We start from the raw sequence: 192433 nt of genomic DNA, 5'->3' as shown, positions 1-192433 counted from the left end.
TTAGACTTACGTGATTTCCTGCCGGGATTCAGATCTCCGGTGCTCCGCCTGACGGGCACGGACCCGGAGCGGGTCCACGCGCTTCCCCTCCCCACCTGGCCGCGGCGGGAGTGCCTGATCCAGGCGCCGCACCGGTTCGGCTACGACCGGGCGTACCGGGACGCGGGGATGACGATCGTCGAGGCGGAGACGCGGGAGGACTTCCGGGCGAAGCTGACGGAACGGACGGCGATGATCGCCGCCCTCGCGACGGCGGAACGGCAGACGATGTTCGCGCCTCCGGCCCCCGTGGACTGGGCGCCGGCTCCCGGGCCGGAGGTCATGACCGTGCGCGAGCAGATCGAGATCGGGCGCGATGCGGGCGTCCCCGTGCTGGTGGACATGGCGTCGGACCTCCCGACCGGGGTGGGTCTCGTGGAGTTCGTCGAGGCGGGGGCGGACCTGATCGTGATCAGCGGCGGCAAGGGGATCGGCGGCCCGCAGTCGTCCGGCATCCTGGCCGGGCGGGCGGACCTCGTCGAAGCGGCCCGTCTGAACGCCTCGCCGAACGATGGCATCGGCCGGGGCATGAAGGTGGGAAAGGAGGAGATCGTCGGTCTCGTGGTCGCCCTGGACCGCTACGTGGAGCGCGATGTCGAATCGTGGGTCGCGGGCTGGTCCGACATGGCCCGTCGCATCGCCGCCGACCTCGCCGACGTCCCCGGCCTCACCGCCGAGGTCGTGACGAACACCGCGGGCTACGAGGACGTGGAACTCACCTGGGACCCCGACGTCATCTCCCTCACCACCGACGAGGCGAAAGCCGGACTCATGGCCGCGGAGCCGCGCCTCGCCTACCTGATGACGATCCGCACGCGCCTCCTCCGCGAGGGCGAGGATGCGCTCGTCGCCCGCACCCTCCGCGACTTCTTCACCGAAGCGGCCGCCACCGCCTGAACGCCGGGCCGTCGGTGATTGTCGCGACGGGCTTCGTCTATCTAGGTTTGCGGGCCGCGGTCCAACCGGAACAGGAGCAGGAGCCCCATGCGCAAGCTGGCCATCGTCACGCCGACCACGCTCACCCTCGCCGCAGCCGTCTTCGTCGCGGCGGACTTTGCCGTCGCGCCCTCGGCGCTCGCGGCCCAGGAGGCCGTCGCCTTCGACTCCGCCGACGTGGCGGGCCTCAGCTTCCGCTCCATCGGGCCGCCGCGGGGCGGCCGGAGCACGGCCGTGGCAGGGATCACCGAGCAGCCGCTCACCTATTTCATGGGCGCGACGGGTGGCGGCGTGTGGCGCACGGACGACGCCGGCCTCAACTGGCGCAACATCTCCGACGGCTACATCGAGACGGGCTCGATCGGAGCGATCGACGTGGCGGACAGCGACGCCAACGTCATCTACGTGGGCACGGGCTCGGCCCCCATCCGCGGAAACGTGTCGAAGGGGATCGGCGTCTACCGCAGCACGGACGGCGGCGACTCGTGGACCCACATCGGACTCCCGAACGCGGGGCAGATCGGCCGCATCGAGGTCCACCCGCACGATGCCGACGTCGCCTTCGTGGCCGCGCTCGGCGACCCGTTCGGGCCCCACCCGGAGCGCGGCGTCTTCCGCACGTCGGACGGCGGGGAGACGTGGGACCACGTGCTCGCGATCTCCGACACCACCGGCGTCGTGGACCTCGCGATCAACCCGGCGAATCCGCGCATCATCTTCGCCGCGGCGTGGCGGGGCGAGCGCAAGCCGTGGACCGCGATCTCCGGTTCTGAGGAGTCCGGCGTGTTCCGGTCGACCGACGGCGGGGACACGTGGAACCGGCTCGAGGGCGGACTCCCCACCGGACTCGTGGGCAAGGCGGCGGTCACGGTTTCCCGGGCGAACCCCGACCGGGTGTGGGTGCTCATGGAGGCGCCCAACGACCAGGGCGGCGTCTACCGCTCCGAGGACGGGGGCGACAGCTGGCGGCGGGTGAACGACGACCGCGGGCTCCAGCAGCGGGCCTGGTACTACACGCACATCTACGCCGACCCGGTGGACGAGAACACGGTGTACGCCCTCAACGTCGGCTACAACAAGTCCATCGACGGCGGCGCGACGTGGCAGGGGTACAGCGTCCCGCACGGGGATGTGCACGACCTGTGGATCAACTACGAGAACCCCGACTTACAGGTCGTGGCGAACGACGGCGGCGGGCAGGTGACGACGACCGGCGCGGAGAGCTGGTCCACGTACTACAACCAGGTCACGGCCGAAATGTACCGGGTGTTCGTCGACAACCAGTTCCCCTACCGGGTGTACGGCTCGCAGCAGGACAACTCCACGATCATGGTGCCGAGCCGCGCCATGCCGGCGGTGCAGCCGGCGCAGCACTGGGCCGCGGTCGGGGGCTGCGAGAGCGGCCACATCGCGATCGACCCGCGGAACCCGAACGTGACGTACGCGGGCTGCTACGGCGGCAGCATCAACCGGGTGGACCGGGCCACGGGCGACGTCCGGCAGATGCTCCTCTATCCGCAGCTCCAGCTGGGACAGGCCCCGAAGACGATGAAGCACCGCTTCCAGTGGAACGCGCCCATCCGGATCTCCCCGCACAACCCCGACGTCATCTATCACACGTCGCAGTACGTGAACCGGACATCGGACGCGGGATACTCGTGGGAGACGATCAGCCCCGACCTCACGCGCAACGACACGACGAAGATGGAGCACGCGGGCGGGCGCATCACGTGGGACAACACCGGGGTGGAGATGTACGGGACGATCTTCGCCTTCGAGGAATCGCCGCACGAGGCGGGCGTCCTGTGGGTGGGCTCCGACGATGGCCTCATCCACGTCTCGCGGGACGACGGGGCGAACTGGACGGACGTGACGCCCGGCGACCTGCCGGAGTTCTCGACCGTCAACGTGATCGACCTTTCGGCGCACGGCCCGGGGCGGGCGCACGTCGCCGTCTACCGCTACCGGATGCAGGACAACACGCCCTACATGTGGCGCACGGACGACTACGGGGAGAGCTGGACCCGCCTCTCGGGGAACGGGATCGAGCCCGGCCACTTCGTGCGCGTCGTGCGCGAGGACCCGGTGCGGGAGGGACTCCTCTACGCGGGCACCGAGTACGGGCTCTACGTGAGCTTCGACGGCGGCGGCAACTGGCAGCGCTTCCAGCAGAACCTGCCGATCACGCCGATCACGGACATGCTCGTGCACGAGGGCGACCTCGTCATCGGCACGCAGGGCCGCTCGTTCTGGATTCTCGACGACGTGTCGCCGCTCCGGACGATGTCCGCGGCCACACTGGCGGCCGACGTCCACCTCTACACGCCGCGCGATGCGGTGCGCGCGCAGAGCGTCTTCCCCAACGGGGCGGCGATTCACTTCGCGCTCGGCGAGGGGATGGAGGAGACGATCAACCTCGAGATCGTGGATGGGGGCGGCGAGGTCGTGCGGGTCTACTCCTCGAACCCCGGTTCGTGGGATGATGAGGCGAAGGCGGCGATCGGGCGCCCGTCGACGTGGTCGCCGGACCGCCTGCAGACGACCGCCGGCCTCAACCGCATGGTGTGGAATCTCCAGGGAGAGGGGCCCGACCTCGTGCAGGGCGCCCGGATCTGGGGCTTCACGGGCCGGGTGCCCGCCGTGCCCGGGCGCTATGAGGTCCGCCTGACGGCGGGCGAAGCGACGCAGACGCAGCCGCTCGCGGTCCACATCGACCCGCGGGTGGCCGACCAGGTCACGGTCGCCGACCTGCAGGCGCAGCACGACCTGATGGTGCGGGTGCGCGGGCTGCTCCAGCAGTCGCACGACGCGGTGCGCGAGGTACGGTCGGTGCGGTCGCAGATGAGCGACATCGCGACCTCGGTGGAGGAGGCCGGCTACGGCGACGACTTCACGGAGATGGCGGACGCGGCGGGCGAGAAGCTCACGGACGTGGAGGAGGAACTCTTCCAGACGCGGAACCGGTCCGGGCAGGACATGCTCAACTTCCCGCCCATGCTCGACAACGAGATCGCGAACCTGTACGGCTACATCGGGTCCACGTACGACCGGCCCAACGCGGTGGCGGCGGTCCGCGCCGACGAACTCGAGGCCGAACTCGGGGGGTGGCTGAACACGCTCCAGCAGATCATCGACACGGACGTCGCGGAGTTCAACAACCGGCTCCGCGAGGCCGGCGTCCCCGGCGTCATCGTGCGCACCCCGCCGCGCGCCACGAGCTGATCGGCGTGGGCGTCCGGTGAGTCGACGGCGAAGAGGCCCGCGGGTCGTGCCCGCGGGCCTGCTGGCGCTCGTCGTCCTCTCGGCCGCGGGGTGCGGCGAGGAAAGCACCGCGCCGCCCACGGCATCTCCCAACCGGCGGCCGACGCCGACGAGCACGATCCCGCCACAGGAACTGGCGGCCGGCGACACGCTCACCCTGGACGCGGCGGCCTATTTCACGGACCCGGACGGGGACGCCCTGACGTACTCCATCGAGACTTCCGACGCCGGCGTCGCCTCGGCCTCGCTTTCGGGCGCCACCGTCACCGTCGTCGGGGTCGCGCCGGGCGAAGCGCGAGTCACGATCCGCGCCCGCGATCCCCGGGCGCTCCAGGCCCGGCTGGACTTCAGCGTCCTCGTACCTGAACTCGTGACGGCGGATCACGTCGTGCTGCGGGCGTTCTACGAAGCGACGGGCGGCGAGGGCTGGAACAACGATGACAACTGGCTGTCCGGGCGGCCGCTGGATACGTGGCATGGCGTGGGCGTGGACGCGGCGGGGCGGGTGACGGACCTCGACCTCGACTTCAACGGACTCGAGGGGCATCTGCCCCCGGAACTCGGCGACCTCGACCGGCTCCAGTCGCTCATCCTGTCGCGAAACGCGCTCGCGGGGACGATCCCGCCGGAACTGGGCCGGCTGCCGATTCTCGTGCACCTGGATCTTCGCGACAACCACTTCGATGGCGAGATCCCGCCGCTGATCGGCGACTTCGGCTACCTGGACGAACTGGACCTCAGCCTCAACGGATTCGGGGGGCGAATCCCGGCCGCGCTGGGCAATCTTCGCGACCTGCGTCGGCTGGATCTGAGCGACAACGATCTCACGGGACCCATCCCGCCCGGACTCGGAGACCTCAGGCGACTCGAGGTCCTGCTGCTCATGCGCAACGACCTCGAAGGTCCGGTGCCCGCGACGTTCGGGCGCCTGGCGGCGCTGCGGGCGCTGAACCTGTCGGACAACGCCGGGCTCGCCGGCCCGCTGCCCGTCGAGTTGACGTCGATGCGGCGACTGGTCCAGCTCCACCTGGGCGGTTCGGCGCTGTGTGCGCCCGTCGAACCCGCCTTCCGGGACTGGCTGGAGCGGCTGTACAGACACCGGGTCGCCGCGTGCGGGCAGGACGCATCGATCGTGCTCACGCAGGCCGTACAGTCATCACGGTTCCCGGTGCCGCTCGTGGCCGGGGATTCCGCGCTCCTGCGCGTGTTTCTCACCGCACCGGAGGGGGCGTCCGTCGATTTCCCGGCCGTCCGGGCCCGGTTCTACGTGGAGGGCGCCGAAACCCACGTCGTCGACATTCCCGCGCAGTCGAACCCCGTGCCGACGGAGATCCAGGAAGGCGATCTCGCCACAACGGCAAACGCCGTGATTCCCGGACGGGTCGTGCAGCCGGGGCTCGAAATCGTCGTCGAGACGGACCCCGACGGCACGCTGGACCCGGCCCTGGGACTCACGCGGCGGATCCCCGACAGCGGGCGGCGGGCGGTCGATGTCCGGAGGATGCCCACGTTCAAAGTCACGGTGATCCCGTTCGTGCTGACCTCGGACCCGGACGCGTCGATCGTGAGTCTCGTGAACAATCTGACGCCGGAGCACGAACTCTTCTGGGACACGCGTACGCTGCTCCCGGTCGGAGCCATGACGGTCAGAGGGCACGAGGCCGTCATGACATCCACGAACAACCAGAGCGCGCTCCTGGGCCAGACGGCGGCGATACGCGCCGCGGAGGGATCCATCGGGCACTACATGGGCACGATGACGAACAGCGATGGCGGAGGCCTGGCCTTCGTCGGCGGGTTCGCCAGCTTCTCCAGTCATGATCGGGCCGACATCGTCGGGCACGAGTTCGGGCACAACATGAGCCTCAGCCACGCCCCCTGCAGCGCGACCGGCCCCGACCCCTGGTATCCCGAAGAGAACGGGCACATCGGCGCGTGGGGATACGATTTTCGCGACGGCGGGCTGCTCGTGCCGCCGGACAGGCCCGACATCATGGGATACTGCGATCCGCACTGGATCGGGGACTATCACTTCTACAATGCGATGCGCTTCCGCCTGCGCACCGAGCCGACCACATCGGCCTCGCGCGCGGTCGCCGGCGGCAATGACCGCACGCTGCTGCTGTGGGGCGGCGTGAGCGAAGAGGGCGCCCTCTACCTGGAGCCCGCGTTCGTCCTCGACGCTCCGCCTTCCCTGCCCCGGGGCGGCGGCGATTATCGTATTCGCGGCCGGAACGCGTCGGGTGAAGAACTGTTCGCGTTGCGCTTCGACATGTGGCGCATCGCTCATGGGAACGGAGCCCTGGGTTTCGCCTTCGCCGTGCCCGTCCGGCCCGGTTGGGCGGGAGCGCTCGCGAGTCTCACGCTCTCGGGGCCCGGCGGATCCTTCACGCTCGACGGCGAGGGCGACCTTCCCGCCGCCATCGTGCGCAACCCCGCGACCCGGCAAGTGCGCGCGATCCTGCGGGATCCGTCACCCGCGGGACTGGCCGGGGCGGTGGCGGAGGCGCTGGCCCTGGATCCCGCCCTGGAGGCGCTGGTCAGCCGCGGGATCCCCGACCCCGCGGACTGGGACCGGTAGCCGGACCGGGCCGCCAACCCTTCGCGCTACCCGCCTTCGCGGTCCCGCATGTCGGCCAGGGCGCCGGTGTCGATCGCGTCGCGAAGCGCGTGGAGTTCGTCGATCGTCAGGTTCCGTCCCTCCAGCTCGACGACGAAGCGGTCTTCGATGAACCAGGTGAACTCCGCGCGGCCGCGGTCGCCGCGCGTGCGGCGGAACTCCTCGATGGCCGGGTAGCCCTCGTACTCGATCGTGCGTTCCCACCCCCGGTCGCTCTCCTGGTCGACCGAGAGATCGAGCCACTCCACGAAGCCCTCGGAGCCGATCACCGGAAGCGCGCCGATGTCGAAGATGGCGACTTCGACCTCGGCCCCGTTCCTCCCCTCGTACTCGGCTTCGGCCGCCGACACGCGGAACCCGAAAGCTCCGCCCGTCGCGCCCTCGCGCGAGGTCCGTCTCAAGTCCCCCGCCCGCTCGGGCAGAACATCGTAGAACTCCCGGAAGTGGATCGGGTTGTCGACCAGCGCACCGGCGCTCAGTTCCTCGGCGAGGTCGGTCATGTGCTCGCCGATCTCTTCCACCGCGTCGGTGATGCTTGCCGCGATGTCGTCGGCGGCATCGCGCAGATCTTCACGCACTTCCTCTGCTTCGTCCCTCGACTCGCTGTCGCCGACGAAGATACAGCCCGCCGACGTGAGGCCGCAGAACAGGGCGCCCGCGAGGGCGATCCGCCGCGAGGGGCGGGCGAGAGAGCGACGATTCCGAAACATCTTTTCCTCCAGACGCTGAGCGCGGGGGTTAGGGGGCCTGTGCGCGCCTACGCGCCTCGCCGGAAGGAAGTGTCAGACCGCGGCCCGGAGGCGTCGGGCACCGGGGCCGGACCCGTCGCGGGGCGGGGCGGGACCCGTCGGGCCGTTGACCGGCGACCCGGGCGGTTCGATGGTGTTCCCATGAACCGCCCCCCGTCCCGTTCCGCCGTTTCGCCGAAGGCTCGCATCGCGGCGCTGGCTCGCGATGACAAGTGGTTCCTGGGGGGGCTGGACGGCGTGGTGTGGGCGCCGCCGTTCCCGGAGTGGTTGCACCGGCCGGGGTTCTGGGATCCGGTTCACCTGCTGCAGCACGAGGTCGGCCCCGGGTTCTCGGTAGCCCTCGTGGGCTCGGACGGGCGGGAGCGCCCTCTCCGCCGGGCGGCGCCCGGACCGGGCGGTGGCGAGCCGGCGGTCGGCAGGTGGCGGCCCGGGCGGCTGGCCGTCACATGGGCCGACGAGCGCGGCGCTCTCGTCGAGGAGCGCCGCCAGGTGCTGCCGGGCGGCATCCTGGAATCCGCCTGGGACGTGCCCCGCGACTTCGAGGGCCACCTCGTCGGCTTCACCGCGCAGCCGGCGGACGCGACGGACGGGGTGGCGCCGACGGCGGACGGGGTGGGCTGGACGCGGGCCGTCTCGGACGGGCGCGGCCAGGAACTGGTCCTGCGCATGGAACTCGCGGGCTCGGGATCGCCCGCGTGGCGGCGCGTCGTGCCGTCCGAGGGCCGCGGGGCGCCCGAATGGCGGCATTCGCCGTTCGCGGAAGATGTCGAGCTAAGCTCCGACCCGGACGCGCCCCGCTCCGGGTGGATCTGGATCGCCGTCGCGTTTCCGATGTCGTCGATCGACGGCGGCTCACCGGCGTTCCGGCTGACTCTCCACCTCCCGGGCGTAGAACCCCGACGCCCGGATTCTGCGTCCTCGGTTCCAACGTCCCCTACTCCAACGTCCCCTACTCCGACATCCCCTACTCCAACGTCCCCGCCGGGCGAGATCCCGGCGGCCTCCGCCTGGGAGTCCTTCTTCGGCGGTTTTCCGCACTTCGAGAGCGGCGATCCGTATCTCGACCGCACCTTCGACTACCGCGTCCATGGTCTCGGCCTGAACCGCATCGAGGGTTCGTGGGGGCCCGTGCGGCACCCCGCCATCGCGGAGGGCCCGGAGTACTTCCACGTGCCGATCGCCTACAGCGCGCAGTGCCACATGATGGAGATGCGGTGGCGGAAGGGCGGGCGCGAGGCGTGGGGCTCGCTCCTGAACTTCGTCGACAACCAGAAGCCCGACGGCTCCTTCCACGGGCGCCTCTATCCCGAGCGCCTCGAGGGAACGGACTTCTACCACGCGAACTGGGGCGATGCGCTGCTCGCGGTCGATGACATGCACCCGGATGCGGCGGCGCTGGCCCGCTGCTACGAGGGGCTGTCGCGCTACGCCCGCTGGCTGACGGCGGCGCGCGATCCCGAAGCGTCGGGGATGTTCACCGTCACGAACCATTTCGAGACGGGACAGGAGTATATGTCGCGCTACATGGCGGTGGACGGGGAGGCCGACGTGGCCGGGTGGCGTCCCCGGCTCCGGCTCAAGGGGATCGACGTCACGGTGTACGCGCACCAGTTGTTTCGCGCCCTCGCCGCCGTGGCGCGCCGTCTGGAGCGGGCGGGCGACGAGGCCGCGTGGCGCGAACTCGAGGCGCGCTGCCGGAGAGCGATCGACGAGCGCATGTGGTCGGCGGAGGCCGGGCTGTTCACGGATGTGGACGGACGCACGGGCGAGCGGACCGGCGTGAAGGCGGCGGTGGGGTTCTATCCGCTGCTTACCGGAGGCGTAGACGGGGCGCGGCTCGATGCCCTGCTCGACCACCTCGAGGATCCGGCGACGTTCGGGACGCGCTTCCCCCTGCCTTCGTCCAGCGTGGACGATCCGCGATTCTCGGCGGAGGGCATCTGGCGCGGGAAGCGCCGCAACTGCCCGTGGAACGGACGGGTTTGGCCGATGACGACGAGCCACGTGATCGAAGGGCTGCTGCGTTGCTGGCGCGGCGGGAACTCGCGGGCGCACGCGCGGGCGGGCGCCCTGGCGGCCGACATGCTCAACCGCTTCGCGCGCATGATGTTCACCGATGGCGATCCCGCGCGCCCCAACTGTTTCGAGCACTACAACCCGCACACGGGCCGCGCGTGCCACTTCCGGGGCATCGACGACTACCAGCACTCGTGGATCCTCGACCTGCTGGCGCGCGGATTCGGCGGGCTTCACGTGGACGCATCGGGCATCGAGGTGCGGCCGCTGCCGAACGGTCCGGCCCGCGTGTCGCTGGGACCGGCCGTCGCGCGGGGGCGCACCGTGTCGGTCGAGGTGGAACCCGAGCGGGTGAGCGCGACCGTGGACGGCGAGCGGTTCGACGGGCCGCGCGGCGAGGGCCTGCGGGTGCGATGGGCCTCGTGACGCGCGCGCCCCAGGGCGTGGAACTGCGCGGCGTGGAGAAGCGGTACGGCGAAGTCGTGGCCGTCCGGGCGCTGGACCTGGAGGTCCGGCCGGGAGAGCTGGTCGTGCTGGTGGGACCCTCGGGGTGCGGGAAGAGCACGCTGCTTCGCCTCATCGCCGGGCTCATCGCACCCACCGCCGGGGAGGTGTGGATCGGGGGACGGCGCGTGGACGACGTCGAGCCGGGCGCCCGCGATGTGTCCATGGTGTTCCAGAGCTACGCGCTCTACCCGCACATGACTGTGGCGGGGAATCTGGGCTTCGGCCTGCGCGTGCGCGGCACCCCGCGCGACGAGATCGAGCGGCGGGTGGCGGACGCCGCCGCCGCGCTCGGCCTCTCCGACCTGCTGTCGCGGAAGCCCGGCGAACTGTCCGGGGGACAGCGCCAGCGGGTGGCCCTGGGACGCGCCATGGTTCGCGATCCGGGCGTGTTCCTGTTCGACGAGCCGCTCTCGAACCTGGACGCGGAACTGCGCCTGCGGACGCGCGACGAGATCGCCGCCCTGCACCGGCGCCTCGGCACGACGATGATTTTCGTGACGCACGACCAGGTGGAAGCGCTGTCGCTGGGCGAGCGGGTCGCGGTCATGGACCGGGGCCGGCTCCAGCAGGTGGGCACGCCGGATGAGGTGTACCGCCGGCCGAGGAACCTGTTCGTGGCGGGCTTCGTGGGGTCGCCGCCCATCAACTGCATCCCGCTGGCCCGCGACGAGGGCGGACGCCTCATGGGCGGTCCGTTCGCCCTGCACGCGCCGTCGGACCTCGACCACGCGACGCTCGGGGTGCGGCCGGAGGACCTTGCCTTGGCCGCTGGCGGCGACGGCGGCGACCCGAGCGGGGCCGGCGGCTCGACCGGGGCCGGCGACTTCCGGGCCGCCGTGCTGCGGGTGGAGGCGCTGGGGAGCGAGCAGCGCGTGCACCTGGACGGCCCCGGCGACGCGGCGTGGGTGGCGCGGGCGGGCCCCGGCCTCCGGGTCGCGCCCGGCGACCGGGTGAGCGTCTCCGTCGCGTGGGAGCGCAGCCACCTGTTCGGTCCGGATGGCCGCCGCGAGGAGGCGGCGCCGCGACCGATCGACCGGCCGGCCTCGCCGTGACGCGCCGCGTCGTCCTCGCGGCCCTCGGCCTCGCGGCGGCCGGCTGCGCGCCCGGCGAGTCGGACACCGTGCTGCGCGTGGCCCTGTGGGCGGGCGGGCACGAACTCGAGATCGAGCGGCAGGTGGCCGACCGCTACGAGGCGCTGAACCCCGGCGTACGGGTTGTGCTCGAATCGGCTCCCAACGGGTACGAGGAGCGCCTGCTGACCTCGATCGCGGCGGGGCGTCCGCCCGACGTCTATCTCATGGACTCGCCCGACATCCCGACGTTCGTGGAGCGCGGGCTGGCGCTGGACCTCGCGCCGTACATGGAGGCGCTCGGCTGGCGGCCGGACCGCGTGTTCGGGCAGGTGGCGGACGCGTTCCGCCGGGGCGCGTCCATGTTCGCGCTGCCGAAGGACTTCACGCCGATGGTCCTGTACGCGAACCGGGGCGTGCTCGCCGCCGCGGGCGTCGAAGACCTTCTGCCGGCCGCGCCGTCAACCGCCGCGCCCGGGGCCGGCTGGACCTGGACGGACTTCCGCCGGGCCGCGGAGGCGGTCGTCGCGGACACGGACGGCGACGGGCGGGAGGACGTGTTCGGGTTCGACTTCCCGCGCAACCTGTACCAGTGGGTGCCGTTCGTGTGGTCGGCGGGCGGCGACATCCTCGCGCCCGGCGGCGACGGGGCGGCGGGATACCTGGACGGGCCGGAAGCGCTGGAGGCCTACCGCTTCCTCACCGCCCTGGCGGAGGACGGCCTCACCCCGGGCGCGCAGTTCGTTCAGCAGGGAGACCCCGCGCGGGAGGCGCGCTTCGCATCGGGCGGACAGGCGTTCCTGCTCTCGGGCCACTGGACGCTCCCCGTGTTCCGGGATCTGGTCGAGACGGGCGCCCTGGACCTGGCCATCGTTCCCATCCCGCACCATCCCTCGCGGGCGGCGGCGACGAGCGTGCTGTACGCGTCCGGGTGGGCCGTGCCGCCGAACACGCCGCGCCTGCGCCGGGCCATCGACCTGGCCGGCTTTCTCGCCTCGCCCGAAGCGCAGCGCATTCGGGCGGGGTCGGGACTCGCGATCCCCTCCCGGATCGACGTGGCGGCGGAGATCGCGGCGGCGGACGACACCGGGGTGGAGGGCGCGTTCATCGCGCTGGTGGAGGGCGCCCGGATGACGTGGGGCGCCCGCGTGCGCGACTTCTCGCGCATCGAGGCGCTCGCGGTGGAGATCATGGACCGCCGCCTGATTCGGGGAGAGTCCCTCGCCTCGAGCGCCTCGGACGTGGCCCGCCGCATCGACGCGGAGTTCGGGCGGTGAGGGGCGCGCGGCAGCCGGCCTTCGCGGCCCTCGCCGCCGTCGTCCTGGCGGCCGGCGTGGCGCTGGTGGTGGCCATCGCCGCCGGCCGGGTGCAGAGCGTGCGCGCGGCGTCGGCGGAAGCCGAGGCGCGCATGGCCGCCGCCCTGTGGGAGGAGGCGGGCGGCGCGCAGGGCGGCGCGCGGGCCGTCGCCGGACTGCTCGGTGAGCGCGCGACGATCCTCGGCGCGGATGCCGGCGGCGACGGGGCGGGGGCATACGCCTATGAGGCCGGGGCGCTCGACCCCGCCGCCTGGATCGCGGTCGCGCCGCGCCGCGCAGACGGCCTCCTGGACGCCCTCCCCGGCGGCGCCTTCGCCATCGCGCTGGCGGGCGCGGGGCTCGTCGCGGGCTGGGCCGCGCGCCGGCGGCGCGCACCGGGGCGCTTCCGTTACCCGTGGGGCATCGCGCTCCTCGCCATCGGCTGCGTCGCCCTGTCGGCGGCCCTCGCCGGACGGTGGGCGGACCGCGAACTCCGATCACTGAGCGCGGCCACGGTGGCCCAGGGCGCGCGCGCCGTCGAGCGAGCCCTGGCGGGCGGCGCCGATCCGGCGGGCGCCGCCCGCCTCGCCCACCTCCCCTGGACCGAGGATCGCGCGCTGGAGTCCGCGGACCCGCCGTGGACGATGCCGGCCGATGTCGCGGCGGCCATCGCCGCCTCCCCCGACCGGGCCGGGCAGCCCGCCGGCGCGCCGGCGGGGACGCCGTACACGGTGGAGGCGGACGGCGCCACCTGGCACGTCGCCCGCGCCGCCGACGTCCACCTCGCCTTCCTCGGATACGAGCGCACCGCCTCGCCCGCCCTCGCGCTGGCCGCCGCGGGCGGGCTCGCAGCGCTGCTGGTCGCGCTCGTCCTCCACCTCGCGCAACTCGCGGCCCGTCCCCGCGCCCTGCGCCGAACGCTCGCGGCGTGGGGCCTCCTCGCGCCCGCGGCGGCCCTCATCCTCGCCTTCACCCTCGGGCCGCTCGTCTTCTCACTGTGGATCTCGCTGCACGAATGGCGCCTCATCGACCCCGCGCCGCTCTTCCTCGGACTCGACAACTACGCGGCGCTGCTCACCGACGGCGAGTGGTGGTCGGCGATCGGGAACACGGCGCTGTTCACGCTGCACGTGCCCGCCGCGATGGCCGTCGCCCTCGCCCTCGCGCTCCTCACCCGGGGGTCGCGCCGCGCCATGCGCTGGGCCCGGCTCGCCCTCTTCCTGCCCGGCATCACGAGCGTGGCAGCGATCGCGGTGGTGTGGAAGTGGCTGCTGAGCGACCGGTACGGGCTGCTGAACCGGGGCCTGGAGCGCGCCGGGTTCGAATCCGTCCCGTGGCTCACGTCGCCCGACGTTGCGCTCATCAGCCTGATGATGATCGGCATCTGGATGGTCGTCGGTTACCAGATGGTCGTGTTCCAGGCGGGCCTCGCCGCGATCCCGCGCGACTGGTACGACGCGGCCCGGGTCGATGGCGCGGGGCCGTGGCAGCGCTTCCGTCACGTCACGCTGCCCGGCCTGCGCCACACCCTGTTCTTCGTGCTCGTCACGTCCGTCATCGGGTCCTTCCAGGTGTTCGGTCTCGTCTACGTGATGACCGAGGGCGGCCCGCTGGGCGCCACCGACGTCGCCGTCTATCACATCTACCGGGAGGCGTGGGAGTTCCTGCAGTTCGGCAACGCGGCGGCGATGAGCTGGATGCTGTTCGCGGTCGTGTTCGCCGCCACGTGGCTGCACTTCCGCTTCCTCGATGCGCGGCGGGCCCATGGCTGACCGCGCGATGGCGCCCCGGAGGGCGCGCGGACTCCTGCTCGCCGCGGCCTGCCTCGTCATGGCCGCGCCCTTCGCGTGGATGGCGCTCACGAGCCTCATGGGACAGCTCGAGGTGTTCGCCGGAGGAGGCCTCCTGCCGCGGACGCCGCGGTGGTCCAACTACCCGGAGGCGCTGACGGTCCAGCCCTTCGGGCGCTACTTCCTGAACTCTCTCGTGTTCGCGACCGCCGTCGCGGCGGGACAGGTCGCGACCTCGGCCACCGCCGGGTACGCCTTCGCCCGCCTCGACTTTCCGGGACGGGACGGGCTCTTCATGCTCTTTCTGTCGACGATGATGGTGCCCGCGGTCGTCGTCCTCATCCCCCGCTTCCTCATGATCGAGGCCCTCGGCTGGATCGACACCTACCAGGGACTCATCTCCACGGAACTCGTCTCGGTGTGGGGCATATTTCTCATGCGGCAGTATTTTCGGACGGTGCCGCGCGAACTGGAGGACGCCGCGCGCGTGGACGGGGCCGGGCGCGTGCGCATCTTCTGGAGCGTCGCCCTGCCGCTCGCGAAGCCCGCCGTGGCGACGCTCGCGCTGTTCGCGTTCGTCGATGCGTGGAAGAACCTGCTGTGGCCCCTCCTCGTGACGCGCTCCATGGAGATGCGGGTCGTCGAGGTGGGGATCGCCGCCTTCCATTCGACGTACGAGATCCACTGGCCCTACCAGATGGCGGCCGGCGTCGCCGCCGTGCTGCCCATCGCCCTCCTTTTCCTCTTCACCCAGAGATACTTCGTACGCGGAATCCAACTCGAAGGAATCCGCTAGCGTGATGCGGGTGGGGGCGCTGGAGGCGCGGCGGTGGGCGGGGCTTGTGTTCGCGGCCGGGCCCGGCGACGGGATCGGGCTCCGGCTCGTCTTCACTACCCCGAGCGGTGACCGGCGGGAGTTGGAGGACTGGTACTGGATGGTCTCCCGGGTCGGTCCCCACGCGCCGGACGGCAGCTACGCGCGCATGGAGTTCGATCTCGCCGCCGAGCCATCGCCCGACTCCCGCCCCGCGGAGGGCACGCTCATCCTGGAGTGGTCGCGCCGCGAGGATGCCGTGGCGCTGCGGGCCGTGGCGCGGGCGCCGGGCCGGGTGGAGCTGGTGGGGGATCGTCCGTGGGGGTGGAAGACGACGTGGGAGGAAGCGTCCGACGGCTGGCGGGCCGCGCCGGGAGGCTTGGAGATGGCCGCCGCCTTCGCGCCTCGGGCCGGAGACCGCGTCGCCACGGTGGTCGCCTGGGAGTCGAAAGGGGCGCCGGCCGGATCCGCGACGGCTCTGGCCCGGGCCCAGCGCCTTCTACCCGGGCTGGACCGCTGGATCGACGACGCGCACCGCGACTGGGACCGCCGCCGACCCCGGGGGTCGGGGGCGGGGGAAGGACTGGTCGAAGCCGTCGCGGATCACCTGATGTGGAACATTCTTCTCCAGCCGGAAACCGGGCGGCTGTATGCGCCGGCCGGGCGCCGCTGGATCTTTCCGAAGCCGGGGGACAGCGGACGGGAAAAGGACGCGCGGGACAACGACGCACCGGAGGAGGGCCCGGGGCCCGACGACTGGACGGTGTTCGGGTGGGATTCCTTCTTCAACGCGCTGGCGCTCGCCACCGCGTCGGGGCGCTTGGCGTGGGACGTTCTCCTGGCCGGGCTCGAGTCGCGCTATCCGAACGGGAACGTGCCCAACTGGCGAAGCCGGCTGGGCGGCACGCCCGATCGCTCGCAGCCCCCGATCGGGTCGTTCGCGGCGCTGAAGCTGTTCCTTGCCTGCCCCGATACGGACGCGCTGGCGGCGGCCTGGCCGGGGCTCCGCGCATGGAACCACTGGTGGGTGGCGGACAAGGGCGGACGCCCGCGCCGGGAAGGCCTCACGCCGGGTCTGTTCGCGTGGGGCTCGGACACGGCGCTGGTGCCGGAGCGGGCTCAGCTCCCGGAGTGGGAAGTGGCTGCGGACGGCCACCAGCGGGCGGCGTGGGAATCGGGGCAGGACGACCTGCCGCTGTGGGAGGAGGCGGAGTGGGATCCGGAACGGGAAGTCCTCGCCATGTCCGCCGTCGATCTGTGCAGCTACCGCGCCCTGGACCTCGAGTGCCTGGCGCGGATCGCCCGCATCCTGGGCGACGAGCCGGAAGCGGATCGGCTGGATGCGGAGCGTCGCCGGCTCGTGGCGACGATGAACCGGGTGCTGTGGTCCGAAGCCGCCGGGCTCTACCTGGACGAACTCCCCGGAGGTCACTCCCCTCGCGTGGCGGCGTCGAACTTCCTTCCCCTCATCGCCGGCGTTCCGTCGGCGGGGCGGGCGCGGCGCATGGTCCCGGCGCTGCGCGACCCCGCCCGCTTCCGGGGCGAGTGGATGCTGCCCACGATCTCGCGCGACGACCCCGCGTTCGAGGACCAGCAGTACTGGCGCGGCTCCATCTGGCCGCCCATGAATTACCTCGTGCTGCAGGGACTGCGACGGTACGGGTTCGACGAACTCGCAAGCGAACTGGCATGGAAGGGGGCGCACATGTTCCTGGCCGACCTCCGGCGCACGGGGTTCTGCCGCGAGAACTTCGACGCGTGCACTGGCCGGGGGCGAGGACACCGGTTCCAGAGTTGGGGACCGCTGTTCGCGCTGGGCGCGATCGAGGAGTCCGTCGACGCCTGTCCATGGCGCGGACGGTAGAGTTGTCGCGATGAGGCACGTGGAGTCGGACGACCGGCCGGAGCGGCCGACGCTGGTGATCCTCGCCGCCGGGCAATCCACCCGGTTCGGTCGCGCCAAGCAGCTCGAACCGGTGGGGCCGGGCGGCGGGTCGCTGCTCGAATACGCCGTGTACGACGCCTTGCGCGCGGGCTTCGGGCATTTCGTTCTCGTCGTGCGGGAGAGTCAGCGCGACGAGTTCGAGGCGCGCCTGGGTCCGATGCGGGCGGCGGGGATCTCTCTCTCCCTCGCCTGCCAGCGTCTCGTCCACCCCGACCTCGTCCCACTCGCCCCGGCCGGGCGCGTCCGGCCCTGGGGCACGGGATTCGCCGTGCTGGCCGCGGCGACCGCCCTGCGCCCCCGGGGCGCGTTCGCCGTCTGCAACGCGGACGACTTCTACGGACGCGTCGCGTACGAGCGCCTGGCGCACGCGCTCGCGGCGCCTCCTCCGGGCATCCGCGCCTTCGCGGTGACCTACTCCCTGGCCGACACCCTGTCCGCCTTCGGCGGCGTGTCGCGCGGCCTGTGCGAAGAGGGGCCCGACGGCACGCTGCTCCGCATGACCGAGGGCCTCGACCTGCGCCTCGACGGCGCCACGCAGCGGACGGGCGAAGGCGCCGATTCCTCCGCGGTCCGGCCCGACGTCGTCGGGTGCACGCCCTCCGGCGCGGCGATCCGCGTGGGCGCGGACAGCCAGGCGTGCATGGGCCTGTGGGGCTTCTTCCCCGACATCCTGCCGTTGCTGTCGCGGCGCTTCCGGAGTTTCCTCGCGGCCTCGCCCGGGATCGATGACGAGTTCTATCTGTCGGAAGCCGTGAGCAACCTGGTGGTCGCCGAACGGACGCGTTGCGGCCTGGTGCCCACGGGCAAGGGATGGAAGGGCGTCACCTTTCCCGGAGACCACGAGGGCGTCGCCGTTTCGCTCCGGCAACTCACGGAGGCGGGCGCGTACCCGGTCGACCTCTGGACGCCGCACGTTCACGCGGAGCCGGTCCGCTCGGCGCAGGCGTCACTCTTCGGTCCACCGCAGGCGCTGCCCGGTGGGGTCGCGACCGCTCCGGGGCGCATCAACCTCATCGGCGAGCACATCGACTACAACGGCCTGCCGGTGCTGCCGATGGCTCTCGACCGGCACGTCCAGCTGGACTTCGAAGCGCTGGCGCACGCGACGGTCGAACTCGAGGGCGATTCCGCCCACGGCTCGTTCGCCTTTCGGCTGGACCGCGCCACCGAATCCGCGCCCCCGGGACACTGGTCGAACTACGTGCGGGCCGCGGCCAGGGGATTGCTGGACCACGGCGTGGAACTGAGGCGAGGCATCCGGGGAACGGTCACGGGCACCGTCCCGGTGGCGGAGGGGCTGTCGTCCTCCTCCGCCCTGGTGGTCGCGTCCGCGCTGGCCCTGCTGCACGCGAACGAAGCGCAGGTGGAGGCGCTGGAACTGGCGGCGCTCCTCGCCCGGGCCGAGCGTCATGTCGGCGTGCAGGGCGGCGGGATGGACCAGGCGGCGTCGCTCTGCGGCAAGGAAGGGCACGCGTTGCGGATCGACTTCGGGCCGCTGCGCGTGACGCCGGTGCCGGTACCGGAGGGATGGCGGTGGGTCGTCGCCTCGTCATTGACGCGCGCGGAGAAGGCGGGCGCGGTCCGCGAGCTCTACAACGAGCGGCGCGCCCAGTGCGCGGAGGCCCTCGAACGGGTGGGCCGGACCTCCTGGCTGGAGGTGGTGGAAGCCGACCGGGCCGAGTTCGACACCATCCTGGCGGAGGCGCGGAAGGCGCTGCCGCTCACGTTGTGGAGGCGCTTTCGTCATGTGGCCGCGGAGGGCCGCCGAGTGATCGAGGCCGAGCGGGCGCTTCGCGGCGAGGACATGGCCGCCTTCGGCCGGCTGATGAACGCCTCGCACGCCAGCCTGCGCGATGACTTCGGCGTGAGCACGCAGGCGCTGGACGAGATCGTGGCCGTAGCCCTCGACGCGGGCGCGGCCGGGGCGCGGCTCACGGGCGCGGGATTCGGCGGCTCCGCGGTCGCGCTCTGCCGCGCGGACGAGGCGAAGGGCGTAATCGAGGCCCTGATCGATCGCTTCTACACCCCCCGCGGAGGGGTCGGCCGCCGCGCCCTCTTCGTCGCCGACGCCTCCAACGGCGCCACCGTAACAAGCAAGTGAGGTGTGACGTGTTCCGATTGACGTTGCGACAGTGGCGGATCGCCGCGCTGGCCTCGGCCATCCCTTGCGCCGCCTTGACTGTGGCCGCGTGCGACGCTCCGGGGTCCCGCGCCCGGATAACCGAGGAGGTGCGGGTTCTCGATACGTATCCGTTTTCGGATCCAAATCCCGTGCCGGTGCTCGCCACCGACCGGCGGCTGTACCCCTACCACACGTTCGAGGGATACGCGGCGACGTCGGAACCCCGGGAGTGGAAGGTCGTGAAGATGGAGAACGACCTCGTGGAGGTTTTCGTCCTTCCCGAGGTGGGCGGCAAGGTGTGGGGGGCCGTCGTGAAGGAGACGGGCCACGAGTTCATCTATCGGAACGAAGTGATGAAGTTCCGGGACATCGCGCTGCGCGGTCCGTGGACCTCGGGCGGCCTCGAGTTCAACTTCGGCGTCATCGGGCACACGCCGGCCACCGCCACGCCGGTCGACTACCTGGTGCGGGAGAACGCGGACGGCAGCGTGAGCACGATCGTCGGCGCCACCGACCTTCCGGCGCGGACGCCGTGGCGGGTCGAGATCCGGCTTCCGGCGGACCGGGCCGCCTTCGAGACGCGCGTCCTGTGGTACAACCCGACCCCGCTGGAGCAGCCGTACTACAACTGGATGACGGCCGCGGCCTTCGCCCGGGACGACCTGGAACTGTTCGTGCCCGGCGACGCCTACCTGGAGCATTCCGGGCAGGTGCGCCCCTGGCCCGAGGACGAGGAGGGGCGCTTCCTGCCCCTGTACCGCAACAACGCGTTCGGGGGACACAAGTCCTACCACGTCGTGGGGGCGCTGAACGACTTCTTCGGCGGCTACTACCACGACGAGGACTACGGCTGGGGGCACTGGGCCCCGCACGAGGAAATGCCCGGGCGCAAGATGTGGCTGTGGGCACTGTCCCGTGCCGGCGGCGTCTGGGAGGATCTGCTCACGGACACGGACGGGCAGTACGTCGAGTTCCAGGCCGGGCGGCTGCACGTGCAGTACTCGCCCGGGGCGGACCGGAACCCCATCACGCAGGGCGCGTTCGACCCCCTTTCGGCCAGCCGCTGGACCGAGACGTGGTTCCCGCTCGAAGAGACGGGCGGCCTCACGGACGCTTCCCCCCACGGCGCCATGCACGTCGAACGGGAGGGCGACCGTCTGCGGGTCGTGGTCCAGGCGTTCGGGTCCGGGGTCGACACCGTGAAGGCGTGGTCCGCCGGCGAACAGGTCGCCGCGCGGGCCGTGGCGTTCGAAGCTCTGGATGCAACAGTGGTCGAGTTCGACGTCGCGCCCTCGCGCCCATGGCGCGTTTCGCTCCCGCGGCTCCGCCTGGAAGCCTGCTCGGGACCCGGCGCGACCGGTCTCGCCGGGGTGTGCGGGTTCGGCGGAGAGCCCTCGGTGTCCCGGCCGTTTGGGACGAACTCAGAGGCGTGGGACGCGCTCCCGGAGACGGACCGCCTGGTGTTCGAGGCGAGGGAGTTGGCGCGGGGCCGTCGCCATGCCGACGCGCGGACGCTGTACGAACAGGCGCTCGCCGCCGAGCCCTGGAACCGGGAGGCGTTGCTGGGTCTCGGCGCGCTGGCGTTGAGGTCGGCCCGCTACGAGGAGGGCCTCGCCCACGCCCGGCGCGCGCTCGAGCTCGACACCTACGATCCGGAAGCCAACTTCCTCGCCGGCAACCTGTATCTGGCCCTCGGGCTCCGGGCCGATGCGCTCGACTCGTTCGGTTGGGCGGCCCGGTCGGTCTCCCACCGGGCCGCGGCGCGCATTCGGCTGGCGGAGTTGGCGCTGGAGGCCGGGGACATTGCCGAAACGCACCGCCACGCCGCGCTGGCGCTCGACCACGACCGCGTGAGCATTCCGGCCCGCGAGGTGCTGGCCATCGCGGCGCGCCTGGAGGGCGACGAAACCCGTGCGGCCCGGGTGCAGGCGGAGCTGCTCGAACTCGACCCGCTGAACCACTTTGTGCTGGCCGAGCGGTATCTCGCGGCGCGGGCTGAGGGATCCGGCGGGGACGAGGCGACGGACGGAGCCGAAGCGGCGCGCCTCACCGCGTCGATGCGGAGCGAGTATCCGGGGCAGACGCTGCTGGAACTCGCCGTGGGCTACGCGAACCGCGGGCTGCCCGGCGATGCGGCGCGCCTGCTCGAACTGGCGGACGAAGTGGGCGGCGGCCCCGTGGCGACGGCGTGGCTCGCCTTCCTGCGCGGCGACGCCGAAGTACTGCGGGCGGGGGCCGATCCCGCTTTCGCCTTCCCCTTCCGCCCCGAGACCCTGCCGGTTCTGCGCTGGACGGCCCGCGAAGACCCGCACTGGGGTTGGCGCTACCTGCTGGGCCTGAACCTGTGGGCGCTCGACCGCGACGCGGAGGCGGCCGACGTGCTGGCGGCCCTCGGCGACGAGCCCGCCTACGGCCCCGCCTACGCGGCGCGCGCGCACCTCACGGGGGCCCTGGGCGGCGATCCCGGGGCCGACTTCCGTCGTGCGGTCGAGATGGATCCCGAGAGCCGCCTCCTCCACATCTCCCTCGTCCGGCACCTGCAGGAAACGGGACGATGGGCGGAGGCGCGCGAGGCGTCCGGCCGGGGACGGGAACGCTTCCCGGACGACTTCAACCTCGCCCTCCTCCACGTGCGGGGGCTCATCCAGGCGGGCGAGTACGGCGAGGCGATCCGGATGCTCGCGAACACCCACGTTCTTCCCTCGGAAAACTCCGGCGAAGCCCACCGGCTGTACGAGTTCGCGCACGTCGGCGCCGCGCTCGACGAACTGGAGGCCGGGGACCGGCCAACCGCTCGCCACCACCTGGAAGCGGCGCTGCTGTGGCCGGAATCGCTCGGCCAGGGCCGTCCCTTCGACCCCGACGACCGGCTGGTGCGGTTCCTGCTCGACGCGGCGGCGGAAAGCCCCGATGGCGGACCCGTGCCCGGAGCGTTCGAGACCGCCACCATCGCCTCGCTGCGCGTCCGCGCCGCTGCGCTCGACGGCGCGCCGTCCCCGACCGCGGCGATCGAGCGCGCCCTCCTGCTCCGGGCCCTCGCCGCCGCCAGCCTGCAACGCTAGCCGGCGGGCGTCGCCTCCGCCTCCGCGAGCGCCACGCCCTCCTCCTCGTCCACGCGCAGCAGGAGCAGGAACCCGGCGGCGAGAAACACGAGGATGGAGGCGATGGCCCACCGGTGGCTGCCCGTGGCACCCAAGATGAGCCCGTAGGAGAGCGGGCCGGCCGCGGCGGAAAGCCGGCCCGAGAAGGCGTAGAAGCCGAACAGTTCGCCCTGCTTGCTCTCGGGCACGAACGACCCGAGGAGGGCGCGGCTCCCCGCCTGGTTCGGCCCGACCATCAGCCCCAGGAGTATGGCCGCGGCCCAGAACATCGGGAGGTCCCGCGCGGACCATGCCATGGCGACCGCCACCATCAGCAGCACGAGCGTGATGGCGATCGTCCGCTTCCCGCCGATCCGGTCCTGCACGAACCCGAAGCCGATCGCGCTCGCGCCGGCCGTCAGGTTCACGACGATGCCGAGGATGAGGAGGTCCGCCGTCTCCATCCCGAACTCGGCCCCGGCGAAGATCGCCGCCATGGCGAAGGCGGTCGCGAGCCCGTCGTTGTAGACGAGACGCGCGACGAGGAGGCGGACGGCCTGGCGATAGCGCCTCAGGTCCCGGGCCGTGTCCGCGATGCGGCCGAAGCCCATGCGCACGTAGGTGCCGAGCGGCGCGCGGCGGCGAGGCTGCCGCTCCCGCAGGAAGAGGAAGACCGGAATCGAGAACACGAGGAGCCAGCCGGCGGCGAGGAGGCTCGTGGACCGCACGTTCAGCCCCCCCTCCTCCGGCAGCCAGCCGCTGACCATGCCCAGCGCCGGAACGAGGCAGAGGAGGCCGCCGAAGTACCCCAGGCCCCAGCCCAGCCCGGATATCCGTCCCATGTTCTCCCGGGTCGAGATCTCGGGAAGGAACGCGTTGGCGAGCGACTGCATCGACTCGTAGGCGACGCTGGCCCCGATGAACACGAGCGCGGCGATCCATGCATCGCCCGGCCCCATGCCGAAGAGGCTCGCCGTCAGAACGACGCAGATCATGGTCGCGATGAGCAGAAACCGCTTCTTGAGGCCGCCGAAGTCCCCCATCGCGCCGACCACCGGCATGATGAGCGCGGTCGTGACCGCGGAGACGGTGACCGCGCGCGTCCACCAGACGCCCCCCAGCACATCGTCGGGGGCGATCGACCGCGCGAACCAGGCCGAGAAGATGAACGTCACGACGATCGTCCCGAAGGCCGAGTGGGCGAAGTCGTACATCGCCCAGGAGACGATCTCCCGGCGGGCGACGGGCGGGGGTTGAGAGGTCGAGTTCACTCGCGGCGGCCTTTCGAATCTGGCGGGGGCCCGTTTCGAGGGCTCAAGGGTATCACGGGAAGTCCGCGTGATGCGACCCGTCCGGCTGCGCCCGCCCGCCTCGACCGGCGTGGCGAACGCGACGCCGCCGGTTTGTCGCGAACGCGTGGCGCGGGGTAGGTTTGCGGGAGTGCCGCCCGCCGCGGCGGCGTCACCGATGAGGCACGGGAGACGGAAGATTCACATGTCCGCACATACAGGCGCGAGCGCGAAATCCCACGTCAGCGAGGCCGAGGCCCGGAAGGTCGCCGAGGCTGCCCGCGAGACGGACTGGACGGGGCGAACCTTCGTCCGGAACCTCTTTCTCGGGAAGTTCCGGCTCGACGCGATTCACCCCTATCCCGACCCGAACGATTTCATCTCCGACTACGCGCGCGAGTGGACGGAGGACCTGCGGGTCTTCCTGCGGGACGAGGTGGACTCGGACGGCATCGACCGGGACGGAAAGATCCCGCCCGAGGTGGTGCGGGCGCTTGCGGAGCGCGGCGCCTTCGGCATCAAGGTGCCCAGGAAGTACGGCGGCCTCGGATTCAACCAGACGGAGTACGCGAACGCGATGCGCGTCGTCGGCTCGGTGGACGGGAACGTCGTCGCCCTCCTCTCGGCGCATCAGTCGATCGGCGTGGGGCAGCCGCTCAAGATGTTCGGCACCGAGGCGCAGAAGGAGGCGTACTTCCCGCGGCTCGCGAAGGGGGCCGTCAGCGCCTTCGCGCTCACCGAGAACGACGTGGGTTCGGACCCGGCCCGGCTCACGACCTCCGCCGAGCGCACGGAGGACGGGTCCGCCTTCATCCTGAACGGCGAGAAGCTGTGGTGCACGAACGGCACCCTGGCCGAACTCTACGTCGTCATGGCGCGCCACCCGGACACGGGGCGCATCTCCGCCTTCATCGTCGAGCGCGACTGGCCGGGCGTCGAGATCGTGCGGCGCTGCCACTTCATGGGGCTCAAGGCGCTCGAGAACGGGATCATCCGCTTCACCGACGTCCGCGTGCCCGCCGAGAACCTGCTTTGGAAGGAAGGGAGCGGACTCAAGCTCGCGCTCATGACGCTGAACACGGGGCGGCTCACGATTCCCGCTTCCTCCGTGGGCGGCGCGCAGACCGCGCTCGAGGCGTGCCGGCGCTGGTGCGCGGAGCGGATCCAGTGGGGGGTGCCGGTCGGCAAGCACGAGACGATCGCGCACTACCTGACGTCGATCGCGACCCGGACGTACGCCATGTCCGCGATCGCCGACCTCACGCAGTCGATGGCGGACCGGGGCGGCTACGACATCCGGCTCGAGGCCGCGATGGCGAAGCTCTGGAACACGGAAACGGGCTGGCAACTCGTCGACGACGCGTTGCAGGTGCGGGGCGGGCGCGGCTACGAGACCGCCGACTCGCTCACGGCGCGCGGCGAGGAACCCGTCGCCGTCGAGCGCTGGCTGCGGGACTTCCGCATCAACCGGATCTTCGAGGGATCGAGCGAGATCCTGCGCCTGTTCATGGCCCGCGAGGCCGTGGACCGGCACCTCCAGATCGCCGGCGACCTCGTCGACCCGAAACTCGGCCTCGGCGCCAAGCTCAAGGCGCTGCCGAAGGCCGCGTGGTTCTACGCCACCTGGTATCCGACGACGTGGATCGGCTGGAGCCTGCCGCCGCGCTTCGCGAGCCACGGACGGTTGGCGAAGCACCTGCGCTTCGTCGAGCGCAACAGCCGCAAGCTCGCGCGCACGATCTTCCACCTCATGCTCCGCCACGGGCCCAGGCTCGAGCGGCGCCAGGGACTGCTCTTCCGCGTCATCGACATCGGCGCGGAACTGTTCGCGATCTCGGCCGCCGTCACGAGAGCCGACATGCTGCGCCGGCGCGCGGGGGATGAGGCCCGCGACGAGGCCCGGGAGGCGGCGCGTCTCGCCGATTCGTTCGCCGTCGAGTCACGCCGGCGCGTGGGCGAACTCTTCCGCCGCATCCGCTCGAACCACGACGCGGCGGACTACCGCATCGCCCAGGACATCATGGCGGGCCGCTTCGAGTGGATGGAGCGCGACATCGTCGGCCTCCAGAAGGCCGCGCTCGAAGCCTGGCAGGGAGCGGCGCCGGATCTGCCGTCCGATCATGGACCCGACGCCTCCCCGTCCGAACCCTTTGCGGAGCCCCGCCCGGCGAGCGCCAAGGCCGAGGTCGTCTAGCCGGACGGGCCGCCGGGTACGTCGTCTACGTCGAGGCGGGTCTCGTGGCCGCATAGCGTGCCGGCCAGCACGGCGGCCAGGGACGGTTCCGTACCGGAGGAATCCAGACCCCCGCTCAAGGCCATGTCGATGTCGCAGGACCCGGACCGGCCGTCGGACTGCCAGTCCAGCGCTCCCGTCACCGAACCCTCGAGGGTGAACGCCTCGAAAAAGCCGACGATGGTGGCGACGGTCCGTTCGCGGACGCTCGGGCGGCCGTCCACGGTGAACCGCATCCCGCCGCTCGACACCTGGCAGCCGCTGGGAGTGGCCGTAAAATCGGACGTCAGCCTCGCCGTGTCGCCCACCGACTCCTCCACGACGTCGATGGTGATCGTGATCTGTCCCCCGAGGGGGCACGCAACCACCATGCTGTTCTCGGAGCCCCCGATGATCGTGGGATCCGGATCACTCTGAATCGCTCGCATCGCCTCGAACAGCGCCAGCGACTCGGCCGCGGAAAGCCGCTCGGATGTGTCGGGGGGATCCGTCGTGCCCTCGCTGCAGCCGGCCGCGAGCGCGCCGGCGAGAAGCACCGCGACTACGTTTCTTCGGTCGAACATCCCTTCCTCCCTTCCTCCCTGGCCGGGTTCCGGCTTGTGCGGAGTCACGGTGGGTCTCCGCCGGCCCGGCACCTCCACCTTGCTGAAATATATGCGGTCGGGCCGCTCGGGGTTCCACGCCGAGCGGATCAGGCGCCCTCGAGGGCGTAGCGGCGCACGTCCTCGCTGATCTTCATCGCGCAGAACTTCGGTCCGCACATCGAGCAGAAGTGGGCGATCTTCGCGCCCTCCGCCGGGAGCGTCTCGTCGTGGAAGGCGCGCGCCGTCACCGGGTCGAGCGAGAGGTTGAACTGGTCCTCCCACCGGAACTCGAAGCGCGCCTTCGAGATCGCGTCGTCCCACGCCTGCGCGCCTGGGTGCCCGCGCGCGAGGTCCGCCGCGTGCGCCGCGATCCGGTACGCGATGACGCCGGCCTTCACGTCGTCGCGGTCGGGGAGCCCGAGGTGCTCCTTGGGCGTCACGTAGCACAGCATCGCCGTGCCGTGCCAGCCGATCGTCGCCGCGCCGATCGCGCTCGTGATGTGGTCGTAGCCGGGCGCGATGTCCGTCGTCAGCGGCCCCAGCGTGTAGAAGGGCGCCTCGTCGCACCACTCGAGCTGCCGGTCCATGTTCTCGCGGATCAGGTGCATGGGCACGTGCCCCGGGCCCTCGTTCATGACCTGCACGTCGTATTCCCACGCGATCCGCGTCAGTTCGCCCTGCGTGCGCAGTTCGGCGAACTGCGCCTCGTCGTTGGCGTCGGCGATCGACCCCGGCCGCAGCCCGTCTCCCAGCGACAGCGACACGTCGTATTCGCGCACGATCTCGCACAGCTCGCGGAAGTGCGTGTAGAGGAAGTTCTCCCGGTGGTGGGCCATGCTCCACTTGGCGATGATCGATCCGCCGCGGCTCACGATCCCCGTCACACGCTCCGCCGTGAGCGGCACATGCCGGAGCAGCAGCCCCGCGTGCACGGTGAAGTAGTCCACCCCCTGCTCGCACTGTTCGATGAGCGTGTCGCGGTAGACGTCCCACGTCAGTGCCTCGGGGACGCCGCCCACCTTTTCCAGCGCCTGGTAGATGGGCACGGTGCCGATGGGGACGGGAGAGTTGCGGAGGATCCACTCCCGCGTGGCGTGGATGTTCCTGCCCGTGGAGAGGTCCATCACCGTGTCGGCGCCCCACAGCGTCGCCCAGCGGAGTTTCTCCACCTCCTCCTCGATCGAGGAGGTGACGGCGGAGTTCCCGATGTTGGCGTTGATCTTCACCTTGAAGGCCCGGCCGATGATCATCGGCTCGAGTTCGGGGTGGTTGATGTTGGCGGGGATGATGGCGCGGCCCCGCGCCACCTCGTCGCGCACGAAGGACGGGTCCATGCCCTCCCGCACGGCGATGAACGCCATCTCGGGCGTGATCTCGCCGTGGCGCGCGTAGTGCATCTGCGTGACGGGGCCGTTCCCCCGCCGCGTCGCGCGAACGAGGGTCGAGGGCAGCTCCGGGGCGTCGTCCCGCGGCCCGCGGACCACCGTGGCGGAGCGCCCGGTCGAACGCACGTCGCGACGGCGGATCCACTCGTCGCGCAGAAGCGGCAGGCCTTCGCGCACGTCGCACTCGCTCGGACCGCTGGTGTCGTAGACGCGCAGGGGCGGCTCGCCGTCGGCGAGCGCGATCTCCCGCACGGGGACGCGAAGGCCGCCGGGGCCATCCACAAAGACCCTGGTGGAGTTGGGGAAGGCTCCTTCGTACGGAACCGGCGGGTTGAGGGCGGGGCTGGGCCCGAGGGCAGGGTCCGGATCGATCATGACCGGCGTCGTTTTCTCCGGCACACCCGCGTCGTCGCCGGACGGGGGATGGTCGACGCCGGGCGGGGACGCTACCCCGCGCGGGCCGCGCTCCCTACGCCGGTATGAGCCGGATCAGGTTCATGGGGTACGCTCTCAATCCCGACAGATCGGGATGCCCCCGGCGACCGCCGGAAAGATAGGCGTCACTGGTCCGCCGCGCCCACGGTGCCCAGGGCTCCGACGATCAACTCGCCCATCCGCGCCGTCGACACCGGCGCCCGGCCCCCGTCGGCGTGGAGGTCGGCGGTGCCGTATCCGTCCTCGAGCACGCGGTTCACGGCGGCCCGCACGGCGCCCGCCTCGTCCGGCAGCGCGAACGTGAGGTCGAGCATCATCGCGACGGAGAGGATCGCGCCGATGGGGTTGGCGATCCCCCGCCCCGTGATGTCCGGCGCCGCGCCGTGGACCGGCTCATAGAGACCGATGTCGCCACCCACACTCGCCGACGGCAGCATGCCGAGGCTCCCGACGAGCACCGCCGCCTCGTCGCTCAGAATGTCGCCGAACATGTTGCTGGTCAGCAGGACGTCGAACTGGCGCGGATGCTGGATCAACTGCATCGCGCAATTGTCCACGAGCATGCTGGAAAACTCGATATCCGGATAGTCGCGGGATACTCCTTCGGCGATTCGGCGCCAGAAGATCGACGACTCCAGGACATTCGCCTTGTCTATCGACGTCACTTTCTTCCGCCGCGTGCGCGCGAGTTCGAACGCCGACACGGAGATCCGCCGAATCTCCTCCTCCGTATAGATCTCGGTGTCGAAGGCGACGCCGTCCTCGATTCCGCGCGGACGCCCGAAATAGATGCCGCCGAGCAGTTCGCGGACGACCACGAGGTCCACGCCGCGGACGCACTCGGGACGGAGGGGAGATCGCGCGACGAGCGCCTCGGGCACGGAAACGGGCCGGATGTTCGCGTGGTTTCCGAGCAACTGCCGCAGATCCAGCAGCCCTCTGGAGGCGTCGACCTCCGTCCCGTGCACGGAGCGCACCGCGAGTCCGACGGCTCCCACGAGCACGGCGTCGACCTCCACGGCGAGGGCCCGCGTGTCCTCCGGCAGAGGATCTCCGAACCGCTCGAGCGCGCCGTCGCCGATGGGGGCTTCGACGATGTCGAAGCGGTGGCCACAGACCTCGCCGACGGCCTCCAGCACGCGTCGCGCCTCGCGGAGGACCTCGGGGCCGATGCCATCGCCGGGCAGGAACAGGACACGCCCGGCCATCGTGCTAGCCGAAGCCTCCGCCGAATCGCTCCACGAACGTGCGTTCGCGGTCGGTGAGGGCGGACCACCCTGCGCCCTTGAGCTTGTCGGCGATGCGCTCGTACTCGGCCCGGTTCACGGGATGGAGGGCGCTCGGCTCGATGCGCCCCCACTTCACGTTCAACTCCCGCTCTCCCATGCGGGCGCCGGGACTCTCGGCTTTCCGGCGGAACTGCGCCGCGGCGGAGCGCGTGGCCCGCCACCTCAGGTAGAGCCAGCCGCCGAGGAACCCACCCAGGTGCGCGAAGTGCGCCACGCCGCCGCCGACGCCGCCCAGGCCCAGCCACAGGGAGAGCAGCGTGAACCCGATGACGAGGAAGCGGACCTGAACGGGGATGACGAACCAGATCATCACCCGGTCGCGCGGCCAGTAGCGCGCGTAGCCGAAGAGCACGCCGTACACGGCCGCCGAAGCCCCGACCATCGGAATGTAGAGCCCCCCCTGCGACATCGTGAGGGCGGTCCACAGGATGTGGACGAGGGCTCCCACAAGCCCGGCCAGCAGGTACAGCCTGAGGAAACCCTTCGATCCGAGCAGCGCCTCGAGCTTCGGCCCGAAGAAGAAGAGCGCGAGCATGTTGAAGAAGATGTGGGACACGCCACCGTGCAGGAACTGGTAGGTGATGAGCGTCCAGGGCCGGGTCAGAACCTGGGCGGGGACGAGCCACAGCTCCGACATCAGGACGGGGTTCGTGCGCGTGAACACGTAGGCGACGCCGTTGATCAGGAGCAGTTGGCCGACGACACGGGTCATGCGTGCGTCGCCTCCGTCGTCTCCGCCATCATCTCCGTGAACCGCCCGGCGAGCGCGGGACCGACGCCCGCATCTTCGTGCTTGAAGAAGGCGTAGACCCGGTCCCAGCCCGAGTCGCGCAGCCGCCCGGCCCAAGCTTCCAACTCCTCCGCCGAGTACGCGCTGCGGCGCAGGCGGAGGTAGGTCCAGTCCGCCGTATCGACGAGCGGCGCGTCCTCTCCGTCGTCCGTCTCGGCGAGGCAGAGGGCGGAGTTCCGGGCCCGCAGGATGTCGAACACCGCCTCGTCGAACCACGAGGCGTGCCGGAACTCGAAGGCGGAGGTGCCGGGGTTCGGAAGCTGGTCCACGAAACGCGCGAGCCGTTCATCGTCCCGCTTGAAGTTGGGCGGAAGCTGGTAGAGGATGACGCCGGCGCGATCCGCCATCACCGACGCCGTCTGCACGAGATACTCCGTTTCCTCCTCCGTGTTCTTCAACCGCTTGAAGTGCGTGATGCGGCGCGAAGCCTTGAGCGCGAAGCGGAATCCGTCGGGCACCGCCCCGGCCCAGTTCTCCAGCACGCTCTCGCGCGGCATGCGGTAGAAGGTGTTGTTGATCTCGACGGCCCGAAGCCGGCGGCCGTAGAACGACAACATCTCCTTGTTGGGGAGATCCTCCGGGTAGAAGCTGCCTTTCCACGCGGGATAGCTGTAGCCGCTCGTGCCGATCCAGACCTGCATGGGCCGGATGATACGGTCCCGCCGTCGGCGGGCCAACGCACCGGGGAGGCGCCCGCGTGGTACATTGGCCGCGCGCAACTTGGGCTGCGAAGCGACGTATTGCGTTTGTGAAGGGACGTGCGAACAACGAGGGGACGGATCGTGGCGAGCGGAAACGGGACGAACGGGGGCGGCACGCTCCTGCTGGGCACGACGAAGGGCGCTTTCCTGGCGCGGCCGCGCGACGGGGGCGGGGCGGGCGACGAGGCGGGCGCGGGCGGCGGGGGCTGGGAGCTGGACGGACCCCATTTCCCGGGAGAGGAAGTCTACGCGCTGGCGTACGACGGCCGGGCCGGCCGGTCGCGCCTGTGGGCGGCGCCGCACAGTCCCTTCTGGGGGACGACGCTGCGCTTCTCGGACGACTTCGGGGCGACGTGGTCGGGGAAGGCCGAGCGTTCGGTCAGGTTTCCCGACGACTCCGGGCTTTCCCTCAAGCGCGTCTGGCAGATCCAGCCGGGGTCGGCCCGCGAGCCGGACGTGATCCGGCTGGGCGTGGAGCCCGCCTGTCTGTTCATCTCGCACGATGCGGGGGAGAAGTGGGAAGCGGTGGACGGGTTGCTGAACCATCCGCACCGCGAGCGGTGGGAGCCGGGGGGCGGCGGGCTCTGCCTGCACACCATCGTGACGGATGGCGAGCCGGGCGGGCGGGCGACGATCGCCATCTCGGCGGCGGGGGCGTACCGCAGCGACGATGGCGGCGCGACGTGGACCGCGCGCAACGAGGGGGTGCGCGCGGAGTTCCTGCCGGACAAGCACCCGGAGTTCGGGCAGTGCGTGCACAAGATCGTGCACCACCCGTCGAACCCGGGCCGGCTCTTTCTGCAGAACCACTGGGGACTGTACCGGAGCGACGACTGGGGCGATTCGTGGACGGACATCGCCAACGGCGTGCCGTCGGATTTCGGTTTCGCGATGGCGATGCACCCGGGCGATGCCGACACGGTCTACATCGTTCCGCTCGAATCGGACGGCTTCCGGTGTACGCCCGAGGCGAAGCTGCGCGTCTACCGGACCCGGGACGGCGGCGCGAGCTGGGAGGCGCTCACCCAAGGGCTTCCGCAGCGGAACGCGTACGAAACCGTGCTCCGCGACGCGCTGGCCACGCTCGCCCCCGGGCAGGTGTTCTTCGGCACCCGCAGCGGCAAGGTGTACGCCTCGCGCGACGACGGGACGACGTGGGGACTGGTGTGCGAGGGTCTCCCGCCGGTGGTCTGCGTGAAGGCGTGCGTGGCCGGGCGAGCCTGATGCCCGCAGGAACGCAGCCCTCCGGGACGCCGGGCGCCGGCCTCGTGCGCGTGACCCTGCCCGCCGCACTGACGGAGTTCACGGGCGGGCGGGCCGTGGTGGACGTCCCCGGCGCGCCCGCCCCGGTCGGGGAGATCCTGGCCGGACTCGGAGCCGCCCACCCCGGCGTCCGCGACCGCCTGTTCACGGAGCGGCGCCGTCTGCGGCCGCACGTGAACATCTTCGTGGACGGCGAGAACATCCGCTTCCTGAGCGGCCTGGATACTCCCGTGTCGGACGGCGCCGAAGTCGTCGTCCTCCCCGCCGTCAGCGGCGGCTAACCGCGGGCCTTGGTCTGCTAGATGACGCGAATCGAGCCGGCGTAGCGTCCGAGGACCGCGTCGGCCGTCCACAGCGTCAACCCTTCGATCTGCGCCTGCGCCACGAGCAGCCGGTCGAACGGATCCTTGTGAATCGGAGGCAGGAGGTCCACGGCGGCCGCGTGGGCGCCGACCACCGGCACTTCGCTGTAGCCGTTGATCCGGAGCCGGTGGCGCAGGACGCGTGGGTCCACGCTGAAATCGGCGCGGCCCATGCCGCTCTTGATGGCGATCTCCCACAGCGAGGCCGCGCTGTAGAACATTTCCGTCTCGGGATTCTCGATCGCCGCGCGTGCAGCGGGTGGCAGTTTTTCCGGAAGGCCCGCTGCCCAGATCAGAACATGCGTGTCGAGCAGGATCGTCATCCGCCTCCCTCGAACATCGTCTCGATCTCCTCGGACCCCATCCGGTCGAAGTCCGGAGGGACGGAGATTTCGCCGGCCATGAACCCGACCCGCCGGGTCTCGGCCGGCTCCGGTGTCTCGATTGACACCACTCTGACCATCGGCTTGCCGGCTCGCGCGATCACGAACGGTTCCCCGTCTACGGCCGCCTGGACGAGACGGGAGAGGTGTGTCTTGGCTTCGTGCATGTTGACGGTACGCATCGATCCTCCTGGACTTAGTTCAATAAACTAAGTCCATATGCCACATGGGCGAAAGGGGAGTGACGCTCAGGCGCCCGTGTCGAGGAGGACTTTGCCGAAGGATTGGTTCGATTCGACGTAGCGGTGGGCCTCGGCGGCTTCGGCGAGGGGGAAGACGCGGTCGATGACGGGGCGCAAGTGGGAGGGGTCGGCCTCCGGGGCGGTGAAGCCGGGGAAGAAGCGGGTCGCGAACATCTCGGTGAGGTATGCCTTTTCCGCTTTCGAGCGCGCGCGGAGGACGGTTCCGACGACGGTCGCGCGCTTGCCCATGAGCGTGCGCAGGTTGGCCTCGACCTTCATGCCGCCCATGACGCCGACGATGACGAGGCGGCCGAGGGTGGCGAGGCTGGCCATGTTCGCCTCCCAGTACGGGGCGCCGACGGTGTCGAGGATGACGTCGGCGCCGGCCCGGTCGGTGTGGCGCGCCACTGCCTCGGCGAAGGAGCCGGCCCGGCGGTCGACGACGAGGTCGTGCGGCAGTCCGGCATCGCGGATGCGGTCGAGCTTGGCCGCCGACGCCGTGGCGATGATCGCGCCCGCCCCGCTCGCGCGCGCCAGTTGCAGGGCGGCGGTTCCCACGCCGCCGCCGGCCGTGTGCACGAGCACGGTCTCGCCGGGGCGCAGACGGCCGCGCTCGATGAGGGCGTCCGCCGCCGTGAGGAATACCTCCGGGATCGCTCCCGCCTCGGTCCAGTTCAGCGTCGGCGGGACGGGCAGGAGCTGCCCGGCCGGCACGGCCACGCACTCGGCGTATCCGCCGCCGCCCAGAATGCCCATCACGCGGTCGCCCTCGGACCAGCCGGCGACGCCGGCCCCCACCGCCTCGATCTCGCCGGCGAACTCGAGTCCCGGGATGTCCGGCGGGGCGTCCGCGGGCGCCGGATAGCGGCCCATCCGCTGCAGGAGATCGGCCCGGTTGATCCCCGCGCAGCGCACGCGCACCCGCACTTCGCCGGCGCCGGCCACCGGGTCGTCCCTCTCGACGAGTTCGAGGACCTCCGGGCCGCCGGGCTCCCGGATGGAGATCGCCCTCATGCCCCGTGCCTTCCCGCCGAGGGGGCCGCCCCGAACGCCCGCCGCGCGGCGTCCAGCCGCTCCGGCGTCCCGATGTCGTACCACGCCGCGTCCGTCGCATCGAACACCGCGACGTGCTCCCCATCTCCGATCCAGTCCATGTACGAATCCATGATCGAGAAGACGCCTCCTTCCGCGTAGCGTTCGAACACGCGCGGCGAGAACGCGTGGATGCCGCAGAACCCGTACTCGCGGGCTTCGTCCGCGTTCGACGGCTCGCGCGCGACGACTTCCCACCCCTCCGTCCGGTTCGCGCGCCCGTACAAGCCCCGGCCGTCCACCAGGAGAGGGCGCGACGTCTCCCGCTCCGCGATCGCGAGCGTGGCCAGCCGTCCATCCCGCGCCTCCCCCTCCAGGTGCGCGCGATACAGTCCGGCGAGGTCCACGTCGGTCACGACGTCGCAGTTGTGGAGCAGGAAGGGCTCCCGCGCCTCGAACAGCGACCGCGCGTGGAAGAGGCCGCCGCTCGTGTCGAGGGGAGCCGGCGACTCCTCGTCTTCCCGCGACACGAACACGGGGACGCCCAGCGACGACGCTTCGGCCCACGCCGCCACCTGGTCGGCCAGGTAGTGCGCGTTCACGATCAGGCGGTGCGCGCCGGCCGCCACGAGGTTCCCGGCCACGCGTTCCAGCAGCGGGACGCCGCCGAAGTCGACGAGCGCCTTGGGCGTCGCGTCGGTCAGCGGCCGCAGGCGGCGTCCCCGGCCCGCCGCGAAGATCATCGCCTCCACGCGTCCGCCCCCGCCGTCCGGCTCAGACCCGCGCGGGACGGCGCGGCCAGTCCGCCGATTCGCGGTGCGTGACGTCGATGCGGACGTCGGGGAAGCGCACGCTCAGGTGCTGGCGCAGCCGCTCCGCCATGTACACCGAGCGGTGCTGTCCCCCCGTACACCCGAAACTCACGCTCAGGCTGTGGAATCCGCGGTCGAGGTAGTTCGCGATGTGCGCGTCCACGATCCCCCGCACACGTTCCCAGAACTCCTGCGCTTCCGGCCGGGCCGCGATGAAGGCGACCGTCTCCTCGTCGAGACCCGTGAGGTTGCGGTACGCCTCCTCCCGGCCCGGGTTCGGGAGTCCGCGGCAGTCGAACACGTATCCTCCGCCGTGACCGGACGTGTCCGCCGGGTATCCGCCGGGATACCGGAAGCTCGAGACCGTCACTTCCAGCCCTCCCTCGACCGCCGACGGCTCCGCCTCGCGGCCCCAGCGCTCGACGATCGCACGCAGCGCCCCCTCGAGTTCTGGCACGTCCACCGGAAGGCCCGTCTCGAGCAACCCCCGCAGGTTCTCCGCCGCGTAGGGCACGCTCTGCAGGAAGCGCGGCTTGCGCTCGAAGAATCCCCTGTAACCGTAGGCCCCGAGCGCCTGCAGCAGCCGGACGAGGACATACCCGGGCCACAGTTCGAGGAACTCCTCGCGCCGCGCCACCCCGTGCGACTCGATGACGCCGATGTAGTGGTCGAGCAGCGCCTCCCGGTGCCGGCGGGCGAGATTCGCCTTAGAGTCGTAGAGAAGCGACGCCACGTCGTACTGCAGCGCCCCGCGCCGACCGCCCTGATAGTCGATGAACCACGGCTCCGGACCCTCCGTCCCCTGCCGCACCATCACGTTGCGGGACTGGAGGTCGCGGTACAGGAACCAGGACCGGTCGCCGGCCAGCAGGTGGCGCGCGAGCCGCGAGAAGTCCCGCTCCAGGTCCGCTTCGTTGAAGGGGATGTGCGCGAGCTTCAGGAAGTGGTACTTGAAGTAGTTGAGGTCCCAGAGAATGGACTGCCGGTCGAACGCCGCCCGGGGATAGGCCCGGCGGAAGTCGATCCGCTTCCCTCCCTCGACCTGGAAGCGCGGCAGGATTTTGAGCACCTGCCGGTAGAGGGGGAGGATGGCGTCCGGGAAGGCGTCCGATCCCGGCTCGCGCGCCTCCTTGATCGCATCGAAGAGGGTCGTGTCACCGAGGTCCTCGAGGAGCCACACGCCGGACTCCTCGTCCGCTCCGTACACCTCCGGCACGGGCAGTCCGAGGTCGCGTAGCGTACGGGAGTACGAGAGGAAGGCCCGGTTCTCCATCGGGTCCGGGCCGTGGGCGCCCACGGCCGACACCCCGTCCGGAGCGGTGAGACGCCAGTAGCTGCGGGTGGAGCCGTCCGCGGCGACGGGACGGATGTCCCGCGGCGGTTCGCCGTGCCACTCGACGAAGAGCGCCGACGCGAGGTCGACCAGGGCCTTGCCGGGAGTCATCAGCCGGCCGGAATCGCGGGTCCGGAGCCGGGCCGGGCCTGGAGCGCGCCGACGAGGTCTTCGAGGCGCGCGACCCGGTTCGCCGCCAGGTATTCCGAGAGTCCGTCGTGCACATCCACCGCCGCGCCCGGATCGACGAACGACGCCGTCCCGACCTGCACGAGACAGGCGCCGGCGAGGATGTACTGCAGCGCGTCCTCCGCGTTGCGGATCCCCCCGATCCCCATGATCGGAAGCCCGCAGGTCTGCCGCGCCCGCCACGTCGCGTAGACGCCCATGGGGAGGATCGCGGGCCCGCTCACGCCGCCCGACCGGTTCCCGATCAGCGGTTCGCGCCGCGCGATGTCGACGACCATGCCGGGGAAGGTGTTGATCGCGCTCAGGCCGTCGGCCCCCGCCTCCTCACAGATGCGGGCGAAGTCGCCCACGTCGGGGACGTTGGGCGTGAGCTTGATCACGAGCGGCCGCTCCGTGCAGCCGCGGAGCCGCGCCACGAGGTCGGCCAGCGCCCTTTCGTCCGTGCCGAACATCGTGCCGCCCTTCACGTTCGGACAGGAGACGTTGATCTCGTAGCCGAGGAAGCCGTCCTCTCCGTCGAGTCCGCTCACGACGGCGGCGAAGTCCTCCGCCGAGTGCCCGACGACGTTCACGAACACCTGCGCGCGGCGGAGGTGCTCGCGCAGCCAGGGGAGCTTCTCCGCGATGAAGCCGTGGAGGCCGGGGTTCTCGAGCCCGATCGCGTTGATCATCCCGCCGGGCGTCTCCGCAACGCGGTGCGGCGGGTTCCCGGGGCGGGGCTCGAGGCTCACCGCCTTCGTGACGAGCCCGCCGATCTCGTCCAGGGGGATGAGATCGGCGTATTCCTGCCCGTAGCCGCACGTGCCGGAGGCCAGGAGCACGGGACTCGGGAACTCCGCCCCGAACACGCGCTGGACGAGGCCCGGGGACGCCGCGGCCGAGGTCAGATCTCCCCCCAGTCGAGTTCCTCCGCGGGGAAGACGGAGCCCTCGATGCACGACTTCACCCAGCTCCCGTCCGCCGCGCGCACGACGCACCCCTGGCAGGTGCCGATCCCGCAGCCCATGTGCTCTTCCACCGAGACCTGGAGCCTGCGACCGTGTTCGCGCGCGAAGGCGGCGAGCGCGCGCAGGAGCGGCGTCGGACCGCAGCCGAGGAGGAGCGCGCTCGACACCGGGTCGAGACCCGCGGTCACGAGGCCCTTCCGGCCGGCGCTCCCGTCTTCCGTGAACAACTCCGGGTCGTGATCCGTGAGGCGGGCGATGAGAGCGGGGTCGAACACCGCTCCGGCGTCCCGCTCGCCATAGATGAGCCGCACCCGCCGTCCCGCCGCCGCTTCGCGCGCCGCGAGGAAGATGAACGGGGCGAGCCCGACGCCGCCCGCGACGCACTCGACGTCCGCGCCCTCCGTGTCGAAGGGCCGGCCCAGCGGACCCAGGAGGAGGGCGGTCTGCCCGACTTCCAGCTTCGCAAGCGCCCGGGTGCCCTGTCCGTAGGCGCGCAGCAGGATGCCGACCTCGCCGCCGGGGCCCGTCCAGCCGACGCTGAACGGACGCGGGAGGAGCCAGGCCCCCGGCGCGTCGAGCCCGACGCCGAGCATGACGAACTGCCCGGGGAGCGCGGCGGCCGCGATGTCCGGGCAGTCGAACTCCTGCCACCAGGTATCGCGGGCCACGAGGCGCGTGGAGAGCAGCGCCGCCCGCCGGCTCACGGGCGCCGCGCGCTCCACCGCCACATCGCGGCCGGCGCTCAGCACCCCGACTCCGGCGGGGGCGCGTATCGGCGCAGCACGTCCTCGCGGTACGCGATGATCGCGTCCGCGATCGCGCGCGCGATCGCTCGCTGTCCTTCCTCGCCGTTCAGGTAGCGCTCCTCTTCGTCGTTGGAGAGAAAACCGACTTCGACGATCACCGACGGCATGCGCACGAGCGCCCCCAGGAGGACCCACCACGGGCCCTGTATGACGCCGCGATCGGGGGATCCCCCGCGCCGGACCGTCCGGATCGAGTTCTGCACGAACCCGGCAAAGAGCCGAGACTCCGCAAGATTCTCGGTGCGGTCCAGTCCCGCGAGAATGAACTGAACGTCGGAGGGCGAACCCGCCGCGTCATCCACCTCGGGACCCCGGTTCTCCCGCAGCGCGACCTCGCGCGCCTCCTCCGAGCGGGCCTGCCCGAGGAAGATGGTCTCGAACCCACGCGCCCGCTCGTCCCCCGCAGCGTTGGCGTGGATCGAGACGAAGAGATCGCCGGCCCGGTCCACCGCGAACTGGGACCGTTCGTCGAGGTCCACGTAGACGTCGGCGTCCCGGGTCATATGAGGCTCGACCATCTCGCGCCCTTCCAGCTCCTCGTACAGTCGTCTCGCGATCGCGAGCACGATGTCCTTCTCGTAGCTCGCGCTGCCCAGCGTTCCCGGGTCGCGGCCTCCGTGGCCGGGGTCGATGATCACGCGCCACGGCGCCGCCGGGTCGACGCGGGCCGGCAACGGGTCGGTGGCCGGCGGGGAGGATGGGGACGCCGGAGATGAGTCGGGCGCCTGAGACCCCTCGGACACGGCGGCGACCGGCGGCGGCCCCTCCGACACCCACCGCGTGAGGAACTCGGCCGGAAGCCAGAAGGCGCCGCCTTCCTCATAGGGCGGGTTCGCGAGCTGCACCGCGCGCCCCCCGCGTCGAAAGAAGGGAGACTCGGCCTCGAACGCGACCTCGTCGCCGTGGAGGCGGGCCCGAAGGAAGACGCCGTTTCGCGTCACGTCCTCGAGGACGCCTTCCAGCGCGAGCGCGAGATCCGTCACATCCACGGCGGGGTAGGCCCGGTGCCGCGCGACGGCGAGACTCACGGTGCGGCCCGAAACCTCCGCCTGAACCGTCTCGGGGGGCGCCTGGGCGTCGATTCCGGTCAGCGTCCCCGAGAGCATGGCCTGCGCGACGACGACGGCGGCCGCCACGATCCGCCCGCCCGCGCCGACCCGGCCGCGTTCGCCGCCGGCTCCCCGGTCACCCGCCACGCGCCGCCTCCCTCTTCGCCCGCTCGGCCTCCCGCTGCATCGTCTTCCTCTTCAGATCCTCCCGCCGGTCCCGGTGCTTCTTCCCCCGCGCCAACCCCAGCGTGACCTTGGCGAAGCCGCGCCGAAAATGGATGTCCAGCGGCACGAGCGTCAGCCCGCTCTCCCGCGTCTTCGAGCGCAGACGATCGATCTCCCTTCTCCGGAGCAGGAGCTTTCGCCGACGCACCGGATCGGGGGCATCGATCGTCGCCTTGTCGTACGGAGGAATGTGGAGATTATGGAGCCACGCCTCCCCGCCGTCGATCCGCCCGAACGAGTCCGCGAAGCTCGCCTTCCCGTCCCGGAGCGACTTCACCTCCGCGCCCCGCAGCACGATCCCCGCCTCGAACTGCTCGAGCACCTCGTAGTCGTGGCGAGCCTTCCGGTTGCGGGCGATGACCCGGACCCCATCGCGATCGCCCACGGCTCACTCCCGGGACGCCCCGCCGTCCGCCTCCCCGGCGCTCTCGTCGGCCTCCGGCGCATCGCCCGCCTCGTCCCCGCCTCCCGATCCATCCGCGGACCCGTTCTCCGCCTGTTCCTCCGGCGCCTCGCCGTCCGCCAGCGCCGCGCGGTAGGCCTCCTTGGACTCGGCGACGCGCGCCTCGAGGTCGGAGCGGGCCTGCCGGGCCGCGTCCTTTCCCGCCTTGAGCGCCTCCCCCGCCTTCTTCTGGCGGTCGGCGACGTTCTTGCGGAAGGCCCCGACACGCGTTTCCACCTCGTCGCGCGTGCGGTCGTAGCGGTCCCCGAGCGTCTCCCGGAGGTCCGTGAGGCGCTCGCCCGTCCCCTCCCTGAGCCGGCGGGCCCCCTCCCGGAGGTCGGCCTGCGTCTCGCGGCCGGATTTCGGTGCCAGAAGCAGCGCGACGCCTGCACCCACGAGGGCGCCGCAGAGGAAGGCGACGACCCCGGATGCCCGGCGTTCCACGATCACGTACGGCTGTTGATCCTGCTCCGACATGTCACTCCCTCTCCTGCTGGCGCCCGACGCCCTCTACAACCCGCCTGTACGCGGCCGGATCCCACTCGGGCCGTTCATTGGCGTCGGCGATCCGCTGCCCGAGATGATAGATGAGACGCGTGATGCGCGCCGTCTTGTCGTACAGAATCCGGTCCGCCTCGTCGTTGGGACCGTGATAGTCTTCGTGCGTACCCGTGAAGAAGAAGAGAATGGGTACGCCCTTCCTCGCAAAACTGTAGTGGTCGGAGCGGAAATAGAAATTCTCCTCCGGCCACGGGTCGTCGATCATCTCGAGCCCGAGTTCCGGGTGCTCCCGCAGCGTCTGCCGAAGTGTCGTGCCGAGCGTGGATTCGTCGGCGCCGATCGCCACGACGGTGTCGCGCCAGTTCCGGCCGATCATGTCGATGTTCAGGTTGGCGACGGTCGCTCCGAGGGGGAACAGCGGGTTCTCGGCATACCACCCGGAGCCGAGAAGTCCACGCTCCTCCCCGCTGACGGTCATGAATACGAGGGAGCGGCGAGGCGGTGTTTCCAGCGACGCGAACGCCTGCGCGAGTTCAATGATCGCCGCGGTTCCGGAGGCATCGTCATCGGCGCCGTTGTAGATGGAGTCCCCGTCGACGGGCCGCCCCACGCCCACGTGATCCATGTGGGCCGTGAAGACAACGAACTCGCCGCGGAGGTCGGGGTCCGAACCCTCGATCCAGCCGATCGTGTTGAAGGCCCTCTCCTCGCGGAATTCGGAGTGCGTGCGCACCGTCACCTCCCAGGCGGTCGTGCCCGCGCCGGAAGCGAGGGCCGCGCGCAGCGTTTCGGGAAGCGCGGGCGTCCGGACGAGCGCGACCGGGGCGCCGAGTTCCTCCGGCATGCCGACGGACAGCCGCTCCCGCTCGTAGAAGCGCCGCATGCCGTCGAAGTAGTCGTCCGGCGCGTCGACCGCGAGCAGCACGGCGACCGCCCCGCCATCGAGGATGCCGCGGACGGATTCGAGGGCTCGCCGGGTGTCCTCGGGCGTGACCGGCATGACCGCGACGGCGCCGGGGGGCGGGTCGGCGCCGCCGGGCGTCAGGATCGCAAGCGGACCCACGGCCTCGCCGCGGCCGCCCGGAACGGACAGGATGTCGGACACGTCGATCGTCCCGCCGCCCGGTCCGTCGATCTCGAGCAACTGCCGGCCCGGGGCGCCGGCCCGGGAAGCCGTCAGCGGATACTCCTGCAGGTAGCTGTCGCCGTCCGCCGGCTGGAGGCCGAATTCCTCGAAACGACCGGCGATGTGCCGCGCCGCCTTGTCCAGCTCCGGGCTCGGCGTCGCTCTGCCGCGCATCGAGTCGTGCGCCAGCGCGCCGATCCGAAACCGCAGGTCGCCCGCGGTGATGGTCGCCGCCCCGGTCTCCGCCTGCGCGGAGATTCCGGCGGGGAAGGCCGTGAGCGCCAGCAGCGGGACCCATATCCTTTTCATTTGCTTCCTTCCCGGAGAGACGTTCGACCGAAGGCAAGTCCGCAACGTGTGGCGGGGCTCCGCCACGGGCTGCTAGTCTTTTCCGATGACCGAAGGCACCGCAACTCTCACCTCCGCTCTCGACGCTTCCCGGCAGCGCCTCGATCTCGCGAGTCCGCGCGAGATCGTGGGCCTTTCGCACCTCGAACTCGTGGCGCGCCACATCGTCGAAGGGTTTCTCATCGGGCTCCACGACTCGCCGAAGCGCGGCTTCTCCGCCGAATTCGCCGAGGATCGCCCGTACAACCACGGCGACGATCTCCGTTACCTGGACTGGAAGGCCTACGCGAGGACGGACCGCCTCTTCATCAAGCAATACGAGGAAGAGACGAACCTGCGGGCCTACCTGCTCGTCGACGTGAGCCGGTCGATGGGCTGGGTGTCGGACGCGGAGCGCTTTCCGACCAAGCTCGCCTACGCGCGGCTGCTCGCGGCTTCGCTTTCGCTGCTCCTCGTGCAGCAGGGAGACGCGACGGGACTCATCGCCTTCGATGAGGCGCTGCGGGTGCACATGGCGCCGCGCACCACGCGCCGCCACTGGCGCCGGCTACTGGGCGAACTCACGCGCCTCGCCGCCGATGGCCGGACGGATGCGGGTTCCGCGCTCAAGGAGATTGCCGGCCGGCTTCAGCGGCGGGGCCTCGTCGTGCTCATCTCGGACCTGCTGGTGGACCCGGATACGACGCGGATGTCCCTGCGCTATCTCCGGCACCGCGGCCATGAGGTGATCCTGTTCCACATCATGGACCCCGGCGAGCGTGAACTTCCCGCGGAGGGGGAGGCGATCTTCTTCGACCCCGAAACGGGCGAGGAACTCGGCGCCAACTCCGCGGCGCTCCGCAGGCAGTACCGGGAGGCGGTCGAGGCGGCGGTCGATGGCTGGCGCAAGGAGGCGCTGCGCTGGGGGGCCGACTACGCGCTCCTCACGACGGACACTCCCCTCGGGCTCGCGCTGCGGCAGTTCATGCGCAGGCGGGCCGGCGGGTGACGGGAGCCGGGGTGGCTTGAGCTTCCTCTACCTGTCGGCGCTGGCGCTCGGACTGAGCGTCGTCGTGCCGCTCATCCTCCACCTGCGGCGGCGCCAGACCGACCGCCGCGTGTCCTTCCCGGCGCTCCGCTATCTGAGCCGCGCGGAAGACGCGCGCTCGAGGTCGCTCGCGGCTTCCGACCTGCTGCTGCTCGCCGTGCGGATCGGCCTCCTGATCGCGCTCGCGCTCGCCGCGGCGGGTCCGCTCATCGGACGGGGCGGCGCCCACGACCACGAGCCGACGGACCTCGCGCTCATCGTGGACAACTCGGCGAGCGTCGGGCGCCTGGACGAAGACCGCCTCCTGTTCGAGTCGCTCGTGGAGCTCGCCCGGTCGGCGCTCGCCGCAGCCCGCCCGGAAGACCGCGTGTGGCTCTTCCCCACCGTGGGGGAACCGCTCGCGGCCGGCGTGTCCGCGGGGCGGGCCGCGCCGGCGCTCGGGCAAATCCGGCCGACGGACGGCGCGGCGGACCTGGCCGCCGTCGTGGCGCGGGCCGCCGCGGCGCTCCCCGCCGACGGCGAGCGGCGGCGCGAAGTCCAGTTGCTGTCGGACCTGCAGGCGTCGGCTCTGCGGACCGCCCCGGCGGCGGCCGGCGACGCCGCCCCCCTCGTGGCCTACGCGCCCCGGCCGCCGGCCGAGCCGAACGGCGCTCTCGTCGATGTCGAACTCACGGGCGGCACGACCGCGCCGTCCGGGACGGGGCACGGCGTCATCGTGCGGAGCGCGCGCAGCGGGCCGTCCGCCCCGGTGGATCCGCCGGACGCCGCCGCGGCGGAAGCGGACATCCGTCTCGAACTCGACGGACGGCTCGCCGGCGCCGCCCGGGCCCCATGGGGAGCGAGCGCCATCCTCGGCCTTCCGGAACTCGGGCCGGGGCTGCACGAAGGGCGGCTGGAGGTGGATCCCGCCGGCGCGCGGGCCGATGACCTGCGCTACTTCGCGATCCGGGTCGTGCCTCCGCCCACGGTCCGCTTCCACGGCGACGCAACCAGCTTCGTCGGACTCGGGATCGAGACGCTTCGCGACGGAGGGCGGCTGGGAACGGGAGGAAACGCGGCCGTCGCGGTCGTGGACGGGGATGCGAGCGTCGGTGCGCCGTGGGAGGGCGCGGAGACCGTCATCTTCGTTCCGCCCGCGGACCCGGTGGACCTCGCGGCGTTCAACCAGGGACTGGCCTCCGCCGGGATCGCCTGGCAGGCACGCGTCGATGCGGGATCGGGCGACCTCGGACTCGTGGAGCCGGAGGCCGCGTTCTCGCTCTCGGGGGTTCGGGTCCGGCAGCGCTACCTCCTCCGCGCGACGGGCGGCGGGTCGACCGCCGACACGGCGCTGCTGCGCACGGAAGACGGAGAACCGTGGCTCATCCGCACGGAGTCGGACGATCGGCTGGCGTTGATCTCCGCCTCGTCGCTCACCGCCGGCGCCAGCGATCTCCCCGCGCATCCCGCCATGGTCCCCTTCCTCGAAGCGCTCCTTGTGCACTGGTCTCACCTGGCGACCTGGCCCTTCGCCGATTTCGGGGCGGGGCGGCCGCTGACCCTCCCGGAGTGGGCGAGCGAGGTCGAGTCCCCCGACGGGACGGTGCGGGGCGTGGAGGGCGGAGCGCGGTTTACGCCGCTCAGGGCGGGAGTGTATGCGGTCCGGGGTACCGGGAGCGACGGGGCGGGCGTGGAGGCGCACTTCGCGGCGAACGTGCCGGCGGAGGAGGCGGATCCCACGCCGATGGCGCCGCGCGAACTGGAGGAACTGTTTGCCGGCCGGCCGGTATTCACGGCGGGCCCCGACGCGAGCGCCTGGGAAGACGGTATCTTCCGCGCGCGGCGGGGCCGGGACATGGCCCCCTGGTTGATCGCGCTCGCGCTCGCGCTGATCGGGATCGAGCTGTACCTGGCGACGCCGGGCCGGTCGCGCCGCCCGAGCGCGGACGGTGAAGGGAGCGAGGTGACATCGGGCGCGTCGAACTGATTCGAACGTCGTTCCTCCGAACCGTGCGAGCCGCCGGAATCCCGGAGGCGCTCTCGCGGCGTGGTACCCGTGCGTTCGTCCACCCGCTCCCGGGGGCGGGACCCGCCGCGCTTGCGCTCGCGCTCGACGACCTGGCCGTCGGCGCGCCCATCGTCCTCGTGGCAGACACCCCCGAGCGGGCCGACGCGCTATACGAGGACCTCCGCACGCTCGGGGCCGCCGGCGCCCGCTGCTATCCGCAACGAGAGGCCCTTCCGTACGAGGACGCGGACCCCCACATCGAGATCGAGGCCCAGCGCGTGGACGCCATGGGGGCGCTGCTCGGCGGGCGCTGCCGCATCCTCACGACGACGGCCCGGGCGCTCGCCGAACGCGCGCCGATCCCCGTCGGACCCGGCACGAGCCTCGCCCTCACGATCCGGCGCGGGGCCGCGCACCCTCTGGCCGAACTCGGCCGCCGCCTCGAGGAGATGGGATTCGGCCGCACCCACACGGTGCGTGAAGTCGGGGATTACGCGATCCGCGGCGGGATCGTGGACCTGTTCCCGTTCGGACATCCGGCGCCGCTTCGGATCGAACTCTGGGGCGACGAGGTGGAATCGGTGCGCCGCTTCGACGCGCTCACGCAGCGTTCGACCGAAACCCTGGAGAGCGTGGATGTGCTTCCGATCGCGCTGCGGGGCTCCGAAACGGCGGGCGACGTGGAGCGGCGCGCCCTCCTCGAGACGCTGCCTCCGACGGCCCTCGCTCTGATCCTCGAGCCGGAAGGGGGCGTCCGGGCCCGCGATCGCCTGTGGGATGAGGTCCGGGACGCGAGGAAACGCGTCGGCGCCGGCGCGGAGCCGGCCGAATCTCTCGTCCTCTCGCCCACCGAGGCGGAGCGAAGGCTCGCCGCGTTCCGCCGGCTCGAATTCACGGCCCCGGAGCGGGAGGCGCCGGCCGCAATCCGGCTTCCGGTCGAGCCTCCACCCTCCATCGACCGGGACATGAAGCGGCTCGTGGGCGAGATCGGCACGGCGCGCGCCCGCGGCGAACGATTCATCGTCTTCTGCGACAACGACGGCCAGGTCGAGCGGCTGGAGGAGATCCTCACCGAACGCGGGGGTGCGGCGCTGGCCCGAGAGGTCACCCTCGCCATCGGATCGCTCAGCGGCGGGTTCAGGGTCGGCGTCCCCGGCACCCTGCTCGTCCTCACGGATCACGAGGTGTTCCGGCGCCGGTATCGCCGCCACCGCGTCCGGCTGCGCGGCGCCGCGACCATCGAGTCCATCGCGGCCATCGAACCCGGGGACTACGTGGTTCACATGGAGCACGGGATCGGCCGCTACATGGGCCTGCAACGCGTCGACGTGCGCGGCGAGACGATCGAGACGATGGAGATCCGCTACGCCGACGGCGAAATCCTGAGGCTCCCGCACTATCGGCTGGATCTCATCGAACGATGGAGCGCCGCCGGCTCCGACGCCCAGCCGCCCGCGGTCCACAGGCTCGGCCGGCGGAAGTGGAAACAGCTCCGGAACCGGACCGTCAGGGCGATCGAGGCCACGGCGGTCGAACTCCTCCAGCTCTACGCGCGACGCAAGATGTCGCCCGGCCGCGCCTTCCCCGCCGAGACCGCCTGGCAGCGCGAGATGGAGTCCGCCTTCCTCTACGATGAGACGCCGGATCAACTCAGCGCCTGGGAGGCCGTACGGGGGGATCTCGAGGCGCCGGTCCCGATGGATCGCCTCGTGTGCGGGGACGTCGGCTTCGGGAAGACGGAGGTCGCGATCCGCGCGGCGTTCAAGGCGGTGCAGGACGGCGCGCAGGTTGCCGTGCTCGCCCCGACCACGATCCTGGCGGATCAGCATCTCGCCACCTTCCGCGAGCGCCTCGCGGGCTTCCCGGTGCACGTGGAAGGGTTGTCGCGCTTCCGCACTCCCCGTGAGCAGCGCGACGTCATCGCGGGGCTCCGAGCCGGGACCGTCGACATCGTCATCGGCACGCACCGGCTCCTCTCGCGCGACGTCGAATTCCGCGACCTCGGCCTCCTCATCGTCGACGAGGAGCAGCGTTTCGGCGTCCGCCAGAAGGAGCGGCTGAAGGAGTACCGCGAGACGGTGGACGTCCTCACGCTCACGGCGACGCCCATCCCCCGGACCCTTCACCTGGCGCTCGGCGGGCTGCGCGACCTCTCCACGATCCGCACGCCGCCCAGAAACCGCATGCCGATCATCACGCACGTGCTGTCCTGGGATGACGGGATCCTGGAGGAGGCTCTGCGGCGCGAGTTCGACCGCGGCGGCCAGGTGTTCTTCGTCCACGACCGCGTAGAGACGATCCACGCCGCCGCGAGCCGGGTCGAAAGACTGATGCCCGAAGCGCGGGCCGCCATCGCGCACGGCCAGATGCCGGAGCGCGAACTCGAGGACGTCATGCACCGCTTCGTCCGCGGCGAGATCGATCTCCTCATCTGCACGTCCATCATCGAGAACGGACTCGACGTCCCGTCCGCGAACACGATGATCGTCCACCGGGCCCACAACTTCGGCCTCGCCCAGCTTTACCAGCTTCGGGGGCGGGTCGGCCGCTCACACCGCCGGGCCTACTGCTATCTCGTCGTCCCCTCCGATGTCGCGCCGGACGCGGCGGAGCGGCTGCGCGTGCTGGAACACCACACGGAACTGGGCTCGGGATACGAGGTCGCGCTCAAGGACCTCGAGTTGCGGGGGGCGGGGAACCTCATGGGCGGAGAGCAGAGCGGCTTCGCGACCGCGGTGGGGATCGAGACGTGGCAGCGGCTCGTCGAGAGCACCCTCAGGCGCTTGAAGGGAGAATCCTCGGACCCCGCGCCGCGCGCCCGGGTCTCCGTGGACGGAGAATCGTTCCTCCCCGATGCCTACGTCGCCGGGTCGCCGGTGAAGATGCATCTCTATCGCCGTCTCTCGCGTCTCACGAAATGGGAAGAGGTGAAGGCGTTCCGCGCGGAACTCGAGGATCGCTTCGGCCGCCTTCCGCCCCCCGCGGCGCGTCTCCTCGCGGCGGCGGAACTCCGGATCCTCGGGGCGGCGGTCGGCGCGGACTGGATCCGGGCCTCCGACGACGACGCCCGAATCTCGTTCGAAGCGACGGCCTCGCCGCGGCTCCGGCTCCTCACGAACGCGCTCGCGGACCGTCAGTTGCACGTTGAAGTACGGCGGCTGGAACCGTTATCGTTGATCCTGCGACGGGCGGGAACCGAGCCCCTGCTGCCGCTGCTGGTGGAAGCCCTGGGGATCCTGGCGGCACCGGAGACCGCCGACGCGAAAGAGATGAAAGTTCCGGCGACCGCCGGAGGAGTCTAGCGTGATAGATATCAATCGTGGAATGAAGGCCCTCCGGGCCGGAGTCTGCCTGCTCGTGGCGGCGCTCGCCCTCATTGCGCCCCTCTCCGGGCTGCAGGAGAACGAACCCGCGGCGCCCGACACCGTGCGGGCGACGGAGTTTCCCCCCGGCGTGGAGACGCTGGACCGGATGGTGGCCGTGGTCGGCGACACGGCGATCCTGATCTCCGACATCCAGGTCACGCTCTACCAGCTACAGGCCCGCGGCGCGCGCGTTCCGCCCGAGGGGACCGAACGCTGGGACGCGTTCGCCCGCGAAGTGCTCGATGCGATGATCGACGACCTCATCTTCCTTCAACAGGCGAAGAACGCGGGCGTCACCGTGCCCGAGGACCGCGTGGCCGAGATGGCGGACAGCTACTTCGGGGAGACGAGGGGCCAATTCTCCTCCGACGAGGAGATGATGCTGGCGGTGGAGGAGACGGGCATGAACATGCTCCAGTTCCGCCAGATGCTCCGCGCCCAGGCTCATGCCGAAGGGATGCGCCAGGCCTACCGGATCGAACTCGAGCAGCGCACCGACCTGCCGCCGGTCATCGTCAGCGAGGAAGAGGTCGAGGCCGCCTTCGAGGAGTTCGCGCAGAACCAGCCTCCGCGCCCCGCGCTCGTCTCGTACAACCGGCTCGTGGTCACGCCGCTTCCGAGCGGCGCGGCCCGGGACAGCGTCCTGGCGCGCACGGTTCGCGTTCAGAACGATTTCGCGAACGAGGATGAGTTTTCGGTTCTCGCCCGCCGCCATTCCGATGATGAAGGCACCAGGGAGCAGGGCGGCGAGTTGGGCTGGATGAACCGCGAACTGCTCGTGAAACCCTTCGGCGACGCCGCCTGGGGGGCGCGCCCCGGCCAGACGGTGGGTCCGGTGCAGACGCAGTTCGGACTCCACTTCGTCAAGGTCGAGCGACAGCGGGGGGCGGAGCGTTTTCTGCGCCACATCCTCCTGCGCCCCGAGATCAAGGACGAAGACATCGACGCGGCCCGCACGCTCGCGGTTGAGATCGCGGACAGCCTGCGGGCGGGCGCGGACCCCGAGCGACTTGTGGCCCTGTTTCGCGGGCAGGTGGCCGATGAGGCGATCCGCTTCGACGACGTCCCGCTCGGGAGTCTGGTGAGCCAGTTCACGGGCGCGGGCGCCGAGTCCGGGCTCACCGCCCCGACGGCCGGCACCGTATACGGGCCGCTGCCGGTAGAGCGCGGCGGTCCCACGGAGTTCGGGCTCGTCCATGTCCTGACGTTTCGCCCCGAGGGGCCGATCGAGATCGGCGACGTGCGGGACCAGATCCGGCAGAGCCTCCGGACCCGCAAGCAGATCGACATCATCCTCGAAGAGGTGCGTTCCAACACGTACATCGATGTGAGATTCTGAGGAAGATGACCCGCATGCCGCGCCTCGGGATCACGCTGGGGGATCCGCGCGGGATCGGGCCGGAGGTGACCGCGGCGGCGCTCTCCTCGTTCTCGGGGGTGGACGGGATCGACGCGGTCCTCGTGGGGCCACGGTCGCTCGGCGAGGTGGAGGACGGCCTGGAAGGGGTGCCTCGGGAAGCGGTGGGAGACTGGGACCCCGCGGGCGGCGAGAGGCTCGCGGGCGTGCTGTCGGGGCGGGCCATCGAACGGGCCGTCGCGATGGCGCGGACGGGAGACATCGACGGGATCGTCACGGCTCCGATCAGCAAGGCCGCCCTGCGGGCCGCGGGGTACACACACCCCGGTCATACGGAGTTCCTCCAGGAATTGGCCGGGGCGCGCGAGGTCACGATGATGATGTCCGCCGAGCGCACGCCCCTCGGCGGATCCCTGCGCCTGGCGCTCCTCACCGCGCATCTCCCCCTGCGCGACGTACCCTCCGTGCTCGATGTGGACCTCTTCGCACGCCGGTCCGTGATCGCGATCGAAGCGCTGCGCGCCTGGTGGGGGATCGAGCGGCCACGCCTCGCCTTCGCGGGGCTCAATCCGCACGCCGGCGAAGGTGGACTCTTCGGTGACGAGGAGATCGAGGTGTTCGCGCCGGCGCTCGCGCGGCTCGCTTCGGACCCCGCCGTGGAGATTCTCGGAGTCTTCCCCGGGGACACCGTCTTCCTGAAGGCGCTTTCGGGGGAGGCGGACCTGGTCGTGACGCCTTACCACGATGTGGGTCTCGCCGTGCTGAAGACGATCGCGATGAACGAAGGCGTGAACGTCACGGCCGGGCTTCCCTTCCCGCGAACTTCTCCGGATCACGGCACGGCCATGGATATCGCGGGCCGCGGGATCGCGGATCCGGGAGCGATGCGCGCCGCCATCGACCTCTGCGCCCGGTTCTGCGCGGCGCGGGCCGTCGCGAGATGATCTCGCTGAGAAACGTCTCAAAGGCCTACCCGCGCTCCGGAGACGCGCTCCGGGGGGTGTCGTTCCGTCTCCGGAAGGGGGAGTTCGCCTTCCTCACGGGACCGTCGGGGGCGGGCAAGTCGACAGTGCTCGAACTGATCCACTTCCAGACCCGGCCGACCGAAGGCGAGGTTCAGGTCTCACGCTACAACTCGAGGCGGGTCCGCCGCCGGGACATTCCCGCCCTGCGGCGGCGCGTGGGGTTCGTGTTTCAGGACTTCAAGCTGCTGGAACGGCTGACCGCCGCGGAGAACGTGGCCTTCGCGCTCGAAGTCATCGGGACGCCGCGCCGCGAGATCGCGGGGCGCGTCCAGCGGCTGCTGAGTCAGGTGGGTCTCGCCGCCCGCGCCCGCTCGCGACCATCGGAGCTGTCGGGCGGAGAACGGCAGCGCGTGGCGGTGGCGCGCGCCCTCGCCACGGAACCGCGGATCCTCCTCGCCGATGAGCCCACGGGCAACCTCGATCCCGACGCCGCGGGGGGGGTGTTCGAGCTGTTCGGGATGCTGAACCGCCTCGGCACGGCCGTGCTCATGGCCACCCACGACGCGGACTTCGTGCGCCGACACCCGCGGATCCGTCGACTCGAGCTGGAGGACGGGCGACTCGCCCGCGACTCCGCCGCGTGAGAGCCATGCGCGAGGCGCTCGCGGGCTTCCGGCGCACACCTCTGCTGTGCGCCCTCTCGATCGGGGCGATCGGGCTCAGCCTCGTGATCCTCGGTCTGTTCGGGCTCGTCGCGCACAATATCGGCGGTGCGATCAGCGACGTGGAACGCCGCGTGGAGGTCGTCGGCTACCTGCTCGATGACGCCGGCTCGGAACAGGTGCGGGCCGCTCGGCGGGAGTTGGAGGCGCTCCCGGCCGTGGAATCGGTGCGCTACGTCTCGAAGGACGAGGCGCTGGAGCGGGCGCGGCGCGATCTGGTCGAGTTCTCGAACGTCTACGGCGAACTGGCGGTGAACCCGCTTCCGGCGTCGTTTCACCTCCGGCTCCGGGAGGGCTTCCGCACTCCGGAAACGGTGTCGGAGACCGCGAGCCGGCTCGCGGCGTATCCGTTCATCGAGGAGGCGCGGTTCGGGGATGAGTGGGTGGAGCGGCTCTTCGCCCTCCGGAACGCGGCGACGGGGACCGCGCTGGCCCTGGGCGGCGGATTCGCGCTGATCGCGGTGCTTCTCATCGTCACGACGGTGCGCATGGCCATCCTCGCGCGCGGCGAAGAGATCGAGATCATGCAGATCGTGGGCGCGCGGGAGGGCTATATCCAGCGGCCCTTCCTCCTCGAGGGCGCAATCACCGGGCTCGCGGGCGGACTGCTCGCGCTCGGCGTCACGCGACTCGCGTACGTCGTCTTCCCCGTGCGTTTCGCTGCCGTCGAATCGCTCGCGTGGCTCCCGCACCTCTGGACCGCGGCCGGCGTCGCCGCCGCCGCCGTGCTGGGCCTGCTCGCGGCCGCCTTCTCCGTGCACCGTGAAGTGGGACGGGCGTATGGCCCGTCCTAGCGCATCCGAGGGACGACCCGGGTCGACTCGCGTTGCGCGACGCCGCGCGTGGGCGACGCGGCTCGTCGGGGCCGTGAGCGTCGCCGTCGCGGCGAGCCCGACGTGGACCGCGCCCGCTCCCGCCGTCGCGCAGGAGTCGCCGGATGTGCGGCGCCGCCTCGAAGAGAGCGAGGGGCGACTCGAACTCATCCGCGAGGAACGACAGCGGCTGCGCCGGGAACTCGAGGGAATCGCGGGCCAGGTCAGCGGCGACTCGGCGGAACTCGTGAACATCGAACGACAGATCGCCGCCTCCGCGAGTCTTCTGGCCGAGTTCGACGTTCAACGGCTCGCGCTCTCGGAGCAGCTCACGGCCATGACGCGGGAGATGCTGCTCACGCGCGACGAACTCGCGGCGCGCCGTGTCGTGCTGCGGGCGCGGCTCCGCGACATCTACAAGCGCGGCCCGCTCCGCACCGTCGAGATGCTCCTCTCCTCGCGATCGTTCTCGGACCTGCTCAATCGCTACAGGTATCTCCGCGATATCGCCGTCTTCGACCGCATGCTCGTGGACGACGTGGAGAAGCTGGAGGACACGCTCGCGGATCTGCGCGGCGGATTGAGCCGGGAAAGCGACCGGATCGCACGCGTGCGGGCGGAGAATCTCCGGGAATACGGCGAGTTGGAGAGGTTGGAGCGGCAGCGGGAGGAGCGGTTGCGCCGATTCGCCGACCGCCGCGACGAGGCGCAGTCGACGCTGGCCCGGCTGGCGGCGGAAGAGGCCGAGCTGCGCGCACTCATGGCGGGGCTGGAAGAGCGACGCCGCTCGGCGGAACGCGAGGCGGGCGCGGCGTCGGTTTCATCGCTGACGACCGGGGATCTCGGGCGCCTCGCCTGGCCGGTCGAAGGGGAGGTCCTGTGGCGTTTCGGGCCCGAGCGGGAAGGACGCACGACGATCCCGCGGGAAGGGATCGGGATCGCGGCCCCGCGCGGCACGCCCGTGAACGCGGTGGATCGCGGCACCGTCGCCTCCGTGGCGGCGCGCGCCTCCGGACAGACGGTGATCCTCGATCACGGAGGAGGGTTCTACTCGTCCTACCAGAAGCTCCGCGACGTCACGGTCCGCGAGGGACAGGCGGTCGGCGAGGGAGAGGCGATCGGATACGTGGGCGGGGACGCCACCCGGCCGCACATCGAGTTCCAGATCTACGAGCCGGGGACGGTGGGGCCCCGCGCGGTGGATCCGGTCCGGTGGCTGAGGGGCCGCCCGTGACCGTCGAGCGTCCGTGGGGGCAGGAAGACCTTCTGCGACGCCTGGCCGGCGCGGTCGCGGGCCGGAGGCTGCCGCAGTCGCTTCTCGTCCACGGCCCGGAGGGTGTCGGCAAGCGCTCGCTGGCTCTGTGGATGGCGCGCGCGCTCGAGTGCGAGGCCGCGGATGTGCCCTGCGAGGAGTGCCGGAACTGCCGCATGGCGGCGCGGCTGGAGCACCCGGACATCCACCTCCACTTCCCCATGCCGCGCCCGAAGCGGGCCGCTTCGCGGGCCAAGCTGCGAGAGGCCATCGAAACGCAGCGGCACGAGCGTCTCGCTCTGCTGCGGGAGGACCTCCATGCGCGCCTGGACCCGGACGCGGTCACGGGACTCTACGTGGCCGCCGTGGAGAACATCCGGGACCAGGCGTCCCGGCGTCCGTCGATGGCGCGCAGGTCGGTGTTCGTGATCGAGGACGCGGAACGGATGGTGCCGCAGAGCGCGAGCCCCGAGGCGGCGAACGCCTTTCTCAAGCTCCTGGAGGAACCGCCGCCGTTCGCGTACCTCGTGCTCACGAGCAGCCGTCCGGATGCCCTTCTGCCGACGATCCGGTCCCGCACGGTGCCGCTCCGCATCGCGCCGCTGCCGACCGAACGCGTGGCGGCCTACGTCGCGAAGCACCTCGGCGTGCGCGATGACGACCGGGCGCGTGGGGTCGCACGGCGGGCCGGTGGCGCCGTCTACCGGGCGCGCATGCTCGTCGACGCCGAAGTCGACGAGTCCGGGGCCGCCGCGGACGGTCTGCTGGCCGCCGCCCTCGACGGCTCGCCACAGGCGCGCTATCGCGCCGCGTCCCGCTACTCCGCGCGTGGCGCGCGAGGGGAGCTGGAGCCGGCGCTCGAGGCGCTGCGCATCCGCCTTCGGGACATGCTCTGCGTCGCGGCCGGCGCCGCCGACGCGGCGCTGGACCCGGATCGCACGAAGAAGTCCGGCGCAGCGGGAAGCCAGGGCGCCCGGGGAGCGGGCGGCGTCCCGGCCGAAGGAGCGGTCCTCGAAGCCCTCGGTGCCGTCGATGCGGCCATGGAAGGCGTGGGCCGCAACCTGAATCCGCAGGCGACGACGGCGCTCCTGCTCGAGGAGATGAGCGCGGCCTTCGCCGGCCGCTCCACTGGCCGGATGGCGGGAACACCGCAGTTTGCAGGGGTACTGAGAAGTCTGTGACGGGAGGCAGCTTCGTGGACGGACTCACACATCTGGACCCGGACGGACGGGTGCGAATGGTCGACGTGGGAGAGAAACCTCTCACGCGGCGCGTGGCCGTGGCCGAAGGCCGGATCCGCATGCGCCGCGCGACGCTCGACGCCATCCGGGCGGGCGAGGTCGAGAAGGGAGAGGCGCTCGCCGTGGCCCGTCTCGCGGCGATCCAGGGGGCCAAGGCGGCGTCCACCCTCATCCCGCTCTGCCATCCGATCCCGCTCGACGCGGTCGATGTCGACCTCGAAGCCGAGGAGACGCCGCCGGCCTACCGGCTCAGCGTGCGCGCCTCCGCCGAGTGGCGCACGGGCGTGGAGATGGAGGCGCTGGCCGGCGTCGCGGCCGGCCTGCTCGCCCTGTACGACATGTGCAAGGCGATCGACCGGGGCATGACGCTGGGGCCGATTCGACTCCTCGAGAAGCGCGGGGGACGGTCGGGCGCCTGGACGGCGGACTCGAAGTGATGCGGACACGGGGGACGCGGTGAACCACCGGGAGGCGCTGCAGAAGAAGATCGAGTCAGGCACGGCCCGGGTGGGCGTGCTCGGGCTCGGCTATGTCGGTCTTCCCGTCGTCACGGCGTTCTCCGGCGCCGGCTTCCGGACGCTGGGGTTCGACATCGATGAGCGTGTCGTGCGGCGGGTGCGGCGCGGCGACTCCCACATCGGCGATGTCCCGGCGCGGGCCGTCGCCGCCGTCGTCGAGAGCGGCCTCCTCGACGCGACAACGGACTTCGGCCGGCTCGGGGAGATGGACGCCGTCATCATTTGCGTCCCCACCCCGCTCGGGAAGACGGGCGATCCCGACGTTTCCCACATACTCGACGCGATCGGGCACATCCGGGACGGCCTTCGGCCCGGTCAGCTCATCATCCTCGAGTCGACCACCTGGCCGGGCACGACCCGGGAACTCCTGCAGCCGGAACTCGAGCAGGGCGGACTCACGGCGGGAAACGAGTTCTTCCTCGCCTTCAGCCCCGAGCGCGTGGACCCCGGCAATCCGACGTACACATTCACGAACACGGCGAAGGTCGTGGGCGGACTGACCGCCTCCTGCCGCGAACTCGCCGCCGGTCTCTACGAACGGGTCATCGACGAAGTCGTGAGCGTTTCGTCGCCCGAAGTCGCGGAGCTCACGAAGCTGCTGGAGAACACCTTCCGTGCCGTGAACATCGGTCTCGTGAACGAGATGGCGGTCATCGCGGATCGTCTGGGGATCGACATCGGCGAGGCCGTCGAAGCCGCGGCGACGAAGCCCTACGGCTTCATGCGTTTCACGCCCGGTCCGGGTCTGGGCGGCCACTGCCTCCCGATCGACCCGCAATACCTTGCCTGGAAGATGCGGACGCTTCAGTACCGGACCCGCTTCATCGAACTCGCCGCCGAGGTCAACGCGGAGATGCCGCGCTACGTCGTGGATCGCGTCGCGCAGGCGCTCAACCGGCATCGACTGCCGCTGAACGGCAGCCGCGTCCTGCTGCTGGGCGTCGCCTACAAGCCGGGAGTCGGCGACGTCCGCGAGAGTCCGGCGCTCGACGTCATCGAACTTCTGCGCCGACAGGGCTCCGAGGTCTCATACCACGATCCGTTCGTGCCGCGGCTGGCGCTGGAGGGCGGAGATCTCGAATCGGAGCCCCTGACGGCGGACTTGCTCGCATCGAGCCACGCCACGGTCGTCATCACGGATCACCCGCAGGTGGACTACGGTCTCGTGCTCGAGAAGGCACGGATCATCGTCGATACGCGCAACGGCCTGGCGGTGCGGCCCGGGGAGCATGCGGAGCCGGGAGGTGCGGTCCTCTATCCGCTCTCCGGTCCGGCACGCGGAGGCTCAGCGCCGGATCTGAAGCCGGTCGCCGGGATGGATCCGGGTCGAGGAGAGGCGATTCCACTCGATGAGCTCGCGCGTCGATACCGAATGTCGGCGGGCGATCAGCCATAGCGAGTCGCCGGGCCGGACCACGATCGTCACGGGGCCGGCGCCATTGCTCGCGGACCCGGCGGACCCTGTTCCAGTCGACCGGCCGGTCGCCGGGATCAGCAACTCCTGGCCGATCTGCAGGCGACGCGGATTCACATTGCCGTTCGCGGCCCGCAGTGCGGCCAACGACACGCCGTATCGCTGCGCGATCACGCCCAGCGTCTGCCCGCGCTGCACCGTGACGACGGTCGTCCCCTCGGCGTTCGTCCGCGCGGTGATCGGGCGGGCACTCGAACTCCGCGCGATCGACGCGCCGGAGGCCCGCGCCGATCGGGGAACTACGAGTTGCTGGCCGATCTGCAGGCGACGCGGGTTCACGTTGCCGTTCGCCGCGCGCAGCGCCGCCACCGACACCCCGTACTGCTCCCCGATCCACCCCAGCGTGTGACCGCGCTGGACCGTGTGGAACGTCCAGGTCACCCGCTCATCCTCCGGCACGGCCGCATACCGGACCGCGAACTGCGCGGCGCCCTCCACCGGAACCCGAACCTCGACCTCGCGGTGCGGTGGCGTCACGTCGCGCGGAAACTCGGGGTTGAGGAGGTTGATCGTCTCCTCGTCGGTCCCGGCGACCTCCGCCAGGACGTCGAAGCTCGTCGCATCGGGCACGCGCACCTTCACGTACTCCGGGATCGTCTCTCGCTCCGGGTCCGGGAACCCATAGCGCGCGGGATCGTGCCCGATCATGGCCGCCGCGATGATCTTCGGCACGTAGTCCCGCGTCTCGCGTCGCAGCAGGCGGCGGTCGGCGAGATCCCAGAAGGTCCCGCCCGGCACCGTGCGGAGCCCGCGGCGGACGCGGTTCGGTCCTCCGTTGTAGGCCGCCGCCGCCAGGTACCAGGAACCGAACTCCTCGTAAAGATCCTTGAGGTGCCGGACCGCGGCGTCGGTCGCTTTCTCCGGATCTCTCCGTTCGTCGATCCAATAGGATATTTCGAGGCCGTACTGGCGCCCCGTGCCCGCGATGAACTGCCACAGGCCCACGGCGCTCGCGCGGCTGTAGGCGTTCGGGTTCATCCCGCTCTCGATGAGCGCAAGGTAGATGAGGTCCTGCGGCAGCCCCGCCTCGCGCAGCTTCCGGCGAATCATGGACTCGTAACGGGTCTTGCGGCCGAGGTAGGTCGCGAAGCGCTCGCCGATGACGGTCTGGAAGAAGTTGACCCACGATTGGACGCGCTCGTTCATCTCGAGCCTCAAAACGCGCGGGTCCTCTCCTTCGTGAACCAGCCCCATCGGGTCGCCGCCGAGCATCTCGCGGATGGCCCGGTCGATCTCCGCCGCGGTCGGCCCGCCGGCCGTTTCGTCCACGGGATCCGGCACGACCGGGTCCTCCGGCATCAGTTCGTCGTCCGGAGCCGGCGCCGACGCGGAAGCGCCACCCGCTTCCGGGGTCGCTCCGGGTGGATCCGCCTCGCCGGCGTCGCGCGCGCCCGGCTCGACGTTCGCGGTCTCCGGGGCCGGGCCGATATCCGGTGTGCGCTGTGTGAACGCGCACCCGTGGAGGACGAACGCCGCGAGTACGAGGCCGGCCCAATGAAGGCGCGCGAAGACGGGCGTTTTCGATGATCGTTTGGTCATCAGGCGGCAAATCCCCTCTCGGCGCCACAACTTTGGTACTGCTACCCCCAGGCCCCTCCACCCCGCCAGGGCGTCGCTCCGGAAGCAGGACCGGACAACACGCGGATATATCGTACCGAATGGGATGTGTGGTGTCGAGAATCGATCCGGCGGCCCCGGCTCGACCTCGTTGCCCTGCTAGACATGGTAGTTGGGGGCTTCGCGCGTGATCACGACATCGTGCGGGTGGGATTCGCGAAGTCCGCCGGAGGTGATGCGGAGGAAGCGGGAATCGCGGCGGAGTTCGTCGATGTCGGCGGCGCCGCAGTACCCCATGCCGCTGCGGAGACCGCCGACGAGCTGGAACACGGTGTCCGCCACCGGTCCCTTGTAGGGCACCCGGCCCTCGATCCCCTCGGGGACCAGTTTCTGGGCGGCCGACCCCTCCTGGAAGTACCGGTCCGCCGAGCCGGCCTGCATGGCCGCCAGCGAGCCCATGCCGCGGATCACCTTGAACCGCCGGCCCTCGAGGAGGAAGGTCTCGCCCGGGCTCTCGTCGGTGCCCGCGAACATGGACCCGAGCATGCACGTCTCCGCCCCCGCCGCGATCGCCTTCACGAGGTCGCCGGAATACTTGATGCCGCCGTCCCCGATGACCGGCACCCGGCCCTCCACGCCCGCCACGCTGTCCTCGATCGCGGTGACCTGAGGCACGCCGACGCCCGTGACGACGCGCGTCGTGCAGATGGATCCCGGTCCCACGCCGACCTTGACCGCATTCACCCCGCGCTCGACGAGCGCCGCCGCCCCGTCGCGGGTCGCGACGTTGCCGGCGATGAGGTCGATGTCGGGGAGCGCCTCCCGCACCCGGGTGACCGCCTCGAGGACGCCTTCCGAGTGTCCGTGCGCGGTGTCGACGACGACGACGTCCACGCCGGCCCCGGCGAGTTCCCGCGCCCGCTCGAGTTCGTTCCGGCTCGCCCCCACAGCCGCCCCTACCCGGAGCCGTCCGTGGCCATCCTTCGTCGCGTTGGGAAACTGCCGCCGCTTGAAAATGTCCTTGACCGTGATGAGCCCGGCGAGCCGCCCGTCCTCTCCCACCACGGGGAGTTTCTCGATCTTGTGACGGCGGAGAATGTCCTCGGCCTGCTCGAGCGACGTCCCGGTGGGCGCCGTGACGAGATTCTCGCTCGTCATCACGTCCCGCACCGGCCGTGAGAGGTCGGTCTCGAACACCAGGTCCCGGTTGGTCAGAATCCCGACGAGCGCGCCGTCATCGCCCACGATCGGGACCCCGCTGATCGAAAACTCGCGCATTCGCCTGCGGGCTTCGCCCAGCGTCGCGTCAGGTCCGAGCGTGACGGGGTTCAGAATCATCCCGCTCTCGGACCGTTTCACCCGGTCGACCTGCTGGGCCTGGGCTTCGATCGACATGTTCTTGTGGATGATGCCGATGCCGCCCTCGCGCGCGAGAGCGATCGCCATGCGGTACTCCGTCACCGTGTCCATGGCGGCGGAGAGCAGCGGAATCTGGAGTCGGATGCGTTGGGTCAGGCGGGTGGAGACGTCGACGTCCGCCGGATGGACGAGCGCATGCCCGGGAGCGAGCAGAACGTCATCAAAGGTGAGCGCTTCGCGGCTGGAGCGCGGCGTGGGAGCTTCCATGCGCCATCGTAGGCGACGGCCCGCGCGACGTCAAACGAGCGCCCGGCGTTCGACCGCCGCGGCGACCGCACGGGTCCTAGGGGTCGACCACGATCTCGCGCGTCTCGGGCGGCGGGCGATCCTCTTTGGGCTCCGGTTCCGGGTTGCCCGCTTCGAGTTCGGCGAGGAATCCCCGCCCGGCTTCGCGGAACGAGTCGATCACGCGGTCGGCCGCGCCGAGCACCTTCATCGTTCCCTTGACCGCGGTCGTCGAGGCCCGCGTCCTCCGCAGCCCCCGATGGACGGATTCGGCGAAGTGCTGGAACGGATCTGCGCCGGCGGCCGGCCGGGACGCGTACTTCGACGCGAGATAGTCGATGAAATCGACGACCTCGTACTGCTTGTCCTCGGGGAGAGCCTGGAGCTTCCTCCAGATCTTCTTCCTCAGGATCTCGTTCATGCCTTCTTCGGCCATGGCGCCTTTCCGACTCCGCGGTCGCCCGAACCCGACCGGCGTTGCCCGGCGTGCCTTCGCCGGTCCCCCTCATACTCCGCCCGGCAGGGGGCAGGTTTCAAGTACGCGGCGCGCGCGGCGGCGCGAGGGGTTCCGCCGTCCGCCGCCCCAAGCATAACATGTTGCGCGTGAAAACCGCCTATGATCTTGCCTGTGAAGAACTCGCGGCGGCCCCCCGGCGATGGCTGGTCACGGGGGGCGCCGGTTTCATCGGATCCCACCTCGTCGAGCGGCTCCTGACGCTGGGACAGGAGGTCGTGGTGCTCGACGACCTCTCGACCGGACACCGCGGCAACCTCGACGAAGCCGTGGCGGCCTCGGGCGCCCCTGTGGGCCGCTGCCGTTTCGTCGAGCGGGACGTCGTCGAGGCCGGCGCCGTCGTCGATGCGTGCCGCGATATCGACATCGTGCTGCACCAGGCCGCGCTGGGTTCGGTGCCCCGATCCGTCAAGGAGCCGCAGGAGACGTATGCCCGCAACGTCGAGGGGTTCATCAACGTGCTGGACGCGGCCCGCGACGCCGACGTCTCCCGTCTCGTATACGCCTCGTCGAGTTCGGTGTACGGGGATTCGCCCCACCTCCCGAAAGTGGAAGCCCGCATCGGAAACCCGGCATCCCCCTATGCGGCCACGAAGCGCGTCAACGAGCTGTACGCGGAGATGTACCGCCGCAGCTACAACCTCGAGGTCGTCGGACTCCGTTATTTCAACGTCTTCGGCAAGAGGCAGGATCCCGACGGCCCGTACGCCGCCGTCATACCGCGCTGGACCCTGCGGATGCTCGCGGGAAAGCCGTGCCGGATCTACGGGGACGGGAAGACGACCCGGGATTACTGCTACATCGACAACGTGGTACAGGCGAACCTGCTCGCCGCCACGACGGGGGCGGAGACGGCGCTCGGCGTCTACAACGTCGCCGCGGGAGATCCCACGACGCTGAACGAACTGTTCGCCCTCATCCGGTCGGGGCTCGCGGAGAAGCGGCCGGACGTGGGAAGCGCGGAACCCCTGTACGAGGGCTTCCGGGCCGGTGACGTACGGCATTCCTATGCGGACATCTCGAAGGCCCGGGAACGGCTGGGATACGAACCACGCCGGACGCTCCTCGAAGGTCTTCGGTCCACGCTCGACTGGTACGCCGCCCTCTGAACGGCGGGAACTGGCCCGTGGGCCCCCGTCCCCCGGGGCTGCCGGGGTCCGACCTTCACGTGTGGAGGATCGACCTCTCCGCCCGTGACGGGTCCGGCGGCCGCGCCCTCCTGAGCCCCGACGAGCGGGCCCGGGCCGAGCGACTCGTCAGCGCGAAGGCGCGCGCGCGGTTCCGCCGCGCCCGCATCGCGCTGCGGCGTCTCCTCTCCGAGTACCTGCAGATCCCGCCCGGCGAGCTGGCGCTGGAGTACGGAGAGCACGGAAAGCCCCGGCTCGTGTCGACGCGGGCGGGCGACGGGGCCGGCGACGCTCCCCTGTTCTTCTTCAACCTCAGCCATTCCGGCGGACTCGCGCTCTGCGCGGTGGGCCAGCTCGGCGAGATCGGCGTCGACATCGAACGCATCCGGCCGCTCAGCTACCCGGGGGCCCTCGCGCGCGACCACCTCTCCCCCGAAGAACGCCGCCTCCGGTCCGACTGGGAGACCTCGGCGGCCAGGCCGGAGTTCTTCCGGATCTGGGCCCGGAAGGAGTCGATCCTCAAGGCCGCCGGACTCGGCCTGTCACGTCCGCTGGGCCGCGTCGACACGATTCGCGGGGAGCTCGACGGGCGCTCCTGGTGGTTGATGGACCTCTTCCCCGGAGAAGGCTTCACGGGCGCCGTGGCATGCTCCCGGAGGCCGAAATCCGTCCGGCAATGGAGTTGGCCCTAGCGGTCCGTCGCACCGTGGCGGGACCCCCGATGGTTCGGCGGCGGGACCCCTGATGGTCCGGCGGCGGCGAGCAAGGTTGACGATGGCCGATCCGCTCCCCATAGTGCCTCGCGACATTGCGGGTCGTGCCCGACCGCCAGCCGCGGAACCGAACGTACGAACCCCCCCTTAGTACGCCCCCAAGTGACCCGGAGGTCGCGCCATGTCCGACGCCGTTTTTGCGGCACCCAGTGAACACCCCTCGCACATTCGATACGACGACTACGGGAGCATCGTCGCCTCGGGCGACCGGGACGCGATCCTGAAGCTCTGCGAGGATCTGAACGTCCGCTTCCTTCGTCTCATCTTCATCGACATCAACGGTTTCGCGAAGAATGTCGAGGTCCCCACGAGCAAGCTCGAAGACGGGTTCGACGCGAAGGTCATGTTCGACGGCTCGTCGATCGCGGGCTACGTGCGCATCGAGGAGAGCGACATGCTCCTCAGGCCGGACCTGGACACGTTCCGGATCTTCCCGTGGGGGAACCCGGACGCCCGGGTGGCCCAGATGTACTGCGACGTCCGGCGCCCGTACAACAAGCCGTTCGGCGGCTGCCCGCGCGCGGCGCTGAAGCGCGTCGTCGCCAGGGCCGAGGCGATGGGCTACACGATGTACTCCGCCGTCGAGGCCGAGTTCTTCCTCTTCAACACGAACGATGACGGCAGCTGCAACTTCGTCACCCACGACAATGGCGGGTACTTCGACCTCACGCCGTCGGACCTCGCCGAGCGCGCGCGGCGTGAGATGGTCACCGGGATGGAGGCGATGGGGCTCGACATCGAGGCCGCGCACCACGAAGTCGCCGAGGGCCAGCACGAGATCGACTTCAAGTACGGCGAGGCGCTGCGGACCGCGGACGACCTCATGACCTTCAAGTTCATCGTCCGCAACATCGCGCATGCGCACGGGCTCCACGCGACGTTCATGCCGAAGCCCATCTTCGGCGCGAACGGCTCGGGCATGCACACGCACCAGTCGCTGTTCAAGGATGGGAAGAACATCTTCCACGACCCGGACGCCGACTACCAGTTGGCGGAGGTCATGCTCCACTACATCGGCGGCCTCAAGAAGCACGCGCGGGCCATCGCGGCGGTCACCAACCCGATCGTGAACAGCTACAAGCGGCTCGTTCCGGGCTACGAGGCGCCGATCTCCATCGCGTGGTCGCAGCGGAACCGCTCGCCGATGATCCGTATCCCGGAGCAGCGCGGCGTCGGAACGCGGCTCGAGTTCCGCATGCCCGACCCGTCCTGCAACGGCTACCTGGCGACGGCCGTCCAGCTCGCCGCCGGCCTCGACGGCATCGAGAACCAGATCGATCCCGGCCCGCCGCTCGACACGAACGTGTGGAAGCTGTCCGATGAGGAGCGGGCGAGGATCGGGCTCGAGGTGCTGCCCGCGAATCTCGGCGAGGCCGTGGAGGAACTCGAGGCGAACGAAGTGATGAAGGACGCGCTCGGCGATCACATCTTCGAGCAGTTCGTGAGCCGCAAGAAGGCCGAGTGGAGCGACTACGTGGCGTCGGTCTCCGAGTGGGAACTCGAGCAGTACGTCAACTACTAGCCCACAACTGCCAGCCCACGCGCGGCCGGCTGAAGCCGATCAGCGGTCCGGGGGTTCCAGGATCCCCGGATCGTTGACGGCGTCGACGGCCACGACGAGCCCGGGGAGTTCCGCCCCGGTGCTCCGCACGTCGGCGATCACGTTCCGGATTCGACTCAACCCCACGGCATTCCGCCGCCGGAAGGATCGCATCGCGTCGTCCGTCGTCGACGCTTCGGCACCGGCGATGATCTGCGCCGCCATGCGCGAGCGCGCGCGTTCGAGTCGCGTGACGAGGATGCGCGCCGCCCTCTGGTCCCACGGATCGTCCGTGGCCAGCGAGTAGACGCGGCTCCGCAGCCACGGAAAGTCGATCTCCTCGGCGAGACCGAAGTACACGGCGCCGACCTCGCGCGTGCCGGCGCCCGTCTCGCGGATGAGGCTGGCGATCGGCAGCAGTTCGTCCACGTAGCGGAAGGTCGCCAGTTGCGCCGCGCCGTCCGGATCGAGTCCGTCCATCTCGTGCAGCGAGCAGGTCGACTCGAACCGCTCCAGCCGCTCCGCGGTGAGCAGTTCCGGCAGGGCCTCGCGGACCGCCCGCACGGGGTCGTGCAGCCACTCGATCGCCTCGCTGACCGGCTCCGCGGGGTCGGTGCGCTGCAGGAGCCATCGCGTCGCGCGCGTCAGCGCGTCGGCCATGGCGAGGTAGCACTCGTTCTGCGCCCCGCTCCGCATCCGGACATCGGCGACGCGCAGCCGCTCGTACAGATCCTCGGCGTCCGCGATCCGTGACGCCACATACCAGGTGCGGGCGACGGTCGCGGCGGCGCGGCCGGTCTCCTCCATGAGCCGGATGTGGCTCGTGGCGCCCATGCGGTCCACGTAGCGGTTCGTCAGCAGCATGCTCGAGATGTTCGGGCGCAGCCGGTGCTCCTCGAGGTCCGCCGTCTCGACCTCCTTCAGCGCCCCGAAGGGGAAGTAATCCTCCACGAGCTCCATCATGGCCGGGTCGCGGGACACGCTGGACTCCGTGAGCGCATGCTTGAGGTGGAGCTTGGAGTAGGCCATTACGGTGGCGAGTTCGGGCCTCGTGAGGTGCGCCCCGGCATTCTCCCGTTCGATGAGTTCCTCGCCCGCCGGCAGGTATTCGAGGGCCGGATCCAGGATCCCCTCCCGCTCGAAGCGCTGGATCACCTCGTGGAATGCGGCGGGCGCGCGCCGCGCCCGGATGTAGTCCAGGCTGATCGCGAGGCTCTGGCTGTACGTGTTGCGGAGGACTTTCCACGCGACCTCATCGGTGCACTCGCGGAGCAGATCGTTTCGCGCCCCGTAGTCGATCCCTCCGCGCGACAGCGGGGCGCCCAGCAGGATCTTGAGGTTGACCTCGTGGTCGGACATGTCGACACCGGCGGAGTTGTCCACGGCGTCGGTGTTGATGCTCCCCCCGCGGAGCGCGTATTCCACCCGCGCGCGCTGCGTGAAGCCGAGATTTCCGCCCTCCCCCACGACCCGCGCCCGAATGTCCGTTGCGTCGACCCGCGTGGGATCGCCGCTCGGGTCGCCGACATCGGCGTGGCGTTCCGAACTCGCCTTCACGTACGTGCCGATGCCGCCGTTCCAGAGGAGGTCGACCGGCGCCGACAGGATCGCGCGGATCAGCTCGTTCCCGTTCATCTCCTCGTCATCGATGGCGAGGCGCTCGCGGATCTGCGGCGAGAGGGGGATCTGCTTCTCCGTTCGGTCGTAGACGCCGCCCCCTTCGCTCAGAAGTTCGGCGTCGTAGTCGGCCCACGATGAGGCGGGGAGCTCGAACAGCCGTTTCCGCTCCTCCCACGACGCCTTCGGATCCGGGTTCGGATCGAGGAAGATGTCGCGGTGATCGAAGGCGGCGACGAGCTGGATCTGCTTGCTGAGCAACATCCCGTTGCCGAACACGTCGCCGCTCATGTCCCCGATGCCGACCGCCGTGAAGGGTTCGTTCTCGTAGTCGATGTCCGCTTCGCGGAAGTGGCGCTTCACGCATTCCCACGCGCCGCGGGCCGTGATCCCCTCTTTCTTGTGGTCGTACCCCTGCGATCCGCCGGAGGCGAAGGCATCATCGAGCCAGAAGCCCGCTTCCGCCGCGAGTTCGTTGGCCGTATCCGAGTTCTTCGCCGTCCCTTTGTCCGCCGCGACGACGAGGTAGGGGTCGGGTCCGTCGTGGATCACCATCCCCCGGGGTTGGGTCACCTCGCCGTCGACAACGTCATCCGAGACTTCCAGCAGCCCGCGAATGAAATCCCGGTAACTGTCCAGCCCTGCCGCGAGCCGTTCGTTGCGACCCTCCGGCAGGCCCTTCACGATGAAGGCACCCTTCGCGCCGCCGGGCACGATGACGGCGTTCTTCACCCTCTGCGTCTTCACGAGTCCGAGCACTTCCACCCGGAAATCCCCGTAGCGGTCGCTCCACCTGATCCCGCCGCGCGCCACGTCGTCCATGCGCAGGTGGGCGGCCTCCGTGCGGGGGCCGCGCAGGTAGACTTCGTGCTTCGGCTTCGGCTCCGGAATGAAGTCGACGGAGCGGCTCGAGATCTTGAGCGCGAGAAGGGGCGACCGGCGCAACTCGCCCCGATAATGGTTCGTGCGCACGGTGGCGTGGACGAGTTCCATCATCCGCCGCAGCGTCCGGTCGTCCTCGATCCCGCGCACCGAAGCCAGCCCGCGCGCGAACTCGCGCTTCAGACGCCGCATCGTGTCGGCCGCCCCCTCCTGTGCCTCCGGATCGAAGCGTGCCTCGAAGGCCCGGAAGATGCAGCGCGCGATGTCGGGGTACGCCGTGAGCGGAAACTGGCCGCCCGTGGGAGCCGCGACGGCGCCGACGCGGAACTCGTAGCCCGCGTAGGCCCGGAGTACCGATACCTCCCGCCAGGTGAGACCGGCGGTCACGATGAGTTCGTTCAGCCGGTCATCTTCCGCGATCCCCGCCCGGATGGCCCGCAGCATGTCGCCGATCCGGTCCTGCGCGGCCGCGATATCGAGGTCGCCGGCGCGCATCGCCTCGGCCTCGAAGGACTGGACGCGCGCCGCAAACGTCTCTTCCGTCGCGTCGGGCGTCTCATCCTTGAGCTGGATCGTGAAGCGGAGCGAGTCGAGCACCCGGAGCCCCAGGTTCTCGAGCGTGGGGATCACGTCGCTCAGGACGTAGTGACCCTTCCGGGCGTACAGCCGCAGCTGGTAGTGCCGCCCGTCCCCTTCTCCCGGGGACCGTTTGAGCAGCACCTGGCTCTCGCCCGTCTCGGCCAGCCGCGCGAGACAGGCCACATCCTCGACCGCGGTGTCGATGTCCATCGCCGCCTGGTAGCCGGTGGAGAAACGCACGACGTGCGTCGCGAGTTCGTGGCCCCGCGTGGGACCGTGGACGGCATCGAGCGCGTCCTCGAGGCGCTCCTCCCAGGTGCGGACGATCGCGCGGACCTTGGTCTGAACGGCGTCGAGGTCGACCGATCCCACCTCGTCCGGGTCGTGGGCCAGGTAGAAGTGGAGGCGCGCCTGGTCGCCCTGGCCGAGCGCGAGGTGATAGTTGAGGAGGGTCCCCCGGTAGGCCTCGATCAGCGCCGCCTGCAGCCGCCTCCGCACCTGCCCGGAGAAATGGGTCTTGGGGAGGATGACGAGGAGCTGGACGCCCCGGCCGAGCTGGTCGGGACGCGCCGTGACCCTCACATCGTCCCCGCCTCCGGCCGCCATCACCGCGTCGATGACGGAGCGGATCTCCTCCACCGAGGCGAGGAACAGTTCCTCCTTCGGCATCGAGTTGAACGTCCCCAGGATGACGTTGTAGTCGTGCGATCCCGGGGGCGCGGCTTCCTGCTGAAGGATCTCGCGCAGCTTGCGGCGCAGGATCGGGATGGAGGAGGCGTCCTGCGAGAACGCCTTCGCCGTGAACAGGCCGAGGAACCGGTGCTCGCCGTACACCGTGCCGTCCGGGCGCAGGCGCTTGATGCCCACATAGTCCATGCGGACGTTGCGCCGAATCGGACTCTGGGCGTTGGTCTTCGAGATGATGAGGAGCGGGCCTCCCAGCACCCGGGCGCGGAGGTAGGCGGGGAGTTCGTCCAGGGGGCGGGGTTCGTAATATTTCGATGTGTCGTCGGCCCGGAGGATCCCGAGCCCGCTCCCTTCGTCGACGCGGATCCAGTCCCGACCGGCGTCATCCGTCTCGATTTGGTAGGCGCGATAGCCGAGGAAGACGAACCCGGGGTCCACGAGCCACCGGAGGAGGTCCTGGATCTCCTCGAATTCGGCGCTGCGCCATGGCGTCTCGGTCCGCTTGGCCTCGAGTTCACTGACGAGCGTCCCCACCTGCTCGATCATGGGAGAGAAGTCCTCGGTGACGGCCCTCACGAGTTCGAGGCGCCGCCGGACCTCGGCTTCCAGCGTCTCCCGGACCTCGGCGTGGTGGGCGTCGTCGAGCACGACGTGGACGACCGACACGCGCGTGCCTTCGGCGGAGTGGTCGCGGATGTCGAGCACGCGGCCGGACGCGTCCCGGTCCACGACGACGACCGGGTGGAGAAGGAGCGGTATGTCGAGCCCCGCCGAGTGGAGATACTCGCGCAGGGTGTCGACGATGAAGGGCCGGTCCTCCATCACTGTCTGGAGCACGCCGCGCGACGGATCGTCCTCGTCCCAGGCGAGTCGGATCGCAATTTCGCCGTCGGCGGCGCCGGCGACGAGGCGGTAGAGGGCGGCGACATCGTCGGCCAGAGCGCGGACCGGACGTCCATCCGCGATGTGAGTGTAGCCGCGGCTGAAGAGACGGCGGGAAAGACCGCGGACGGCGTCGCCGGGCGCGTCCGGGAGTCGCGATTCGATCTCGCGGATCAGGGGGCCGAGGTCCGACTGCTGCGCAGGCTTGTGTTTCATGCCCGTAGATACCCCATTGTGCCGCACAGGGTCAACGGCGAACGTGCCGGCCTCCGGACCGGAACCCTCGACGGCGGGCGCGACGCGCCGTCGGAACGGAAAAAGAGACGACGAAAGGGACGACGGGGATGCATATATCCATCGAATACTGCACCGCTTGAAACTACGAACCGAAAGCCGCCAGTCTGGCGGCTACCCTCAGAGATCGGTTCGCGGATGTCGATATCGAGATGATCCCCTCCGGCGGCGGCCGCTTCGAGGTCGTGGCGGAAGGAAAGCTCATCTATTCGAAGGCCGCCACCGGCCGACACCCGTCCCATGAGGAGATCCTCGACGCGCTGGGTTAGCGGGACGCGCCCGGGCTAGCGGGCCCGACCGTAGCGGTCGTCGAGGCGCACCAGGTCGTCCAGTTCCGGCGTGCTCACCTCGAGGATGACGCTGTCCTCGAGCGCCTCCATGCGGTGCACGTTGTCGGGCGGGATCGAGACGACCTCGCCCGGGAGCCATTCGAAGACCGCGTCGTTGAGCGTAAAGCGCATGCGCCCGGACTGGAGGAGCATCGTCTCGTGCTTCACGAGATGCTTCTGCAGCGAGAGGATGTGCCCCTTTTCGACTTCGAGGACCTTCCCCGCGTAGCGGTCCGTGTGGGCGTACCACACTTCCCGCCCCCAGGGCTTGTCCACGATTCGGGGCTCGCCGCGGCGCGCCGCCTCCGGCTCTTCGGTGCGCATGCGTGCGGCCGTGCGGCCGGACCCTGCCGTATGCCGTTCCATGGTGTGACATGATACACCGGCGGCCACCGCGCTGCCGCGCCCGCGATCAGGCCGGTCGGATGTCCGCAGCGTAGAACCTGTGGGCGGCTTGTGGGTAGTCGATCGGTATATGAACTCAAGAAACTTCGCTTGCTTCTTCCTGTTTGCGCCGGTCGCTGCCGGCTGTGGCGGGTCCGTGGGACCGGACGGGTCCGCGTACCTCGAGACGCTGGATGTGACCGTCGGCCCCACTCTCGCCAAGTGTTACGGGGTAGGCCTGCGGACGTGCATGGTGGTCAACGGCGAGCTGTTCTACGACGGGATCGAGGAGTTCGAATACGAGGCCGGCTACGACTATCGTCTGCGGATCGGCAAGTACGATCCCTGGGACGGGCGGGAACCGCCGCAGGATGCCGGCCGGTATGCGTATCGTCTGCTGGAGCAACTGGAGAAGACCCCGGCGCCATCCACCCCCGCCACCCTGTCGGCAGGTCCGGCGCGGGTCGTGTGCGCGCGGAGCGACGATTTCTGCATGGTGCTGGACGGCGTGCCGTACGACGACATCATCACGAGCTTCGAGTATGAGGCGGGCTACCACTACGTCCTCGAGGCCGACCGGTACGCCGACGGCCGGTATGTGCTGAGCGAAGTCGTCTCGAGAACCCGGGCGGCGGGCACGGAAGAGGAGATCGCCATCGATCGCCACCGGGTCGAGTGCGGCGATGGCTATCCCGGGTACTGCAAGGTCGTGAACGGCGCCCCGTACCGCGGCGAGATCGTGGGCTTCCAGCCCCGGCACGAAGTCGACTACCGCCTGCGCGTCGAGAGATTCGACATGTTCCCCGACGGCATGACCGGGTCACCCGATGTTCCGGCCTACGGCTATCGCTGGCTCGAAACGCTCGAGGCCACCTCGGGCACCTAGCAGCCCCTTCGTCAGCGGCAGCCGCCGCCGCGGCCCCAGCTCATGGTGGGGGGCGGGTCGCGTCTCAGCGCCTCCAGGTACGTGAACGGGTCGGGCGTCTCATCCTCCCCTTCAACGGCGGGGACCGTCTCGCGGCCCAGGCGGAGTTCGGGGCTCAGGCGCAGCGGGTACACGCCCCCGGCGAGCACGTTGTACGTCGCGCCGTCCTTCTGGAGCGTGCCGTCGATGTAGAGGAAGGGTTCGAGGCGGATCGCGGCGCGGCATTCCTGGTATACCTCGGGCCTCACGATCGCGTTGACGGGTCCGAATTCGTCCTCCATGAGGATGAAGATGTAGCCGCTGGCCGTCTGCGGACGCTGGCGGGCCACCACGATCCCGGCCACCCGCACCTCGCTCCCACCCGGGAGATCGGGGAAGCGGGCCGAGGAGACTGTGCGCTCGGGGAGGTGGTCGCCCACGAGCGCGAACGGGTGGTGCTGCGAGGCGGCGAAGGAGAGGAGGCGGTACTCCGCGATCAGCTTCTCCATGTCGTGCGTGCCCGCGAAGCGGAGATCCGCGTAGGGATCGTCCAGCGCGAGTTCGATCTGTCCCTGGTCCGAGCGGTCGGCGCTCCGGCGGCCCCGTACGGGGGGCGGCGCGTCTCCGCCCAGCCCCGCGGCGCTCGTCGCCAGTTCGCGGCGGCGGCGTTCCGCTTCCGTTTCGGCCTCCGGGCCCAGCCAGAACCCCGTCTGCCACAGCAGGTCGCGACGTTCGATCCCCAGCGCATCGAGCCCGCCGACCCAGATCAGGTTTTCGATCGCGGCCCGCTTGAGCGCGGCCGGGGTGCGGCGCAGAAAGTCGGGCAGCGACGCGAACGGCCCACTCCGCTCGCGCTCGGCCACGACGAGTTCGGCCGCTTCCGCTCCCCAGTCGCGGACCATGCCGAGACCGATGCGGACATCGCCCCCCTCGGCGGTGCAGGCGACCCCGCTGACGTTCAGATCCGGGAGCCGGACGCCGACCCCGTGCCGGCGCGCATCGCGGCCGATCGCGTCGAGCGAATAGAACCCCATCGGCTGGTTGTTGAAGAGCCCGACGTAGTACTCGGGCGGGTAGCGATCGCGGAGCCAGGCGGACTGGAAGGCGAGGAGCCCGAACGCCACCGCGTGCGACTTCGGGAATCCGAACTCCGAGAACGCGACAACCTGTTCGAACACTTTCTTCGCGGTGGGACCGTCGACCCCCTTCGCCGCCGCGCCGTCGCGGAACGCCGTCCAATACTTCAGCAGCGCCTCGCGCGAGCGCTTGCGGCTCATGGCGCGCCGCAGCCCCTCGGCCTGGCCGTCGCTGAAGCCCGCGAGCGCCTTGCACACCTGCAGCACCTGGTCCTGGAAGATGATCACGCCCAGGGTCTCGCCGAGCGCCTCCTCGAGCAGGGGATGGTCGTAGGGGACGACGAAGTCCGGGTCTTTGCGCAGCTTCTCGCGCCGCCGGACGTAGGGGTTGACCGCCCCACCGACGATCGGGCCCGGCCGCACGATCGCGACCTGGACCGCGAGGTCCGCCAGGTTCCGGGGCCGCACCCGCCGCAGCATCTGGATCTGCGCGCGGCTCTCGACCTGGAACAGCCCCACCGTGTCTCCCGAACAGATGCGGTCGTAAATCTCCTCATCTTCATAGTCAATGCGGGAGAGATCGGGGATCTCGCCATGGCGCAGATGAATCGTCTCCACCGCCTCCTCGACGAGCGATAGCATCCCGAGCGCGAGGAAGTCGATCTTGATGAAGCGCGCGTCGTCGCAGGAGTCCTTGTCCCACTGGCAGAGGACGCGCCCCTCCCACGCGGCGGGCTCGAGCGGGACGATCTCCACCAGCGGCCGGCTCGAGATGATCATCCCGCCCACATGCTGGGAGATGTGCCGCGGGAGTCCCTTGATCTCCCCGGCCAGTTCGGCGAAGGCCCGCCAGATGCGCGAATTCGCGCGCGCTTCGAGGCCGGGGATGCGATCGAGTTCGGCCATGAACCCGTCCTCTCCGGGTTCGGCGAGTTTGGCCAGCTTCTCCACGTCGCCGGACGGGAGGCTGAGCGCCTTGCCCAGTTCGCGCACGATCGAGCGCGTGCGGTAGGTGGGGAAGGTGCACACGAGCCCGACGTGGTCGTACCCGTAGCGCTCGTAGACGGCGAGGATCAGTTCCTCTCGAATATCGCGCGCAAAGTCGATGTCGATGTCGGGGACGCTCCCCATGGCGTCGTTCAGGAACCGGCCGAGGAAGAGGTTCGTCCGTACCGGGTCGACATGGGAGAGTCCGATCAGATAACAGAGGATGGAGGAGACCGAGGACCCGCGTCCCCGCCCCGGCGGAAGCAGTTGGCGCGGCATCGAGTCGCCCCGCACGCGGTGCGCGACCTCCCGGGCCAGTTCGAGGATGTCGTGATAGACGAGGAAGAACCCGGCCAGGTCGTGCCGGTCGACGAGCGCGAGTTCGGTGGCGAGCCGCTCCTCGGCTTTGCGGCGGTACCTGCTGCCGGGGGGATAGCGGATCTCGAACGCCCTGCGGCAGACCTGCTGGAGCACGCGAATCGCGGGGGCGGAGCCGCTTCCCCTGAAGTCGGGGAAGCTGTAGCCGAGGTCGGCCGTGAGATCGAACGCCCGGCAACGCTCGGCGATCGCGCGCGTGTTGCGGAGCGCGTCGGGCCGCGACGCGAAGCGCCACGCCATCTCCCGGGGCGAGGCGAGGTGGAAGCAGGCGTTGGGACGGCGGAGTTCGTGTGAATCGTCGACCGTCGTCCGGTTCCGGATCGCGACCAGGACATCCTGGAGACGGTGCCGGTCGGCGACGTGGTAGTGGACGTTGCCCGTGGCCACGACCGGAATGCGGAGCCGGTCGGCCAGCGCGCCCAGCGCCCGGCCGCGCGCGAGGTCGCCGTGGGCCGCGTTGTTCTGGAGTTCGACGAAGAGGTTTCCGGGACCGAACGCGTCGCGCAGGCGGCCGGCCAGCCGCTCGGCTTCGTCCGTCCCCCGCTCGAACGCCGCCAGGAGAGGGCTTCGGCGACACCCGCTGAGGAGGATGAGCCCCTCGGGCCGCTCGAGGAGCGCGTCGAGGTCGAGCCGGGGCGCCCCGCGCGGACTCTCCATGTGCGCCTGCGTGATGAGCCGGCACAGGTTCGCGTACCCCGTCGCGTTCTCCGCCAGCACCGTGACGTGGCAGTCGCCCGTTTCCGCCCCCCGTTCCGCCGGCGCGCGGCCTCCGGACGTTCCCGCGGGAACGTCTCCGGCGGCGGCGAACGGCGAGGCGAGGGTGAGTTCCGCGCCGGTGATCGGCTGCAACCCGCGGGCGCGGGCGAACCGCGCGAACTCCATCGAGCCGTACAGCCCGTCGTGGTCGGTGAGCGCGAGCGCGGGATAGCCCAGTTCGAGCGCGCGCGCCGCGAGTTCCTCGGGCCGCGACGCCCCATCGAGAAAGGAGAAGGCCGAGTGCGCGTGCAGTTCGACGTAGTCGACCACCGGCGGCTATTCCGGCTGCAGGAACCAGCGATCCAGCATCAGATCGTGGTACGCGGTGAGTTGGGCGCCGTTGTCGAGCACGATCGAGAAGTAGGCGCGCGAGATCGGTTCCCTCCACCACTCGTCATCGATCCGCCACTGGTCGAGCACGTCGCCGATCCGCCGCCAGCGCCCCCGGATCTCGAGGCTCACGGGCACCCCGGCGCCGCCGAGCCGGACCCGCACCGGACGCGGCCGGTTGAGCGGGCGCAGCTTCCCCGCGTCAGCCGGGCGCTTCGCCACTCTACGCGAGTTCCATGAGCGCGTGACGACGCTCGGGGATCCGGGAGTTCGGCTCGAGTTCGAGCACCCGGAACAGCGCGGCGCCTCCCAGCCGCAACCGCAGCAGGCGCGCCGCGCGGCGGAGCGCGGGCAGGAGTTCGCCATCCTTCGTCTCCAGCGAGCCGAGGGCGCGGGACGCGCCTTCCCTCGGGTCGAAGAGCCCGGCCTGCGCGCTCGCCGGACCGAAGCGGAAGAGTTCGAGCCGCAGCGTCTCGACCGCGCGCCGGGGCCGGTCGAGCGCGATCCGCGAGCGGAGGAACGCCCCGAGCCGTTCGGGCTCGCTCGTGGGTTCCCGGGCAATCGCGCGAATGGACCAGGAGCCGCCGTCCTCGAGGCTCGCCGACACCCTGAGGCCGCGGACGCTCTTGCCGCGCCGCCGCGGATGCTCGAGCGCGCGACCGATGAGCCGGTCGAGCGCGGCGTGCAACAGTTCGAGCTGTCCGATCGGGCTCGGAAAGTCGAGCGCGACGCGAATCGGCCGGGCCGGCGCCTCCGGCCGCACACGGTCGATGCGCGTCCCTCGCGCCCAGGCGAGCGCCCGGCGCCCATCGGCCCCGAACTGCGACACGAGCGCCGGCTCGGGCATGCGCACGAGCTGCCCGAGCCGGCGGACCCCGAGCCGCTTCAGCCGTTCCACCGTGCGTGGCGACACCGGCAGCACATCGACCGGCTGCAGCGCCAGGAACGCGGCGAGGTCGGCCGGCGCCACGCAGACGGCCGCGCCCGGCCGACCGGAGCCCGCCGACCCCGCGGACCGCGCCGCTACCCAGGCCGCGAACTTTCCCGGCGCGCAGCCGATCCGCGCGCTCGACGCGAGCCACGGCGACAGCGCCTCGAGCCTCGCCCGAAGTCTCGCGACCTGCCGCCGGGGCGGGCCGTACAGGCGTTCGAGCCCGTCGACCCCCACGAACATCCGACCCCGTTCGGTCGACCGCTCGACGACCGGACTCCACCGGTGGAGGACTTCCAGCACCCGGTCGCGCGCCGCGTCGTGAACATCCGGATCCGGCTCGCAGAGGATGAGCGAGGGACAGAGCGCGACCGCCTGCGAGACGATCATGCCCGGCTCGACGCCGAACGAGGCCGCGAGCGCGCACCCCATCTCGATGCGGCGGCGGTCCCCCAGTGTCGGCAGCGCGAGCGGTTGGTCCGCGAGCGACGGCGTCCGGACCCGCTCCAGTTCCAGCTCGAACCCCGGCCACCAGAGGCAGAGCGCCATCCGGCTCCCGCGACCTGCATCCATGCGGCCTTTCCAATCCGAAAACCCGAATAAAACCCGAAAACAGGACCGGCCAATCTAAGCGGTTCGAAACAGGATGCAAGAGCCCGGGGATGCGTCGCCGACCGAACGAGTGCCGGCTATTTTCGACTCATGAACCGGGAACCTGACACGGGGGAGACGCTCGCGCCGAAGAGCTGGGCCGCGTTCGTGGCCCGGACGATCCTCGGCCTCATCTTCTTCATGGCCGGGTTCTGGAAGGTGTTCGAACTCGGGGCCGTCCAGCACGCGCGGGGCCTGTTCGTGGAGGCCTACGCCGACACGTTCCTCCCCGCCTGGTCGCTGTGGGCCGCCGGGGTCGCGATCCCCTTCATCGAACTGGCCTGCGGGGCGCTGATGCTGGTGGGATGGCGGCGCCGGATCGCCGCGCTGGGGCTGGGCGGGGTCCTCATCCTCGTCACCTTCGGACACCTGCTCGCCGAACCGCTCTACGTCTTCAGCGCGCACGTCATCCCGCGCACGCTCCTGCTCGTCCTCGCGCTCATCCTGTTCGAGGACGACCGCCTCAGCCTCGACGCCCGACTCGCCCGCCGCACCGCCTCAGGTTGACCGACTCCGCCCGTTGATACGGTGTTGACACGACGCAACATCGTGGGGCATGATCAGGCTCCAGAGACACCCGAAGAAGGACATCGAAAAGGTAAGGAATGGCCACCCATAGCTTTACGCTGATCGTCGAGGGAGTGGACATCGACGACCCACAGGTCTTCGATGCCCTCTACGAAGCCGGATGCGATGACGCGACCATCGGAATCACAAACGGGATTCCGGTCATGGACTTCGACCGCGAGGCGGCGAGCCTTTGCGAGGCGATCTCCTTGGCGATCGCGGATGCCGAATCGGTCGATGGTCTCCGGGTGGTTCGGATCGCAGATCTAGACCTCGTTTCGATGTCCGAGATCGCCGAACGTATCGGGCGCTCGCGCGAGTGCGTCCGGCTGTGGGTGAACGGAAAGCGCGGACCGGGCGGATTCCCGGCGCCCCTCAACAGTCCTCACGACCGATACCGGTTCTGGCGCTGGTCCGACGTGGAAGGCTGGCTGAGAGGAATCCTCGGGGGCGAACCGTGGTCAGCCGAGGATCACCTGCGGGCGGCGATCAACGCGGCGCTCCAACTGCGCCACCACTTCCGCCAGCTCGATCCGAAGGACCGCCTCGACCTGCGGGCCCTCGCCGGCTCCGCGCTCGGCGGCTAAAACCCCGTCCAGCTTTAGATCACCGGTTTTACGGCGGGCCGGCTGTCACTGCCCGGGTGCCCGGGGGGACCTCGATGCGCTCGACGGCGCCTCCGGGCCACCGGACCTCGATCGCCACGGGGTCGCCCGAGAGGCCGAGGATCTGCAGCGGGTCGTCGTGGGAGCCGGTCCCGGACCCGGCCCTCACTTCGCGCGCGGGGCCGAGGCCGTCGGCGTATACGACGCGCAGGACGGCTCCGATTCCGTGGCGGTTCTCCGCCGGCCCGGCGACGCGGACCCGCAGGCCGGGCGAGGTTCCGACTCCGCGGAACAGCCGCGCCGCGCCGCCGTTGATCCCCAGCACGAAGTCGAGGCGGCCGTCGCCGTCGATGTCCGCGACCGCGGCGCCGCGCTGGTCTCCGTAGGCGGCGACCCCCGACTCCTGCCCCGGGACCGGGCGGAACCCGCCGCGCCCATCGCCCTCTAGCCACAGCCCCCGCCCCGCGTCGTAGCGCGGTGTGTCCTCGTCCGTGGCGAAGAAGTTCTGGGACAGGAACAGGTCCTCGCGACCGTCTCCGTTGGCGTCCGCCACCAGGACGCCGAGCGAAGGGGCCTGCTGCGCCTCGCGCGGCAGCGGCGCCGCTTCGAAGCGGTCGCCCCGGTTCAGGAACACCATGTGCCGCAGTTCCGCCGCCTCCAGCCGACCTTCCGGCCACGCGCCGAGCACCTCGCTCACGTCCGCCTCGGCGTAGGCCGCGCGCGTCGGTATGCGCCCGCCCACCGGCGGGATGTGTTCGGCGAGCCGGCCCAGCGCGCCCAGCGGCGCGGACGCGCCGAGCCGTTCGTCCCGCTGCGCCTCCACGAGATCGAGGGTGCCGTTGCGGTCCACGTCGCCGAAATGGAGTTCGAGCGGGGCCCCGGCCGTCGGGCGGTACTCGGTGTTGTCCCCCCAGGAGACCGCCACCAGGTCCGGACGCCCGTCGCCGTCGAAATCGCCCGCGGACACGCCGTTCCAGCGCCCGGGGCGCTCGCCGAGCCCCACGTCTTCCGTGACCTCGGTGAACCGCCCCCGGTCGTTCCTGAGCAGCCGGACGGGGCCCCACTCCACGGAGACGGCGAGGTCCGGGTCGCCGTCCGCGTCGTAGTCCGTGAACACGGCGCCGGTCACCATGCCGAGGCGCTCGAATACGGCCGCATCCCGACGGTCTTCCTCGAAGCCACCTCCCGGACGGCCCCGGAAGACGCGGGAGAGGCCGGAAAGTGGGTAGCCGCCCGGCATGACCCGCGCGCCCGCGAAGAGATCGAGGCGTCCGTCGAGGTCGTAGTCGGCGACGGCCAGCGGGCCCACCGACCCCGATGACCCCGGCGCGACGCCGCGGTTGAGCGGGGTCACCGCCACACCCGCCATGGCGCCCGCGGGCCACGCGGCGGACACCACGGCGGGCACCTGCGTCGCCTCGGCCGGCGGCGCCTCGTAGCTGGACAGCCCGAGCAGCACCCGGGCCGTGTCCGCCACCGGGAGCGGAATCACCGCGGCCTGGTCGACGGGCGCCCGCGGCCCGGCCAGCGTCACGCGGACCAACCGCCCGCCGTCGTTCCGGAACAGCACCGGCGCCGCGCCGGCGCCCGAGCCCAGGAGCAGGTCGGGGTCCCCGTCGCCGTCCAGGTCGTGCCACGCCACGCTCGGCCCCATCCGGGACAGGCGCAGCGGGAGGAGCGGCTGCCGCGCCGCCTCGGCGAACGGCGGCTCGTCGTGGATCGGCCCGAAGCTCTCGTCCGGTTCGAACCACGGCGCCGACGCAGGGGCGGGTGCCGGCGCAGGCGTCGCCGTCCCGGCGCCCTCCGACGCCCCCGTTTCGAACACTTCGTACAGCCGGTTCGGGCCATCGACGCGTACGACCGCCCAGCCGCCGCCGCGCCACTCCACGCCCAGCGTGCCCTCGGCGGCGTCCCCCATCGCGAATGAGACGAGCGCTTCCGAACCCGAGAGGTAGCCGCCGCCCGCCGCGATCTCCTTCGTCTGGCGCGGCAGCCCGGGAACCTCCAGCCACACGCTCGCCCCGACCCCGGCCGTGTTCGGCGCCATCCCCCGCACGCGGACGGCCAGCCGGGGCGCCGCAGCGTCGTTGCGCAGCAGCAGGGCCGGGCGGTCGAGCCGGTTCACGACCGCGTCCAGGTCCCCGTCCCCGTCGAAATCCGCCAGCGCCGCCCCGTGCGACACGTCCGGCTCCGGCGCCACGCCCCACGCGCGCCCCACCTCCTCGAACCCGGCCCCGCCCAGGTTCCGGAACGCCACGTTGTGCAGCGGCAGCGGACGGTACAGGAGGGTGGACGCGCGCTCGCCGGAGAGCCCGGCCTCCCGGATCGAGATCTGCGTGTCCGCGTCCATGAGGTCCCGGATGTGGCCGTTCGGAATGAGCAGATCCTCGAATCCATCCAGGTCCACGTCGAGAAAGAGCGCCGACCACGACCACCCGGACGCCTCGACCCTCGCCTGGCGCCCGATCTCCGCCCAGGTGCCGTCCCCCCGGCTGGCGAGCAGCGTATTGCGGTTCACCTGCTGCGCCCCGGCGGCCTCGCCGGGCGGCGTGTGCTCCACGCGCGACACCGGGTCCTGCGTCTTCCTCGACCGCGAGTCGCGGGCCAGCATGTCGAGCACGAAGACGTCCGCGTCGCCGTCCCGGTCGACATCCGAGAAGTCCACCGCCATGGAGGAGGCGCTCGTCGTGGGCAGCGCGTGGGGCGGCGGCGGGCGGAAGGTTCCGTCCCCCCGGTTGATCCACAGCCGGTCCGGGCTGTGCAGGTCGTTCGCCACGTAGAGGTCCGGGTCCCCGTCGGCGTCCAGATCCCCGAAGCGGGCCGCCAACCCCCACTCGGTCGGGGCGGCCTCCAGCGGCGCGCCGTCGGCGTCGAGGAAGGCGCCGGAGGAGAACGGCGCGTGCCGGAAGCCGCCGCCGTCGCCGCCGTCTTCGTTGAACTCGTTCAAGTAGAGTTCGTCGGCCTCCCCCCTTTCGAGCCGCACGACACCGTCGGCCCGCCACGCCAGCTCGTAGTGGTCGGCGAAGCGCTCCACGACCTCGAACTCCCGTCCCGTGCGCCGCACCGTGTTCGGGAAGGCGACCTCGTCTCCGGGGAAGAGGTCGAGGACGGAGCGGCTCTTGTAGCGCGTGAGATAGAGGTCGAGATCCCCGTCTCCGTCGACATCGGCCAGCGCGCTCGACATCCCCCCGCGCGAGTCCAGGAGTCCGGCCTCCGGCGTCTCCGCGAACCGTCCCGTCCCGTCGTTGAGGAAGAGAGACTTCGGACCCTCGATGGAGGTGAGCAGGAGGTCGAGGTCGCCGTCGCCATCCACGTCGACGAGGGTCGCGCCGGTCGAGAACCGGTCTGCGGCCGCCACGCCGCCCTCCGCGGCCGTCTCGACGAAACGCCAGTCCCCCAGGTTGATGTAGAGGGCGTTCGGGCCCTCGAGACGGGCCAGGTAGAGGTCGGGCCGCCCGTCCCCGTTCACGTCGCCCGCCGCAACCCCCGAGCCGTTGCCCCGCATCTGGTTCTCGAGGAAGCTCGAGTCCGTGAGCGCGTTGCCGAAGTCCACGCCGGACCACGACGGCGGAACGGGCGTGAACCCCACACCGCCGCCCTCCACCGCGAGGGGCCGCCAGCGGGCGCCGGGCACTTCCGTCCACGCCTCGGGCTGCGCGGGCGCGGAGAAGTCCGCCGGGCCGCAGGCAGCGACCGTCGCAAGGAGCGCGCACACGCCGGCTGCGGCCCGGAAGCGCGGGGCGATCCGGAAAACGGGGCAGTTCACGAAGCGGGAGAGGCGCTCAGAATCCGGAGAGGATGGCATCCGCGCGGCCGACGAGGGCCCGGTTCAGGGACAGCCACGTCTCCACCGTGGCGGGGTCCGCCCAGCCGGAGGCGGCCGCCGCCGACAACCCCGAGCCTTCGGGCCAGGGGCGGCGCTCGACGAACTCCAGCACGTCCTCGAAGGCGGAGAACACGGTGGGGTCCACCTCGGCCCCGATCGCGGCGAGACGCCCGGAGACGGCTCTCCACTCCGCCCGCGTTGCCGCGTCCGCGGCCAACTGGGGCAGGCGCACGGCACCGGACAGCGAGCCGCCCAGCGGGTCGCCGGAGCCCGCCGACGCACCGGGCACGATCCAGGTCACGATCTGCCCCTCGAGCCCGAAGCGCCGGAACTCCTGCAGGCGGTAGAAGAGGGCGAGGGCGAGTTCGCGCTGCAGTTGGGCCGATTCGTCCGCCTCCTGCGTGAGCCGCCCGAGCCGCTCGTCCTGCCGCTCGGCCATCCCGGCGAGAATGTCCGCCGCCGCGCCGTCGCCGCCCGCCGCCGCACCGAACTGCCCGCCCAGCGCCAGGCCCCCGAACCCGCCCACAACGAGCCCCAGCCCAACACCCAGCACCGCGGCGCTCGCCGGCTTCACGGCGAATCGGTCGCCGTGCGCGCGTCGTCTTTCCCGGCGCCCTTCACGTAGCGGTCGAACCAGTCGATCCAGCGGGCCCACATGTCGAGGTTGTTCTCGATTGCGCGCGGCGTGTGCGACTCGAAGGGATACTCGAACAGCGCCGCCGTCTTCCCGAGCCCGGTGAGCGCCTGGATCATGCGCCTCGACTGGATGGGATAGGTGCCGGAGTTGTTGTCATCCGCCCCGTGGTAGAGGAGGAGCGGGGTGTTGATCTGGTCCGCCTTGAAGAACGGGGACATCTCCATGTACACGTGCGGCGCCTCCCAGATGTCCCGCGGCTCGGCCTGGAAGCCCATCGGCGTGAGCGAGCGGTTGTAGGCGCCGTCCCCCGCGATCCCCGCCTTGAAGAAGGGCGTGTGCGCGAGGAAGTTCGCGGTCGCGAAGGCGCCGTAGCTGTGGCCGCCGTGCCCGATCCGGTCCATGTCGACGACGCCGAGCGCGTCCACCGCGCGGATCGCCGCGTACATCCCGTCGACCATGTTCGAGATGTAGTAGTCGTTGTAGTTCTCGCCGACGATCGGGATGTCGGGATAGACGATCGCATACCCCTGCGTGAGCCAGATGTCGGACCAGCGCAGCCAGGTCAGGTTCGTGTACGCGTTGTGGTTGCGCGCGCGGATCGTCGCGTTGTCGAAGTCGTCCTCGCTCCGGTACTCGCGGGGATAGGTCCAGAAGACGGCGGGCACCCGCGTGCCGTCGACGTAATCGACGGGGAGCGACACCCGCCCCTGGATCTCCAGCCCATCCCGGCGCGTGAACTCGAAGTCGATGCGCCGCGCGGCGGTGAGTTGCGGGAACGGATCCACGTTCCGCGTCAGGTTCTCCATCCCGCCGTCACGGGTCCACAGGTGGCTGTCCGGGAACGTGTTCTTCCCTTCCCGGCTCACGACCATGCGCTCGAGATCGGCGTCGAGCGGGACGAGCGGCCGGTCGAAGCTGTCCCGCGACCCCTCGAACAAGCGCTCCGTGGCCCCGTCGGGGATCCATAGCCGGTCGACGAACGGCTGCGGCCGGAAGTCCTCCTTCCACCCGTCGCCGCGCAGGTAGGCGCTCGTCCCGTCCGCCGACACCCACGCGTACTCCAGCCCGTTCCCGGTGCGGGCCGTGAGAAGATCGCCCGGCAACTCGACCGCGTCGCCCGGGTCGTGGAACGCGACGAGCGTGTGTCCCTCCGGCTCGCCGCCCCCCAGCGCGTAGTGTACAAGCGCGGCATCGCCATCCCGCCGCACGTCGGCGAAGGCGTGGCGCCCGTCCGCGGAGTAGGTGACGCCCGAGATCCGGTCATCGCTCGTCGCCACGACCTCCGCATCGCCGTCGCCGAACGGGGCGCGCCGCAGCATGATGCGGTCGGGGCGGTCGTCGTCCTCGTCTTCCCCGTCCTCGGCCTCCGCGCGCTGCAGGTAGGAGATCCCGCTCCCGTCCGGACGCCACGTCCAGTCGCGCGGGTCCCCGCCCGTTCCGCCGCCGCCGCGCGCGCCTTCCCGCAGTTCGCGTTCCTCCAGCGTGGCGAGCACGTCGCCGCTCTCCAGGTCGATGACCTCGGTGACCCGTGGGAAGCTGGTGTAGCTCGCGATGTAGGAGAAGGGACGCGTGAGGCGGGTGGCGATCACGTGCCGCCCGTCGGGACTCGACGACAGCGACTCGTACATGCCCGGCTCACCGACGGCCCGCGGGGACCGGCCGGGCGCCAATTCCACGATCTGGCTGCGCGTGTAGTACTCGAACAGGTCCGCGCCGTGCTCGTCCTCCAGCAGGAAGGGCATCGTGCGCGTCGGCGTCGCTTCCGCCCGCGTGTGACGGATCGTCGGTCCCGACGGCAGGGCCGGAGCCGGCGGCGGGGATCCACGGTCCGCCGGCGCCGCGAGGGTGAGGACCGAGCCCGAGGGCGTCCACTGCAGCATGCGCGAAGGCGCCGATCCCTGGCCGCGCGACGAGGTCCCGATCGTCGCGATGACCCGCGCGTCGCCCGCCGGCGTCACGCTCCCGTCGCTCGCGTCCGCGATCCAGACCTCCGTGCGCTCCTCGAGGTGGGCGAGGAACGCGAGCCGCGACCCGTCCGGCGACCACATGAGGTCGCTCACGTAGGTCCCCTCCGGCAAGTCGACGTCGATATAGGCGCGCTCGCTCAGCGAATAGAAGCGGAAGCCGTACAGTCCGTAGATGTCGAGATGCCACGGGCGGTCGGCGCGCGCCCGGAGCTCCAGCATCCCGAGGCGCAGCGTCTCCTCCCCCACCTCGGCCAGCGTCGACAGCTCCGTGGAGAGCGGCACGACGAAGTGATCGCCGTCCGGACTGATGTGGTCCAGCGTCGCGTAGTTGGGGTCGGTCGCGAAGAGATCCTGCACCGTCGCATCGGGCAGGATGTACCCCTGCGAGATGTCGAGTCCGGCCTTCTCCTCCTCATCCTGAGCGGCCAGCGGCGGAGGCGCCGCGCCAACCGACGCCAGAGCGAAGAGGACGGGGAAACTGCGGAAGATCCTCATCATCGAACTCCTGAAACGGGTTGCGAACTTTCGCCGTTTATACGTACAGGTCGTTTACACGTGCAGGTCAACGTATCGATCCGAATGGTGATCGAAGGAATATGACGAACGTGACGAAGTTCTGCTTGTGCCTCACGGCATGGGTGGGCCTGGGGTGCGGGACCGACGCCGCGCCGTTGACGGAGACACACGCCGCCGCGATCCGCGACAGCGTGGCGGCGGCGATGCGGGAGTTCCGAGACCTCGGGACGGCGGCCGACTGGGAGGCCGTCGGCGACTTCTACTCGGACTCGCCCGCGTTCCGCTTCTACGAGAATGGGGAACTGCGTTACGAGTCGGCCGACGACGTGCGCGCCGCCCTGGAGGCCCTCGGCCAGGGGACGCAGATCACGACGGAGTACTCCGATACGGACATCGAACCGCTGGCGCCGGGACTCGCACACGTCCGCGCACGCTTCGAGAGCACCTTCACGGGCGCCGACGGGTCCGCCTTCGGTTTCGGCGGAGCCGTGACGTTGATCTGGGCGCACGAGACCGGAGGCTGGCGCATCCTCAGCGGCCACTCCTCGGCTCCGGTTCCTCGCGGAGGGTAGCAGCCATGTCCGACACGACTCCCCCGGCAAGCGGAGACGCGCCCCGCGACGCCGTCGAGTCGCTCATCCGGCGGGGGATGGCCGCGCGGCGCGAGGACCGGCCGGACGAGGCGATGCGGCACATGAAGGCGGCCGTGGCGCTCGCCCGCTTCGGCGGGGATCCGCTCGCGCTCGCCCGCGCCCTTCACGGACAGGCAAACGTCGAACGCGACCTGGGACGGCTCGATGCCGCCCTCCAGCTGTACCTCGAAGCCGTCCCGCTCTGCCGGCGGGGGGACGACCCGCTCGTCCTCGCCCACACCGTGCGCCACCTGGGGGATGTCCTCCGGAAACTGGGCGATCTCGGGGCGGCGGGCCGGTGCTATGCGGAGGCGCTGACCGTGTACCGGGCGGACCCGGACGCCCCGCCGCTCGATGTGGCCAATGCCGTGCGGCCCGCGGCCATCCTGTGCGAGGCGCTGGGCGAGGCCGGTGAGGCCCGGACGCTGTGGCGCGAGGCCGGCGAGCTGTACGGCCGGGCCGGCGTCGCGGCCGGCGTGTCCGAGAGCGCGGCCCACCTCGAACGGCTCGGCTGACAGCCCGCCGGGGGCGACGCCCGACGCCCCTCCGTCTTGCCAGAACCGGACGTTTCGACCACCCTGATTCGGATTGGCGGTCTCGATCCGCCGCGAGGGAAAGTTCCGAGGAGGGCGTGCAAATGCTGCGGAATCACGGTCTGAACCGTCGGGCGTTTCTCAAGAGCACAGGAGCCACCGCCGTTCTGGGCGCCGTCGGCGCGCGTTCGGCGCTCGCGAGCGAGGTGGCGGCGGCCGATGTCGCCCGTGCCGGGCTCGGCGCCGTCCCCGAGGAGTTCGACTTCGACGAGGTCTACGACCGGCGCGGGACCGACTGCGTCAAGTGGGACCGCGCGATCGAGCAGTTCGGCCCGGAGCTCGAGGTCGGCATGGGCATCGCCGACATGGACTTCCGCGCCGCGCCCTGCATCACCAAGGCGATCGCCGAGCGCGCCGCGCATGAGAACTGGGGCTACCAGCACCGCGACAGTTCGTTCACCGACGCGGTCGTGGCCTGGAACCAGCGCCGTTACGATCTGGACATCGACCCATCGACGATCGTCTGGACCAGCGGCGTCCACCCCGGAATCATCGCGGGACTGCACACCTTCGCCCCTCCCGGCAGCCGGGTCCTCATGACGACGCCGACCTACAACGGCTTCTACTCGGACCTGCGCTTCGCGCGGAACGTCGCCGAGGACAGCGAGATGAAGGTCGTCGACGGCGTCTACGAGATAGACTGGGACGACTTCGAGCGCCGCGTGCAGCGGGTTCACGCCTTCATCCTCTGCAACCCGCAGAACCCGACCGGAAACTGCTGGTCGGCGGAAGACATGACGCGCATGGGCGAGATCTGTCTCGAGCACGGCGTGCCGGTGCTCTCCGACGAGATCCACTGCGATTTCGTGACGAAGGGACAGAAGTACACGCCGTTCGCCAGCCTCGATCCGAAGGTCGTCGACAACAGCGTCACCTTCAAATCCAACAGCAAGACGTTCAGCCTCGCCGCCAACAAGGTCGCCTGGTACTTCTCGACCAACCCCGCCTTCATGACCCGCCTGCGCCAGTACACGCGGGCCGACCTGAGCACGATCGGCATGGTCGCCGCCCGCGCCGCCAACGACGAAGGGGACGAATGGCTCGACCAGCTTCTCGTCTACCTCGACGGCAACCACGACCTCGCCGAGACCTACATCCGCGACAACGTGCCCGGCGTGACGTACACGAAGGCGCAGGGCACCTTCCTCGCCTGGCTCGACATGGGCGACCTGATGGACAGGATCGACGCGCAGGGGAAGGCGGACTACGAGAACCGGACCGCGGCGCAGCCGGTGTCGCCGGAGAGCGTCCTGCAGCGCTGGCTGGCCGAGAACGCGCGCATCTATCTCAACAACGGGCCCAGCTACGGGACCGGCGGCGAGAGGCACATGCGGATGAACATCGCGACCTCGCGCACGCTCGTGAAGCGCGCCCTCGACAACCTGTCCAGCGCCGTCGCCGAGCTCTAGCGAGGGCCCGGCGGCAACCCGGTCACAGAGATCCGGCATGGCGCGCGCGGTTGCCTCCTTCGAGGTCACCGGGTGGGACCAGGGTGAGCCCGAGTCCGGCGACGGGGGGCCGACCCTCTCGCACGCCACCGTCCTGAAGCGGTTCAGCGGGGACCTCGCGGCCGAGAGCGAGGCCCGGCTCCTCATGTGTCAGGCGGATGTGGCGGATATCACCGCGGGAGCGGGCTACATCGCGCGCGAGGTCGTGCGGGGAGCGCTCGGCGGACGGGAGGGCACGTTCGTGATGCAGCACTGGGGGCTGAGCGCGAGTGGCCGCGAGCAGACAGGTGGACAGATCGTGCCGGGCTCGGCGACCGGCGATCTGAAGGGACTCACGGGTTCCGTCGAGATCGCCGTCGACGGCGACGGAGCGCACACGCTGACGATCGACTACGAACTTCCGGACGCGTGAGGCGGCGGGAGACACCGTGACTCGGCGTGACACCTTGCCGCCCGCTTCCGGTTTTGGCACCGTAACTTCAGTGCAATGCCGGCCGAGGCAGACCGGCGTTTCTTCCTGAGAGGGATAGTACGATGAAAAGATGGTTCCCGATGCTTCCGGCGTTCCTCCTCGGCGCGATGCTGTCGACGGTTCCCGCGCAGGTCGAGGCGCAGTTCGACGAGGTCGGATCGATCACCTTCCCGACGTCCGCCACCGGCGAGGCCCAGGAGCACTTCCTCCGGGGCGTGGCGATCCTGCACAGCTTCGGCTGGAAGCAGGCGCGGGAGCAGTTCCACGCAGCGCAGGAACTGGATCCCGACTTCGCGATGGCCTACTGGGGCGAGTCGCTCGCCTACAACCACCCGCTCGTCTCGCAGATGGACCCGACCGAGCCGCGCAAGGCGCTGGAGAGGCTGGGCGCGACGCCGGCCGAGCGGCTTGCGAAGGCACCGACGGATCGGGAGAAGGGCTTCCTGAAGGCGGTCGAGATCCTGTGGAGCGAACAGGACCACGTCGACCGGCGCGTGGGCTACATGGAGGCGATGAGAGACCTGTACGAGGCCTATCCGGAAGACTCGGAGATCGCGGCCTTCTACGCCCTTTCCCTCCTCAGCGCGACGTCGGCGACGCGCGACCTGAGCCAGCGCTGGAACGTGATGGCGGGGGCGATCGCGCTACGGCTGTTCAACGCCAATCCGCTGCATCCCGGCGCGGCGCACTACACGATCCACTCCTTCGACAATCCGATCATGGCCCCGCTCGCGCTGGACGCGGCCTATGCCTTCGCGGACATCGCGCCGGCGGTTTCCCACGCCCGGCACATGCCGACGCACATCTTCATCCAGCACGGGATGTGGGAACGCGTGTCCGGCAACAACCAGTCGGCCTACGACGTGGCGCAGGAGTTGTGGCAGCCCGGTGACGCGGTGGGCGACGCGGTGCACTCGCTCGACTGGGGGCAGTACGGCGACCTCCAGCGCGGCGACTACGAGAAGGCGCGGCTGTGGATGGACCGGCTCGCGGACATGGTCGACAACGAGGGCTTCGCGACGACGGGCGGGGCGCGCGGCGCGGCCGGCATCGCACGGGCGCAGGGCGCCGTCTCGCTCCTCAAGGCGCGCTACATCGTCGAGACCGAGCAGTGGGAGACTCAGCCGATCACGGAAGACTCCCCAGCGCACGAACTGCTGGCGACGGGCCTCAGCGCCCACCGCATGGGCGACCAGGCGACCGTCACCGAGGCGGAGGCCGCCCTGAAGGAACTGTCGGACGGCGAGGGCTACACCCACGTCATGCACAAGCAGGTCGGGGCGCTCCGGCACGCCGCCATGGGCCATCCGGACGTGGCGACCGGCCTCATGGACGAGGCGGAGGCGGAGGTCATGAGCATGGCGCCGCCGCGGGGCTCCGCGAGCCCGGTCAAGCCGCTGCACGAACTCTACGGCGAGCTGCTGCTCGAACTCGGGATGCCCGACAAGGCGGTCGAGAAGTTCGAGACGTCGTTGCTGCGGATGCCCAACCGGCCGCGTTCGCTCCTCGGCCTCGCCCGGGCGCACGCCGCCAACGGCGACGCGGTCCTCGCCGCCGCGGCGTACGCGAAGGTCGCGAATCTGTGGAACGGTCTCGGGCACGCCGGCCTCATGGAGGCCGAAGCCTTCCTGAACGAGGCCGAGAGCGAGGGAAACCAGGGGAACCGGTAGCGACCTCCCCCACCCACCGGACCCCGCCGCGAAGGGGTCCGGGACGGGATCCGGCTCAGTAGAGCGCGAGCAGATCCAGTATGGGGACCCTCAATAGCGCCGACCGGCCCGTCCGGACCCTCACGAGCATGTCGAGGGTCTGGAGGGGCCGGAGTGTTTCCGCCGCCGCCACCAGTTCCGGCGGGACGGCGACGTAGATCAGACCGTCCCCGGGATCGGGGGCGCGGGCGAGCAGGAAGGGTTCCCCCTCGTAGAAGTCGATCCGCTCCGGTTCCGCCCGTTCCAGCGACAGGAACCGGACGGTCCAGCGGAGGCGCGCCCCGGCATACTCATCCGGGTTCGCGCGCAGCGCGGCGGCCGAGACGCCAGTCAGGACGCCGGCGTCGACACCGACTGTATCGCCGTCGATCACGACTTCGCGCACCTGGGCGGCCGCGGGGGGCGGCGCGTACGCACACGCGAGGACGACCGACAGGAGCAGCCGGCGTCGCAGGCGACGGCGACGAGACGTTTTTCTGGTAAGGATCCGGTCCTCCACCTACATTCCTCGCGCCGCCGCCCCGTCGCGGGATTTGTGAGACGGGGCCGTTCCCGTTCGAGATCCGACTCACCCAAGATATGGAATTCGCGTCCATCCAGTGTCAAACAGACTGATCTTCGTCGTCGGACTCGCCCTGCTCGCCGGAGTCCCGGCGACGCTCGAGGCGCAGGCCGAACGCATCGATTCACCGTTTCGCTGGCGCGAGAAGGGCTTCCGCGTGGGCCTGTTCGGAGGCCACCACGCGGGGAACCGCGGGCGGCTCGAGTTCGCGCAGGGACCGACCCCCGTGTGGGGCGCCAGAATGCGCGTCCGGGCTTCGAGTCCCCTTTCCATCGAGCTTGGAGCCACGTACGGGGCGGCGGACCGCTGGACGCTGGATGTCCTCGACGCGGCAGGACCGATGGTCGTCGACACCGTCGCCGCGGGGTGGCTGCGGGCCGATCTCGGCGCGCAGATCGGTCTCACCGGAGCGCGGACGTGGAACGGGATCCACCCCTACGGGCTCATCGGCGGCGGTTTCGTGTTCGGGGTCGACGAAGGCGCCTCCGAGTTCCTCGCCGACCAGGCGCTCGAACCCTTCCGCTACGACATCTCCACGGCTCCGCACATTTTCGTGGGGCTGGGGTTCGAGATCTTTCCGGCGGAGACGATCGGGATCGGCTTCGAGGCCCGTGACTACCTGGTCCGCGTGACGTCCCCGGACGGATTCCTCTTCGGAACCACGCTGGATCTGTTCGAGGCCTCCGGAGCGCCGGCGCCGCGGGGTTCCGTGTGGGGCCACAATCCGGAGTTCAGCATCTCCATCTGGTACTACTTCTAGCCTCCGGCTGCGGGCGCATATGAGTGATGCGGACTGGATCTCCTTCGACGAGGCCCTCGCTCTCGTGCTGGACGCCGTGTCGCCGCTGGAGACGGAACGGGTTCCGATCTCCGCCGCTCTCGGCCGCGCACTCGCACACGACGTGGAAGCCGTCGCCCCGCACCCGCCGTGGGACAACAGCGCCATGGACGGATTCGCCGTGCGAATCGACGAGGTTCGCGGCGCGAGGCCGGACCGTCCGGTGGTCCTCCCGATCTCCGACGACATCCCGGCCGGCGCCTTTCCGCGGGGACCGCTGGAGCCCGGCTCCGTGGCGCGCGTGATGACCGGGGCGCCGGTGCCGGAGGGCGCTACGGGCGTCGTCCGCGTGGAGCACACGGACGGCGGTCCGGACGGGCGCGTGAGCATATTCGACGATGCGGACGGGGAGCGGCACATCCGTTTCCTTGGGGAGGATGTGAAGGCGGGCGACACGATGGTGGAGCGCGGCGAGGAACTCGGGGCGGCGGCGGTGGCGCTGCTCGCGACGGCCGGTCTCGAGCAGGTGGACGTGGGCCGGCGACCCCGCGTCGGCGTGCTCGCGAACGGAGACGAACTCGCGGATTTCGATGAATTCGACGAGGTGCGGGCCAGGCGGAGGATCATGAACTCGAACGGGTACGCGCTGGCCGCCCAGCTCGCGGATTCCGGGGCGGAGCCCGCGCCCCTCGGCATCGCCCGGGATGACCCCGACGACCTGCACCGCTCTCTCGCGCGGGCCGAATCCTGCGACGCGATCGTCTCCGCGGCTGGCGTGAGCGTCGGCGAACACGACTACGTAAAGCAGGTACTCGACGAACTCGGCTTCGAACGATCCTTCTGGCGCGTGCGGATGCGCCCCGGCAGCGCCGCCGTCTTCGGGCTGCTCGGCGGCCGGCCGTTCTGGGGCGTCCCGGGCAATCCGGCCTCGGCGCTCGTCACCTACGAAACGCTTGTGAGACCGGCGATCCGCAAGATGGCGGGGTTCGCGCGCCCCTGCCGGCGATCGCTGCGGTGCGTCGCGGCCCACGACCTGCGCGGCCCCCGGGATGTGCTCTCGTTCCTGCGCGTGCTCATCGGATCCGCCGCGTCCGGCGTCCTCACGGCTCGCCTGAGCGGTCCGCAGGGTTCGGGCAACCTGGGGTCCATGCTGGCCGACGGGCTGCTCGCGATCCCCGTCGGGACCGACGCGATAAGCGCCGGAGATCCCGTCGACGTGATTCCGCTCAGGGAGTGGGCGAGTCCCGCCTGACGCGGGGTTTCGCGGGGCGGGTGTACGGGCCGGGCTCGGCCCGTCAGATGCGGACGACCGCCGCCGCCATCGTGTAGCCGCCCCCGATCGAGGTGAGAACGATCGTGGCCGGGGTCGGCACGGGTCCGTGCTTTCCGCGGACGACTTCATCGAGCGTCACGGCGACGGTCGAGGCCGACATGTTGCCGTAGTCGACGATGTTGTGGACGACGCGCCCTTTCGGGAGTTCCAGCCTCTGCTCGAGACCCTGCGTGATCCGCGCGTTCGCCTGGTGCGGAATCACGAAGTCCACGTCGGACCAGTCGAGGCCGGCCTTGTGAAGCGCCTGTTCGCCCACTTCGGCCATCTTGACGATGGCGTTGCGGACGATCCGCGGCCCGCCTTCCATGTGGAGAATCGGGATCCGGTCTCCGTCTTCGCGCCAGCTCTGCCCGACGAGGTACAGTGGGTCGCGCGCGAACCAGCCCGACGCCACCATCGGACCGAGCACGCCGTGATCCGCTTCGCTCCGCTCGAGCACGACCGCGCCGGCCCCGTCGCCGAAGAGCACGGCCGTCCGCACGTCCGTGTAGTCCACGAGCCGGGTGAGGGCGTCACCCGAGACCACCAGGACCCGCTCCGCCATGCCGCTGACGATCGCCGACCAGGCCGCCCCCACGCCGTACACGAAGCCGGCGCAGGCCGCGTTGATCGCGAATCCTCCCAATCGCGGATTCCCGATCTTCGTCGCCACGGTGCAGGCACTGTTCGGAACTTCGTCGGACGGTGACACGGTCGCGACGTAAAGCTGGTCGATCTCGTCCGGCTCGCGTCCGGCCGCCTCCAGCGCGGCGAGCCCCGCCCGGGCGCACATGTCCTCGGTCGTCAGATCGCTGCCCGGCGGGATCCGCCGACGCGACCTGATGCCGGTCAACTGGTACGCCCACTGATCGAAGACCTCGGGGGCCGACAGCCCGTTGGCGCCCTCGACGCCCCTGAGCGCGGATCGCGCCTGCCCGATGTCGAACGACTCGCGCAGCGTACCCATGGCGAGAAGCTCGAAGTTGTCGATGCTGTCCGGCGGCAGGTAGCTCCCGGTACCCGTGACCGCCGCGGTCACTCTGGCTGCCAAGGCCCTCTCCATCATCCGTGGGCAAGGCGTCGGCGGGCTCGTCCGCCGGAAAGTCCGAGAGTATACGGCGGAGACCGGGAAGGCTGCTAGTGCGATCCCCCGGAAATCCGCAAGCCGCGGAGAGGCGGGGAACGGGCGAGCAGGAGCCGCGCCGCGGCCGAGCGGGCCGCCTCCGCCAGCGTTCGGGTCGGACACGGCCGCGTCGGCATCACGCGGGCGCACTCCCTTATGCTCGCCTGCGACCAGCAGGATTCGGGCTGACCATCGCCGCACTCCCGAATGAGCAGTTTCACGCTGGCGGGCAGTCGGAGCACCGCATCGCTGTCGAACTCCTCCGCCACCGCGTAGCGCAGAAGGTCTTCGGCCAGATCCCGTTCCACGCCGGCGTCCAGCAACTCCTCGAGGGAGACGACCAGAAGCGGAAAATCGGCGCGTTCACGTCCCAGCCGCATCAGAAGCTCGCGCCTTACGCCGCGGCGAAGGGCATCCGCGGCCTTCTCGAGCGCGATTGGCGCCGCGCTCGGACCGATGACGGACGCCGCATCCCGCAACTCCGCGGCGAACGTGTCGACGGCGGCGAGGACGACTTCCGGAGACATCCCCTTCGCCACGCCCTCCATGGCCTTGTCGATCAGGAGACCTCGGGGCAGTCCGTCCCGGACACCCGCCTCGATGACGGAAAGGGTGCGCGCCGCGTAGACTGCGCCCAGATGACGGCTGAAGCGCGCGCGTGCGTCCTGGCCCGCAAGCGGCGGCCCGAACGCGAGAAGCATGGCGCCGAGGAGTACGACCGCGGGAGAACGGCGCAGGACGGCTCTTGCCACCGGCTGCCTGCGGGCTACGGGGCCAGCGAGCGGGCGCCCGCGCCGCCCGTGATGGCGATCACGGCATTCCGGTTGCCGTAACCGTCCTCCACATACCGTTCCGCGTGCGGATCCGTGATCCAGGTCTCGCCGTCCACGAGGAACATGTACTTGTGTACGCCGGGCGGGAGCTTCACCCGCCCGGTCCATACGCCGGTCCCATAGGGATCGGCCAGCGCGACCTCCGGCTGCCAGTCGTTGAAGTCGCCCGCGACGTGGACCGACGTCGCGCCGGGCGCCTCGAGATGGAACTGCATGTAGTGGACTTCTTCGCCCACGAGCGCCGTCGCCGCCCCCGCCGGCTCGGTGTATACGTTTTCCCGCGGCAGGAGGAAGAACGCCGCCAGCACCGCGGCGGCCGCGAGTCCCAGCCACGGCCGGACGCGCACGGAACGGGGATGCACCCACCAGTCCACGAGACCGGACAAGGGCCGACGCCCCTCGTGGCGAACCTCGGCCATGACCCTCGATTCGAGTCCGACCGGAGCTCCCTGCACCCCCGAATCCCGCACGTCCGAAAGGAGGGCATCCCACCGTTCGGCTTCCCTCCGAAGCTCCCGCGAGAGTTCGGAATGGTCGATTTCTCCGTCCAGGTACAGCTTCAGATCGTCGTTCATCGGTAGTTCTCTAACAGCACCTGTAACTGATCCCGAGCCCGATGGACGCGCATCTTCAACGCGGACACCGACGCTCCAAGTCTCTCAGCCATCTCTTCGTACGACCAGCCCTCGACGTGCTTGAGGACAAAGGCTTCACGCTGCTCTTCGCTCAGCGACTGCAAGGCCCGGTATATCTGCTCCCGTATTTCCGCCCGTTCGGCGCGCGCCTCGGGAAGACCTCGCGTCGCCGTCAGCGGCCCGGCCGCCTCGAGCGACACCTCCCGCCGTGCCCGCCCCTTCAACTGATCCTTGCACAGGTTGACGGCGATTCGAAACAACCAGCCCCCTACCCGTTCCCGGTCACGGCAGCGGTCGAGGCTCCGAAAACCGCGAATGAACGTGCGCTGCACGATATCCGCGGCGTCGTCCGCGCGCCCGGTCATGCGCTCCGCGTAGCGGTACAGCACGTCCTTGTACCGGCGCACGAGAACCCCGTACGCCTCGCGATCGCCTTCCAGAACGGCGGTCACGACATCCGCGTCGCTCGGTTCATCGTCGGGAACCCGACCTTCCGGCCCGATCCTAAAGATCTTCTCTTCGTGAATAAGACGACCTCTACGGCTTCGCGGTCACTAAAGTGGGATCGGCGGCTCCAACTTAGCGGAACCGTGATCTCCCAACTACCTTGAGGGCGTGAACGCCGGGAACGCTGCCGCCCGCGCGCCGGACCTGTTCGGTCTCCGCACTCCGGCGCTCATCCTCGATCTCGATGTCCTGGAGAACAACCTCCGGGCCATGCAGGAACGCACGGACGCCCTCGGCGTTCGGCTCCGCCCCCACGTGAAGACGCACAAGTGTGTGGAGATCGCCGAACTCCAGCGGTCGCGCGGGGCGTCGGGCATCGCCGTTTCCACCCTCGCGGAGGCCCGGATCTTCGCGGAGGCGGGCTTCGATGACATCCTGTGGGCCTTTCCCGTCAATCTCTCCCGCATCGGCGAGGCGGCCGCGCTCTCCCGGCGCATCGAACTGGGCGTGACGGTGGACTCCCTCACGGCCGTCGAGGCTCTCGAGGCCGCCGGTGTCCCCTTTTCGGCATGGCTCGAAATCGACTGCGGCTACGGGCGCTCCGGCGTCCCGCACGACAGTGGCCGGGTGGTCGAGATCGCGAGGCGCATCTCACGCTCGGGCCGGCTCTCGCTGCGCGGCTGCCTGACGCACGCCGGCCACACCTACGGCGCGGATTCGCCCGCCGCCATCGCCGCGCTGGCAGATGAGGAGCGACGGGCGATGGTCGAGGTGGGACGCGCGCTCCGCGCGGCAGGGCTCGAGCCGGGGGTGCTCTCGCTCGGTTCGACCCCGGGAATGAGCCGAGTCGAGACGCTGGAGGGGATCGACGAGACCCGGCCGGGAAACTACGCGCTCTACGACTACACGCAGACGCGGCTGGGATCGTGCGCGCTGAGCGACTGCGCGGTCACGGTGCTTGCGACGGTCGTTTCCGCGCGCGACGGATCCGACGGGGCGATTGCGGACTGTGGCGCGCTCGCCCTGTCCAAGGATGTGGGGCCGGACGATCCGCCCCACTACGGCCGCCTCCTCCGTGACACGTCCGGACGAGAACTGGGCGACCATCGCGTGACCTCGGTGAGCCAGGAACACGGGCGCCTGTCCGGGCGGTTCGCCGTCGGCGAGAAGGTCCGCGTCCTTCCGAATCACGCCTGCCTCACGGTCGCGCACTTCGATCACTTCGAGGTCGTGCGGGGGCGGCGCGTGGTGGACCGCTGGAAGATCCGGCGCACGCGCGACTGATCCGCGGCACCGCGCCGACGTCAGGGCGTCAGGGAGCTCTGTCGAGGGCGATGAGCTGCGCGAGGATGGAGACGGCGATCTGCGCGGGCGAACGGGCGCCGATCCGCAGCCCGACCGGACCGTGGATCCGGTCGCATGCCGCCTCGTCGAGCCCCCGTGCGAGGAGCGCCGCTCGACGTTGCTCCTGCGTCCGGCGTCCGCCCAGGAGGCCGATGTAGCCGCAGCGGGAGGCGAGCGCCGTTTCCAGCGCGGGTTCATCCAGCTTCTCGTCGTGCGTGAGGATGACGACACTGGTTCGAGGGTCGAGATCGAGCGCGGCCATCGCCTCGTCCGGCCAGCGCGGATCGAGCGACGCGGCATCCGAGAATCGCTCCGGCCGCAGGAAGGCCTCGCGCGGATCCACGACCACGACCTCGAAGCCGGTTCGGTGCGCCATGGCGCACAGCGCATGCCCGATCGGGGTTGCGCCCACGATGACGAGCCGCGGGGGCGGGGCGAAGGACTCGACGAAGACGAGGCTGTCCGGATCGTCCTGCACGAGTTCGACAACGCGGGCGTCCGATCGGCCGAGCCAATCGTCTACGCGGGAGCGGGCCGCCCGGTCGAGTTCGGCCGATCCGAGCGTTCCCAGCGACCGGTCCGGTTCGAGGAGGAGTTGCCGCGAGTGCGTGGGCGGCGCCGCGCCGGTGAGGAGGACGCCCGGGGCGCCGGCCTCCTGGAGCTGCCAGAGGCGATGCCAGACGGGGTCGCCGGGATCGTAGCGGTCGAGGAGGACGTCGATCTCCCCGCCGCAGGCGAGCCCCACGCCCGCGGCCATCTCGTCGGTGATCCCGTACGTGACCGAGGCCGGCGCGCCGCCGCCCAGCAGCGCGGAGAGCCGTTCGTGCAAGTCGCCCTCCACGCACCCGCTCGAGATCGAGCCGCTCAGCTCCCCGGCGGCCGAGATCGCGAACCGCGCGCCCGGTGGCAGAGGGGCGGAACGGCGCACGGCGATGAGCGTCGCCATGGCGATGGGATCGCCCCGCTCCGCCCAGCGCGCGATGTCCTCGCGCACGGCCCGGAGACTCATGCCGGCCGATCCGGACCCGCGTCGTGCGACACTACGCTAGTCGCCCCGGCGCGCTTCGCGAACCGCCTCCGTGAGCGCGGGCAGCACCTCGAACACGTCCCCGACGAGACCGTAGTCCGCCACCCCGAAGATCGGCGCATCCGCATCGCGGTTGATCGCCACGATGACCTTGGCCGTGCGCATCCCGGCCAGGTGCTGGATCGCCCCGCTGATCCCGACCGCGAAGTACAGGTTGGGCGACACGGTCTTGCCGGTCTGGCCGACCTGCTCGCCGTGCGGCCGCCAGCCCGCATCCACCACCGCCCGGCTCGCGCCGAGCGCCGCTTCGTCGCCCAGCGCTTCCACCAGCGCCTCGAGCAGCGGCCAGTGCTCCGGCCCCTGCATCCCGCGGCCGCCCGAGACGATCGTCGTTGCCTCGCTCACGTCGAGGCGGTCGCGATCCCCCAGCTCCAGTGCGGCCGTCCGCGCCCGGCCCTCGAGGCCCTCGAGATCCAGCTTCGACATCTCCCCCGCCGCGCCCTCCCCGGCCGGCGCGAAGACGTTGGCCCGGATCGTCATCACGGCCGGACCCGGAGTGAAGCGAAGGGTCGCGATCGCTTTCCCGGCGTACATGGGCCGGCGGACGACGATGGCGCCGTCCTCCCGCCGGCACTCGATGACTTCCGAGGCCACGCTCCGCCCGAGCCGCGCGCCGACGCGGGGCGCGATGTCCCTCCCCTGGGCCGTCGCCGCGAATATCACGGCGTCGTAGTCCCCGGCCTCGACCAGCCGGGCGATGGCCGCGGCGGCGATGTCCGGCTGACACAGCGCGAGCGCCTCCGACTCACCGACCCAGGTGCGGTCGGCACCGAAGCCGCCGAGTTGCGCGGCCGCCGCCTCCGTACCGGGAGGACCGAGCGCGACGACGTGGGTCTCTCCGCCGACATCGGCGGTGATCCGTCGCGCGAGCCCGACCGCCTCCTGCGAGGCCCGGCTCACCGTTCCTTCGCGGATTTCGGCGTACGCCAGCGCCCTGGGCATCAGAGCACCCCCGCTTCGTCGCGCAGCGCCTTCACCAGCTCCGGCACGGCGTCCGCCCCCTCCCCGACGATCCGGCCCGCGGCCGGCGCCGGGGGTTCGTCGAGGCGGAGGAATTCGATGGTCGGCGCATCGAGCGTCACCTCCCGCTCCTCGAGAGGCTTTCGCTTCGCCGCCATGATCCCCTTGAGGCTCGGATACCGCGGCTCGTTCAGCCCTTTCTGCGTCGACACGACAGCGGGCAGCGAAAACTCGACGACCTCGTGACCGCCCTCGACCTCGCGGCGCGCCGTCGCTTTCCGTCCCGCGATATCGAGGCCGACGACGACGGTCGCGCACGGGAGGCCGAGAAACTCGGCCACCATCTGCGGGACCTGCATGTTGTCGTCATCGATCGCCTGCTTCCCGAACAGCACGAGATCGACCTCGCGGCCTCGAACCTCGTCGGCGAGCGCCCGCGCCACGGAGAGCGCGTCGTGCGAACCCTCGCACACGAGCAGGACGCCCTCATCCGCCCCCATCGCGAGCGCCTGGCGGATCGATTCGGCAGTCTCGGGGGGGCCGAGCGCGACGACCGTCACCTTCCCCTCCCCCGCCTCTTCCTTGCGGCGGATCGCATCCTCGAGCGCGAACTCGTCGTACGGGTTCACGACGTACTTGACGCCGGCCGGGTCCAGTCCCGCGCCGTCGGGCGTCACTCTCACCCGCGTGGCCGAGTCCGGCACGCGTTTCATGCAGACTATTGTATTCATCCGTCTTGTTCTTCGAGTGGAGTCAGGCGCTCTGGTAGGTCTCGATCTCGTCGGTAGTCAGTGCGCACACGCGAAACGCGATGAGGTCGATGAGGGAGTCGGTCACGTTCTTCTGGCGGAGGTTCCGCGCCCGCGCGTCCTCCGCGGAGGGTCGCGCCTCGCGCAGGGTCACGAGCCGGGCGGCCAGCCAGTCCAGGAAATCGTGTACGACATCGCGGTGTTCCCGGTCCCTGTCCGGCTCCCCGTTCGGAGCCTTCGGAAGGAACGCGTCGATGAGCGCGAGCAGGCCGGGGAAGATCATCTCCGTGAGTTCCTCGTCCCCGATGAGTTCCTCTTCGGTGATCTCCTCCCAGCTCATCTCGTTCCAGTACAGCTCGCACGCTTCCTCGAAGAGATGGCGCCGCACCTCCGGAGACGCCTTCCTGAGAACGATGTCGCCCGGCGTGAGCCTTCGCCCCACGACTTTTCGCATGCCGCGGATGCGTTCCTGGATGAGCGTTCGGCCGGCCAGAGCGTGGGCTCGATCGGGCGTTTCGGCGGCGGCGGACGGGGCTTGCGTTTCGTTGTTCACGGAGCCGAAGATGCGACGGCCACGGTGAAGGAACAAGCGCCGGGGCGAACGCCGACGGGAGCCGGTGCAACGGCCGGCATCGAGGGCGTGTTACCCAAGCGATGGGGACGTCTTTGGCGAAGGAAACGCGAACGCGTAACGGATCGCCGGGCGATTCGACGGGTCCCGGTTCCGGACCCGTGGAACCGGCGGATCCCGGCGCGGACGAGCCCGGCCTCGTGGAGGCCGTGCAGGCCGGCGACCAGCGGGCGTTTTCCCTGTTCGTGACGAGATACACGGACCCGGCGTACGCGGTGGCGTTGTCGATTCTGCGCCACGAGCAGGACGCGGAAGACGCGGTGCAGGCCGCGTTCATTCGCGCGCTCGAGCGGATCGGACAGTTGCGGCCGGGAAGCCGCTTCGGTCCGTGGTTCTATCGCGTGCTGAGGAGTACGTGCCTGAACCTCCGGCGGCGTGAGCTTCTGCGGACCCATTCGGAACTGACGGACACGGCGGCGTCGCGAGACGATCCGCATCGTGAATTCGAGCGGAGGTATGCCCGGGAGCGGGTGCTCGGCGCGCTCGCGCAGCTTCCGGAACGACAGAGAACGGCAGTCATGATGTACGACCTTGAAGGGTACGACCACGCAGAGATCGCGGAGATCCTCGGGATCGCCGTAGGAACTTCGAGGGCGAACCTTCATCACGGCAGGCACGCGTTGCGCCGCCTTCTCGGCGAAGCGCCCGCGTCCGGCGCCGGAGGAGCAGATGAGGATGAATAGGAGAGACCAGAGTCGGGACGGCGGGCGCGGGCCTGGGTGGGCCGAGTATCTCGAGCCCCTGCGACCCGACGAACTCACGCGGCGCCGATTGCGCCGGAACGTGATGGCCGCGGCGGAAGCGCTGTTCGCACGGCGGCCTCTCTCGTGGCTCGACGTGACGGCAAGCTGGTCCGCGGCGCTCGCGCCGCTGGCCGCCGGACTGCTCGTCGCGGCCGGCGTTCTGTTGTATCGCATCTCCCTGCCGGACGCGCCCGAGTTCGTCGTCGACCCGGATCCGACGCCGGTCGGACTGGTGCGCTCGCTGGCGCCGGATGCCGAAGCCCCGCCCGCGCTGCTCATCGACCTCGCCGAGCCGAGCCGCGACGCGGTGCTGACCGCCGCGCTCATCAATCCGTAACTGAAACGCGACACGAACCGGGTGCGTATGGACACTTCGAGATTCCGGGCGATCCTGCTTCTGACGCTCGTCTTCGCGGCGGGCGCCGCGGTCGGCGTGGCGGCGGACCGCCTCGATCTTTTCGCCGGCGAGGCCGCCGGCGAAGCGGCGGCGGAGACGACGTCTCCCGAAACGCGGGATCGCGACGACGGGTCGCGCGGGCGGCAGACGACGATCGAGCAGTTCGCCGATGAGCTGGGCTTGACGGCCGACCAGCGGGTGCAGATCGAGAGCTTCCTCGATCACTACCGCGATGGGATGCGGACGTTGCGGGGGAGCTACCGGACCTTGATGGACTCGGTCCGGACCCGGATCGAGTCGGTGCTGACGGAGGAGCAGGGTGAGGACTATCGGGAGTTGCTGCGGCAGCGCTACGGGAACGGGCGAGAGCGCGGCGGTGAACGGGGGTCCCAGGGGCGTGACGACCCGCAGCGAAACAACTGACAACCGACAGACGTCAATCAGCCCCTCGCGGGGCAAGGAAAACGATGACCATTCGACATAGATGTGGGTGCGGAGACCGGCCGAGCGCCGGTTTTCGTCGATGGGGGCTCGTCCTGCTGCCGGCGGTCCTGATTGCGGGAGCGTCGCCCAACATGATGGCGGCGCAGGTGCAGGCGAGCGACAACGTTCGCCAGATCACGGTCGACGAAGCGGTCGAGATCGCGCTGCGCCGCAACCCTCAGTTGCTCCAGGCCTACTCGCAGATCGAGATGGCCGAGCATAACCAGTTGAGCGCGATCGGCCAGCTCCTCCCGTCGGTCAACATGAGTTTTGGCTACTCGAACTCATCGACGGGACGTCTCGACGCCCTCAGCCAGGGGATCGTCGCGACGAGCTACTCCACTCAGATCAACGCCGGATACACGCTCTTCAACGGCTGGAGCCGGTTCACCGACCTGAAAGGCGCCCGTCTGGGAATCGTCGAACAGAACGCCCGCTATCGCGAGGCCGAGTTCCAGGTCATCCAGGCGGTGAAACAGGCGTACGCGGCGAACGTCGCGGCGCTCGAACTCGTCGCCGTGGAGGAACGCCGCGTCCAGCGGCAGGCGGACCAGCTCGAATTCGTCCGGCAGCAGCTGGAGCTGGGGCGGGCGACGCGCTCCGACTCCCTGCGTTCGCAGGTCGATCTCAACAACGCGCAGCTCGCGCTTCTCAACGCGGAGAACAACGCGCGCACGCGGACCTTCGAGCTCACCGAGGTCATCGGCTCCGAGACCCTCGTAGGGCCGACCGCCGAGGCGGAACTCGCGATGGCCGCGATCCCCTTCACCCGCGACGAACTGTTCGCAATGGCCGATGTGACGGCTCCCGCGCTGCAGGCGGCCTCGGCGGCCGTCGAGGCGGCGGAGGCGGCGGTGTCGAGCGCGCGCTCCAGCTACTTGCCATCGATCACGGTCGGCGCGGGCTACGGCTGGGCGAACCAGGAGTTCCCTCCGTCCAACCGCTCCTGGTCGTTTTCGCTGCGAGGGAGCTATCCCCTCTTCAACGGGTTCCAGCGCGAGACGCAGGTGTTTCGCGCCCGGGCCTCGGCGGACCAGGCCCGGCAATCCGAACGCGCGGCGCAACTCAATCTCAGTTCGCTGCTCGACGCACGATATGCGACGGCGCAGTCCGCGCTCGCGGGAGTGGACCTCGCCGAGCGGAACGTCGAGCTCAGCGAAGAGAGCCTCCGAGTCGTACAGGAGCGCTACCAGCTCGGCCTGGCCACGATTCTCGAACTCCAGGACGCCCAGATCACGCTCACGCAGGCGGAGGTCGATCTCGTCAGCGGTCGGTTCCAGTACGAGGCGGCGGTCGCGGGGATCGAGGCCCTCCTCGGCCGGAGGCTCGACCAGCAACCCTGACGGCTGGCAGCTCGTGGGCTTTGCTCCGGGCTGCGAGCGCCGCATGGCATATCTCTTCAACGTCGGACTCGCGCGGGGTGTCCTCTCAGCGTGCTATGGCGGCCCGATTTCGGCGCCCCGATAGTCCGTTCAAGGACCCGACACGAGACGAGATTCCGATGTCCATATTCGAACGAAACCGGCGTCGCTTCCTCCCGCGAGGCGGCCCCACCGGCCACACGATGGTCATCACCGCGCTCGGGCTCGCGGCCGCCGGCTGTGCGACCGGCGAGGCCAACGAACCGGAACAGACGCTCCAGACGCTGACGGCCGGGCGCCAGACCATCGTGTCCAGCGTCGAGGCGACGGGGACGGTCGAACCGATCCGCGTGATCGAGGTCAAGTCGCAGGCGGGCGGCGAGGTCCTCGAACTGCCCGTCGAACTCGGGGACAACGTCGAACAGGGGACGCTACTCGTGCGGATCGACCCGCGCGATGTGAACAACGCGTTCGCTCAGGCCCAGGCCGACCTCGACGTCGCGGAGGCGCAGAACGATGTCGCGGGGCGCCAGCTCGAGCGGGTCGAGGCGCTTCACGAGTCCGACATCGTGACCTCGGAGGAACTGGAGAACGCGATCCTCTCGGCGGCGAACGCGCGGGCATCCCTCGTGCGGGCGCAGACGAACCTCGAACTCGCCAGGGACAAGCTGGACGACGTGACGCTCCGTGCCCCGATCACCGGAACCGTCGTGGAGCGGACGGTGGAGCAGGGGCAGGTCGTCACGGGGACGCGCGACCTCACGGGCGGCACCGTGCTGATGCGGATGGCGGATCTCACCGAGGTCCAGGTGCGCATGCTCGTCGACGAGACGGACATCGGCCGGCTCCAGCCGGGACTGCCGGCGGACATCACCGTGGAAGCGTATCCCACCCGGACCTTCAGGGGCTCCGTCCTCAAGATCGAACCGCAGGCGGTCGTCGAGCAGAACGTGACCATGTTCGCCGTGCTCACGCGCATCTCCAATGAGGAGGATCTGCTGCGGCCGGGGATGAACGCGGACGTCGAAGTCGTGATCGGGCGCCAGGAGGACGTGCTGGCAGTGGCGAACAGCGGGATCAAGTCCCAGCAGGAGGCCGTCCAGATCGTCCGGGCTCTCGAGATCGACGCCGATGTCAACGCGCTGCTGCGCGACTTCCAGAGCCAGGATCGGCCAGAGGGCGCGGCGGAAGGCGATGGACCGGCGGAGGGCGAGGAGGAGCCGATGATCGGCGGGGTTCCGATGTCGGAATTCCAGTCGATGTCGCAGGAGGAGCGGATGCGCGTCTTCCAGAACATGTCCGATGACGAGCGACGTCGGGTGATGCAGCAGTTCCGGAACCAGGGAGGGGGCGGCCGGGGCGGCCCGGCGCGGCGGCCCGACGAGCCCCGCCCGGCATTCGTGTTCAGGTACGACGCGAGCGGCCTCCTCGACTTGAAGCCGGTCATGATCGGCCTCAGCGACTTCGATCACACGCAGATCGTCCGCGGGCTCGAGGAAGGCGAGGAGATCGTCGCCGTCCCCACTTCGCTCATCGCGCAGCAGGAGTTCCTGGACCGGATCCGCAGCCGGACGTCCCTGCCGGGCATCGGAGGCAGGTGATGGGGGTTCGATGATCTTCTTCGAGATTCTACGGGTCGCGATGGATGCGATCCGCGCCAACAAGCTGCGCTCGTTCCTGACCATGCTCGGGATCGTGATCGGGGTCGGGGCCGTGATCACCATGGTGGCCCTCGGAGAGGGGGCTCAGCAGCAGGTCGAGAACCAGATCGAGTCGCTCGGCACCAACGTGCTCACGGTTCGGCCCGGGCAGGGGATGTTCCGCGGCGTGCGCGGCGGGTCGAACGCCCGGTTGACGACCGAAGACGTCGAGGCGGTGCAGCGGGGGGCCCCGGCTCTGCTGGGGGTCGCGCCGGAGATGCAGGGACAGTTGCAGGTCCAGTTCGGGCGCAACAACGCGAGCGTCCGGATTCTCGGCACGACGCCGAACTACGTGGAGGTCGAAAATCACACGCTCGAACTCGGCCGCTTCTTCGATGAGTCCGAGAACCGCGGCCGACGGCGCGTGGCCGTGCTCGGGGGCGCGGTCCCGGCGGTACTGAACTCGGAAACCGCGGAACTCGTCGGCCGGACAATCTCGATCCGGAACATCTCCTTCGAAGTCGTGGGAGTGCTGGAGGAAAAGGGCGGATCGGGCTGGTTCAACCAGGATGAGCAGATCTTCGTCCCGCTGGAGACGGCGCAGTTCCGGCTGCTCGGGACGGACCGCGTGAGCCAGTTCAAGGTCGTCGTCGAGAGCGAGGCGGCAATCCCGGTCGCGATGGTGCAGATCGAGGAAGTGCTCCGGCGCGAGCACCGCCTTCCCCTGGGGCGGGAGAACGACTTCTGGATCTCGGACAGCGTGCAGTTCCTCGAAATGGCGCAGGAGACGACGCAGACGTTCACGATGCTGCTCGCCGGGATCGCCGCGGTGAGCCTCCTCGTCGGGGGCATCGGGATCATGAACATCATGCTGGTGTCGGTCACGGAGCGGACGAAGGAGATCGGCGTGCGCAAGGCGCTCGGCGCCACGCGGAGCGCAATCCTGCTCCAGTTCCTGCTCGAAGCCACGACCCTCTGCATGACGGGCGGCATCCTCGGAGTCGCGTTCGCCTACGGCGCGGCGGAAATGCTCTCGCGGTCGGCGGGCTGGACGATGGCCATCGCGCCGCAGGCCATCGGCCTCGCCGTGGTGTTCGCCGCCGCGGTGGGCATGTTCTTCGGCCTCTGGCCCGCCCGGCGCGCGGCCCGGCTCGATCCGATCGTGGCGCTGCGGTACGAATAGCCCCAGGTCGATTGGCGGGACGTCGCGGGCCGACGTATGGTCCGGGCATGAGTGTTCCGCTGACATCCCTTCCGGACTCCGCCCGCGTCTGGATCTACGGGACGGATCGTCCGCTGACTCCCGAGGAGCGCGAGGCGCTGATGGTCGACCTGCGCGCGTTCGTCGATATCTGGACCGCGCATGGGGCGGCACTCCGGGCGGGCGTGGAGTGGGTCGAGGACCGGTTCGCGGTCGTCGCCGTGGACGAAGCGTCGGCGCCCGCGTCCGGGTGCTCGATCGACGCGATGGCCCGGCGGCTCGGCGCGCTCGAGGAACGCCTGGGTTGCTCGCTGCTCGACAGCACGCGCGTGTTCTACCGGAACGAGTCCGGCGCGATCGAGAGTTGCGCGCGGGGGGAGTTCCGGGCGCGGGCGACGACGGGGGCGATCGGCGAGGCGACCCCCGTCTTCGATCCCACCATCGACACGCTGGCGGCACTGCGGGCGGGCGAACTGGAGCGGCCCGTCGCCCGTTCATGGCACCGGCAACTCCTGGGCCGCCCCGGCGGACGGTCCTGACCCGGGGACCGGCGTGACCGGGGCCCCTGGGAGTGGCGCTTCCGGCGCCGCGCGGGGGAAGCTGGCCTTCGCCCTCTCGGGTGGCGGCGCGAGGGCCGCCTACCAGACCGGCGTGCTGAGCTATGTCGGCAGGCGGCTGCCCGAGCTTCGGGTCCCCCTCCTCACCGGTGTCTCGGCGGGCGCGATCAACGTGGGCTTTCTCGCCGCCTACGACGGAAACCTGCGCGGCGCGACACAGGCGCTGAAGCGCCGCTGGCTCTCGCTCACAACCGAGGAAGTGCTGCGCACCAACCCCGCTTCCCTGCTCAAGGTAGGCGTACGACTGGGGGGATCCCTTCTGGGCGGCGGAACCGGGCTGAGCCCCCGTTTCCGGAGCCTCGTCGACACGTCGCCGCTGCGGGAGTTCATCGAACGCGACGTCGACCGCGGAGAGATCGGGACCCGGATCGGGGCGGGGGACCTCGAGGCGGTGGGGCTCACCGCGATGTCGTACCAGACGGGACGCACCGTCCTCTTCGTACAAGGGGACCCACAGTCGGCGCCCAGGCCCGCGAGCTCACACTACCGACTCGTGCGGACGAACATTTCGGTGGACCACATCCTGGCCTCCGCGTCGATCCCGCTCGTGTTCCCGGCCGTCAAACTCGGGCAGCAGTATTACGGAGACGGAAGCTTCCGCACCGCGGCGCCCTTGGCGCCCGCGATTCACATGGGAGCGGACCGCATCTTCACGATCTCGGCCCGTTACCGGCGGTCGGAACTGGAGGCGCGGGCGCCGGACACGACCGGATATCCACCGCCGGCGAGGGTTCTGGGCCTGCTGCTGAACTCGGTCTTTCTCGACACGCTGGACTGGGACGCGGCCGCGCTGCGCCGGATCAACCTCCTCGTCGACCGACTCCCCCGCGAGGTATCCGAGAGCCAGGGTCTGCGCCGCGTCGACCTGCTCATCCTGAGACCCTCCCGGGACATCGGGAAACTGGCCCGCGACTTCGAGATCGAACTTCCTCCCGCGCTGAGGTTTCTCGTGCGAGGCCTGGGGACCCCGGACATCAAGACTGCCGACTTCCTGAGTTATCTCCTGTTCGAGAGCGAGTACATCCGGGCGCTCGTGGAACTGGGAGCCTCCGACGCGGAGGCGAACTGGGGCCGGATCGAGGCGTTCCTCACCTGACTGCGCAACGGACGATCGTCCACTTCGCCGACCTCCACCTCGACTCCCCGTTCGCGTGGTGCGAGGCGACGGGTGACGTCGCTCGGCGGCGGCGCGAGGCGCTGCGCGACACCCTGCTCGCGATCGTGGAACTCGTGCGCTCGACCGACGCGGACGCGCTCTTCTGCGGAGGCGACCTGTACGAGCACGATCGCGTCACGCTCGACACGGCGGACTTCCTGCGGCAGACCTTCGCCTCGCTCGACCCGGTGCCGGTCTACATCGCGCCCGGCAATCACGACTGGTACGGGCCGACGAGCGTCTACGCGACGGGGGGCTGGAGCGGGAACGTCCACATCTTTCGGGATGCGGCGCTGCAGGCGGTCTCCCTCGCGCCCGGCATCACGCTGTGGGGGGCCGCGCACTGCGCTCCCGCCAACACGGACAACTTCCTCGGGGACGGCTTCCGCGTCTCCGGGACGGGGGCGCACGTGGCGCTCTTTCACGGAGCGGAACGGTCGTGGCTCGCGGCACAGGGCGAGGGGAAGGCGCCGCATGCCCCCTTCGAGACCGCCGAAATCCCGGACAGCGGGCTGCATCACGCGTTTCTCGGCCACTATCACCGGCCGGCGGACGGCGCCCATCACACCTATCCGGGCAACCCCGACCCTCTGCAGTTCGGGGAGGAGGGGGAGCGCGGACCCGTCGTGGCGACGATCGACGCGGAGGGCGGGGTCGCGTGCGAGCGCCACGTCGTGGCGGTCACCCCGGTTCATGACCTGCGGCTCGATGTCACGGGCCTCACGAGTCGCCAGCAGATTCGGGACTCGCTGCGCGAGAAGGCGGAGAGCCTCGCGGGACTCGCGCGCCTCACGGTGTGCGGCGACCTGGAGCCGTCGCTCGATCTGCAGGAGGACACGATCCGCGAACAGCTGCTCGAAACGTTCGACGCCGTGCAGATCCGAAAATCCGAACTGCACCTCGCGTACGACCTCGAAGAGATCCGCGGGGAGCCCACGGTGCGCGGACGGTTCGTCGAGGATGTGCTCGGGGCGGAGTTGGCGGACGATGAGAAGCGCCGTGTCCTGCGGATGGGACTCCGGGCGCTCGACGGCCGCGACGACCTCGAGGTGCTGTGATGCGCTTCGAGTCCGTGACGGCCCACCGGTTCGGTCCCTTCCGGGATGAGACGCTGGAACTGGCGCCGGGAATGAACGTCGTCTTCGGCCGCAACGAGGCGGGAAAGTCGTCCTGGCACGCGGCGCTGTACGCCGGGCTCTGCGGCATGCGGCGCGGCAAGGGGGCGATGCGGAAGGAGGAGAAGCGGTTCGCGGCGCGCCACAAGCCGTGGGACGGCGACGAGTGGGAGATCGGAGCCATCGTCGCGCTCGAAGACGGACGGCACGTGGAGTTGCGGCACGATCTCGCGGGAAGGATCGAGAGTTCGGCGGAGGACACGAGCGTCGCGGGACGGGACTACTCGGGCGAGATCCTGTACGACGGGGCGCCGGACGGCTCGCGGTGGCTGGGTCTGAACCGCCGCTCGTTTCTCGCCACCGCCTGTGTGCGTCAGGCGGACATTCTCAAGGTCCGCGACGATCCCGAATCGCTGCAGGAGGACATGCAGCGTGCGGCGGCGACGGCGGGCGTGGACCAGACGGCGGCGGCCGCGCTGCAACGGCTCGAGGAGGTTCTCCGGGAACGCGTCGGATCGACCCGGGCTCCGACGAAGCCGCTCATGACGACCGCACGGCGGGTGGCGGAGGCGCGCGAGGCCCTGGAGACGGCCCGCGAGGCGCACCGCGATTTTCTGGAGCGTCGCGCCGAGGTCGAAACGCTGGAGCAAGCGGCGAGGGAAGCCCGGCGGCGCGTGGAGGCGGTGGAGGCCGCCCTCGCGAAAGTGGAGGCGGAGGCGCTCGCGGAGCGACTGCGCGAGGCGCGGGCGCTGCACGAGGAGTTCCCGGAGGGAGCGCCGCACCCGGTCCCCGAGGGTGGCGGGCTCACGCGGGCGGTCACCGAAGCGCTCACGACATGGCGCAATCTTCCCGCTTCGGTGGATCTGACGGGGCCCTCGGCGGGCGAGATCGGGGAGAGGATCGAGGCGGCAGATGCGGAGCTTGCGGCCGCGCGGGCGGTCGTCGCGGAGGCCGCCGCCACGGAAGCCGAAGCTCGCCTCGCCAGTGCGCGTGAGCTGCAGGCGCTATTTCCGGAGGGCGGCCCCCGGGTTTCCCCGGAGGAGGACGCGCGAACCGGGGAGATCCGTGACGCGCTCCGCGTCTGGGAGTCGCTTTCCGAGGTTGAAGCGCCGGCCAGCCGGAGCTTGGAGGAGCTCGAGGAAGAACTGGCCGAACTCGACGCGAGGCGGCGGGCGCCTGTCGCGGAACGCATGCCCGCGCGAACCGCCGCGTGGCTCGCCTTTTCGGCGGTCGCGGCGGTCGGAGGCCTCGCGCTCGCGCTGCTGGCGCCCGACTCGCGCTCGACGGGACTGATCCTGTTCGTCGTCGGGGCGGGAGGCATCCTGTCACATCGATTCGCGAGAACACGCGCCGACCGTTCGGAGATTTCGCTCGCCCTGGACGTGCGCCACGACAGTCTCCGGCGCGAACTGGAGACCGGACGCTCGGCCCGCGAGCGGTACGAGGCCGAACTTCGGACCCGGTGCGACGCGATCGGCCGCCTTCGTGAATTCGCCGGCCGGGAGGACGCGGCCTCACTGGAACCGGACGCGCTCGCGGAGTCGCTGCGCCGCCGGCTGGAATCCCGGCAGGCCGGAAGAGAGAAGGCCGCGCAACTCGGCTCCCAATGGGACGAGCTTCAGGGGCTGCTGGCCGGCGCATCTTTCGACGCACTTGTCGCCGAGACGGAACGGCTGCGCGACGGGGCCGACGCCCTCACCGCGGACGCGGCCGAAAACCCGCTTGGGGACATGAGGGCCGCAGGCATCACACGGGGCGAATTGGGCGAACTCGAACGGCGGACCGCCGAGCGGCGTCGAAAGTGGAGCGACGAGCGGGCTCGGCGCCTGGCGGCGGAGACGCGGCACGCGCATCGGTCGGAACGCGCCGCCGACGCCGCGATCAAGCTGCGCGAAGCCGGCGCGCGGGTCGGGGTGACCGCCGAAGACCCCGAGGATCTGGCAGCCGCGCTGGAACAATGGCGCGCCGGCCGTGAGCGGGTGCTCGAGGAAGCCGGCGAACGCAGCGAATCATGGGATCGCCTGCAACAACTGCTTGGCGAGCGGACGCTGGAGGATTTCGCGGACGATGTGGAGCACCTGCGTCGCCGGGCCGACCGGCTCGTCGACCGGCTCGGGGCGGACGTCTTCGACGAAGATCGGGCCGGGCGGCCCACCGAGGATACGCTGGAAGACCTGAGGCGGGAGGCGGAGGCGGCGCGCGAGGAGGTGCTGCGCGCAGGCGGCCAGCTCACCGAACGTGAACACCATCTCCCCAGCGTCGCGGACGCGGAGGACGCGCTGGCGGCGGCCGAACGGGAACAGGCGAGGATCGCGCGTCTGAAGGACACGCTGGACTGCACGATCGGATTCCTCGAAGAGGCGCAGGAGCGGGTGCTGCGCGACATCGCGCCCATTCTGACGCAGACGGTGCTCGAGTGGCTGCCCGCGGTGACGGACGGCCGCTACACCGGGTGCCGAATCGACCCGGAAAACCTGCTCGTCCAGGTCAGGACGCCGGGGGGGCGCTGGCGTGCCGCCGAACTGCTCTCCCATGGCACGGCGGAGCAGATCTACCTGCTGCTCAGGTTCGCGCTCTCACGGCATCTCACGCGCGAAGGCGAGACCTGTCCCCTCATCCTCGATGATGTCGTCGGTGCTTCCGACGCGGTGCGGAAACAGGCGGTGCTGCGGACGCTGCGTGCGCTCGCGCGCTCGACCCAAGTCATCCTCTTCACGCACGAGGATGACGTGCGGGACTGGGCAAGGGAGAATCTCACGGGACCCGACGCCCGCCTCATCGAACTCGCCGGGAGGCGGATCGAGAACGCAGGAAACGGTCTGGCTGCCGCTACTTGAAGACCTCGTAGTCCGTAGAGTGGCCCGGGTTCACCTTCGCGGTGGGGTCGATGTGGTGGACCGCGTTGTTCACGGCGATCGCGGCCTCGCCGAAACCGGTCGAGATCAATTCCAGCTTCCCGTCGTAGGTGGCGATGTCCCCCGCCGCATAGACGCCGGGGATGTTCGTGCGCATGCGCGAGTCCACCACGATGCACCTCTTCCGCAACTCGAGCCCCCATTCCGCGATCGGCCCGATGTTCGGCACGAACCCGATCAGGGCGACGATCTCGTCCACTTCGAGGCGCGCCGTCTCCTTCGTCTTCGTGTGTTGGATCGTCGCGGCCTCCACCCGCTCGCCGCCGTGAATCTCCGTAACGGCGTGGAAGGTTCGGAGCCGCAGTTCGCCCCGTTCATGCGCTCCTTCGACCTGGGCGACCGTGCTCTCGTGAGCCCGATAGCGGTCGGACCGGTGGATATGCGTGAGTTCGCCGGCGATGTTCCGCAGCCCCCAGCTCCAGTCGAAGGCGGAGTCGCCCCCGCCGACAAGGAGGACGCGTTTCCCGCGGAACGTCTCAGGGTCCTTCACGTTCGTCGCGAGGCCCCGGTTCAGGAACTCATCCCACCCCGGCACGCGTAGCGTCCGGCTCTTGAAGGCACCCTTCCCCCCCGCAATGACGACGGTGCGCGTGGGCCGCGGCCCTTTGTCCGTGTGAAGATCGAAGCAGCCGTTTCCCGGATTGAGTTCGAGGACGCGCTCCTCGAGGCAGACCTCCGCGTCGAACTGCAGGCCCTGCGTGACGAGTTCCCGCGCCAGATCCTTGGCGAGCACCCGGGGGAAACCGGCGACGTCGAATACATCCTTCTCGGGGTACAGCGCCGTCAGCTGACCCCCGAGTTCGGGAAGCACATCAATGATGCGGGCCGAGACGCCGCGCATGCCGGCGTAGAACGACCCGTACAGGCCGGTCGGACCGCCTCCGATGATGGTGATGTCGACTGTTTCTTTTTCCACACCCAAGCCGTTCAAGCCATCCGGGGATGGTCAGGTCGCGCTTTTCCACTTCCGCCGGAGGCAGTGCGTTCCGTAATCGATGATCGCCCAGGCCGACGTGACGCCGACGAGCAACACGAGTGCGGGAACATACCGAGGGTTGAAAATGAGGGCGAGGAGCGTAAGAAACTGCAGACCGGTGGCGATTTTCCCCGGCCACCGGGGCTTGAAGGGGATGATGATGGAGACAAGCCGGGCGAGGAGATAGCACCCCGCGGTATAGAGGTCCCGGAGGATCAGGATCAGGAACGACACCCCGTCGAGGCCGCCCGCCGCCAGGAAGCCGGAGAGCGCCAGCAGGACAAAGAGCTTGTCACAGAGCGGGTCGAGCAGGAGTCCGACCTGCGAGCGCGTCCCGCTTACCCGGGCGATGAACCCATCGAGGACATCCGTTGCGCCCGCCGTGGCCACGAGCACGGCCATCATTCGGGGGTCCGAGACCACGATGAAGGCGAGGCCGAGCGGTATGCGGCTCAGGGACAGGAGATTCGACAGGGTGAGAAACCCCGGATCGTGTGTCTGTATCTGACTCCTCCGCTTCGACCTGGTCGACGGACCCGCCCCACGCACGGGAAGATGCACGTTCCTGGGGCGGGTCTCCAGTGCCCCGGCGAGCGTCGCCGACGGCTCGCCGAATGCGGCGCGATGCACGAGCGCTACTGTGGAAGCTCGGCGCTGTCGGCTGCCGTATCGCCGCTGTCCGGTCGGGGGTCCAGCATCACCATGTCTTCCACGACCACGTCCACGGTGGGGATCGCGATTCCGTCGCGCTCGAACGATCCGTACTCGAGGTGGCCCTCGACGTAGAGGCGCGAGCCTTTTTGCACGTATTCGCCGACGGTCTCCGCCTGGCGGCGCCAGAATGTGAGCCGGTGCCAATCGGTGCGACGCTGGGTCTCCCCGTTCTTGCGGAACACGCGGTTGGTCGCGAGCGACAGATGGGCGACGGCGGTGCCGGAAGCGGTCTCGCGCACATCGGGGTCGCTGCCGGCGTTTCCGACGAGAATGACCCGGTTCACGGTTCGCGACATGATTTCTCTCCTTTGTGATGCGTGGATGGGCGCCGCTGGGCGCAGCGAGGGACGCAAATCTCCGATCCGAAGCGGAGGCTTCCAACGGCACCTCCTCCACCGCCGCAGGTGGCCGGTCCCGCCTTGACGCCGCAGCGGGAAGAGGGTCTGCTCAGGGATGATCCGGACCGACCTCCCTCCCCACGTTTCGCGCACCCGGGCCCGGCGGGGCCTGATCGTGATTGCCGTCGCCGTCGTCCTTTCCGCGACGATCTCCGTCATCGAACTCATCGTCCGCGCGACGCTCGAGGGCCCGCGAATCACGGCGCTGGCCCATTCGGCGGAGGGGCTCGGGCCGGGCTCAGCGGTCTGGGTAGCCGGGAGGCCGGTGGGGCGGGTGCTGTCGATCTCCTTCCAGCCTCCCGAAGCGAGCGACCGCGATGGGCCGTTCGAGAGCCACGTCGTCATCGGCGCCGTCATCGACCGGGTCGCCGAGCCCATCCTGCGGGCGGATGCCACCGCCGACGTGCGACCGTCGGATCTCGTGGCGCCCGTCGTCCTCTCAGTGAACCCCGGTACGGGCTCCGCTCCCGCCTGGAATTACGCGGACACGCTGCGCGCTTCCGGTCCGCCGATCGAACCGGAGACGGTCATGGAGCTGGCGGATTCGCTGCTGCAAGCGGTGCGCACGCTCGAAGTCGACGCCTCCGAGGCGCGGGACATGCTCGGTTCGGATCAGGGCTCGCTCGCCCGCTTTCGCGAGGATCCGGGCACGCTGGCCGGACTGCAAAGCAGTCTCGAGTTGCTGGAGGAACTGCTTCAGCGAGAGATCCCGCGCTCCTCGCTCGTTCGGCTCGCGACGGACACGCTCGTGAGCGCGGCCGCGCGCCGCGTGCAGGAACGGTTCGCGGCCTGGGAGGCGGCGCCCCAACTCGAGAGCGCCAGCGGCAATGTCGAAACGACGCTCGAAACGCTGGACGCGGTGATGTCGCGACTCTCGGCGATCGCCGAGCGGCTGGAGCGCGGCGAAGGAACCGCTGGCCGGGCTCTGGTGGATGGAGAGATCAGACGTCAACTCGCCGCCTTGCGCTCCGCGGTCGCCGAGTTGGCGGAAGATCTCGGTTACAACCCGTCGCGCTGGCTACGCATCCGCGTCTTCTAGCAGTCCGTGGACTGTCGGTCCGGGCCGGCGGCTCAGATCCTGCGCTTCGGAAGGCCGCCGTGGACGGCGAACTTGAGCAGTTCCGTCTTTCTGCCGCGCTTTCGCCGAATTCCGATGATGACGTGGTCGACGACCTGGTCGCGGTCTTCGATGGAAACCGCCACATCGACGGACCCATCCGCGGCCGTGATCCGCGTCCGCACGGACCGGCCCGGTTCCGCGTCCGCCGTGCGCGCCGGGTTGCGGCACAGCGTGCGGGAGGAGCGGCGTCCGCCGGGCACCGGCCGCGACAGCTTCAACAAACGGAACCAGTCGGGCTGATAGCTTATCCGCCAGAGATTGCCGAGCTGGTCGAGTCCTCTTCCTTCGCGATTGTGTCTGGCCATCCGGCGCTCGAGGTCGCAGTTACGGTTGCGGCGCGGTCGCCTTGACCGTGCCCGGCGGCACCATTATGGTCGGTGGGTCCACCTCGGACCACATCCCCCGGCCGCAAGCAGGACACCTCACGAACCGACCGTGCCGCACGCGGCATGGCTGCAGCCCGGCTCACTCTCTTCCGGAGGAAGGCGATGGACATCGCCGAACTCAAGTCGAAGTCGATCGGCGAACTTCATGACATGGCCGAAGAACTCGACATCCACAACTTCTCGGGCCTTCGAAAACAGGACCTGATCTTTCGGATCGAGCAGAATCTCCTCGATTCCGACATCGTCCTCCGGGGCGAGGGCGTCCTCGAGATTCTGCCGGAGGGCTACGGCTTTCTGCGGAGCCAGGACTGGAACTACCTGTACGGCCCGGACGACATCTACGTCTCCCCGTCGCAGATCAAGCGCTTCGACATGCGGACGGGGGACACCATCCAGGGCCGCGTGCGGCCGCCGAAGGAGGGAGAGCGCTACCTCGCCCTGCTGAAGGTGGAGACGCTGAACGGCGTGGATCCGGACAAGGCGAAGCACCGGATCGCGTTCGACAACCTCCGGCCGCGCTATCCGGAGGAACGGCTCGTCCTCGAGCAGGAAGACGGCGACGTGTCGATGCGGATTCTCGACCTCATCGCGCCGATCGGTAAGGGGCAGCGCAGCCTCATCGTTTCTCCGCCCAAGGCCGGAAAGACGATCCTTCTGCAGAAGATCGCGAACGCGATCGTCGAGAACCAACCGGACGCGAAGGTGATCGTGCTCCTCATCGACGAGCGACCCGAAGAGGTCACGGACATGGAGGAGAATGTTCCGGCCGAGATCATCTCATCCACGTTCGATGAACCGGCGGACCGCCACACGCAGGTCGCGGAGATGGTGATCGAGAAGGCCAAGCGGCTGGTCGAATACCAGCACGATGTCGTGATCCTCCTCGATTCGGTCACGCGCCTCGCGCGCGCCTACAACACGACGGTCCCCCACTCGGGCAAGATCCTGTCCGGCGGCGTGGACGCGAACGCGCTCCACAGGCCCAAGCGCTTCTTTGGCGCGGCGCGAAACATCGAAGAGGGAGGCAGCCTCACGATCATCGCGACGGCCCTGATCGAGACGGGCAGCCGGATGGACGAGGTCATCTTCGAGGAATTCAAGGGCACGGGGAACAGCGAAGTCCTGCTGGACCGCCAGATCTCCGACAAGCGGATCTATCCCGCGATCGACCTCAACCGCTCGAGCACGCGCAAGGAGGAACTCCTCCTGAACGAGGTCGAACTCAACCGGATGTACCTGCTGCGGAACTTCCTCTCCGACATGCCGCCGGCCGAGGCGATTCAGTTCATGATCGAGCGGCTGCAGCGAACGGACACGAACCAGGAGTTCCTCGACTCGATGGCGGGCGGATAGCCGATCCGGCGGCTCACGGGCGTCGGCTCACGGCGTCTCCAGCCAGCGGTCTTCCAGCACCTCCAGCAGCGCCGACTGCGCGGCCTCTCCCACTTTCAGCGTCACGCGGTACGTGCCCGGGGACACGGGCAGCCCGGCCCCGCCCTGACTCTGGAGGCCCGGGTTTGTGCGCAGATCCCAGACCACGCGGTTCAGGCCCGGCTGGCCGGTCCCCTCGAGTTCGCGCACGACTCTCCCCGTGGCGAGTTCCGAGACCTCGATGGACACCTCGGCCGGAGAGCCCAGGTAGTACTGGATCATTGTTCCGGCGGGGGCGCTCTCGCCCGTCCAGTTCTTGTCGCCGGTGACGGAGCGGCTGCGCCGGATATCGTTCTTCCAGAGGACGGCGGGACGCGGGTCGAAGAGGTGTGCATCGCTCGCCAGGACGCTGTCGGTCATCGCCTGGAGGGCCGTGACGTCGTCGAGGACGTAAACGCTGCGGCCGTGTGTCGCGAGCACGAGATCGTTCTCGCGGGGGTGGACGAGCACGTCGTCGATCCGGACCACGGGCAGATCCGGCATGAAATCGTGCCACGTGCCGCCCTCATCGAACGAGACGTGGAAGCCGAACTCCGTGCCGGCGTAGAGGAGACGGGGATTCCGCGGGTCCTGCCGAACCGTGTTCACGTTTCCGAACGAGGGCAGATTCGACGTGATGTCCTCCCACGTCGCGCCGTAGTCGCGCGTCACGTACACGTAGGGGCGCAGGTCGTCGTTCTTGTGCCCGTCGACCGAGACGAACGCGGTCGCCGCGTCGACATGCGAGGCTTCCACGCGGGACACGTAATGCCGCGTCGTACCTCCGGGGAGGTTGCGGCTGACCTCCGTCCAGGTCGCCCCGCCGTCGCGGCTCACCTGGATGTTGCCGTCGTCGGTCCCGGCCCAGAGCAGGCCCGGGACGATGGGGGACTCGGCGATGGACGTCATGCTGCCCCACATCGAGACGCCGTCGTTTCGCGACAGCGTGCACTCCGTTCCACGCTCGAACTGGGAGCAGCGCGGGATGCCGTTGGCCACCCCCATCACGACTTCGACGTCCCGATCCACGTCCTTCGTGAGATCCGGACCCATCGTCCACGTCTCTCCACGGTCGCGCGACGTGAAGAACCGGTTGCCGCCCGCGTGCAGGATGCGCGGGTTGTGGGGGGAGAGGAGGAACGGCGTGTTCCAGTTCCACCGGATCCCGGTGTCGGTCGACGGCACCGGGGCGATGTTGGTGTCCAACGGGTCCTCTTCATCCGGAACCCGGGGCGTGATGGGGCGCGAGACGCCCTCGCGCAGATCCACGCGCCGGAGGCGCCCGTTCTGCGACTCGACGAACACGATCGCCGGGTCCGTCGGGTCCACCTGCGTGTAGAACCCGTCCCCGCCGCCGACCCGGTACCAGTCCTGCGACAGGATCGGCCCCGAGCGCACGGAACTCGGCCCGCACCAGCTTCCGTTGTCCTGAAGACCCGTGCACACGTAGTAGGGGCGTCGCATGTCCACGGAGGCGTGGTAGGGCTGCCCGACGGCCCACGGACGCAGCGATTCCCACGTCTCCCCCTGGTCCCAGCTCACGTCGACCCCCCCATCGTTGCCGATGACGAGGTGGTCGTGGTCGGCCGGATCGATCCAGAACGCGTGCTGGTCGACGTGGCCGTACCCGCTCAGCACCTCCCAGGTGCGGCCGCCGTCGCGCGACTTGGACACCCGCTGATCCACCGTATAGATGAGATCCGGATCCTCCGGGGAGACGCGGATCTGGCTGAAGTACATGGGGCGTCCGTTCTCGTTGCTCCGGAACTCCCATGTGCCGCCCTTGTCCTCCGATCGCCAGACCCCGGACCATTGCGGGTCGGGCGGGAGGGAATCGACTCTCGCAAGCCTGCGCCATTCGTCCTGCTCCTCCTCGGACAGCGGCGACTCGCGGTCCGCGGCCACTTCAATCTGCGCGTAGACGACATCGGGATCGGCGGGCGTCATGGCGAGCGCGATGCGGCCCAGCGTGCCGGCGGGAAGTCCGGCTCCCTCGACGGGCGACCAGCTCTCTCCGCCGTCCCCGGACCGCCAGATTCCGCTTCCCGGCCCGCCGCCGACGAAACAGCACACGGTGCGTCGACGCTGATAGGTGGAGGCGAACAGGACATCGGGATCCGAGGGATCCATGACGAGATCCGTCGCGCCGGTGTCCTCATCCACCGCGAGCACGTGGCGCCAGCTCTCTCCCCCGTCGCTGGACTTGAACACGCCGCGCTCGGCGTTGGGACCGAAGAGATGGCCGACCGCGGCCACCCACACGACGTCCGGATTCGTCGGATGGACGAGGACGCGCGCGATGCTCTGCGTCTCCCGGAGTCCCATGTGCGCGAACGTGGCGCCGCCGTCGGTGCTCTTGTAGACACCGTAACCGAACGACGAACTCTGCCGGTTGTTCGCCTCGCCCGTCCCCACGTAGAGGACATCGGGATCCGAGGGCGCGAGGGCGAGGGCGCCGATGGAGTGCGTCTCATAGCTGTCGAAGATCGACTCGAACGTCGTGCCGTGGTTCGTCGTCTTCCAAAGGCCGCCGGTCGCGAAGCCGACGTAGAAGATCCGCGTGTCCCCGGGGTGGACCGCGAGGTCATCGACGCGGCCGCCCTGCCCCGTCGGGCCGATGGACCGCCACCGGAACCCCTGCAGCAGAGGGTGCCCCGGGGCGTTGATGACGGTCTCCGCGTCTTCATCCGGCGCTCCGTCCTGGGCATGGAGGGGTGCTGTCGGCGCGAGTACCGCCGCAAACAGCGCGAGCGCGATCGTCGAGGGGGTGCATGTGCGCGATGCGTATGGCATGGAATCTTCTCTCGGTACGGACCGGGGTGGCGAACCGGCATTATCCGACAAGCGGTCGGAGTCTGTCAAAGCGGGGGATTCGGCGAGACCGACGGCGACTTGCCCGCGGGACCGCGGAAAAGCATGCTGCGGAGTGCCGCGCGACTGGAGGATCCATGCCGATATACGAGTACCGGTGCCGCGAGTGTTCACACGAGTTCGAACTCCTCGTGCGGGGTTCGATGACGCCCGCGTGCGCTTCGTGCGGGAGTGCCGAGCTGGACCGACTCATCTCCCTCCCACGGGTCCACTCCGATGCCCGCAAGGAACGGTCGCTCGCCGCGGCGAAGAAACGCGACGCGAAGCTCGGGAGCGAACGCACGCGAGCGCAGCGGGAGTACGAACTGAGCCATAACGACTGATCCCTGCGGGCGGGCGCCCCGGGTTCGTTGAACGCGGTGGATCCGTGAGACGGATGGGCGAGGCGGACGGAGAGGATGGGATGACGGAAACCTACGCGCAGGCGCTGGCCGAGCACGGGATCGAGGACGTACAGCCCCTCTACCGACAACTCCTCCTGCGGTTGAAGACGCGAGATGACGAAGCCTACGAGCGTGCCGTCGCACGCTATCGGTCGGACGTGGAAGGCGTGACGGGGGGCGGCGAGGCGCTGGCGGCGTGGCTTTCCTATGGGGCGTGGCTGGCTTCCAGCCTGGAGCCCGGGGGACTCTTCACGATTTCGGAGGAAGGACTCGCGGCGCGCGCGCCGGACCCGTTCCCGGCGGGTGCCATGCTGATCCATCTGCCCGATGCGGCGAACCGCAGGGGCTTCGTGATCGCCATGCCCGCGACCCCGTCCGAAGCGCAGCGCGCCACGGCCGACCTGCTGTGTGAGTAGGGGTCCCGCCGGCCGGGGTCGGCGCGTGATGATGATGACGAGGATGGCTGAGGTGGAAGAGGAGGCACGGCTGTGACGCAAGGCACCCTGCAGCACGAACGCATCGAGCGCCGCGCGCTGGAGCAGGAAATGCGCGAGTCGTTCATCGACTACTCGATGAGCGTCATCGTGCAGCGCGCGCTCCCCGATGCCCGCGACGGCCTGAAGCCGGTTCATCGCCGCATCCTGTACGCGATGCTGGAAGAGGGGATGCGCCCCTCGCGACCGCACAAGAAGAGCGCGACGGTCGTGGGCGACGTGCTGGGCCGGTATCACCCGCATGGGGATGGCGCCGTGTACGACACCATCGTCCGCATGGTCCAGGATTTTTCGCTGCGCTATCCGCTCATCGACGGCCAGGGCAACTTCGGTTCGATCGACGGCGATTCCGCTGCGGCCTACCGCTACACGGAAGTGCGGATGACGCCGGTCGCGATGGATCTCCTCGCCGACATCGAGCGCGACACGGTCGACATGCGGCCCAACTTCGACGGGCGCCTGACCGAACCCGCGGTCCTGCCCTGCCGGCTGCCGCACCTACTGCTGAACGGCAGCGACGGGATCGCGGTCGGCATGGCGACGAAGATCCCGCCGCACAATGCCGGGGAGCTCCTCGCGGCAGTCGACCACCTCGTCGCGAACCCGCATTGCGACAGCGAAGAGCTGCTCGCCCGCCTGCCCGGGCCGGACTTCCCGACGGGCGGATACATCTGGGGCCGGGCCGGCATCGAATCCGCCTACCGTACCGGGCGCGGACGGCTCGACATGCGCGCGAGGGTCCACCTGGAGGAAGGCAGGTTCGGGAAGAGTTCGCTGATCGTCACGGAACTTCCCTATCAGGTGAACAAGACGCGCGTCATCGAGCAGATCACGAAGCTCGTGCGCGCCGGGCGGGCCGACGCGATCACCGACCTCCGCGACGAGTCCGATCGGGACGGGATCCGGCTCGTGATCGAACTCAAGCGCGACGCGAAGCCGAAGAAGGTGCTCGCGACCCTGTTCAAGAAGACGCAGCTCCGCTACACGTTCGGCGTGATCATGCTCGCGCTCGTCGATGGCAAGCCCGAGGAGCTGGATCTGAGAGCGGTGCTCGGCACGTGGATCGACCATCGCCTCTCCGTGATCCGCCGCGGCGCGGCGCACGACCTCGCGAGGGCCCGGGACCGCGCGCACGTCGTCGAGGGGCTCCGGGCGGCGCTCGATGAAATCGATCGCGTCATCGACATCATCCGCGGCTCGAAGACCCCGGCGGACGCGCAGAAGGAACTCCTCGCGGCGTTCGACCTCACGGAGCGGCAGGCGGATGCGATCCTTGCGATGAGGCTCGTCCGGCTGACGGGTCTGGAGCGGGACAAGCTGGCGGAGGAACTGCGGGGGCTGCGGAAGGAGATCACGCGCCTGACCGCGCTGGTGGAGGACGAGGCGTCCCGGCGCGGATTCCTGCGGGAGGAGATCGCGGAACTCGCGCGACGCTACGACGACCCCAGGCGGACGGAGATCCTCGATGGCGACGCGGAGTTCCGGCTGTCGAAGGGTGGCGGCGGCGAGGCGCAGCTGGTGCTGGTGAGCCGCGGCGGGTACGTGAAGGCCCAGCCGGCCGCCACCGGCGGGGGGATGGCGGGCGCCGAAGCGCTGTCCGAGCGCGAAGGCGACTTCGCGCGCCACGCGTTCCTGGCTCGGGGAGCGCATACGCTCCTCGCCATCACGGCCCGCGGCAACGCGCATGCGCTACCCGTGTCGGCGCTGCCGAGGGGCACGCGGAGTTCCCGGGGCCGCCACGTCGAAGAGTTCATCGACCTGGAGCTGGGAGACGAGATCGTCGCGCTGCTCGCGGCCGAGACCTTCGCCGATGACCGATTTCTCGTGATCGCCACGAGACGGGGTCACGTGAAGCGTTCGGCGCTGTCGGAGTATGCGAACGCCCGGAGCGCGGGCATCATCGGTGCCGGCATCGCGCGCGGCGACGAGGTCGTGGCCGCGTTCGTCACCGAAGGGAGCAGTGACCTACTGTTCGCGACGCGGTCGGGCCAGGCGATCCGGTTCCCGGAGTCCGCCACTCGCGTGATGGGCCGGACGGCGCGCGGCGTCAAAGCCATCGATCTCGCACGCGACGATGTCGTCGTCGCCGCGGCGGCGCCGCGCGCGGATTCCGATCTGCTGGTGGCGACCGCCGCCGGGTACGGCAAGCGCATCCCGTTCACGGAATTCAAGGTCCAGGGGCGGGCGGGCAAGGGGTTCACCGTCCTCCCGGAGCGAGAGCGGACCGGCGGACTCGTGGGATTCACAGAAGCGCACGACGCGGACGAGGTCGCCTGGGAACTGTCCGATGGATCCGTAGAGGCGACGCCGGCGGCCAGCGTGATCCGCCGCTCTCCCCGCGAGGCCGGGCGCCCGGCCGTGCGACTGCCGGCCGGCGTTGCGGTCGAGGCTGTGCACCCGATGCACTCGGGACGCCGTGCGCGCACCGGATCTCCTCCCCGCGAGGAAACCGGCGCGCATCCCCTCCGGGGAATACCCTCGGATGGCGAGGATTCGCAGGCCGAGTTCGAGTTCGAAGCGTGAGACTGCTAGGTTCCGGCTCCATTGCAACTCGTCCGGGAGAGTCCATGCGAAGACTCTGTGTGATGTTGGCGATGTCCGCGCTCGTCGCGTGCGGCGGGGCGCAGGAAGACCACGGAGGGACCGCCGCGGCGGCCGCGGCGCCGGATGACACCGCGGCCATGCACGCCGGGCGTCTGGCCGAGAGTCTCGGTGGACGGGAGGCGTGGGATCGAACGCGCTACCTGTCGTTCCGCTGGATCGTAGAACGCGATGACGAGATCGTGGCGGACCGCGAACATTCGTGGGATCGGTACGACGGACGGTATCGCGTCGCCTACGCGGTGGATGGAACGTCCTATCTCCTGCTCTTCAACGTCAACGACGTCGAGCCCCACCCCGAACTCGAGAAGGTGCCGTCCGGACGCGCGTGGGCCGGGGGTGAGGAGCTGGCCGGCGCGGCGCGGGACTCCGCTCTCCGGCGCGGCTACGGCGCCTTCATCAACGACACGTACTGGGCGATCATGCCGTTCAAGTGGGACGACCCGGGCGTTCACCTCGCCTACGAGGGGACGCGCACGCTTTCCGACGGCAAGCCGTACGAAGTGGTTCACCTCAGCTTCGACGAGGGCCTGGGTACCACGGAAGACCAGTACTGGGGGTTCCTCGACGAGTCGGGGCGCATGATGGCGTGGCAGTACCACCTGGGGCGGGCGGAGGGGCCGGGAGAGGTGATCTGGTGGTCCGACTGGCAACCGATCGGTGACATCCAGTTCGCCATGACGCGGCTTCTGGATGGGGGCAACCGCTTCATCTACTTCGAGGATGTGGCCGCGGGTGAGACGGTACCCGATGGACGCTTCGATCCCCCGACGCCTTGACCGAGCACGGATCCGGCTCGACGGCGCCGGACTCGATCTCCTCGAGCAACGAGGAGGGACAGCAGTACCGTAGCGGCGTCTACAAACCACTCGACGAGAGCACGCTCCCGGACGCGCCGGACACGGAGGCCTTTCCCGACCGCGGTCACGGTCCGCCGTTCAAGTTCGTCCGCCGCATGTCGCGAGTGCCCCGCCTCAGGCACATCATCGGCCCCTCCGTCATCGCGCTCGGCATGGGCCTGGGAAGCGGCGAGTTCCTTCTCTGGCCCAACCTCGTGGCGGCCAACGGGTTCTCGATCTGGTGGCTGTTCTGGATCGGAGTCGTGACCCAGTTCGTCGTCATCGGCGAGATCGAACGCTGGACCATCGCCACCGGCGAGTCGACGTTCGCCGGCATGGCGCGGCTCGACCGGCTGGGGTTCTGGCCCTGGCTCTTCCTGGTCGCGACGCTGGCAAGCTTCTTCTGGCCCGGGTGGGCGTCGCAGTCCGCCGAATTCGTGGGTCAGATCGTGGTCCTCGTCGGGGGACCGCAGATCCAGTGGCAACCGATGGCGCTGCTCATGCTCGCCTGCATCTGGTTCGGGCTCGCGGTCTCCCGAATCGTCTACAACGTCCTCGAGCGCTGTGAGATCGCGCTGGTAGCGGGGTTCTTCCCGCTCCTCGCGATCACGCTTCTCGCGGTCGGTTTCGTTCCCTCCCACTTGCTCGAACTGGCGGTCGGCGCCGTCTCGTTCGGGAGCGCCCCGGCCGAACTGTTCACCGGGGATCAGTTTCCGACGCTGATCCTCGCGGTCGCGTATGCGGGCACCGGGGGCACACTGCTCCTCGCACAGTCGCTCTGGCTGCGCGACAAGGGCTTCGGGATGGCGCGGTTCCAGGGACGGATCGCCGGCATCCGCGGACGCAATGAAGACATCAGCACGACCGGGTTCGTCTTCGACACGAGCGACCCGACCCAACTCGGGCGTTTCCGCGGCTGGATGCGGGTCGTCCACCAGGAATTGCTCGTCACCTTCGTTCTCCTGACGCTCCTGAGCGTCGTCATCACGTGCATGCTCGTCGCGGCGACGCTTGGAACGGACAACCCGGCGATCGCGGGCGATCTGACCACCATGGTGACGCTGCAGGGCGAGGCGATCGAGCGCGTCGGCGGGTTGTGGCTCCGAGTCGCGTTCCTGCTCGGAGGATCGTTCGTCATCTTTTCGACCCAGCTTGCGATCCTCGACACCGTCACCCGCATCACGGGCTGCATCTTCTACGAACGCTTCGGATACCGGACGCGTTTCTTCACTCAGAAACGCACGTTTCTCGTGTTTCTCACGATCTTCGTGCTGGCGGCGATGGGGATCATCGCCGCGTCATGGATCGGCGGGGAGGCGCTGGATGTGCTTCAGCCCGATTTCCTGCTCCTCATCGCGGGCCCGTTCACGATGTCCAGCATGTTCCTGTTCACGCTCGTGATCGGCTACATGAACGTGCGCCGGCTGCCCGCCGAGCTGGGGCCTCCGACCTGGAAGCGGTGGAGTCTGCTGTGGGCCGCGATACTGTGGGGATGGTTCACGGCCGAACAGCTGTCACGAACGACGATGCTGGTCGCGGGGGTTGAGCCGCAGTTCCAGGAGTCGCTGGCGCTCCACCCGATCCGCATCGTGTTCTACGCGCTGTGGCTGGCGTCGCTCGTGTGGTTCGCGGCACGCACCCTGCCGGGACGGGCGACGCGCGAGGCGTGAGCGGAAGCGACGATCGCCGTCGCAGGCCGCTTGCTACGTGGTGGGTTCCGGCACCGCCTTCGCCATCTTTCCGGACATCTCCTCGGCGCTCTTCATCTGCGAGAGATCGAGCGTGAAGTCGGGTCGTTCGACGGGCGACAGCTTGTCCAGCAGTTCGCGGACCTCGCGGGGCGCCAGACCGGCCGCCTTGAGATCGTCCTTCGTCGCGATCCCCTCGGCGTGGATCGATTCCGACGCGGCGTCCGCCCGCAGCAGGCTTCGCAGGACGTCGAGTTCCCCCGCGCTCAGGCGCGCCCCCAACACTTCGTAGTCGACCCAGGCCTCGTAACTGAGCGGCGCGACCCGCTGGAGCATGCCGGCCATCACGCGCCCGTACTCCTGGATTTCCCACTGGGCGTGCGCGTCCACCCGCAGCCGGAGAAAGTGCAGGAGGTTGTGCAGGTCGATCTTCCAGTACCACTGCGTATAGGTGGAGAGCGGGAGGTCGATCCGCGCGAGTTCCCGGGCGACGTCTTCGGACAGCAGCCAGCCGTAGGCGTCGGCCGCTTCCGTCCGCAGTTGCTCCCAGCGGTCGATCGCGTTGCGATAGAGGTCACCCGGGGCCGGATCCATCTCGCGGCCCTGGTTGTTCAGGCGGCTCTGATAGGCGAACTGCTCATGGTCCGGTTCGTAGAACAGCAGGGGCAGCAGACTGTAGCGGGCGCTGAGTTCGTTGACGGAAGCGGTGCGGTGCCGGATCCACTGTCGCGCGACGAACATCGGCATGGAGCAGTGAAACTTGAACTCGACCATCTCGCTCGGAGTCGTGTGCGCGTGGCGCCGAAGATAGCGCACGAGACCGCGAGTCTGGCTGACGCGGCGCGTGCCGGCGCCGTAGCTGACGCGCGCCGCCGCCTCCACGTCGGCGTCCGAGCCCATGTAGTCGACGAGCGCGACGAACCCGTGGTCGAGGACGGGGAAATACCCGCCGAGGATCTCCTCGGCCGCAGGGACGGTCGGTCTCCCGGTGGTTTCCATGAGCTACCCGTGCCGCTACAGGGGGGTGTCGTCGGCCAGAATATCAGTTCGTGAGCACGCGGGCGACCGCGCGCCGCCACCCGGAATAGAGCGCTTCGCGCTCCGCCGCGTCCATGGCGGGCCGCCACGCACGGTCGTGTCGCCACAGTGCCGCGACTTCCCGCAGATCCGCGAACACGCCGGCGCCGAGGCCGCCCAGCATTGCCGCCCCCAGCGCGGTGGTCTCCGTCACGGCCGGGCGCCCGATCTCGACGTCGAGGATGTCGGCGAGAAACTGCATCGCCCAGCCGTTGCGCGTGAACCCGCCGTCCACGCGCAGCGTAGCGGGGCGTGGCGCCCCGTCGGCCCGCATCGCGTCGATCAGTTCGCGTGACTGGTAGGCGACCGCCTCCAGCGCCGCCCGCGCGATCTCGGCCCGCCCCGTGTCGCGCGTCATTCCCAGCAGGGCGGCACGGGCTTCCGGGTCCCAGTGGATGCCGCCCAGCCCGACGAAGGCGGGGACGAGCACGACCCCGCCGGTCGAGTCCACTGAACGGGCGAGAGCCTCCGTCTCGGCGGCGTCGGAAATGATGCCCAACCCATCGCGCAGCCACTGGACCGAGGCGCCCGCGACGAAGATGCTGCCCTCGAGCGCGTACGTGCGTTCTCCCCCGAGCTGCCAGGCCACCGTCGTGAGCAGGCCGTGCCGCGAGGCGAGACGATCCGCGCCCGTGTTCAGCAGGGCGAACGCGCCGGTCCCGTAGGTGAACTTCATCCCGCCCGGCTCGAACGCCGCCTGCCCGAACGTCGCCGCCTGCTGGTCGCCGGCCACGCCTCGCAACGGGATGGCGCGGCCGAAGAGGCCGGCGGACGTCTCCCCGAAATCGCCGGCCGAATCGCGCACCTCGGGCAATACGGAGCCGGGCACGCGCAGCAGTTCGAGCAGTTCCGGGTGCCACCGGCCCTCATCGATGTCGTAGAGGAGGGTCCGCGACGCGTTCGACGCATCGGTTGCATGCACGCGCCCTCCGGTGAGACACCACAGCAGCCAGGTGTCGATCGTCCCGAACGCGAGTTCGCCGTTCCCGGCCGCCTCGCGCGCTCTCGGCACATGGTCGAGGATCCACGCCAGCTTCGTTCCGGAGAAGTACGGGTCGAGCCGCAAGCCGGTGCGGCGCTCGATCAACCCTTCGTGCCCCGCCTCGCGAAGATCGGCACACTCCTTCGCCGTCCGCCGGTCCTGCCATACGATCGCCGGGTGAATCGGCCTGCCGCTCGCGCGTTCCCAAACCACCGTCGTCTCGCGCTGGTTCGTGATGCCGACCGCCGCCACGCGGTGCCCGAGCGTCTCGGCGGCGCCGATGACCTCCCGCGTTACGTCAATCGCATCGTCCCGGATGCGCTCGGGATCATGCTCGACCCGGCCCGGCCGCGGATAGCTCTGGGGCAGCTCGCGCTGAGCGCTGGCAACCGCAGTCCCCTCGACATCGAACGCGATGGCGCGGGTGGACGTCGTGCCCTGATCGATCGCGACGACGACGGGGACGGTCATGGGTCCCGGGAGACAAGCCGGACCGGCGCGGCTTCGAGGCTCGCAGTCCTCGACGGATTGAGCACGGCGCGATCCGGTTCATCGAAATGGACGCGGACTCTCCGCATCCAGCGCTGATCCTCGCGGTCGGCGGGGAAGACCAGAGGAATCGCTTCGAGACGTTTGCGATCCAGAACGAGGCCCTTCACCAACGGACCGTTCGGATTCTCCGATGTGATCCGCGCGAACAGGCGCCCGTCTCCGAAAGACCTGAGCGTCGACACGATCTGCGCACCGAGGACCCGCTCAGGTCCGCCGAACGTTTCGACCAGCTCCTGTTGTTCCTTCAGTTCGCGAGCTCGCATTTCCCTGGGCAGGAAGACGATGCCCGCCAGGTCACCGTCGGGGCGATAACTCACCAGCGCAAGCCGGTCGCCGTCGAGGACGTGTATCAGGCCATCGGGCGTCACCGCGACCAGGTCCGTGGGTAACTGGAATGCGCCGTCGTAGTCGACGATCAGGTCGGCTGGGATCGCTCCGAAAGCTGCCTCTCCGGTCGACGTCGGTCGCGACAGGTAGTGATCCGGGAACGCATCGCCGGCGACGAGCAGCCCGAGTTCCGGATGTACGGCGATGTCGCCGGCGTTGCCGCTAAACCGCTGGCTGGCAACGAAATCGCCCTCGAGGGTCAGGTACGTGACTCGCGCGTTCCCCCCGTCGAGGACCAGAACCCGATCGTCCGCCCGGACCAGGCGACTCGGGAACTTGTATTCCCCGGGCCCCTCTCCCTCCGCCCCCAGGATCCGGACCGGATCGAGATTCCGGTCGAGGAGCACGATACGCGGGTCGAGCCCGTCGGCGACAAAATAGGCCGTCGGTGTGGCAAGCACGCCCATGATCGAACCGAAGCTCACGCGTTCGTCCAGTTGATCGAGGCGGGCGTCGGACGATCCGATCTCGTAGACCTGGCCGGTGCTCTCGCTGAAATGCACCCGGCCATCGTCGCCGGCCTCCGGAGCGCCTCCGCAACCCGCGGGACCGAGGGCGCCCGCCAGGCCCAGCGCGACGGTGCGCGAGACGATCCCCGGCCACCGAGCGAAACTCGGTGGCCGGGGACGGTTCGCAGTCGAAACCTCAGCCTGCGCGGGATGCGGGCTCAAGCCGCTGATTCCCCGGATGCGGCTCACTGGAAGCTCCACTCCACGTATTCGTCGCATCGGACGTACATCGGTGAGCGGCCATCCATATCATACGCACCGACGTTGAAGGTTGCGGTGATCCCGACGCTCAGACCGAACGCGGCGCCGATCGAGATCGTCACGCTCTGGAAGCCGATCAGTTCTCCGCTCGCCGGATTGCCCGGGCCTCCCGAGATGTACTCCGCGCACTCGCTCTGCGCCGCGGCCACCGATGGCTGCGCCAGCGAGACCGCCAACGCCCCCGCGAAGGCCCATGCCACGGCGAGCGGCCACGTCGCCCTGCGGTTTCTCCTCGTCCTCGTCATCATCCACCTCCCCTGATTGATCCCGGAGGGCGACGCCCTGCCGCCCTCTCCGACACAAGGATCGGGGCGGGCATCAACGGGCTATCAACCCGCGCGAGCCGGCAGTGGGCGGCGGGTCGGGAGGAGACTCAGACGTCCAGATTGCGTACATAGCGGGCGTTGCTCTCGATGAACTCGCGGCGCGGCTCGACGTTCTCGCCCATGAGCGTGTCGAACAGTCGATCCGCCTCCGCGGCTTCGTCGATCCTCACCTGGAGCAGCGTGCGCTTCTCCGGGTTCATCGTGGTCTGCCACAGCTGATCGGCGTTCATCTCGCCCAGCCCCTTGTACCGCTGCAGCGAGGCGCTCCCCCTGCCGTTGTCGAGTCTCGCCTGCGCGGCGACGCGCTCCGACTCGTCGTAGCAGTAGAACTCCGTCTTCCCCTTCCACACGCGATACAGCGGCGGCTGCGCAATGTAGATGTATCCCGCGTTGATGAGTTCCTTCATCTGCCGGAAGAAGAAGGTCAGGAGCAGCGTCCGGATATGGGCGCCGTCCACGTCGGCGTCCGTCATGATCACGACCTTCCGGTACCGGGCCTGCGACAGATCGAACTCGTCTCCGATCCCGGTCCCGATGGCCGTGATCATGGCGCGGATCTCCTCGTTGGAGAGGATCCGGTCGATCCGCGCCTTCTCCACGTTGAGGATCTTGCCGCGCAGGGGGAGGATGGCCTGGTAGTTGCGGTCGCGCCCCATCTTCGCGCTCCCGCCCGCGCTGTCTCCCTCCACCAGGTAGAGTTCCGCGATCTCCGGGTCTGTGATCGAGCAGTCCGCCAGCTTTCCCGGCAGGATGCCGGTCTCGAGCGCCGACTTCTTTCGCGTCAGGTCACGCGCCTTTCGCGCCGCCTCCCGCGCCCGCGAGGCCTGGATCGCCTTGTCGATAATCTGTCGGGATGGGCCCGGGTTCTCCTCCAGCCATGTCCCCAGCCGGTCGTTGACGAGGCTCTCGACGATGCCGCGCACCTCGCTGTTCCCCAGCTTCGTCTTGGTCTGCCCCTCGAACTGGGGCTCCATGACCTTCACGGAGAGCACGGCGACGAGTCCTTCGCGCACATCGTCTCCGCTCAGGGTGGGGTCGGCCTTCTTGAGGATGTTGTTCCGCTGCGCGTAGTTGTTGATGGTTCGCGTGAGGGCGCCCTTGAAGCCCGACAGGTGCGTCCCACCTTCGTGCGTGTTGATGTTGTTCACGAAGGTGAACGTGTTCTCGCTGTAGGCGTCCGTGTACTGCATCGCGAGTTCGAACTCGGTGTCGTCCTGCGCGCCCGAGACGGAGATCACGTCCTGGTGAAGCGGCGTCTTGTTGCCCAGGAGATATTCGACGAACTGCGCGATCCCCCCCTCGAAGTGGAAGTCGCGGCGCAGATCCTCCCGCCGCTCATCGACGATCGCAATCCGTACGCCCCGGTTCAGGTAGGCGAGTTCCCGGAGCCGGCTGGCGAGCGTCTCGAAGCTGTATTCGAGCGGGTCCCCGAGTCCCTCGAAAATCTCGGGGTCGGGCCGGAAGGTGACCGTGGTTCCGGTGTCCTTCGTCTTCCCCCCCTTCCTGAGCTTCCCCTGGCTGACCCCGCGCTCGTAGCGCTGCGTCCACTCGTGGCCGTCGCGACGAACCTCGACCTCCAGCCACTCGGAGAGCGCATTCACGACGGAAACGCCCACGCCGTGCAGCCCGCCCGACACCTTGTAGCTCGACTTGTCGAATTTTCCGCCCGCGTGGAGCGTCGTGAGGGCGAGTTCGACCCCCGGCACCTTCTCGGTCGGGTGAAGGTCCACGGGGATGCCGCGCCCGTCGTCCACGACCCGAATCGACTGATCCGTCCCGATCGTGACCTCGATCCCGGAGCAATGTTCCGCCATCGCCTCGTCGATCGAGTTGTCCACGACCTCGTAGACGAGGTGGTGCAACCCTCGCCCCGAGGTGGACCCGATGTACATGCCCGGGCGCTTCCGCACGGCCTCGAGTCCCTTGAGGACATGAATCTGCCGCGCGGTATAGTCGGAATTGCCCTTGTTATCTCCCACGGGCTTTCCGCCCGCCGTCGACTTCGCCATCAACCCCTCCCCTTCTCGGTTCGGCCGGTGCGCGCCGCGGTCGGCGACGATTCCCCGGACTGCACGAACACGATTCGTTCGAGCCGGCCGCGGGTGCGATCCCGGTTCAGGCGGCTCAGCAACTTTCGCCTCATCATGTTCAGTTCCGTCATCCAGGCCGCGCCGGCCACTTCGATGAACACCGTCCCGCCCTTGATTCCGCCAACTCTCGTTACGCGCGCGATGTGCGGACCTACGACCCGCTCCCACCGCGCCGCCGTGGCGCTGCGCTCCACCCGCTCGCGGATCCCCATGCGATCGAGCAACTCCGCGAGCACGCCCCCGACGGGTTCGGGATACCGCTCGCCCGCTCTCGCGTCCCCGCGTCGCGTCGTTCCGCGAGGCACTGCCTCGGAGGCCGCGCCGTTCATGCGATGATCCGTCCGTTGCTAAGGCGCCAGCGCGCGAGCTTTCCGCCCATCAGCCCCACGTCACCGGGCTTGGGGGCGGTGAGAATCACCTGCCCGCCCCGCTCCGACTCGAAGAGGCGAAACAGCCGGTCCGAGCGTCCGTCGTCGAGTTCCGCGAACACGTCGTCGAGCAGATAAAGCGGCTCACGGCCGAGCCGTTCCCGGAGCCGGTCCGCCTCGAGCAGGCGCAGCGCGAGCGCGGCCGTGCGCTGCTGTCCGCTCGACCCGTAGCTCCGGAGGTCGCGAGGTCCTTCCGGCGCCTCGACCTCGAACCTGATCTCGTCGCGGTGCGGGCCCACTACGGTCATGCCCTGGCGACGCTCACGTTCTCCGGTCCTCTCCAGGGCGTGCCGAAAGCGGTCCTCCCAGGAACCGGCGCCCTCCGGACCCTCCATTCCGTCGTCCGATGCGATCGACGCCGAATACCGAAGCCCCGCCCCGTCTCCTCCCGAGATCCGCGCGTAGAAATCGGCGTATCGCTCCGCTCCCTCCATCACCCAGGTCGCCCGCCTGTCCGTGAGAATTCCACCCGCCTCGATCAACCCTTCCGTCCAAGCTTCGATCTCGTCGTTCGACCCGCCGCGCCGAAGCGCTTCGTTCCGTTGCGACAGAAGACCCCGATAGCGCTGCAGCGCCGGGAGGTAGCCCGGCACGCCCACCGAAAGCGCAACGTCGAGGAAGCGCCGCCGCAGCGTCGGCCCTCCACGCACGATCTCGGCGTCGTCGAGGCGAAACGCCGCGACCCCTACCGAGCCGATCCCGGCCGAAACCCGCTCCACTTCGAGCGCGTCGATCTCCACCTTCTTGATCCGTTGCGACCGGTCGTACGCCGCCGCCACGGACATCCCCCCTTCGACCTCACCCTCCACCCGGAACACCGTCTGTCCGAACCGCACGAGTGCGCGGTCCCGCACGCCTCGAAAGGACCGAAAAACCTCGAGGTAGTAGATCGCCTCGAGGAGGTTCGTCTTACCCGATCCATTGGGCCCGATGATCGCGACGCCGGCCTCGGGGAACTCGCATTCGAGCCGTTCGAAGTTGCGGTAGTCGCGAAGGATCAGGCGCCTGAGAAAAGGCGCGGAGGACGCCTCAGGCTGGCGGATAGACGGTGCCTCCGGTGTCTTCGTCACAGGCTTTGAAAATACGGCGAAAACCCTTGTATCGCAAGGAAATTTGCGCGTTGGAGACGTCGTCCCGCAGGCGCCGCCGGGCGGTTGCCGGGGAGCCTCCGGGCAGGCAGCTTCGAAGGCGTTCATGACACCCTTCGGACATCGCGGCGCCAGCCGCCGGATCGCGCGTACTGGAGTTCCTCGAGGGGGCCTCGCCCCCCTCCGGGTTGCGTGGCTTTTTCTGCCTCTCCCGCTCGCCGCGCAGGATCCCGCGTCGGCGCCGAACCCGGACCGCGCCGGCCCCGGACCGGCGGGCGGGGAGACGAGTCAGACCTGGAACCGCGTTGGACTCGGTGCCGGCGTCCTCGGCGGAGCCCTTCTTCTCGACCAGAGCATCCGCGATCTGGCGCTTGATCACCAGGGGGCGTTCGGTCGTGACCTGGCCGAGGGCGGCCACACGTACGGTGACTGGAAGCGGACGGCGCCCCTTATCGCCGGGGGCGGAATTCTGCTTGGAGTTGCGTTCGACGGGGAACGGGGTGTCCGGCGGGCGACGTCGGCCTTCTTCGGAGTCTTCGCCGGCTCGATGTCGAACACCGTCGTCAACTGGACGCTGGGGCGAAGCCGCCCGCGAGATGAGAGGGGCGTCCTGCACTTCGATCCGTTCCGGGGCAACGCATCTCTCGGGTCCGGCCACACGGCCTACGCCTTCGCCATCGCCGCGGCCGTCGATGAAGTGACCGATGGCGGGTGGGCCATCCCGTTCTACGTGGCCGCCGCGGGTACGGGACTCGCCCGGATCTACGGAGACCGGCATTGGCTGTCCGATGTGGTCGTTGGCGGCTTCATCGGCTGGTGGGTCGGGGGCCGGGCAACGGCAGCGGCCGCGGACTGGCTCAGAGTCGAGGCCTCTTCGGCCTCGTCCGGACGGTCTCCGCCCGCCCGCGTCCGGATCCGGCCGCTGATTGCCGGTGACGCGCTGGGCGTTCAGTTCCGCTTCCCGGGCTAGACCCGAGGCGCCGACGATTCGCGCGCCCTACCTTGGATCGCGGTGAGTTGCCCCCGCCGCACTACGTGGCGGACCCGGGAAGGCGCACAAGAAGGAGCAAAGCAATGGTTCATGTGCCAAGCCTCTGGTTGCCGATCCTGCTGGCCGCGGGACTCGTGTTCGCCGGGAGTTCCGTCATCCACATGTTCCTCGGATATCACCGGAAGGACTTCGGGAAGGCGCCCGACGAGGACGGGGTGATGGACGCGCTGCGGGGGATCCCGGCCGGGGACTACTCCTTCCCCCATCCGACCGGCAAGGAAGACCTGAAGGACGAGACCTTCCGGGAGAAGGCGGCGCGCGGACCGACCGGGTTCATGACCGTGCTGCCGGCGGGCGACCCGTTCAACATGGGCCCCCAGCTCGCGCAGTGGTTCGTCTACTGCCTCGTCGTGAGCGCGTTCGCGGGATACGTGACCGGCCTCACGCTCGGCCCGGGCACCGGCTACATGGAGGTCTTCCGCATGTCCTCCACGGTCGCCTTCGGCGGATACGGGCTCGCCCACCTGCAGCGTTCGATCTGGTACTCCCAGTCGTGGGGGACGACGGGCCGCAACGTGTTCGACGCCCTCGTCTACGGGCTGCTGACGGGCGGCGCCTTCGGCTGGCTCTGGCCGGCCTGATCCGGACTACAGCACGAAGCTGGACACGACGGGCTCGTCGCCGCTGTAGTCGTAGAAGCCCTTTCCGGTCTTCCGGCCGTGGTATCCGGCCAGGTACATGCGGCGCAGGAGAGGGGGAGAGGCGAAGCGCGCCTCCTTGTACTCGTCGTACATGATCCCCGTGATGTGGTACAGCGTGTCGAGCCCCACGAAATCGCCCAGCGTGAACGGGCCCATCGGGTACCCGCAGCCCAGGCGCAGCCCCTTGTCGATGTCGGGAATCGACGCGACCCCGGCCTCGTACGCGCGGATCGCGTCGAGCATGTAGGGAACGAGCAGCCGGTTCACCACGAAACCGGTGTTGTCGCCGCAGGCGATCGGGCTCTTCCCGAGCGATTCGGCGAACGCGAAAGCGGCCTCGAACGTTTCATCCGCCGTCTGCCCGCAGCGGACGACCTCCACCAGCGGCATGACCGGCACGGGGCTGAAGAAGTGGAGGCCGACGAAGCGCTCCGGGCGATCCGTCTCGGCGGCGAGTTCGGTGATGGACAGGCTCGATGTGTTGGAAGCGAAGATCGTCTCTCCCGCGCACAGTCCGCCAAGCTCTCCGAACAGCGCGTGTTTCGCCCCGAGGTTCTCGGTGATCGCCTCGATGACGAGGTCGCACGCCGCCAGGGCTCCCAGTTCGAGCGTCGGGTGAAGACGGGCCATCGTCGCGTCCCCGTCCGCCGCGTCGAGTTTCTCCTTTTGTACGGCGCGGTCGAGGCTCTTCCGGATCCCGGCCATCCCCCGGTCGAGGAATCCCTGTTCCACCTCCCGCACGATCGTCTCATAACCGGCCGACGCGCTGACCTGCGCGATCCCGCTCCCCATCAGTCCCGCTCCGACCACCCCGACCTTCCGAATCTCAGTCAATGTCCACTCCCTCTATGTCTTCAGGTATCGGTTTCGGCTGTGTGACAGCCTCGTGAAGCACACACTCCTCAGCGCAGGAGTTTCCGGTGCCAGGGTTCCTCCGCGCTGCGAAGATTCTCGCCGCGTTCGAGTCGGTCGAGCAGACCCTGAAGCGCGAGTTCCATCCGTTGCCTGACCTTCCGCATGTCGGCCCGCGCGGAAACCGTCGCGATGGCCGTGAAGCCCGAGAAGATGGCGAGTCCTCCCAGGAGCGGCAGGACGCCGCCCCCCGTCGCCATGAACAGGCCGAAGCCGCCGGCCGCTCCGCCCAGCCCCATTCCCCCGAACCAGCCGCCGAGCCGTTCCGCTCTCATGTTGCCGATGTCCGCCGTCAGCGTGACGAGCGACCACCCGCTCTCCAGGGCCTCCACGCTGACCTGGAGGTTTCGAGCCTTCGCCAGGGTATACCGCCGCCCGCCGACATCCATGGCGCGCCGCATCTGGTTGACGACCCCCGTCCCCGGCTCCCAGAGCGATCCGCCGGATCGCGACCGTACCTGTCGGAGAAGTTCTTCTTCGCGCAGGTACGATTCGAGATTCGCTTCCACATCCGCCGGACTTCCGGGTACGACCCGGCTCGTGCTCACGATCGCGGGACCGACGATCCGGCGCGCGAGCCCCTCGTCAGAGGGTGCGTCGGGGATCAGGGAGGCCGCCTCGATCTCGGCCAGCGCCTGCCGGACGTACCGCTCCTCGAGCCCGACTTCCGCTCCGATCTGGACGACCTCGCCCGCCCCGAGCTCCCCGCCGATCGAGGTGGAGCTGCGGAACTGGAGATCCGATGCCCGCCGGATCACGCGTTCGAGTTGCTCCTGCGTGACCGTCTGGGGAAGCGACGACCGGCGTTGCGGTGGACCGGACCCGCCGGAACCGTCGCGACTGTCGTCAGCCGGCGGCATCGCGCTCCCTCGTCACCGCTTCCGCTTCGCCCGCCCCTTCCGATACATCCTCCGCCGCCTCCGCGCGGGGCAACTGCGGCGCTCCTTCCGAGCCTTCGAGCGCGCGTTCGTCGACCGGAGCCGGGGCCGCGGCCGCTTCGTCCGCCGCCGTCGCGAATCCCTTGAACAGACCCGCCATCGGCCCGAGCTCGACCGGCAGCGGGAAGAGCGTCGTCGAATTGTTCTCCGCCGCGATCTCCGTCGCCGTCTGCAGGAAACGCAGTTGAAGCGAGGCCGGGTATTCGCTCAGCTGGCGCGCCGCGTCCCTCAGGTTCGACGCCGCCTGCAGTTCGCCCTGCGCGTTGATCACCTTCGCGCGGCGCTCGCGTTCCGCCTCCGCCTGCCGCGCGATCGCGCGCTTCATCTCGTTCGGCAGGTCCACGTCCTTCACCTCGACGCCCGTGACATCGATCCCCCAGGCGTCCGTCCCCTGGTCGATGATGTCACGCAGGATCTGGTTGAACTTCTCCCGCTCCGCGAGAACCTCGTCCAGCTCCGCCTGCCCGATGACCGAGCGCAGTGTGGTCTGGGCAAGCTGCGACGTGGCGAAGAGAAAGTCCTCGATCTCGAGGATGGCGCGTCGCGGGTTCGCGACCCGGAAATAGAGGACCGCGTTGACCTTCACCGACACATTGTCCCGCGTGATGACATCCTGCGGCGGGATGTCCATGGCGATGATCCGCAGGCTCACCCGCTCCATGCGCTCGACCCCGAACGGGACGAGGAAAATGAGCCCTGGCCCGCGGGTCGGGCGTGCGCGGCCGAGCCGGAAGACGACGGCCCGTTCGTATTCCTTCAGGATGCGGAGACTCGTGGCCAGCGCCAGCGCGCCCGCCCCGGCGAGGATGAAGAATAGAGGATCCATGTTCGCTCCCTCCGACTGATCGCGGCGCCGGGCCCGGCAGCCTGCCGGCTCTCTGCGCTAGGCGTCGACCTCCACGATGACGGCGGCGCCCTGTCCGCCGCCAATGCACGCCGCGCCCAGACCCAGTCCGCCGCCCCGGCGCCGCAGTTCGTGCAGAAGATGCCCCGTGATCCGCGCTCCCGTCATGCCGAGCGGGTGGCTCAGCGCGATCGCCCCACCGTCCACGTTCACCTTGTCGCGGTCGAGACCGAGTTCGCGCTCGACCGCCAGGTACTGCGGAGCGAAGGCCTCGTTCACTTCGACGAGATCGATGTCGTCGAGGGTGAGGCCGGCCTTCTCGAGGGCGGCGCGCGAGGCGGGCGCGGGCCCGATGCCCATGATGTGGGGTGGCACGCCCGCCACGGCGTAGGACACGAGGCGGCCGGCCGGCTCGAGGCCGTGCGCGGCGGCATAGTCCCTGCCCGCGAGCACGAGCGCCGCAGCCCCATCCCCGATCCCGCTCGCGTTGCCGGCCGTGACGAGGCCATCCTGCTTGAAATACGGGCGAAGCTTCGCGAGCCCCTCGACGGTCGTGTCGGGCCGAAGGTGCTCATCGCGCTCGAAGGACGTTTCCCTCCCCTTCCTCCCCACCATCATCGGCACGACCTCGTCCTCGTAGCGGCCGCCCTCCCAGGCCTCCGCCGCCAATTGCTGGCTGCGTACCGCCACCTCGTCGGCCTCCGAGCGCGAGATCCCGTATTCCTCCGCGAGATTCTCCGCCGTCTGGGCCATCGAAAAGCCGCAGTAGGGATCGGTGAGGGCCTCCCACAGCGAATCCTCGAACTTTGGCGCCGGGCCCAGCCGCAGACCCCAGCGGGCCCCGCGGACGATATGCGGCGCCTGACTCATGGACTCGGCTCCGCCCACGAGACAGACGTCGCTCTCCCCCAGTTCGATCTCCTGTGAGCCATCGATCACGGCCTGAAAGCCCGAGCCGCACAGGCGGTTCACGGTGACGGCCGGGGTCTCGATCGGGAGCCCCGCCCGCAGTCCCACGTGCCGCGCGAGATAGATCGCGTCGGCGGACGTCTGCATCACATTCCCCATCACCACATGCCCGAAATCGCCGGGTTCGGCGCCGGAGCGCTCGATCGCCGCTTCCGAAGCGACGACGCCGAGGTCCACCGCCGAATAATCCTTCAGGCTGCCGCCGAACGCGCCCATGGCGGTCCGGGCCGCCGAGAGAAATACCGTCCCGTTACCGTTTCCGTCGCTCATTGTCGCAGTGTCCTTCCATCTCTTGCCGGCCGTCCGACCGGATCCATGAAACCTAGCCTAGTTTAGCGTGGCGGATCAGGCCTCGCCCACCCGTTCCGCGAGCCAGCTTCCGACCTCGGACGTCGTCGCGCTTCCGCCGATGTCCGGCGTCCGCACTCCGCAAGCCAGCGCCGCATCCACGGCCCCCTCGACCGCGTCGGCCGCGTCGGCCGCCCCGTGATCCCTCAGGAGAAGCGCGGCGCTGAGCACCGCGGCCATCGGATTCGCCCGCCCCATCCCGACGATGTCCGGCGCACTGCCGTGCACGGGTTCGTACAATCCGTGCACGCCCGGGTTCACGTTGGCGGAGGGCGCCAGCCCCGGCCCACCCACGATCTCCGCGCCCAGGTCGGAGAGAATGTCGCCGAGCAGGTTCGACGTGACGATGACGCCGAACCGCTCCGGCACCCGGATCATCTCCATCGCGAGCGCGTCCACGTAGCGCATCTCTGACTCCACCCGCGGATATCCGGCCGCGACCTCCGCGAACACGCGGCGCCAGAGCCCGAACATGTGCGGCACCGCGTTCGCCTTGTCCGCGAGCGTGACGCGCAACCCCCGGGGGGCCGCGTGCTCGAACGCCCGCCGCACGATGCGCTCGACCGCGAACCGGCTCGCGACCGACTCCGAAACCGCGACCTCATCCGGCGTGCCTTCGCGCTCGACCCGGCCGATGCCGACATACAGACCTTCCGTATTCTCCCGGAAGATCTCGAAGTCGATGGACACCGAATCCGCGGACCTCAGCGGTGACAACTCCGGCGCGCGCAGCCGGAGCGGCCGGCGATTGAGGAACAGGTCCAGCCGCACCCGCAGTCCGAGGAGGAGGTCGCGCGCGTGACGCCCGTCGGGCACGCGCGGATCGCCCACGGCGCCGAAGAGAATCGCGTCGAAGTCATCCCTCAGAGACTCGAAGGTCGGCTGCGACAGCGTCTCTCCGGTGGCGAGATAGTGGTCCGCGCCGTGCGGAAAGTGCGTCAGGTCAATATCGGACAGGCCCCTGGCCGCCGCGGCCCGGAGCACTCGACACGCCTCGCGGATGACTTCGGGACCGATCCCGTCGCCACCAATGACGGCGATGCGCAGCGGAGCCTGCGACACCGATCGCGGCTAGCGTTCGATTTCGAGCGCGCCGACCCGGGCGGAGTCCTCCAGGAAGGCCCGCGCCGTCTGCCAGGACACGGCGATGCCCGTCAGCGCCTGGAGCCGCATCGCTTCGTTGCGCATGAAGTCCGCGAGGGAGCTGCCGGGCTCCTCGGACCCGTTGCGCATGGCCCGCACGATCCCATCCCAGTCTCCCTCGTACACCACGCCGTTCGGGGCACGCACGCGGTGCACCTCCACGGCCGACGCGTCGGGCGGACGACCGAACAGATCGAGCTGGCCCGTGCCCGGTCCGGCCGTCAACCCGTTCGCCCGGGCTTCGACCTCGGCCAGCAGGCGTTCCTCCGGACTCGGTTCCGGCGCCAGTTCCTCCAGCGCCAGCAGGTAGGGCCGCAGCTCCCCGGCGTCGGACGGAAGGTCTTCGAGTCGCCGCTTGAGATCGACGACCCGCCACGCGACGATCGGATCAGCCAGGTCCGTCACCGGGATCGTCGCAAGTTGCGCGAGCGCCCCCTGAAAATCGCCGCGTTCGTAGAGCACGTTGCCGTAGAGCGCGCGAGCCTCCGCGAAACGGGGATCGAGGCGCACCGCCTCGCGGCTCCAGAACAGCGCCCCCTCGGTGTCGCCGTCCCGGTAGAAGGTGAAGGCGAGATCCAGCGCGGCATCGGGGCTCTCGCGGTCGGCGGCGAGGGCGAGCCGGAAGAATCGCTCCGCCCGGCGCAGGAGACCCTCGCGCAGCAGGCTGCGCCCCACGCAGAGCATGAGTTCCACGTCCCGATCGTACCCCAGTGTGATGAGGCCTTCGAAGATCTGGAAGGCCGCCGCGCGTTCCCCCAGCTTCAGCAGGACATCTCCCAGCCCGGCCAGCGCTTCTTCGTGTTCCGGATCGATCCCGAGAACTCCGTCGAAGGCCGCGCGCGCCCAGGCATATTCCTCTCGGGCGAGACGCGTATACCCGAGCGAGACGAGGAGTTCGACCGAGTCGGGATAACGGGTGAGGGCCTCCTTGAGGAGGCCAAGCGCCTGATCGAAGTCGCCGGCTTCGTACAGCCGTTGCGCTTCGGCGTCGAACTGCTCGTAGTTCCAGGAGTCGGAGAGGTTCAAGTCCGGAACCTCAAGTCAGGAACCCTTCCGACCATGTTCGGCGAGCCAGAGCGGAGCCTTTCGTTGAAGGACGCTGTTCCAACTTCGGTTGCGATGCCCACGCCAGCAAGTTCGGGGCCCGGATGCGTTCACGATTCGAGTGCTTCGCACAATCTCCCCACGGTCTTCTCGTCCACGCCGAGCAGGGTGAGCCGCGTGATCCGTCGTTCGACCAGCTCCGCGACCTCCAGCCACGCATCTCCCAGCGGGACCCGGTCCCCCGGCTCCGGGATCCGGCCCAGCGTGCCGATCACGTAGCCGGCCACGGTATCGTATTCCTCGTCTTCGTCGAGATCATCGAGGTCCAGAGCCGCGAGCAGATCCGTGAACGAGACGCCCCCATCGAGTCCGACCGACCCGTCGGGACCGATCTCCAGCCCCGCCTCCGCCTCGTCGTGCTCGTCGTAGATTTCGCCGACGATCTCCTCGAGAAGGTCCTCCAGCGTGGCGATGCCGTCCGTGCCGCCGAACTCGTCGACGACGACGGCCATGTGCGTCTTCCGGGCCCGCATTTCCGCGAGCAGGTCGTCGACCGCCTTCGACTCGGGGACGAAGAGCGCCTCGCGCATCACGTCCCGCGCCACGAGTCCCGTCGGACGCTCCGCGAGGACTTCCGCCAGCAGATCCTTCACGACGATGATGCCGACGATGTCGTCCAGCGAATCGTCCGTGACGGGGAGACGCGAATGTCCCGACGCCGCCGCGACCTGCAGGATGACCTTGGCCGGATCCCCGGCCCCGACGGCGACGATGTCGGGGCGGGGCGTCATCACCTCCCGGACGACGGTATGGGTGAGATCGAACACGCCTTCGATCATCGCCTGTTCGTCCTTCTCCACCATTCCTTCGCGCCGACTCTGTCGAACGAGCACCTCGATCTCGTCCGGACTGTGGGCATGTTCGACGCCGTGCGTGTCGCCGACGGGGGCGCGGATCATCCGCAGGAACAACCGGGCCGAGCCGTCGAGCAGCCAGATCGCCGGCGTCGCGACGCGGTTGAAGGCGAGGAGAGGACCGGCGAGGTAACGGCTCACCGTCTCCGGGCGCAGGAGCGCGACGGTCTTCGGCGCGAGTTCGCCGAGTACGATGTGAAGGTAGGTGATGAGGATGAAGGCGACGACGATCGCCGTCGTGTGGAGCGCCGCTGCCCCCGCGGCGAAGCCCAGCGCGCCGAACAGAGGCTCGATCGACCGCGCGAGCGCCGGCTCGCCGATCCAGCCCAGGCCGAGCGACGCGATGGTGATCCCGAGCTGTGTACCCGAGATGGCGCGGTCGAGATCGTCCTGCGCCCGGCGGACGACGCGGGCCAGACGATCGCCGGCACCGGCCAGTTCGTCAATGCGGGTGCGTCGCGCGCTGACGAGCGCAAACTCCGCCGCAACGAAGAAGGCGTTCGCCGCTACGAGCGCGAGGACCGCGCCGAGCCTCAGAGCGAGTCCGAGGTCCATTCGGCGGTCCGACTAGCGGATGGTGTGGCTCCCGGTCTGTCCGGGGGCGGGGGTTCGTTCAGGCTACGTTACCTCGTTACCACGCCGGTGGTCCTGGATCGGGCTAAACCGGGGCTTCCTGCTTGGACTGCTGAGCCGCGCCTCCGTGCGGGATCGCCGGGGCACAGTACCGCTCGCCGATGGTGCGCAGGTCGGACAGCTCACTCGGCGTCAACTCCGGATACCGCTCTCCGAGGTACTGGATCGTATCGTCGAACCACTCTCGCCGCTGTTCTTCTTCCGCGTCGAGCACGCCACAGCGGCGGATGTGGCTGAACAACTCATCGCGGGCTCTGTCACTTGAATTCGGCACATGATTTCCTTTGCTCAAGGCACCTCCTGCTGGTCGTCGTCACCATACGGGGTTCAAGACTAACCTAGGATGCACCACGGCAAAAAGGGAGTGCGGCCCCGGCGCCGCTGCCCCGCCGGAACCGGTCCGAACGTCAGCGATCGGTCTCCGCCGCGTTCTGCTCGAAGCCGCGAAGATACATGTTCACCTGGCCTCGCCTCATGCGGCTCTTGATCTGCACGATGAGGCGTCGGTCATCGTCCGAGATGAAGACCTCGGCCCGCCCGTCCTCCCCAAACAGACCGTCGGTCTGAATGGTCGGACGCAGAACGATCGTGTCGAACGTCCCCGCCGGTACACGCACCCGCTCGCGGCGCAGGACCTCGACGACGACGGGATTGCCGTCCTCCTCGAAGTAGCGATCGAACTCGTAGGTCCGGCCGATCTCCAGCGGGAGAGTCCGGATCAGGTAGAGGTAGGAGATCTCGTCGAGCGCGCCCGGGGGCATGGGAAGGTCCCGCTGCCGGCGGTGCGGAAGGTAGGCCTCCGCCTCCTCGTTCCAGTCGTGTCTCGTGGCGGCGAGGGCCTCGTGATCCAGCTCCCAGCGGCGCTGCCTGCGGTACCCTCCCTGCCGGAGGTTCTCTTCGAAGCGGAGCGACCGGTAGGGATCGGGGGCAAGCCAACTCACCGTGCGGTCGTCCATCCTGTAGAAGGGGATGCTCCCCTTCATCTCCATCGAGAGCCGATACGCCGGCGTGCTTCGGATCGTGTCCTGCGCTTCGACGCGGAGGTGCATGCGTCCGAAGTTCACCGGCCCGAACAGCACGGCGTACTCGGAGGTCTCCCCGATCTCGAACGGCCAGCTCTCGGAGAAGAGGTCATCGGCCACCTGGCCCGCGTCACTCTGCCCCGAGAGGTCGGATGTACCCGGAATCGAAGGGGCCAGGAGCGCCAGACACGCCACGGCGCCGTGGCGCAGGCTTCGTTTCCGCATGTCAGGCCGCCTCGGCGATCTGCCGGCCGATCTCGCGCAAGGCGCGGTCCCGGCCGGCGGCAAACAACTGCTGGAGTTGCTCGCCGGCCCGGAAGCGGGCCTCACGGTATCGGCGGAGGGGGTGCGGATCATGCGGAATCTCCTCGAATCTTCGTACAAACGGCCACACCTGCAGGAGCAGCGCGGCGTTGGCGGCCCAACCTTCGTACCGCACCAGCGGCCCATCGCCAGCGGCGAGAGCGCGTTCCAGAGCGAACAACCTATATAACCGAAGAGAAGCATAAGGGTCCGTCACGGCTGGAGCCGACAGCAGTTGACGGGCGCAGAGCCGGCCGCCGGCCCGGGTCAGACGCCGTGTGAAGGGTTCCGCATCACCGCGCGCGACCGTGACGAGATCGGCGCCGCCTTCGAAGCGCCGAAGCATCTCCGGCAAGCGCTCGGGCGGATCGGAAAAATCACCCTGCATGGAGACGAAAGCGTCGCGTCGCGGATAGTCCGACCGGCGAAGTGTCGCCCGGATCAGCCGGTCGAGGCTCGCCGCGTAGCCCCGCCGCGCTTCGTTGCGAAGCACGGTGAGCGGGAGCACCCGCGGGTACCGCTCGAGTGCCTCGTCCGTCCCGTCGTCCGAGGCGTCGTCGCAGACGAGCACGTGAAACTGCCGTCGCTCGCCGCAAAGCAGTTCGCGGATCCGCCACAGCAGCGGACCGATCGTCTCGCGCTCGTTGTGAACCGGAATCCCGATGTGAATCACGCGCCTTCTCCGTGTTGCGCCACCCGCTTCCAGCGTCGGTGGAACCAGAAGTACTGCTCCGGTCGCCGCTCGACCTCCCTCTCCAGCACCCGAACCCATCCCTTCGTGACCTCGACCGGATCGCCGTCGGCGCCGGATCCGCCGCCGTCGATCTCTTCATGGACGATCCTGTACCCCGCCGGGTCTCGCACCAGGGCCGCGAAGAAGAGAGGGACATCGGCGGCGAGACACAAACGCGCCGGGGCGAGCGACGTCCAGGCGGGGCGGCCCAGGAAGTCGATCGGGGCGCTGCCGCGCCGGGTGTGCTGATCGGCCACGAGGGCCAGGATCCGGCCCGAGCGCAGCGCGTCGAGCGCCGGACGCGCCGCCGCGTCGCGGTCGAGCACGTCCAGCCCGAGCCGCGCGCGCAGGTTGCGCAGCCGACGGCCGAAGGCGCCTCGCTGGCGCTGCACTACGGTCGTCACGCGCACTCCGAGCGCTCGCACGGCGGCGCCGCCGAGCTCCCAGTTGCCGAGGTGCCCGGCGACGACCACGGCGCCGTCGCGCTCCGCGACCGCCGCTTGCAGGCGCGGGCCGAGCCCGGCCACGTCGACGACGCGAGACAGCGTTCGCTCGATTCGGGACGGACCGCCCATGAGGAGCGCGGCCTCCCGGCCGAAGTGCCGGTAGCAGGCGCGAGCCGTGTCGCGCACCCAGCGCGGCGGCGCGGCGGGGAAGCTCGCGGCGAGCTGGGACTCGACGACACGGCGACGCACGCGGAGCGGGTCGCGACACAGCGTCCCGAGCGTCCGGCCGGCCGCCAGCGCCACCGGTTCCGGCGCGGCGCGCAGCCCCAGATGCAGGCCGGCGACTCCGCCGTCCACGAGCGCGTCCGCAAGCCGCCGGCCGCCGCTCCGGCCGTCCCGACCCGCCCGGTCGGTCACGGTTGCGAGACGCGTTCGAGTTGGTGGCCGAAGAGCCGACGGTACGGCCCGCCGCGAGATACGAGCGCGTCGTGGCGGCCGGCGTCCACCAGTCGCCCGCGCTCGAGGACGAAGATCCGATCGGCCTCGCGCACCGTGGAGAGCCGGTGGGCGACCACGATCACGGTGCGGCCGCGAAAGCCTTCCGCCGCCGTCCTGAGTGCCGTCTCCGTTTCAGCATCCACCGCCGACGTGGCTTCGTCCAGGATGAGGATCGGGGGATCACGGAAGATGGCCCGCGCGATCCCGATGCGCTGGCGCTGGCCCGTCGACAGACGCACGCCGCGATCACCGAGCACGGTGTCGTAGCCATCGGGCAGTCCCGCGATGAAGCCGTGCGCGCCGGCCGTGCGCGCCGCCGCCTCGACCGCAGCCGAGTCCGGCGTGCCCTCCCCGTAGGCGATGTTTGCCGCCACCGTGTCGTGGAAGAGCACCGCCTCCTGCCCCACGAGACCGATGAGCCGGCGAAGGGAGTCCACCGAGAACTCCCGGATGTCCGTCCCATCAATCGTGACCCGTCCCGACTGCGGATCCGCAAACCTCGGCAGCAGGTCGACCAGCGTGGATTTTCCGCTCCCCGACGACCCGACGACGGCGACAACGGAGCCGCGCGGGATGACGATATCGATGCCTCGCAGCGCGGCCCGCCCCGGCTCGTAGGCGAAGCTGACGCCCTCGTAGCGGACCTCCCGTTCGGGACCCGTCGCGATCCGCGACCCGCCCGCCGGCTCCGGATCCTGGTCGAGGATCTCGAAGAAGCGGTCCGCCGCGGCGAGCCCCTGCGCGGCGATGGCCGGATACTGCGCGAACCCCTTCACCGGCGTGATGGCGCGTAGCGCGATGGTCACGAAGGCGACGAACTGCTCGGGCGCGATCGACCCGCCGCCCCCCACGAACGACGCTCCGATCCAGACGAGTCCAAGCGCCACGACGGACGCGAGCACCTCGGAAAGGGGCGAGGCGAGGTGTCGGGTCGTGGCCGCGGCGATCCGCTTGCGGCTGAACGCGTCCGAACGGCGGTGAAAGCGCTCCTTCTCGAAGTCCTCGGCGACCCTCGACTTCACAAGCCGCACCGCGCCAAGCGATTCCTGCAGCGCCGCGACGAGTTCGCCGTGGTCATCCCAGGTGCGGCGGAACCTCTCGCGCAGCCGTCCGAGCAGCGGCCGCAGGCCGAGCCACACGAGCGGCACGAGGACGACGGCGATCAGCGCCAGCCTCCACGAGAGAGCGAACAGCGCCACCGCGTAGGCCGCGAGCGTCGCCACCTGGCGAACGGCCTGCGCGAGCGCATCCGTCACGACGGGCTTCGCCTCCCCGGCGTCCGTGATCACGCGCGCGATCAATTGGCCCACCTTTCCGCGCTCGAAGAAGGCGAGTGGCAGGTGCTGCAGGTGCGCGTGCACCGCGTTGCGCACATCACGGACGAGAAACTCCTGCGTGCGGATCGAGAGCGCCCGCCCCCCGACGATGCAGAGGTTCTTGAGGAGGAGCGCGGCGAGCACCAGCACGCACACGGCCCGCAGCCCGTCCAGTCCGGCTTCCGGGCCGAGCCATCCCCCCGCGATCCCGTCGATGAAGCGCTCCGCCGCGTTCCGTCCGCCGCCGGGCAGGGGAGCCCCCATGCCGAAGAGCGAGCGGAGGAACGGGATGAGCAGGAGGAGGCTGAACGCCTCGAGTCCGGCCGCGAGCACGCCGAGCGCCAGGCTCGCGAGGAAAGTCCAGCGATAGGGGCGCAGGAACCGGAGCAGCCGCCGGTACGAGGACGCGCCCTCGCCGCTCCGGCCCGGGTTCATCGAGTCACCGCGGCGTGAGCAGCGCGGCCGGAAGCACCATCTCGTCGGGGCTCACTCCGCCGTGCAGGAAACTGTCCCGGTACCGGTTCTGGTATTCCCGCAGCCTCGTCGGATAGACGAAGAAGTAGTCCTCGCGACAGAGGGCGAAGGTCTGGTTCATCCCACCGGGAGGCAGCCTCCATTCGTCCGCGTCCGACGTCGACATGACCGCGGCCGGGTTCTCCACCTTCATGTCGGCGCCGATCTTGTAGCGCAGGCTCGTCGACGCGTCGCGTCCGGCGTAGATCGTGGCGGGCCGCCGGCAGTGAATCGAACCGTGGTCCGTCGTCAGGAGGACCCGGACTCCCCGCTGCGCGGCCAGCCGCAGCGCCTTCAGCGCCGGCGAACGCTCGAACCAGGTCACGGTGAGCGAGCGCAGCGCGCTGCTGTCCTGCGCCATCTCCCAGATCAGGCGCGACCGCGCCCTCCCGTGCGTGAGCATGTCCACGAATCCGAACACGAGCGCCGTGGCCGAAGGGGACGACAGGTAACCGCCGAGCCGCGCCAGCATGGGCTCGCTCTCCTGGGCCGAGAAGATCTTCTCGTAGTGCACGGGGATCCGCGACGCGGTCAGTTCGTGGATATGCCGCTCGAAGAGCTCGTCCTCGAACGAGTTGTAGCCGGTCTCGCTCCCCTTCTCCCACCACTCCGGACGGCTCTCGGCGAGTTCGTCCGCGAAGATGCCTCCGAAGATCGCGTTGCGCGCGAACGGGGTCGCCGTCGGCAGGAGCCCCGCGTAGAGCGCCTCCTCGATCTCGAAGAATTCGCTGACGATGGGGAGGACAGCCCGCCACTGGTCCAGCCGCATGCAGTCCATCACAACGAGCAGCGCCGCCGGATCCTCGTCGAGGATCGGTCGAAAGAAGCGGGGCAGCACATCCACCGAGAGCGTCGGGCCCCGCTCGCCTCCCTCATGCACCCACTCCCCGTACCGATCCGCCACGAGATCGCAGAACCCTCGGCTCAGGTCGGTGTGCAGCCCCTTGAGGATCTCGCGCAGGCCCGACTCGCCGGCCTCCTCCAGCTTCAGGTCCCAGTCGACCAGCTCCGAGTACAGGTCGGCCCAGTCCCGCCACGACGCGGCGGTGGAGACCCGCTCCCGCAATTCGCCGAAGCGGCGGGAGAAATCGCGCGTGATGTGCTCGTGGCGCAGGGCCGGGCCGGCGAGGAGCCGGGTCACGACCGACAGGACCTGCCGGGGACTCGTCGGCTTGACGATGTAGTCGTCCGCCCGCCGCCCGATCGCCTCGTGCATGGTCGATTCTTCTTCGCTCTTCGTGACCATCACCACGGGGAGGCGCGGGGCGGAACTCCGGATGCGGTCGAGAACCTCGATTCCGCGCAGCCCCGGCATCCGCTCATCCAGCAGCACGAGATCGTAGGACGCGGCCGTCAGGAGCTCCATCGCGTCCTGGCCGTTCATCACGGCATCGACGTGATACCCCGAGGAGCGCAGCAGCATGAGATGCGGACGCAGCAGGTCGACTTCGTCGTCCACCCAGAGGATCCGGCCCGCCACGGTCTTCGTCCCTTCGGTCATGTGCCGCCTTCTCAGATTGTCAGATATGAGCGGATGGCCCGCTCCAGCTTCCGCACAACCTCCTCGGCGCGGATTCCCGACATGCGTCCGGGCCGAGTGGCCCGGGACGGCATTCGCCCGCCATCGGAGCCGGCGGAGCCGCGAAACCGGTCCACCGTGAGCTCCGTGAACCGGCCGTAGGGACCGCTGCGCCTGGGGTCGGTGTACCCGTACAGTCCGATGGTCGGCGTCCCCAGCGCCACCGCCATGTGCAGAGGGCCCGTGTCCGGCGCCAGCACGAGATCGCTCGCCGAGAGCCGGCCCGCCAACTCCCTCAGCGTCCCCCCCAGCGCGACCCGCGGCGGAATCCCGCACAACATCTCGATGCGACGGGCATCCCGCAGTTCCTCCCCGGAGTCTCCTCCCAGGAGGACGGGCTGCAGGCCCAGATCGCCGGCCGCCACGTCGATTACCCGCGCCGTCCCCTCGAGGGTCCAGTTTCTCCGGGCGTTGGAACTCCGCGGCACGATCGCGAGTACCGGGCGCGAGAATCCCTCCCTCCACCGCGCCGATTCCCGCCGTTCCTCCTCCGTGAAATGAAAACGCCACTCCAGGCATCGCGGGACGCCGAGATGGTCGAGGAACTCGAACAGTTCGTCCTGAATATGGGCCACGGGAGCCGGCGGGATGCGGCGGTTCGTGGCCAGCCAGCTCAGGTCGCGGGCGCGCGCCCGATCGTGGCCGAGGCGCTCCGGAGCGCGCAGGAGACGCGTGACCATCCCTCCCTTGAAGTTCGGCTGCAGACAGATGACGAGGTCGAACGCCTCTCCCGCCACATCGCGCCGAAAGCGGGAATAGGCGCGGGCGCCGAGCCGTCGGTGGAAGAGCAGGAGCCGGTCGACGTCCGGCCGGCCGGCCATCAGCGTCGCCGGACCCGGTTGCAGCACCCAGGTGATATGGGCGCCGGGCCACGCCCGCCGGAGGGACGTGACGATGGGCATCCCCTGGACGGTACTCCCCACCGCGCTCATCAGTACGATGGCGACCCGGCGCGGCGGCGCGCCCGAAAGGGATCTATCGGGCTGCATCTCGGTACAGAACTTGGCGGACCGTGACGAAACCGCGGGGCGGAACCGGCCCCGGGAAGACCCGCCCGGGCTGACAACGGCCCGAAAACACAGTAATCTCGGGGCGATGCGAACTCTCACCCGCTATATCCTGCGCCGTCACGCCGGGCCGTTCATCTTCGCCGTCATCGGCACCACGGTGCTGCTCCTCCTCGATCAGGTGAGCAAGCGCTTCGAGCGGCTCATCGGCAAGGACCTCGAGTGGACGGTGATCGCCGAGGTCTTCGTCTATTCGATCCCCTTCATCCTCGCGCAGACCCTGCCGATGGCCGTGCTCATCGCGGTCCTGTACGTCTTCAGCCGGATGGAGGGCGACTTCGAGATCACCGCCGTCAAGGCGAGCGGCATCCCCCTGTCGCGCGTGATGACCCCGCTCCTCGTCTGTGCCGTCATTCTGGCCGGCGGGATGACCTGGTTCAACAACACGGTCCTGCCCCAGTCGAACCATCACCTGCAGGTGCTGCTCAGGGGGATCGGCCGCAAGACGCCGACCTTCAACCTTCGGGAACATACGATCAACGAAGTGCTCCCGTCCTATGTCTACGTACACCCCGGCATGATCGACCGGGAGGAGAGCGTCGTCCACGATGTCGCGATCTACGATGAGCGAAATGGCCAGGAGAGCCGCTCGATCTACGCGACCCGCGGAAAGATGGGCTTCTCGGAGGAGGGGGAAGACCTCTACTTCGATCTCGAGGATGGCGTCGTCCAGGTGCGCCTGAACGAGCGCCCGCATGCCTTCCGGCGCATCGCCTTCGAGCGGATGCTGCTCAAGATCCCGGATGTGGCGAACGGGCTCGAGCGCGATACCGCAGCCATACGCGGCGATCGCGAGATGAACATCGCCGACATGCGCGTGGAGGCCGGTCGCGGCGCGCAGATGGCGAACGCGGCACGTTCGGAGAGCCTCGTGTACGCGCAGGCGATCACCGGCATGCTGCTGGACTTCGAGCAACCTCTCGCGGATGCGCCGCTTCCCGGGGCCGGGCCGGCGGACGGCGCCCGTACCCGGGAGAGCGACACCCGCGACCGGAGGGATGACATCTCCGACCTGGAACGTGACGCTTCCTACCGGCAAGTCACTGTCGCCCGCCGGGAGGATGACCCTCCCGCGACACCGGAAGCGCCCGCGCAACGCGAGATCGAGCCGGGACCTGCGCAGGAAGCCGCCGCGCCGGATTCCACGACACAGGTCGCCGAGAGCGCAGCCCGTCGCTTCTACACCGCATTCGATGCGGCGAACCAGTTCCAGTCGTACGCGGAGCGCGAGGTCACGGGGCTTCGCCGAATCAACCAGTACTGGGTCGAGATTCACAAGAAGGGGACGATCCCGGCCGCGTGCATCGTGTTCGTCCTCCTCGGCGCCCCGATCGCCGTCCGGTTCCCGCGCGGCGGCGTCGCACTCGTCGTCGGCGTCAGCCTGGGCATCTTCGGGGCGTACTACGTGTCGCTCATCGGGGGCGAACGGCTCGCCGACCGCCTCTGGATCTCGCCGCTCTGGGCCATGTGGGCCCCGAACGTCATCTTCGGCGCCGCCGGGCTCGTGGCCCTGGCGCGCTCCACCAGGGTGCTGCGCTGACGCCGTGAAGCTGCTCGACCGGTACGTCCTTTCCCAGTTCCTGAGGATCTTCGCGGCCTGTGCGCTCGGTGTGCCCTTCCTCTTCATGGTCATCGACATCGCCGACAACCTCGACCGGTTCCTCGACCAGGGGTCGACCTGGTCCCAGATCGTCCTTCACTACGTGTACGAGTTTCCGTACCAGTCGCTGCTCGGGTTTCCGATTGCCGCCCTGCTGGGGTCCGTGTTCACGGTGGCCTCCATGTCCCGGCACTTCGAGGTCGCGGCCGTCAAGGCGGGCGGCGTTTCCTTCTACCGGCTCGTCCTCCCGATCCTCTGCGGCGCCACGCTGCTCAGCTTCGTCGCGCTCGGCCTCACGGAACTCGTCGCCGTGACGACGCGGAAATCGGCCGAAGTCCTCGAGCAGGAGGAGGCCCGCAGCCAGACGATCCGGAACTCCTTCGTCTACCGGGGGGACGACGGCCTCGTGTACAAGGCGCGACTGCTCGACACGCGCGAAGGCCGGATGGACGACGTTCAGATCGAGCGGAGAGGATCGGAACCCGACTTCCCCACCGTACACATCACGGCCAACGTCGCGCGGTACGACTCGGCGTCCTCGCGCTGGGTACTCCAGCAGGGGTGGATGCGGGAGTTCCGCGGCCCGGAGGAGGAGACCGCCTTCGAGTTTTCCGAACTGTTCGTGCGGCAACTCGACGAGACGCCCGAGGAGCTGCAGGCCAGACCCAAGGAACCGGACGAGATGCGCTACGCGGAACTGGGACGCCTCATCGAATCCGTCGAGCGGTCGGGCGGCACGACGAACGGGCTGAGAACGTCTCGCGCGCTACGCATCGCCTTCCCCTTCATCTGCCTCGTGATCGCCGTGTTCGGCATACCGCTTGCGCAAAGCAACAAGCGGGGCGGCGCGCCGACCTCGATCGGAATCGCGCTCGGGACGACGATCCTCTTCCTGACCCTGATCCGCATCGCCGAAGCGATGGGCGCCGGAGGAGCGCTGTCACCGACGGCGGCGGCCTGGCTGCCCAACATCATCTTCTTCGGCGCCGGCCTCCTGCTCTTCGCGAAACTGCGGACCTAGCAGCCCGTACGGGGCCGGCCGGAGTTAGCCGGCCCTGGCGATCCGTTCGATGTCCGTTCGCACCATGAGGCGGATCATCTCCTCGAACGACATTCGCGGCTCCCAGCCCAGTTGCCGCCTCGCCTTCGACGGATCGGCGCAGAGCCGCTCGACCTCCGCCGGCCGCAGGAGCGCGGGATCCTGCTCGACGTGCTCGCGCCAGTCGCGTCCGATCTCATCGAAGGCAATCTCGATCAGCCGTTGGACGGAGTGCGTCGCGCCGGTTCCGATCACGTAGTCTTCCGGCGTCTCCGCGCGCAGCATGAGCCACATCGCTTCGACGTAGTCGCCCGCAAACCCCCAATCGCGCTCCGCCTTAAGGTTCCCGATCGACAGACGGTCGGCGAGCCCGCGGTGGATGCGGGCCGCCTCCCAACTCACCTTGCGCGTGACGAACTCCCGGCCCCGCCGGGGACTCTCGTGGTTGAAGAGGATCCCGCTCGTCGCGAAAAGGTCGTAGCTCTCCCGGTAGTTCACCGTGATGAAGTGGCCGTACACCTTCGCGACGCCGTACGGGCTGCGCGGATAGAAGGGCGTGTCCTCGTTCTGCGGCGTCTCCCGCACCTTCCCGAACATCTCAGAGGACGAGGCCTGGTAGAAGCGGATCGTGTGGTCGACCGCGCGGATCGCCTCGAGCATGCGCGTGACGCCCAACGCCGTGAACTCACCCGTGAGCAGGGGCTGATCCCACGACGTGGGGACGAAGGACTGCGCGGCAAGATTGTACACCTCCCGGGGCTCCACGCGTTCAAGGACGCGAATGAGCGACAACTGGTCGAGCAGGTCCGCCTGGTGGAGCGTGACCCGGTCCCTGAGATGCGAGATGCGGTCGTACTTCTCCACCGAGGAACGGCGCACGACGCCGTGCACCTCGTACCCCTTGTCGAGCAGGAACTCGGCCAGGTAGGAGCCATCCTGTCCCGTGATGCCGGTGATGAGCGCGATCATGGCGGCCGAATATGCGCGGCCGGCGCGCCGCGGCCAAACGGGCGCGGCGCACGCGAGGCCGGCGTCGCCCCGCCGCTTGACCGAAGAAAACCCGAAGCGAACATTGCCCGTCCCGCGTCCGGCCGGGCCGCGGGAAACCGAAGTTTGAAGACAGAGGAGGTCTCGCGATCCCGCGCGCGACGCCGGTTCCGGAATGGGTGCCCGATCTTCCCGCGACCCCGGGCGTCTATGTCTTCGTGGACGCACACGGGCATCCCCTCTACGTGGGGAAGAGCGTGAACCTGCGGCGGCGCGTGCGGGGCTACTTCTACTCGGGCGGGCCATCGAACGAGCGTCTGGCCGAGATGCTGCGGATCGCCCGGGGCGTCGAGGCACACCCGACCGGGAGCGACCTGGAGGCGCGACTCATGGAGGCGGAGCGAATCCTCGGCCAGCGTCCGCCCTACAACAAGGCGCTCAAGCGGCGCGACGCCGGCTGGTATCTGGAACTGCGCCGGAACGAACCCTTTCCCAGGCTGCGCGTCGTGCGCCGGCCGCGCCGGGCCGAGGCCCGCTACGTCGGCCCCTTCTGGAGTCGGCAGTTGCCCGAGCGCATCCGGCGCCTCGTGGAGAAGATCTTCCGGCTGCGGAGTTGCGCCGAATCGGTGCGCCCGGACCCCGCGCGGAGCCCGTGCATGCAATTCGACATGGACCTCTGCACCGCGCCCTGCGCGCGCCGCGCGGGACTCAACGCCTATCGTCGGCAGGCGGAAGCCGCCGGGCGCCTGCTCGCCGACCCGGGCTACGCCTGGGAACTCATGGACCGGTTCACGGAGGCACGCGACGCCGCCTCCGAAGGACTGGAGTTCGAGCGGGCCGCGGCGGTCCAACTTCGGCTCGACTGGATCGAGGAACTCGAGGAACTTCGGTTCCTGCTGGAGCCGGAAGCGGCACCGCACTCCTGGCTCATCGTGCTCCCCGGGCTCGATGAGGCGCACCGGATGCTCCAGCCGGTGGCGCGTGGGCAGGTGCTCGCGCGGCGCCGAGTCACGTGGGTGGAGGGTGCTTGGGAGGAGGCCGTGGAAGACGCCTGCTATGCGGTGCGCGTGGCGGAGTTGCGGGCGCCCACCGTGCTTTCGCCGCGAGAGTCGGTGCCCAGCGCGATGGTGGGCCGGTGGCTCGAGCAGGGCAGTGACGACGGACACGCGATCGACCTGACCCGTCTCGACGCGGCCGGCGCCATCGATGAACTTCGGCGTCTCGCGTCCTGAGGCCCGTCGCGGAACCCCGCCAACCTCAACCGGGTTTTGATTTCCATGTTAAGGAATTCAGACGTCGTCGCGGCCCGCGAACGGATCCGGTCCGGCGTGGCGCGGACCACCTGCCCGCAGTCCTTCGCCCTGGAGGCGCACGCCGCCGGCCGCTTCCATCTCAAGACGGAGTTCCGGCAGCGCACCGGATCGTTCAAGGACCGGGGATCGCTCCACAAGCTCCTGCGCCTCGGCCCGGCCGCCCGCGAGGGAGGTGTCGTTGCGGCCAGCGCCGGGAATCACGCCCAGGCCCTCGCGTATCACGCTTCCCGGCTGAAGATCGCGTGTACCATCGTGATGCCCGTCCACGCCCCCCTCATCAAGGTCGCCCACACGCGCGGCTACGGCGCCCGCGTAATTCAGACAGGCGAGACGCTCTCCGACGGGATGGCGCTCGTCGAACGTCTGGCCCGGCAGGAGGGACTCACCCCCGTTCACGCTTTCGACGATCTCGATGTGATGGCGGGCCAGGGGACGATCGGGCTGGAGATTCTCGAACAGGTGCCGGACCTCACGACGGTGATCGTCCCCGTCGGAGGGGGCGGGATGGTCTCCGGCATCGCAACCGTGGTGAAGGCGCAGCGGCCCAACGTGCGCGTGATCGGCGTGGAGGCCGCGGCCTCGCCCGGGGCCCGCGAATCGCTGGCCGCCGGGAAGCCCGTCCACCTGGAGAACTCCGACACGCTTGCGGACGGCATCGCCGTGAAGCGGATCGGCGACCTGGCCTTCCCTCACCTGGCGACGCTGGTGGACGACGTCGTCCTCATCGATGAGGAACAGATCACCCGCGCGATCTTCTTCCTCCTCGAATCCGAGAGGTTCGTCGTGGAAGGCGGTGGAGCGGTGTCCGTGGCCGCCGTCCTCGAGGGGAAGGTCGAGTTCGGCCCGGCCGATGTCACCGTCTGCATCCTGTCGGGCGGCAACATCGACATGAACCTCGTGTCGCGGGTCATCGACCGCGCTCTCTGGGCCGATGGCCGGCTCGCGCGCCTCGCGGTCATCGTTCGCGACCGCCCCGGCTACCTCAACGAGGTGACGGCGCTCGTCGCGATCGAGGGGGCGAACGTCCTCCACATCGAACACACGCGCGCCTTCGGGGACATCTCGGTCGGGAAGGTGGGGATCGAACTCACGATCGAGACGCGCGGCCACGACCACGTCGCGACGATCGTGGCCAAGCTCCGCGAACTCGGCCACCGGGTAGAAGAGCTTTCCTGAGGCCGGGAGTTGACCGGCGGGGGCGTTCGGCGCATCCTCGGGGCACGACAGAATCGGCCGGGGGGGCTCACGGAAGCCGGTGTAAATCCGGCGCGGCCCCGCCACTGTGAGAGGTCCGGGATTGTCCCGGAACGCCGACTCGGACGTGCCACTGGGACCCGCGCGGTCCCGGGAAGGCGAGCCCCCGGCGGCCTCGAGCCAGGAGACGTGCCCATCCGGCGCCCAGAACACACCTCCGCGGGGAGGTGAGGGGGTCGTCTTCCGGGCACGGCACACCTCGGAAATCTCCCTCTCCCTTTCCGCGAGAGAAGGGAGAACCGAGATGAGACATGTGAATCCGGCGCGCGGGCGCCCCCTTCACGCACTCGCCGTGGCCGCGGCGGCCTGCGCCGCTCTCGCCGCGTCCCCGCTTCGGGCGCAGGAACCGATCAGCCTCGAGGGACTCGTCGTCACGGCCCACCGCTGGGCCGAACCCGAGTGGACGGTGGCCGCCAACACGACGGTCATCGAGGGCGAGGAACTGGAGCGTGCCGGGATCGAGTTCGTGTCCGACGCGCTCCGGCACGTCGCCGGCCTGGCGGTCGCCCGCAACGGATCCTTCGGCGCCATCACCTCCGTGTTCCTGCGCGGGGGCGAGTCGGACTACGTCCACGTACTCGTCGACGGCGTACGCGTGAACGAGCCGGGGGGATCCTACGACTTCGCATCGCTGACCACCGACAACGTGGAGCGCATCGAGATCGTACGCGGGCCGGCTTCGGCGCTGTACGGCTCCGACGCCGTGAGCGGGGTCATCCAGATCTTCACGCGCCGCGGGGCGGGACCGCCTCGGGGCAGCGTCTCGTTCCAGACCGGAAGCTTCGGGACGACGCGCTGGCAGGGCGACCTTTCGGGAGGCGGCGGCGGACTCTCCTATGCCTTCTCGCTCGGCGGGAGCGCGACGGATGGGATCCTCGCCTTCAACAACGAGCACCGGCAGACGACGGCAACGGGGCGCGTGCAGGCGAACCTGGACGCGGACACCGACGCGACCTTCGCCATCCGTTACAACGACTCGCGCTTCCACTATCCGACGGACGGGTCGGGAAACGTCGTCGACCGCAACGCGTATTCCTTCGGCGACGCGCTCACCGTCAACATCGACGCGGGCCGGCGCTGGACGGATGCGGTCGAGACGCGGCTGTTCCTCAGCGTCTGGGAATCCTATATCGCGCCGTCCAGCTAGGTTCGAGGAAGTCCAGTAGTGAGAGTGAAGTTGTTGTATGTGAGTGACTTATGTTATACTGCCGTGTCAGGATGTTCACCGTGTTCCAGTACGGAAAGGGTGATCGGCGGGGTGACCACGAAAGGGTGACCAGATGGGCAAACACGGCAGGAAACTCACCGCCGCCTTCGTGCGGAGCGTTCACGAACCGGGCCTGTACTGGGACGAGCACGGCCTCGTGCTGCGCGTCAAGCCGTCCGGCTACAAGCAGTGGATCCAGCGGCTGTTCATCCACGGCAAGCGCAGGGAGCTGGGGCTCGGTCCGCTCCGCCTCGTGACGCTGGCCGAGGCGCGGGACGCGGCCCTGGCCAACCGCAAGGTGGCCCGGGCGGGCGAAGATCCGAGGACGAAGCGGCGCAGTTCGGTGCCGACGTTCGAGCAGGCGGCCGCCAAGGTGTTCGCGATGCACCGCGCGAACTGGACCGAGAGGCACGCGGGCCAGTGGATCGCGACGCTTCGGACCTACGCATATCCCGGTATCGGTGGCAAGCGGGTGGACCGGATCAGGTCTGCGGACGTGATGGGCGTGCTCATGCCGATCTGGAACGACAAGTACCAGACGGCCAAGCGGGTGCGGCAGCGGATCTCGACGGTGATGCGGTGGGCGATCGCGCAGGGCTACCGGGTGGACAACCCGGCGGGCGACGCCATCGGGGCGGCGCTGCCCAAGCCGCCCCGCATCCAGAAGCACTACAAGGCTCTGCCCTACGAGGAGGTCGCGGGCGCGGTCGCGACCGTGCGCCGGTCCGACGCGCGGCTCTCGGTCAAGCTGGGCATCGAGTTCCTCGTCCTGACGGCCTGCCGGTCGGGCGAAGTGCGGGGAGCGCGGTGGGACGAGATCGACACCCAAGGCGGGGAGTGGACGATTCCGGCGGAGCGGATGAAGAGCCGCCGGGAGCACCGGGTGCCGCTGTCGGGGAGGGCGGTCGAGGTTCTGGCCGAGGCGAATGCGCACGCCCGCCGCTCGGAGTGGGTGTTTCCGTCGGCGAGGGGGCTCACGCTGACGAGCATGGACTTCAGCGGGTTGCTGAAGACGCTTCGCATCGGGGCCGTGCCGCACGGGTTCCGTTCGAGCTTCCGGGACTGGGCGGCGGAGCGCACCGACGCGCCCCACGCGGTCATGGAGGCCGCGCTCGCGCACGCGGTCCGGGACAAGGCGGAGGCGGCGTATGCCCGCTCCGACCTCTTCGAGCGCCGCTGCGTCCTCATGGAGCAGTGGGCGGAGTATCTGGCGGACCGGGGAACGGACAACGGAGCCTGATACGGCCTTCGGGTCCCATCCACCCTCCACGACGGGCCAGAGGCCGTTTCCGGGGATCCGAGGTGCATTTCGGGGGATCTACGGGCCGCAGGAGCGCCTCTGACGCATGATCGCCGGTCCACGAGGGGTCAGGGTAGGGCGAAACCGCTTGACCAGCGGCAGGTTTCGGTGTTCGCCTGTATCGGAGGAATAGGCGTGGTCGATCGGCGGAACATGTCCCGGTTCGCTGGCGACCCCGCGCAGTGAGCGGAGGGAGACCGGAGTAACCCTGAGAAGAGGAACCCATGCTGCACGACGCTAAGAAGATGGCCAACGCGCTGAACGACGCGGAGGAGTATCCGGTGCGGGACTGGGACGCTCTCAAGATTCCCAAGAAACACGGCATCTACATGTTCAGCGAGGGTGGCCGTCGATTGTACATCGGGAGCGCAACGGGCTCTAGCGGCATCAGGGGGCGCTTGCACACGCAGGTCTACCCCACCCGGATCCATCCGAAGGAAGGCCCCTGGACCGTGGAGAATCCGCCCCCCAAGAGCGTGCGTGACGCCCGAAACCTGTTGTTCCATGTTCTCGTGGAAGACAACAACGGCCACGCCCCCAAACCCGCCCGCGAATCCCCTTGGTGGCCGAAGAAGGAGGACATCGGAACGCTCAACAAGGCCTTCGAGCGCATCCACAAAATGACGGTGCGGTGGGTGGCGGCCCCCCAAGACAACCCGGACCCCAAGAACACGGCAATCCGTGCGGAGCACTGCGCCATATGCCTACTTCAACCGAAGTACGTCGCGAAATGAGACGGGGGGCCGTGGCCGAGCCGGCCGGGCGGTTGCTCGTCGGGCTGTCGATGGTTTTGGTAGTCAGCGCCGGGGTCCTAATCGGCTGCTCCCCCCCGAAATCAGAAGCTCCCCCGGAATCCGAGCCCTCAGGGTTCGCGCTTACAGCGGAGGAACGGGCGGCGGGGTCGGCCCGGTTCGAGGTCCACGTCATATCGGAACCGCTGTCCTTCCCGCCCCGTGACCACCGCGTGATGGCGGAAGTGACGACTCCCGAGACGGAGCCTGCGCGTGTAGTCGAAGCGCTCATGCGTGCGGCTGTCTCTGTCCATCGAGAAAGCGGCTTTCCGTTTGCGGTGATGGTCCGGCTATGGGATGGATGGCCGAACGCGGATTCCTTCGCAAAACGTGTTGAGGTGTATGCCCTCGACGGGTGCGGGTGGTCGAACGATCCTCCGCGCCATGCGGTCCGGTGCTCGGGTCCGGTGTGGACGTTCGAGAGGGACGAACTCCCCGCGTGGATGCTCCGGGACTCCCCGGACGTGCTCACGAATCCGCTCGCGAACGGATGGTCACTCCGGGTCTGGTGGTAGGGGCGATCGGGTGGGCCGTCAGGGCGGCCGGAACCCTTCCGGTGTCGAGCGGAATACGACTCGAAGTTTTGTGGGAGTGGGCACCCGTGCCTAGAGGAGTTCGGCCCGGTTGGAGGTCGGCGGCCAAGAGGCCGGGGAGCTTGCCCGCGACAGCGGGGTTCCGGGCGGTGCCCGAAGGGGCGTTTTCGGCGGCGTTCGTCGGCTGGCTCAGGACCTGTTACTGATCCTGAGCCAGCCGACGCGACGTTGAACGTCGCGGCTGGCGAGGGGAGGCTCCGCCCCCCTAGACCCCCCGTTTGTAGTGCCGCCTGAATCGCGGGCAGGATTGTCTTGGACAGCCCCGATTCAAGGCCTCCGGCGCAACCGAGCTGTCAGCCCATTGGCGAGCAATCGCGGGAAGGCCGATTCTCGATCGCTCAGGTCCCGGCGCTTTCACGGACCCGCGTCCGCCGGTCAAGAGCCCTCCACCAGCTCGTAGACGGCCACGCGTTGTTCATCGAATTCGCCGCGTTCAAGCAGGAGCACCCAGTCGACACCCGCGTCGAGGAGGGTCGAGCGAGCCGGGATGGTGACCCGACGAACCCAGAGGCCACCCGGGTCCAAGAGGTGGAGTTCCCGCTGCGGCGTCGCCCAGCGGAACACGGAGACCCATACACTGCCGTCCGGCAGCACTAGGAGGCCATCCCTTTCGTAAGCGGGGAGGCGCTCCGGCAGGTCGTCCCGAATCTCGGGCCAGCGCTGCCGCTCGAAGCGCCGACGCGCCGCGGGCGTGTCGTACCGAGCCCGACGGGCCTCCAAATACCGGGCCAAGTGCTCGCCGGTGACCTCGAGATCCGGCCCCGTCCACCGCGCGATACGCGTCACTCGGCCGGTCCAGTCGACGTGTTCGAGTTCGTAGTCGTCGGCCGACCCGTACCACACGCCGGTGCCCGTGGCCGCGAAGGCCAAGCTCCGCCCCCAAGTCATTGGGCCGGACCCGCCACCATATCTGAAGCGCTCCGTTCCGGGGATCCCCTCGGCCAGCGTGACCACGCCGTCGTCCCGTTCCCAACTCACCGCCATCTCCCAACGATAGGTCTCACCCACCGCCGCCCTCTGGAGCACATCCCACTCGCTGTCCGGCCACCCAACGAAGACCAGATCGCCGTCGGGCGAGCAGGTGGGGCTGCCGTACGGTTGCACTCCGGTCCCGGCAAGCGCCCGTGTGTCGATCACGTGGCCGTCCCGGTCCAGCCTCGTGACGCGGTCCAGATGCCAGTCGAACACCGTGATCGCTGTTCCCGGACAGCCCCGAAGCAACCGGACTCCTCCGTACTCGCCCGGTCCCTGACCTTGCCGTCCGCTTGTCCACACATGGCGGCCACGAGCGTCGAACATCCGGATCTCGTAGCTCTGCTCGTCCGCCACGACGATGCTGCCGTCCTCCAGCCGGACGCCGCCTTCTATGTTGCTGAACAGGTATTCGTCGGGGCCGTCGAGCAAACCCACACGCACCAGCGGCTCGTCGGCGAGCACCAAGTCCGCCTCGCGGGGGGAATCGCTCTCCACGATGGCCTGAGGGACGATTCGAGCGATTGCCGGTGCCGTTTCGCCTTCCCGGTTCTCTTCGCCTCGTCGCTCCTCGTCGCGTTCCCGGTCCTCGTACCAAGGTCCGGGCTGCCCGTAGCGGGCAACCAGCATGTCCTGGACCTCGTTCGGCGTCAAAACAAACCGCAGGAAACGTTCCCGAAGCCGAACCGTTCCCAAGGCGTTCAGTTGGTCGGCCAGACCTTGCGCCCGATCCTCGGGCATCAGCGACAGCGGGGCGTCCGGGTTGTCCTGTGAGGGTGCCGCAACGTCGGTGATGTCGCACGCTATGGCGACCAAGGCCACGAGCGTGGCGAGCGTGCGGTGGGGCGCGGTCATGTGGGGCACTCCTGAACCGAATGAGGCGGAAGCCCAAGAAACATCACTTGGAAAGACATTCCCTACGGGCTCAGGGTTGCGCAAGGTGTGGCGCCATTCGGGCGTGCAATCGCGCTTCGCGGGTCTGCGCGTTCACCCCCGAACAGACCATCTCGCCGGCCCGAGAGGCGCGCTGGGTCGACTGCGGCCCGCGCACTCCCAAGCGACAGCGCGGGCGTTGTGGGATCGAAGGGGTAAGCCCCTCGCCAGCCCGCCGTGTAATACGGAGGGTACGCTGGCTTGACCACCGAAGCGTGGGCCAAGCCAGCGGCAACGCCGTCTCGACGGCGGAGAAACCGGAGGGCCGCTTCGTAGCCCTCCGGACGCAAAGCAACGGCTCGCCGGCGACCCGTGGGGCTACTCCGTACCTGATCCGCCAGCGCCACGGCCCACCCGGCTGCTGAAGTGATTCGATGGCTTGAAGACCGGCGCAACACGCGGTGGAACCGCCACCGCCTCGCCCGTTCTGGGGTTGCGGGCCGTGCGTGCCTTGCGGTGCCGCACCTTGAAGGTGCCGAAGCCCCGGATCTCGATGTTGTCGCCACCCACCAGCGTGTCCTTCACGGCGTCGAGGAAGGCATCCACCACCAAGGCGCAATCCCGCTTGGTGACTCGCCCTCGGAGCGCATCGGCGGCCTGCTCAACGAGATCGGCTTTCGTCATTCTGTTCTCCTCGCCCGCGGTGTGGCCATGTCCTCCTCCCTGTTATGATAGCTTGAGGAGGTGGCCTCCGCGTCAACTCCGCATCGCCACGAGCCGAACCGCGTCCTTCGAGAGAGACCTTATCGGATGAGACAGGGTTTCACGGGACGACGGAACGGGAAACGGGGGATCGGCGGCGGTCCATGGATTCCGCTACCCGGCGTGGAAAGGGTGATTGCAGGGGTGATCAGCGGCCACTGAACGCGATCATAACATGTTGTATTATATCATGTTACGCCACCTAACGCCATCGGACTGGGAAGCGGACCGCGGAACGGACGACGGGCCCGACAGCCCCGCCGACAGCCTGGGCTTCTTCGGGTTCAAGAGCCTCACCGACACCCGGCGCGTCACCGCCGGCGGCCGCGCCGTGTGGCGCCTCTCCGAGGGGATGGCGGTCACGGCCGGGTACGAGGAAGAGCGGCAGTCCGTCCGCGGCTTCAATCGGTCCTTCTCCCAGTTCGGGGAGAGTTCCGGCGACTCCGAGGACGACTGGCGGAACCGCGCCGCCCACGCGCAGTTCTCGTGGGTCCGCGACGCGCTGGCGCTCAACGCGGGCGTCAGGGCCGAGGACGACGAGCGGTTCGGGACGGCGGGCACCTGGCGGACGGGAGCGGCGTGGCGCGCCGACGCGTGGGGGACGCGCCTCCGCGTCTCGGCCGGCACCGGAATCAAGGAACCGACGTTCTTCGAGACCTTCGCCACGGGCTTTGTTACGGGAAACCCCGACCTCACGCCGGAACGCTCCACGAGCTTCGAGGGGGGGATCGACCAGGACCTCGGCGGCTCGCTGAAGCTCTCGCTGACCGGTTTCAGCCAGAATTACCGGGATTTGATCCAGTACACCGGCTCTCCGCCCGCCGAGGGCGACCCCAACTTCTTCAACGTCGCGAAGGCCCGGAGCCGGGGGCTCGAGGCGGAGGCGTCCGTGGAGGCCCGCCCGCTACGGCTCACCGGCAGTTGGACGTACCTCGACACCGAGGTGCAGGACGCCGGCTTCGACGAGGGACCCGGCGCCACGTTCGTGGAAGGCTCTGCGCTGTTACGGCGGCCGAAGCACGCCATGGCGGCGTCCGCCTTCTATCCGGTTTCGTCGCGGGTGGGGCTGGACGTGAGCCTGCGGCGCACGGGAGAACGGGAGGATCGCGATTTCTCCTCCTTCCCGGCCGAGCCCGTGACGCTTCCCGCGTACACGGTGCTCGATCTCTCGGCCAGCTTCGACATCGCCGGGCGTGGCGGAGGTCCGGGATTCACGCTCACGGTGCGCGCGGAGAACCTCCTCGACTCGGCCTACGAGGAGATCTGGGGCTTCACGGCGCCGGGTCGCGGACTGTACGTAGGCGGTCGTGTCATCCTCGGCGGGGGTTCCTGACCGGCAACTCGCCACGGGCGCGGATTCCCGGGGGCCCGCGGCGGAGGATGCCGCGGGGCCCGCCGCGTCACAAAATCACGCCGACGCGCCGGGAGAGTCTTCCACCTCGGCCAGCGCTTTCTGCAGTTCGCGCCGGGCCACGCGCGTGACCAGGACGACCACGGCGGCCGTCGCGACGAGGCCCGCCACGAGCAGCGCGGTCTGCCCCCAGTTGGCCGCGCCGCCGGACGCCTCGGCGACTTCCGCTCCGGCTGCGCCGATGTACACGTACAGGAGCGTGCCCGGAAACATCCCCACGAGCGAGGCCGCCACGTACTGGGTGAAAGTCACGCCGGTGAGGCCGTAGAAGTAGTTCTGCGCGCTGAACGGAAACACCGGGGAGAGGCGGGTGAGGAAGACGATGCGCCACCCCTGGGTCTCCACCGCGCGGTCGATGGCGCGCAGCGCCGGACGGTTGGCGAGGAGCTTCTCGACGCGGTCGCGCAGCACGTAGCGGGCGATGAGGAAGGCGAGCGCGGCCCCGATGTTCGCGCCCACGAACACGGTGAGGGTGCCGAGCGCGAGGCCGAACGTGACGCCTCCCGCGATCGTCAGCGCCGAACCCGGCACGAAGAGCACCACCGCGAGAGCGTAGAAGAGTCCGAAAAAGAAGGGTCCCAGCCACCCCAGCTCGGCGGTGGTCTCGCGCAGCCAGGTGACGAGTCGCGCGAGAAAGCCCAGTTCCTCCTCCGCTGCGGACTCCGACGCGGACTCGGATGCCTGCGCGGCCTGTCCGGGAACCGGCGAAGCCGCCACGAGCGCGGGGAGGCCGAACTCCGGACCCGCGCGGGCCGACGGGGCATCGACCGCGCACTCCACCGACCCCGGTACGAGCACCGTCAGAAGGAGCGCGATCCAGGCGGCCGCCGAACCCCGTCGCTTGTTTCGCCCCGGTCCGGGAACCACTACGGCCTCTCCAGTCGATTGTGCGCCGCGAGGATGCGCCGCACTTCGTCATGCGGGAGTCCGGGCACCGTGTTCCCGTCGCGCCCCACCATGGTCCGACCCGCAACCATCGCGTTCGTGATCGCCTCCTCGGTGGCCTGGGCGGTCGCGAGCAACAGCGGCGAAATGGCGTCGTTCGATATCATCTCGACGGTCGTGTTCTCCCCGCGGCTCCACGCCCCGCTGTTCGCCGTCGAGAATGCGATGAAGATGTCGCCGGAACCGTTCATCCCGTACCCGCCCATCCGACCGATCCCGATCGGAGCCCGGCGGGCCAGCCGCTTGAGCTGGTGCGGCAGCAGCGGGGCGTCCGTCGCGACGACGACGATGATCGACCCGAGACCGTCGAATTCGCCCGCGTCCGCCGATCCGTCCGCGCCGCCGGGCGGCGTCCAGCCGAGGAGTTCCTGCCCCACCGGCACGCCCGCGATCAGCAACTCCGGCCGGCGCCCGTAGTTGCACTGCACGAGCACGCCGACGGTGTAGTCGCCCACGAGCCGGGACGAGGTTCCGATCCCGCCCTTGAACGAATTGCAGACCATGCCGGTCCCGCCGCCGACCGATCCCTCGGTGACGGGACCCGAGGCGGCACTCTCGATCGATGCGAACACGTGTTCCCTGCCGACGTGGAACCCATTGATGTCGTTGAGCCGCCCATCCCAGGTCTCCGCCACGACGGGCAGGCTCCACCAGATGCCCGGCGCGATGGGGTGGTTCGCCTCCGCGTCCCGCGACCACTCGATGACCGCCTGGTGGACATCCCCCACGCTGTGGGTGTTGGTGATCATCACGGGACCCTCGAGGAAGCCCGATTCCTCGACCCAGGTCGTCCCCGTCATTTCGCCGTTCCCGTTCAGCGAGTACCACCCGGCGAAGACGGGTTCGTAGCTGTCCGTACGCGGGAGCACGGCCGTCACGCCCGTGCGCACGGGGCCCTCCCCGACGACGAGCGCCCCCTCCCCTTCGATGATCGTCGCATGTCCGACCCGGATGCCGGCCACATCCGTAATCGCGTTCCAGGCTCCCGGCTCCCCCGGGAACGGGATCCCGAGATCCCGCGCCCGCGGCGGGGCCTGGGCGTCGAGGGCGGCGGCGGCCAGCAGTCCGGCGGCGGCCAGCAGCGGCGCGGCCGGGCGCCGGCGGGTCGATCCCGTTCGTGGCAAAAAGAACATCGACACCTCCACGCGAGGGACTGTTATCTGAACGTGCCCTGGATCCCCAGCGTCCACAGGACGTCCGGCCGCAGACCGGCCGCCTGGATCGGGAGCAAAGCGTTCGTGACGAGAATCATGTCTCGGCCGAGCATGTACTTGAGCCCGACCGCGAGGTCGATGAAGTGGTGACCGACGTTGGGGAGGGATGACGACTCGACCGTGAGAGCCGGGGTGCCGACGAACGTGACGGGACCCGGCATCGGATGCTCCGGATCCGCCAGTTCCCAGCGAGTGATGAGGTCGGCGGCCACCGTGACGGCGTCGGACGCGTGGGCATCGAATCCCACCGTCGCGAGCACCGCGTCCCGGTCGAAGTTCCTGTCGCGCAGGTTGCCTTCGCGCAGGAGATACCCGGCGTTCAGGTGGGGCGAGAATCGTCCCCGATTGAGGGAGAGAATCGCCAGCGCACGGCCGCGGCCTTCGCCGAGTCCGAGCAGATCTTCCTCCTGGCCCGTGGGGAAGGTGACGTCCGCCAGGAGCGCCATGCCCAGGGGCGGCGGCGCGCGGCCCACGGTCGTACCCCCCATGAGGTTGACCTTCACCCGGGCGGAGATGTCGCCGATTCCCGTCGCCGACCCGCTCACGGAGTTGCTCGCCTGGAGGACCGGCGCGGCGGGCGTGCCGCCGAAACGGTGCGCGAGCGAATTGCCGAGCGACAGAATCTGGGCGTGTGCCGTCCCTCTCAGACTGGCCCGCACGACCGGCACGGAGAATCCCACGTCGAGGAAGGACGCCAGGCCGGCGCTCAGCACCGCCGTGGCAACCGTGTAGTCGAGGTCGAGATTCGTCCGCACCCGGAGCACGTCCCGCTCGAAAAAGGGCAGACCGAGTCCCGGATCCGGGCCCAGGGCCACGTCCGAATCCTCGTGGAAGAAGTTCAGCACGAGATTGTCGGTGGGCACGCCGCTGAAGTTCGTGACCTGGAACGCGGTCGCTTCGAGGCCGAGGAAGAAACGCCCCATCCCGAGGGTTTCGGCCCGCTCCGCGAAAATCGGCCCGAACGACGCACTCCGCTCTCCGTCCGACCAGATGCGGCCGCCGGCCATCGCGGTCGGAGGAAGGCTGCCGACCACGCCGGCGATCCGCCCCTGGAAGGAGAGGATGAGCGCGTCGTTCCGCGGGACCCGTTCGCGCAGGTAGTGCCGGCCGTGCTCCGTGCTGAAAACCCCGGTCTCGTCGAAGTCCGGATCGAGGCACAGAGGCACCCCGCACTGCCCGAACACGAACAGTTCCGACACGAGGTCCGTGAGCGACTGTGCCGCGGCCGGCCGGCCGGTCGCGGCCGCCAGCGCCACCATGACCATGAGCCCCGCGACGGCTCGTCTGTGCATCTCGCCTCCCATCGAGTTTCCGCTCCGGTGGCGCTGAAGGTTCGCGCAGCGGTCGGACGCGGCAAGGTGACCCGTTGACCTCCGGCGCCCTCCGCGCTCATCCTCGGGCCATGCCTTCGTCACGCCCGCGTCTGACAACAGCCGGCTCCGCACCCGCGTTACGCCGGCGCAGCCAGGATACCCACGACGTCATCATCGTCGGCTCCGGCGCGGGGGGCGGGATGGCCGCCTATGTGCTCGCCTGTCACGGCGTCCGGGTCCTGCTTCTCGAAGCGGGGCGAGACTACGATCCGGTGTCCGAGACCCCGATGTTCCAGCTCCCCGCCGACGCGCCGCTCCGGGCCGCGGGGACCGCCGACAAGCCGTTCGGCTTCTACGACGCGACGGTGGACGGGGGCTGGCGCGTTCCCGGGGAACCCTACACGAGCGCCGAAGGGGTCAACTTCATGTGGTGGCGGTCGCGCATGCTCGGGGGGCGGACGAACCACTGGGGCCGGATCTCTCTCCGCATGGGCCCCTACGACTTCAAGCCCTACAGCCGGGACGGGCTGGGGTTCGACTGGCCGCTGACGTACGACGACCTCGCGCCGTGGTACGACCGCACCGAAGCGTTCGTCGGCATCTACGGTTCGAGTGAGGGACTCGAGAACACGCCCGACTCCTCCGATGGGATCCTCCAGCCGCCGCCCGCGCCGCGCGCTTACGAACTGCTCGCGAAGAAGTCGTGCGAGGGTCTCGGGATCCCGGTCGTGCCCGCGCACCTCGCGATCCTCACCGAGGCGCAGGACGCCGAAGGCCTGTCGCGGATGCTGTGGCCGGGCAACGCGCTGGCCCGGCAGGTGACGCGCGACGCCATGCGGGGCCGCGCACCCTGCTACTGGGCGACGCCGTGCGGGCGGGGCTGCTCGATCAAGGCGAACTTCCAGTCGACGACCGTCTGCCTGCCGCCGGCGCAGGCGACCGGCAACCTCACGACGATCACGGACGCCATGGTGCGCGAGGTGACGATCGACGAGCGGGGGCGGGCCACCGGCGTACACTACGTCGACAAGAAGGCGCGCGCCGACCGCCATGCCGCGGCCCCGGTCGTCATCCTCGCCGCAAGCGCCCTCGAGTCGGCCCGCATCCTCCTCAACTCCCGCGGTTCGCTCTTCCCCGATGGCCTCGCCAACGGGAGCGGCCTCGTCGGCAAGTACATCATGGACACGGTGGGCGCCGGCGTGTCCGGCCAGATTCCCGCCCTCGAGTACCTGCCGCGGCACGCCGAGGAGGGGGCTTCGGCGATGCACATGTACATGCCATGGTGGCTGTACGGCGACCAGGCGGCGGGACGCCTCGACTTCGCCCGCGGCTACCACATCGAGTTCGGGGGCGGGCAGCGGATGCCGGGCTACGGCGCCTTCAGCGGCATCGAGCCGCTCACACAGGGGGCCTACGGACGGCGCTTCAAGGAGGAATGCCGCCGCTACTACGGTTCGTTCATGTACTTCGACGGCCGCGGCGAGATGATCCCCAACGAGGACTGCTACTGCGAGATCGATCCCGAGGTCGTCGATCAGTGGGGCATCCCCGTGCTCAGGTTCCACTGGAAGTGGTCGGACCACGAACTCAACCAGGCCCTCCACATGCAGCAGACGTTCGCCGGGATCATCGGGGAGATGGGCGGGCGCGTGCTTTCGACGGTTCAGACGGACGGCGAGCGCGCGATCCTGGCGCCCGGCCAGATCATCCACGAGGTGGGCGGAGTGCGGATGGGAGACCGGCCGGAGAACTCGGTGCTCAACCAGTACTGTCAGTCCTGGGAGGTGCCGAATCTGTTCGTGATGGATGGCGGGCCGTTCGTCTCCAACGCGGACAAGAACCCGACGCTCTCCATCATGGCGATCGCATGGCGGTCGTCGGAGTATCTCGTGGACCAGCTCCGTCAGGGGGCTCTCTGATGTCCGACCACGAACGCGAACGTGCACGGGACCTCGAACGGGAACCGGAGGCGACCGAGGGACTGACCCGCCGCCGGGCGCTGCAGGTGCTCGCGGCCGGGGCCGCCGGTGCAGCCGCGCTCTCCACGGCGGCGTGTATGGACGAGTCCGAGCCCGGACCGGCCGGTAGCGAGAACCCGACCGACCCCACCGCCTTCTCCGGCGCCACGAGCGGCGGCAACCCCCGGGCCGCCGGGACGCCGACGGACCCGGACCTCGTTTCGCCCGTCGTGTGGTGGGATCTCGTGCTGACCGAGGACGAACTCGTCACCCTCGCCGCCCTGTGCGATGTCATCATCCCCGAGGATGAGCATTCCCCCGGTGCGGCGGCTCTCGGCGCGCACGCCTTCATCGACGAGTGGGTGAGCGCGCCCTACGACGGCAACCGGGAGGATCTGACGCTCGTGCGCGGCGGGCTCGTGTGGTTGGACATCGAGTCTACCGAGCGTTTCGGGCGTCGCTTCACCGATCTGACGCTGGAGCAGAAGCACGCGATCTGCGACGACATCTGCTGGGCGGAGAATGCGGCCCCGGAGTACAGGGTCGCCGCACGCTTCTTCGACCGCGTGCGGGATCTCACGTCGACCGCGTTCTGGACGACGGTGGAGGGGATGGCCGATCTCGGCTTCGTGGGGAACCGCCCCATGCCCCGCTTCGACGGCCCGCCCCCCGAGGTTCGCGAACGCCTGGGTCTGGCCTAGTCGAACGCCTGGGTCTGGCCTGGACGCCGTCGGCGCGAGACCATGCAGGCGGGGTTTCCTTCGCAGACCTGTCCCGGAGTGAGGCGCAGCATGACGCTGAACAACAACTTCTCCCGGCGCAATTTCGTTCGGGCCTCCGGCGCCGCCGGCCTCGGATTGACGATCGTGCCCGCGCATGTGCTCGGTGGTCCCAGGCACCGCGCTCCCAGCGACACCCTGAACGTGGCCCACGTCGGAGTCGGCGGCATGGGAGGCGGCGATGTGCGCGGCATGGCGGGCGTCGGCGAGAACATCTACGCCCTCTGCGACGTGGACGAGCGCCAGGCGGCCGGCTCCTGGAGCGCCTTCCCGCGCGCCAAGCGTTACCGCGACTTCCGCGCGATGCTCTCGGAGGAGGCCGACAACATCGACGCCGTCCTCATCTCCACGCCGGACCACACGCACACCGCGGCCGGCATGATGTCCCTTTCGCTCGGCAAGCCCACGCGCATCCAGAAGCCGCTCGCGACCACGATCTGGGAGGTTCGCCAACTCGTCACCGCCGCGGAGGCGGCGGGCGTCGCCACGCAGATGGGGAACCAGGGTCACGCCCAGGACGGGACGCGGGAGATTCGCGAGTGGTACGAATCCGGAGCCATCGGCGAGATCCGGCGCGTGGAGTACTGGACGAACCGCCCCATCTGGCCGCAGGCGATCCTGCGGCCGACCGAGGCGCACCACGCCCCGCCCTGGCTGGAGTGGGACCTGTGGCTCGGCCCCGCGGCCGACCGCCCCTACCACCCGGCCTACGCCCCCTTCAACTGGCGCGGCTGGTGGGACTTCGGGACGGGCGCCCTGGGCGACATCGGGTGCCACGCGATGGACGCCGCCTTCTGGACCTTCGACCTCGGCACGCCGGAGCGGATTTCGGCGGAATCGACGACGCTGTTCCCGGAGACGGCGCCCGCGGCTTCACGCATCGAGTACGACTTCCCGGCCCGCGGGGATCGGCCGGCCGTGAAGGTCGTATGGCGCGACGGCAACCTCTCGCCGCCGCGGCCCGAGGAAGTGCCGGACGACGCGCGCTGGCCCTTCGAGTCGAGCGGGCAGCTGTGGATCGGGACCGACGGCAAGATGTTCGCGGGGATCTACGGCGAGAACCCCCGGCTGCTCGACGCCGAACGGGACGCGGAGATCCGGGCCGACCCGCCGCCGGCAAAGTACCCGCGCACGGACGGCGTGTACGCGGAGTTCGCCGGCGCCTGCAAGGACGGGCCGCCCGCCGGTTCCAACTTTGTCGAACACGCGGGACCGCTGACGGAGATGGTGCTCCTCGGCAACCTCTCGGTGCGAAGCGGCCGGGAAGTGCGGCTCGATCCGGCTACGGGCGAAATCCTGAACGGCGTCTCGATCCCCGAACGCTTCGTGAAAGCCGACTACCGTTCGGGCTGGGGGTGGTAGCGGCCCGCTGCCCGACCGCTGACGAACGTCGGCCGGTGACTCCGTGCAACTGAACGGCCTCGACTGGATCGTCCTGGCCGCGTACGGGACCGTGGCCCTCGGCGTGGGGCTGTGGTTCGCCCGACGCGCCGGCTCCGGCACGAACGAGTTCTTCCTTGCGGGACGGAAGCTCCCCTGGTGGCTGCTGGGGACGTCGATGGTCGCGACGACCTTCTCCACCGATACCCCGAACCTCGTCACGGACCTCGTCCGCAACGGCGGCGTGAGCCGGAACTGGGGCTGGTGGGCCTTCCTCATCACGGCGATGTGCACGACGTTCTTCTACGCGAAGCTGTGGCGGCGTTCCGGCGTATTCACCGACATCGGCTTCTACGAACTCCGCTATTCGGGGCGCGCGGCGACCTTCCTCCGGGGCTTCCGGGCCCTCTATCTGGGCGTCTTCTTCAACGTCGTCATCATGGCCACGGTCACGCTCGCCGCGATCAAGATCTCGGGGGTCCTGCTCGGGGCGGACAAGTACACGACGGTGCTCGTCGCGGGCACGGTGGCGGCGCTGTACTCGGCCACGTCCGGGCTCTGGGGCGTGGTCGTCACCGATCTCCTCCTGTTCGCGATCGCCATGATCGGGGCCGTCGCGGCGGCGTCGTACGCGCTCGCGCAGCCGGAGGTCGGGGGCCTGGCCGGACTCGTCACGCACCCGGAGATCTCGCAGAACCTCTCGCTGCTGCCCGACTTCTCGGACTGGCGGACGGCGGCGATGGTGTTCGTCATCCCGATCGCGGTGCAGTGGTGGGCGAGCTGGTATCCCGGCGCGGAGCCGGGCGGAGGAGGGTACGCGGCACAGCGGATGCTCGCGGCGCGGAACGAGCGCGACTCCATGCGCGCCACGTTGTGGTTCAACATCGCGCACTACTCGCTGCGGCCGTGGCCCTGGATTCTCGTCGCCCTCGCCTCGATCGCGGTCTATCCCACGCTCGACTCCATCGGAGCGGCATTCCCCGACCTCGATCCGAGCATTCTGGGGCACGACCTCGCCTACCCGGCGATGCTCGTCTTCCTGCCGCACGGACTCCTGGGACTCGTCGTCGCTTCGCTCGCGGCCGCCTACATGTCCACCATCTCCACGCACCTGAACTGGGGGTCGTCCTATGTCGTCGACGACTTCTATCGCCGTTTCGTGGCCCCGGACCGGGACGAGGCCCACTACGTGCGCGTGGCGCGGATGTCCACCGGGCTGCTGATCGTCCTCTCCGCCGCCCTCGCGCTCTTCCTCGACAGCGCGAAACAGGCGTTCGAACTCATCCTGCTGCTGCACGCGGGGAGCGGTCTGATCTTCCTCCTGCGCTGGTTCTGGTGGCGGGTGAACGCGTGGTCGGAGATCTCGGGCATGGCGGCCTCGGCGACCGTGGCGCTCTGGTTCCCGCTCCTCCACGAGCGCGTGGGGCTGCCGGCGCTCGACCCGGCGGTCAGCCTGCTGCTGGGTGTCGGGCTGACGACGGCCGTGTGGCTCCTCGTGACGTTCCTCACCCGACCCACGGACACGGCGACGCTGCAGGGCTTCTACGATCGCATCCGCCCCTTCGCCCCCGGGTGGCGGAGGGCCGTGAACACGCAGCCGGACGCGCCCGGGAGCCTGGCCGCGGGTCTCGCCGCGTGGGGCCTCGGCTGTGTGACCGTGTACGCCGTGCTCTTCGGCACGGGGATGGGCCTGTACGGGAAGCCGGCCGCCGCGGTCGGGTTCGGACTCGTGGCCGTCGCCGCCGCCGTCGGGCTGTTTCGGGCGCTCCCCCGGGTGGGCTTCGACTGACCGAATCCGGCTGACACCGGAGCCTGCCGCTTTCCCTCGCCGCCGCCGCCGTGCGTCACGAGAGGCGCACCTCGCTCGTCCTTGATGCAGGTGCAGACGAGGAATCGCGGGAGGCAAGGATGCTGAATCACGGACTCGGGCGCGTCGTCGCGGCGGCCCTCCTGGCGGCCGGCCCGGCTTTTGCCGGAGAGGCCGCGGCGCAACTCATTCAGATCCGCACAGTGCCGGTGGCCACCGGCGACCAGTTTCTGACCACGCCCTCGGCGAACTTCGGGATCGCGGGCCTCACGTATGCGGTGGACGACTCCATCGCCGACGGCTGGTCGAACCCGGCGAAGGGCGCGCTTTTGTCCGAATCTTCGCTCCTGAGTGCTCCCGCCTACTACGGGATCTCCGACGGGGGCGGAGCCGGGTTGACGTTCCCCATCACGGGACTGATCAGGGGTGAGAACTGGTTCGGGGGCGTTACGGCCGCGATGCAGGACATCGACGCCGATGGCGACCGCCGTTTCTGGACGGCCGACCGGCTGTCCGATGTCTCGACGCGCAACCTGTATGCAGGGGGCTTTGTGGGCCGCAGGCTCGGATCCGGTGCATGGTCCGTCGGAATCGGCGCGAGCGTTGCCAACCTCCAGGCCATGGGTGGCGTGGATCGGCTCTACGCGGGTGCAGATCGGATCGACCAGTCGGGGTCCGTGCGCGACGTGAGGCTCGGAGCCTACCGCGAGTCGGGCCGCGACCGCGCTTCCGCGGTTCTCGTCCACAACGCGGTCTCGATGACCCACGACGTGACGTACGCAGACGTATCGTGGGTGCAGCCGAATTTGTTCGTCCCTCCCGAGCGCGTGGTGTCGCTGACCACCGATACGAATCTGGATCGGACGCGAACCTGGGGGCTGCAGCTCGCATGGGATCGCCGTTTGAGCGCACCCGGCTGGCGCATCGGCGCTTCCATGACGGCCAACCGGAAGTCACACCCCAAGATCCCCAACTACAACATTCAGAACATCCCCCGGGATCCGGGAAACAGCCTCGCGTGGGAACTCGGGCTCGGCGTCGCGCGCTCGCTCAACCGCACGACGGCAGGTCTGGATGTCGCGCTCCAGCCGATTTGGAGCGACACGTGGCAGGAGGCGGAGGAAGCCACGGAAACGGCGAACGGCGGCACGATACCCGCGGGCGGCAAGACGATCGAGAATCGTTTCTCCTTCCTGAACCTTCGGCTGCGCGTGGGCGTCGCGCACGAGTTCGAGAAGGTGGGACTGCGGATGGGTCTCGAGGGCCGGTCGTACGACTACACGCTCGAGCAGACGAACAACGTCGAGGACGCGTTCAGGACGCAGGACGAGTCGTGGATCGAATGGACGCCCGCGGCGGCCGCCGTCTTCCGGCTGGGGACCGCGGACCTGCACTACGGCGTGCGCCTCACGACGGGCACCGGCCAGCCGGGCGTGGCGAGCGAGTTCGCCGCGAACAGCCCGGACAGCGGAGGCGGTGAATTCGTCGTCGCCCCCGAGGGGCCGTTGACGCTGGCGGACGCCAGGGTGCTCACCCACCAGTTCTGGGTGCGCATCCCGATTCGCTGACCTTCGGCGGCGTCAGGGGTCGATTTCGAGGTGATCGACCAACAGGATGTGGCCCGGAGGGCCCCAGCCGTCGAGCGAGATCCGATCGACCCCGAGCGGAGCCTCAATGCTCACGCGCTCGGCCCGGAAGAGCGAGCGCCCTCCCGGGCGGTAGGTCGCCGTCGCCGACCCCGAATCTTTTTCGGAGACGTAGCGCGTGTCCGGAGCATGTACCCGAGCCGAGGCCGGCAGGCGTTCGCCGCCGCTCCAGGCGATCACCTCGAAGTCTTCGATGAGGTCGGGGCCGAAGAGCGTGAACGTCACATTCCTGGGACGTCCGGGGAAATCGAGGTGGATGACGCCGACTTCCAGACCCTGGTCTCCCGCGAGCGGGAAGCTCAGCGCGTGCATCGACGCGTTCCGGGGCAGGTATCCGCGCGCGTCGAGCACATGAGGCCGGGTGGCGTCCGCCGTGTAGGAGTCGAACGACACTACGACGCCCTGTTCCCGCCATTCCTCCGCCACCGCGGAGTTGGAGGCGACGGGCCGGCCATCGGCGTACGTCTCGAACTCGATCCGCTCGTACCGTCCGCTCGCGAGAGGGCCAGTTCGGGAGGACGGAGCGTCGGCTTCTTCGCCGCCTCCCGGCGCGTCCGCGGCCGCGGGCGGAGCTGAAGGCGGCGGAGCCTCGCGGAGCGCGGGCGCTTCCGCCGGACGTGGGGGCGCTGGTTCGATATCCCACCGAAAACGGAAACCGGCGGAGCGCAGCCCGGTCCAGGCGGCCACGCCGGCGACCCCGACCACGGTGAGGACGGCCAGGCCGCGCAGTACCCGCAGCGCGAAGGGCGGACGGCGCGTCCGCGCCTTCGTCAGGCCTCGACGACGCCGAGCTGCGGCCACGTCTCCCACCGGCCGCGGGTGAAGTCGGGAAAGTCGACCGGCCGGCTCCGCTCCGCCACGGACTCCTCGCTCACGGCGCACACGGCCGACAGCGCCGCGGCGTCGTACACGTTCATGTCCGTGGGCAGTCCCTCGCGCAGGCACTTGATGAGCCGGTAGTCCTCGAGATAGTCCATGCTGCCATGTCCGCGACCCGCCCCGGCCCCGGCCATCTCGCGCCACAGCGGGTGCTCGAACTCCTCGACGTAGTCCTCCGCCTCGTCCCACCGGTGTCCCTCGCTGCGGCCCTCGACGTACACCCGCTCGGGATAGCCCTGGAAGAGGCCCCGCGTCCCCTGGACGAGGTGGATCCGCGAGTACGGGCGAGGGAGGTTCGTGTCGTGTGAGACGTAGATCGTCCGGCCGAGGACGGTCTTGATGAGGGTGACGTTCACATCGCCGAGCGAGAAGGTCTCGTCACGCTCGGGCGCCCCCTCGGGGAAATGTTCGCGGGCGAACGCCTGAAGCCCGCGTGACGGCCCGCTCATCGAGACCGCGTAGTCGAAGCGGTCTCCGCGGTTGATGTCCATACAGTTGGCGATCGGCCCCAGCCCGTGCGTCGGATAGAGGTTGCCGTTCCTCGTTTTCGAGTGTTCCCGCCGCCACAGCCCCTCGCCGGTGTCGGCGAACTTGATGGCGCGCAGGTCGTGCAGGTATCCGCCCTCGCCATGCAGGATCTCGCCGAACAGCCCGAGCCGCACCATGTGGAAGACGAGCATCTCCCAGCGGCCGTAGTTCACGTTCTCCATCATCACGCAGTGCCGGGCCGCGGCCTCGGCGGTCTCTACCAGGCGCCAGCAGTCCTCCATCGTGTAGGCCGCCGGAACCTCCGTCGCCGCGTGCTTCCCGTGCTCCATCGCGGCCACGCAGACGGGCACGTGCCAGCGCCACGGCGTGGCGGTGTAGACCAGATCGATATCCTCCGCCTCGCACATGCGGATGAAGTCCGTTTCCCCGCGTGTGTAGAGAGTCGGGTCCGGGCCCCCGGCTTCGAGCACCCAATCGCGCGCACGCTCGGCGTGCTCGGGCCGGATGTCGCAGAGCGCCGTGAGTTCCACGCCCTCGATGTCGAGGAGATTGCGGACGTGGACCGAACCCATGCCGCCGATCCCGACGAAGCCGACCCGCACCGTCTCCATCGGCGGTGCCGAGAAGAGCGCCTCGGGCGCCGCGTCATCGTTCCCGGACCGTGCCGGTCGGCTGCCGGCCTCGGGCCCGCGGCAGCCGCCGAGGACTGCCGCCCCCGCCCCCAGGGCACCCAGCCTGAGCAGCGTTCGCCGGTCGACGCCCGCAGGTGTCATCTCGCCGGAGTCGTTCGATTCGCGCTTCGTCGGTTCCATCTCCACCGTCCATCTCAATGATCCGGGGTTTGCCCCGGGCTGCCGGACGTGACATATGGAATCCAACTTCGGAGCGGTGGGGAGCGGATCGCAAACATGAGGCCATACAGGACGAATCGAATGTCACGCGCGGCGACCGCGGCCGGCGTCGCGGCCATCCTGTGCCTGTCATGCGACCCGGCGCCGACGAGCCGGGACCGGCTCCTCGATGCCGCCGCCGCCATCCGGCGGCTTTCGAGCCTCGCATACGAGTACGCGTACGAGGGAACCGGGAACTCCGCGGGCTCCTACTCCGGGAGGGTGCGGCTGCTCAGGGCCGAGGGCGAGCCCCCGATCTACTGGGCCGAGCTTCGGCCGTCGCCCTCATGGACCCCCGCTCCGCAACCGGGCGAACCGCCGGCCGGCGACCCGTCCGCCGAGGCGCCCGCGCTCATCGTGTCCGGGGGAGGCGACTACGTCGCGGCCCGCGACGAGGCGCTGGCCCGGTTCAGTCACGGGACGATCTCGGGGGGCTCCGGCCATCTCGTGGCCAACGCCCCGTTCGCAGTGCTCTCGGCGTTCACGGATCCGCAGCCGTTTCAGGCGGAACTCGCGAGCGGCCTGGAACTCGTGAGCCGGGAGACGATCGGCGGCGTCCTGTGCGATGTGCTGCGCGGAACGACGACCGAGTTCGGACCTGCGCAGGTGTGGTGGCACATCGGGGTCGAGGACGACCTGCCCCGCGCCTTCCGCTGGGAGGCGGCCGACGGGAGCGGGGCCCTCGCGTTCGAGATCCGGAGCATGCTCGTCGATCTGCCGCTCACGCCCGATCAACTCGCGATCCGCATGGACCTCCTCGACTCGGCGAGCGGGGAAGTCGTTGACGAGGACGCGCGGCGGATCGAACCCGGCGTTCCGGCGCCCGACTGGACGCTCGAAACGGACACGGGCTCGCCCCTCCGCCTCTCGGACCTGCGCGGGGACATCGTCGTGCTGAGTTTCGGGGCAAGCTGGTGCGCCCCCTGCCGGGACCTCGCCGCCGCGTACGCCGCCCTTCCGGAGCGGTGGACGGCACCGGGCGTCCGGTTCTTCAACCTCAACGCGTGGGAGAGCCCCGAGGTCGATCCCGGCCCGACCGTGGGCGAATGGGGACTCGACGCGCCCCTCCTCCAGCGCGCGGAGCGGATCGCCCACGACTACAAGATCGCCTCGGTGCCGGCCCTCATCGTCGTGGATGCGGCGGGAGATATCGCGCTCGTTCGGAACCCCACGCTCGCGGATCCGGAGGCCCAGGCCGGCGAACTCGAACGGACACTCCGGACCCTCCTCGACGGGGGTCCCTGACCACCCGCCAGCGGGCTGGCCCTACTTGTCGATCGGCAGTCCGCTCGGAACCGTCGCCGGGGCCAGGTGGGACAGGTCGCGCGCCGCGTCGTCCGTCAGCGACTCGAGGAAGGCGACGAGGTCGTCCGCCTCCGCATCCTCGAAGCCGATCGGGATCAGGACCGTGTCCCGTGTCGTGAGGATCTCGTCGAAGTTGTTGAGCAGCGTGCCCCGCAGTTCGGGGTCCACCTGCGACACGTCGTAGTCCCGGAGCCGGGTGTCGATGCTGTCGTAGTGGACGACGATCGCCTTCAGCGTGGCGAACTGGCCGGCGTGGCCGTACGGCCCGGTGAGTTCGACGTTCCGCATCGGCGGCGTCTTGAAGAGCCGCCGGTGCGCCGGATCTCCCGTCACCCGCTCGCGCCCGAAGTCGTCGTTCCCGCCCGGCCCGTCGCCCAGCCCGGGGCCGATCTGCGGGATGGCCGCGTTGTGGTGTTCGTTGTTGCGGTCGTCGAACTGGTCGGTCTCATGGCACAGCATGCAGCGGATCGTCATGAAGCTCTTCGCGCCGCGCAGCGCCGAATCGCTGAGCTGGTCGTTGTCCCCCTTCAGGAACCGGTCCCACGGGGTGTCGATGAAGGTGAGTTCGGCCACGTAGAAGCCCGCGATCGCGTTCGCCGCGTGCGCGAAGGACATGTCGTCGAACGTCGTGCCCGGGTACGCGGCCTCGAACAGCGTCCGGTATTCCTCGATTTCCCCGAGCCTCGCCATGAGCGCGGCCCACACGCCGGTGAAGTCGTCGTCGGCCAGCGCCGCCAGTTCGTTGTCCTCGCCGAAGCCGCGCATCTCCTTGCGCCGCAGCACGGGGATCATGGGCTGCGCCGAGAGCGCGCCGAACTCGAACACCGCCTGCATCTCGGGCGTCAGTTGATCGCCCGCTTCCGTCGAGATCGATCCGTCCTCCAGTTCCTCCACGAACCCGTCCCAGAAGAACTGCGTCGAAAGGTGGAGGTTGAAGATGGCGGGCGAGTTGCGCGGGATGAACTCGCCCTCGGGGTGCGTCCGGTTCGGACCCAGCCCTCGTCCCCCGACGCCGATCGAGAGCGACCGGCCGTCCCCCATCGCGAAGCTGGGCAGGTGGCAGGTCATGCAGGAGATGTCCCGGTTCCCGCCCAGAATCCGGTCGAAAGCCAGCGCGCGTCCCAGTTCGACGAGTTCGGGGCGCACGGGAGGAGGAGGCTCGAGCGGGTCGAGGTTCCGGTGGTCCGCGAGGAGGCGCACCGTGTCGATGAGCATCGCCCGCACGACCTCGGGGGGAGGCGGCGGCGGGGGCGGCGGCGGTGCCGGCGGAGGCGCGGGCGGTACAGGCGGCGGGACCGGGGGCGTAACGGAGCCGTCCCCACAGGCGGCAAGGCCGACAAGGAGTCCCGTGGCCACGAAGGCGAGCGCCTTCCGAGTGCGATTCAGCATGCGGGAGATATATGCACCGGGGTCGCGAAAAGCTCCCGTCAGGGGCTTTCCACGGTGATTCGCACATCCATCATGTACTCGTGGTAGCGGCAGAAGAACACGTACTCGCCCTCGATCCTGGGACGGTATTCCCAGATCGTGCCGGGCCGCAGATCGTCGCTGTCCTCCGCGTTCGCGCCTTCGGGGACCTTGCTGAACTCCACCCGATGGATGTTCGTGCCGTTCTGCGTCCATGTGATGACCGCGTGCCGCTGGACCGTCACGTGGGCTTCCTGATCGTGATTCCCGTCGGGATCGACGAACGTGTCGTCCTGGATGTCGAAGTTCGCGTCCGACCCGAAAGGCGCTTCCACCCGGGTCGGCGGGGGCGGGGGCGGCGGCGGGGGCGGGGGCGGCCCGACGGGCGGAGGCGGCGGAGCCGGAGGCGGCTCGACGGGCGTGCCGACCGGGCCCTCGCCCGAACCGCCACCCCCGCAGTTGAGGGCTACGCCCATCGCAAACAGCAGGGCTGGCCAACGACCCTTCATTCAAGACCCTCCTGGGGGTACCGCGCCCACGATCCGACCTGAAAAAATGAAACGGCCCGCGTGCCTCAGGCAAGCTCCGCCGGCTCGCGAGCGGCCCCGGCGTTGCTGCGGGGCCCGATCCGTTCAAGATTCGCCGGCATGCGAACCCTACCCGATATCCGCCCTGTGACGCCCGTCATCGGCGCCGAGGTCGATGGCGTGGATCTCGCCGCCCTTGATGATGACAGTTTCGAGACCATCCGCGATGCGCTGATGGCGCACTGCGTCCTCTTCTTCCGGGACCAGGACATCTCCATCGAGAGCCAGAAGGCGCTGGGGGCCCGGTTCGGCGAACTCGTCGAGCACCCCAACGAACCCGGCATCGAAGGACATCCGGAGGTGTTCCGGATCCATGCGGACGAGAACTCGCTGCGGGCGACGGGAGAGCGCTGGCACTCGGACGTGTCGTGCGACCCCATGCCGCCGATGGGTTCGATCCTGCGCCTGCACACGGTGCCCGGGAGCGGCGGCGACACGCTGTTCGCGAACATGTACGCCGCCTACGAGGCGTTGTCGGACCGCATGAAGGCGCTGGTCGATGGCCTCACGGCGGTCCACGACGGCGGCCCGTTCTACCGTGAGGTGAACCGGCTCATCGGGCGCGACGACGGGGGCCGCTCGTACCCGTCGGCGGAGCACCCCGTCGTCCGCACGCACCCCGTGACGGGGCGGAAGGCGCTGTTCGTGAACGAGATGTTCACGGTCCGCATCGTGGACCTCCCGCGGGGCGAGAGCAGCGGGCTGCTCGACTTCCTCTACCGGCACGTACAGCGGCCGGATTTCCACTGCCGCTTCCGCTGGCGCCCGCACTCCGTCGCCTTCTGGGACAACCGCTGCACGCAGCATCACGCGATCTGGGACTACTTCCCCGCCGTGCGCTCCGGCTATCGCGTCACGATCCGCGGCGAACGCCCCGTCTAGAGTCAGGAGTTCGGACCATGCTGAAACGCACCCCGATTTCGCTCATTGTTCTTGCTACGGCGGCGATTCTCGGGGCCTGTAGCGGCGCCGACCCCGAATCCTCACCCGGGGAGGCGACCGGCGCGCCGGCCCTCGCGATCGTCGGCGCGACCGTCGTCGATGGCTCAGGCGCCGAACCGGTGCCCGACGCGACGGTGGTGGTCCGGGGCGGGCGCATCGAGTCCGTGGGACCGTCGGCGGAGGTCGAGGTTCCGGCGGACGCCGAGGTCCTGGACGCGGCCGGGAAACACCTCGTCCCCGGTCTAATCAACGCGCACGGCCATGTGGGCGCGACCCTCGGCCTCGAGGGCGGGCACTACTCGCGGGAGAACGTCCTGCGCCAACTGCGGCTGTACGCAAGCTACGGCGTCACCACCGTCGTGAGCCTCGGTGGGGACGAGCCCGCCGGTGTCGAGGTGCGCGACGAACAGGACGTGCCGTCGCTCGACCGGGCCCGGCTCTACGTGGCGGGTGCCGTGGTGGCGGGGATCACGCCGGGGGCCGCGCTCGAGATGGTGCACGGGAACGCGGCGATGGGGGTCGACTTCATCAAGATCCGGGTCGACGACAACCTCGGCAGCACGTACAAGATGACGCCGGACGTGTACGGGGCGGTGGTCGAGGGGGCGCACGAACTCGGGCTTCCGGTCGCGGCGCACCTGTTCTACCTCGAGGACGCGCACGGGCTGCTCGACGCCGGGGCCGACTTCATCGTGCACAGCGTCCGCGACCGGGACGTGGACGACGCGCTTGCGACGCGGCTCATCGAAGCCGGTGTCTGCTACTCGCCGACGCTCACGCGCGAAGTCTCGACTTTCGTGTACGAGAGCGAGCCGGAGTTCTTCTCGGATCCCTTCTTCCTTGCCTCCGCCGAGCCGGCCGTGCTCGAAGCCCTGCGCGCCCCCGAGAGCATGGCGCGCTACCGCGAGAGCGAGTCGGCCCAGCGCTACAAGGAGGCGCTCGCGCAGGCCCAGGAGAACCTCGGCGCGCTGTCCGACGCCGGCGTGACGATCGCGATGGGCACGGACACCGGTCCGCCCGCCCGCTTCCAGGGCTACTTCGAGCACATGGAACTCGCGCTCATGGCGGAGTCCGGCATGTCGCCCATGGAGATCCTCGTCGCCTCCACGGCCGACGCGGCGCGCTGTGCGGGGCTTGAAGGTGTCGGCACGATCGAGGCCGGCAACTGGGCGGACCTCATCCTCCTCAATGCGGATCCCCTGGAAGGCGTCGAGAACCTGCGCGCAATCGAATCCGTCTGGATCGCCGGCAACGAGGTGCCGTCGGTCTCCGGCTAGCCCGGGCTCCGTTCGCGGAGGTCGATGATCGGGGTGGCGTCTTCGGGGATCGTTCCCGGCTCGACGGTGCGGACTTCCACGCGGAGCCGGGTTACTTCGCGGAGGCGGGCGGCGAGTTCGTCGAGGTCGGGCAGTCTGTCCCCCCTGGGCTCGATGGAGACCGTGAGGATGTCGCGATGGTCCTGCTCCGTGACGGCCCCCTGGTAGCGCCGGACGCCGGGGGCGCCGACGAGGGCTTCCGCCAGTTGCCGCGGATGGACGAACATGCCGCGCACCTTCACGCCTTCACCGGTCCGGCCCAGGAAGCCCGCCAGCCGGGGGGAGGTCCGCCCGCAGTCGCACGCGTCCGGCCGGAACGCCGATAGGTCGCCCGTGCCGAAGCGGACGAGCGGGTAGACCGGGTTGGCGCTCGTGACGACGACCTCCCCCGGCCCGCCGGGCTCGCACGGCTCGCGCGTGCCGGGGTCCAGCACTTCGACGACGATGCCCGGCGCGACGTGCCACCCGTCCTTCGCTTCGCATTCGTAGCCGATGGCCCCGGCGTCGGCGGTCCCGTACGCCTGGAAGACCGAGACTCCGTGGCCCTCCTCCAGCAGCCTGCGGAGATCGTGGGGCAGGGGCGCGCCGCTGACGAGCGCCCGGCGGAAGGTGGACCGGATGCCCTCGTCGCGCCCGCGGTCGAGCAAGGTCAGGAGGAACTGCGGCGTCCCCACGTAGCCGGCGGCACCAACCTGCGACGCGAAGGCCGCCTGGGCCGACGTGTTCCCCACCCCACCCGCCACGACCACGCACCCCACGGCGCGCAATCCCGCATCCATCATGTGACCGCCCGGGGTCAGGTGATACGAGAAGGTGTTGAGCACCACGTCGCCGCGCTCGAATCCTGCCGCTCGGAACGCCGGGGCCATGCGCCAGTAGTCCGAACGCTGGCCCTCGGGGTCGTTGATCGGGCCGGGGGACCGGTGGATGCGCCGGAGGACACCGAGATCCACGCCCAGCATCCCGCCGAAAGGCGGCTGGGCCGCCTGCAGGTCCGGCAGGTCATCCTTGGCGAGGACCGCCACTTCCCGCAGCCCGGCCATGCCGCGCGTTTCCGGGTGGGCGATCCCGGCCGCCCGAAGGCGTACGCCGGCTTCTCCGCTGCGCTCGAGCGCCAGGCGGACGGCCGCGTCCGCCAGCGCATCCTGCGCCGCATCCCAGTCGGGTGGCGCTTCCGCGGCATCCACGGGACGACGCCGCGCCGTGCTCACGACAACCACCGCTTGCGGCGGCGATAGTGCTTCACGTCGCGATAGGAACGGCGTCCGATCTCGCTCAGACCGAGGTAGAACTCGCGCACGTCCTCGTTCTTCCCCAGTTCCTCCGCTGGCCCCTCCAGCACAACACGGCCCGACTCCATGACGTACCCGAAGTCCGCGACGGAGAGGGCGAGGCGCGCGTTCTGCTCGACGAGAAGAATGGTCGTGCCCTCCTCTTCGTTGATCCGCCGGATGATGCCGAAGATCTCCTGCACGAGAATCGGCGCGAGCCCCAGCGACGGCTCATCGAGCAGCATGAGCCGCGGGCGGGCCATGAGCGCGCGCCCGAGGGCGAGCATCTGCTGCTCGCCGCCCGACAGATAGCCCGCCCACTGGCGCTTCCGTTCCGCCAGCCGCGGAAAGTACCCGTAGACGCGCTCCAGATCCGCCGGCACGCCGCCGCGGTCGCGTCGCGTGTGCGCGCCAGCGAGCAGGTTCTCGTGCACGGTGAGGTGCTCGAACACGTGCCGCCCCTCGACGACCTGGAAGATCCCCCGACGCACGATGCGATCGGCGGGAAGGCCGTGAATCTCGTGTCCGTCGAAGCGGATCGATCCGTCCGTGACCTCGCCGTCCTCGACCTTGAGAAGGCCTGAAATCGCCTTGAGCGTCGTCGTCTTGCCGGCGCCGTTGGAGCCGAGGAGGGCGACGATGTGCCCTTCCGGCACTTCCAGGGAGAGTCCGCGCAGGACGAGGATCACGTCGTCGTAGAGGACCTCGACGCTGTTGAGTTCAAGCAAGGCGCTCACCGAGCTCAAGGGGCTGTGAGGACTTCCGTCAGCGGGGTCCATCTTCCGTCTTCGGCGCGGAAGAGCCGGAGCCCCTTCGACCCCCGGTGGTCGCTGGGCGTGAAGGTGAGCGGCGGGCCGGCGCCGCCCGTCTCGAGCCCGTCGATCGTCTCCAGCGCCCGCTTGATGTTCTCGCCCGTCAGTTCCTCTCCAGAATCGAGCACCCGCCGGATCCCCTCGACGAACACCGCCATCGTCCACCACCCCTGCGTGTACGCGTTCGTCTTGTCCCCGTAGTCATCGTCCCGGGACTCGAGATAGTCGCGGATGTCCCGGATCCCCGGCACGTCGGCCGTAAGCGGCGCCCAAGGGATCGCCCCGACCACCCCTTCGGCCGCGTCCTCCGCGAGCCTCCACAGGAGCGCGTTGGCGCACCAGTTCAGGCACACGAAGGTGGCGTCGATCCCCAGTCCCCGCGCGTTCCGCAGGGCCACGGCCGCCGGCGCGGAGGTGTTCTGGAACACCACGTACGTCGCACCCGACTGGCCGATGCGGGTGAACTCCGCCGTGTAGTCGGTCGCACCGCGCGGCATCTCGTAGGGCGTGACGTCGACGCCGATCTCCCGCGCGTAGTCCTCGCCCCCCTGCATCCAGGGCGACAGGCCGAAGGGACTCGCGTTGTGCATGAACGCGACCCGCGCGTTCCCTTCCCCGCCGTTCGCCCGGTGGTCCTCCGCGATCCAGCGCAGCACGATCCTGAACTGGTCGCTGTAGCTCGTCGCCACGAGGAAGTTGTAGGGCGATTCGTGCGCGTCGCCGAGCACGTGCGAGAGGGAGGCCGACGAGAACGGGATCCGGTCCTCGGTGATGCGCAGCCGGAGCGCCTCCGTGTCGCCCGTCCCCCAGCCCATGAAGATGAGGGCGCCCTCCTGCACGAACTGCGTGTACAGCTGCTCGGCCCGGTCGACCTGGTAGCCGTAGTCCTGGTAGATGAGCCGGATCGGCCGCCCCCCGACGCCGCCGCGCGCGTTGAGCCACTCGACGTGCCCCTGCACCGCTTCGGCGTAGTCGATCCCCACATCGGCCGTCGGACCTGTGAGGTCGAAGATGGCCGCGATCAGGATCTCGTTTTCCGCCCGCTCTCCCGAACCCCCGCATGCGGCGAACGCCAGGGACAGGGCCAAACAAACCGCGACGGCGGCGGTGAAAGCGGATCGGCTGCGGCGCATATCCGGAGACCTCTTCCTGTTCTTGAAGCCTGCCGACTTCGGAGCGATCAGCGGCCCTCTCCGCGGCGGTACGCGAAGGGCCACACGTAGAAGTAGTCTTTCACGTTGCGCCACAGTTTGGACAGGCCCTCGGGCTCGAACACGAGGAAGAGGATGATGACGAGCCCGAACGCCGCCTGCTGTACGCTGGGCAGGAGGGCCGCGACCGCGGGCGCCGACTGCTGCAGTTCCCGTCCCGCCGTCGCGATCATGGCGGGAAGGAGGGTGATGAGCGCTGCCCCGAACAGCGAGCCGCGGATCGTCCCCAGTCCTCCGACGATGATCATGGCCAGGTAGAGGACGCTGGTCTCGAGTGTGAAGCGCTCCCACGAGATGATGTTGCGGTAGTACGCCGTGAGGGCGCCGGCGAGCCCCACGAAGAACGACGAGGTCGCGAAGGCGAGGAGCTTGGTTCCGAACACGTTCACGCCCATGACGCTCGCAGCGATGTCCTGGTCGCGGACGGCGACGAACGAGCGGCCGATGCGCGAGCGGAAGAGGTTCGCGGTGAAGAGCGCCGTGACCCCGGCCAGGGCGATGCCGAGCCAGTAGAAGCCGAAGTCCGTGTTCAGACGCTGCCCGAAGAGCCGCGGGGCCGGGACGACGACGGCTTCGACCCCTCCGGTGAGCGCGGGCCAGTGCGTGACGACCCACTCGACGATCTCCTGGGCGGCGAGCGTGGAGATCGCGAGGTAGAGCCCCTTGAGCCGCAGCGACGGGAGGCCGAAGAAGACGCCCACCGCCGCCGTCGCGAAGCAGGCGGCCACGATGCTCACGCCCCACGGCAGGCCCAGCCTCAGCGTGAGGAGCGCGGAGGTGTACGCGCCGACGGCCATGAAGGCGCCCTGCCCCAGCGAGACCTGACCGGTGTAGCCGACGAGGATGTTGAGGCCCAGCGCGCCGATCGTGGCGATCGCGATCTGGTTCGCGAGGTTGAGCCAGTAGGGCGACGCGAGGAACGGGAAGACGAGGAGCGCCGCCATGAACAGCCCGAGCCGGAGGCGCTCCGCCGGCACCCGCCGGAGCCCCATGTCCGTTCGATAGTCCGTGTGAAAGACGCCGCTCTCCACGCGATTCTCCTATACGCGCTCGATGATTTCTCTGCCGAAGAGTCCGTACGGGCGGACCATGAGGACGACGATCAGCACGACGTAGGGGACGATGAGGTTGAGCCCATGGCCGATGTAGCCGCCCGCGTAGAACTCCAGGAGGCCGATGATCGCGCCCCCGACGACCGCCCCGCGGATCGAGTCGAGTCCGCCCAGGATCACGACCGGGAAGACGCGCAGGCCGATCTGCGCGACGTTCGGGGTCACGCCGACGATGTTGCCGAGCATGATCCCGCCGATGGCGGCCGTCACCGCCGCCAGCGCCCACGCGGTCGCGAACACGCGCGGGATGCTGATTCCCATGCTGAGGGCGGCCTGCTGGTCGTCCGCGATGGCCCGCATGGCGATCCCGCTCCGCGTGTGCCGGAAGAAGAGGGCGAGTCCGGCGAGCAGCGCGAGCGCCAGCGGGATCGCCACCAGGCGGTCCGCGCTCACGACGGCCGATCCGAGCATCACTTCGCCCTCGGGCAGGAAGGACGGGAAGGTGCGGGGCTGCGGTCCCCAGATCGCGTGCACGACCGCGCGCAGGACGCTCGAGAGGCCGATGGTGACCATGATCATCGAGATGATGGGCTCGCCGATCAGCGGTCGGAGCACGGTGCGCTCGACCGCGACACCGATCCCTGCCGCCACGAGCATCGTCAGCAGGACGCCGGCGGTCCACGGGAGCCCGATCTGGACGAGGGAGAAGAAGATGAGATAGGTCCCGAACAGGAGGAGGTCCCCCTGCGCGAAGTTGATGACGTCGCTCGCCTTGTAGATGATGACGAAGCCCACCGCGGCGAGCGCGTAGATCATGCCCGTGCCCAGGCCGGCCACCGTGAGTTGCAGGAACTGGTCCACGGTCACTTCGCTCCGTCGAGCCGCTCGATCCGCAGATCGTGCTTCACGCGGGCCGTGCGGCCATCCTGGTAGGTGATCTCCATCTCCACGGTCACGGAATCATCCCCCCCGTACAGCGCCTCGATCAGGGACCCGAAGCGCTCGGCCACGAAGCGGCGGCGCACCTTCCGGGTCCGCGTGAGTTCGGCGTCGTCCGCGTGCAGCTCCTTGTGCAGCAGGAGGAAACGCCGGACGCGGGCCGCTTCGGGCACGTCCCCGTTCACCGACTCGACGTGCGCCCGCACCAGGTCGTAGACCTCGGCCTTCTGCGACAGGTCCGTGAACGTCGTGTAGGCGAGCTGGCGCCGCTCCGCCCACTGGCCCGCGTTCTCGAAGTCGATCGCGATGATCCCGGCCACGTACGGGTGCTCGCCGCCGAACACCACCGCCTCGCTCACGTAGGGGCTGAACTTGAGCAGGTTCTCGATGAACTGGGGTGAGAACGTCGTCCCGTCCGCGAGCGACATCACGTCCTTCAGCCGGTCGACGACGACGAGGTGGCCCTCATCGTCGAAGTACCCCGCGTCGCCCGAGTGCAGCCAGCCGTCCACGAGCGTCTCGCGCGTCGCCTCCGGGTTCTCGAAATACCCCTGGAAGACGGCCGGCCCGCGGGTCAGGATCTCCCCATCCCCCGCCACCCTCACATCCATCCCGGGCAGCGGCTCCCCGACCGTCTGGTACCGGATGTCCCCGTCCCGGTGCAGCACCGAGATCCCGGCGACCTCCGTCTGCCCGTAGATCTGCTTCAGGTTCACGCCCAGCGCGTGGAAGAAGCGGAACACGTCCGGCCCGAGCGCGGCCCCGCCGGTGTAGGCATCGCGCAGGTGCCTCAGGCCGAGCTGGTTCTTGATCGGACGCATCGCGACCGTCTCCGCGATCCCTCGCCGGAAGCGCCGCCAGACGCCGGGCGTCCGCCCCTCGAACGCGTCATCGGCGGCTTCCCCGCCGACCCCCATGGCCCACCCCTGGATGCGGCGCTTCAGCGGCGTCGTGTCCTCCACCATCACCTGCACCTCGGAGACGAGGTTCTCCCAGATGCGGGGCGGCGAGAACATCACGCGCGGCCCGACCTCGCGGAGGTCCTGGCGCACGGTGCCCGGTTCCTCGGGAAAGTTCACCGGGAAACCGACCAGAACGTGGCGGGAGACGGTCATCATCTGCTCTCCGATCCAGGCGAGGGGGAGGAACGAGACGAACTCGTCCTCCGCCTCCATCGGGTCCACGTCCTGCAACTGAGCGGCCATGCTGAGCAGGTTCGAGTGCGAGAGCACGGCGAGCTTGGGCTTGCTCGTCGTCCCCGAGGTCGTGCACAGGAGCGCGGGATCGTCGGCCCGAACCGCCCCCAGGGCGGCCGTGTACTCGTGCGGCATCGCCTGGTCGTGCTCGGCCCCGTGCCGCTCCACATCCGGAAAGGCGAGAAGCCCGGGCGCCTCGTAGCGGCCCAGCCCGCGCGGATCGTAGTAGATGATATGCTCGAGTCCGGGCAGCGCCTCGCGAACGTCGAGCACCTTGTCGACCTGCTCCTGGTCCTCCGCGACCACGATCCGCGCCCTCGAGGCCGCGAGCAGATACTCCAGTTCCGTGGCGACCGCGTCCTGGTAGAGGCCGAGCGGCAGCGCCCCGAGCGACTGCGCCGCCAGCTCGCTGATGACCCATTCGGGACGGTTGTCGCCCACGATCGCGATCCGGTCGCCGCTCTCGAGACCGAGTTCGCGGAGCCCCATCGCGAAATGACGCACGCGCTGCGCGTATTCGGCCCACGTGATGCTCTGCCAGATCCCGAATTCCTTCTCGCGCATGGCCACGCGGTCGCCGCGGTTCGCCGCCTGCAGCCGAAGGAGCCCCGGCAGGCTCCCGTCCACGAATCCGATGCTCATGCCTCGCTCATGCCTCGCTCATGCCCCGCCCACGAGACGCCTTCGGCCGCGGTTTCCCCGTGGCCCAGATACGCCTCGATCACGCGAGGATTCGCGCGGACCTCGGCCGGTGAGCCCTCGGCGATGACCTGCCCGAACTCGAGCACGATCACGCGCTCGGAGATGTCCATGATCACGTCCATGTCGTGATCGATGACGACCGGCGTCGTCCCCCATTCCTCGTGCACGTCGAGGATGAAGCGGGCCATCGACTCCTTCTCCTCGGAGTTCATCCCGGCCAGCGGTTCGTCGAGGAGCAGGATCTCGGGGTCGAGCGCCAGGGCGCGGCCGAGTTCCACGAGCTTCTGCTGTCCGTAGGGGAGGTTGCCGACGACGGCGTGCCGGATCGGCTCCAGGTTGAGGAAATCGATCACTTCCTCCACCCGCATGCGGTGCCGGATTTCGCGGCGCCGCTGGGGACCCCAGAAGATGCCGCCCGAGAGGACCCCGCCCCGCATGTGGACGTGGCGCCCGAGCATGATGTTGTCGAGCGCGGTCATGTGCTTGAAGAGTTCGATGCTCTGGAAGGTGCGCGCGACGCCGAGCCGGGCGATCCGGTGCGGCTGCAGGCGGTGGAGCGCATGCGACCGGCCCGAGGCGTCCCGCAGCACGATCGCGCCCTCCGTGGGCCGGTAGAGCCCGGAAACGCAGTTGAGCACGCTCGTCTTGCCCGCCCCGTTCGGGCCGATGAGCGCGAGGAGTTCGCCGCCGCGGATGTCGAGGCACACGTTCTCGAGCGCCGTCACGCCCCCGAAGCGGAGGGTGACGCCGTCCAGATGTACGGTGGCTCGGCCGTCGGGCTCGTTCATGTCGGCGCCTGCCGCGGCTCGGGACCGTTCGGGAGAACCCCGGGGGAAAACGGGAAGTAGTTGACGAGCGGGCCTCCGGCAATCCTTATGAACATATGATGCGTCCCCGACCGCGCTCCGCCCCGATCCTCGCCGCCGCGCTGACCGCCGTGCTCGCCGCCGTCGCCGTGACGGGCATGACGGCGCGATCCGACTCGCCGCCGGACGCGGCCGCCGGGGAGGCGAGTGCTTCGGCCCTCAGCGAGCGCGCGGCGGCGCGGGACCGGCTCCTCGAGCGCGAGCCGGGGCTGGCCCAGGCCGTGTCGGAATGGGGCCACGACTTCTACTTCACCCGCGCCATCTACTCGAGTTTCCGCGGGTGGGGACGGGGAGGGGGACGCTGGGCCACGGATTTCCCAAAGGCGGACCGCCAGTTCCTCTTCATCCTCCATCGCCTGCTCACGATGCTGGACCTGCACGAGTGGGAGAACCCGATCTCGCTCGCAGACCCCGAACTGCGCCGCTTTCCCTTCCTCTACATGCTCGAGGTCGGCTACATGAACCTCTCCGAGGCCGAGATCGAGGGTCTCCGGGGGTACCTGGAGGCGGGTGGATTCCTCGTCGTGGACGATTTCTGGGGAGAGGAAGCTTGGTCCAACTTCGAGTACCACATGTCGCGCATCCTGCCCGGCCGCCGGATCGAGCCGATTCCGATGGACCACCCGATCTTCCACCAATTCTACGACATCGACGCCGTCATCACGGTCCCGAGCGTGTACAACGCCATGAGGGGCCGGTACGAGGAATGTTGGGGACCTTGCACGCCCACGGTCAGCGGGATCTTCAACGACCGCGGTGAGCTGATGGTCGTCGTCAACCACAACACGGATCTGGGCGACGCGTGGGAGTGGTCGGAGAACCCGTACTACCCGATCGACCGGTCGACCTACGCCTACGAACTGGCCATCAACTACATCATCTACGGCCTCAGCCACTGATGGGGCCGATCTCCCGGCGGCGGTTCGGGAGGCTCGCCCTCGGCATCGCGGGGGCGGCGGCGACCCCTTGGCCGCTCCGCGCCCTGCGGCGCCAGCGACTGCTCGTGGACGGAGAACGGCTCAACCGCCGCCTCGCCGAACTCGCGCGCTTCAGCAGCGCCGGGGAGGGCACGACGCGGCTCGCCTACAGCGACGAGGACCTGGCGGCGCGCGCCTGGCTCTCGGACATCATGTCCGACCTGGGCCTCGAGGTGCACGTGGACCGGGCCGCCAACCTGATCGGACGCCGGCGCGGCACGGACGCCTCGCTCGCCCCCATCCTCCTCGGTTCCCACATCGACTCCGTCCCGGCGGGCGGCAGCTACGACGGACAGGTCGGCTCGATGGGCGCGCTGGAGGCGGTCGCGACGCTCGTGGACGCGAACCGGGAAACTCGGCACCCGCTGGAACTCGTGATCTGGGCCAACGAGGAGGGCGGCAAGACCGGAAGCCGCGCGATCGCGGGCGAGACCCTGCCCTGGGAGGTCGACATCGTCACCGCGAGCGGGTTCTCGATCGGCGAGGGCACGGAGCGCCTGGGCGGCGACCTCACGGACCTGGCCGCAGCCCGGCGGGAGGCCGGCAGCCTGGCGGCCTACCTCGAGCTGCACATCGAGCAGGGGTTCGTCCTCGACCGGGGCGGACTCGACATCGGCGTCGTGCAGGGGATCGTCGGCATCCGCCGCTGGATGGTGACCGTCGACGGTTTCGCGAACCACGCGGGCACCACGCCCATGGACATGCGGCAGGACGCGATGGTGACGGCCGCGCGCATCATCGATGCCGTGCACGTGACGGCGCGGGAACTGCCCGGGCGGCACGTGGCCACGGTCGGCCGCCTGACCGCCGAGCCCGGCGCGCCGAACGTCATCCCGGGGCGGGTCACCTTCAGCCTCGAGATCCGGGACCTCGCCATGACGGACATCGACGCCGTGTTCCGGGCCATCCGGGGGCGGGCCGAGGAGATCGCGGCGGCGGACGGCACGACGGTCTCCGTCGAGCAGTTCTACGAGAGCCGCGCGGCGCCGACCGATCCGCGCCTCCGGGACATCATCGAGGCGGAGGCCGTCGATCTCGGCCTCACGGCGCTGCGCATGCCGAGCGGGGCGGGCCACGACGCGCAGAGCGTCGCCCTGCTGGGGCCGGTGGGGATGATCTTCGTGCCGAGCCGCGACGGCATCAGCCACTCGCCGCTCGAGTTCACGGAGCCGGATCAGATCACGGCGGGGACGAACGTGCTGCTCCGGACGCTGCTCGCGGTCGAGGGGGGGGGGGGGGGGTTTGGGGGGGGGGCGGCCCCCCCCCGCCCGCCCCCGGCGGGGGGGGCCCCCCGCCCGGCCGGCGGGGGGGGGGGGGCGGCGGGTGGGGGCCCCCCCCCCC

The 192433-nt window shown here is 69.7% G+C and carries 158 protein-coding genes and 2 riboswitches; of the genes, 77 read left to right on the top strand and 81 right to left on the bottom strand.

Annotation, left to right across the window (positions count from 1 at the left end; translation table 11 throughout):
- The 3 genes from RN901_RS04135 to RN901_RS04125 all read left to right on the top strand — a co-directional run.
- A partial coding sequence (locus RN901_RS04135) for a hypothetical protein (RefSeq protein ID WP_310756237.1) occupies positions 1–936 on the top strand: 936 nt, incomplete at its 5' end.
- Positions 937–1023: 87 nt separating this feature from the next.
- A complete protein-coding gene (locus RN901_RS04130) occupies positions 1024–4197 on the top strand; it encodes a hypothetical protein (RefSeq protein ID WP_310756235.1) in 3174 nt (1057 codons plus the stop codon).
- Positions 4198–4243: 46 nt separating this feature from the next.
- Positions 4244–6817 (top strand): hypothetical protein, encoded by a 2574-nt coding sequence (locus RN901_RS04125; RefSeq protein ID WP_310756233.1) that lies wholly within the window; start codon positions 4244–4246, stop codon positions 6815–6817.
- Between the two features lie 26 nt (positions 6818–6843).
- On the opposite strand, the gene RN901_RS04120 is transcribed toward RN901_RS04125, so the two are convergent.
- A complete protein-coding gene (locus RN901_RS04120; RefSeq protein ID WP_310756231.1) occupies positions 6844–7566 on the bottom strand; it encodes a hypothetical protein in 723 nt (240 codons plus the stop codon).
- Positions 7567–7746: 180 nt separating this feature from the next.
- On the opposite strand from RN901_RS04120, the gene RN901_RS04115 reads away from it, so the two are divergent.
- The 8 genes from RN901_RS04115 (at position 7747) to RN901_RS04080 (ending at position 22226) form a co-directional block, all read left to right on the top strand.
- On the top strand, positions 7747–10047 hold the full coding sequence (locus RN901_RS04115; protein WP_310756228.1) for a trehalase family glycosidase: 2301 nt from the start codon (positions 7747–7749) through the stop codon (positions 10045–10047).
- Positions 10044–11180, top strand: coding sequence for an ABC transporter ATP-binding protein (locus tag RN901_RS04110; RefSeq protein WP_310756226.1), 1137 nt, complete (start codon positions 10044–10046; stop codon positions 11178–11180). Before RN901_RS04115 ends, RN901_RS04110 begins: the two co-directional genes overlap by 4 nt.
- Positions 11177–12475 (top strand): sugar ABC transporter substrate-binding protein, encoded by a 1299-nt coding sequence (locus RN901_RS04105; RefSeq protein WP_310756224.1) that lies wholly within the window; start codon positions 11177–11179, stop codon positions 12473–12475. The genes RN901_RS04110 and RN901_RS04105 overlap by 4 nt, the downstream gene beginning before the upstream one ends.
- Positions 12472–14265: a sugar ABC transporter permease gene (locus tag RN901_RS04100; RefSeq protein ID WP_310756222.1), complete on the top strand. Its 1794-nt coding sequence runs from the start codon at positions 12472–12474 to the stop codon at positions 14263–14265. The genes RN901_RS04105 and RN901_RS04100 overlap by 4 nt, the downstream gene beginning before the upstream one ends.
- Complete coding sequence (locus RN901_RS04095) at positions 14258–15079, top strand: carbohydrate ABC transporter permease (protein WP_310756220.1); 822 nt, start codon at positions 14258–14260, stop codon at positions 15077–15079. The genes RN901_RS04100 and RN901_RS04095 overlap by 8 nt, the downstream gene beginning before the upstream one ends.
- A 4-nt stretch (positions 15080–15083) precedes the next feature.
- Positions 15084–16961, top strand: a complete 1878-nt coding sequence (locus RN901_RS04090; RefSeq protein WP_310756218.1) for a trehalase family glycosidase — start codon at positions 15084–15086, stop codon at positions 16959–16961.
- A 10-nt stretch (positions 16962–16971) separates the two neighbouring features.
- Entirely contained in the window at positions 16972–19143 is a 2172-nt protein-coding gene (gene galK / locus RN901_RS04085; RefSeq protein WP_310756215.1) for a galactokinase, read from the top strand.
- Positions 19144–19271: 128 nt separating this feature from the next.
- The gene (locus RN901_RS04080; protein ID WP_310756213.1) at positions 19272–22226 is read left to right on the top strand and encodes a DUF5107 domain-containing protein; all 2955 of its coding nucleotides are present in this window, start codon (positions 19272–19274) and stop codon (positions 22224–22226) included.
- On the opposite strand, the gene RN901_RS04075 is transcribed toward RN901_RS04080, so the two are convergent.
- Positions 22223–23515 carry an MFS transporter gene (locus tag RN901_RS04075; protein WP_310756211.1) on the bottom strand — a complete coding sequence of 431 codons (1293 nt, stop codon included), beginning with the start codon at positions 23513–23515 and terminating at the stop codon, positions 22223–22225. The two genes, RN901_RS04080 and RN901_RS04075, sit on opposite strands and share 4 nt — an antisense overlap.
- A gap of 223 nt (positions 23516–23738) precedes the next feature.
- On the opposite strand from RN901_RS04075, the gene RN901_RS04070 reads away from it, so the two are divergent.
- Positions 23739–25727 carry an acyl-CoA dehydrogenase family protein gene (locus RN901_RS04070; RefSeq protein ID WP_310756209.1) on the top strand — a complete coding sequence of 663 codons (1989 nt, stop codon included), beginning with the start codon at positions 23739–23741 and terminating at the stop codon, positions 25725–25727.
- Here the strand turns inward: RN901_RS04070 and RN901_RS04065 are convergent.
- The 5 genes from RN901_RS04065 to RN901_RS04045 form a co-directional block, all read right to left on the bottom strand.
- Positions 25724–26329, bottom strand: a complete 606-nt coding sequence (locus RN901_RS04065) for a hypothetical protein (RefSeq protein ID WP_310756207.1) — start codon at positions 26327–26329, stop codon at positions 25724–25726. The two genes, RN901_RS04070 and RN901_RS04065, sit on opposite strands and share 4 nt — an antisense overlap.
- A 128-nt stretch (positions 26330–26457) precedes the next feature.
- On the bottom strand, positions 26458–28110 hold the full coding sequence (gene thiC / locus RN901_RS04060) for a phosphomethylpyrimidine synthase ThiC (protein WP_310756205.1): 1653 nt from the start codon (positions 28108–28110) through the stop codon (positions 26458–26460).
- A 73-nt stretch (positions 28111–28183) separates the two neighbouring features.
- Positions 28184–28282, bottom strand: a riboswitch (TPP riboswitch).
- A gap of 13 nt (positions 28283–28295) precedes the next feature.
- On the bottom strand, positions 28296–29378 hold the full coding sequence (leuB, locus tag RN901_RS04055; protein ID WP_310756203.1) for a 3-isopropylmalate dehydrogenase: 1083 nt from the start codon (positions 29376–29378) through the stop codon (positions 28296–28298).
- Positions 29379–29382: 4 nt separating this feature from the next.
- Entirely contained in the window at positions 29383–30171 is a 789-nt protein-coding gene (locus RN901_RS04050; RefSeq protein WP_310756201.1) for a rhomboid family intramembrane serine protease, read from the bottom strand.
- On the bottom strand, positions 30168–30890 hold the full coding sequence (locus tag RN901_RS04045; protein ID WP_310756199.1) for a DUF72 domain-containing protein: 723 nt from the start codon (positions 30888–30890) through the stop codon (positions 30168–30170). Before RN901_RS04045 ends, RN901_RS04050 begins: the two co-directional genes overlap by 4 nt.
- 141 nt (positions 30891–31031) lie before the next feature.
- Between RN901_RS04045 and RN901_RS04040 the strand changes: the two genes are divergently transcribed.
- Together RN901_RS04040 and RN901_RS04035 are read left to right on the top strand one after the other, a co-directional pair.
- Entirely contained in the window at positions 31032–32174 is a 1143-nt protein-coding gene (locus RN901_RS04040; RefSeq protein WP_310756197.1) for a hypothetical protein, read from the top strand.
- A complete protein-coding gene (locus RN901_RS04035) occupies positions 32174–32494 on the top strand; it encodes a ubiquitin-like small modifier protein 1 (RefSeq protein ID WP_310756195.1) in 321 nt (106 codons plus the stop codon). Before RN901_RS04040 ends, RN901_RS04035 begins: the two co-directional genes overlap by 1 nt.
- Before the next feature lie 17 nt (positions 32495–32511).
- Here the strand turns inward: RN901_RS04035 and RN901_RS04030 are convergent, their stop codons facing one another.
- The 11 genes from RN901_RS04030 to RN901_RS03980 all read right to left on the bottom strand — a co-directional run bounded on the left by RN901_RS04030 (position 32512) and on the right by RN901_RS03980 (position 41971).
- Positions 32512–32898, bottom strand: coding sequence for a type II toxin-antitoxin system VapC family toxin (locus RN901_RS04030; RefSeq protein ID WP_310756193.1), 387 nt, complete (start codon positions 32896–32898; stop codon positions 32512–32514).
- Entirely contained in the window at positions 32895–33140 is a 246-nt protein-coding gene (locus RN901_RS04025; protein WP_310756191.1) for a type II toxin-antitoxin system Phd/YefM family antitoxin, read from the bottom strand. The genes RN901_RS04030 and RN901_RS04025 overlap by 4 nt, the downstream gene beginning before the upstream one ends.
- A gap of 66 nt (positions 33141–33206) precedes the next feature.
- On the bottom strand, positions 33207–34214 hold the full coding sequence (locus RN901_RS04020) for an NAD(P)H-quinone oxidoreductase (protein ID WP_310756189.1): 1008 nt from the start codon (positions 34212–34214) through the stop codon (positions 33207–33209).
- Positions 34211–34975, bottom strand: coding sequence for a sugar phosphate nucleotidyltransferase (locus tag RN901_RS04015; protein WP_310756245.1), 765 nt, complete (start codon positions 34973–34975; stop codon positions 34211–34213). Before RN901_RS04015 ends, RN901_RS04020 begins: the two co-directional genes overlap by 4 nt.
- Before the next feature lie 31 nt (positions 34976–35006).
- Positions 35007–36488 (bottom strand): RNase adapter RapZ, encoded by a 1482-nt coding sequence (locus RN901_RS04010; RefSeq protein ID WP_310756187.1) that lies wholly within the window; start codon positions 36486–36488, stop codon positions 35007–35009.
- A complete protein-coding gene (locus RN901_RS04005) occupies positions 36488–37414 on the bottom strand; it encodes a dihydroorotate dehydrogenase (protein WP_310756243.1) in 927 nt (308 codons plus the stop codon). The genes RN901_RS04010 and RN901_RS04005 overlap by 1 nt, the downstream gene beginning before the upstream one ends.
- Before the next feature lie 35 nt (positions 37415–37449).
- Positions 37450–38262 (bottom strand): hypothetical protein, encoded by an 813-nt coding sequence (locus RN901_RS04000; RefSeq protein WP_310756185.1) that lies wholly within the window; start codon positions 38260–38262, stop codon positions 37450–37452.
- Positions 38256–39515 carry an N-acetylmuramoyl-L-alanine amidase gene (locus RN901_RS03995; RefSeq protein WP_310756183.1) on the bottom strand — a complete coding sequence of 420 codons (1260 nt, stop codon included), beginning with the start codon at positions 39513–39515 and terminating at the stop codon, positions 38256–38258. Before RN901_RS03995 ends, RN901_RS04000 begins: the two co-directional genes overlap by 7 nt.
- Entirely contained in the window at positions 39505–39978 is a 474-nt protein-coding gene (smpB, locus tag RN901_RS03990) for an SsrA-binding protein SmpB (protein ID WP_310756181.1), read from the bottom strand. The genes RN901_RS03995 and smpB overlap by 11 nt, the downstream gene beginning before the upstream one ends.
- Before the next feature lie 3 nt (positions 39979–39981).
- Positions 39982–40512: a YtxH domain-containing protein gene (locus tag RN901_RS03985; RefSeq protein ID WP_310756179.1), complete on the bottom strand. Its 531-nt coding sequence runs from the start codon at positions 40510–40512 to the stop codon at positions 39982–39984.
- 1 nt (position 40513) lies between these two features.
- Positions 40514–41971, bottom strand: a complete 1458-nt coding sequence (locus RN901_RS03980; protein ID WP_310756177.1) for a M28 family peptidase — start codon at positions 41969–41971, stop codon at positions 40514–40516.
- 85 nt (positions 41972–42056) lie between these two features.
- Between RN901_RS03980 and RN901_RS03975 the strand changes: the two genes are divergently transcribed.
- The 11 genes from RN901_RS03975 to RN901_RS03925 all read left to right on the top strand — a co-directional run bounded on the left by RN901_RS03975 (position 42057) and on the right by RN901_RS03925 (position 56652).
- Positions 42057–42998: a DUF58 domain-containing protein gene (locus RN901_RS03975; protein ID WP_310756175.1), complete on the top strand. Its 942-nt coding sequence runs from the start codon at positions 42057–42059 to the stop codon at positions 42996–42998.
- 16 nt (positions 42999–43014) lie between these two features.
- Positions 43015–45003, top strand: coding sequence for a BatA domain-containing protein (locus tag RN901_RS03970; RefSeq protein ID WP_310756173.1), 1989 nt, complete (start codon positions 43015–43017; stop codon positions 45001–45003).
- A 23-nt stretch (positions 45004–45026) separates the two neighbouring features.
- A complete protein-coding gene (gene mfd, locus RN901_RS03965) occupies positions 45027–48326 on the top strand; it encodes a transcription-repair coupling factor (RefSeq protein ID WP_310756171.1) in 3300 nt (1099 codons plus the stop codon).
- A gap of 22 nt (positions 48327–48348) precedes the next feature.
- A complete protein-coding gene (locus tag RN901_RS03960; protein ID WP_310756169.1) occupies positions 48349–49728 on the top strand; it encodes a peptidylprolyl isomerase in 1380 nt (459 codons plus the stop codon).
- Between the two features lie 5 nt (positions 49729–49733).
- Complete coding sequence (locus tag RN901_RS03955; RefSeq protein ID WP_310756167.1) at positions 49734–50690, top strand: 4-hydroxythreonine-4-phosphate dehydrogenase PdxA; 957 nt, start codon at positions 49734–49736, stop codon at positions 50688–50690.
- Positions 50687–51355, top strand: coding sequence for a cell division ATP-binding protein FtsE (gene ftsE / locus RN901_RS03950; RefSeq protein ID WP_310756165.1), 669 nt, complete (start codon positions 50687–50689; stop codon positions 51353–51355). Before RN901_RS03955 ends, ftsE begins: the two co-directional genes overlap by 4 nt.
- A gap of 5 nt (positions 51356–51360) precedes the next feature.
- Positions 51361–52227 (top strand): permease-like cell division protein FtsX, encoded by an 867-nt coding sequence (locus RN901_RS03945; protein ID WP_310756241.1) that lies wholly within the window; start codon positions 51361–51363, stop codon positions 52225–52227.
- 73 nt (positions 52228–52300) lie between these two features.
- Positions 52301–53479 (top strand): M23 family metallopeptidase, encoded by a 1179-nt coding sequence (locus RN901_RS03940; protein ID WP_310756163.1) that lies wholly within the window; start codon positions 52301–52303, stop codon positions 53477–53479.
- Positions 53458–54678, top strand: a complete 1221-nt coding sequence (locus RN901_RS03935; protein WP_310756161.1) for an AAA family ATPase — start codon at positions 53458–53460, stop codon at positions 54676–54678. The genes RN901_RS03940 and RN901_RS03935 overlap by 22 nt, the downstream gene beginning before the upstream one ends.
- Before the next feature lie 14 nt (positions 54679–54692).
- Positions 54693–55175, top strand: a complete 483-nt coding sequence (moaC, locus tag RN901_RS03930) for a cyclic pyranopterin monophosphate synthase MoaC (RefSeq protein WP_310756159.1) — start codon at positions 54693–54695, stop codon at positions 55173–55175.
- A 19-nt stretch (positions 55176–55194) separates the two neighbouring features.
- On the top strand, positions 55195–56652 hold the full coding sequence (locus tag RN901_RS03925) for a nucleotide sugar dehydrogenase (protein ID WP_310756157.1): 1458 nt from the start codon (positions 55195–55197) through the stop codon (positions 56650–56652).
- On the opposite strand, the gene RN901_RS03920 is transcribed toward RN901_RS03925, so the two are convergent.
- The 3 genes from RN901_RS03920 to RN901_RS03910 all read right to left on the bottom strand — a co-directional run bounded on the left by RN901_RS03920 (position 56542) and on the right by RN901_RS03910 (position 60367).
- A complete protein-coding gene (locus RN901_RS03920) occupies positions 56542–58269 on the bottom strand; it encodes a LysM peptidoglycan-binding domain-containing protein (RefSeq protein ID WP_310756155.1) in 1728 nt (575 codons plus the stop codon). The two genes, RN901_RS03925 and RN901_RS03920, sit on opposite strands and share 111 nt — an antisense overlap.
- Before the next feature lie 177 nt (positions 58270–58446).
- The gene (gene guaB / locus RN901_RS03915) at positions 58447–59913 is read right to left on the bottom strand and encodes an IMP dehydrogenase (protein ID WP_310756153.1); all 1467 of its coding nucleotides are present in this window, start codon (positions 59911–59913) and stop codon (positions 58447–58449) included.
- Between the two features lie 76 nt (positions 59914–59989).
- Complete coding sequence (locus tag RN901_RS03910) at positions 59990–60367, bottom strand: DUF2281 domain-containing protein (RefSeq protein WP_310756151.1); 378 nt, start codon at positions 60365–60367, stop codon at positions 59990–59992.
- 158 nt (positions 60368–60525) lie between these two features.
- Here RN901_RS03910 and RN901_RS03905 point away from each other — a divergent pair, with 158 nt between their 5' ends.
- The 3 genes from RN901_RS03905 (at position 60526) to glnA (ending at position 63867) form a co-directional block, all read left to right on the top strand.
- Entirely contained in the window at positions 60526–61554 is a 1029-nt protein-coding gene (locus tag RN901_RS03905; RefSeq protein WP_310756149.1) for an SDR family oxidoreductase, read from the top strand.
- 17 nt (positions 61555–61571) lie between these two features.
- Positions 61572–62264 carry a 4'-phosphopantetheinyl transferase superfamily protein gene (locus RN901_RS03900; protein WP_310756147.1) on the top strand — a complete coding sequence of 231 codons (693 nt, stop codon included), beginning with the start codon at positions 61572–61574 and terminating at the stop codon, positions 62262–62264.
- Positions 62265–62466: 202 nt separating this feature from the next.
- Positions 62467–63867 carry a type I glutamate--ammonia ligase gene (glnA, locus tag RN901_RS03895; protein ID WP_310756144.1) on the top strand — a complete coding sequence of 467 codons (1401 nt, stop codon included), beginning with the start codon at positions 62467–62469 and terminating at the stop codon, positions 63865–63867.
- A gap of 39 nt (positions 63868–63906) precedes the next feature.
- Here glnA and RN901_RS03890 read toward each other — a convergent pair whose 3' ends face one another.
- Entirely contained in the window at positions 63907–68748 is a 4842-nt protein-coding gene (locus tag RN901_RS03890) for an NAD-glutamate dehydrogenase domain-containing protein (RefSeq protein ID WP_310756142.1), read from the bottom strand.
- Between the two features lie 128 nt (positions 68749–68876).
- On the opposite strand from RN901_RS03890, the gene RN901_RS03885 reads away from it, so the two are divergent.
- Positions 68877–69095, top strand: coding sequence for a SelT/SelW/SelH family (seleno)protein (locus RN901_RS03885; RefSeq protein ID WP_310756140.1), 219 nt, complete (start codon positions 68877–68879; stop codon positions 69093–69095).
- 15 nt (positions 69096–69110) lie between these two features.
- On the opposite strand, the gene RN901_RS03880 is transcribed toward RN901_RS03885, so the two are convergent.
- Positions 69111–69479, bottom strand: a complete 369-nt coding sequence (locus RN901_RS03880; RefSeq protein WP_345782350.1) for a cupin — start codon at positions 69477–69479, stop codon at positions 69111–69113.
- Between the two features lie 151 nt (positions 69480–69630).
- On the opposite strand from RN901_RS03880, the gene RN901_RS03875 reads away from it, so the two are divergent.
- Complete coding sequence (locus RN901_RS03875; RefSeq protein ID WP_310756136.1) at positions 69631–70425, top strand: DUF4377 domain-containing protein; 795 nt, start codon at positions 69631–69633, stop codon at positions 70423–70425.
- A gap of 11 nt (positions 70426–70436) precedes the next feature.
- On the opposite strand, the gene dnaE is transcribed toward RN901_RS03875, so the two are convergent.
- From dnaE to RN901_RS03860, 3 genes are read right to left on the bottom strand one after another with little or no spacing between them, the layout of a single operon-like run.
- Positions 70437–73910: a DNA polymerase III subunit alpha gene (gene dnaE, locus RN901_RS03870; protein WP_310756134.1), complete on the bottom strand. Its 3474-nt coding sequence runs from the start codon at positions 73908–73910 to the stop codon at positions 70437–70439.
- 6 nt (positions 73911–73916) lie between these two features.
- Positions 73917–74192, bottom strand: a complete 276-nt coding sequence (locus RN901_RS03865; RefSeq protein WP_310756132.1) for a hypothetical protein — start codon at positions 74190–74192, stop codon at positions 73917–73919.
- Position 74193: 1 nt separating this feature from the next.
- On the bottom strand, positions 74194–75474 hold the full coding sequence (locus RN901_RS03860) for a DNA polymerase Y family protein (protein WP_310756130.1): 1281 nt from the start codon (positions 75472–75474) through the stop codon (positions 74194–74196).
- A gap of 129 nt (positions 75475–75603) precedes the next feature.
- Here RN901_RS03860 and RN901_RS03855 point away from each other — a divergent pair, with 129 nt between their 5' ends.
- Both RN901_RS03855 and RN901_RS03850 read left to right on the top strand, forming a co-directional pair.
- On the top strand, positions 75604–76059 hold the full coding sequence (locus RN901_RS03855; protein WP_310756128.1) for a DoxX family protein: 456 nt from the start codon (positions 75604–75606) through the stop codon (positions 76057–76059).
- 98 nt (positions 76060–76157) lie between these two features.
- Positions 76158–76706, top strand: a complete 549-nt coding sequence (locus RN901_RS03850; protein WP_310756126.1) for a hypothetical protein — start codon at positions 76158–76160, stop codon at positions 76704–76706.
- Between the two features lie 28 nt (positions 76707–76734).
- On the opposite strand, the gene RN901_RS03845 is transcribed toward RN901_RS03850, so the two are convergent.
- From RN901_RS03845 to RN901_RS03835, 3 genes are read right to left on the bottom strand one after another with little or no spacing between them, the layout of a single operon-like run.
- Positions 76735–80490 carry an FG-GAP-like repeat-containing protein gene (locus RN901_RS03845; protein ID WP_310756124.1) on the bottom strand — a complete coding sequence of 1252 codons (3756 nt, stop codon included), beginning with the start codon at positions 80488–80490 and terminating at the stop codon, positions 76735–76737.
- A gap of 16 nt (positions 80491–80506) precedes the next feature.
- Complete coding sequence (locus tag RN901_RS03840; RefSeq protein ID WP_310756122.1) at positions 80507–81124, bottom strand: hypothetical protein; 618 nt, start codon at positions 81122–81124, stop codon at positions 80507–80509.
- Complete coding sequence (locus tag RN901_RS03835; RefSeq protein WP_310756120.1) at positions 81121–83652, bottom strand: prolyl oligopeptidase family serine peptidase; 2532 nt, start codon at positions 83650–83652, stop codon at positions 81121–81123. Before RN901_RS03835 ends, RN901_RS03840 begins: the two co-directional genes overlap by 4 nt.
- Before the next feature lie 107 nt (positions 83653–83759).
- Here RN901_RS03835 and RN901_RS03830 point away from each other — a divergent pair, with 107 nt between their 5' ends.
- The 5 genes from RN901_RS03830 (at position 83760) to RN901_RS03810 (ending at position 88485) form a co-directional block, all read left to right on the top strand.
- Entirely contained in the window at positions 83760–84242 is a 483-nt protein-coding gene (locus RN901_RS03830) for a nuclear transport factor 2 family protein (RefSeq protein ID WP_310756118.1), read from the top strand.
- Positions 84243–84247: 5 nt separating this feature from the next.
- Positions 84248–84817, top strand: a complete 570-nt coding sequence (locus tag RN901_RS03825) for a tetratricopeptide repeat protein (RefSeq protein WP_310756116.1) — start codon at positions 84248–84250, stop codon at positions 84815–84817.
- A 122-nt stretch (positions 84818–84939) separates the two neighbouring features.
- Positions 84940–86304 carry an aminotransferase class I/II-fold pyridoxal phosphate-dependent enzyme gene (locus RN901_RS03820; protein ID WP_310756114.1) on the top strand — a complete coding sequence of 455 codons (1365 nt, stop codon included), beginning with the start codon at positions 84940–84942 and terminating at the stop codon, positions 86302–86304.
- A 37-nt stretch (positions 86305–86341) separates the two neighbouring features.
- On the top strand, positions 86342–86755 hold the full coding sequence (locus RN901_RS03815) for a DUF3224 domain-containing protein (RefSeq protein ID WP_310756112.1): 414 nt from the start codon (positions 86342–86344) through the stop codon (positions 86753–86755).
- A gap of 122 nt (positions 86756–86877) precedes the next feature.
- Positions 86878–88485 (top strand): hypothetical protein, encoded by a 1608-nt coding sequence (locus tag RN901_RS03810; RefSeq protein ID WP_310756110.1) that lies wholly within the window; start codon positions 86878–86880, stop codon positions 88483–88485.
- Between the two features lie 55 nt (positions 88486–88540).
- Here RN901_RS03810 and RN901_RS03805 read toward each other — a convergent pair whose 3' ends face one another.
- On the bottom strand, positions 88541–89023 hold the full coding sequence (locus tag RN901_RS03805; RefSeq protein ID WP_310756108.1) for a hypothetical protein: 483 nt from the start codon (positions 89021–89023) through the stop codon (positions 88541–88543).
- A 100-nt stretch (positions 89024–89123) separates the two neighbouring features.
- On the opposite strand from RN901_RS03805, the gene RN901_RS03800 reads away from it, so the two are divergent.
- Complete coding sequence (locus RN901_RS03800) at positions 89124–89846, top strand: hypothetical protein (RefSeq protein ID WP_310756106.1); 723 nt, start codon at positions 89124–89126, stop codon at positions 89844–89846.
- Positions 89847–89865: 19 nt separating this feature from the next.
- Positions 89866–91116 (top strand): gephyrin-like molybdotransferase Glp, encoded by a 1251-nt coding sequence (gene glp, locus RN901_RS03795; protein WP_310756104.1) that lies wholly within the window; start codon positions 89866–89868, stop codon positions 91114–91116.
- A gap of 43 nt (positions 91117–91159) precedes the next feature.
- On the opposite strand, the gene RN901_RS03790 is transcribed toward glp, so the two are convergent.
- The 4 genes from RN901_RS03790 to RN901_RS03775 form a co-directional block, all read right to left on the bottom strand.
- Positions 91160–92227: a beta-ketoacyl-ACP synthase 3 gene (locus tag RN901_RS03790; protein ID WP_310756102.1), complete on the bottom strand. Its 1068-nt coding sequence runs from the start codon at positions 92225–92227 to the stop codon at positions 91160–91162.
- 86 nt (positions 92228–92313) lie between these two features.
- Positions 92314–93051, bottom strand: a complete 738-nt coding sequence (locus RN901_RS03785) for a hypothetical protein (protein WP_310756100.1) — start codon at positions 93049–93051, stop codon at positions 92314–92316.
- Positions 93052–93065: 14 nt separating this feature from the next.
- Entirely contained in the window at positions 93066–93707 is a 642-nt protein-coding gene (locus tag RN901_RS03780; RefSeq protein WP_310756098.1) for an isoamylase early set domain-containing protein, read from the bottom strand.
- Positions 93704–94219, bottom strand: coding sequence for a sigma-70 family RNA polymerase sigma factor (locus RN901_RS03775; RefSeq protein ID WP_310756096.1), 516 nt, complete (start codon positions 94217–94219; stop codon positions 93704–93706). The genes RN901_RS03780 and RN901_RS03775 overlap by 4 nt, the downstream gene beginning before the upstream one ends.
- A 163-nt stretch (positions 94220–94382) precedes the next feature.
- Here RN901_RS03775 and RN901_RS03770 point away from each other — a divergent pair, with 163 nt between their 5' ends.
- Positions 94383–95498, top strand: a complete 1116-nt coding sequence (locus tag RN901_RS03770) for an alanine racemase (RefSeq protein ID WP_310756094.1) — start codon at positions 94383–94385, stop codon at positions 95496–95498.
- 28 nt (positions 95499–95526) lie between these two features.
- Here the strand turns inward: RN901_RS03770 and RN901_RS03765 are convergent, their stop codons facing one another.
- From RN901_RS03765 to RN901_RS03750, 4 genes are read right to left on the bottom strand one after another with little or no spacing between them, the layout of a single operon-like run.
- A complete protein-coding gene (locus RN901_RS03765; protein WP_310756092.1) occupies positions 95527–96567 on the bottom strand; it encodes an XdhC family protein in 1041 nt (346 codons plus the stop codon).
- Between the two features lie 36 nt (positions 96568–96603).
- Positions 96604–97587: an electron transfer flavoprotein subunit alpha/FixB family protein gene (locus tag RN901_RS03760; RefSeq protein ID WP_310756090.1), complete on the bottom strand. Its 984-nt coding sequence runs from the start codon at positions 97585–97587 to the stop codon at positions 96604–96606.
- Positions 97587–98318: an electron transfer flavoprotein subunit beta/FixA family protein gene (locus tag RN901_RS03755; RefSeq protein WP_310756088.1), complete on the bottom strand. Its 732-nt coding sequence runs from the start codon at positions 98316–98318 to the stop codon at positions 97587–97589. Before RN901_RS03755 ends, RN901_RS03760 begins: the two co-directional genes overlap by 1 nt.
- Before the next feature lie 40 nt (positions 98319–98358).
- Entirely contained in the window at positions 98359–98808 is a 450-nt protein-coding gene (locus tag RN901_RS03750; RefSeq protein ID WP_310756086.1) for a hypothetical protein, read from the bottom strand.
- A 278-nt stretch (positions 98809–99086) separates the two neighbouring features.
- Here RN901_RS03750 and RN901_RS03745 point away from each other — a divergent pair, with 278 nt between their 5' ends.
- The 10 genes from RN901_RS03745 (at position 99087) to RN901_RS03700 (ending at position 110535) form a co-directional block, all read left to right on the top strand.
- Positions 99087–99668, top strand: a complete 582-nt coding sequence (locus RN901_RS03745) for an RNA polymerase sigma factor (protein WP_310756084.1) — start codon at positions 99087–99089, stop codon at positions 99666–99668.
- The gene (locus RN901_RS03740) at positions 99661–100065 is read left to right on the top strand and encodes a hypothetical protein (protein ID WP_310756082.1); all 405 of its coding nucleotides are present in this window, start codon (positions 99661–99663) and stop codon (positions 100063–100065) included. The genes RN901_RS03745 and RN901_RS03740 overlap by 8 nt, the downstream gene beginning before the upstream one ends.
- 27 nt (positions 100066–100092) lie before the next feature.
- Positions 100093–100548: a hypothetical protein gene (locus RN901_RS03735; protein ID WP_310756080.1), complete on the top strand. Its 456-nt coding sequence runs from the start codon at positions 100093–100095 to the stop codon at positions 100546–100548.
- Positions 100549–100592: 44 nt separating this feature from the next.
- The gene (locus tag RN901_RS03730; RefSeq protein ID WP_310756078.1) at positions 100593–101951 is read left to right on the top strand and encodes a TolC family protein; all 1359 of its coding nucleotides are present in this window, start codon (positions 100593–100595) and stop codon (positions 101949–101951) included.
- 158 nt (positions 101952–102109) lie between these two features.
- On the top strand, positions 102110–103570 hold the full coding sequence (locus RN901_RS03725; RefSeq protein WP_310756076.1) for an efflux RND transporter periplasmic adaptor subunit: 1461 nt from the start codon (positions 102110–102112) through the stop codon (positions 103568–103570).
- Positions 103571–103580: 10 nt separating this feature from the next.
- Positions 103581–104792, top strand: coding sequence for an ABC transporter permease (locus RN901_RS03720; RefSeq protein ID WP_310756074.1), 1212 nt, complete (start codon positions 103581–103583; stop codon positions 104790–104792).
- Positions 104793–104839: 47 nt separating this feature from the next.
- Positions 104840–105349: a hypothetical protein gene (locus tag RN901_RS03715; protein WP_310756072.1), complete on the top strand. Its 510-nt coding sequence runs from the start codon at positions 104840–104842 to the stop codon at positions 105347–105349.
- Between the two features lie 13 nt (positions 105350–105362).
- Positions 105363–106523, top strand: coding sequence for a patatin-like phospholipase family protein (locus RN901_RS03710; RefSeq protein WP_310756070.1), 1161 nt, complete (start codon positions 105363–105365; stop codon positions 106521–106523).
- On the top strand, positions 106493–107641 hold the full coding sequence (locus RN901_RS03705; protein WP_310756239.1) for a metallophosphoesterase: 1149 nt from the start codon (positions 106493–106495) through the stop codon (positions 107639–107641). Before RN901_RS03710 ends, RN901_RS03705 begins: the two co-directional genes overlap by 31 nt.
- Positions 107641–110535 carry an AAA family ATPase gene (locus tag RN901_RS03700; RefSeq protein ID WP_310756068.1) on the top strand — a complete coding sequence of 965 codons (2895 nt, stop codon included), beginning with the start codon at positions 107641–107643 and terminating at the stop codon, positions 110533–110535. Before RN901_RS03705 ends, RN901_RS03700 begins: the two co-directional genes overlap by 1 nt.
- Here RN901_RS03700 and RN901_RS03695 read toward each other — a convergent pair.
- The 3 genes from RN901_RS03695 to RN901_RS03685 are packed head-to-tail and all read right to left on the bottom strand — an operon-like array spanning position 110528 to position 112599.
- Positions 110528–111529, bottom strand: a complete 1002-nt coding sequence (locus RN901_RS03695) for an NAD(P)/FAD-dependent oxidoreductase (protein ID WP_310756066.1) — start codon at positions 111527–111529, stop codon at positions 110528–110530. The two genes, RN901_RS03700 and RN901_RS03695, sit on opposite strands and share 8 nt — an antisense overlap.
- A 30-nt stretch (positions 111530–111559) precedes the next feature.
- Positions 111560–112219, bottom strand: a complete 660-nt coding sequence (locus tag RN901_RS03690) for a CDP-alcohol phosphatidyltransferase family protein (protein WP_310756064.1) — start codon at positions 112217–112219, stop codon at positions 111560–111562.
- Positions 112220–112224: 5 nt separating this feature from the next.
- Positions 112225–112599 carry a single-stranded DNA-binding protein gene (locus tag RN901_RS03685; protein ID WP_310756062.1) on the bottom strand — a complete coding sequence of 125 codons (375 nt, stop codon included), beginning with the start codon at positions 112597–112599 and terminating at the stop codon, positions 112225–112227.
- Between the two features lie 157 nt (positions 112600–112756).
- Here RN901_RS03685 and RN901_RS03680 point away from each other — a divergent pair, with 157 nt between their 5' ends.
- On the top strand, positions 112757–113740 hold the full coding sequence (locus tag RN901_RS03680) for an MlaD family protein (protein ID WP_310756060.1): 984 nt from the start codon (positions 112757–112759) through the stop codon (positions 113738–113740).
- A gap of 32 nt (positions 113741–113772) precedes the next feature.
- On the opposite strand, the gene RN901_RS03675 is transcribed toward RN901_RS03680, so the two are convergent.
- Positions 113773–114126 (bottom strand): hypothetical protein, encoded by a 354-nt coding sequence (locus tag RN901_RS03675; protein WP_310756058.1) that lies wholly within the window; start codon positions 114124–114126, stop codon positions 113773–113775.
- A gap of 183 nt (positions 114127–114309) precedes the next feature.
- On the opposite strand from RN901_RS03675, the gene rho reads away from it, so the two are divergent.
- Complete coding sequence (rho, locus tag RN901_RS03670) at positions 114310–115560, top strand: transcription termination factor Rho (protein WP_310756056.1); 1251 nt, start codon at positions 114310–114312, stop codon at positions 115558–115560.
- A gap of 27 nt (positions 115561–115587) precedes the next feature.
- Here rho and RN901_RS03665 read toward each other — a convergent pair whose 3' ends face one another.
- Positions 115588–118410 (bottom strand): hypothetical protein, encoded by a 2823-nt coding sequence (locus tag RN901_RS03665; protein WP_310756054.1) that lies wholly within the window; start codon positions 118408–118410, stop codon positions 115588–115590.
- 155 nt (positions 118411–118565) lie between these two features.
- Between RN901_RS03665 and RN901_RS03660 the strand changes: the two genes are divergently transcribed.
- From RN901_RS03660 to RN901_RS03640, 5 genes are all read left to right on the top strand, one after another.
- Positions 118566–118811, top strand: coding sequence for a zinc ribbon domain-containing protein (locus RN901_RS03660; RefSeq protein ID WP_310756052.1), 246 nt, complete (start codon positions 118566–118568; stop codon positions 118809–118811).
- Between the two features lie 44 nt (positions 118812–118855).
- The gene (locus RN901_RS03655) at positions 118856–119287 is read left to right on the top strand and encodes a hypothetical protein (RefSeq protein WP_310756050.1); all 432 of its coding nucleotides are present in this window, start codon (positions 118856–118858) and stop codon (positions 119285–119287) included.
- A 72-nt stretch (positions 119288–119359) separates the two neighbouring features.
- On the top strand, positions 119360–121888 hold the full coding sequence (gyrA, locus tag RN901_RS03650) for a DNA gyrase subunit A (protein WP_310756048.1): 2529 nt from the start codon (positions 119360–119362) through the stop codon (positions 121886–121888).
- 44 nt (positions 121889–121932) lie between these two features.
- A complete protein-coding gene (locus tag RN901_RS03645) occupies positions 121933–122745 on the top strand; it encodes a hypothetical protein (protein WP_310756046.1) in 813 nt (270 codons plus the stop codon).
- On the top strand, positions 122742–124475 hold the full coding sequence (locus tag RN901_RS03640) for an Nramp family divalent metal transporter (RefSeq protein ID WP_310756044.1): 1734 nt from the start codon (positions 122742–122744) through the stop codon (positions 124473–124475). The genes RN901_RS03645 and RN901_RS03640 overlap by 4 nt, the downstream gene beginning before the upstream one ends.
- A gap of 33 nt (positions 124476–124508) precedes the next feature.
- Here the strand turns inward: RN901_RS03640 and thyX are convergent, their stop codons facing one another.
- From thyX to recF, 7 genes are all read right to left on the bottom strand, one after another.
- Positions 124509–125492: an FAD-dependent thymidylate synthase gene (thyX, locus tag RN901_RS03635; RefSeq protein WP_310756042.1), complete on the bottom strand. Its 984-nt coding sequence runs from the start codon at positions 125490–125492 to the stop codon at positions 124509–124511.
- A gap of 43 nt (positions 125493–125535) precedes the next feature.
- Positions 125536–127023: a glycerol kinase GlpK gene (gene glpK / locus RN901_RS03630; RefSeq protein WP_310756040.1), complete on the bottom strand. Its 1488-nt coding sequence runs from the start codon at positions 127021–127023 to the stop codon at positions 125536–125538.
- Positions 127020–128189, bottom strand: a complete 1170-nt coding sequence (locus RN901_RS03625) for a hypothetical protein (protein WP_310756038.1) — start codon at positions 128187–128189, stop codon at positions 127020–127022. The genes glpK and RN901_RS03625 overlap by 4 nt, the downstream gene beginning before the upstream one ends.
- Positions 128186–128509 carry a hypothetical protein gene (locus RN901_RS03620; protein WP_310756036.1) on the bottom strand — a complete coding sequence of 108 codons (324 nt, stop codon included), beginning with the start codon at positions 128507–128509 and terminating at the stop codon, positions 128186–128188. The genes RN901_RS03625 and RN901_RS03620 overlap by 4 nt, the downstream gene beginning before the upstream one ends.
- A 125-nt stretch (positions 128510–128634) precedes the next feature.
- Positions 128635–130596: a DNA topoisomerase (ATP-hydrolyzing) subunit B gene (gene gyrB, locus RN901_RS03615; RefSeq protein ID WP_310756034.1), complete on the bottom strand. Its 1962-nt coding sequence runs from the start codon at positions 130594–130596 to the stop codon at positions 128635–128637.
- Positions 130596–131006, bottom strand: a complete 411-nt coding sequence (locus RN901_RS03610; protein ID WP_310756032.1) for a DUF721 domain-containing protein — start codon at positions 131004–131006, stop codon at positions 130596–130598. Before RN901_RS03610 ends, gyrB begins: the two co-directional genes overlap by 1 nt.
- The gene (gene recF, locus RN901_RS03605; protein WP_310756030.1) at positions 131003–132175 is read right to left on the bottom strand and encodes a DNA replication and repair protein RecF; all 1173 of its coding nucleotides are present in this window, start codon (positions 132173–132175) and stop codon (positions 131003–131005) included. The genes RN901_RS03610 and recF overlap by 4 nt, the downstream gene beginning before the upstream one ends.
- 124 nt (positions 132176–132299) lie before the next feature.
- Between recF and RN901_RS03600 the strand changes: the two genes are divergently transcribed.
- Positions 132300–133163 (top strand): phosphatase PAP2 family protein, encoded by an 864-nt coding sequence (locus tag RN901_RS03600; RefSeq protein ID WP_310756028.1) that lies wholly within the window; start codon positions 132300–132302, stop codon positions 133161–133163.
- A 104-nt stretch (positions 133164–133267) separates the two neighbouring features.
- Positions 133268–133825: a hypothetical protein gene (locus RN901_RS03595; RefSeq protein ID WP_310756026.1), complete on the top strand. Its 558-nt coding sequence runs from the start codon at positions 133268–133270 to the stop codon at positions 133823–133825.
- 6 nt (positions 133826–133831) lie between these two features.
- Here RN901_RS03595 and RN901_RS03590 read toward each other — a convergent pair whose 3' ends face one another.
- From RN901_RS03590 to RN901_RS03525, 14 genes are all read right to left on the bottom strand, one after another.
- Positions 133832–134719: a 3-hydroxyacyl-CoA dehydrogenase family protein gene (locus RN901_RS03590; RefSeq protein WP_310756024.1), complete on the bottom strand. Its 888-nt coding sequence runs from the start codon at positions 134717–134719 to the stop codon at positions 133832–133834.
- A gap of 68 nt (positions 134720–134787) precedes the next feature.
- The gene (locus RN901_RS03585) at positions 134788–135555 is read right to left on the bottom strand and encodes a hypothetical protein (protein WP_310756022.1); all 768 of its coding nucleotides are present in this window, start codon (positions 135553–135555) and stop codon (positions 134788–134790) included.
- Between the two features lie 88 nt (positions 135556–135643).
- Positions 135644–136561: a slipin family protein gene (locus RN901_RS03580; RefSeq protein WP_310756020.1), complete on the bottom strand. Its 918-nt coding sequence runs from the start codon at positions 136559–136561 to the stop codon at positions 135644–135646.
- A 57-nt stretch (positions 136562–136618) separates the two neighbouring features.
- A complete protein-coding gene (locus RN901_RS03575; RefSeq protein WP_310756018.1) occupies positions 136619–137818 on the bottom strand; it encodes an acetyl-CoA C-acetyltransferase in 1200 nt (399 codons plus the stop codon).
- A gap of 75 nt (positions 137819–137893) precedes the next feature.
- Positions 137894–138958, bottom strand: coding sequence for an isocitrate/isopropylmalate dehydrogenase family protein (locus tag RN901_RS03570; RefSeq protein ID WP_310756016.1), 1065 nt, complete (start codon positions 138956–138958; stop codon positions 137894–137896).
- Between the two features lie 9 nt (positions 138959–138967).
- Entirely contained in the window at positions 138968–140065 is a 1098-nt protein-coding gene (locus RN901_RS03565; RefSeq protein ID WP_310756014.1) for a tetratricopeptide repeat protein, read from the bottom strand.
- A gap of 128 nt (positions 140066–140193) precedes the next feature.
- Positions 140194–141552: a hemolysin family protein gene (locus RN901_RS03560; RefSeq protein ID WP_310756012.1), complete on the bottom strand. Its 1359-nt coding sequence runs from the start codon at positions 141550–141552 to the stop codon at positions 140194–140196.
- A gap of 103 nt (positions 141553–141655) precedes the next feature.
- Positions 141656–141922, bottom strand: a complete 267-nt coding sequence (locus RN901_RS03555; RefSeq protein ID WP_310756010.1) for a hypothetical protein — start codon at positions 141920–141922, stop codon at positions 141656–141658.
- Between the two features lie 115 nt (positions 141923–142037).
- Entirely contained in the window at positions 142038–142877 is an 840-nt protein-coding gene (locus RN901_RS03550; protein ID WP_310756008.1) for a DUF3108 domain-containing protein, read from the bottom strand.
- Between the two features lies 1 nt (position 142878).
- Positions 142879–143628 (bottom strand): glycosyltransferase family 2 protein, encoded by a 750-nt coding sequence (locus RN901_RS03545; RefSeq protein WP_310756006.1) that lies wholly within the window; start codon positions 143626–143628, stop codon positions 142879–142881.
- Entirely contained in the window at positions 143625–144551 is a 927-nt protein-coding gene (locus RN901_RS03540) for a lysophospholipid acyltransferase family protein (protein WP_310756004.1), read from the bottom strand. The genes RN901_RS03545 and RN901_RS03540 overlap by 4 nt, the downstream gene beginning before the upstream one ends.
- Entirely contained in the window at positions 144548–146383 is a 1836-nt protein-coding gene (locus RN901_RS03535) for an ABC transporter ATP-binding protein (RefSeq protein WP_310756002.1), read from the bottom strand. The genes RN901_RS03540 and RN901_RS03535 overlap by 4 nt, the downstream gene beginning before the upstream one ends.
- A 4-nt stretch (positions 146384–146387) precedes the next feature.
- Positions 146388–147962: a bifunctional response regulator/alkaline phosphatase family protein gene (locus RN901_RS03530; protein ID WP_310756000.1), complete on the bottom strand. Its 1575-nt coding sequence runs from the start codon at positions 147960–147962 to the stop codon at positions 146388–146390.
- 11 nt (positions 147963–147973) lie between these two features.
- Complete coding sequence (locus tag RN901_RS03525; protein WP_310755998.1) at positions 147974–149029, bottom strand: glycosyltransferase family 9 protein; 1056 nt, start codon at positions 149027–149029, stop codon at positions 147974–147976.
- Positions 149030–149135: 106 nt separating this feature from the next.
- On the opposite strand from RN901_RS03525, the gene RN901_RS03520 reads away from it, so the two are divergent.
- Together RN901_RS03520 and RN901_RS03515 are read left to right on the top strand one after the other, a co-directional pair.
- A complete protein-coding gene (locus tag RN901_RS03520; protein ID WP_310755996.1) occupies positions 149136–150647 on the top strand; it encodes an LptF/LptG family permease in 1512 nt (503 codons plus the stop codon).
- A 4-nt stretch (positions 150648–150651) separates the two neighbouring features.
- Positions 150652–151728 carry an LptF/LptG family permease gene (locus RN901_RS03515; protein ID WP_310755994.1) on the top strand — a complete coding sequence of 359 codons (1077 nt, stop codon included), beginning with the start codon at positions 150652–150654 and terminating at the stop codon, positions 151726–151728.
- Between the two features lie 24 nt (positions 151729–151752).
- Here the strand turns inward: RN901_RS03515 and gmd are convergent, their stop codons facing one another.
- On the bottom strand, positions 151753–152715 hold the full coding sequence (gmd, locus tag RN901_RS03510) for a GDP-mannose 4,6-dehydratase (protein ID WP_310755992.1): 963 nt from the start codon (positions 152713–152715) through the stop codon (positions 151753–151755).
- 197 nt (positions 152716–152912) lie between these two features.
- Between gmd and RN901_RS03505 the strand changes: the two genes are divergently transcribed.
- From RN901_RS03505 to RN901_RS03485, 5 genes are all read left to right on the top strand, one after another.
- Positions 152913–153965: a hypothetical protein gene (locus RN901_RS03505; protein WP_310755989.1), complete on the top strand. Its 1053-nt coding sequence runs from the start codon at positions 152913–152915 to the stop codon at positions 153963–153965.
- Positions 153966–154010: 45 nt separating this feature from the next.
- Positions 154011–155222 carry a threonine ammonia-lyase gene (gene ilvA, locus RN901_RS03500; protein ID WP_310755987.1) on the top strand — a complete coding sequence of 404 codons (1212 nt, stop codon included), beginning with the start codon at positions 154011–154013 and terminating at the stop codon, positions 155220–155222.
- Positions 155223–155291: 69 nt separating this feature from the next.
- Positions 155292–155431, top strand: a riboswitch (cobalamin riboswitch).
- 113 nt (positions 155432–155544) lie between these two features.
- On the top strand, positions 155545–156447 hold the full coding sequence (locus RN901_RS03495; RefSeq protein WP_310755985.1) for a TonB-dependent receptor plug domain-containing protein: 903 nt from the start codon (positions 155545–155547) through the stop codon (positions 156445–156447).
- Positions 156448–156580: 133 nt separating this feature from the next.
- Positions 156581–157747: a tyrosine-type recombinase/integrase gene (locus tag RN901_RS03490; RefSeq protein WP_310755983.1), complete on the top strand. Its 1167-nt coding sequence runs from the start codon at positions 156581–156583 to the stop codon at positions 157745–157747.
- Between the two features lie 284 nt (positions 157748–158031).
- Entirely contained in the window at positions 158032–158541 is a 510-nt protein-coding gene (locus tag RN901_RS03485; RefSeq protein ID WP_310755981.1) for a hypothetical protein, read from the top strand.
- Positions 158542–159566: 1025 nt separating this feature from the next.
- On the opposite strand, the gene RN901_RS03480 is transcribed toward RN901_RS03485, so the two are convergent.
- Together RN901_RS03480 and RN901_RS03475 are read right to left on the bottom strand one after the other, a co-directional pair.
- Positions 159567–161018, bottom strand: a complete 1452-nt coding sequence (locus RN901_RS03480) for a hypothetical protein (protein WP_310755979.1) — start codon at positions 161016–161018, stop codon at positions 159567–159569.
- 396 nt (positions 161019–161414) lie between these two features.
- Positions 161415–161720 (bottom strand): HU family DNA-binding protein, encoded by a 306-nt coding sequence (locus RN901_RS03475; protein ID WP_310755977.1) that lies wholly within the window; start codon positions 161718–161720, stop codon positions 161415–161417.
- 268 nt (positions 161721–161988) lie between these two features.
- On the opposite strand from RN901_RS03475, the gene RN901_RS03470 reads away from it, so the two are divergent.
- Positions 161989–163131, top strand: coding sequence for a TonB-dependent receptor (locus RN901_RS03470; RefSeq protein WP_310755975.1), 1143 nt, complete (start codon positions 161989–161991; stop codon positions 163129–163131).
- Between the two features lie 75 nt (positions 163132–163206).
- On the opposite strand, the gene RN901_RS03465 is transcribed toward RN901_RS03470, so the two are convergent.
- From RN901_RS03465 to RN901_RS03455, 3 genes are read right to left on the bottom strand one after another with little or no spacing between them, the layout of a single operon-like run.
- Positions 163207–164076 (bottom strand): TVP38/TMEM64 family protein, encoded by an 870-nt coding sequence (locus RN901_RS03465; protein WP_310755973.1) that lies wholly within the window; start codon positions 164074–164076, stop codon positions 163207–163209.
- The gene (locus tag RN901_RS03460) at positions 164076–165287 is read right to left on the bottom strand and encodes a P1 family peptidase (RefSeq protein WP_310755971.1); all 1212 of its coding nucleotides are present in this window, start codon (positions 165285–165287) and stop codon (positions 164076–164078) included. The genes RN901_RS03465 and RN901_RS03460 overlap by 1 nt, the downstream gene beginning before the upstream one ends.
- 23 nt (positions 165288–165310) lie before the next feature.
- Positions 165311–166660 (bottom strand): transporter, encoded by a 1350-nt coding sequence (locus tag RN901_RS03455; RefSeq protein WP_310755970.1) that lies wholly within the window; start codon positions 166658–166660, stop codon positions 165311–165313.
- A 221-nt stretch (positions 166661–166881) separates the two neighbouring features.
- Here RN901_RS03455 and RN901_RS03450 point away from each other — a divergent pair, with 221 nt between their 5' ends.
- The 5 genes from RN901_RS03450 to RN901_RS03430 all read left to right on the top strand — a co-directional run bounded on the left by RN901_RS03450 (position 166882) and on the right by RN901_RS03430 (position 174173).
- Positions 166882–168600, top strand: a complete 1719-nt coding sequence (locus tag RN901_RS03450; RefSeq protein ID WP_345782348.1) for a GMC family oxidoreductase — start codon at positions 166882–166884, stop codon at positions 168598–168600.
- Complete coding sequence (locus RN901_RS03445) at positions 168600–169340, top strand: gluconate 2-dehydrogenase subunit 3 family protein (protein ID WP_310755966.1); 741 nt, start codon at positions 168600–168602, stop codon at positions 169338–169340. The genes RN901_RS03450 and RN901_RS03445 overlap by 1 nt, the downstream gene beginning before the upstream one ends.
- Positions 169341–169430: 90 nt before the next feature.
- The gene (locus RN901_RS03440; protein ID WP_310755964.1) at positions 169431–170780 is read left to right on the top strand and encodes a Gfo/Idh/MocA family oxidoreductase; all 1350 of its coding nucleotides are present in this window, start codon (positions 169431–169433) and stop codon (positions 170778–170780) included.
- 43 nt (positions 170781–170823) lie between these two features.
- Complete coding sequence (locus RN901_RS03435) at positions 170824–172587, top strand: sodium:solute symporter family protein (protein ID WP_310755962.1); 1764 nt, start codon at positions 170824–170826, stop codon at positions 172585–172587.
- Positions 172588–172706: 119 nt separating this feature from the next.
- Complete coding sequence (locus RN901_RS03430) at positions 172707–174173, top strand: hypothetical protein (protein WP_310755960.1); 1467 nt, start codon at positions 172707–172709, stop codon at positions 174171–174173.
- Positions 174174–174185: 12 nt separating this feature from the next.
- Here RN901_RS03430 and RN901_RS03425 read toward each other — a convergent pair whose 3' ends face one another.
- Complete coding sequence (locus RN901_RS03425) at positions 174186–175052, bottom strand: hypothetical protein (protein WP_310755958.1); 867 nt, start codon at positions 175050–175052, stop codon at positions 174186–174188.
- Entirely contained in the window at positions 175022–176431 is a 1410-nt protein-coding gene (locus RN901_RS03420) for a Gfo/Idh/MocA family oxidoreductase (RefSeq protein ID WP_310755956.1), read from the bottom strand. Before RN901_RS03420 ends, RN901_RS03425 begins: the two co-directional genes overlap by 31 nt.
- 120 nt (positions 176432–176551) lie before the next feature.
- Between RN901_RS03420 and RN901_RS03415 the strand changes: the two genes are divergently transcribed.
- Positions 176552–177754 (top strand): TlpA disulfide reductase family protein, encoded by a 1203-nt coding sequence (locus RN901_RS03415; RefSeq protein WP_310755953.1) that lies wholly within the window; start codon positions 176552–176554, stop codon positions 177752–177754.
- 21 nt (positions 177755–177775) lie between these two features.
- Here RN901_RS03415 and RN901_RS03410 read toward each other — a convergent pair whose 3' ends face one another.
- Both RN901_RS03410 and RN901_RS03405 read right to left on the bottom strand, forming a co-directional pair.
- Complete coding sequence (locus tag RN901_RS03410; protein WP_310755951.1) at positions 177776–179203, bottom strand: cytochrome c peroxidase; 1428 nt, start codon at positions 179201–179203, stop codon at positions 177776–177778.
- Positions 179204–179241: 38 nt separating this feature from the next.
- The gene (locus RN901_RS03405) at positions 179242–179730 is read right to left on the bottom strand and encodes a hypothetical protein (RefSeq protein ID WP_310755948.1); all 489 of its coding nucleotides are present in this window, start codon (positions 179728–179730) and stop codon (positions 179242–179244) included.
- A 138-nt stretch (positions 179731–179868) separates the two neighbouring features.
- Here RN901_RS03405 and RN901_RS03400 point away from each other — a divergent pair, with 138 nt between their 5' ends.
- Positions 179869–180690: a TauD/TfdA family dioxygenase gene (locus RN901_RS03400; protein ID WP_345782347.1), complete on the top strand. Its 822-nt coding sequence runs from the start codon at positions 179869–179871 to the stop codon at positions 180688–180690.
- 17 nt (positions 180691–180707) lie between these two features.
- Positions 180708–182027 carry an amidohydrolase family protein gene (locus tag RN901_RS03395; protein ID WP_310755944.1) on the top strand — a complete coding sequence of 440 codons (1320 nt, stop codon included), beginning with the start codon at positions 180708–180710 and terminating at the stop codon, positions 182025–182027.
- On the opposite strand, the gene RN901_RS03390 is transcribed toward RN901_RS03395, so the two are convergent.
- The 7 genes from RN901_RS03390 to RN901_RS03360 all read right to left on the bottom strand — a co-directional run bounded on the left by RN901_RS03390 (position 182024) and on the right by RN901_RS03360 (position 190037).
- A complete protein-coding gene (locus RN901_RS03390; protein WP_310755942.1) occupies positions 182024–183277 on the bottom strand; it encodes an AMP-binding protein in 1254 nt (417 codons plus the stop codon). The two genes, RN901_RS03395 and RN901_RS03390, sit on opposite strands and share 4 nt — an antisense overlap.
- Positions 183274–184065 carry an ABC transporter ATP-binding protein gene (locus RN901_RS03385; protein ID WP_345782349.1) on the bottom strand — a complete coding sequence of 264 codons (792 nt, stop codon included), beginning with the start codon at positions 184063–184065 and terminating at the stop codon, positions 183274–183276. The genes RN901_RS03390 and RN901_RS03385 overlap by 4 nt, the downstream gene beginning before the upstream one ends.
- A gap of 14 nt (positions 184066–184079) precedes the next feature.
- A complete protein-coding gene (locus RN901_RS03380; protein ID WP_310755939.1) occupies positions 184080–185237 on the bottom strand; it encodes an ABC transporter substrate-binding protein in 1158 nt (385 codons plus the stop codon).
- A gap of 92 nt (positions 185238–185329) precedes the next feature.
- Complete coding sequence (locus RN901_RS03375; protein ID WP_310755937.1) at positions 185330–186391, bottom strand: branched-chain amino acid ABC transporter permease; 1062 nt, start codon at positions 186389–186391, stop codon at positions 185330–185332.
- A 9-nt stretch (positions 186392–186400) separates the two neighbouring features.
- The gene (locus tag RN901_RS03370; RefSeq protein WP_310789875.1) at positions 186401–187273 is read right to left on the bottom strand and encodes a branched-chain amino acid ABC transporter permease; all 873 of its coding nucleotides are present in this window, start codon (positions 187271–187273) and stop codon (positions 186401–186403) included.
- 2 nt (positions 187274–187275) lie between these two features.
- Positions 187276–189189, bottom strand: a complete 1914-nt coding sequence (locus RN901_RS03365; RefSeq protein ID WP_310755933.1) for an AMP-binding protein — start codon at positions 189187–189189, stop codon at positions 187276–187278.
- Positions 189186–190037 carry an ABC transporter ATP-binding protein gene (locus RN901_RS03360; protein ID WP_310755931.1) on the bottom strand — a complete coding sequence of 284 codons (852 nt, stop codon included), beginning with the start codon at positions 190035–190037 and terminating at the stop codon, positions 189186–189188. Before RN901_RS03360 ends, RN901_RS03365 begins: the two co-directional genes overlap by 4 nt.
- 95 nt (positions 190038–190132) lie before the next feature.
- On the opposite strand from RN901_RS03360, the gene RN901_RS03355 reads away from it, so the two are divergent.
- The gene (locus tag RN901_RS03355; protein WP_310755929.1) at positions 190133–191014 is read left to right on the top strand and encodes a DUF4159 domain-containing protein; all 882 of its coding nucleotides are present in this window, start codon (positions 190133–190135) and stop codon (positions 191012–191014) included.
- Positions 191014–192433, top strand: a 1420-nt coding sequence (locus RN901_RS03350; protein WP_310755927.1) for a Zn-dependent hydrolase, incomplete at its 3' end; no start/stop codon positions are given. The genes RN901_RS03355 and RN901_RS03350, both read left to right, overlap by 1 nt.

Source organism: Candidatus Palauibacter soopunensis (genome assembly GCF_947581735.1).
Lineage (GTDB): Bacteria > Gemmatimonadota > Gemmatimonadetes > Palauibacterales > Palauibacteraceae > Palauibacter > Palauibacter soopunensis.
The sequence above is the reverse complement of the archived record's forward strand: the minus strand, read 5'-3'. Positions and strand labels throughout refer to the sequence as shown.

Coding starts and splice junctions, on each gene's coding strand:
- RN901_RS04130 (WP_310756235.1), top strand. CDS start 1,024: ATGCGCAAGCTGGCCATCGTCACGCCGACCACGCTCACCCTCGCCGCA.
- RN901_RS04120 (WP_310756231.1), bottom strand. CDS start 7,566: ATGTTTCGGAATCGTCGCTCTCTCGCCCGCCCCTCGCGGCGGATCGCC.
- RN901_RS04115 (WP_310756228.1), top strand. CDS start 7,747: ATGAACCGCCCCCCGTCCCGTTCCGCCGTTTCGCCGAAGGCTCGCATC.
- RN901_RS04095 (WP_310756220.1), top strand. CDS start 14,258: ATGGCTGACCGCGCGATGGCGCCCCGGAGGGCGCGCGGACTCCTGCTC.
- RN901_RS04090 (WP_310756218.1), top strand. CDS start 15,084: ATGCGGGTGGGGGCGCTGGAGGCGCGGCGGTGGGCGGGGCTTGTGTTC.
- galK (WP_310756215.1), top strand. CDS start 16,972: ATGAGGCACGTGGAGTCGGACGACCGGCCGGAGCGGCCGACGCTGGTG.
- RN901_RS04070 (WP_310756209.1), top strand. CDS start 23,739: ATGTCCGCACATACAGGCGCGAGCGCGAAATCCCACGTCAGCGAGGCC.
- RN901_RS04065 (WP_310756207.1), bottom strand. CDS start 26,329: ATGTTCGACCGAAGAAACGTAGTCGCGGTGCTTCTCGCCGGCGCGCTC.
- thiC (WP_310756205.1), bottom strand. CDS start 28,110: ATGATCGATCCGGACCCTGCCCTCGGGCCCAGCCCCGCCCTCAACCCG.
- leuB (WP_310756203.1), bottom strand. CDS start 29,378: ATGGCCGGGCGTGTCCTGTTCCTGCCCGGCGATGGCATCGGCCCCGAG.
- RN901_RS04050 (WP_310756201.1), bottom strand. CDS start 30,171: ATGACCCGTGTCGTCGGCCAACTGCTCCTGATCAACGGCGTCGCCTAC.
- RN901_RS04045 (WP_310756199.1), bottom strand. CDS start 30,890: ATGCAGGTCTGGATCGGCACGAGCGGCTACAGCTATCCCGCGTGGAAA.
- RN901_RS04035 (WP_310756195.1), top strand. CDS start 32,174: ATGCCCGCAGGAACGCAGCCCTCCGGGACGCCGGGCGCCGGCCTCGTG.
- RN901_RS04030 (WP_310756193.1), bottom strand. CDS start 32,898: ATGACGATCCTGCTCGACACGCATGTTCTGATCTGGGCAGCGGGCCTT.
- RN901_RS04025 (WP_310756191.1), bottom strand. CDS start 33,140: ATGCGTACCGTCAACATGCACGAAGCCAAGACACACCTCTCCCGTCTC.
- RN901_RS04020 (WP_310756189.1), bottom strand. CDS start 34,214: ATGAGGGCGATCTCCATCCGGGAGCCCGGCGGCCCGGAGGTCCTCGAA.
- RN901_RS04015 (WP_310756245.1), bottom strand. CDS start 34,975: ATGATCTTCGCGGCGGGCCGGGGACGCCGCCTGCGGCCGCTGACCGAC.
- RN901_RS04010 (WP_310756187.1), bottom strand. CDS start 36,488: ATGACTCCCGGCAAGGCCCTGGTCGACCTCGCGTCGGCGCTCTTCGTC.
- RN901_RS03985 (WP_310756179.1), bottom strand. CDS start 40,512: ATGTCGGAGCAGGATCAACAGCCGTACGTGATCGTGGAACGCCGGGCA.
- RN901_RS03980 (WP_310756177.1), bottom strand. CDS start 41,971: ATGAAAAGGATATGGGTCCCGCTGCTGGCGCTCACGGCCTTCCCCGCC.
- RN901_RS03975 (WP_310756175.1), top strand. CDS start 42,057: ATGACCGAAGGCACCGCAACTCTCACCTCCGCTCTCGACGCTTCCCGG.
- RN901_RS03960 (WP_310756169.1), top strand. CDS start 48,349: ATGAAGGCCCTCCGGGCCGGAGTCTGCCTGCTCGTGGCGGCGCTCGCC.
- RN901_RS03955 (WP_310756167.1), top strand. CDS start 49,734: ATGACCCGCATGCCGCGCCTCGGGATCACGCTGGGGGATCCGCGCGGG.
- ftsE (WP_310756165.1), top strand. CDS start 50,687: ATGATCTCGCTGAGAAACGTCTCAAAGGCCTACCCGCGCTCCGGAGAC.
- RN901_RS03945 (WP_310756241.1), top strand. CDS start 51,361: ATGCGCGAGGCGCTCGCGGGCTTCCGGCGCACACCTCTGCTGTGCGCC.
- RN901_RS03920 (WP_310756155.1), bottom strand. CDS start 58,269: ATGACCAAACGATCATCGAAAACGCCCGTCTTCGCGCGCCTTCATTGG.
- guaB (WP_310756153.1), bottom strand. CDS start 59,913: ATGGAAGCTCCCACGCCGCGCTCCAGCCGCGAAGCGCTCACCTTTGAT.
- RN901_RS03910 (WP_310756151.1), bottom strand. CDS start 60,367: ATGGCCGAAGAAGGCATGAACGAGATCCTGAGGAAGAAGATCTGGAGG.
- RN901_RS03905 (WP_310756149.1), top strand. CDS start 60,526: ATGTTGCGCGTGAAAACCGCCTATGATCTTGCCTGTGAAGAACTCGCG.
- glnA (WP_310756144.1), top strand. CDS start 62,467: ATGTCCGACGCCGTTTTTGCGGCACCCAGTGAACACCCCTCGCACATT.
- RN901_RS03890 (WP_310756142.1), bottom strand. CDS start 68,748: ATGAAACACAAGCCTGCGCAGCAGTCGGACCTCGGCCCCCTGATCCGC.
- RN901_RS03880 (WP_345782350.1), bottom strand. CDS start 69,479: ATGCGCACCGAAGAGCCGGAGGCGGCGCGCCGCGGCGAGCCCCGAATC.
- RN901_RS03875 (WP_310756136.1), top strand. CDS start 69,631: ATGAACTCAAGAAACTTCGCTTGCTTCTTCCTGTTTGCGCCGGTCGCT.
- RN901_RS03860 (WP_310756130.1), bottom strand. CDS start 75,474: ATGGATGCAGGTCGCGGGAGCCGGATGGCGCTCTGCCTCTGGTGGCCG.
- RN901_RS03855 (WP_310756128.1), top strand. CDS start 75,604: ATGAACCGGGAACCTGACACGGGGGAGACGCTCGCGCCGAAGAGCTGG.
- RN901_RS03850 (WP_310756126.1), top strand. CDS start 76,158: ATGGCCACCCATAGCTTTACGCTGATCGTCGAGGGAGTGGACATCGAC.
- RN901_RS03835 (WP_310756120.1), bottom strand. CDS start 83,652: ATGATGAGGATCTTCCGCAGTTTCCCCGTCCTCTTCGCTCTGGCGTCG.
- RN901_RS03825 (WP_310756116.1), top strand. CDS start 84,248: ATGTCCGACACGACTCCCCCGGCAAGCGGAGACGCGCCCCGCGACGCC.
- RN901_RS03820 (WP_310756114.1), top strand. CDS start 84,940: ATGCTGCGGAATCACGGTCTGAACCGTCGGGCGTTTCTCAAGAGCACA.
- RN901_RS03815 (WP_310756112.1), top strand. CDS start 86,342: ATGGCGCGCGCGGTTGCCTCCTTCGAGGTCACCGGGTGGGACCAGGGT.
- RN901_RS03810 (WP_310756110.1), top strand. CDS start 86,878: ATGAAAAGATGGTTCCCGATGCTTCCGGCGTTCCTCCTCGGCGCGATG.
- glp (WP_310756104.1), top strand. CDS start 89,866: ATGAGTGATGCGGACTGGATCTCCTTCGACGAGGCCCTCGCTCTCGTG.
- RN901_RS03780 (WP_310756098.1), bottom strand. CDS start 93,707: ATGAACGACGATCTGAAGCTGTACCTGGACGGAGAAATCGACCATTCC.
- RN901_RS03765 (WP_310756092.1), bottom strand. CDS start 96,567: ATGAGTCTCCGGGCCGTGCGCGAGGACATCGCGCGCTGGGCGGAGCGG.
- RN901_RS03760 (WP_310756090.1), bottom strand. CDS start 97,587: ATGCCCAGGGCGCTGGCGTACGCCGAAATCCGCGAAGGAACGGTGAGC.
- RN901_RS03755 (WP_310756088.1), bottom strand. CDS start 98,318: ATGAAACGCGTGCCGGACTCGGCCACGCGGGTGAGAGTGACGCCCGAC.
- RN901_RS03750 (WP_310756086.1), bottom strand. CDS start 98,808: ATGCGAAAAGTCGTGGGGCGAAGGCTCACGCCGGGCGACATCGTTCTC.
- RN901_RS03740 (WP_310756082.1), top strand. CDS start 99,661: ATGAATAGGAGAGACCAGAGTCGGGACGGCGGGCGCGGGCCTGGGTGG.
- RN901_RS03735 (WP_310756080.1), top strand. CDS start 100,093: ATGGACACTTCGAGATTCCGGGCGATCCTGCTTCTGACGCTCGTCTTC.
- RN901_RS03730 (WP_310756078.1), top strand. CDS start 100,593: ATGACCATTCGACATAGATGTGGGTGCGGAGACCGGCCGAGCGCCGGT.
- RN901_RS03725 (WP_310756076.1), top strand. CDS start 102,110: ATGTCCATATTCGAACGAAACCGGCGTCGCTTCCTCCCGCGAGGCGGC.
- RN901_RS03720 (WP_310756074.1), top strand. CDS start 103,581: ATGATCTTCTTCGAGATTCTACGGGTCGCGATGGATGCGATCCGCGCC.
- RN901_RS03715 (WP_310756072.1), top strand. CDS start 104,840: ATGAGTGTTCCGCTGACATCCCTTCCGGACTCCGCCCGCGTCTGGATC.
- RN901_RS03700 (WP_310756068.1), top strand. CDS start 107,641: ATGCGCTTCGAGTCCGTGACGGCCCACCGGTTCGGTCCCTTCCGGGAT.
- RN901_RS03685 (WP_310756062.1), bottom strand. CDS start 112,599: ATGTCGCGAACCGTGAACCGGGTCATTCTCGTCGGAAACGCCGGCAGC.
- RN901_RS03680 (WP_310756060.1), top strand. CDS start 112,757: ATGATCCGGACCGACCTCCCTCCCCACGTTTCGCGCACCCGGGCCCGG.
- RN901_RS03675 (WP_310756058.1), bottom strand. CDS start 114,126: ATGGCCAGACACAATCGCGAAGGAAGAGGACTCGACCAGCTCGGCAAT.
- rho (WP_310756056.1), top strand. CDS start 114,310: ATGGACATCGCCGAACTCAAGTCGAAGTCGATCGGCGAACTTCATGAC.
- RN901_RS03665 (WP_310756054.1), bottom strand. CDS start 118,410: ATGCCATACGCATCGCGCACATGCACCCCCTCGACGATCGCGCTCGCG.
- RN901_RS03660 (WP_310756052.1), top strand. CDS start 118,566: ATGCCGATATACGAGTACCGGTGCCGCGAGTGTTCACACGAGTTCGAA.
- RN901_RS03645 (WP_310756046.1), top strand. CDS start 121,933: ATGCGAAGACTCTGTGTGATGTTGGCGATGTCCGCGCTCGTCGCGTGC.
- thyX (WP_310756042.1), bottom strand. CDS start 125,492: ATGGAAACCACCGGGAGACCGACCGTCCCTGCGGCCGAGGAGATCCTC.
- glpK (WP_310756040.1), bottom strand. CDS start 127,023: ATGACCGTCCCCGTCGTCGTCGCGATCGATCAGGGCACGACGTCCACC.
- RN901_RS03620 (WP_310756036.1), bottom strand. CDS start 128,509: ATGATGACGAGGACGAGGAGAAACCGCAGGGCGACGTGGCCGCTCGCC.
- gyrB (WP_310756034.1), bottom strand. CDS start 130,596: ATGGCGAAGTCGACGGCGGGCGGAAAGCCCGTGGGAGATAACAAGGGC.
- RN901_RS03610 (WP_310756032.1), bottom strand. CDS start 131,006: ATGAACGGCGCGGCCTCCGAGGCAGTGCCTCGCGGAACGACGCGACGC.
- RN901_RS03600 (WP_310756028.1), top strand. CDS start 132,300: ATGACACCCTTCGGACATCGCGGCGCCAGCCGCCGGATCGCGCGTACT.
- RN901_RS03595 (WP_310756026.1), top strand. CDS start 133,268: ATGGTTCATGTGCCAAGCCTCTGGTTGCCGATCCTGCTGGCCGCGGGA.
- RN901_RS03580 (WP_310756020.1), bottom strand. CDS start 136,561: ATGGATCCTCTATTCTTCATCCTCGCCGGGGCGGGCGCGCTGGCGCTG.
- RN901_RS03575 (WP_310756018.1), bottom strand. CDS start 137,818: ATGAGCGACGGAAACGGTAACGGGACGGTATTTCTCTCGGCGGCCCGG.
- RN901_RS03560 (WP_310756012.1), bottom strand. CDS start 141,552: ATGGACCTCGGACTCGCTCTGAGGCTCGGCGCGGTCCTCGCGCTCGTA.
- RN901_RS03550 (WP_310756008.1), bottom strand. CDS start 142,877: ATGCGGAAACGAAGCCTGCGCCACGGCGCCGTGGCGTGTCTGGCGCTC.
- RN901_RS03535 (WP_310756002.1), bottom strand. CDS start 146,383: ATGAACCCGGGCCGGAGCGGCGAGGGCGCGTCCTCGTACCGGCGGCTG.
- RN901_RS03530 (WP_310756000.1), bottom strand. CDS start 147,962: ATGACCGAAGGGACGAAGACCGTGGCGGGCCGGATCCTCTGGGTGGAC.
- RN901_RS03525 (WP_310755998.1), bottom strand. CDS start 149,029: ATGCAGCCCGATAGATCCCTTTCGGGCGCGCCGCCGCGCCGGGTCGCC.
- RN901_RS03520 (WP_310755996.1), top strand. CDS start 149,136: ATGCGAACTCTCACCCGCTATATCCTGCGCCGTCACGCCGGGCCGTTC.
- gmd (WP_310755992.1), bottom strand. CDS start 152,715: ATGATCGCGCTCATCACCGGCATCACGGGACAGGATGGCTCCTACCTG.
- ilvA (WP_310755987.1), top strand. CDS start 154,011: ATGTTAAGGAATTCAGACGTCGTCGCGGCCCGCGAACGGATCCGGTCC.
- RN901_RS03495 (WP_310755985.1), top strand. CDS start 155,545: ATGAGACATGTGAATCCGGCGCGCGGGCGCCCCCTTCACGCACTCGCC.
- RN901_RS03490 (WP_310755983.1), top strand. CDS start 156,581: ATGGGCAAACACGGCAGGAAACTCACCGCCGCCTTCGTGCGGAGCGTT.
- RN901_RS03485 (WP_310755981.1), top strand. CDS start 158,032: ATGCTGCACGACGCTAAGAAGATGGCCAACGCGCTGAACGACGCGGAG.
- RN901_RS03480 (WP_310755979.1), bottom strand. CDS start 161,018: ATGACCGCGCCCCACCGCACGCTCGCCACGCTCGTGGCCTTGGTCGCC.
- RN901_RS03475 (WP_310755977.1), bottom strand. CDS start 161,720: ATGACGAAAGCCGATCTCGTTGAGCAGGCCGCCGATGCGCTCCGAGGG.
- RN901_RS03470 (WP_310755975.1), top strand. CDS start 161,989: ATGTTACGCCACCTAACGCCATCGGACTGGGAAGCGGACCGCGGAACG.
- RN901_RS03460 (WP_310755971.1), bottom strand. CDS start 165,287: ATGTTCTTTTTGCCACGAACGGGATCGACCCGCCGGCGCCCGGCCGCG.
- RN901_RS03455 (WP_310755970.1), bottom strand. CDS start 166,660: ATGCACAGACGAGCCGTCGCGGGGCTCATGGTCATGGTGGCGCTGGCG.
- RN901_RS03450 (WP_345782348.1), top strand. CDS start 166,882: ATGGCCGCCTATGTGCTCGCCTGTCACGGCGTCCGGGTCCTGCTTCTC.
- RN901_RS03445 (WP_310755966.1), top strand. CDS start 168,600: ATGTCCGACCACGAACGCGAACGTGCACGGGACCTCGAACGGGAACCG.
- RN901_RS03440 (WP_310755964.1), top strand. CDS start 169,431: ATGACGCTGAACAACAACTTCTCCCGGCGCAATTTCGTTCGGGCCTCC.
- RN901_RS03430 (WP_310755960.1), top strand. CDS start 172,707: ATGCTGAATCACGGACTCGGGCGCGTCGTCGCGGCGGCCCTCCTGGCG.
- RN901_RS03420 (WP_310755956.1), bottom strand. CDS start 176,431: ATGGAACCGACGAAGCGCGAATCGAACGACTCCGGCGAGATGACACCT.
- RN901_RS03415 (WP_310755953.1), top strand. CDS start 176,552: ATGTCACGCGCGGCGACCGCGGCCGGCGTCGCGGCCATCCTGTGCCTG.
- RN901_RS03410 (WP_310755951.1), bottom strand. CDS start 179,203: ATGCTGAATCGCACTCGGAAGGCGCTCGCCTTCGTGGCCACGGGACTC.
- RN901_RS03405 (WP_310755948.1), bottom strand. CDS start 179,730: ATGAAGGGTCGTTGGCCAGCCCTGCTGTTTGCGATGGGCGTAGCCCTC.
- RN901_RS03400 (WP_345782347.1), top strand. CDS start 179,869: ATGCGAACCCTACCCGATATCCGCCCTGTGACGCCCGTCATCGGCGCC.
- RN901_RS03395 (WP_310755944.1), top strand. CDS start 180,708: ATGCTGAAACGCACCCCGATTTCGCTCATTGTTCTTGCTACGGCGGCG.
- RN901_RS03365 (WP_310755933.1), bottom strand. CDS start 189,189: ATGAGCATCGGATTCGTGGACGGGAGCCTGCCGGGGCTCCTTCGGCTG.
- RN901_RS03360 (WP_310755931.1), bottom strand. CDS start 190,037: ATGAACGAGCCCGACGGCCGAGCCACCGTACATCTGGACGGCGTCACC.
- RN901_RS03355 (WP_310755929.1), top strand. CDS start 190,133: ATGATGCGTCCCCGACCGCGCTCCGCCCCGATCCTCGCCGCCGCGCTG.